This window comes from Mycobacterium decipiens (assembly GCF_963853665.1).
GTDB lineage: Bacteria > Actinomycetota > Actinomycetes > Mycobacteriales > Mycobacteriaceae > Mycobacterium > Mycobacterium decipiens.
Map to the genome: position 1 here is coordinate 3682113 of NZ_OY970459.1, position 230686 is coordinate 3912798.

The window sequence follows — 230686 nt, forward strand, 5'->3', positions numbered from 1 at the left end:
GCATACCAGGACCAGTACATCGACGCGATCGGCTTGCCGGCAAATGTCATGGAGGTCATGGCCATCACCCAGGTGCTCGAAAAGCGGGTGATCGGCCAGTACCGCCGCCACCTGCGGTTACCGGGTATCCATCCGGCGGTCAAGCAGACGATGGAAAAAATCATGGTCGACGAGCGGTGGCATATCCAGTACGTCCGGGACGCGCTCAAGGCGATGGAGGACAAGTACGGCGCCGAGGAGATCGAGCTGACGCTGAAGCGGCATACGGCGGCGGACCAGGAGGTTTACGCCAAGACCCTGGACGAGTACAGCGAGCGTGTCGATGCATTGACCGCTGCATACCAGGCATCCGCGCCCGCTGAAACCGCCCGATGATCACGCTGCTCGCCACGACAACGACTCGGCCGTTGGATGCGGCCGTGCTCACGGCCAACGAGTCTGCACGGCTCGCGTCCCTGCCCGGCGAGCAGCGACGACGGCAGTGGCTGACCTCACGGCGCGCGTTGCGACTGCTGCTGGGTCTGGCCGGGCTACCGGCGGAGACGACGCGGTACACCTTCCCACACCCCCGAATCTCGTTGAGCCATACCGAACGGATCGGCGCCGCGGCGGTGGTGGTCGATCCCACCCAGCTGGTGACCGGCGTCGGGATAGACGTCGAGTCGGATCGCGACGCCGATCCCCGCGCGGCCCGGTTCTTCCTCGGTGAACGAGATCGGGCCTGGCTGACCACGCTGCCCACCGCCGAACGTCGGCGTCATCAGGTCAGCCTGTGGACGGTGAAAGAGGCGCTGTTCAAGGCGGACACGAACAACGAGCGCGCGACGCTACGGGACTACGCGCTCGTCGATCCGGCCGCGGCCACCGGCCGCGCCGTCCGGAACCGGCCACCAGCAGAGCCGGTCACCGGTGGGTCCCCGATCTTCGGCTACACCCGCACCAGACTGCCGGGCACCGGGGAGCACCTCTGCATGGCGGTGGCGTTCCATCGCCCGACAACCCGATCAACGGATGCACCGACGCATTCAATACCGAGGAGAAACATGTCCACACCCGAAATCACGTTCGACGAGGTCGCCGAGCGCATCAGTGCCACCCTTTCCATCCCGCTGGCCAAGCTCACGCCGACGACCACCCTGGCGGACCTCGCCGCCGACAGCTTCATGCTCGTCGAGGCGGTCGTCGACCTGCAGGAGGAGTTCGACACCATGTTCACCCAGACACAGCTTCGCGAGGTCACCAATCTCGGCGAGCTGGTTGAGCTGTTGCAGCGGACGAAGCTGACGCCAGAAACACAACCGCACAAGGTGATCGGCCAGTGATGGAGACACCCATCCTTGTTCTGTATGTCCTGAACTTCCTGGTGGTCACCCTGTTGCCCAGAATCTTCTTCCGGAAGGACGGCACCTTCAACCTGAGATGGTGGTTGACCGCGCTGCCGTTCGGGCTGTGCCCGGCGGCGCTCGTGGTGGCGCAGGCAGCCGAGCTCACCCCGTACCGGCCGCGGAGCTGGGATGCTCCCTCGGAGGTGCTCGCCGTGCTGTTCGTGGCGGGCTCGCTTTGCCTGCTGTTTTACACCCTGGGCACGCACCGCGTCCCGATTTCACTGTGGCACCAGAGCAACGACGCCCCGCGCCACATTGTGACGGCGGGTGCCTACCGCCGGATACGGCACCCCTTCTACACGTCGTTCCTGCTTGCCTTCGCCGGCGCGGTGGTGTTCTTCCCCTACTGGACAACCATCGCGCTGGCGATCTACGTCGGCGTGGTCCTGAATGTGACGGCCGCCAGCGAGGAACGCAAACTCGTCGGCTCGGCTTACGGGGCCGAGTACGCGCAATACCTGGCCCGGACCGGCCGCTTCGTGCCTCGACTCAGGAAACCCCGTGCCCCCATCTCGGAGGTAACCACATGAAAGGAACGGAGTACGAGGCCATGTCGATGTTCGTTGACTGGATGTTCGCGCCCCGAGACGACCGAGGGCTTTACCTGGCCGATGACGCCGGCGGTTGGCAACGCTTCACATACCGCGCAATCGCCATGGCGAGCGGCCAGGTGGCGGCCGAGTATCGCGCGGCCGGGGTACGGACCGACGATGTCGTCTGTCTCACCGTGCCGACCACCTATGACAGTCTGATCTCCCTTTTCGGCGTGTGGCTGGCCGGTGCGACCATCTGCCCGCTACCGGAGCCCTCCTTCCAATCCGATCAGGACTACATCGATCACATAAGTGAGGTACTCCGCCGGGCCGAGCCCGCCGTCATCGTTACCTCCGCCGAGATCGCACCGCTGATGGGAAAGGCGATGGCGCAGGCGGGCATGCCCGGATCGCCGATGGTCGTCAACGGCCAGGCGGCGGGGGCGGCGGAACTGTCCGCACCGCCGGACCGGTTGGCTGAGATCGCGCTGCTGCAGTTCACCTCCGGGTCCACCGGCAATCCCCAGGGCGTACGCGTCTCCTGGGACAACCTGGAGGCGAACTTCGCCGTGCTGCACCGCTGGACACGGTGGCGCGAAGGGGAAGGGGGCGCCTCCTGGCTGCCGCTCTATCACGACATGGGGCTGATCGGGTGCCTGCTGCCCGGCGTCGCCATGCAGACCGACATGTGGCTGATGCGCCCGCTGCAGTTCATCAGGGATCCCGGCCGATGGCTGTCATGCTTCGCGCCCGGCAAGGCCCGACATGCGGCGGCGCCGTCGTTCGCGTTCGCCTACCTGGCCCGGCGCATCTCCGCCGACCGGTTGGCGACCTTCGATCTGTCCGCATGGCGCAGCGTCATCGTGGGAGCCGAAGTCGTCGATCCCACGGCCCTGGCCGCGTTCGCGCGATTCGCGGCGCCAGCAGGGTTCGCGCCCACCACCTTCGTCCCCGCCTACGGACTCGCCGAGAACACGCTCGGTGTTTCGTCGACCGGCGGCGGTCAAGAGATGTTGCTGGTACACCCGGACTGGACCTCGCTGGGGGTCGGCGAGCCGGTACGGATCCTCGAGCAGGCCCGATTTTCCCCCGATTGGGCTGGCAGGGAACCCGGTTGGCTGGTCGGACACGGGAGCCCGGACCCGGCGGACGGCATCGCGGTCCACGTGGTCGACGAGGACGGCGCAGCGTTGCCGGCCGGCCACCTGGGAGAGATTGCGGTCACCGGTTCCTCGGTGGCTCTCGGCTATCACGGCCATCACCCGGACCGGGCAACGCGGTTTTCGGACGGGGTGCTGCGTACCGGGGACGCGGGCTTCTTCCACGACGGTGAACTATTCGTCGTCGGCCGGATGGGAGACAGCTTCAAACTCCGTGGCCGCAATGTCTACGTGGAAGATCTCGACGCGAAAGTGGCCGAAGCGGCGCAGCTCAACCGCGACCGGGTCGTTGTGGTCAGCAACGTGCACGAGGGGCGGGCAGGTGTCGTGGTGTTCGCCGAGGCCCGTCCGGGCCCGTGGACCGAGAAAGTGACCGAACGGCTCCGCGGCGAACTCGGCCCGGAGCCGCACATCACCATCGTGACCGGTCGCCGGGGCATGATCCGACGCACCTCCAGCGGCAAGCCCCGACGTCGTCAGATGTGGCAGCTGTTGACCACCGGCGGGCTCAAGAGCGCCAGTGTCATCGACACCTCGGCCCAGCGGGTGCAGGAGTCGAAGTCATGAACGACACCGCGCGTCACAGTTCCCGGTACCACAACCGCAGTAGCGCCCCGGAGGAGAGATGATGTCCAAGCGAATCCCGTTCAACCAAGTCGACACGGCGATCTACCATTCCGATCAGGCGCCCTACCTATGGAACATCCACTTCGAGGTTCGTGTGGAGGGACGACTGGACCCGAGCCGTCTCGCCGCTGCCGCGCTCGAGGCGGTCCGACGTCACCCGATGGCCCGCGCCCGGATAAGACCCTTCGGCCGCATGACCCGCACCATTCATTGGTGGATCGACGACGAGGTCGCGGCGGTCCCACTCGAGATCGTTGACTGCACGCAAGACGCCGAGGTCCAGGCGGTACGCGTGCGCCTGCTGAACAGGCGGATCGACCTGCAGGTCGGCCCCCCGCTTGCGCTGGCGCTCGCCCACCACCCCAAGGGCGACTACCTGATCATGAGCCTGAGCCATGTGGTGGGCGACGGGGTGAGTGCCTACCGGTTGATGGCATCGATCTGCCGCGCCTACACCGGCAGTGCGGACCCACAGCCGGACCTTCCCCTTGCCCAGGTACGCAACCTGCGGGGCCATGTCAGGCGGCGGAACCCAGCCGATGCCCGTACCCGGCTGCGCGCTGTCGCGCGACACCTTTCCGACAGCCGGAACGACCCCCCTGTGTCTTTGGCCGTCGACGGCGGTTCCGGGGGCGCCCAGGGACAGGGTATCCACCTGCTCCGGTTCGACCGCGACGAGGCGGAGCGCATCGCGGCTCGTCGGGTGAAGCCGGCGACCATCAACGATCTGCTACTGGCTGCCCTCGCCGTCACGATCCGCCGCTTCAATGACTTGCGGGGCGTGGCGCCGGGACGGATCTCGTTGTTGATGCCGGTCAACCTGCGACCTGCCGAGTGGCGCTATGAGCTCGTTTCCAACATCGTGTCGATGGTTCCCGTACGCGTTCCCGAGTGCGCACAGTCCGACCTCGCCGCGGCTCAGGCAGCGGTCGCGAAGCGCACCGCAGAGCTTAAGGAGAAGCGGCTGGCAGGGGTGGCTGTCGACATCTTCGGCATGCTCGGCATCTTGCCAGCCGGTGCGCGTAACGCGGCCGTCCGTTGGTCCCACGGCCTGCCGGCCGACTCGGCCGAGACGGGGGTGCTGACCAATATGGGCGTCGTGCCGCCCCTCGACTTCGGGGCCGGGGCGGGTACAACCACCGAGGGGTGGGGCTCGGGGCCGGCCGGGATGCCGTTGGGCATCAGCGTGGCAATCGGGAGCTGCAACGGTCAGATTTTCCTGACATTGCGCTACTGCCGAGGCCAGTTCGACGCCGAGGGCGCAGCGCAGTTCGCAGCGGATTTGCGGAAGGTCCTGCTCGATGAGCCCTCGCCGGGTCTTTTCGCCAGCGCTGATAGCGGCATACCGCATCGGATACCAGGCTGATCTGGGAAGCGCGAACGAACATGATCTTCACGAAGTTGGGTGCGCTTGCCCTGCGCGCTCCGCGAATCATCATCGCGACAGCGTTGTTACTTCTTTTGGCCGCGGGCATTTTCGACGCGCTGATGAGTGCGCAACTGCCTGCCGGCGGGTATGACGATCCGGGGTCAGAGTCGGCGAAGGCTCAAGCAATTCTGACCGACGACTTTAACGCCGGTGGCATGCCGATCGTCTTCGAGATCACCGATCCCAGCACGGTGAATGCTCCCGCCGCACGTGCTAGTGCCCAGGCCGTGCTCGAAGCTCTGCACAATTCGCGATACGCGCAGCAGATTAGCTCCTACTGGTCGGCTTCGCCGGCAATCGCCGCATCGCTCGTCAGCAATGATCACCGCACAGGCCTGATCGTCGCGCAGATCGCCGGCTCGGATAGCGATGCACCGCAGCGAGCTCACGACATCGCGAATTCCGTCGTAGGCACTCACGGCGATGTCACTGTGAAGGCCGGCGGTCAGGCAATCTCCTATTACGACGTCAATCGGCAGTTGCGCAGGGACCTGATTACGATCGAAGCCATTGCGATGCCACTCTCTTTCGTCGTTCTGGTGTGGATTTTCGGCAGCGCGCTAGCCGCGATACTTCCCATTGCCGTGGCCGTCTTCGCGATAGAAGTAACAACTGCGGCATTGCGAGCCCTATCCATGTTTACCAGTGTGTCGGTCTTCGCGCTTAACCTGGTCTCCGCTTTATGTATAGCACTGGCGATCGACTACACCTTGTTCATCATTAACCGATATCGCGAAGAATTGTCCAGCGGTAAGACCGTCAGGCAGGCGATGGTGTGCACGTTGAACACCGCAGGCCGCACCGTCACCTATTCTGCGGCCACGGTAATGCTGTCACTGGCGGCCATGACCATATTCCCGATGTACTTCTTGCGTTCACTGGCCTACGCCGGACTCATTGGTGTGTCGCTGTGCTTGATCGGCGCCCTAGTCGTTGCGCCGGCGTTGTTAACGCTTCTCGGTGAGCGCATCGACAAGTGGGATATCCGCAAGCCCGCGTACCGGTTGATCCGTCGAGCGGCTCCGACGCACAAGGCTCCGCAGGAAGCGTTCTTCTACCGCAGTGCCGTCTTTGCAATGCGCCATGCTGTACCGGTCGTCTTGCTGGTTACAGCGCTATACGTCATCGTCGGCATCCCGTTCCTCGGGCTGAAGGTCGCATACCCGGATGACCGGATGTTGCCGACCACCGCACCAGCCCGTCAAGCGGGCGACACGATGCGAGAGTTGTTTCCTCAGTCCGGTAATGCGATCCGGATCGTGATCCCAGGCGTGCCATCCCCGGCAGTGAACGGATATGCGTCGCGGCTGTCACAAGCGCCCGACGTCGTTTCCGTGGCCGCACCGGACGGGACTTACGTCAACGGCAAACAAGTGAGCACCGACAGCTACGGCGCAGCGCAAACCAAGGATGCAAGTTATCTGACCGTCTCGAGTTCACTAGATCCCGCCTCGCCCGCCGGCAAGGCGCAACTCGCTGACTTCAAACACATCGGTGCACCCGCACCGACTCTGTTCGGAGGGGTTGCGCAGCAGAACATCGATGATGTCAACGCAATAGTGGACAACATACCTCTCGCGTTCCTCTTGATCGCGGCGACAACCCTGGTCCTCGTATTCCTACTCACCGGAAGCATCCTGCTGCCGATCAAGACACTTGTTATGAATATGCTGTCATTGACTGCTGCGTTCGGCACGATGGTCTGGATTTTCCAAGACGGCCATCTCGGCGGCTTCGGCACGACGGCCACAGGTCACATAAACGCCGAATTCACTCCGTTTATCTTCGGCATCGCCTTCGGCCTGTCCATGGACTACGAAGTATTCGTATTATCTCGGGTCCGCGAAGAATGGCTCAAGACCGACCGCGGGTCCGACGCCAACGAGCGTGCGGTCGCACTCGGATTGGCGCGGACGGGCCGGATCGTGACCGCGGCCGCAACGGTGATGGCGATCGTTTTCGTAGCGTGCATTACATCGCAGGTGCAGGCGGAGCGAATGTTGGGGACAGGACTGGCGATCACCGTCCTTCTAGACGCATTCCTCATCCGAACCATCCTGGTACCTGCGTTCATGAGACTCCTAGGACGCGCGAACTGGTGGGCACCGGCGCCACTGAGGCGATGGCACAACAGATGGGGACTCACCGACGAGCCGCGCCGGGCCATGCACCAACCCGTCGAACAGATTGGTGAGGCCGTATGACCGAAAACCGTTCAGCCAGTGCGGGTGTCGACGATTCAACCGATAGAGGCCGCTTGAGGCAGAGATTGAACTGGTTTGCGCAGCACGGGTTCCTCCGCGGGGCCGCGCGACTTGGAGTCCGGCTGGGCGACCTGCAGTCCCGCCTGCTCGCGGATCCCATGGTTAAGGCAAACCCGGCGCCATTTTGCGACGAATTGCGGGCCATCGGCCCCCTGGCATCGAGCTACGGCAGCCACCTCGCCGTTGACCATGCGGTCGTCCATCAGCTGCTGCGGTCCGACGACTTCGAGGTGTTCTCGCTCGGATCGAACTTGCCGGCACAGGCGCCAATGCGCTGGCTAGAGCGGCGCACTCGGGACGACGACCTAATCCATCCGCTGCTGCCGCCGTCATTGCTGGCAGTTGACCCGCCGGATCACACGCGCTATCGCAAGGCAGTGTCTTCGGTGTTCACGGCGAAAGCAGTGACCGCACTACACGATCGCATCAAAGAGACCGCGTCGGCGCTACTGGATCAGCTCACTGACCAGCCGAATGTCGTTGACATCATCGCCTGCTACTGCTCGCAGCTCCCGGTCGCGGTCATCGGCGACATCTTGGGCGTGCCCGATCACGACCGCAGCCACATTCTGGAATACGGTGAGCTGGCGGCGCCCAGCTTGGATTTTGGGCTCTCATGGCGTCAGTACCAACAGATGCAGCGCGGGCTCAACGGACTGCACTTGTGGCTCACCGAGCACCTCGAGAAATTGCGGTCCAACCCCGGCGACGATCTGATGAGTCGTCTGATCCAAGCCAGTGAAAACGGCCCCGCGCAAACACGTCTGGACGCGATGGAAGTGCGGACGATCGCTGGGCTGGTGTTGGGCGCCGGTTTCGAAACGACGGTGAACCTGTTGGGCAACGGGATACAGATACTGTTGGACGCACCCGAACAGCGGGACGCGCTGAATCAGCGCCCGCAGCTCTGGCCCAACGCGGTAGAAGAGATCCTGCGGTTGGAGTCACCGATTCAGCTCACCGGGCGAATAGCCCGCAGGAACGTCGAGGTGGCGGGTGCGGCAGTCAAGCGAGGCCAGCTGGTGGTGCTCTATCTGGCGGCGGCCAACCGCGATCCGTCCGTGTTCGCCGATCCGCACCGCTTTGACATCGCACGCGCCAACGCCAACCGGCATCTCACATTCGCCGCTGGTCGCCACTTCTGCCTGGGCGCCGCCCTTGCCCGCGCCGAAGGCGAAATCGGATTGAGAATGTTCTTCGACCGCTTCCCCGATGCGCGTGCCGCAGGCTCAGGAAGTAGACGGGAGACCCGAACTCTGCGGGGTTGGTCACGGCTGCCGGTGCAGTTGGGTCCCGCACGGTCGCCGGCTATCCGATGACGACAACTCACGACCACACGCTGTTGGCCAGGCCCGATTCCGCCGACGGCGCAAAGTCGCCGGTCCCCTCGGGCCGCACCGATGACAGGGATCGTCCGACGAAGGGAGCGATGGCATGGCGGGATTCCGGGTAGGTGTGCAGGACGGCTTGATCGCGGCACGACCGACGGCGAGCAGTCTCCTTCGGGCCAATTACCTCGGTGCTGTTAGCAACCGCGTCGACTCGTTCTGGGTTCCAGATCACCTCAACGGCTTGTTCCCCCGTTCGTTGTGGAAGCAGAAGTATTGCGGTGCAACAAAACTGCTACCCAGGCTCGATGCGTACATGGAGCCGTGGACGACGCTCGGCTACCTAGCCGCACGTAATCGGGTTGGCCGACTGCGCCTCGGCGTCAGCGTCACCGACACCGGTCGGCGTAATCCTGCCGTCACCGCACAGGCTGCCGCGACACTGCATCAGCTGAGTGGTGGACGCGCCATACTGGGCATTGGAACTGGCGAACGCGAGGGCAACGAGCCCTATGGAGTGGACTGGTCAAAGCCGGTCGCGCGGTTCGAAGAAGCGATGGCCACCATCCGGGCGCTGTGGGACTCTGGCGGAGAACTGGTCAACCGCGATTCGCCATTCTTCCCGTTGCGCAACGCCCTATTCGACCTCCCGCCTTACCGGGGCAAGTGGCCCGAGATCTGGATCGCTGCGCATGGCCCGCGAATGCTGCGGGCCACCGGGCGCTACGCCGACGCGTGGTATCCCGGGTTTCCACACCAGCCGAAGGAGTACGCGCAACGCTTGGAAGTCGTACGCTCCGCCGCATCCGACGCGGGCCGTGACCCCATGTCGATCACCCCCGCCCTGTGGCTGCCCGTTGTCACAGGCCGCACCCGCGCCGACGTTGACGAGGCGCTCGACTCCCCAATGATCAAGATCGGCGGGCTGAACGCATCGGACGAAGTCTTTGCCCGGCACGGCGCCGAGCACCCATTGGGAGCGGGCTTCTCAGGAACGCAGGACTTGCTGCCACACGACATCGACGAACAAACAGCCCTGTCCTACCTCGACCAGATTCCGCCCACGCTGCTCCGGGAAATCGTGCTCAACGGCACCCCGGAAGAGGCCATCGAGCAAGCCGCGCAGTGGCGCGACTGCGGAGTGCGCTACATCGTCCTGGTTAACTTCAGTGCTTTTCAGCGGAGTCTGCGCAAAGGATTGGCATCGATTCAGCCGTTCAACAAGATCGTCCGCGACCTCAAGAAATTCTGAGACCGTCGCAGCCAACGACGTATCGCAGCCCAATCTTTCCTGGCTCGACTAGCCGACACCTTCATACACATTAAGGTGTATAGTCGGGTGATGTCACGGACCAACATCGATATCGACGACGAACTCGTGGCCGCCGCGCAGCGGATGTACCGACTCGATTCCAAGCGGAGTGCCGTTGACCTCGCACTGCGCAGGCTCGTGGGTGAACCGCTAAGCCGCGATGAAGCGTTGGCGCTGCAGGGCAGCGGTTTCGATTTCACCAACGATGAGATCGAATCATTCTCGGATGCGGACATAAAGTTCGCAGACGAGTCTTAGATGATTGTCGACACCTCTGTCTGGATTGAATTTCTCTCCACGTCAGAGTCGTTAGCCAATCGCTGGTTGGCAGATCGCATTGCCGCCAACTCGACGGTGATCGTGCCCGAGGTAGTGATGATGGAACTGCTGATCGGTACGACCGATGAGGACACGGCCGCACTGCGGCGGCGGCTGCTGCAACGATTCGACATCGAGCCGCTTGCCCCGGTCCGCGACGCAGAAGACGCCGCCGCCCTTCACCGCCGCTGTCGTCGCGGCGGCGACACCATACGCAGCCTGATCGACTGCCAGGTGGCCGCGATGGCGTTGCGGATCGGCGTCGCTGTGGCACATCGCGATCGCGACTACGAAGTGATCCGTACGCATTGCGGACTACGCACCGAGCCCTTGTTCTGACTCGCGCGCATCGCGGTACCCATGACAACCGGGATCGCTCAACCCAGCTGTGCCATGACCGACAAGATCACGACGGTCCGCCGGTCGAACCTCGGGACGCGGGTCGTTCGCGTGTGCACCAGACTTCTGGCGGAGATCGAACGGTCGCTCATGGTGTTCCGCCGCCTGGTGTCCTGAGCATCACACTTGGTGATGACCGGTCATTGGGTTGTCGGCCCTGATTTTCAGGATGCGACAGCAGCGGGTAGCACGAACGAAATTCTTGATTCCCCAACCCGTTTGAGCGTCGACACAGTGCTGGTAATGACCGGCCCCGATGACCAACCTAGTTGCTTGTCGGCGGTGGCTGCGGCTGGAATGGTTCATACCACCACCAGTCGGCGCGCTCGCCGGTGGCTCCGGGGCAGGGTGCTACCGCAGGCGGGGGCTTCTTTGGTGGGTGGGCTAGCGATCCTGCGCTCAACCGACGGCTTTCGCTGTCGGTGACGGTGAGGTTGTGTGCGGGTCCGCTGATGGTGATGATGCCTCGATGGTGCAGCCGGTGGTGATACGGGCATACCAGCACCAGGTTGGCCAGCTCGGTGGCCCCACCGTCTTCCCAGTGCCGGATGTGATGTGCGTGCAGACCGCGGGTGGCTCCGCAGCCTGGAACCGCGCATGTGGGGTGGCGGTGCTCGAGCGCACGGCGAAGCCGGCGGTTGATCTGGCGGGTCGCTCGACCGGAGCCGATGACCTCACCGTCACGTTCGAACCAGACTTCATAGGTGGCATCGCACATCAGGTAACGGCGTTGCGACTCGCTGAGCAGCGGACCCAGGTGCAGCGCAGCGGCGCGCTGGCGCACGTCCAGATGCATCACCACGGTGGTGTGGTGGCCGTGTGGCCGGCGGGTCGCCTCGGCATCCCATCCTGCCTCGACCAGACGCATGAACGCCTCGACAGTGCCCGGCAACGGGGGTCCTTGATCTGATGCGCGGTCGCGCTTTTCGTGATCGTGGCGCCACTCGACGATCAGCGCATCAAGATGAGACCGCAGTGCCGCGTCGAACTTCGCCGCATCGAGGTGCGGAAGTTTGATCCGCCAGCAGCTGAACTCGTCATCGGTGACCTTGGTGATCGAGGGCTGCGGTTGCGGCCGAGAATCGGGTTGGGGGCGCGGTTCCAGCTTGAGAGCGGTGCGCAGCTGATTGACCGTTGCGCAGCGGGCCAGCTCCGCATAGTGCTCATCGGATCCCTCGCCCGCCCGCGCCGCGATGACGCCGACCTGATCCAGCGACAGTCGGCCCTCCCGCATGCCTTGGGCGCAGCGCGGAAACGCCTCAAGCCGGCGCGCCACGGTGGTGATCGTGTGGGCGTTTGCCGATGACGAGCCGGTCTTGCAGGCCACCAACGCCGCCACCGACCGCGCGCCCGTGGCGCCGCACAGCTCGTCGCGATCCAGCTCGGCCACGATCTCCACGATGCGCCCATCAATCGCGTTGCGCTGACCGGTCAACTCCGCCAACTCGTCGAACAGCACCTCAAGGCGCTGGTCAGGGCGCACCGCAGCGGCGTCGGACGAGGCGGTCGAGGACATGACTTCATCATCTCAGCCGGGTACGACAAATCTGGGCTGACCGATCCGCGCCGGGACGGTGCCGTCATCACCCGCGAAGAGATGCTCGGCCCCGGCTCCGCCCCCGCCGGTGCGGGCACACCAAGATCCAGCACCTCCTGATGAGCCGGCCACTCAGCAGCCGCAGCCTTCAATGCAGCCAACCCAGCCTCACCAATGGGCCCAACCACGGTGCTCGATCCAGCGCGATCCAACAACGCCAAAAACACACGATCCGCACCGCGCTCGCCCCGGAGACGGTCCTCGCTTTGCCCACGATGGCCACCCGCACCGAAACCTAGCGCGGAGATCCCCGCAGCCCAAAACCGAAAAACAACACGTCAACCCGTTGCGACTACCGCGAACCCCTAATCGTGAGCCAAGACAGGAGCCGACCGGGGCCTACGGCTGATGCAAGTGTTGAAACGGTTTGGGGCACAGCATCTTTACGTTGGCGCTCGGTGCCGACGGCAACTACATCCCCGCAGGAGACGCAGCGCTCAAGAGCGTGCCGGTGCCAACTACCCGGAGAAAGCAGGCCAACCTACGAGCAACGTTGTCACGCTGCCCTTCGCCTCGCATCAAGAGGCGCGCGAAGTCTGGTTCGCTGACTCATCCGAGGACCGACGCGTTGGGGCCTGCGTTCACCTGCAGGTCACCGGCCGGCCAGGCGATGTCCCAGTCGATCGGTGACTCGGCGATCTCGGCCATGCCGATCCGCTGCACCGGGACCTCGGCGTTTCCCCAACCGATCCGTCGCGGAGGTAATCACGCGGTTGGCGAAGCCGTCTTGCCTGACGCGGTGAAGAACAAGCCTCGATGGCGTCATGCACCGACCCCACAATTTGACGACGATCCTGGCACGGGCCGACATGATCCGGCAGATCCGCCAGTCATTGGTGACGGCAGACTTCGGTTATCCTCTTGCCCGCCAGCACTAGCCGAGGCGCCGAACAGTGAGGGGTCGGACCTCGGCGATCCGAGGTCTCGAAGCTGGCATGCAGCTCGGTCTGCGGCTGGTCGTAGTCGCGCGCCGAGCGGGCCGAGTACAGCTGCTCGAGCTCACCCACCGGGCAGACGAAGAGCTCGCCGGCGAGTTCGGCGAGCTGTGTGCCGACGACGGGATCGGATGCACGGGCTGCAGCGCTCTTGTCGAGGATCCAGCCCGCTACCGCCACATCTCCTCCGAGGCGAGTACGTCCACGTCAATACGCTGGGCGAGTCGCTCGAAGTAGCGGCGCTGCCGTGCAGCCCGCTCATCTTGGGCGTGCTCTCCTTGAGCAGCGGCCATCCGCAGTGCCTCCTCGACCGTCGCCCGGGTCGTAGCGCAGCCCAAGGCGCGCTTCGCTCGCCCTAGCAGGTCCTCATCGATGATCCGCCCCACCCGACACCGACGACGAACCACCACCTTTCCAACTTCGCGGATATCATGGCAAAGCGCGGTAACCTCATTCTCATGGCTGAAGCAACGCGCGGCGACCGCTTCATCAAGACGGCGGTCGAGATCCTCGGCGAAACGGGCCGCACCGACTTCACCGTGCAGGAGGTTGTTGCCCGCTCCAAGACCTCACTGCGCGCCTTCTACCAGCATTTCGGCGGCAAGGATGAATTGCTGCTGGCGCTGTTCGAACGGACTATGGCGCAGTCGGCGCAGCTCTGGCGGGCCGAGGCCAACGGACTGGACAGCACCGCCGCGCTGAAGCTGGTGATCGACCGCATCGGCGCCCAACCCGAATCAAGCACCCAGGACAGCCTCAACCGGGCACTGAGCCTCTACAACCAGCACCTCGCCGAGACCCGCCCGCGCGAATACGCCCGGGTGCTCTCGCCGCTGCACCGGCTCATTCGCGACATCGTGGGACAAGGCATCACCGAGGGCGTGTTCAACCCCGGCGTGGACGTCGCTGCCGCGGCGGCCATTGTCATGCAGACGGTGCTCGGTGCGCTCCGGTTGCATTGGCTGGGAAACGAATTGACCGGCACACCAATAGACGCCGGCCAGCTATTCGACTTCTGCAGCCGCGCACTCGGCATCCGCGACGGCGACGACCAGTCAGCCATGCCCTCGCTCGCCGAATTGTTCGCCCAACTCGGAATGCGCCAAGCCGCGGCAAGCAACGACGAGTTCGCGATGGCCATGCCGGTCAGCCCGCAGGTCGTCAACACCTCCGGTGCGCTGCAGGGCGGCCTGATCGCCACGCTCGCGGACGTGGCGGGTGGCCAGTTGGGGCTGGAATACCTGCGGCCGGGCACCGCGATGACGACCGCCGACCTGTTTGTCCGCTACCTACGGCCAATTAGGCAGGGATCGGCACTCGCGGTGCCCCGGGTGCTGCGCGCCGGCCGGCGATCCCTCGTCATGCAGGTCGACATCTTCGGTGACGGCCCGGGTGACCGCCCAGGCGACGGCGCAGACGGCGAACTCGCGGCGACGGCAACCGTCAATTTCGCGATCATCGACGCACCGACACCCTAGCCAGCCGGCACAAGAGTGGTAACGTCATTACCGCACACTGCGAAAAAGACTTCTCCGAGGAGATCGCCATGCCGTCTCGCGAACTTTCCTTTCCGGTGTTCGATGCCGACAACCACATGTACGAGCCGCAGGAAGCACTGACCAAGTTCCTCCCGGAGAAGCGCAAGCACGTGATCGACTACGTACAGGTGCGAGGCCGCACCAAGATCGTGGTTCGTGGCCACATCAGCGACTACATCCCCAACCCGACCTTCGAAGTGGTCGCCCGGCCGGGCGCCCAGGAGGAGTACTTCCGGCACGGCAGCGGCGGCAAGAGCTACCGGGAAGTGATGGGTGAACCGATGAAGGCGATCCCCGCCTTCCGTGAGCCGGGTCCGCGGCTGGATGTCATGGACGAGCTGGGCATCGACTACGCCCTGATGTTCCCCACGCTGGCCAGTCTGGTCGAAGAGCGGATGAAAGACGACCCGGAAATGACCCACGACGTCATCCACGCGCTCAACCAATGGATGCATGAGACCTGGTCGTTCAACTACAAGGACCGCATCTTTGCCACCCCGGTGATCACCCTGCCCATCGTCGACCGTGCCCTCGAAGAACTGGAATGGTGTCTGCAACGCGGCGCGCGCACCGTGTTGGTCCGCCCGGCGCCGGTGCCCGGCTACCGCGGCAGCCGGTCCTTCGGTTTCGAGGAGTTCGACCCGTTCTGGCAAGCCTGCGTGCGCGCCGAGATACCGGTCTGCATGCACGCCTCCGACAGCGGTTACTCCGAGATGCTCAACGTGTGGGAGCCCGGTGACGAGTTCCTGCCGTTTAAGCCGACGGCCTTCCGGAGCCTGGCGATGGGCCATCGGCCGATCGAAGATGCAATGGGCGCGTTGGTCTGCCACGGCGCGCTGTCCCGAAACCCCCAGTTGCGCATCCTGTCGATCGAAAACGGCGCCGACTGGGTGCCGCACCTATTCAAGGGCCTCAAGGGCGTCTATAAGAAGATGCCCGGGGCCTTCAGCGAAGACCCGATCGAGGCCTTCAAACGGTGCGTCTACATCAGCCCGTTCTGGGAAGACCGGTTCACCGAGATCGTCAAGATGGTCGGCACCGACCGGGTGGTCTTCGGATCCGACTGGCCACACCCCGAAGGCCTGAAGGACCCGATCTCCTTTGTCGACGAGCTTTCCGATTTCGACCAAGAAGACATCGAAAAGATCATGGGTGGAAACATGATGGAGGCGATGAAGATTTCAAAGCCGGTCGCCAACCCGGTTTCCGCCCTATAGACGGAACGGGCCCGCCTTGCTATACAAAAGGCGACAGCTTGTCTGCGGCTCGCAGAACCGACATCCATTGGGGGGAATCGGGTGCGGCCGACGAGGAGTGCACCATGAACCCGACTTCCGCAGGGTCATCCACCACCCCGATCGACGGCGCGCTCAGGGCAGCCAGCGAGCAGCGCGGCGCGGCGGTGATCATCCGAGCGACCGGCGAGATCGACGCCGCCAACGAGCACACTTGGCGTGACCTGGTCGCGGCGGCGGGTGCGGCCGCCACCGCGCCCGGACCATTCGTTGTCGACGTCAATGGCCTCGATTTCATGGGCTGCTGCACATTCGCCGTCTTGGCCGACGAAGCCCAACGGTGTCGACGCCGTGGCATCGAGTTGCGCCTGGTAAGCCAGGACCCCGGTGTCGCGCGGATTATTCAAGCCTGCGGATACGGTGGCGTGCTGCCCATACATCCGACGACGGCATCCGCGCTGTCCGCCGCATAAGTTCCGCCTGCAAGAAACGGATATTGCTGCCAACGCAGGTAGTGCGCGTTGATAGCCTGGTCGCTGTTGCATGGCGAAATTCGTCTGCGCATTCGACCCGTTTGTAACATCGGTCCGTAGGAGGGACGGCCAAAATGGCGGCCGAAATGGACTGGGACAAAACGGTCGGCGCGGCCGAGGATGTACGTCGCATTTTCGAGAACGTCCCCGCGATGATGGTCGGGCTCGAGGGGCCTGACCATCGCTTTGTCGCGGTAAACGCGGCCTTTCGCACCTTCAATCCAATGCTTCACACCGTGGGGCAGCCCGCTCGGGAGGTCTATCCCGAACTAGAGAGCCAGCAGATCTACGAAATGTTCGACCGGGTCTATCAAACCGGTGAACCGCAATCCGGATCGGAGTGGCGGCTGCAAGCTGACTACGACGGTTCCGGCATTGAGGAACGATACTTCGACTTTGTCGTCACACCGCGCCGCCGGGCGGACGGATCGATCGAGGGCGTGCAGCTCATGTTCGACGACGTGACCAGCCGGGTACGGGCCCGACTGGCGGCCGAGGCGCGCGTGGAAGAACTGTCCGAGCGCTATCGCAACGTCCGCGACTCAGCCACCGTCATGCAGCAGGCGTTGCTGGCCGCGTCGGTGCCCGTCGTACCCGACGCTGACATAGCCGCTGAGTACCTTGTCGCCGCAGAGGACACCGCCGCCGGCGGCGACTGGTTCGACGCGCTGGCCCTCGGGGATCGGCTGGTGCTTGTCGTCGGCGACGTCGTGGGCCATGGCGTGGCGGCCGCGGCCGTCATGTCGCAGCTACGTACCGCGCTGCGCATGCAGATCTCGGCCGGCCACACGATCGTCGAAGCGCTCGAGGCGGTGGACCGCTTCCATGAACAGGTGCCCGGATCGAAGTCGGCCACCATGTGCGTCGGCTCGCTCGACTTCACCTCCGGGGAGTTCCAGTACTGCACCGCCGGACACCCGCCACCCCTGCTGGTGACCGCGGACGGGAGCGCGCGATACGTCGAACCATCCGGCGCGGGTCCGCTCGGAAGCGGCACCGGATTCCCAGTCCGCGATGAAGTACTCAATATCGGCGACGCGATCCTGTTCTACACGGACGGCCTGATCGAGCGGCCGGGCCGGGCGCTCGAGGCCAGCACCGCCGAATTCGCCGACTTGGCGGCCAGCATCGCCGGCGGCGGTGGTGGCTTTGTGCTCGACGCCCCGGCACGGCCCATCGACCGGCTCTGTTCTCAGACACTTGAATTGCTGCTGCGGTCCACCGGCTACAACGACGATGTGACGCTGCTTGCGATGCAACGCCGGGCGCCAACGCCGCTGTTGCACATCACGCTGGATGCGACGATCACCGCCGCACGAACGGTTCGGGCCCGGCTGCGTGAGTGGCTGGCAGAGATCGGCGCCGATCACTCCGACATCACCGATGTCGTGCACGCGATCTCCGAATTCGTCGAGAACGTCGTCGAACATGCATACGCCGCAGACGTTTCCGAGGGCATCGTTGTCGAAGCGGCGCTGTCCGGCGACGGCAACCTGCGGGCATCGGTGATCGACCGTGGCCAATGGAAGGACCACCGTGATCGCGAGCATGGCCGCGGGCGCGGCCTGGCCATGGCCGAGGCCCTGGTGTCGGAGGCGCGCATCACGCATGGCACCGGCGGGACGACGGCCACACTTACCCACCGCCTGTCGCGGCCAGCCCGGTTCGTCACCGACACGATGGTCAGCCGCACAACCTTCCGACGAACCATCGACAGCGAATTCGTCTCCCTGGTCGAAGCCGGCCGCATCATCGTCCGTGGCGACGTCGATTCGACCACCGCGTCCACCTTGGACCGCCAGATCGCCGTCGAAAGCCGTTCTGGCATAGCGCCCTTGACGATCGACCTCAGTGCCGTCACCCACCTTGGTTCCGCGGGCGTCAGCGCGCTGGCCGCCGCCCATGACCGCGCACGCAAACAAGGCAGCGAGTGCGTGCTAGTGGCGCCACCCGGCAGCCCCGCGCACCACGTCTTGTCGCTGGTCCAGATACCCGTTGTCATGCCCGCCCGCGCCGCACCTGATTGAACGGCACCCCTTTGTCGGCGGCGTATTCCCGTGGGAAGTTCAGCACCCGCTCGCCGATGACATTGCGAGCCATCTCCGTTGTGCCGCCACCCAGGCAGACCGTCTGCCGCGACAGGTATCGCAGCCCGGCTTCCAATCCTTCGCCGTCTTCCCCGACTACCCCGGCCGCTCCCGCGATCGCCAGCGCGGTGTCCATTTCCAGGGTCACGGTCTCGGCGTGGAACAACCTGATCAGTGTTCCACCGGCTGGCGGCAGGATGCCGTCGCGGACACTGCGGTAGACATGGTCACCCAGCTGCCCGGCCACCGCGCGATGCACCAGTGCCCGGCCGGCCATCTCCCGCACGCGTTGGCTGCCGGCCTGCCCGGTTTTAGCCGCGAGTTCGGCAAAGTCGACTGGCTGGGTATGGCCGCCTTCGCTGCCGGCGCCGCTGGCGAACTCCGAGCCCTGCCCGACCGCGCGGCGTTCGTGGTACAGCTGCCGCGACGCCACCGCCCAGCCGTTGTTCACTTCACCGATCACGGCGTCAGCACCGACGTCCACGCCGTCGAAGAACTCCTCGCAGAACTCGGTGGAACCGCTTAGCTGGGTGATACGCCGCAACGTGATTCCCGGATGAGCCATGGGCACCAGGAACATGGTTAGGCCGTCATGCTTGGGCACGTCCCAGTCGGTGCGGGCCAGGCATAGTCCGTAGTCAGCCGCGAATGCGCTGGTACTCCATGTCTTGGCACCGTTGATCACCCACCGGTCGCCCTGTCGCTGGGCCCGGGTGATGACACCGGCCAGATCCGATCCGCCGCTGGGTTCGCTCAACAGCTGCACCAGCACTTCGTCGCCGCGCAGAGCGGCGGCGACGTGCTGCCTCTTCTGCTCCTCGCTGCCCGTGTCGAGCAGGGTGGCGCAACAGATGGTGAAGGTCGGTGTATTGAGGATCAACGGCATCTCGTAGCACAGGGATTCCACGTCGAACGCCCGCTGGTATTCGTAGTCCAGCCCCAGGCCCCCGTACTGGCGGGGGAAGCAGATGCCTGCGAATCCGCCCTCATAGAGCCGCTTTTGCAATTCGCGGGCTCGTCGCCACCAGTGTTCGTCATCGCGGCGCACGGCCGGCGGCGACCCCGGGTCGATGCGAGGCATGTTGTCCGCCAACCAAGCTCTGGCCCGGGCGGCGAAGTCGGCAACGGATTCGGTGGTCACTCGAGGGCATACTCCGACTCATACACCCGCCGGTTGTGTTCCTCCGGCGTGCCGAACATGGAGCGGTACAACACAACCCGCCTCAGGTACAGGTGCAGGTCGTGTTCCCAGGTGACGCCGATGCCACCGTGCATCTGCACGCAACCCTGGACGATCTGGCCAGCCATTTCGCCAACGTAGGACTTGGCGACACTGGCCGACCGGCCAGCTGCGGGTGCGCGGGTAGCAACGTCAGCAACCGCCGCGGCCGTGGTCGCGCGGCACGCTTCCACCCACATCTTCATGTCGGCGAAGGCGTGTTTGAGCGCCTGGTACGACGCCAGCGGCCGCCCGAACGTGTGCCGATCCAGCGCCCAACCGACAGTGAAGTCGAAGACCGTTTGCAGGATGCCGACCACCTCGGCGCACTGCATTACCTGGGCTATCTGGCTCTGCCGGTCGATCAGCCTGGCGGTCTCGGCGGCGCTACCGACAGCCGCGGACCCATCCACGACCACACCGTCGAACTCCACCCTCGCGTACTGCTTGACCAGGTCGACCGACTGCTGGGCGGTAATCCGCACACCCGGCGCATCCGTCGGGACCAGGAATTGGCGAATCTCAGCGTCATCTGGGCCGCAGCGCGCCACCACCAGCAGCGCCGCGCTCTGGGCCCCGGCCTCGACGCGATCTTTGGTGCCACTAATGCGGTAGCCGGAACCGGTCGGTGTTGCTACAACCGTCGGATCGAGCGGCGCCCAGCCCCTGCCCGGTTCCGACACCGCCCACGACGCCACCGCTGCACCGGACAGCAAGGCACCGATCGTGGCGGCGTGCGCGTCCCGGTCGGCGCAGTCCACCAGCCCTGCGAGCACGGTACTGACCGGATACAGCGGTCCGGGCGCCACCGTCTTGCCGAGCTGTTCGGCGACCATCGCCAGATCCGCAACGCCGCTGTCCGACACGCTGCCGCCGCCTAGCTCCTCCGGAACGAGCAAGCCCGCCCACCCAAGCTCGGCGGCCCGCCGCCACCACGCCGGATCGAAGGAAAGACCCGCGGCATGTAGCTCCCGGACGTGGCGCAATGACGCTTCTTTTTGCAGAAACGCTTGGGTGGTCGAGGTAAAGAGTATGTTTTCGGGAGAGTCGACGGCCCTCATGCTGCGCGGGGGAACGTTCGGGTGGCTGATCATCCGCCTGATCGGTCCTCGTCTGAGTTCGCTGGCGACTCAAATGTTAGCAATTGGGTAATACCGTAAGAGATACCGGAGTTCAGTCGATAATGATGCGGACGGGCTACAACGGCAATGGCTGAGATGAACGAACCGCCGTCGGAGTCGGCGGCCGCCAAGACCGACGCGATGGCGTTGGCCGAAGAAGCCGAAGCCGAAGCCGCCGAGGCCGAAGCGCTGGCCGCTGCGGCACATGCCCGAGCACGCGCCGCCCGGTTGAAGCGTGCGGCGCTGGCCACGGGCACAACCGGCGAGGCCGAGGACGATGCCGATTACGACGACGACGTCCCCGAGGGCTATGCGGACTGGGAAGACGGCGAAGACTATGAAACCGCGGACGAGGAGGCGGCAAAGGCGGCCTGGTGGCGACGGTTCCGGTTGCGGTTGCAGTTGCCGAGGCTGTCCACGATCGCCAAAGCGGCCGCGATCGTCATCATCTGTGGTTTTGCCGGGATTAGCGGATACATCGTGTTGCAACACGATGAGGCCACCGAGCGCCAGCAACGCGCCGCGGCGTTCGCCGCCGGAGCCAAACAAGGTGTCGTCAACATGACCTCACTGGACTTCAATAACGCCAAGGAAGACGTCCAGCGCGTGATCGACAGCTCCACCGGAGAGTTCAGGGACGACTTTGAGCACCGGGCAGCCGATTTCACCAAGGTGGTCGAACAATCCAAAGTGGTCACCGAAGGAACGGTGCACGCGGCGGCCGTCGAATCCATGAACGAGCATTCCGCCGTGGTACTCGTCGCGGCAACATCACGAGTCACCAACTCCGCAGGGGCGAAAGACGAACCACGTGCGTGGCGGCTCAAAGTGACCGTGACCGAGGACGGCGGGCAGTACAAGATGTCGAAAGTTGAGTTCGTACCGTGACCGATGATGTGCGCGACGTCAGCCCCGAAGCCGCTGACGCCACCGTGGGTGCTGAGATCGACCCCGTTGCAGACGAAGTCGATGATTCGTTGACCGAGGCATTTGACGCAGACGACGAAGTACCCGACCAGAAGCGTTGGTGGCGGCGTGACCTGTGGCGAATGCAGATCACGTTGAAACCCGTTGCGGTGATTCTGATCCTGCTCATGTTGATCTCCGGAGGCGCGGCGGCATGGCTGTATCTCGAGCAGTACCGGCCCGATCAGCAGACCGACGCCGGCGCCGAACGCGCCGCTGTCGCCGCGGCATCTGACGGGACGATCGCATTGTTGTCGTACTCACCCGACACCTTGGACAAGGACTTCGCCACCGCCCGGTCCCATCTTTCCGGCGACTTCCTCTCCTATTACGATCAATTCACACAACAGATCGTGGCTCCCGCGGCCAAACAGAAGTCGCTGAAAACGACCGCCAAGGTAATGAGCGCCGCGGTGTCGGAGCTACGGCCCGATTCGGCCATCGTTTTGGTCTTCGTCGACCAGAGCACCACCAGCAAAGACAACCCCACGCCCTCGATGGCGGCCAGCAGCGTGCTGGTGACCTTGGCCAAGGTCGACGGCAACTGGCTGATCACCAAGTTCACCCCGGTCTAGGGATGCGGAGAACTCGGTTCTCCTGGGAGACAATCCAATCCGGGGTTCCATCCCCCGTTGAGGCTTTATTGCTATCTATACTATGATAGCGACAATCCACTCGGTGCGGGCCTGTGCACGGCCTGACCGGTTGCCCAGGAGGAGCGCTGATGACGCCGCGCACCCAACCCGACGGCCAGCCCGTCACCCTCGACAGCACCGGTGAAACCAGTCCCTACCCATTCTTCGAATACATGAGACGCACCGAGCCGGTCTGGCACGGCGCACTGATGGACCACGCGCAGCTGCCCCCCGAATTGAGGCCCAGCGACGAGTGGGTGCTGTTCGGCTACGACGACGTATTCCAGGCTTTCCGGGACGACCGGACCTTCGGTTCCCACGCCTACGACAAGACCATCGGGTTGGTACTCGGACGCACCATCTTGGCGATGGGCGGCAAAGAGCACCACGACCACCGCAACCTGGTAGCCAAGGCCTTTCGCGCCACCGCGCTGCAGCGCTGGGAACCCTCGGCCATCGCGCCGGTTTGCGACCAGCTCATCGACGAGATCAAAGACCACGCTGAGGCGGACCTGGTCAAGGCGGTGACGTTCGAGTTCCCAACCCGGATCATCTCAGCATTGCTCGGGCTGCCCCGCGAGGACCTCGACCTGTTCCGGCGTTTGTCGTTCGATCTCATCTCGATCACCGCGGATATCGAAGCCGGTGTCAACGCCTCGATCCAGCTACGCGACTACTTCCTGGACCAGGTCGAACAGCGGCGCCGCAAACCCACCGACGACATCATCGGCGATCTGGTGGCCGCCGAGATCGACGACGAGAAGCTCTCCGACGAGGCGATCATCTCGTTCTTGCGACTCCTGTTGCCGGCCGGCTTGGAGACCACCTACCGCTCTTCGGGCAATCTGCTGTACCTGTTGCTCACCCATCCCGAGCAGCTGGCAACGCTCTACCAGGATCGGTCCCTGATTCCAGCTGCCATCGAAGAGGGCCTACGATTCGAAACCCCACTCACCATGGTCCCGCGGACAACCACTCAAGAAGTAGAGATGGGCGGCAGGACGATCCTGCCGGATGCGCAGATCGACCTGTGCATGGGCTCGGCCAACCGCGACGAAAGCCGCTGGACCGACGCCAACACGTTCAACATCCGCCGGCCGCGTCAGGCCCATATCGCGTTCGCCGGCGGTATCCACATGTGCCTGGGAATGCATTTGGCACGGCTGGAAACCCGGGTCATGTTGAACAGCCTGTTCGACCGCGTGACGGACCTGGCTTTGGTTCCCGACGACGGGACGGGTGCGGAAGCCAGAATCGTCGGGCTCACCTTCCGGTCGCCGAACAAACTTCCGGTGACCTTCGCACCGGCGGCATGACGAGGCGGCCATCCCCCATGACGTCGGCGGACAATAGCGCGTCGAATCACTTGGTGGTCGCGGCCAGACTGTGCTCCCACAGCTGGCGCGCAAGACCGGGATCGTAAGCCGCGCGGTTGGCTCGCGCGATCTTGCTCCGCGAGTAGTACTCACCCGGCGTCCAGTCCACCCCGGGCGTGCTGGACGCCAGCCAGACCAGCTGGTCGGCTCCTTGGTACGCGGTTGCGATGAAGCGTGCTATCGGCGTGTGCCGCATCACGCGGAGAAACCGTGATCCTGATGCTTCGCCGAAGTTGGAGTTGACATAACCCGGGTGGAACGCCGCTACCGAGAGACCGGCGGTGTGGTAGCGGCGGTGCAATTCCTTGGTGAACAAGACGATCGCCAGCTTCGAGAGCGCATAGGCAACGCTGGGCCGGCGCCGATCGGTGCGCTCCAAGTCGCCGATGCTGACATTTTGGAGCGGCTTTTGGGCCGCGCTGGATGTGTTGACGACGGTGGCACGGGAACCGACGAGTACATCCAAGAGCTGTGTGGTGAGCAGGAATGGTGACAGGTAGTTGACCTGATAGGTTTGCTCGTAGCCGTCCGCCGTCTTGTGGACTTTCGTAAGCATGCCGCCGGCGTTGTTGGCCAATACGTCGATGCACGGGTACTCCGAACGGATTTTGTCCGCCAAGGCCCGCACCTGGGACAGGTCGGCGAAATCGGCCACAAAGTAATCGGCGCCCAATTCCGCGGCCACCGATTTTGTCTTGCTTTCCGAGCGGCCCACCACGACAACGTTTTCGCCGTTTCCGCTTAGTCGCCGCGCCGCCGCGGCGCCAATGCCGTCGCTGGCACCCGTTATGACGATCGTTTTCTGCGTCATTTCGATGGCGTCCTCCACGGGGAGTGTATCGATCGCGGCCAAATGCCATTGACTGTTCGGCAGCTGTGGGGTGCTGACGGTGCGCCGCTGGCGCGCGCCCGGGGGCGGGGTGCGGGCGTCGGATCGTCCGGGTCATTTGAGACGCGTTGTCGCTGCGTTTACCTGACGTTCATATTGTTCAGCTGGATTTAGCCTGCGGCGGGGTTGCTGGTGCACCTTGCATCTGAGGTCGTGGCTAGTTGAGAGAATTTGACCTGTCGCCGCCGTTGTTTCCTGGCCATTCTTGCTACCAGTTCGACACCGCCAACCTCGGCGGTGCGAAGGGGCCAAGCGATCAGATCGCTGGCTACCAATAAAACTTGATACCCCGGGAAATTGCTCGGGTTAATGAGGCAAGGATTGCAGAAAATGGATTTCGGGGCGTTACCGCCGGAGATCAACTCCGCGAGGATGTACACAGGTCCGGGTTCGGGCTCGATACTGGTGGCCGCCGAGGTGTGGGACAGTGTGGCCGTTGACCTGTATTCGGCCGCGTCGGCGTTTCAGTCGGTGGTCTGGGGACTGACGGTGGGGCCGTGGATAGGTTCGTCGTCGGGGTTGATGATGGCTGCGGCCTCGCCGTACGTGGCCTGGATGAGCGCCACCGCGGGTCAGGCCGAGCTGACCGCCAACCAGGCCAGGGTTGCGGCGACGGCCTTTGAGGTGGGGTTTGGGCTGACGGTACCGCCGCCGCTGGTCGCAGCGAACCGCACCCAGTTGATGATGCTGGTCGCGACCAACATCTTCGGGCAGAACACCCCGGCGATCGCGGTCACCGAGGCCGAATACGGGGAGATGTGGGCCCAGGACGCGGCCGCGATGTTTGGTTATGCGGCTGCGGCGGCCACGGCGACGGCGACGGTGACGCCGTTCCAGGAGGCCCCGGAGATGACCAGCGCGGGTGGGCTCGCCGAGCAGGCCGCCGTGGTCGAGGAGGCCACCGACACCGCCGCGGCCAATCAGGTGATGAACAATGCGCCCCAGGCGCTGCAGCAGCTGGCCCAGCCCACCCAGGGCGGCGCGCCCTCGTCGAAGCTGGGTGAACTGTGGAAGGGCATCTCGCCGCACATGGGGCCGGTCGGCAGCATGGTGGGGATGGTCAGCAACCACGTGTCGATGGCCAACTCGGGGGTGTCGATGACCAACACCGTGAGCTCGATGATGAAGGGGTTTGTTCCGGCGGCGGCTGCCGCGGCGGTGCAAACCGCGGCGGTGGAAGGCGGGGCGAGGGCGATGAGTTCGCTGGGCGCCGAGCTGGGTTCGTCGGGCCTGGGCGGTGGCGTGGCCGCGGGCATGGGTCGGGCGGCGTCGGTCGGCTCGTTGTCGGTGCCGCAGGCCTGGGCCGCGGCCAACCAGGCCGTTACACCGGCGGCGCGGGCGTTGCCGCTGGCCAGCCTGGCCAGCGCCGCCGAAACCGGACCCGGGCAGATGCTGGGCGGACTGCCGGTTGGGCAGCTGGGCGCGCGCGCCGGCGGCGGTGGGCTCAGCAACGTGCTGCGGGTGCCACCACGCGCCTATGTGATGCCACGCATCCCGGCCGCCGGGTAACACCCACCCAGGGATCCGACCCACAACGTCACCGGCCAGATGAATCAGCAAGCAACGTCGACACCGGGCGACTTACTCGTGCGGCTTAGGTCAGCGAGTAGCGAACCGGCAGGTGTTTGAGGCCGCCGACGAATGTCGTGGCGACGAATTGCGGATCACCAATCAGCTCAATGGATCTCAGCCGCAAAAGCAGCTCCGTGAAGAAGCTGCTGACTTCCATGCGGGCCAGTGCCGCGCCCATACAGAAGTGCACGCCATAGCCGAAGGCTAGATGCCTGTTGGGGTCGCGGCCGACGTCGAAGCGGAACGGGTCGTCGAAGATGTCCTCGTCGCGATTGGCCGACACATAGGACAGCAGCACGGATTCACCTGCGGCGATGGGTATTCCGCGCACCACGGTGTCCTTGGCGGCGGTGCGCATGAACTGCTTGACCGGGGTGACCCAGCGGATCATCTCTTCGGTCGCCAGCGGCATCAAGTCGAGTTTGTCGCGCAGTCGCGCAAGCTGGTCCGGGTTCTCGACAAGTGCGTGCAGGCCCCCGGAGATTGTGGCGCTGGTGGTGTCGTGACCCGCGGTGGCGACGATGAGGTAGTAGGAGACGGTTTCGATGTCCGTCAGAGGCGCGCCGTCGATGCGGGCGTTGGCGATCGCCGACGCGAGGTCTCCGGTTGGATGCACGCGGCGCGACGCGGTCACCCCGTTGAAATACTGGAACATGTCGAGCAGCGCGGGCACCTGATCTTCGCTCGTGGTGCCGCGTTTGAACTCGGTGTCGTCGCTGCCGAACAACTCCTGGGTCAGCTTGAGCATGCGAGGAAAGTCGGCCTCCGGCAGGCCCAGCAGCGACATGATGGCGTACAGCGGATAATTGACAGCGACCTGCTGAACAAAGTCGCATTGGGGACCCAAGTCCACCAACTTGTCGACGTAGGTCTTGGCCAATTTGTCGATGCGAACCTTCAACGCCCGCATCGCTTTAGGACGAAACCAATCGGCTCCGATCGCGCGGACCACGCGGTGCTGCGGGTCGTCCAGATGGATCAGTGTGCGAACTCCCATCGCGGCCTGCATTTCGTCGCCTTCAGCGGTGGTAAGGACCGGGCGGGGCCAGTTGGTAAACAGCACGTTGTCGCGTTCGATGTCCATGACGTCGGCGTACTTGGTGATCGCCCAGAACGGGCGGTAATTCGGCACCTCGACCCACGACACCGGAGCGCTGGCACGCAGATGCGTCAGGGCCGCGTGCAACCGAGGCTCGTCGGTATAGGCCAAAGGATCCGCCAACAGCCTGGCGGCCTCGTCCGTCGTCGGCGCGCTCACCGGCGAAACTCCTTCAGCGCGGCGCTAATACAGTCCTGAGAGGTGGCCAGAAAGATCGGCAAGACACGGTCGACCACCCCCACACACCGACTGCGCAGTGCGTCGGCGACCGTATCGATCGGGCCGACGATCGCGAAAGCACCCAGCATCTCGTCGTCGATGAGCTCACCCATGGCGTCCCACTCCCCTCGCAGGGAGAGACGGCGCAGTTCGGTGTGCAGATCGCCCCAGCCATGAATCTCAAGAACCTGGCGGTAAGCAGGCGTGGAACCGTAGAAGGCGATCCGCTTGCGGGTGGCGGTGCTGGTGGCCACCAGCTCGGCGTCGTTCGCGCCGGTGGCCACCATCACCTCGCACGACACCTCGAAGTCACTGCGATCGCGACCCGATCGCGCCAGACCACCTAGCAGCGCCGGCATTGTTACCTCAGTGAGATACCGCTTCGAGACCATCGGGTGACCGAGGTGGCCATCGGCGACCTCGCCACACATCTCGGTCATCGCCGCACCGACGGCGGCGATGAAGACTTTCGGAGCCGGATAGGGCTGCGACTCGGGCGTGAACATCGGGGTCATGATCTTGTGCGTGTAGAACTCCCCCTCGAAGCCAAGCTTGGTCCCGTCCCGCCAGGCCGACCAGATCGCGTGCAGCGCGGCGACGAATTCACGCATGCGAGGCACCGGATGGCTCCAGGGCATGCTGAATCGTTTCTCGATATGCGGCCGGATCTGGGTTCCCAGACCGAGGATGAACCGTCCCTGCGAGTACGTCTGTAGGTCCCAGCCCAGATTGGCTACGGTCATCGGGTTGCGCGCGAACGCCACCGCGATGTTGGTGCCGAGCTCTAGTCGCGACGTGTGCTCGGCGGCCAGCAGCAGCGGAAGAAAGGGGTCGTGGCTGGTTTCGGCTGTCCAGCCTCCGTCGTAACCTTTGCGCTGAAGTGCGACAGCCGCGTCGGCCGCGCGGGCAAGCTGGTTGGGGATGCTCCCGTCGATCTTGAGGCGGGGGGCACTACCCATGCGGGTGACTTTACAGTAAGCAATCCAGTATGTAGGACGGACGCATGACGAATGCCGAGGATTGGAAGGAGACGCTCGAGGATCTCGATCGTCGCCGTCAGCACGCGTGGGAGATGGGTGGGCCGGAGCGGCTTGACAAGCACCGCGGCACGGGCAAGCTGGACGCCCGCGCGCGGGTCGAGCGCCTGCTCGACCCGGGAACGTTCCGCGAACTCGGCACGCTCGTCGGCGGTGAGATCGCGGCCGACGCGATCGTCACCGGCTCCGGCATGATCAACGCAGTGCCGGTCATGGTGGGCGCCGAGGACTTTACGACGATGGCCGGAACCATTGCACCGGGCAGCAATTCCAAGCGCTACCGCATTGCCGAGCTGGCGGTGCGCGACAAGATCCCCCTGGTGATGCTGCTCGAAGGTGCCGGATTTCGGCCCACCGGTGTGCATTACGGTCGGACTCCGACCGACCTGCTCGCCCAGGCGCGGTGTTCGGGCCGGGTTCCGACGGTCACCGCGGTGCTCGGCCCCTCGGCCGGACACGGCGCGCTCGTCGCCCCGGTCTGCGATTTCACCATCATGAGCCGCCACGGAGCGATCTTTACCGCCGGGCCGCCAGTGGTCAAAGAGTCTACGGGAGAAGATATTTCGAAGGAGGAACTGGGCGGACCGGACGTCGCCGTTGCCAGTGGGGTCATCCACAACGTCGCCGACGACGACGCGGCGGTCCTGGATGCAATCCGCCGCTACCTGTCGCATTTTCCGCCGAGCGCGTGGTCGTACCCGCCGTCGCTTCCGGCCTCGGAAACAACAATGCGGCGACCCACGCCGGAGCTGCTGGATATCGTCTCCCGAGACAATCGCCGCAGCTACGACGTGCGCGCGGTGCTCGACGTCGTCTTGGACCGTCCCGATTGGTTCGAGGTTCAGCCGGGGTTCGGCAAGGCGATCATCTGCGCCCTGGCGCACCTCGGGGGGCATCCGGTCGCGGTCGTCGCCAACCAACCGCAGGTGCTGGCCGGGTCCATCGACGCCGATGCCGCCGACAAGGCAGCGCACTTCATCATGGTGGCCGATTCCTTCCACCTTCCGATCGTCTTCCTGGCCGACAACCCCGGCATGTTGCCGGGCGGTCGGTCCGAGCGCGAGGGAGTGTTGCGGAGCGGCGCGCGGATGTTCGCCGCCCAAACGGCGGCCACCACGTTGAAGCTGCACGTGACGCTGCGCAAGGCCTATGGGTTCGGCTCCATGGTGATGTCGTTGATCAGCTTCGACGACCAGGTGGCCACGTTCGCCTATCCGGGCGCCACGATGGGCGCGATGGGCGCCGCGGCACTCAGCCGGGCATCGAACGCCGACGAGGACCTCTCGGCCAAGCTGCGCGGCGCCGAGCTACAAGCGTCGTACCGCTCGGCCGAGCACATGGGCTTCGACGAGCTCATCGATCCCCGCGAGACGCGTGATGCGCTGCTCGCCGCCCTGCAGCGCGGCATCTACAGCCGGCAGGCGGCCGCGGAACCGGTGACGCGCACGCTGATCATGCCGTGAGGGATGGTGCGCAGGTAACCACCACGTGTCGACTTGTGCACGTCATCTGTCCAGCCGCCTCAGCTACTAGAAGCGCCGGCTCGATAAGCCGCAACTGCTCGAGAAGATGATCGTCTACGGTGGCCAAGCACGACCAAAGCTGTCCGGGTCTCGGCCGGCCTTCTCCGCGGCCGTTTGACGGCTGTGCCGCAGCGCTGCAACGTTTCCGGGGTGAAGTAGGTGTGCAGGACGACGTCATCGAACACACGACCTCCGAGCGCGAGCGTGTTGGGACCAAATGCCACCAGTGCCAGACGAATGTCTTCGTCGAAGTCCCGATCGAGAAACAACACCGGGTACTTGCCCATCGGACCGTCGCGGTTGAAGATCACCTCGCCGTGCCACAGCCGGCGCATGACCTGGGCCCAATCCTGCATCTGCGCGGTTGTTACCGTCGGTACGCCGAACGCTGGGTAGATCGCGGCGATGCCGCGGCCGATCCCCAACAGCCGATGCATGGTGGTCGCCCAAGACGCGGTGATCAGGAGGTGGCGGGTGTTGTGATTGGTTGCTGCGGTCGCGATCTGCATCCGGGTGGTCACCGCGCACGCGGCTCCGACAAGCGACGACGCTTCCTTGACGTTCCAACGCTCGGAAATGAATGCGGTTCCGAAGCCCAACTCCTCCCCGCGACGCGCTTCATCCATCAAGGTCGCCGGTCGGGCTCCCCCGGCACCGGCCAGCAGGTAGTACAAGCTCGTCCGCGAGGCGACGATCTCAGTCGTTCGACGAGCGTGAAACCGTTGCGACGACACACCGATCACCATCGCGGCGAATTCACGTTCGGCGCGAGGATCGATGTACCAACTACACCGGCGGTGAGTAATTGGGTTTACCCAGCCCAAGCAGGTACTGGCCGATCATGTTGCGGAACACCTCCAGCGTGCCACCGTAGATTCCCACCAGCGGGGCGAACCGGTAGACGTATTCGGCGCCGCCGTCATCGACGGCCCCGTCGGCGCCAAGCGGCAGCGCCGACGCGGCACCGAGTATGTTCATCAGGTCCGGGGAGATGTCTCGCATCGTCTGCGCGATGGCCACCCGGCCGAAGATGTTCGGCGCACTCAGCGCCGCCTCCATCCGAGCGACGCTGCGGCCCAATCGATATGCGACCGATTGATCGTCGACAAGCCGCCGCCCGGTGGGATCCGGCCGTGTCACGCACGCTGCGGCCCTGTCGAGGGCCTCGGACATGGCCCCGGCTTGGTGCATCATTATCGAGGTATCCTGCAAGCCGTCGGCAGCCGCCGCGACCGCGCCGTGTTCGACGTTGAGTGGTTCGCGCAGGACCGTCCAGCCGCCGTTCACGTCGCCCAGCCGATACCTGTCATCAACGTGGACGTCGTTGTAATAGACAATGTTGGTCCGGTCGCCGTCCACGGTACGGATACCTTGGATTTCGATGCCCGGCGAGTCCAGCCGAACCAGGAACATGGTCAGGCTATTGTGCTTTGGCGCATCCGGGTCGGTATTGGTGATGAGGAATACGTACTGGCAGTGGTGCGCGCCGGTGGTGAACATCTTTGCGCCGTTGATCAGCCAGCCGTCACCGTCACGCGCCGCACGGGTCTTACAGGTGGCCGCATCGGAGCCGCCTTCGGGCTCGGTGTAGCCGAGGCAGAGCCGCACCTGGCCACTAGACACCTTGGGCAACACCTCCTCCTTGAGCGCCGGTGAGCCGAACTTCGCCACCGAGCGCGCCACCATCACCGTCGTCCCCCAGGTCACCCATGGCACGTGAGCCCGCCGCTTTTCCAGCTCCCAGATGCGCCGCCGCACCCGGTTGAAGCCGCCTTCTGATGCCGGCTTCCACTCCGCGGCCAAGTACCCTGCGGCACCGAATGCCAGGTGCACACCCTCGTCGAAATTGTCACCCGTCTCGCGGTCTCGTCGCCTGACGTCCTCGGTCACGTGTATGGCCAAAAATCTGCGCGCCTCGTCACGGAAGGCCTGTTCCGCATCGGACAATTCGACCCGGGAGAAGTCCATCGCCTCGCTCCTGTCTAACGCCGTAGCGCACGCTCGCGCGCGGTCACGATCTGCGCGACCCGCTGCGTCGCGGTGCCGGGATCGCCACCCGCCAGTGGCCATCCCCTGGCCCGTACCAGATACGCGGTCGCGGCAGCCTCCGCCGAAACTCCAAGACCGCCTTGGATGTGGACCGCCATCGTCGCGGCGTTGGCGGCCTCCTCGGCCATGAACACGAACGCCGACGGCGCCAACTCGGGGCGCTCGTCGGGTTCATTGTCCAGGAACCAGGCCGCGCGTCGGACGAGGTTGCGCCCGGCCTGCACTGTGATGGCCATATTGGCCAGCGGATGCGAAATGCCCTGCAACGTCGCGATTGGTACCCCAAGGGTGTAGCGAGTCTTGGCGAACTCCGCCGCGATGGTCATCGCCTCCTCGACCAGACCCACTAGGGCCGCGGCGGTCAGCAGTCGCCACTCATCCAGTGCTCTTTGGTACTTGGCTAACGCTTCGGGACCGCGAGCAACGATCGTTCGAGTGTCAGCGGTGGCCGGGTCCACCCAGGCCATCGGTAGGCGCCCGATGTTCTCGACCTTCGCCGGCCGGGTGGCGAAGGCCAGACGCACGATCAGGTCGCCGTCCGGGACGACGACGTGGTCGGCGATCGACCCGGTCGGAATCAACCGGGGACCCTGCCCGAAGTCGATCCGGGCGTCGAGTGCCCCGAGCTGTTCTCCGCTGACCACCCCGGCTGGGTCGCCGGGCAAACCGCCCAAGTGGGCCAGCAGTCGCGCCGCACAGATGTGGTCAATCCAGGGAACCGGGGCCAGCGACCGGCCGATCTCCTCGGCCACCAGGGTGAGGTCGACCAGCGTCGCCCCATCACCGCCGCACGACTCGGGCAACGCCATCGTCGTCGCGCCCATCGCGCACATCCGCTCCCAGAGGTTCTTATCGAACCCGGACGGTTCTGCGGCGCGGACCATTTCGATCGGGCAATGCGTCTTGAAGAATTTCCGGTACGCGTCCTGCAGGGCGAGGTGGTCGTCGGACAGGCTGTAGTCCAGCCTGCGCAGCTCGAAGCGGTCCATCGTCAGCGCTCCTGCCCGAAGAAGAATTCCTGCGCGTTGCCGTAGAGGTAGTTGTCCAGCACCGCGGGGGGCAGATCCAGAGAGCGGGCTTCTGGTACCACGCGACGCATGGGCAACACCGGCCAGTCCGACGCGAAGATCACTTTGTCCGCACCCCGCGTACGCAGGTAGTGCAGCAGGCTTTCGGGCAGCCGCTTGGGCGACCATGCCGAGGTCATCAGCCTCAGATTGGCGTACTTGAGCATCAGTCGAATCGCGACGTCCCACCAAGGATCGGCTCCGTGGATCATGCACAACCGCAGTTCGGGGAAGTGCACGCACACCCGGTCGAGATGCATGGGATGCTGCACCTCGCCCGGGATCGGCGGCCCGGGGATACCGGTGTTGATGCACAGCGGAAGGTCCAGTTCCGCGCACTTGGCGTAGAGCGGGTAGTAGACGGCGTCACTGGGCGGGTACCGCCCATCGCCCCAGAAGCTCGGTCCTACAACGGCGTATGCGACCGGCAGTTCGCTCACGATCGCGGTCAGTTCACGCAATGGGTGCACCGGGCGCAGCAGGTCAACCCCACCCATGCCAAGTGCGAACCGATCCGGCTTGGCTTCGACGAACTTGCGCGCGGTGGTGGACGGGTTGACCAGCGAGTCCATCAGGATCGCCTTCTGCACGCCCTGTTCGTCCATCTCGCCGAGCAACTCGGCCAGATCGACCGGATCGAACATCGACCGCGGGCCGTTGAAGTAGTCATCACGGACCTTGAGCATCCACGATGGTTGGGCGCCGGCTTCCCCGAAGTGCACGTTCACCAGGCAGTCAATTGCTCTATGTGTCACGCGGATCCCTTTACCGGAAGCCGTTGTACGGCTGCTTGTCTGGCCCACCGACAATTCGGCTTACCGTTGCCGAGGTGGGGAATCTGGTCAACGAAGATGAACGCCTTGGGCGCTTTGAAATGTGCCAGCCGCGAGGTGCAGTGGTTGTAGAGCGCCTCGTCCGCCACCACATCCGAGCCCGGGTGCCGGGCGATCAGGGCGACCACTTGTTGGCCCCACCGTTCGCTACGCCGTCCGATCACTAGCGCGTCGTCAATGTCGGGATGCGTGCGCAGTTCTTCCTCGACCTCTTCGACGAAAACCTTTTCACCACCGGTGTTCACGACGAGTGAATCGCGGCCTAACAGCCGGATGCTGCCGGCCTTCTCGACCGTTGCCCGATCCCCCGGTATTGCGACGCGTCGGCCATCGATCTCGGGAAAGGTACGTTGGGTTGCTACGGCATCGTTGAAGTAGGCGAGCGGAATCCGGCCCGTCCTGGCCGTCCAACCGATCCCAGGCTCCCCGGGTCGCAGCAATCGGCTGCGATCGGCGGAGACGACGGCCGTGCCAGCCCCGGGCGCAAATGTGTCGCTGGCGGCTCCATTGCTGCTATACCCGAACGCCATATTGCCGGTTGCAAACGATCCGAATCCTTCAATAGTGGTGATGGGTGGCAAGCATTCCATCAGTGCCCGTTTGTATTTCGCGCTCGTGGTGGCGCCGCCGGAACCGATCGCGTTCAGCGAGGACAAGTCGTATGGATGTGCGCGCAGCTCGGCAACTAGCGTTCCTGCGTATGCGCCGCCGACCATCGTTGCCATGCTTACCTTTTCGCGCTCGGCGGTTGCCCACACCGACCGCGCGTCGAGCTTGTTGCGGTCTTCATACAGCACCACCGGTAGGCCATTGAGGAAGGCGGCGAATGCTGTCCACATGCCGCCCGCATGCATCAGCGGAGAGACCGCGAACCACGGCTGGCCACCAGCACGGACCTGCCGATGGATCTCTTCGACACTGCGGTGATCGGCCCCCGTCATCGACGCCACATACATATCGCTCTGGCGCCACAGAACTCGCTTGGGTTGCCCCGTCGTCCCGCCCGTGCACATCATGATCAGGTCGTCCGGCGAACCCTCCACGTCGCGGTCGGCGCAACCGACGGCCAATGCGTCGTTCAACGAAACGGCGCCCGACAGTTCGGGAACCGCGCTGCCGTCGTCGATAGATGCCATTAGCTCGGTACCGCTTTCGGGCAATACCTCTGCGAAACGTGCGCCCAGCAAGCGGTGGTAGATGATGCCCCGGGGACCTAGGTATTCGAGCAGATCACGGATCTCGCCCGGCGAGTAGTGGTGGTTCACACTCACCGGGACAGCTCGTGCCTTGAGGCATCCGATCACCACCCCGAACCCCTGGTCGCTGAGGTAGTTTGCCAGTATTCGAGTTCGTGTTCTGGCCTCAGCGAAAGTGGTTCGGCGGGTGCCGCACATCGTCATCAGGCGGTCGGGAATGACGTCCGCGATGGCGTCTAGCACGGCGCCGATGGTCCATGCGGTCACGACAATGCTGCCTACCCTGCCCTAGGCAGCCGAAGCCACCGTGACGCCAAGGAAGGTCAAAGCGTTGTCGCGCATGATCTTCCGTACGTCGGACGCACTGAAACCCGTTAACTCATCGGTGAACGACAGCGGCGACTCCAGGCCTTCACCGTGCGGCCAGTCCGAGCCGAACAGGATATGCTCGATTCCGAGCCTTTCGGCCAGCAGCCCGAGATCTTCCTCGTAGTAAGGAGAAACCCACACGTGCTCACGCAACGCTTCGACCGGGTCGTTGGGGAAGGATCGCGGGTGCTGGTTAGCCAGCTTCTTCAGGCGCTTGGCGAGCCGGTGCACCCATTCCGAGCCGTTCTCGATGCTGGCCACCCGCAGCGCGGGATGCCGATCGAAAACCCCGTGCACGATCAGCGATGCCATGGTGTCGTGGATAGCGCGGTCGTCGACAACGATCTTATCCAGCGGGTCGGGAGCCGCAAATGCCTCGAAAGTGGCTTTGCCGCCCCACATTCCGGCGATCTTCAGATATCCGCTGTCCCCTAGATGGAAGGCCACCGGGACATTCGCCTCGGCAAGTCGTGCCCAGACCGGGTCATGCGACGGATGCCCGAGCGAGCGGCTCTGCCGAAGACCAGGCACCGGAGCGGGTCGCACATGAACCAGCCGGGCGCCGCGGCCCAGAACGAAATCGACTTCCTCGACCGCCTGCTGCGGATCGGCAAGCGAAATCATCGGCGCTGTGAGGATGCGGTGATCGGCTCTGTCGAAGCCCCAGTCTTCGTCGAGCCAGAGGTTGAAGGCATGCAATGACGCCATCGTGGCCGCCACGTCGTCCTTGAGCGCCTCTTCCACCCCGCAACCGAACGTCGGGAACATGACAATCGTCTCGATGCCCTGACGGTGGACCACCGCGGCCCGGGCGTCGCGGCTTCGGTATTCCGGTCGCAGTTCTAGCTTTTCGACCTTCATCAGTGACGCGGGGTCGACACCGTCGGGAATCTCGCCCCGGAACAGCGAATCCAAGCAGCCCGGCAGGATGATCGGATCGAACGTGGGGTTGGGAATGAAACGGTTGACGCGATCGCCGATGATCGCCAGGGTGTGCCTGCCATCGCTGACCATCTGGACGCCACGCCTGCGAAACCTGTGATCCAGGTGCCGGGTAAATGCGTCCAGCGGCTCGTAATAGTGGTTGTCTACATCGATCGCCTGGTAGCTCAAGTTGCCCATGATCGTCCTTTCCGGGCTCTCAAGCGTCGGATGAGTGCAGCGACGGAAACCTCGGTGGCCGCTTCTCGAAGAAACTCACCATCCCCTCGACGACGTCCGGGCGTGGCATCGCCTCGTGCAGCAGGACCTCGGCGCGCGAAGCGGCTTCCACGACATCGCCGGTGGCATCGCCATAGACCTGCCGTTTGATTACGGCCATCGAAGCCGGCGAGCAGTGTGCGGCGATGTCCTCCGCGTACTCCAGGGCGCGCTTCAGCAGATCTTCGGGCGCCACGACTTCGGTCACCAAGCCAAATTCGGCTGCCTCGTCGGCGAGGAAGGTACGACCACTCAGCAGCAGGTCGAGGGCGACGGCCCAGCTGGTCAACCGCGGAAGTATCCAGGAGATGCCAAACTCGGCGATCAGCCCACGGCGGGCGAACACGGCGGCGAACTTCGCGCCAGCCGCCGCGAACCGGACGTCGCACATCAGGGCCTGGGTCAGTCCGATGCCCACGCAGGAACCGTTGACGGCCGCGATGACCGGCTTACGCAGTGTGGTCACAAAGTGAGGTGGACGCTCGCCGACCAGGTCCGCCAGATTCGTCTGGCCCGCTCGCTCCATTGAGCCGCCGACCCCGGCCGCCGAGGCCGGCGACCCCAGGTGGGCGCCGGCGCAGAACGCCCGGCCCCGACCCGTCAGCACGATCACCCGGATCGCGGGATCCTGTTCGGCGCGGTCGATGCCAGCATAAAACCCGGCGGCCAGGTCGGGGCCCCATGCATTGAGCCGCTCCGGACGGTTGAAAGTAAGTATTGCGACGCCGCTGGTGGTGGCCTCGTAGAGCACCGCATCTTCGGTATCGGCGCTGCTCATCGGCATTTTCCTCCCACCTGGGCCGATCCTTGTATCCATACTGTATACCTATCGGTACTGCGTTCCACAACGGCCGGTAGGCGCTCGTAGCGAACTGCGCCCCTCGGCGTCCACTGACACGCCGGAGAGCCCGAATTGCGCGCAGTCAGCGCACGACATACGTCGATGTGCTGATGATTTATGACTCCTAGCTGGCGGATGATGGATCCGATGCCTGAGATTGATCCGTGCGAGCAGAAGACGCCGCTGCCAATTTCGTCGGCGCATGAAGGCGCCCACACGATCGAATTTCAACTCCGCCAGGAGTTACGCGAGTACGCCGTGAAGGTGCGCCAGTTGGCTTACACCCTGCCCAACGGAGCGGGCGAGCACGCTCTTCTGCAGATGTCTGAGCAGATGACCATCACCGCTGACCAGCTCGCTTTGAGCCGACCCGGTGAGTCCGAAGACGAAGATTGGGTGTGCTGAGTAGCAGACTCGTTAGGCCCAGGTTGATCCTGGTTGGCGCAGAATGATTTCGGCGGCCACGTGAGCCGAGCCATAGGGGGCTCCCGCTCGCTGCTCGCGGGAGCCCCGTCAGCGCAGCCGTTACGCGCTTTTCACCCGCCAGGACCGCGCCGGCGTACACGCGACGATTGGGCGTGAACACGACGCTTGGGCGCTACGCGAACAAGAACCCGCTCCACATGGGGAACTCCGTAAACGCCGGCGGATCTCTTCGCGCTGGCGGGCTTCATACGCAGCGGCGGGAAATCGTTGCGGAGGTCCGGATGGCACAGCTGCGCTATGCGTTGTGACTGGGGCAAATCGCGCAGTTCTTGGGACCCCAGACCAATCAGCCAAGCACGACTGGGAAGCCGGCCGAGCACCGCGTCCTCGGTAGCGCCCGATATCACCGTCTGTCCGCCATGAGCCAAATCCCGTAACTCCGCAGCCAGATTCATCGTCGGGCTCGCGTAGATGCGGTCATCGAGCAGTTGCACCCTACCGGTATGGATCCCGATGCGTAGCAGGGTCGGGGCCAGCGGAGCCTGGTGTAACGCCAACGCACATTTGACGGCGGCGCTGGCCTGGGCGAACGCAACCACGAAACCATCGCCCTTGCCGTGATCCACCAGGCGCACACCGTCGTGTTCGGCAACGATGTCCGATACCTTCCCACCGAGTTCCATCCAGGCGGTGATCGCCTCGGGTTGGATGTCCCACATCGGATCCTCAACGCCAGCGAGCAGCAACGTCACCGTCCGCCTCAACATAAGCCAGCCAGCTTCTAGATCGCCCCAAAACACCGGCGCGTCATCTGCACAAAGACTGTCCATACGCTCCACGATGCGCGCACGAGGAGCCATGAACATCAGCGACAACGCGCAAAGAAGCCCGCTTTGGGTACGTATTGCCGCACCCAGTGACTAGTGGTCAGTGGGATAATTCGAGTGTTGCGCCGCTGCTTGTACCAATTGGACGCGGGAGGTCAGGTCTAGCTTGGCGTAGATGTGGGTAAGGTGCGTCTGTACGGTGCGCGGTGAGACGAACAGCCTCGCCGAGATTTCCTTGGTGGCCAGTCCCTCGGTTACTAGCTGTACGATCTTGTGCTCAGCCGGCGTCAGCGCGTCCCAGCCGTTGCTTGGGCGTTTGCGTTCGCCGCGACCGCGCTGTGCGTAGGCGATCGCCTCGTCGAAGGGCGCCGCACTTCCCTCAGCCCAGGCGGCGTCGAAGTCCGCCTCGCCCATCGCATCATGAAGCGCCGCCATGGCGGCCTCATAGTCGGCATCCCAGATCTTGTGGCGGGTCTCCCCCGTACGCTGCCGCTGGCCTGCTGCGGCGCCGAACAGGCGCGCAGCTTGCCGGTGGCTACCGGCGTCACTGGCCAATCCGGCGAGCAGTTCGATGGCATCCGGCATGGCGAGGTACGTCTGCGCGTCGACGCCGCACGCAACCGCGGCGTGGGCATCATCGCGTGCCCTGCCCAGATCGTCCTGCGCAATGGCTACTCGCGCCCGCGCTATCAGCGCCACCATCTGGTGCCATCCCGTGCTCGCAAGGACGGCTTCGTCGGCGAAGCGTCGCGCGGTGGGCACATCTCCGCGAGCCAGGGCTGCCTGCGCCATGAGTTCGCGGTGTGTCGTTACCACGTTCTGTTGATTACAAAAATCCCAGCTGGCCTCGCTGGCGTCGACGGCCGCGGTATCGCCTGTGGCCAACGCGGCGCGGGTTATCGCTCCGTAACCCATGCATTGGTATACGCCGCCCAGCTCGGTGGCAGCTTCCAGTGCCGCATCGGCGATCGCATTGGCCGCGCAGTCGCCGCGGTAGGACAGCGCCATGGCCTCGACGTACAAGCCGAGCACCTTGGTGACGACGTCGTTGGCCTCCTCGGCCTCGGCGGAAATCTCGCGGGATAGTGCCAATGCTGCGTTGGGATCGCCTTCCCACATCTGCGCAAAGCACAAAAATAGCCGGCATTGACGCGAGACGAATCGGTTTCCGATGTCTTCGGCGAGCTCTCGAGCCTGTTCGATCGCTGCTCGCAAGGGAATTGGCTCACCGTATATGAAGATCCCGACCATCTGCCAGTATCCGATTTGGCTCAAGGTCCACTCATCTTCTATGGCGCGCGCGACCTCCATCGCCTCGGCGAAGTAGGGCTCAGCCGCTTCTGCGTCGCAACTACAGCAGCCGCAGGCGACGAGCGCTCGAACCAATACCGTGGAGTCGTCTGCGTCGCGGGCGAGCGCCAGAGCGTGTTGGGCGTGCGCGACGATGTCGGGGGCAACCATCGGCCTCATGGCCAGCCAGGCGTTGAGGATTACCTTCTCCGCAAGCGCCCGCGCCCAAACCCGTGCCGGCACGCCGAGATGACTGTTGTCTTCCCCGTCGAGAATGGAGTCGAGCCAGGCCAACCCTTCGTGCATGCGTTCCTGCGACCACAGCGGCTGCAGTGCCGACGCCAGCTGCAACGCGGCTGTAATATCGCCGTTTCCACGGCTCCAGGTAAACGCGGCGCGCAGATTGTCGATCTCGGTTTCCGCCTGCAAGAGGCGTTGTTCATAGCCGGTGGAGGCGGGAGGGTTCAGTCCGGCCGCCATGGTTGTGTAGTGAGCCAAGTGCCGCGCGCGAACCTCGTCGACTTCATCGGATTCGCTCAGTTTTTCTAGCGCATACTGGCGCACGGTTTCCAGCAGCCGATAGCGCGTGCGGCCTCGGCTTTCTTCGGCTACCACCAACGATTTGCCCACCAGCAGCGCCAACTGATCAAGCACCGGATAGCGCTCGACGAAGTCGTCGCTGGAAGCCGCGGCGACCTCGCATGCCGCGGTAAGGCCGAAACCGCCGACAAATACCGCCAGTCGGCGAAACAAGATCCGTTCGGCTTCGGTCAGCAGTGCATAAGACCAATCCATCGATGCCTGGAGTGTCTGCTGCCGCTGCACCGCGCTGCGGGCACCACCGGTCAGCAGGCGGAAGCGGTCATCCAAACTGTTGGCGATCTCGCTTGGCGCCAACGACCGCAGCCGTGCCGCGGCCAACTCGATCGCTAGGGGCATACCGTCTAGCCGCCGGCAGATCTCGCTCACGGCTTCGGTGTTGTCAGCCGCGATCTCAAAATTGGGCTGGACCAGGCGCGCACGTTCGGTGAACAACTGGATCGCTTCGTTGGCAAGACACAGCGACGGCACCAGCCAGGTGACCTCGCCGGTGACCCCGATCGACTCGCGGCTGGTCGCCAAGATGGTCAACTCCGGGCAAGCGCCCAACAGCGCAACGACCAGCTCGGCGCACGCATCCAAAAGGTGCTCGCAATTGTCCAACACCATAAGCATGTGGCGGTTGCCGATGGCATGCGTAAGAGTGTCGAATATTGAGCGGCCTGGCTGATCTATCAGGCCCAAAGCGTGGGCCGCGGTGGTCGATACGATGTCGGGATCGGCGATTGGGGCCAGATCCACGAAACACAAGCCATCACGAAATTCCGATGCCGCCGCGATCTGGATCGCCAGACGGGTCTTGCCCACACCGCCGTCACCGCGCAGCGTCACCAGCCGGTACTTCGCCAGGAGCTCTTGCACCTCGCGAATCTGCGCATCACGGCCCACAAAAGTGGTGAACTGCACCGGAAGATTGGATCGGGTGACGACCGACGGTCGCAGCGGCGGAAACCCATAGGGAAGGTCTGGATGACACAACTGGAGAACCCGTTCTTGGCGATGCAGAACCCGCAAGGGGTAGCTACCGATGTCGATCAACCAGGCGTCTGCCGGAAGCTGGTCTGAGACCAGATCACTTGTAACTGCTGACAGCAAAGTCTGGCCTTCGTGCGCTAGGTCGCGCAGGCGCGCGCTCTCGTCAATCGCAGCGCCGACGATGGTGCCGTCGTCGCGCAGCCGGACATCACCGGTGTGCACACCGACCCGTGGCCGCTTGGGTGCCAGGGCTGTGAGCTGCAGGTCCAACGCGCACGCGATCGCGTCGCCGGCGCGCAGGAACGCAGCCACGAGACCGCTACCCAAGTCTTGATCGACGGGTCGCACCACCCCACCATGGGTCGCGATTGCATCCGATACCGTGCGATCCAGGTTTGAACCGTTTGCCGCCAGCTCCTCTTGCCGCGCCTGCGAACGCCCCGTCGAGTCCTGGACGTCAGCCGTTAGCAACGTCACCGCCTCCACTAGCGCACTCATGCCCAGACCCACTCCCTTCAGAGAGGTTAGCCAAACGTCAGTCACTGCTAGTGGCCACCATCCGCCGGACACAGGCTCCACATACATGGCTCTTACTCCACCAACCTGGGAGCGAGGAGATCGAGCGCCCCGTCTCGGGCTCCGAAACGAGCCGATCGCGGGCCCCGGACTCGCACGATCCGTGATCACGACCAAGATCACACGAGTCGTCGAGAAGTTCCAGTCCAAGCTTGGCGACATGAAGTGGGTCGAGTACGCTAACTTGCTTGCGGCAGTTGCTGGCAACGCGATCGAAATTTGCGCCTTGCATTCGGCCGTCGCGCTCGTGCAGCCAGGTGGCCAGCACCACATCCGAGCGGCCGGCAACCACCTCGGGCAGCCGCACCGGTCGAGGTGGTATCAGCTCAGCGATGCCGGTCACACCTCTCATCGGGCGCTGCCCGATGGCGCGCTGAGGATCCCCAGATTGCCGCCCAGTCCAGGTCTTCCTGGGGTACAACGCATGTGGGCCACACCCGACTCGCCTGTGCTACCACAACACCACCGGTCTGCGCGCGAATTCGCAGATCGGGCAACCACACCACACGGCGATCCTTCGCCCGCGCCAGCGGCGCCACAGTCCGGGCGGATACGACATCGGTTCGAGAGCCGCAGTCGGGACCGAGGCAACTCGGGATCACGCTGATCCGAAAGTTTGCAGCACCGTACCCCGCACAGTCTGCACCGCAAGCCCGAACAATTCAGCAAATTCACAGACAATTCCAAGAGAAGTTGGGCCCGCCCGGGCTTAGCGGGGGGTACTGTGTTATTCCACGTGGGGGGCCCATCCAGCGCTACTTCGGCGTCCAGGGGGGCGCCGAAGCGGAGGGGCCTAGGTGCAGAGCCTCTGGATCGGTTATGTCAGCACGCTTCAGGGACCGCATGAGCGTCGGGCCGACCGAGTTGATCGATTACTACGAGATACTTAAGGCGCACATGGAAACCGACCGTGATCGATGGGCAGGCTTCGACCGCGGCCAGCAGAACACCCACGACGGTCTGTCCACCTCGATGCGCGCGGCACTGGATCGCGGTGAGTTCTTCCTCGTCTACCAGCCGATCATCCGGCTCGCCGATAACTGCATCATCGGCGCCGAGGCTCTGCTGCGGTGGCAGCACCCGACGCTGGGCACCCTGCTCCCGGGCCAATTCATCGACCGCGCCGAGGCCAACGGACTGATCGTGCCGCTCACGGCCTTCGTGATCGAGCAAGCCTGCCGCCACGTCCACAGGTGGCGTGACGATAGCACCGACTTGCCCCCGTTCGTCAGCGTCAACGTCTCCGCCAGCACCATCTGTGATCCCGGCTTCCTCCCACTAGTCGAAAGTGTGCTCGCCGAGACCGGCCTGCCCGCCCACGCCCTGCAGCTCGAGTTGGCCGAGGACGCACGCCTGACCAGAGACGAGAAATCGGTGACCAGGCTGCAGGAACTGTCTGCCCTCGGCGTAGGCATCGCCATCGATGACTTCGGCATCGGATTCTCCAGCCTCGCCTACCTTCCCAGCCTCCCGGTCGACGTGGTCAAGCTCGCCGGCAAGTTCATCGAGAGCCTCGATGGCAACATCCAAGCTCGGCTGGCCAACGAACAGATCACCCGAGCGATGATCGACCTTGCCGACAAGCTCGGTATCACCGTCACTGCAAAGCTCGTCGAAACCCCCAGCCAGGCCGCCCGGTTGCGCGCGTTCGGCTGTGAAGCCGCTCAGGGCTGGCACTTTGCCAGGGCACTACCGGTCTCCTTTTTCAAAGAGTAGGTCCCGCTGTGGACGGGGATCGATGTCGACAGTTGTATCAGGGGGTAGCACGGAAGCCCCGCACGTTTGAGCGGTGGGACCGGTTTCGGAATGAATGCTCGTCAACGTAATGCGCGAGGTTGTCCATGCCGACCGAGTGATGCGGCATGCCGGCGACGTGCCGGCTGTCCCCAGCATCAGCCCCTCACCATCCCCCAACGGCAACGGGGTCCACCACCGATAGGGTCTAAACACAGAGCAAATACAATCAAGAGCCGTGACTAACACCGAATATCGCTTTGTCGATCCTGAAAAGATCTGCCTGTTTAGTCACGTAGTTTTCGAGCACGTATGCGTGGCAATTGTGGACGCGCGCGTGTCAAAGAAAACATGGCGTGCAGAACGCGCAATATATCGGGGAGTTATGGATTGCGCCGAATACACGTAAAAGGTTCTTCGGTAGTTCGTTCACGGCCCTAGAAGCAATTCAACAATTATCAGCGACATAAACAGCAGCGAGGTTGGGCGTCAATACCCCGCCGCGCTGCGCCGTTCTGCGCGAAGGCAGCCACTCGCAAGGTAGACCTGCACCAGCCAAAACGACTGCCTGGACGTCAACGCAACCGGACGTAGCAGCCCCAACCGCTGCCCTGCTCGATGCAAACGCAGCAACTCTCGAGTTAACAGCCCAGCACCCAACATATTGGAGAATCATGACCACCCCTCAACTCCACGCCATCGCGCCGCAGAAGTTACACTTTCGGGAAAACCTCAGCGTGTGGATTTCCGATGCACAATGCCGGCTGGTGGTATCGCGACCCACACTTGACCGCGGGTTGTGGAATGAATACCTTCGCGGTGCCCACCGCACCTATAAGAAGCACGGAGTCGAGTGTACCTTAAATCTCGACAGCGTCTACAGTGGACATGACACACAGTTGTTCTTTGCTGCGCTGGATGGTCAGGGTGACGTTGTGGGGGGTGCGCGCATAATCGGGCCGCTGCGGTCAGCCGATGATTCGCATGCGGTCATCGAGTGGGCCGGTAATCCCGGAGTGCACGAAGTCCGCAAGATGATCGATGATCGGGTGCCATTCGGGGTCGTGGAAGCGAAGACCGGTTGGGTTGACAGCGACTCTCGTCACCGTGATGCGATTGCCGCGGCCTTGGCGCGCGCCCTACCGCTAAGCATGTCCTTGTTGGGGGTTCAGTTCGTTATGGGGACCGGGGCGGCCCATGCGCTGGATCGGTGGCGCTCTTCGGGGGCCGTAATCGCAGCGAAAATCCCAGCAGCTATCTACCCGGATGAACGCTATCGAACCAAGATGATCTGGTGGGACCACCGTACCTACGCGAATCATGCTGAGCCGAAGCAACTATCAAAGATGGTTGTCGAATCACGCAAGCTTATGCGCGACGCTGACGCGTTGAGCGTAACCACCACAGCGACCACAGGAGCCGGCCAGTGACCAACGCTCAGTTCTGCGTGCTCCTTCTCCGTGCGATAACCTCACGATCGTCTCGTGTTTCGCCTGTGCTTGGTGGGCTTCCGAGTCCGAGAGCTTTGCGGTGCGTAACGGGTGCGGGAGGCGAGGCGTAATGCAGGAGACGCCCATTGCGTTATTGCCATTGGCTCCGAAGAACCCGTTGTCCTATCGCCAGCGCGCTCGCGCGTTGCGGTCGTTTCATACCGGCATGGACCACCTTCGCGACGCGGGTGGTCCGGTGACTCGACTTACGTTCGGGCCAAAATGGCTAACGCCCCCGGTGGTGGTGGCGACGTCTCCCGAGGCCATTCGCGACATCCTCACCAACAAGGACGGTTCGATCGACAAAACAACCCGGGTGTTTTCCGAGTTTCGTCGGGTGCTCGGGGCAAACTTGTTCGATCTGCCGCATGAGGCGTGGCTGCCGCGCCGGCGCACGTTGCAGCCGGTGTTTACCAAACAGCAGGTCGCGGCATTCGGTGGACACATGACCGAGGCCGCCGAGTCGGTGGCGGCGGCTTGGCACGACGGTGCGACGGTCAATTTGGACACCGAGTGCCGCACCTTGACGTTGCGAGCGTTGGGGCGCTCGGTGCTGGGGCTTGACTTGACCAATCACGCCGTCGACGTCGGTGAGCCGCTGCGGGTTGCGCTGACCTATATTGCGGAGCGGGCGGTGCGGCCGGTGCGGGCACCGGCGTGGCTTCCGACGCCGGCGCGCTGGCGCGCCCGCACCGCCGCGGCGACTTTGCGGGGGCTTGCCGGCGCCATTCTGCAAGCGTGCCGTACCGATCCCGGCAGGGATGCACCGCTGGTGCGGGCCTTGATGCAGGCCACCGACCCGGTTACCGGCCAGCGGTTGACCGATCAACAGATCGCCGACGAGCTGATTGTGTTCTTATTCGCCGGTCATGACACCACCGCGACGACTTTGGCGTATGCGCTGTGGCAGCTGGGCCGGCATGCCGATATCCAGGACCGCGTCGCCGCCGAGGTGGCCAGGCTGCCCGACCGGAAATTGACCCCCGATGATGTGGGGGCGCTGCCGTACACGGTGCAGGTGCTGCACGAGGCTTTGCGACTGTGCCCGCCGACAGCCACCGGATCGCGGATGGCTATCCGTGACGTCGAGGTCGCCGGCTACCGGGTCCAGGCCGGCACGATGCTGCTCTTCGGGCGCCGCGCCGTGCAACGAGATCCGGCATTGTGGGAAGAGCCGCTGGTGTTCGATCCGGACCGGTTCAGCCCGGCGAACACGAAAGGCCGCGTGCGATGGCAGTACGTGCCGTTCGGCGCCGGCCCCCGGTCGTGCATCGGGGATCATTTCGCGATGCTCGAGGCCACCCTGGGGTTGGCGACGTTCATCCGGCGAGCTGAAGTGCACTCGCTGGTCAACGATTTCCCGCTGGCGGCACCGCTCACCGTTGTGGCCGGCGGCCCAATTTGGGCCCGCATCCGTCGGCGGAGCATGGGCACAACCTGGGAGCCACACAAGTGAGCGATGAGCGCGATATGAACCTGCCTGCACAAATTCTGGCCCCCGACGACCCCGCTGATGCCGCGGTGCTGCAGCGGCTCCGTGCCGATCCCAATATCGGCTTTATCGATCATCGTGAACTACAACTGCGGGAGTTGCTCAAATTGCGGCCGGCGCCGGATCCGGAGTTGGTCGCAGAACCGGGCCGGTGGGTATATTACCCGTGGCGGCGGGCGGTAGTAGCGGTCTTGGGCCCCCGCGGTTTTCGAACGGTGCGACTGGACCGCAACCGCAATTGCATTACCGCCGAAGAACAGACTCGGTTGGGCTCGCTGCGCATCGGTGTCGCTGGGCTGAGTGTGGGGCATGTGATCGCCCACACGCTGGCCGCCCAGGGCATGTGTGGGCAGTTGCGGTTGGCCGATTTCGATCGCCTGGAGCTATCTAACCTGAACCGGGTGCCGGCCACGGTGTTCGACCTCGGACTCAATAAAGCCGAGGCGGCCGCGCGCCGCATCGCCGAGCTGGACCCGTATCTGACGGTGCGAGTGTTTGACGCTGGCCTGACGGTTGACACCGTCGATGAGTTCCTGGACCGGTTGGACATCGTTGTAGAGGAATGCGATTCACTGCACATGAAGGCTGTCCTGAGGGAGGGCGCCCGCAGCCGCGGGATTCCGGTTCTGATGGCGACCAGTGACCGCGGCCTGGTCGATGTTGAGCGGTTTGACTTGGACCCGCGGCGTCCGATTCTGCATGGTCTGCTCGGCGAACTCGACATCGGGTTGCTACCGGGGATGAGCAGCCGCGAAAAGGTTCCGCATATCCTGCGCCACTTGGAGCCAGAGCGGTTGTCGCCGCGCTTCGCGGCGTCGTTGGTCGAGATCGATCGCTCGATATCGACGTGGCCCCAATTGGCCGGGGATGTGTCGTTGGGGGCTACGGCGCTGGCCGAGGCGGTGCGCCGCATCGGTCTCGGGGAGGAGCTGCGCTCGGGACGTACCCGTGTTGACGTCGGCGGGGCACTCGATCAGCTAGCCGAGCCGGACATGGCCCAGCAGCGTACCGCAGAGCCGACTCAGTGTTCAGAGCCAGCGCTGTCTGGGATTGCGGGGATTATCGCCGCTGCCGCGATCCGCGCACCGTCGGGGGGAAACCTGCAGCCTTGGCACATCGAAGCCGGCCCTGAAGCCATCACGATACGGATCGCGCCGGAACACACCGACAGTCTCGATGTCGGTTTCCGCGGCAGTGCCGTCGCGGTGGGTGCAGCGTTGTTCAACGCCAAGGTTGCCGCCGCGGCCCATGGGGTACTCGGACCGGTCAGCATTGCCGAAGATATTGACGGCTCGCCGCTGCGGGCCACCTTGAGGCTGGGTGACGGGAAAAACCCCGGCCTGGCGGCCGTTTATGGGCCGATGCTGGCCCGCGAGACCAACCGCCACCACGGCAAGCCCAACGCGGTCTCGGCCGAAACGACTGACGTGCTGCACGCGGCCGTGGAAGCCGAAGGTGCGCGGCTGTACCTATTGACCGCGCGAGACGATATCACCTGGGCGGCAACGATTCTGGCCGCTGCCGACCGTACACGATACCTGACGCCACGGCTGCATGCGGAGATGATTTCGGAGCTACGCTGGCCGGGAGATCCGTTTCCGGACACCGGCATTGACGTGTGCAGCCTCGAAATGGGCCATGATCGACTTGCCGAGTTGGACCTGGTTCGTCGTACGGACGTGATGGAACATCTAGCGCAGTGGAACGCCGGATCCGAGCTGGGTCAGGACACCTACGACCGCATCGTCGCCAGCTCGGCGCTGGCCGTGGTCTCGGTGCCAGGGCGCGCGCTACCGGACTATGCCCGCGGTGGATCGGCTGTCGAGGCGGTGTGGATCGCCGCGCAACAGCGCGGGTTTGCTGTGCAGCCGGTTTCGCCGGTATTCCTCTACGCTCACGATGTCGACGAGCGGCAGGCATTGTCTGCACAATTTGCCGACGAATTGGGCCGGCTGCGCAGCGACTTCCACAGTCTGACAGGCATCCCGGCCGATGATGCCCTTGTGTTGGTGTTGCGACTGGCTACCACGCGGCCGGCGTCGGCGCGGAGCCGCCGGAGCTTTGACCGCGTCCGGTTGCTGTCGGGGTGAGCCGCTACGGTGACATGATGAGCCGCACCCTGGACGAGCTGGTCACCGCGGTGGCCTCGGAGCTAATGGCGGTCACCGCCGCCACCGCGGTCCCAATCAGTGAACTGGTGCTCGCTGACCTGGCGGAGCACTTCGGCATCGACGCGAGCTTTCTTCGCCACAACGACCACGACATTCATGCGACCAGACTGATCGCATATTGGCCGCCGCGCGACTCCGTGCCAGAACCCGACCCGATCGGCCTGGTGTATTTCTGCGACGCCGACCCGGTCTTCGCGATGTCCGAAAACTTCAAAGAACCAATGGTTTTGCGTCCCGAGCCGGCAAATGTGGACTACCAGCGGCGCATCGAGGAGGGCACCGCCGTGCCGGCCGTTTCCCTGGCATGCGTGCCGCTGCTGTCCGGGGAAATCACGACCGGTGTGCTCGGATTCGTCAAGTACGGCGACCGGGAGTGGAGCCCCGGCGAGCTGCACGCGCTGCAAGCGATCGCAACCCTGTTCGCCCAGGTGCAGGCCCGCATCGTTGCCGAAGAACAATTACGCTACCTAGCCGACCACGATGATCTGACCGGATTGCTGAACCGCCGAGCCCTAATAGCCCATCTCGATGAGCGGCTCGCCGGTGGCCGGCGCGGCCCGGTGACGCTGCTATTCCTGGATCTCGATCGACTCAAAGCGGTCAACGACTACCTGGGGCACAATGCCGGTGACCGGCTGATCGAAGTCTTCGCCGACCGGCTGCGCCAGGCAGCCGGAGACCCGGCGATCATTGCCCGTTTCGGCGGAGACGAGTTCGTCGTGGTGCCCGCTGCACCGATATCGGTCGATGCCGCAGAGGCGTTCGCCCATCGCTTGCAGGCGCGGCTGGAAAAGCACGTGGTGATCGACGGTGAGACGCTTACCCGCACGGTCAGCATCGGTGTCGCCAACGGCATTCCGGGACGTGACAGCACGTCGGATCTGCTTCGCTGGGCCGATCACGCGGCGCTGGCGGCGAAAGCCGGCGGCGGCGGCAAGGTCGTGGTTCTCAGCCACGAAATCAGCGCAAGGCACGTGCTACAAACCGACGTTGAACTGCACCTGGAAGGGATGACCGAGTCTGATCTGGTACTGCACTACCTTCCCGAGGTAGACATGCGTACCGGCAGAATCCTGGGCGCCGAGGCGCTGGTGCGCTGGCAACACCCGACGCGGGGATTGCTGTTTCCTGACTCATTCATCCGGGTGGCCGAATCCATCAATCTCGCGGGCAAGCTGGGCCGGATGGTGATGCGCTTGGCGTGCGCGGAGTTCAGTCAATGGCGCACAGCGTCTGTGGGGTGTAATGCGTTGTTGCGCATCAATGTCTCGCCAGTGCAGCTAGTCGCCGAGGGTTTTGTCGATACGGTGGCCGGCACCCTCGATCAGTTCGGTCTCGATAGCGATCTGGTGTGTCTGGAGATCACCGAAAGTGCGGTGGTCCAAGACATCGAACCCACCCGAAGGACACTTGCCGGGCTCAAGGAGGTCGGCGTGCATTTGGCCATCGACGACTTCGGCACCGGCTACAGCGTGCTGACCCATCTGAAATCCCTGCCGGTGGACACCATCAAAATCGATAGGGGGTTCGTCACCGAACTGGGCAGCAATGCAAGTGATCTGGCGATCATCCGGGCAATCATGGCGCTAGCCAAGGAGTTTGAACTCGAAGTCGTCGCCGAGGGCGTCGAGACCGCCGCTTCGGCGCAGGAGTTGCTGGCGTTGGGCTGCTACCGCGCGCAAGGATTTCTGTTCTCGCGTCCCGTCGACGGCGCGGCGATGAAATCGTTGCTGGGCAAAGGCGTGATACCCGTGGCGCGTCCTTTGGGATAACCCCCGGCTCCAAACGTGCCCGAGTACGCCGGTCGTAAACGCGAATGGGGCCAGCTACTCAGGTAGCCGCGCGGCGTGCCGAGATCATGATAAGGGGCGAATCGGGGATGCGGCCGACGTCCACATCATCGAGCTCGACCTTGCTGGCCAGGGTGCGCGCGTCATCGAGGTCGATGGAACGGCCTGCGATCCAGGTGTGAAAGAGCGCGAGATTGACGGTGTCGAAAAGACGCGGCGCTTTGTAATGCTTGATGAAGTCCTTCGCGTCTTCGAAGGTGGCGCTGCGATCGGCATCGGTGACCAACAGCGGGCCTGCGGATTTGAGCACCCGAACACATTCAGCAAACCCGGCCTCTCGTGAGGTCCAGTGCTTGATCGAGCCGTAGCTGATCACTCCGTCGAAGGAGCGGTCGGCAAAATCCAACTTGGTCGCATCACCCTGTTGAAACTTAACGCGATCGGCGTACGCGCGCATGCGTTTGCTTGCGCGCTTGAGCTGCGGCTCCGACAGATCGATGCCGATGATGTTGAGATCCGGGCGCTGATCGGCGATGTAATTGGTGAACAGACCGCCTCCTGAGCCTACGTCGAGAATGTGGGAACCCTGTGGAAGGTGCTGAAGGAAGCGCTCGTCGATGATTCGACGGGATCGGTACACCGCCGGTGCGACCATCGTCTCGTATATCCAGGCGTGCGGACCTGTGTAGATGGCAGTAATGTTGTTGAACAGCGCCTTTGCCATATCATGCTCCTCATGTCGTGCTCAGCCGGTCTTCCAACCGTAGCGAGACACAAATACAGTTGGCCTGAGTGCCTTTGGCACGCCTGAGCCGTATGCCGAGACAACTGACACGTACCGTTCCGAGGGTGTCTTCGCCGCGGCAACGCGTCATAGCTTAGTGTCACCACTTCAAACAAACCAACGACGCCGGCAACTTCGCTCGCCCCTTGTCGTCGACCGAATAGGGCGGGACCGGCAGGTCAGGAATCGTGGGCAACTTGACATGCACGAACGCCGGACGGATCTCGTCGATCTTCCAGTACTTATCCACGATTTCGCGCAATTCCTTCTGGGAGAACAGGTTCGGCACGGGAAACGGCGAATCGGCCGGCAGAGCGTCAGCAGTTAGCACCAATACATACATCGTCGCGCCGGGTTTGGCCGCGCGATGCGCCCAGCGCAGGTAGTCGTCACGGGCTTCCACCGGCAGTGAGTGCAACAGCAAGCAGTCCAGCACCGTATCGAAGCATTTGTCATAGCCGGTGAGTGACGTGATGTCGCCCTGGACGAATGTCGCCGTACTCAGTCCCCGTTCTCCGGCGGCCTTGACCGCCACTGCGATCGCCTGCGCTGCCACGTCGATGCCGACAACCCGGTAGCCCCGCGAAGCCAGATCCAGCGCAACGTCACCGATCCCGCAGCCCACATCGAGAACATCACCGACAATTTTGCCGTCGCGGATTAGCTCGGCTATGGCAGGCTGCGTTTCCCCGATATTCCACGGCGGAGGTCCGGCAAAAACTTCGTCGCGGTACGCTGCATCCCAATCCATGACTTCAGGCATGACGCAGTCTAACCCGACCAGCGGAATCCACAATGTAGGCCTGCAACCACGTGCTCGGTACGTCGGCATGTCTGGAGACTCTGATGTGTCCCGGGTTTGCTGGAGGCGTGTTGCTGGGCTTTGGGCCACGGCTGGGGTGGTTTGGTGCATCTTGCGGTTGATTTACTAGGTTTGCATTCTGCCCCAGAATGATTCGATGACGGCGTTGGCGAAGCAGTCAACGATTCGAACCCATCGACGGGACGAGTCCGGACCGCTAGCAGCCGAGGCGGCCATCGGTATGGGATGGCCACCTCGCTTGTTAGCTGACCTGGGCGACAGGGCGGCCGGCCGCCACGAATCAAGTACCTTGCGGCGGAACTCTTCCGGACAACGCTTGGGCACGGACACGGCTCCTTCGACGGACATCGCGACCAGGAGCCAAACAAGCGACTCCACACAACCCAGGACGCATCAACCCTGGCAGTAGCCTGTCAGGATTCTATGTAAGTCTGAGCTAGTGACACGCCCAGAGCTGCGGAGCTAACACCCGAGATGGACAACGACGCCACAACACATCGGCTTGACCAGATGGTCACCGCTGTCGCCAAACAACTCATGACCGTCGACACTGCCACGTCAACCGAGGTCAGTCGGCGGGTCCTGGCCTATCTGGTGGCCCAGCTCGGCGTTGATGCCAGCTTCTTACGTCACAACAATCACGACATTCGCGCAACAAAGCTCGTGGCCGAATGGCCACCTCGCCTCGACATACCGGACCCCGATCCGCTTGCGGTGATCTACTTCGCTAACGCCGACCCCGTTTTCGGTCTGTGCGAACACGCCAAAGAGCCGCTTGTGTTCCGCCCCGAGCCGGCCACCGCTGACTATCAACGTCGCATCGAGCACGCCCGCGGCGTTCCCACGACGTCAGCGGCCGCTGTCCCGCTGGTCTCCGGAGACGTCACCACCGGAGTGCTGGGGTTCGTCAAATACGGAGACCGGGAATGGAACGAGGCAGAACTCAACGCCCTCAAGGCCATCGCTACCCTCTTTGCCCAGGTGCAAGCGCGTGTCGCCGCCGAAATCAAGTCTGGCCATGACGATCTGACCGGACTGCACAACCGTCGAGCGCTGCTACACCACCTTCAGCAAAGGTTGGCCCCCGGACAGCCCGGCCCAGTCGCGGCGCTGTTTCTCGACCTCGACCGCTTTAAGGCCATCAACGACTACCTGGGCCACGCCGCCGGTGACCAATTCATCTATATGTTCGCCCGACGAATCCGTGACGCCTTCCTCGATCAGAGCCTGATTGCCCGGCTTGGCGGTGACGAATTCGTCGTAATACCCACATTGCCGATGAGTGTCGATGCCGCTGAACCACTCGCCGAACGTCTTCGCGACCAATTCAAGGAACACGTTGCCATCGGCGGTGAGGTACTCACCCGTACGGTCAGTATCGGTGTCGCGTCAGGGATTCCCGGACAGGACAACCCGTCGGACCTTCTTCGCCGAGCGGACCAGGCCGTCTTGGCGGCCAAGCGCGCCGGCGGAAATAGCGTCGCGGCGTTCACCGCGGATATGTCCATCGGAAGCGAACTGCGCAACGATATTGCGCTACACCTTCGACGCGGCATCGAGTCCGACGCCCTTCGCTTGGTCTACCTACCCGAGGTCGACTTGCGGACTGGTGACATTATCGGGGCCGAGGCATTGGTCCGGTGGCAACATCCCACCCGTGGACTATTGCCACCGAACTGCTTCATCCCGGTAGCCGAATCCATCAATCTTGCAGGCGAACTGGATAGGTGGGTGCTGCGGACGGCCTGCAGCGAATACGCCCAATGGCAGTCAATTGGGTTGGGCCACAACGTGCTGCTGCGCATTAACGTCTCACCCGGACAGCTGGTCACCGGCGGGTTTGTAGACTTCGTCGCGGACACGATCAGCCGACACGGCCTCGACGCCTCGTCCATATGTCTGGAACTCACCGAGAACGTCGTTGTCGAAAACCTACATACCGCCCGCGCCACCCTCGCTGGACTCAAAGACGTCGGCGTGCAGATCGCCATCGACGACTTCGGCACCGGCTACAGCGTCATGTCACTGCTGCAGACGCTACCTATCGACACGCTGAAGATCGGCAGAACCTTCGTGCGTCAACTCGGGACCAATGCCAGCGATCTGATCATTGTCCGCGGCATTATGGTGCTCGCCGAAGGCTTCCAACTCGATGTCGTGGCCGAAGGCGTCGAGACCGAAGCTGCAGCGCGGATTCTATTTGATCACGGCTGCTACCGTGCGCAAGGTTTCTTGTTCTCCCGGCCAGTCCCCGGAGAAGCCATGCGGCGCATGCTGTCCGTGGCGACTACGTTTACATCCATATCACCATCAAAGGCGCAATGATCATTCCGGGTCAGTAGCTATCTGCCGTCGCAGACTTCGACGGGATCCCGCGGATTCGGCTGTTGGGAAACCGAACCGGCCGCACTTACCAAAACGCCTACGATAGGTATTACAGTATTGGACGAAAGCCCGAGCCGGGCGTCACGGTATGGCTGTTCGGCCCCAGGTCGGATCTTGATGGAGGTGCCCGAAGTGGCAAAGCAGGCAACCGCCGGAAAGCGTCAGCGACGCGAACGGGGGTCCATCAATCCCGATGACATCATCGGCGGCGCATTCGAACTCGCCGAGCAGGTATCGATAGACAACCTGAGCATGCCGTTGCTCGGAAAACACCTCGGCGTCGGGGTCACCAGCATCTACTGGTACTTCCGCAAGAAGGACGACCTGCTCAACGCGATGACCGACCGCGCCTTGAGCAAGTACGTGTTCGCCACCCCCTACGTTGAAGCCAGCGACTGGCGTGAGACGTTGCGCAATCATGCGCGGTCGATGCGGAAGACGTTCATGGGCAACCCCATACTGTGCGATTTGATACTGATTCGAGCGGCGCTCAGCCCCAAAGCGGCGCGCCTGGGCGCCCAAGAGATGGAGAAGGCCATCGCCAATCTGGTGGAGGCGGGACTCTCCCCCGAGGACGCGTTCGACACCTACTCGGCGGTTTCGGTCCACGTACGCGGATCGGTGGTGCTGCATCGGCTCTATGAGAAGAACCAGTCCACGGATAGCGGACCACGCACCATCGAAGATGCCGTGGCCATCGATCCCGCAACGACCCCGCTGCTCGCTCAGGTAACCGGGAAGGGCCATCGCATCGGGGCCCCCGATGAAACCAATTTCGAATACGGTCTCGAATGCATCCTCCACCACGCGAGCCGGCTGATCGACGACAGTTCGAATGCCGCGGGAAAGGTACCGGCGGGCCGACGCAAAGCCGCCGCCAAGTCGCCTGCGCCGCGCGCGCGGGCCAACGCGGTGGTTCGTTAAGGGCTTACTGCGCTTCGGGTTCCGGCACCTGGAAGTGCTCAACGCGCAGCCGCAACACTTCCTTGGTTCGTGCTAGCACGCACCTTGACGAAGTTGAACTCGCCGGTGCGAAGTGCAGGCGATGACGACGCCATCGGCGGGCATCCTGGCCGCTTTGCGGCCCAGTACCGGGCGCGCGCCGCGACCCGAGCCGGAAACACAGGTCTCAGCAAAAATTCCCAGGTGCTCGATCTGACCCGCTTTGATGATGCCGCCCGTCAAATCCGACGACATGTTCAAGGTCAGGGGCGTCACCGTCTATCCCCGCGAGGTCGAACGCGCACTGCGGACCATCGACGGGGTCGACAACGCCTATGTCACCAACGTGTCCGGCAGCCGAGCCGACAGAGTGGGCGCGGCGCGCCTTCAAGGTGCCGACGCTATGGCTGCTGCTGGATTCCGACGACGACGTTGCATGGCAACCAGCCATCTACAATCCCAGTATGAATTCGGTCGATGTTGCCGTTTCGTTGGTGATCGGCCGGGGGCGTTCGGTCGTCGCCAACTACTGCTGCGATCCGGACAATGCGACCGAGTGGTACGCGAACATCAAGACCGTGCGATGGGAGACGCCAAAGCCGTTGGTGTTGGGGTCCCGGTTCGCATTTACCGCAGCCTTTATGGGCAGGACACTGCGCTACACCTACCAGGTGGTCGAGTTGGAGCCAGGCCGTCGACTCGTGATGCGGACGGCTCAGGACCCATTTCCGATGGAGACCACGTACACGTGGGACGACGAGCCGACCGGAAATACTCGTATGACGCTGCGTAACCGCGGCGAGCCGGCGGGGTTCTTCCGGTTGCTTCGGCCCGTCATGGCGATGGCGATCAGCCGCGCGACCCGCGGCGATCTGCGGAGACTCAGGTCGATTCTCGAAGGCAACCCGGCCTTATGAGACCCGCATCCAGAGCTTGCAGTTATGCGTTTGGAAGGCCGCCACGGTTGGCGGGATCACCACCGACATCGGGCCCATCGAGGTGTTTGTGTTGACGATATTGTCATTGCTCACCTCAGGTGCGCTGTGTGTCGACCACGAACAGGTTGAAAGCTCGGACACCCTGCCGAACACCAAAATAAGGGGATTCGACGGCCCCTCGGTACGGTAGGTGCCCGGCGGCATCTCAGTTCCCACAAGAAACACCCCATCCCCAGGGAATTGCTCGCCCTGTTCGGCAGCGGCCGGAGGCGCGAGCGCAACCGCGGCCATACCCGCAATGAATCCGGCCAATACGCGGAATGCGAGCGTGCGGGCCATTATTTTCTTCTCCCTATCATGCTGCCGGCCCCCATGAGGCAGCCTATGCCCGGCGTGCTCGAGCGACAACAGCTAGTGCCGAAACGGCCCGCTGACCGGACGGCTCTCCTCTGCAACCACGCCCCGCGCGATGAGGTGGTTGATCAGCGGAACCGCGCCCGCGGCTAAATGTTCCGACATCGCGATGCGTGCGAGCTTTCCGTCGTGCTGCTCGAGAGCGGAGAGCACCCGCCGATGGTCCTTTATCGACTGGGCAGGCCAGCCCTCGATCGTGGGAAACACCGATTCCGGTGCGTAGCGAGTGATCTGCAACATCAGCTGCGCAAGCTTGGGCGAGTCGGCCGCGATATTGATGGCCCGGTGGAATTCGTGGTTGAGCCGAACGGTCCGCTCGTCATCATCCCCGGCGTAAGCCGTCTCCAACTGAGCCTGGATCTTCTTGAGTTCGCGCAGCTGGTCATCGGTGATGTTGACCGCCGCCCGCGCCGCGAGCTCGCCGCCAACATGAGCCTGCACCCTTGCGACATCGGTGACGTCTCGCCCGGTTACCGCCAACACCACAAATCCGCGGCGAGGCTGCTGGGCGATCAATCCTTCGGCACACAGCACGAACAGCGCTTCACGCACCGGCGTGACACTGATTCCCAGTTCCTCGGCCAATTGGTCGAGACGGATATAGGCCCCCGCGGCGTAGGTGCCGTCGAAGATCCTCTTACGAACAAAGCGTGCGACGTCCTCGGAAAGTTGAGGCCGCGCAGCGAAGTCCGGGGCCGTCATCGCCTCATACCTGATACTCGGCGAGCAGCCGCTTGCTGATGATGGACTTCTGAATTTCGCTGGTGCCCTCGCCGATGAGCAGGAACGGCGCATCGCGCATCAGACGCTCGATCTCATATTCCTTGGAGTATCCGTAGCCGCCATGAATACGGAAGCTCTGCTGGGTGACCTCGCAACAGTATTCGCTGGCTAGGTATTTCGCCATTCCGGCGGCGAGGTCGTTGCGCTCACCCGAGTCTTTCAACCGCGCCGCGTTGACCATCATCAGATGTGCCGCTTCGACCTTGGTCGCCATCTCAGCCAGCTGGAACGCGATGGCCTGGTGCTCGGCGATCGGCCTACCAAACGTGTGGCGTTGCTGGGCATAGCGAACCGCCAGCTCGAAGGCGCGAATGCCGACACCACAGGCTCTCGCCGAAACATTGACGCGGCCGACCTCGATACCGTCCATCATCTGAAAGAAGCCCCGGCCCGGCACGCCGCCAAGCATGTCGTCGGCGCTTGCCAGATAGCCGTCGAAGATGAGCTCGGTGGTGTCAATACCCTTGTAGCCCAGCTTGTCGATCTTGCCCGGGATCACCAGACCCGGCAACACTTCACCGAAACCCGTTGGCTTTTCGATAAGAAACGCGGTCAGGTTGCGGTGCGGCTTGTCTGCGCCTTCATCGGTGCGTACCAGCACGGCCACCAGCGTCGAACTGCCGCCGTTGGTCAGCCACATCTTCTGACCGTCAATGGTGTAGGTGCCATCGGGATTACGCGCCGCCCGGGTACGGATCGCGGCGACGTCGGACCCCAGCTCCGGCTCCGACATGGAGAACGCGCCGCGGGATTCGCCGGTAGCCATCCGCGGCAACAGGCGTTGCCGCTGCGCGTCGGTGCCGTGCTGCCGCAGCATGTAGGCAACAATGAAGTGGGTATTGAGCACCCCGGAAACGCTCATCCAACCACGTGCTAGCTCCTCGACACACAGCGCGTAGGTCAGCAACGACTCGCCCAGGCCGCCGTACTGGATCGGAATCATCAGGCCGAACAAGCCCATGGCGCGCATCTGCTCGACGATCTCCTGGGGGTAGGTGTCGCCGCGTTCGAGGGCCGGCGCGTTGGGAATGATTTCCTTCTCCACGAACTGCCGTACCGTCGCAATGATCTCGGTCTGGAATTCGGTCAGGCCAAGCGTTTGAGCGAGTTTGGTCATCGGTTGTCACTTCCTATCGTTTTCGCGCTCGTCAAACGCGCGATGTCTTCGGTCGACAATCCCAAGCACTCGGCAAGGACGTCGGCGGTGTCGCGCCCCAGCGCGGGCGCGGGTGCGCTGGCGGGGTGAACGCCGTCGAACATGGTCGGCAAGGCGGGGGCCAGATATTCACCCACGCCTGGTTGGTGCAGCACGGAAAACAGCGGATTGGCGGTCACCCGTTGGTCTTTGACGACTTGCTCGAAGGTGCGGTATCGCTCGAACAACACGGTCGTGCCCGTCAGTGCGGCACTGATTTCTTCGGCCGTGTGTTCGGCGAACCAAGTGGCGAATAGTCCGGAAAGCACGTCGCGGTACCGGTACCGGTCGCCCTCGACAGTGAAGTCCGCGCCCAGCTCCGCGGCGAGCGCCGACACCACGGCTTTGGTGCCGGTCACCTCGACCAGGTCGCGAAAGTGCCGTCCGGTCAGCGCAACAACCATGAACGCGATGCCGTCACAGCTGGTGAAGTCCTGGCCGTACTGGCCGTAGACCGCGTTGCCCAGACGCTGTCGTTGTGTCCCATTCACCTGAGGTTCGGTCAACAGCCCCAGATTTCCCGCCGTGGCCAGCGCGACGTCTTCCAGCGCCAGGCTGATGCGGGCCCCCAACCCGGTCTGGTCGCGGCGGCGCACCGCGGCAGCGACGGCGAGCGCGGCGTACAAGCCGCAGCACACGTCCCAGGCCGGCAGCACATGGTTCACCGGACCGGCGTGGTCGACGGGTCCGGTGACGAGCGGGAATCCGGTCGCCGCGTTGACGGTGTAATCCACCCCGGTGGAGCCGTCACCGCGGCCCAGCAGCTGCACGTGAATGACGTCGGAGCGCTTGGTCGCTAGCACATCGTGGCTGAGCCAGTCCAGACCGGCGGCGTTGGTGACGGCGATGCCATCGCCTTCGACGATCAACCGCTGAACCAGCGCTTGTCCTTCGGGCGCGCGCAAATCGATGGTGGCCGAGCGCTTTCCCTTGTTCAGCCCGGTCCAGTAGATCGAAGTGCCGTCGGCTGCCAGCGGCCAGCGATGTATGTCCGAGGCGCCGCCGATCGGGTCGACGCGGATCACCTGCGCGCCGAGCTGACTCAGCGTCATGCCGCACAGCGGCGCGGCCACGAAGCTGGACACCTCGACGACGCTGACACCGCTCAGCGGCAACATGGGACCGGTCACGCCGGCGCGATCCGTTCGAAAACCGCGGCAAGGCCTTGGCCGCCGCCGATGCACATGGTCTCCAACCCGTAGCGCGCCTGGCGGCGGTCGAGTTCGCGCGCCAGGGTGGCCAGCATCCTCCCGCCGGTCGCACCCACCGGGTGCCCCAGCGATATTCCGGAGCCATGCACGTTGGTTCGGTCGTGGTCGGCGGCCCCGAAGCTCCACTCCCGCATCACCGCAAGCGCTTGGGCGGCAAAGGCTTCGTTGAGTTCGATGAGATCGATGTCGCTCAGCTGCAGGCCCGCCTTGGCGAGTGCGACCGCGGTCGCGGGCACCGGGCCGATGCCCATGATGTTGGGCGCCACACCCGCCTGTCCCCACGATGTCATCCGAACCAACGGTTTCAGGCCGTATTCAGCGGCCTTTTCAGGCGTGGTCACCACGCACATGGATGCAGCATCGTTTTGCCCACTGGCGTTGCCCGCCGTCACCGTTGCATCCGGATCATCGTCCAGCAGAACGGGTTTGAGTCTGCTCAGCGACGCTGCCGAGGTATCGGGACGTGGATGCTCGTCGGTGTCGAGCAGCTGTTCGCCGTGCCGGGTGGGCACCGCAACCGGAACGATCTCCTCGGCCAGGATGCCGTTCTTCTGGGCGGCTACCGCCCGCTGATGTGACCGCACCGCGAGCTCGTCCTGCTCCTGGCGCGAGATGCCGTACTGACGACTCAGATTCTCGGCGGTCTCGAGCATCCCACCCGGCACCGGGTAGTGGCGTCCCCCCGCGGTCGTTCGGCCCCGGGCCAGCCCGTCATGAATGCGAACGCCCGAGCGGCCCGCACCCCAGCGCATATCGGTGGAATAGAACGCGACGTTGCTCATGCTTTCACAGCCACCGGCGATGACGAGGTCGTTGTCACCACTGCTCACCTGCAGGCAGGCTTGAATCACCGCCTGCAGGCCCGACCCGCAGCGGCGGTCGACCTGCATGCCGGCAACCGTCACGGGCAGGCCCGCATCCAACGCGACCACCCGCCCGATTGCCGGCGCCTCACTGCTGGGATAGCAGTGTCCGAGAATCACGTCTTGCACTGCGTCGGGTGAGATTCCGGTTCGTTCGAGCAAGCCGCGCAAGACGGCGACACCGAGCTCGACGGCGGTCAGCGACTTGAACATGCCGCCGTACCGGCCGATCGGTGTCCGCACCGGTTCGCAGATAACGGCTTGACTCATATGAACCGGCCACCAGTCACGTCCAACACGGTGCCGGTCATATACGAGGATAGGTCCGAAGCCAGGAACAAGGCCACGCTGGCTACCTCGCCGGGCTCGCCAGCGCGACCCATCGGAACCTCGGTGAGCTTCTGGTCCCAAATGCGTTGCGGCATGGCCTCTGTCATAGCTGAACGGATCAACCCAGGAGCTATCGCGTTTACTCGAACACCGAGGTGCGCAAGTTCTTTGGCGGCCGCCTTGGTCATCCCCACGATGCCGGCCTTGGCCGCTGAGTAGTTGGTTTGGCCGACCATACCAACCTTGCCCGACACCGAAGACATGTTCACAATGGCGCCCCGCTTGTTTTCTCGCATGATCGCCGCCGCCAGACGGGTGCCGTTCCAGGTACCCTTCAGATGCACCGCGATGACCTGATCGAACTGCTCTTCGGTCATCTTGCGCATCGTCGCGTCGCGGGTGATCCCGGCGTTGTTGACCATGACGTCCAGATCGCCGAATCGCTCGACCGCCGTCCGGATGAGGGTCTCGACGTCGTCGGCTTGAGTCACATCGCACCGCACCGCCAGAGCCACCTCATCGCCGCCCAGCTGCTCGGCTGCAGCCTCGGTGGCGGCGCGATTCACATCACCGAGCACAACCCGTGCGCCCTCGGCGACGAATCGCTCCGCGATAGCCAGTCCCAGCCCCTGTGCACCACCGGTGACGACGGCAGTCCGATCTTTCAGCAACGACACCTTGACCACGCATTCCTTACCGCCAGGCCCCGCTCGGCGCCCGCCAGTCAAATATTATATTTCATATAGGATCACTATGGAACGGCGCTGCCCACGCACCCGCCAAAAAGGAGCTGCTGCCCATGCCCGATGCCGGTGTCCCCGATGTATCCGACGACGACTTTCAGCAGATCCTGGCCCAGACCCGCCACTTCGTCCGCAGCGCGGTGATCCCGCGTGAGCAGGAGATTCTGGCCGACGACCGAATACCCGATGACCTACGCGAGCACGCCAAGAAGATGGGCCTGTTCGGATACGCGATACCGCAGCAATGGGGCGGACTCGGACTGAACCTGGTCCAAGACGTCGAGCTGGCTATGGAGCTGGGCTACACCTCGCTGGCGCTGCGGTCGATGTTCGGCACCAACAACGGCATCGCCGGGCAGGTTCTGGTCGGATTCGGCACCGACGAGCAGAAAGCCCGTTGGTTGGAGCCGATGGCATCGGGCGACGTCGTCGCCTCCTTCGCGCTGACCGAACCGGGTGCCGGATCGAATCCGGCCGGCCTGCGCACCAAAGCCGTTCGTGACAAAAATGATTGGGTGATCTGCGGACAGAAGCGGTTCATTACCAACGCGCCCGTCGCGGATCTGTTCGTGGTCTTCGCGCGCACTCGGCCCGGCGACGAGCAGGGCCCCGGCATCGCGGTCTTTCTGGTACCCGCAGATGCTGCGGGTGTCGAGGTAGGCGCCAAGGACGCCAAGATGGGCCAGGAAGGTGCATGGACGTCTGATGTCAGTTTCACCGACGTCCGAGTCCACGCTGACGCGCTGATCGGCGGCTCCGAAGACATTGGTTATCGAGCGGCACTGACCGCGTTGGCGCGTGGCCGGGTGCACATTGCCGCGGTCGCGGTGGGCACCGCACAGCGTGCACTCGACGAATCCGTGGCGTATGCCGCCACCGCGACGCAGGGCGGTGCGACGATCGGCAGCTTCCAGTTGGTGCAGGCGATGCTTGCCGACCAGCAGACCGGGGTGCTGGCCGGTCGCGCCCTGGTCCGCGACGCCGCACGGCTGTGGGTCAGCGAGCAGGATCGGCGGGTCGCGCCGTCGGCGGCCAAGCTCTTCTGCACGGAAATGGCCGGCAAGGTCGCCGACCTCGCGGTGCAGATTCATGGAGGCAGTGGCTACATGCGTGGCGTTCCGGTGGAACGCATCTACCGCGACGTTCGTCTGTTGCGGCTTTACGAGGGCACCAGCGAGATTCAGCGCCTGATCATCGGGACGAACCTGGTCAAGGCCGCACAACGTTGACGGGTGGCGGGCACCGGCGACTCAGCCCATCAGTTCCAGCGTCCCCAGATCGCGGATCGCCTGGCAACCCCGCCGGAGCATGACCAGCACCATGTCATCACCGCGCTCGGTGGACGTCGCGAAGGCAAACCCCAGCGCCGTGATCAGAACGGCTTGTGGCATTCCGAGCCGATAGTCGCGCCAGCATGTTTCCCGGTCGTATCCGGTGACGCCGTGGCCCGATAGCGCCCGGTGATACTCGTCGACAAGGCGTTCTTCGATTGCTGAGCGAAGTTGGGAATCAAGGCTGGTTGCCGTGAAGTAAGCGAGATCGCGCGCGGGAAGACCGATGCCAAGTGTCTGCCAGTCCACCACGCTCACCCGGTTGCGGCCAGGGTCGAACAACAGATTGTCGAGGCGATAATCGCCATGCAGCAAGGCGAACCGGCCGCGCTCGGCAAGCAGCCACGGCGTCACCAAACCCAGCGCCGTAGTGAAGGTCTCGCGATCGACGGCACTCAGCCGGGCACCAAGCTTGTCCAGCGTGGTGTCGGCGCTCATCTTGGCCACCGCACCGAGGCCCTGGGCGGAAGCCTCGTCGGGGAGCGGGAAGGCAATACCGGGCAGATCCAGCCAGACTGGATCGCACCAGCTGGGCCCATGTAAGCCCGCCAGGGCGGTAACCGCCAGTCGAGCTTCCCGTTCACCACAGCCGGCGAGCTGGTCGCCCTGCACAGCAGGCGCCTGGTCGGTGAGCAGCAGAGCGAAATCCATTGCATCATCCGTGATCTCGCAATAGAAGCACTGCGGTGTCGGCACTCGCACTCGATCGACCACAAAGGTATAGAACGCGCATTCACTGCGATAGCCGATGCTGACCCGATCACGCACGGTGTCGTCCTGGGCGGGCAGTTTGATCACGAAGGTTTGCGGCAAACCGCCGGGATCTGTCGCATAGGTGACCGCCACCCGGTAGGTGGCACCCGTCTGCCCGGTTCCGATGGCGACCACGTCGACCTGCGAGACCCCGACCGGCGTGCCACGTCCGCGCAGTACCGTCGACAGCCACTCGGGAGTCACATCGCCGGGATGCCGGGGAATTGAACCCACGGCACTCAACTTACTCGGCGAGGATCCGCCACTCGGCGGCTTCGTGCTGCTGTCGCCAGAACTCACTGAAACGCCCACCCGCGGTGAGCAATTCGTCGATCGGACCGTCCTCGACCACTTGGCCGTCGTCGACGAACAGGACACGGTCGGCATGACGGATGCTTGCCAACCGATGGGCAACGATCACCCGGGTGCGCGATCGCGGATCGGCCGTGAGCGCGTCGACCACCGCGACCTCGTTCTCGGTGTCCAGGGCACTGGTCGCCTCGTCGACCAGCAGTACCGGCGCGGGTTTCAGCAGGGCCCGCGCGATGCTTACGCGTTGCCGCTCGCCGCCGGACAACGCCGAACCGGCTTCGCCGACGATCGTGTCGAGACCGTCCGGCAACCTGCCAATGAGCTCGTCCACCCGCGCCAGCCGGAGGGCTCGCGTGAATCGATCGTCGCTGGCGCCGGGATCTCCGGCCAACACGTTGTCGCGAATCGTCCCGTGAAACAGGTAGGGGTGCTGGAACACGACACTGCTGACCGCGCGCCGAGCTTGGGCATCCAGCGTCGCGACGTCGGTGCCGTCGATCAGGACACGGCCGCGGATCGGCTGGAGCAGGCCCGCGATCAGCGCCAGTATCGTGCTCTTTCCGGAGCCAGACGGTCCGACGATCGCCGTCGTGCTGCCCGGCTGCAAGCAAAAGCTGACCCCGTTGAGCACCGCTGGATTTGCGTCGTCGTAGCCGAAGGCGACGTCGTCGAACTCGATGCGTGCGGCGGCGGCGCCGTCACCCGGCGTGCCGGTTCCGGCCACCACGACCGGTGCGGTGAGCACCGATCGGATGCGCCCCAGGGTCGCGCGGGTGCTCTCCAGCGCCGGCGCCAGCTCACTGACGGTGGTGAACGGCTCTAGGTAGCGGACCATCACGACGATCAGGGCGATGGCCTCGGGCACCGTGAGGGTGCCCGTGATGGTCAGTGCCGTGGTGGTGCCTGCCAACGCGATGAGAGCCAGCTGGCTGGCGATGTTGAACATCAGCTGGCCTGGTATCTGCATGCCCAGCAACCGCATCATCGCGCTGTGCTGCCTGGCCAACGCGTTGCCGACCAGGCTTCGAGCCGGCTCGACACGCCGGGCGGCCCGCAACGCCTGTTGGGTCCGGGCAAACTCGATGATCCGCTCGGTGAGCGCGGTATTGGCTTCGCCGGCTGCGGCATCGGCCCGACGCGCGAAGGCCGCGGCGGCCCACAACGCCCCCAGCAGCAACGGCACACCGGCCAGCCCAGCCACGCCGAGCTGCCAGGAAATCGGCAACAAGGCCAGCGCGATCGCTGCCGGTAGCAGGATTGCGCTGGTGAGCGGCGTCAGCAGGTTGACCACCAGACCAACAAGTTCCGGCCCGGTGGCGGCGATCGCCTGCCGCGCCGTCGCGGTGTTTTCGGCGGTGAACCAGTCCAGCCGGACGCTCGGCAGCCGCTCCGCCACGTCATGCTGGGTGTGGTCGAGCACGGCGAAACCCAGCTCGACACCGATCCGCGCGGTGACGGCGTCGATCACCCAACCGGTCACGGTCGCGGCGGTAAGCCAGCCCAGCCACCCCAACGCGCGGTGCGGTGCCTCGCCGAACAGCGCCGCCACCAGCGGGACCAGCAGCACCGTGCCCACCGCTCGCACGACAACGGAACCGAACGCGAGCAGTGCATAGCCGACTACCCTGGCGCGGCGGTCGGTGGGAACCAGGCCTATCCAGGTGCGGATCATCGGGTGGGTTCCTGAGCGGCGCTGACGGCCACCGGGTCGCCCTGGCCGGTGTCCCACAGCCGGCGGTACCGTCCATCCGCGGCGAGCAGCTCGTCATGGGTGCCGCGTTCGATGATCCGGCCACCATCGAGCACGACGATTTGGTCCGCCCGGGTGATGGTGTGCAGCCGATGGGCGATCACCAGCACCGTGCGATCCCGAGTCAGCCGGTTAAGCGCTTGTTGCACAAGGTATTCCGATTCCGGATCGGCGAATGCGGTGGCCTCGTCGAGGATGAGGACCGGCGTGTCGGCGAGGATAGCGCGGGCAATGGTGAGCCGCTGCCGCTCCCCGCCCGACAGGCCACTGCTGGCCCCGAGCACGGTGTCGTAGCCGTCCGGCAGCTGAAGTACGCGGTCGTGGATCTGCGCGTCGCGGGCCGCGGCGTGGACCTGTGCGGCGGGAGCATCCGGGACCGCCAGCGCGATGTTTTCCGCGGCGGTGCCATGCACGAGCTGGGTTTCCTGAAGGACGAAACCGACTCGCGCGTAGAGCTCGTCAGCGGTTAGCGATCGAATGTCTTGTTCCCCAACTCGAATCGCACCCTGCTCGACATCGTGGAATCGAGCCAGCAGGGCGGCCAGCGTCGACTTACCGGAGCCCGACGGACCGACGAGCGCGGTAACCGTGCCCGGCCGCAGCGTCAGCGACACATCCTGGATCACCGGCACACCGGGGCGATAACCGAAGGTGACATGGTCGAACACCACCGTTGCGGGCACGTCGCCGTCGCGCAGTTCGCGGGGCCGTTGCGGCACGGCGAGTTCCGTTTCGTCGAGGGTGCCCTGCAGGTGCCGGGCAGCCAGGAATCCCGCGCGCAGACCCCCGACTCCGTAGGCGATACCAAGCAGCCGGGCACCGAATGTGGTGCCCAAGAACAAGAACGGCAACAAATTGACCGGATCCATTCGATGGGTAGTCACCAGCAACGTGCCGGCTACCGCGATGAGCCACAGGAACGTTGCCGGGCGGGTGGCCAGATCCATCAGGGTTTTCTTGCCGGCGAGCGGACGCTGCCAGGCGACCAGGAAGCCGATGTAGTCGTCCAAGCAGCGGCGAAAGCTCGACGACGCAGCACCCCCGAAGACGCGAATCACCGGCTGACCCTCCAGGTAGCCGCCCGCCTCGCCGTTCATCTTCTCGGCCCACCGCTGGGCTTGAACGATGCGCGGACCGGACTGAATCGTGAGCGCCGACGTCGTCGCCAAATAGACCAGGACCGGCCCGAAGAGGACCAGCGCCACCCGCCAGTCCACGACGAACAGATAGACCAGCACCGCCACCGGGGCAACAACCGCGGCGACCGCGTCCGAGACAGCATGGGTAACCAAATAGTGCAACGCCAGTGTGTCGTCGGCGACCAGCTGTTTGATCGACCCCGACCCGCGGCTGGTGAACCAGCCCAGCGGCAATCGCGACAGCTTGCTCAGCAGCCGCAGGCGCAGCGCCCTGGCGAACCGGGCGTCGACCACATGCAGCCACAGCGTGAGGGCGGCCGCGAGGAAGGCTCCCGTCCCCAGCAATCCCACCGCCGCGAACCCGACCGTCCACAACCGGTGTGCGTCGGCGCCGGACACCAGCAGCCGGGACAGCTCGACCAGCAGCACGAACGGCGCCAGCTGCACCAGCGTGATCAGCGCCGTGAGCACCCCCGAGAGCACCAGCGGCAGCTTCAGTGGCGCCAACAGCCGGCTGGCCCCCTGCGCGCGCCACCTACCGCGGGCCGGGGCAGGCACTGCCGATTCTGGTTGCGGGGCCCCGCCCGGCACCGGTTCGGTGGCCGCCGGCTCGGTTTCCCGATGGGTACCCATGGCGCGCCCGGCGTTCCAGTAGGCCTGAGCGTGGATCTCGGACTTGGGGAACCCGAACTCGTCGCGCAGCCGCACCCGCACATTTTTTAGCGCGGCGGCCTCCGGCGTTGCCCAGGCATACCAGTCCGACCAGTCACGATTCTCGATCGCCTGGGCCAGCGATTTCTCATCGCGGCGCACAACCCAGTGCACCCGCAGCCGGGGGTGCTGCGCGAGGGGGATCAACGTGTCGTTGTCGTGGTGTTGTTCGAGGTACATCTCGATCGGGATGTCGTCCGGGACCGTGTCGAGGATCCCGTTCATCCCCGGGATGGACGCCGAGTCGCCGATCAGCAGATACCCGGCTGGCTGCTCCTCGGGCACATCGAACCGCGACGAGCCCATCAGCGACATGACCGCGATGGTCGCGCCAGGTTGGACGGTGCGCGCCCACGACGAGGCCGGGCCCGCGGGGTCATGCAAGACAACGTCGACCGCGAAGCGGCCGGCGGCGGGGTCAGCCTCGGCGATCGTATAGGCACGCTGAAACTCGGTGTTGGACCCGTTCGGGTCGGGGAACCAGAACCGCAACCACGCGGCGGGCTCGGCCTCCACATCCTCGAAAAGTGTCGGCGAAACCATCCGGACCCGCACGAAATGCGGTGCGATCGAAACGGTTTCGATCACCGTTGCGGTGTGGTCGCGCGCGCCGAAACTGCGCAACATGACACCCTGGAACCCGCGCGCCATCAGCGATCCTCTCCCCGAGCGGCGAGACTGATCACCAGTGCACCCGCGCTACTCAACACCATGGCCGCGGCCGCGGAGTACCCGCGTGCGCCTCGACCTCGGTTACCAGCAATTGCTGGCCGGCATGGTTTTCATCTGGCAGCACACCTCGGCCCAAGTAACTTCTCCCCACAAACTAAGGGTTGCCTTACCATAGGTCAAACTCGGGTACTTGGGCCGTTCTCCGCGCTATCAGGGCCATCACCAGGTGCGGGCGGAGGGACTCGAACCCTCAAACTCTTTCGAGCACCGGCACCTAAAGCCGGCATGTTTGCCAATTTCATCACGCCCGCGGGCCTAGCGATCTTACCGCTTGGTCGCCGGACAAACCCGCCCGTGGTGCGCACGACGTTGGGGCACGTATGGCATGCCTAACCTAAGTGGCGAGCCCTCCGGTAAGCTCGGCGCGCGATGACCGAACCCCCATCCCCTGGCGAGGTCGACGAATCGCCGATTCGGCTAGCCCGGGAACGATTCGACCTGCCTGACGAGGTACGACGCCTCGCCCGGCCGCCCGTCCCATCGCTTGAGCCGCCGTATGCACTGCGCGTCGCCGAGTCCACGGACGCGGAGATGCTGGCGGAGTGGATGAACCGTCCGCATCTGGCGGCGGCCTGGGAGTACGACTGGCCGGCGGCGCGCTGGCGTCAACACCTAAACGCGCAACTCAACGGAACCTATTCGTTGCCATTAATTGGAAGCTGGCGTGGCACGGACGGCGGATATATCGAATTGTATTGGGCGGCAAAGGATTTAATTTCCCGTCATTATGACGCAGACCCCTACGACCTGGGTCTGCACGCGGCCATCGCGGACTTGCCCATGGTCAACCGCGGCTTTGGCCCGTTGCTGTTACCGCGGATCGTGGCCAGCATCTTTGCCATGGAGCCGCGTTGCCGGCGGATCATGTTCGACCCGGATCACCGCAACACCACGACCCGTCGGCTGTGCGAGTGGGCCGGATGCGCATTCCTCGGTGAGCACGACACGCCAACCCGGCGCATGGCGCTCTACGCTATGGAATCACCCACCGCGGCCGCGTAACCGTCATTGTCGGGCTTCATCCCCGCCGCCACCAATTCCCACAGCACCTCGTCGGTACCGCCGCCGACCCGGGCGAGTTTCATGTCCCGCCACCACTTCCCGAGTGGCGTTTCATCGACGAGGTAGCCCGCCCCGCCGAAGATGTGCATGCACTCCGAGATCACTTCCTCACCGAGCCGCGCAGCGGTGACCTTGACCGCTGCCGCCGTGCGCAGGTCCAACCGGCCCTGTGCCGCGACCCCGTGCAGCGCGTGCCGCAGCAGATCGACACGCGCCTGCAGATCCGCGATCCGCAACCGAAGCGCCTGGTGTTCGAACAGTGTCTGGCCGAACTGACGTCGAGTCATCATGCGGGCCAGGGTGATCCCGATCGCCTGCTGGCACGACGCGGCAACCTGCCCGGCGATGGACATGCGCTCATGAGCCAACCCCCAACTGATGGCAGCCAATCCCGTGCCGGCCCGCGCGACCAACGCGTCGGCCGGTACCCAGGTGTCGATGCGGACCGCGGCGGTCTCCAGCGGCCCCGCACCGACCTTGCGGTAGGGCGTCTGCACGCTGACTTGCGCGGTCGGTACCGCCACCACCGCGACATTGCCGTGCCGGCTGGTCGGATCGTGGTCGACGCTGCGCGCCACCACCATGATGTGGTCGGCGATGGGAGACAGCGACACGAACTTCTTGACGCCGCGGACTTCGAAACCGCTGTCGTGGGAACGAATCTCGGTCTCGACAATCTGCAGATCGGATCCGCCGGACTCCTCCGAGGCCCCGATGCACAACACAGCTTCGCCGCGGATCGCTTGCTCGCAGATGTCCCGCAAGTAGTCCGATTTGCCAAACCGGCGCAAGATCGCGATTGCCGAATCATGCAAGCTGATACCCACGCCGATGCCGGCAGAGGCGAGCTGGCCCAACGCGAAAGCGAGTTCGACGAGTTTGCCGACATCGGGCAGCGGGTCGGTAGCCCACTTCTCAGCGAATACGCCGCAGACACCCAGGTGCTCGATCAACTGACGCGGAAAGCGCTCCTGCGCTTCAGCTTCTGCCGTCCATGCAGTTACCCGCTCGTCGAACGCCTTGGAGAGCAGGGCGCGGAAGTCGTCGAGTTCGAAGCTGGTCGCCATCAGTCCACCTTTACCAAGCAGCGCCGCACTTCCAGCCGGCGCAACTTCCCCGAAGACGTTCGCGGTAGGGATCCAGGCGATACGAAAACGACGTCGGATGGGACGACCCCGCACGAGGACGCAACGCGCTGGATCAATTCGGCGCGAGCGGCCGCCTCGTTTGGCCCGCGGAATTCGGCAGCGACGACCAGACCGGGGCGAGCGGAACGTTCCCCGGTGCCCAAGGCGACCACGGCACCTTCGCGCACGCCGCGGACTTGGGCCGCGACCAGCTCGACCTCTGTCGGAAAGATGTTTCGGCCTGCGATGGAGATGACTTCCTTGGCGCGACCGCACACCACCAGGCCGCCGTCGCCAAAGTAGCCGAGGTCGCCGGTAGCAAACCAATCGTCAGGGTTGATCGGCTGCTGGCCCAGGTAGCCGTCCATCATCGACGTGCCGCGAATCTCGATCTCGCCAATTTCGCGGCCCGCGTAGCCTGATTCCCGCTCGTCGCACGAGATCCGTACCTCCATACCGGGGATGGGGTCGCCCAGAACCGCGTGCTGAAGCGCACCGCTGCCGTCGGTAACACGGTCGACGCGCAATCCGATACCCGGGACCGGCACGGTCACAGCGCAAGTCGACTCGGCGAGCCCGTAGGAGGGCACAGCGGCGCCGGCATCGAATCCGAACGGCGCCATAGCTGCTGCGAACCGGGTGAGTGCATCGCAGTCAACCGGCTCCCCACCGTTGATCGCTACCCGCAGCGCACCTAGGTCGACGCCGGATACCCGCCGGGCGTATTTGCCGATGAGGTTGTAGGCAAAGTTCGGTGCCGCGGTCATCGTGGCACCGCTTTCCGACAGCCAACTCAACCAACGGAACGGCGACGCCGTGAACGCCGCCGTCGGGGCCAACCACAGCGGCCTGCCGGCCAGCATCGCAGAGAGCAAGAAGGTGAGCCCCATGTCGTGGTACAGCGGCAACCAGGAGCACCCGATGTCGACCGTGGGGTCGGTGGCCACGCGCTGATTGAGCCCACGCAGGTTGCTGAGCACCGCGCCCGGCGAAAGCATGGCGGTACGGGGCGCGCCGGTCGATCCCGCGGTGCCCTGAAGGACAGCGGGACCTTCGCTGGCGACGGGTGTGGCCGACCGATTGGTGTGCGCCGCCATGCCGAGATCCCCGATAGTCACGTCGCTGGTATCCACCGCTTGCAGACGGGGCAGGTATGCCCCCTGGCTCAACACGGTGCGCACCCCAATCCCGACGAAGCGGGTCAGCGTCGCGTCGGCCCATCGCTGGTCATCGGCGCCGCGCACCGGCCCCGGCAGGATGGACACGGCAGCGCCGGCAAGCCAGGCACCCTGGATCGCGGCGACCAACTCGACGGTCGGCTCGCCGACCAAACCCACCGCGGCGGGTTGGTCACGGTCTAGCAGCCAAGCCGCGACGCTCTCGGCCAGCCCGTGCACCTCCGGCCACGGGTGCCGACGCCACACCGAGGTCTCGCGGTCGAGGACGATCAGGTCGTCGGCAGAGGTCTGCATGGACCGCGCGAGCACGGCCGCGAGTTCACTCATTGCCGTATTTGGCCGCGATCGCCGCTTCTAGCTCTCCGACCGTGTCGCAAGTCAGGAGCTCCTCTTCGGACAATGCGACTCCGAGCTTCTCCTCGATGGCCACCATGCCGACGGCGAAGGCCACCGAGTCCAGTCCCACGTCGTCGACCAACCTGGCGTCGGGCGTGACTCGGGTCACGTCAATGTTGAGGTCGTCGCGCAGGATGCTCAGCAACGTACTGCTGACGGTGGACGGCGATGAGGTCATGGCGAAGGAGGTTACACCCAGGCATTAGGCAAGGCTAGCCTATGGTGGGCATTCCCACACCGATGGCATCGGCCGCACCGGAGCAGCGGCGCTTCGACAGCCCACCGCGCGGTACGGTCGGAAGGTGTCGGGTACACGTCGTCGCCGGCCGGCGCTGATCGCTCTGGTGATCATCGCGGCCTGCGGCTGCCTGGCCCTTGGCTGGTGGCAGTGGACGAGGTTTCAGTCCACCTCGGGTACCTTCCAAAATCTCGGTTATGCGCTGCAGTGGCCATTGTTCGCTTGGTTCTGCGTCTACGCGTACCGCAACTTCGTTCGGTATGAAGAGACGCCACCCCAACCGCGGAACAGCGGTGCCGTGACCGAGATACCTGCCGGACTCCTACCCGAGCGGCCGAAGCCGGCGCAGCAGCCGCACGACGATCCCGCGCTGCGGGAGTACAACGACTACCTGACCGAGCTAGCGAACAACGATGCCGAGAAGCAGAACAGGACCACCGCATGACCACACCCGAAACGCCCGAAGCGCAGCACGCCGCGCCCGCATTCCCCGTCGAGAGGATTCGCACCGCTCTGCTCGGCTACCGCATCATGGCGTGGTCGACGGGCGTGTGGCTCGTCGCGCTGTGTTACGAGATCGTCGTCCGCTACGTCGTCAAGGTCGACAATCCGCCGACCTGGATCGGTGTGGTGCACGGCTGGGTGTATTTCACCTATCTGCTTCTGACGTTGAACCTGGCGGTTAAGGTCCGCTGGCCGCTCGGCAAGACGGCCGGTGTGCTACTCGCCGGCACAATTCCGCTGCTCGGCATCATCGTCGAGCACTTCCAGACCAAAGAGATCAAAGCCCGCTTCGCGCTTTAGCCCGCCGCCAGCGCGCGCAGCGCGGGCAGCAGCAGAGCCAGCGCACGGCCACGATGGGATAGCGCGTCCTTTTCCGCCGGGCTTAGCTGTGCCGCGGTGCGGCCGCCAACGGCAGGGTCGCGCGGAATGAAGACGGGGTCGTAGCCGAATCCGCCATCACCGCGCGGCTCGCGGGCGATCATGCCGGGCCATTCGCCGCGCACGACGACTTCGCCGGATCCGGAGACCAGCGCGCAGGCCGACACGAACGCCGCGCCGCGCCGCTCGTCGGGCACGTCGGACAACTGTGCGAGCAGCAGCGCGGTGTTAGCGGCATCGTCGCCATGACTGCCGGACCACCGCGCCGACAGCACGCCGGGCATGCCGCCCAGCGCGGCCACCTCCAAACCGGAGTCGTCGGCCACGCAAACGAGTCCGCTCGCGGCGAAGGCGTCGCGCGCCTTGGCCAACGCGTTGTCCTCGAACGTCGCACCGGTTTCCGGCGCCTCGTCGAATGGCGCCACATCATTGAGCGACACCAGCGTCAAACCCGACAGTCCGGCGCCGTCCAGTACCCGGCGCAGCTCGGCCAGCTTTTTGCGGTTGCGACTGGCGACCAGCAGCCGGGTCAACAGTTACTCCCAAACCTCTTGTCGGATGCCACGTTGTCACAGCGTAAGTGCTTACCGGTACCAGTCGGCGGCGCTGAGCGGGCTCCAACGCCGATCGCTACTGACCATCGCAATCTATGTGCTCTGGCTTGCCGCCGATCGCGTCGGAGACTTTCTTTGCAAGAGTCTGAGATGTGTTGAAGACAGTCCAAAGGCCGCCGTCCACGTAGTCGAACGACGATTTGCCGATTACCTTCCCCGCAGTGCAGCCCAATGCCTTAACCATGCCGGACCAGTTTCTGCTCTGGCCGTTGTCCTTCCAAACAATTAATTGGACGTCCTCATTCTCCAGCTCGCATTCACCGACATCGGCAGCACTCTCGGTGCCCCACTGGCGATCATCCGTCGCTACCGGTCTGTAGCCGGTGCACTTGAGCCCCGCCTTGCCGAGTGCGTCACGAATGTCTGCGCCAGACGCAACACTTACCGCAGCCTTGGACCCTGTGAAACTCTGTCCGCCGCAACCAGCGAGCAGAATCGCAATGACAGCGACGCAGTACTTCCACATAGCCGCAAAAATAGCCGAATTGCGGGCTCGATCGTTGGCTGGCGACCAGGAGCCGGGTCAGCTGCCAAATGCCTTCTGCGGTGGTGGTCCCTCGGGCAGCACACCCGGGTACGGCAGGGCCAACGCGTCGCGTTGCGCGGCAAACAGTGTGTCGCAGGCGCCGAGGGCCATGTCCAGCAGCTTGTCCAGCGTCGAACGCGCGAACGTCGCGCCTTCACCGGTGCCTTGAATCTCCACCAGGGTTCCGGTGTCGGTAGCGACGACGTTCATGTCGACCTCGGCGCGCGAATCTTCCTCGTAGGGCAGGTCCACCCGAATCCTGCCGTCGACCACACCGACGCTGACCGCGGCAATGGCGCACGACAACGGCCTGGGGTCGGAGAGCTTGCCCGCTGCCGACAGGTAGGTCACTGCGTCGGCCAATGCCACGTAGGCGCCGGTGATGGCCGCGGTGCGGGTGCCGCCATCGGCCTGCAACACGTCACAGTCGACGGCGATGGTGTTCTCCCCCAGCGCCGCCAGGTCGATGCAGGCGCGCAGCGACCGGCCGATGAGCCGACTGATTTCCTGGGTGCGCCCGCTGAGCCGGCCCCGCACCGACTCCCGGTCGGAACGACTATGGGTGGCCGACGGCAGCATTGCGTACTCCGCGGTGAGCCACCCCAGACCCGTTCCTTTGCGCCAGCGGGGCACGCCCTCGGTGACGCTTGCGGTGCACAGGACCTTGGTGTGACCGAATTCGATCAGCACCGATCCCGCGGGGTTTTCGGTGAAACCCCGGGTGATGACCACCGGGCGAAGCTCGCTGTCGAGCCGGCCGTCTTCTCGTTTGGACACGACGCCAACCCTAGCCCGCCGACGATCCGCGCCTTACAAGGCGCGGTGAGGACGGGGGCGATCCAGCCCTAGCCCGCCGACGATCCGCGCCTTACAAGGCGCGGTGAGGAGGGGGCTCAGCGCCGTTCAGGCCGCCGGACTTCGAATGTCTCGTCGCATACCACCGCGTGCACCGGGCCATCGAACTCTGCCTTGGCCTCGCTAATCACGTCCTCACGCGAAGTCCACGGCGGAATGTGGGTCAGAAGTAGCTCGCGAACGCCGGCCTGCGCCGCCACACGCCCGGCCTCAGTACCAGACAGATGCAGATCGGGCGGATGTTTGGGCGAGTGTGTCCAGGACGCCTCGCACAGGAAGACGTCAGCGCCACGAGCCAGCTCGACGAGCTGGTCACAGCTACCGGTGTCACCGCTGTACACCAGCGACGCACCGGTGGTATCGGTGAACCGCAGGCCGTACGACTCGGTCGGGTGCGCAACCCCCCTCGGCACCACCGTGATCCCGCCCAACACCACCGGCTCGCCGTCGACCCAATGACGGATATCGAAGATGTCCGAGCAATCGTCGATCTCCCCGCCGTAGGGTGACGACGCCGCCCCCAATCGCGACCACGTATCGCTGGGGCCGTATAGCAGCGCCTTACCGGAGGGCCGGGACGGGTGGTAGCGACGCCAAACGAATAACCCCGGCATGTCCAAGCAGTGATCGGCGTGCAGATGCGACAGCAGCACATGCACCGACGCGGGGTCCATGTGCCGCTGCAGCGCGCCAAGCACACCCCCACCGAAATCAATGACTAGCGGCGGCGTGTCCGGCGCTCGAAGCAAATACCCCGACGCAGGCGAATCCGGCCCCACGACGCTACCGGAGCATCCGAGCACGGTTATTCGCACGGACACTACTGTGCCATGCCCGATACGGCGATGCGGAATACATCGCCGCATTCGGTGACGAGAATCTCCTCACGCCTAGAGCGTCATGACATGGCATCGGACCAGCCGCTCGTGCCGGCCCAAGACAGCTGGCTCGGTCCAAGTGATCGATCGACTCGGCCAAGTCTGCGCTCGACGAGCTGGCCCACCGCGATCTACCGGGTGCGTGGCTGTCGGCCGTGGAGACCACGGCCGACAGAGGTCGGTGTCGATCGTTGTGAATCCGCGGGAAGCTACCTCTGTGCCAAGATAGTGTGGCCGCACACACCTGAAGGTAGGGATATAGCGCCGATGGAGTGGCCACCATTGATGTCAGCAATGTCGAGGCCCAGGTCCGTAGGACGTGCGGCACAAAGTCAGGCTGTCTCATGCCAGCGGGCCAAGAGAAGCGCAGACTGTGTCTGAGCCGCCAACCGGCGTGTCCAGCAAGCGTCGGCGCGCCGACGAAGAAGAGTCAACCTCGGCCGGTGCTGAACCCGAGCCGGACACTGACGCATCAGCCGCAGCCGATGACGGCGCCCAAGAGCAAGAGGCAGCGTCGGCGCCCCGAAACCGCTGGCGCCTCAGGTTCACCTGGGCGGGCTTGTTGGCCTGGGTCGTTCTGCCCGGCCTCGCATTTCTGCTGACAATCGCCGCCGGTTTTCTGAGATGGCAGTACGACACGTTGCGTGACTCCAAGATCGCCGGGGTCCAAGCGCTGCAGGCCGCCCGAGACGGCACAGTAGCGATGTTGTCGTACCAACCCGAAACCGTCGACAAGGACCTAACCGCCGCCCGCGACCACCTCACCGGGAGCTTCCGCGACTCGTATACCGAGCTGACCAACGATGTGGTCATCCCCGGCGCCAAACAGCAACGGATTTCGGCGGTCGCGCGAGTGCCTGCAGCTGCAACTGTGTCCGCAAGTTGGAACCACGCCGTGGTACTCGTCTTCGTCGACCAGACCACTGTCATAGGTGACGGGGCGCCCACCGACATGGCGTCAACTGTGCGGGTGAAACTCGACAAGGTCGGCGACCAGTGGCTGATCTCTGAATTCCAACCCATTTGAGGTCTGCGAGCACGCAAATGGCTTCACTAATTGAAGAGGTGGGATCCACAAGGTGGATGTCACAAGGACACTGACGATTCAATCTGTGGCGGTTGTGGGCAGCGCGGCCATCATTGCGTCCGCCCCAGTACACGCGACCGGGGTTGCCCATCTGGTCAACGAAACGGTGCGCCCAGGGTACAACTCTGGTGGCCGCGGGCAGGGCTACGCCGATCTCGTTGGAGACAACAAAGCCGACTTCAACACGTCCGACGAATTTCCGACGTCCTATCCGATCAGTCAGGCCGTCGGGTAGGCAAAGCGGCGAAAGGGGTCGCCAGATGGCAAGTGGACGGACGCGAACCAGAGGGCGAAACCCGCTGTCGGCAGTTGCCGGCTTGGTACTGCTGGCCATGACACTGTCCACGGCGCCGACGGCGCAGGCCGATAACAAGAGACTCAACGACGGCGTGGTGGCCAATGTCTATACCATCCAACGCCAGGCCGGTTGCACGAACGACCTTCGAATCGATCCGCGCCTGCAACTAGCGGCGGAGTGGCACACAAACGACGTGTTGAGCAACCGCGCGTTGAACGGCGACATCGGATCGGACGGATCAACACCGAGTGATCGAGCCGCTGCCGCGGGGTTTCGCGGCGAGGTCGCCGAAACAGTGGCGATCAACCCGGCCTTGGCAATTAGCGGGATCGAACTGATAAATCAGTGGTACAACAATCCGGACTATCTCGCCGTAATGCGCGACTGCAAATTCGCCGCGATCGGGGTTTGGTCAGCGAACAGCCTCGACCGCACCGTGGTGGTGGCCGTCTACGGCTCACCCGCATAGCCGACGCTGACCGATGGCCCACTGAACGCTCACAGACCGACCGAGAACGGGCCCATCGGCGTGCACACCTGCGACACCGGGTTTCGGACAAAGGCGCAACCGGTGCCTGTCGAGATGTAGGTCACCCCCGCACGCCACGGGCGAAATTGCACCTCCGCTGCGATCCACCCAGCTTTGGTTTGGCATTGCGTGCCCATGCCATCGGCCCGAATGCAGGCAGTCACCCGTACTGGCTGCGCCTCGCCTTGACAGCTAGTCGTGACCATCGCGGCCGCCACCGCAACGACGCCGGTCGCGAGGTCAATCCGGCGTGGCGGGTCCAGACGGTACGTGCACGACGCCGTCAGCTCCGGTGTGGCCGGCATCCGAGGTGGCACGGCCCAACTTGAGCCCGGTGGCGAAAGGGCGCTCATCATTGCTGCCAGAAACCCGGCGATAGCCACTCGTTTGAGCGAAGGGGCAACAACGCCGGAAAACTTGACGGGCCGCCGGACAGCATCGAACTGGCGCCTCAGTAGCTCACTACGCATCGGATGCCTGCTTCTTCGCCAAACGGTTCGCATGGTTTGAGCCGAACTTTCTGCGACGCCTCGATCCGACCACACCGACGTCGATAAGAACAGGTCCAAAGGGCATCGCTTTTCGGCGTTCGCAAGTGTTAACGTCACCCACATTTACATCGATATAGATGGTTGTACAGGCGCAGCGGCCTCGGAGGGACGGTGCCCGGCGAGCGAAGATCGCAGGCGACAACAGTCACCAGCCGACAGGTAGTGGCTGGCTGATGGTTGCTCCCGCTACGGTCGCCAAGCCATTACGAGCGTTCGGCGGCTTTTACTCGATGGCACTCGACACGTTCGTGGCGATGTTCCAGCCTCCCTTTGCGTGGCGCGAATACATCTCGCAATCCTGGTTTGTCGCGCGGGTGTCGCTGCTGCCGACGCTGATGTTGACCATTCCGTACACGGTGTTGCTGACCTTCATCGAAAACATCCTGCTGACCGAGATCGGCGCCGCGGACTTCTCCGGCACCGGGGCCGCGCTCGGGTCGGTGCGGCAGATCGGGCCGATCGTGACGGTCTTGGTGGTCGCCGGTGCCGGCGCCACCGCCATGTGCGCCGACCTGGGGGCTCGCACTATTCGTGAGGAACTCGATGCGCTTCGGGTGATGGGCGTCGACCCTATCCGGGCACTTGTGGTTCCTCGCGTGCTGGCCGCCACCACGGTGTCGCTGGCGCTGGCCGCCACCGTGATCCTCGTCGGCCTCTCCGGCGCCTACTTCTTCTGCGTCTATATCCAGCACGTCTCGCCGGGTGCTTTCGCGGCCGGTCTGACCCTGATCATCGGTGCACCCGACGTGGTGATCGCGCTGGTCAAGGCGGCCTTGTTCGGGCTATCGGCCGGCATGATCGCCTGCTACAAGGGCATCTCCGTCGGCGGTGGGCCGGCCGGTGTCGGTAATGCCGTGAACGAAACTGTCGTGTTCACCTTTATGGCTTTGTTCGCGATCAACATCGTCGCGACGGCCGTCGCGATCAAGGTGACGCTGTGACAGCTATCTCCGCCGTTCACATGTTGCGGCCCGTACGGCACCGGCTCAACGCCTTGGTCAGGGGATGGAATCGGATCGGGCGTCAAACGAAGTTCTACGGGCGCACCCTGCGCTCGGTCCACTACATGCTGATCCACTACCGGGTCGAGTTGATCCGGCTCATTGCGCAGATGGGCCTGGGCGCGGGAGCGCTCATGGTCATCGGTGGGACAGTCGCGATCGTTGGCTTCCTCACGGTGACCACCGGGGCACTGGTCGCAGTGCAAGGCTATAGCGACTTCTCCGAACTCGGGGTGGAGGCCCTTACCGGATTTGCGTCAGCCTTCTTCAACGTCCGCCTGATCGCGCCGGCGACCACCGCCATCGCGCTGTCCGCCACGATCGGCGCCGGTGCCACCGCACAACTCGGCGCCATGCGGATCAGCGAGGAAATTGACGCGCTCGAGGTGATGGGTATCCGCACCGTCGCCTTCCTCGCCGCGAGCCGGGTAACAGCGGGATTGCTCGTGGTGATCCCGCTGTATTGCGTGGGAGTGCTGGCGTCGTTCTGGGCCGCGCGATTCGGCACGACCGTCCTCTACGGCCAGGCGACGGGTGTATACGACCACTACTTCAAGACGTTCCTGAACCCCACCGACCTGATCTGGTCGTTCATTCAATGTGTCGCCCTATCGCTGGTGATCATGCTCGTGCACACCTACTACGGCTACACCGCAACCGGCGGGCCGGCCGGGGTAGGAGAAGCCGTCGGGCGTGCGGTACGCACCTCGCTGATCTTCTCCGCGTTCGTGCTGGTGATGATCTCGCTCGCGGTTTATGGGCAATCCGGCAACTTCCACCTGGCGGGATAGCACCGTGGACGACCGAGAGGAAGGACTGCACCCGGCGTGGTACACGCTGATCCTGGTGGTGATCTTCACCGCCTCGATCGCGCTGACTTATCTGCTGTTCATGGGCACGCTGCGCTCCGTTGTCCCCGTCACGCTGACCTCCGACCGCTCCGGTCTGGTCATGGAAACCAACGCCAAGGTCAAACTGCGTGGCGTACAGGTCGGGCGGGTCGCGGAGATAGTCGGCGGCGGGAAGGGCCCTGCGCCAGTGGCCCTAAGACTCGACATCGACTCGGACCAGATCCGGCACATCCCGGCGAACGTCGAAGCCGAGATCCGAGCCACCACGGTGTTCGGCCCCAAGTTCGTCGACCTCATCTACCCGAGCGATCCCAGTCCGAAACGACTGACGGCCGGTCAGGTGGTGAAGTCGCGCAATGTCACCGCCGAGGCCAACACCGTATTCCAGAACTTGGTCGACGTGCTGGATCAAATCGATCCCGCCAAGCTCAACGGCGCGCTCACCGCGCTCGCCGAGGGCGTCCGCGGTCAAGGCGAGCGGATCGGGCGGGCGATCACCGACGGCAATCAGGTACTGCTCGAGCTGAACCCGCGCAGCGAAACCGTGCGCGCCGACTGGCGGGCCCTGAAGGACTTCAACGACACCTATAGCGTTGCGGCACAAGACATCCTGGCCACGCTCGAATCGCTCAGCACCACCAGCACCACCATTACCAGCCATTCGACGCAACTGGACGCTTTGCTGCTGGCCACCATCGGGTTTTCCAACGCCGGCATCAGCCTGCTCGCACCGAACCACGCCAATCTCATCAAGGCCATCAATGTGCTCGAGCCGACGACAAACCTGCTCCACAAGTACGACCCGTCCTACACCTGTCTGCTGGTGGGCGCGAAGTTCCTGCTGGATGCCGGAGGTTACGAAGCGCCCGGCGGCAACGGGAGGTCGCTCGTACTGGACGTAGGCCTGGCACTCGGCGACGACCCATACCGCTATCCGCAGAACCTGCCCATCGTCGGCGCCAAGGGCGGGCCTGGCGGCAAACCGGGCTGTGGTTCGCTGCCGATCGTCGACAACAACTGGCCGGTGCGCAACCTCGTCACAAACACCGGATTCGGAACGGGACTGGACTGGCGGCCCAATCCCGGCATCGGATTCCCCGGGTGGGCCAACTACTTCCCGGTCACCCGCGCGGTGCCCGAACCGCCCAGCATCCGCAACCTCTTCGGTGGCCCGGCAATCGGACCGATCCCGTATCCGGGCGCCCCGCCCTACGGCGCGGATCTGTACGCGCCGGACGGTACCCCACTGTGGCCCGGGCTGCCGCCAGCACCACCACCGGGAGCCCCGCGGGCTCCCGGGCCGACACCGGGCTCCGAGCCCTTCGTGGTCCCGGTGCCCGCGCAGGTACAGCCCACCCCGCTACCGCCGACTCCGCTACCACGGGAGGCCGCTCCGTCACCATGATCGCCCGACACCGAGAACCCTCCCCCGGCAGAGGTAAACAACCATGAGGGCCAAGCTCATACATGACGCAGTGCGCCTTGCCGTGTTCCTGATTGTCTGCCTCCTCGGTGTATTCGGATTGTTCGCGGTCTTCGGGCAGCTGCGCTTCGGTGAGGAAACCAACAGCTATAACGCTGAGTTCAACAATGTGACCGGGCTGGAGAACGGCGACTTTGTCCGCATCGCCGGCGTCGAGGTCGGCCAGGTGAAAAAGGTTGCAATTCAGCCCAACACGACAGTGCTGGTCAACTTCACGGCCGATCGATCGGTGGTGCTGACCAAGGGCAGCAGGGCCGTCATCCGCTACGACGATCTCATCGGGGGCCGCTACCTGGCGCTGGTGGAAGGTGCCGGCGGCACCGAGAAGCTCAAGCCCGGTGACACGATTCCGATGTCGCGCACCGCGCCGGCGCTGGACCTGGACGCGCTGATCGGCGGTTTCCGACCGCTGCTACGGGCGCTGGAGCCAGATCAGGTAAATGCGCTATCAGGCCAGTTGATCCAGGCCCTGCAGGGCCAAGGAGCGACGATCAACTCGTTTCTCGCACAGACCGCGGCGCTGACGACCACGCTGGCCGACCGGGATCAACTGATCGGGGAGGTCATCATCAACCTCAACGTCGTGCTGGGGTCGCTCGGCGACCAAAACGACCAGTTCGGCAAAGCCGTCGACGCGGTCGCCGAGCTGGTGGAAGGTCTCCAGTCCCGCAAGGAGGACATCACCAAAGGCGTGGCTTACACCAATGCCGCCGCCGCAAGCATCGCGGACCTGTTGGCGCAGGCCCGGCCACCGCTGGTGAAGACCATCGGAGAGACAGACCGCACCGCGGGAATCGTGGTGGCCGATCACGAGTACTTCGACAACCTGCTCAACACGCTGCCGGATGCGTATCAAGCGCTCTCACGACAAGGCATTTACGGCGACTTTTTTAGTTTCTACCTCTGCGAAATCGTGCTCAAGCTTAACGGCAAGGGCGGCCAGCCGGTGTACGTCAGGGTCGCCGACCAGCCCACCGGGAGGTGTACGCCGCGGTGAAGTCATTTACCGAACGCAACCAGATCGTCATCGGCGCCGTCGGGCTGGCGATCACCGCCGGCATCGTGGTGGGGTCGTTGCAGTACGACAAGCTGCCATTCTTCAAGCCCGGCAAGGACTACTCGGCCTACTTCGCCGACGCAGGTGGACTGACAAGCGGTGTGCCCGTACAAGTTTCGGGTTTGCAGGTGGGCGAGGTGTCGGCTATCGAGCTGGACGGGCCGCGGGTGCTGGTCACGTTCAGCGTCAAAAGGAACATCCGGCTCGGCGACCGCTCGGAGGCGGCGATCAAGACCAGGGGCATCCTGGGCACGAAGATGCTCGAGGTCACGTCCCAGGGCACCGGCCAGCTGGAGGGCACGATTCCGGTCGAACGCACCCGGTCGCCCTATCAGCTGCCCGACGCGCTCGGCGACCTGGCGACCACGATCAGCGGCCTGAACACCATTCAGTTGTCGGACTCGCTGCGGGTGTTGGCGGAGACGTTCTCCGATACCCCACCACAGCTGCGCATCGCGGTCGAGGGGGTGGCGCGGTTCTCCCAGACACTCAACGAGCGCGATGCGCAGCTGCGCGGCCTGCTCACCAACGCCAACAAGGCCTCGACGGTCCTGGCCGAGCGCAGCGATCAGATCGTCGGCCTGGTCGCCAACACCAACGCGCTGCTGGCCGAGTTGGCAAGCCAAAGCGCCGCGCTGGATCAGATCTCCGGCAACATCTCGGGGCTCAGCCGGCAGCTGCTGGGACTCATCGCCGAGAACCGCGCCACGATGCGACCCGCACTCGACAAACTCAACGGCGTGCTGACGATCCTCGACAACCGCAAGGAACGCCTGCAGAGGTCGATCAAACTGCTCGGCGACTACTCGATGTCGCTGGGTGAATCGGTGTCGTCCGGTCCGTTCTTCAAGACCTACGTCGCCAACCTGCTGCCGGGACAGTTCCTGCAGCCGTTCATTGACGCGGCTTTCTCCGACCTCGGCCTGGACCCCAACGTCCTGCTCCCATCGGAACGCACCGACCCGCAGATCGGCCAGCCGGGCACACCGCCGCTGCCGATGCCCTACCCACGGACCGGCCAAGGCGGCGAACCGCGTCTGACTCTTCCCGACGCGATCACTGGCAACCCCGGGGACCCTCGCTATCCCTACCGCGAGCCGCCACCGGCCCCGCCGCCGGGCGGCCCACCGCCGGGACCGCCGGCCGTGGCACCTCCCGAGTTGGCGTCCACCCCGCAGCCGACACCATCGCCGGTATTGGTGCCCGCGCCGGGTGAGGTAGCCCCCACGCCGGAGACCGGACAATGATCCGCCGGGGCAGAACCTGGCTGGGCGTCGTGCTGGTGCTGCTGTTGGCGGGTGGGGTGGTCGTGCTGCTGCGGACCGCCGAGACGATCAACCGCACAAAAGTCGTCGCCTACTTCGAGAACAGCAACGGCGTCTTCATCGGCGACGATGTTCTCATTCTCGGTGTGCCCGTCGGCAGAATCACCAAGATCGAACCGCAGCCCGAACGGGTCAAGATTTCGTTTTGGTACGACAGCAAGTACAAAGTGCCGGCCGACGCGAAGGCCGCGATCCTGTCGCCGACGCTGGTGACCGCGCGCGCCATCCAACTCACCCCTGCCTACACCGGTGGGCCGGTGATGACCGACGACACGGTTATCCCGCGGGAACGCACCGCGGTTCCGGTGGAATGGGACGACGTCCGTGCGCAGCTGGCGAAACTGACCAAGGAATTGCAGCCCACCGAGCCCGGCGGCATGAGCCCCCTGGGCTCGGTCATCAACACCGCCGCCGACAACCTGCGCGGCCAGGGCGCCAACATCCGCGACACCATCGTCAAGCTGTCGCAAGCCGTTACGGCCCTCGGCGATCACAGCACCGACATCTTCTCCACCGTCAAGAATCTGGCGATCCTGGTGTCAGCGCTGCAGGACAGCACCACCGTGATGCGCCAACTCAACCAGAACCTGGCGACCGTGACCGGCCTGCTCGCCGATGATCCGGACGAGGTCGCCAACGCGGTGCGGGACCTGGGCGCCGTGGTCGGCGAGGTTCAGACGTTCGTGGCGGACAACCGTGAAGCGCTGGGCACCACCTCCGACAAGTTGGCGGGAGTGACCCAGGCGCTGACGGACAGCCTCGACGACGTCAAGCAATTACTACACGTGGCGCCCACCACGTTGCAGAACTACGTGAACATCTGGCAGCCGGCCCAGGGCGCGGTGAGTGCCGTGCCGATGCTCAACAACTTCGCCAATCCGATTTCCTTCCTGTGCGGCGCAATTCAGGCGGCGTCACGGCTGGGCGCCGAGGAGTCGGCGAAGCTGTGCGTGCAGTACCTGGCGCCGATCATCAAGAACCGCCAGTACAATTTCCTGCCCCTCTCGCAGAACGTTTTCGTCGGCGCCACGACACGACCGAATGAGCTGACCTACAGCGAGGACTGGCTGCGTCCGGATTACATTCCGCCCCAGCCTGCTCCGTCGCAGGCAATTCCGTCGCCGCTGCTGCCGGCGGAGGTACCGCCCCCGCTAGGCGGCGGCCATCCGCCGGCGGAAGAAGCGCCCTTGACGCCGGACCCGGCTGCCGGCCTTCGCGGGCTAATGACTCCACCTGGAGTCGGACCATGATGCGGGCTAGGTGGACAGGTATCGCGGCCGGCCTGGTCGTGTTGGCGGCCGCGGTGTCCGGCTGTGCCGGCTGGCGAGGGCTGAACTCACTTTCACTGCCGGGTGTCGAGGGCACGGGTCCTCACGCGTTCACCATTCAGGCGCAGATGCCCGACGTGGACAACATCGAGCCGAATTCCCGCGTCCGGGTTGGTGATGTGAATGTGGGCACGGTTACCAAGATCGAGCGTCAGGGCTGGCATGCATTGGTGACGATGCAGCTGAACGGCAACGTCGATCTGCCCGCCAACGCGACGGCCAACCTCGGACAGACCAGCCTGCTGGGTTCACTGCACATCGAGCTGGCTCCACCAACTGACGTGCCGCCCGAGGGCAAATTGGGAGAAGGCTCGTTGATCCGACTGTCGTCGGCGGGTAGGTTCCCGAGCACCGAGCAGGCGCTGGCCGCGGTGGCGCTGCTTCTCAACGGGGGCGGGGTCAGCAATATATACGACATCACCGAGGCATTGAGCACCGCCTTCGCCGGCCGCGAGGACGACTTGCGCAGCCTGATCGAGCAGCTCGACCAAGCTATCGGCTACCTCGACGACCAGAAGGCCGACATCATCGCCGCTACCGAAAGCGTGAACAACCTCATCGGCCAGATCGCCGATCAGAAGCCGGTGGTAGACAAGGCATTACGAACTATCCCGGATGCGCTGGCCGTCCTGCGAGACGAGCGCGAAAACCTGGCCGAGGCCCTCGCGCAGCTGGGCAAGTTCAGCGCGCTGGCCGCTGACTCGGTCAACCAAACCAGGGAGGCACTGGTTCACGAACTCAAAGACCTTGGGCCGGTGCTGGAGTCGCTGGCCGACGCCGGTCCGGCACTGACCCGCGCGCTGAGCTTCTTGCCCACTTTCCCATTTCCCAAGGAGACGCTCACCAACTGGATGCGTGGCGACTACGCCAATCTGACGTTGGTCCTCGACTTGACACTGAGCCGCATCGACTCCGGATTCTTCACCGGAACACGCTGGGAGTGCGATCTTACGGAACTGGAGCTGCAATGGGGTCGCACCATCGGGCAGATGCCCAGCCCCTGTATCGCCGGTGGTCCGTTCAATCAAGGCAACCCGTTGATTGCTCCGTACCGATGGGACCAGGGGCCGTGACATGCGCCTGACTCGGCAAATTCTCATCCAGATGGCGATCTTCGCCCTAGTGGCGACCACCGCTTTGTTGATCATGGTCTTCGGGTATATGCAAGTGCCCGCTCTTCTTGGCGTCGGGTACTACCGCGTGACCCTCGAGTTGCCCGAGTCGGGCGGGTTGTATGCGAGGAGCAATGTCACCTATCGCGGCGTCGAAGTCGGCACGGTGGAAAGCGTTGAGCTGACCGATACCGGTGTCGCCGCGGTGCTGTCGCTGAAGTCCGACGTCAGGATTCCGGCCGACCTGGAAGCCGAGGTGCACAGCGTGTCCTCGGTCGGCGAGCAGTATGTTCAGCTGCTTCCCCGCAGCGGCAACGGTCCGTCCTTGCAGGATGTCGGTGTGATCCCGCGGGACCGCACCCGCGTTCCGACGGATATCAACACGGTGTTGGACGAAACCAACCGCGGCCTGCAGGCGATTCCACGGGATAACCTGAAGACTGTTGTCGACGAGACGTACCTCGCCGTCAGCGGGCTAGGGCCCGAGCTTCGACGGTTGATCAACGGGTCCAGCACGCTGGCCATCGACGCCCGCGCCAACCTTGACTCACTGACCACGTTGATCGACCAATCCAAGCCGGTGCTGGACACGCAGACCGACACCGCTGGCGCCATCCAGGCGTGGGCTATGAACCTGGCGAGCATCAGCGAGCAACTGCAACGCCAGGACCCAGCCCTGGCCAGGATCCTCGATAGAGGTCCCGGGGCCGCCGAGGAGCTGCGCGCACTATTCGCGCGGCTGCAGCCCACGCTGCCCATCGTGCTGGCAAACCTGGTCAGCGTCGGGGAGGTGGCTGTCGCCTACCGACCGAGCCTCGAGCAATTGCTGGTGCTGCTGCCTCAGGGCACCGCCGTCACGCAGGCCGTGGGTACACACAAGCGCAACACGATCCAGGACTACAAGGGCGATGCGTTGGTCTTCAATCTGAACCTGATGCTGCCTGCGCTACCGGCGCCGATCCCGCTACCACCGCAGCAGCTCCCGCCGCCGTGCACCACCGGCTTTCTGCCCGCCCAGCAGCAGCGGGTGCCCACCTTCGAGGACTACCCCGACCGCCCGCCCGGATATTTGTACTGCCGGGTGCCCCAGGACGCGCCATTTAACGTGCGGGGTGCTCGCAACCTGCCTTGCGTGACCGTCCCAGGCAAACGCGCCCCGATGGTGAAGATGTGTGAGAGCGACGAGCACTACGTGCCGCTCAACGAGGGCTACAACTGGAAGGGCGACCCCAACGCCACACTGTCTGGGCAGCCGATACCGCAACTGCCCCCGGAGACGGCACCGCCACAAGGCGCTCCGCCGCCGAGTTCAGCGCCGCCACCGCCCATTGCGGCTGCTGAATACGACCCGGCAACCGGTACGTATGTGGGTCCGGACGGGCGCATATACACCCAAGCTAACCTTGGCCAGAGTGCAGCAGAGGAGCGAACATGGCAGACGATGTTGCTGCCCCCGAAGAAGTGAGTGATTCGACGACTCACCAGGAGCAACCCGAACCTGCCAAGGTCGGTGAGACCACAGGTGCAGCCGGCGAGGCCGGAGACCAGGACAAGGCAGCGCCCGACGTCCAGGAAGAGGCCGGCGAAGCTCACGACACCGAGCAGGAGACACCGGCCAAGCCGCAGATGTCGAAGGTGCGGCTGGCGATCGTCGCGGGATTGGTGGTCGTGGTGGCGCTGGCGGCGTTGGCGGGTTGGGTCGGGTTCCGCGCATACAATTCGTATCAGGCCGACCAGCAACGCAAGCTGTACGTGCAGGTCGCCCGGCAAGGTGCGCTGAATCTCACCACTATCGACTGGCACCAGGCCGACGCCGATATTCAGCGCATCCTGAATTCGTCGACCGGCACCTTCTACGACGACTTCCAGCGCCGCGCGCAGCCGTTCATCGAGGTCGTCAAACATTTTCAGTCGAAATCAGAGGGAACCATCACCGCGGCCGCGCTGGAGTCGGAGTCGGATGATCAGGCCCAGGTGCTGCTAGCGGTGACTGTCAGGACGTCGACTGCTGATGCGGTCGAACAACGTCCTCGTGCGTGGCGGATGCGCATCACGGTGAAGAAGCTGGGTGACGAGGCCAAAGTAGCCAACGTGGAGTTCGTGCCATGAGGCAGATGGGACTACTAGCGGATGCGCGAGGCGTGCACGGGTTGCACACCACCGATCACCGGACCAAGAAATCGCGCGGCCAGTTTGGTGAAGGCTTCGGGGTCGCCCGTGGCTTCGAATATCCGGGTTGCCGGCGGCGCGTCATGCGGACGCAGCAGATCCATCTCGGTGAGTACCCGGACCACTTCCTTGGCGGTCTCCTCGGCGCTGGAGACCAGCGTGACGTTCTCGCCCAGCGCCAGTTGAATCAGTCCGGACAGCAGTGGATAGTGCGTGCATCCAAGCACCAGCGTGTCGACCTCGGCGCGTTGCAGCGGCTCCAGGTAGCCCTGCGCCAGACCGAGCACCTGACGACCGCTGGTGACGCCGCGCTCGACGAAGTCCACGAACCGGGGGCAGGCCACCGCGGTGATTTCGGTGTCGCGGGCCGCGGCGAACGCGTCCTGATAGGCGTGTGAGGTAATCGTCGCCCGCGTGCCGATGACCCCGATGCGGCCATTGCGGGTGGCGGCCACCGCGCGCCGGACCGCCGGCAAGATCACCTCGACGACGGGCACGTCGTAGCGCTCGCGTGCATCCCGCAGGCACGCCGACGATGCCGAGTTGCAGGCGATCACCAGCGCCTTGACGCCTCGGCCGACCAGATCGTCAGCGATGGCCAGCGCATGCGCACGGATCTCCGGGATGGTCAGCGGACCGTACGGTCCGTTGCCGGTGTCGCCGACGTAGACGATGTCCTCGTCGGGCAGTTGGTCGATGATGGCCCGCGCGACCGTGAGTCCCCCGACGCCGGAATCGAAGACTCCGACGGGAGCGAACGGCGAACTCATATCTTCGGATGCCGCGAACGCGCGCCGGCCCTTTTCAGTGCCCGAGCCTTGCGCTCCGGAGCCGACAACAAATACGCGGCCACGACGCCGGCAAGCGCACCACTGAGATGGCCCTGCCATGACACACCACCACACTGGCCCAGCACCGGCATCGCGCCGAGCAGAATGCCGCCGTACACGAACAAGACCACCAGCCCGATGACGATGTCCCACACTTTGCGGACAAAAAGCCCGAACACCAATAGGAAGGCCAGCCAGCCGAAGATCAGGCCCGAGGCCCCGATGTGGTCGGTCGGGCCGCAGCTGCTGCCCATGTTGCCGATCAGCCAGGTACCGAAGCCTCCCAGAATCCACACGATCGCGGTGGCCCAGACGAACCGGGACAAGCCGGCCAGCGTCATCAGAAATCCCAGCACCAGCAACGGGACCGTGTTGGCCATTAGGTGGTGCCAGTTGGCGTGCAGGAGGGGCGCGAAGATGATCCCCCACAGGCCGTCCGTTTTCAGCGGCCGGATGCCGTTGACGTCCAGCCGATTCCCGGACAGCTGGTCGATCAGTTCGACGAGGTAGAGCAGCGCGACAAAGGTGAGGATCGTCGTCCCGCCGACCATCCAGCGCGGCCGCTCTTCGGTCTGCTTCGCGGGGGTGTGCGGATGTCTGGTCATGCCCACAATTGCCCTTCCAGAGCGTTCTCGGCGTCATCCAGGCTACCGGCGTAGGCGCCGGTGGACAGATACTTCCACCCAGCGTCGGCGACCACGAACGCAATGTCGGCGCGCTCGCCGTCCGCCAGGGCGCTAGCCCCGACTCCGAGTGCGGCGTGCAGGACCGCGCCGGTCGAGATGCCCGCAAAGATGCCTTCGGTGTCTACCAGCTCGCGGGTGCGGCGCACCGCGTCTACCGCGCCGACAGAATATCGAGCGGTCAGTACGTCCGGGTCATACAGCTCGGGCACAAACCCCTCGTCCATGTTGCGCAGCGCGTACACCCCCTCGCCGTAGCGTGGTTCGGCCGCCACGATCTTGACGTTGGCAACGTGCTCGCGCAGGAACCGGCCGGTGCCCATCAACGTGCCTGTGGTGCCCAGGCCGGCGACGAAGTGCGTAATCTCGGGCAGGTCGGCGAACAGCTCCGGACCGGTGCCGCAGTAGTGCGAGTCGGTGTTGGCGGGATTGCCGTATTGATACAGCATCACCCACGACGGGTTGGTCGCGGCCAGCTCTTTGGCGGTGGCCACCGCCGTGTTGGAGCCGCCTTCGGCCGGCGAGAAGATAATCTGCGCGCCGTAGAGCTCGAGCAGCTGACGTCGTTCCACCGAGGTGTTCTCCGGCATCACACAAATCAATTGGTAGCCCTTCAACCGGGCCGCCATCGCCAGCGAGATGCCGGTGTTTCCACTGGTGGCCTCGAGGATGGTGGCGCCCGGCTGCAACAACCCGTCCCGCTCGGCTTGCTCGATCATCCGCAGCGCCGGGCGGTCCTTGATCGACCCCGTTGGATTGCGGTCCTCGAGCTTGGCCCACAGCCGCACGTGCGATCCGTCCGGCCCGTCACCCCAGCGCGGCGACAGCCGCTGCAGGCCAACCAGCGGAGTGTTGCCCAGGGCCTGTAGCAGCGAGTCGTATCGCGTCATGTGCTCCGCCCACCCACCGACTTACCCACCCGCGACGGCGGGGAGGATGGTGACCGAGTCGCCGTCGGCGATCTCGGTGTCCAAGCCGCCGGAGAACCGCACGTCCTCGTCGTTGACGTAGATGTTGACGAAGCGGTGCAGCTTGCCCGGGGACGAGGGGTCGACCAGGCGCTCGGAAATCCCCGAGTAGTTGGCCTCCAGGTCGTCGATGACTGCACCCAAGGTGTCGCCACTGGCCGAGACACGCTTCTGGCCGCTCGTGTGTGGCCGCAGGATGGTCGGGATGGACACGGTGACGGTCATGGCGGCCTTCCTCGGGGCGGTTTAGTACTGCTCGACGACATTGACGGGTTCTTCGGTGACGGCGCCATCGACGATGCGATAGCTGCGTAGCTCGTGCCGGTGCGGGTCACGGGTGGACACCAGCACATAGTGCGCGTCGGGTTCGGCGGCCAGCTCCACGTCTGTGCCGCTCGGGTACGCCTCGGTCGCGGTGTGCGAGTGGTAGATAACGACGGGTACCTCGTCAGCATTCTCCATCGTCTGCCACAACTTGAGTTGCTCGCCGGAGTCGAACCGGTAGAAGGTCGGTGATCGCTCGGCATTGACCATCGGGATGTGCCGCTCGGGACGGTCGGAGCCCTCGGGTCCGGCCAGCACTCCGCAGGCTTCGTCGGGGTGGTCGCGACGCGCGTGGGCGACCATCGCATCCACCAGGTCGGCGCGAATCACCAGCACGTAGACGTTCCTCTCTGGATATCCCCGGATGTCCGCGAAGGTTCACGTTCAGGCCCCGAATGCTCCGGGCAACGTGTTGCGGTAGGTCGGTATTCCGGCCACCGGATCGGCGGCAAGCACACCGACCAGCACCGCACGAGCTAGGCAATCGGCCGCCGCCGCACCCACCGCGGTCACCAGCTGAGTCTCCGGAGACAACGCGGCAGGCACCGGGTACTCGCTGGCCTGCGGCGTCACCTCGACCGCGCCGGTGGCCAGTGCGAAAACCGTATCGCCGTCCAGCGGCGTGTGGGCGGGCCGGATGGCGCGGGCCAGTCCGTCGTGGGCGGCAATCGCGACGCGCCGACAGCCGGCCGGGCTCAGCAGGGCGTCCGTCGCTACCACCGCAATTGTGGTGTTTAGCACGCTCAATGGGGACGGTAGCCGCGCCAGCGCATCGATCTGCTCGGCCGGCGGGGCCCTCAGCGCGAACTCACCGATCAGGTCGGCCATCCACGGTAGGCCGGTGGCCGGATCGATCACGTTGCCCACGGAGTTCACCGCGACCAGCGCTCCGACGGTGACGCCGGACCGCAGGGTGACAGAGGCCGTCCCGACACCGCCCTTGAGGACGCCGGCCCGCGCCCCCACCCCGGCGCCGACCGTCCCGACAGCCAGGACCGCGTCGTGCGCCCCACCCTCGCCGCCGCCAGCGGCAGTACAGGCCAAGTAGCCGAATTCAGCCGTCGGCCGACAGTTCCAGCCGCCGACCGGGAGGTCGAAAATCACCGCACCCGGCACGATGGGCACCACGCCGACGCCCATCGCCACGCCGCGCTGGTGTTCCTCCAGCCAACGCATGACGCCGTCAGCGGCGGCCAGACCGTAAGCGCTGCCGCCGGCGAGCAGGACGGCGTCAACGAAGCGCACGCTGTTGGCCGGGTCCAGCAGGTCAGTCTCCCGGGTTCCGGGCGCGCCACCCCGGCAATCGACCGCGCCAACGGTCCCCGGTGGCGGCAGCACCACCGTGACGCCACAGGCCCACCCGGCGCCCAGCGACGCGTTGGGGTCCAATCTCTGGTAGTGGCCAACCTGAATGCCCCCGACGTCGGTGATGGAGTTCATCCGGCCGGTTTCCCCATAAGCACCAGAACCAGGTATTCCTGCAGAACCGTCAGCCACTGGTAGACGTCGAAGTGCGGGGCCAAGGGATGGTCAGCCGGGAGGCGCTCCGGCCCCCGCGGACCGATTTCGAGCATCACTCCCAGCGTCAGCCGAAGGTCGTTGACGGCCGCAATCCAGGCGTTCGCGTCGGATTCGGTCAGCTCCAACCGGCCACCATTGTCCGGAACCGTATCCAATAACTGCTGTGCGGCAACACGTTTGGCGTCAATGATCTCAGGTTCGTGCAGGCTGCGCAGCGCAGCATTGAGGCTCTCAGAGTCATCTACGGGGGCATCGTCATCCAGATCGTCCGGTTTGTGAAAATCGGGCAGCAACCGACGCAGCGTCGGGTCGCCCGGACGCTCGGTATGCCCGGTCTTGATGCCGGTGATCTCCTCGAGTTCGTCTGACGGCGAAGAGGATTCGCGATTGTCGAGCAGCCCGATCATCGCGCCTGCCAGGTTCTTGAGCAGCGCCGCCTCATGCGGGGCCAAGGACGACCGAAAGCGGGGACCATGGCGGGTCTCGACGCGCTTCCACCTGCGCACTATGGATCCCGGATACCCTCGAATCTCACCGGTCCTGCTGCATCGTCGCCCACAAACCGGCGGCATGCAGCTTGGACACGTCGACCTCCATAGACTCCCGGCTACCAGCCGATACCACTGCCTTGCCTTCGTTGTGCACTTGCAGCATCAGTTTGGTGGCATGTGGCTCGCTGTAGCCGAACAACTTCTGGAACACATAGGTCACATACGACATCAAGTTGACCGGGTCGTCCCACACGATGGTGACCCATGGCATGGCAGTCACGCCAACTGGAGCCCCCTCGCGCTGCCGGGTGGTACCGGGCTTGGCGGGCGCTGACACAACAGCCATGGCCCCAGGATACCGAGCACGCCGGCGAAGCGAGCCGATACCGTGGCGGTGTGAACGACTCGGTCCCAGCCGGGCGACGATGCGGGCTGGATCGGCCCGCTGAGGAGCACGGCAATCAAGACCCAGCCGGGCGACGATGCGGGCTGGATCGGCCCGCTGAGGAGCACGGCAATCAAGACCCAGCCGGGCTGCTGACCGACAAGTACGAGCTGACCATGCTGGCGGCCGCGCTGCGCGACGGCACCGCGCATCGCCGCACCACGTTCGAGGTGTTCGCTCGGCGACTCCCCGCGGGTCGTCGCTACGGCGTAGTCGCCGGAACCGGCCGGCTGCTGGAAGCTCTGCCGCAGTTCAGGTTCGACGCTGACGCGTGCGAGCTGCTGAACCAATTCCTCGACCCCGACACGGTGTGTTTTCTGCGCGAATTCCGGTTCGGCGGCGACATCGACGGCTACGCCGAGGGTGAGCTGTACTTCCCCGGGTCCCCGGTGCTCTCGGTACACGGCAGCTTCGCCGAATGCGTGGTGCTGGAAACGCTGGTGCTGTCGATCTTCAACCACGACACGGCGATCGCCTCCGCGGCGGCCCGCATGGTCAGCGCCGCCGGGCATCGCCCGCTGATTGAGATGGGCTCGCGCCGGACCCACGAACGCGCCGCGATCGCGGCAGCGCGGGCGGCCTATATCGCCGGCTTCGCCGGGTCGTCCAACTTGGAGGCGCAGCGACGCTACGGGGTGCCTGCGCACGGCACCGCCGCGCACGCATTCACCATGCTGCACACCCAGCGGGACGGCCCCATCGAATCGGCCGAACTGGCCGCATTCCGGGCTCAGGTCGATGCGCTGGGCGCGGCTACCACGCTGCTGGTAGACACCTATGACGTGACGACCGGTGTGGCCAATGCGGTGGCCGCCGCCGGCACCGCGCTCGGCGCGGTCCGCATCGACTCCGGTGAGCTGGGGGTACTGGCCCGCCAGGTGCGTGAGCAGCTCGATCGGCTGGGAGCCAGCCGTACCCGCATCGTGGTGTCCGGCGACCTCGACGAGTTCAGCATCGCCGCGCTGCGCGCCGAGCCCGTGGACAGCTACGGTGTGGGCACGTCGCTGGTCACCGGTTCGGGGGCCCCAACCGCGAACATGGTCTACAAACTGGTCGAGGTGGATGGCATCGCGGTGCAGAAGCGCAGCAGCCACAAGGAAACCCACGGCGGCCACAAGGAGGCGCTGCGGTTGTCGCGTCCGACCGGCACCATCACCGAGGAGATCGTGTACCCGGCGGGCCACCCGCCGGGTACCGCCGAGCCGTCCCGGGTGTTGACGACGCCGCTGGTCCGAGGCGGGCAGGTGGTGGCCGATTGTGACCTTGCCGCAGCCCGGGAGTTGGTCGCGTCCGGGCTGCGGAGCCTGCCGTGGGAGGGGCTGAAGCTGGCGCACGGCGACCCGGCGATTCCAACACAGACGATCACGGCCTGAGCGGCCGGTGCGACAGCAGGGAGTGACCACGTCCAACGTGTCTGAGTCCTGGTCCCAGTCCGTGCCCGAGTTGCTGGCCACTGCGGTGGCCGCGCTCGGCGGCAGCGAACGCCGCGGCCAGCTGGAGATGGCTACCGCCGTCGCGGCGGCTTTCGAGACCGGCGAGCACCTCGTGGTGCAGGCCGGCACCGGTACCGGCAAGTCGCTGGCCTATCTGGTTCCGGCGATCATTCGCGCGGTCAGCGACGACGCACCGGTCGTGGTGTCGACGGCGACCATCGCCCTGCAGCGTCAACTCGTCGACCGCGACCTGCCCCGGCTGGCCGATGCGCTCGCCGATGCGCTGCCCCGCCGTCCGCAGTACGCGTTGCTCAAAGGGCGGCGGAACTACTTGTGCCTGAACAAGATCCACGGCAATGTTCCAGGTGGCGCCACCGGTGAGTCTGAGGACGAACGGCCCCAGGAGGAACTCTTCGACCCGATGGCGGTCACCGCGTTGGGACGCGACGTGCAACGGCTCACCACCTGGGCATCGACGACCGACTCCGGTGACCGCGACGACCTCAAACCCGGCGTGCCGGAACGCTCCTGGTCTCAGGTCAGCGTTTCGGCGCGGGAATGCATCGGGGTGGCCCGCTGCGCGTTCGGTTCGCAGTGTTTCTCCGAACGGGCACGGGGCCGGGCCGGCGCCGCCGATATCGTCGTCACCAACCACGCGCTACTGGCCATCGATGCCGTTGCCGAATCGGCGGTGCTGCCCGAACACGCGCTGTTGGTCGTCGACGAAGCACACGAGTTGGTAGACCGGGTGACGTCGGTGGCGACCGCGGAGCTGACATCGACCACCCTCGGTGTCGCCGCGCGGCGGATCGCCCGATTGGTGGATCCCGAGCTGACCCAGCGGCTGGAGGCGGCGTCGGCCACCTTCACCTCGGCGATCCATGACGCCCAAGCGATTGGGCCGGGCCGAATCGATCAGCTTGACGAGGAGACCGCAACATACCTGGCCGCGCTGCGCGATGCGGCCAGCGCGGCACGGTCAGCGATCGACACCACCAGCGACGCGAAGGCGGCGTCGGCACGCGCCGAAGCGGTTGCCGCACTGATCGAGATCGCTGATACCGCATCGCGAATCCTGAAGTCGTTCTCCCCCGCTATCCCCGATCGCACCGACGTAGTTTGGCTGGACCACGAGGACAACCGCGGGTCGCTGCGCGCCGCGCTGCGGGTGGCTCCGTTGTCTGTCGCCGCACTCCTGTCCACCAAGGTGTTCTCGCGTGCGACGACGGTGTTGACATCTGCGACGCTGACAATCGGCGGATCCTTCGACGCGATGGCCACGGCGTGGGGCCTGACGGCAGACACGCGCTGGCGTGGGGTGGACGTCGGCTCGCCGTTTCACCACGACAAGTCGGGAATCCTCTACATCGCCGCCCATCTTCCGCCGCCAGGCCGGGACGGTACCGGCTCGGTCGAGCAGCTGACCGAAATCGCCGAACTCATCACCGCCGCAGGCGGGCGAACCCTGGGATTGTTCTCGTCGATGCGGGCGGCCCGGGCCGCCGCCGAGGCGATGCGCGAGCGGCTGTCCACGCCGGTGTTGTGCCAGGGCGATGACAACACGTCCGCGCTGATCGAGCAGTTCACCGCCGACGCGGCGACCTCGCTGTTCGGCACGCTGTCGTTGTGGCAGGGTGTCGACGTGCCCGGGCCGTCGCTGTCGCTCGTGTTGATCGACCGCATCCCGTTTCCCCGACCGGACGATCCGCTGCTGAGTGCCCGACAGCGTGCGGTGGCCGCCCACGGCGGCAACGGTTTCATGACGGTCTCCGCCAGCCACGCGGCGTTGCTACTAGCGCAGGGATCCGGCCGGCTGTTGCGCCGCGTCACCGATCGGGGCGTGGTCGCGGTGCTTGACTCGCGGATGGCCACCGCCCGTTATGGCGGATTCCTGCGAGCCTCCCTACCACCGTTCTGGCAGACCACCAACGCCGCGCAGGTGCGCGGGGCCCTGCAGCGCCTCAGCGCCGCGCCGGAACCGCGCGAGCAGACGCAGAATCGCACGATTTAGTTCGAAATCGTGCGATTCTGCGTCTGCTCGGCGGGCTCGCCAGCCGTCAGGCGAGGGTAACCAGGCCAAGCTCGTTGCTGGCGGCCAGCATCGGATTGCGCGGCAGCACCCGTACCGTGTATCCCAGCGCACCCGCCAGCGGCAACGGCGTGGTCGTCGAGAAGATCTGGTAACCACCGTCACCGGTGCCGGTGTGCGACATCTCGACGGTGACCGGATCCAGCAGCACATCACCGGAGTCGACCCGGCCCAGCACCGCCTGCACCGTCACATCCTGGGGTCCCAGCCCGGCCAGCCGCACGGTTGCCGTCAGGGTCAGTTTCGAACCGAGCAGCGGAGTATCCGGCAGACCGGTGCTGTCGACGTCGGTGATCTCGACCTTGGGCCATGCCTGCGCTACGCGCCGACGGTAGTCGGTCAGCTCACGCGCCGCGCCGAACGCGACGCCGGCCGCCTCACCTTCGTAGCCGGTCCCGACGGTCCTGCGGAAAGACTGCGCCGCCGGTGCGTAGTAGTGCTCGACGTAGTCACGCACCATCCGGGAAGCCAGCACCTTGGGCCCGAGTGTTTGTAAGGTGTGCCGCACCATCTCGATCCATCGCTGCGGCACCCCGTGTTCATCGCGCTCGTAGAACTTCGGTGCCACCGCTTGTGCCATCAGGTCGTATAGCGCGGCGGACTCCAGGTCGTCGCGACGGTCCTCGTCGGCTACACCATCGGCAGACGGTATCTCCCAACCGTTTTCGCCGTCGTACCACTCGTCCCACCAGCCGTCGCGGATCGACAGATTGAGGCCGCCGTTGAGCGCACTCTTCATCCCCGAGGTGCCGCACGCCTCCAACGGCCGCAGCGGATTGTTCAACCAGACGTCGCACCCCCAGTACAGCAACCGGGCCATCGACATGTCGTAATTCGGCAGGAAGGCGATGCGGTGGCGGACCTGCGGCCGGTCGGCGAACCGCACCACCTGCTGGATCAGCGCCTTGCCCCCGTCGTCGGCCGGGTGCGACTTCCCGGCCACGATCAGCTGGATCGGCCGCTGTTCGTCGAGCAGGAGTTGTTCCAGCCGATCGGGATCGCGCAGCATCAAGGTCAATCGCTTGTACGTCGGGACCCGCCGAGCGAACCCGACGGTAAGCACATTCGGATCGAACGCCGTCGCGATCCAACCCAGTTCGGCATCGGTTGCGCCGCGTTCCAGCCACGATTGACGCAAACGCACCCGGACGTCCTCCACCAGCATGGACCGCAGTTGTGACCGGATCCACCACAGATGACCGGGATCGACCTGCTGCAGCCGCTGCCAGACGACGGGCTCGCGCAGCGAGTCCGACCCGGCCAGTTCGCGGCCCAGCTGCAACCACTGCGGCGCCGCCCAGGTGGGCGCGTGCACGCCGTTGGTAATGGAGCCGATCGGCACCTCGTCGGGGTCGAATCCCGCCCACAACTCGTTGAACATGGAACGACTGACCCGGCCATGCAGCAACGAGACGCCGTTGGCCCGCTGCGCCAGCCGCAGACCCATGTGGGCCATGTTGAACTTGGCCGGATCGTCCTCGGCACCCAGCGCGATGATGCGGTCGGTCGGCAACCCGGGCAGCAACCGGGACACCCCATCGTCGACCTTGTCATCGAAGTAGCGCCGCACCATCTCGAGCGGGAACCGGTCGATCCCGGCGGGCACCGGAGTGTGGGTGGTGAACACCGTGGCCGACCGCACCACCGTCAGTGCGGTATCGAAGTCCAAACCTGCGTCGGTGACCAGTTCGCGGATGCGTTCGGCGCCGAGGAATCCGGCGTGGCCCTCGTTCATGTGAAAGACCTCGGGCGGGGTGAGCTTTTCGATGGCGGTGTACGCGCGGATCGCCCGCGCCCCGCCGATACCGGCCAGGATCTCTTGCTTGATGCGATGTTCCTGGTCACCACCGTAGAGCCGGTCCGTGACGCTGCGCAGGTCGTGCTCGTTCTCGGGGATGTCGGAATCCAGCAGAAGCAGCGGAACCCGACCCACCTGCGCGACCCAGATCCGGGCCCGCAACGCACCGTTGTCGCCCAGGGCGACCTCGACCAGTACCGGATCTCCGGTGGCGTCGGTGAGCAAGCGCAACGGCAGCCCTTGCGGATCCAGCGATGGGTAGGTCTCGTGCTGCCAGCCGTCTGCGGTCAGTGACTGCCGGAAGTAGCCGGAGCGGTAATACAACCCCACCGCGATCAGCGGCACCCCCAGATCGGAAGCGGATTTCAGATGGTCACCAGCCAGAATCCCAAGGCCGCCGGAATAATTCGGCAACACCTCGGCTACCCCGAACTCCATCGAGAAGTAGGCGATCCCGGTCGGCATCGCTACGCCGGCGTCCCGCTGTTCCTGATACCACAACGGACGGCACAGGTAGTCATTCAAGTCGGCCGCCAGCTCATCGAGCAGGCCCAGAAATCCTTCGTCCAGCGCAAGTTCGTCGAGACGTGCCGGGCTCACCGCACCCAGCAGCGCGACCGGATCACGACCGCAGTGCGCCCACAGGGCGGGGTCGATGGCCGCGAACAGGTCCTGCGTCGGCTTGTCCCACGACCACCTCAGGTTGGTGGACAGCTGATCCAGGGCGGCTAGACGTTCGGGCAGGTGGGCTCGGACGGTAAACCGGCGAAGGGCTTTCACGCATCCCTACCTTACTGAGATTCGCCGCATGCAGTGCTCCCGGCGAACGCCATGCCCCCGCGCACGTGGTCGGCCACTAGGGTGGGTAATGGGCGCAAGAGGGACACAGGGAACGACACACAGGACGGCCCGGTGATTAGCCGGGCAATCGGAACGGAAACGGAGTGGTGGGTGCCCGGTCGTGTCGAGGTCGACAACGTCGCACCCGTCGTGTCGTGCGGCGCGTACCCCGCCAAGGCGGTGGTCGGCGAGGTGGTCCCGGTCAGCGCGGCGGTTTGGCGCGAAGGCCACGAGGCTGTGGCGGCGACGCTGGTCGTGCGCTACCTCGGGATGCGTTACCCGCGCCTGACGGACGGACCCCGGATCAACGCCGTTCAGACCCCGGCGGCTGGACCCGAAACGAGCTCAGCCGAGCCGCAGCAACGCGTCAAACCGCTGCTAATCCCGATGACGATGGGCCAGGAACCCTTCGTTTTCCACGGTCAGTTCACCCCCGACCGAATCGGTTTGTGGACCTTCCGGGTCGACGGCTGGGGTGACCCGATCCACACCTGGCGGCACGGGCTGGTCGCCAAGCTGGATGCCGGCCAGGGCGAGACCGAGCTGTCCAACGACCTGTTGCTCGGCGCCGCGCTACTTCAGCGCGCGGCGACCGGAGTGCCGCGCGGGCGGCGCGATCCGCTCCTGGCGGCCGCGGCAGCGTTGCGGACCCCCGGTGATCCGGTGAACCGCACCGCGTTGGCCCTGACACCGGAAATCGAAGAGCTGCTGGCTAACTATCCGCTGCGGGAACTGGTCACCCGCGGCGAACAGTTCGGCGTCTGGGTGGATCGGCCGGTGGCCCGCTTCGGAGCGTGGTACGAGATGTTTCCGCGTTCGACCGGCGGGTGGGACGCCGACGGCAACCCGGTACACGGCACCTTCGCCACCGCCGCGGCCGAACTTCCGCGCATCGCCGGCATGGGGTTCGACGTGGTCTACCTGCCACCCATCCATCCGATCGGCCAGGTACACCGCAAGGGCCGCAACAACTCCCCCACCGCTACTGCGGCTGATGTGGGATCGCCGTGGGCAATCGGTAGCGATGAGGGCGGCCACGATGCTGTTCATCCCAGCCTGGGCACCATCGACGACTTCGACAACTTCGTCGCCGCGGCGCGCGACCTGGGTATGGAGGTCGCCCTGGATCTGGCGCTGCAATGCGCACCGGACCATCCGTGGGCCCGCGAGCACCGACAGTGGTTCACCGAGCTGCCCGACGGCACGATCGCCTACGCGGAGAATCCGCCGAAGAAGTATCAGGACATCTATCCCCTCAACTTCGACAACGATCCCGCCGGCCTCTACTACGAAGTGCTGCGCGTGGTGCGACACTGGGTCAACCACGGCGTCAAGTTCTTTCGGGTCGACAACCCGCACACCAAGCCACCCGACTTCTGGGCCTGGCTGATCGGCCAGGTGAAAGCCGTCGACCCCGACGTGCTGTTCCTATCCGAGGCCTTCACTCCCCCGGCCCGCCAGTACGGGTTGGCTAAGCTCGGCTTCACGCAGTCCTACAGCTACTTCACCTGGCGCACGGCCAAATGGGAGCTCACCGAGTTCGGCAATGACATCGCCGAACTCGCCGACTATCGCCGGCCCAACCTGTTCGTCAACACCCCCGACATCCTGCATGCGGTACTGCAGCACCACGGCCCCGGTATGTTCGCCATCCGAGCGGTGCTGGCGGCGACCATGAGTCCGGCCTGGGGCATGTACTCCGGCTACGAGCTCTTCGAGCACCGCGCAGTACGAGAGGGCAGCGAGGAGTATCTGGACTCGGAGAAGTACGAACTGCGTCCCCGCGACTTTGCGGGCGCGCTGGCCGAAGGCAGATCGCTGGAGCCGTTCATCACGGCGCTCAATACGATTCGCCGGCTGCATCCAGCACTGCAACAGTTGCGCACCATTCATTTTCATCAGGTGGACAACGACGCGCTGCTGGCCTACAGCAAGTTCGATCCGGCCACCGGCGACTGCGTGCTGGTGGTGGTGACGCTCAACGCGTTCGGGCCCGAGGAGGCCACGCTGTGGTTGGACATGGCGGCGTTGGGTATGGAGGACTACGAACGGTTTTGGGTGCGCGACGAAATAACTGGCGAGGAATACCAATGGGGGCACGCGAACTACATCCGTATCGACCCGGCGCGGGCAGTCGCCCACATCATCAACATGCCCCTTGTACCCTACGAAAGCCGAAACACGCTGCTGCGCAGGAGGTGACGGGCCTATGAGTCGATCCAAGAACCGATCCGACCCACTAACCGGGGCGCTCCTGGCACCCGAGCCAGCCGAAATGGCGCGCTTGGTGGCAGGCGCACATCACAACCCGCACGGCATCCTGGGCGCTCACGAGTACGGCGACCACACCGTGATCCGGGCGTTGCGTCCGCATGCGGTCGAGGTCGTCGCGCTCGTCGGTGAGGACCGATTTCAGCTGCGGCACCTCGAATCCGGGCTGTTTGCCGTCGCGTTGCCCTTCGTCGACCTCATCGACTACCGCTTGCAGGTGACCTATGAGGGCTGCGACCCGCTCAACGTCGCCGATGCGTACCGATTCCTGCCCACCCTGGGCGAGGTCGACCTCCATTTGTTCGCCGAGGGCCGCCACGAGCGGCTCTGGGAAGTCCTCGGTGCCCACCCCCGCTCGTTCACCACGCCCGACGGTGTGGTGAATGGCGTGTCGTTTGCGGTGTGGGCACCCAACGCCAAGGGCGTCGGATTGATCGCCGAATTCAACGGTTGGAACGGCAACGAAGCCCCCATGCGGGCGCTGGGCTCGTCCGGGGTATGGGAACTATTCTGGCCCGGTTTCCCAACCGACGGTCTCTACAAGTTCCGGGTGCACGGCGCCGACGGCGTGGTCACCGATCGAGCCGACCCGTTCGCGTTCGGCACCGAGGTGCCGCCGCAGACGGCATCGCGGGTGACGGTCAGTGACTACACCTGGGGCGACGGCGACTGGATGACACAACGCGCGCAGCGCAACCCGGTGTTCGAGCCGATGAGCACCTACGAAGTCCATCTCGGCTCGTGGCGCCCCGGGCGCAGCTATCGCGAACTTGCCCAAGAGTTGACTGATTATGTTGTAGCACAACGGTTTACCCATGTCGAGCTGCTGCCCGTCGCCGAGCATCCATTCGCCGGATCGTGGGGTTATCAGGTCACGTCCTACTACGCCCCGACATCGCGATTCGGCACACCCGACGATTTCCGGGTGCTGGTCGACGCCTTGCACCAGGCCGGCATCGGCGTCATCGTCGATTGGGTCCCCGCACATTTTCCGAAAGACGCGTGGGCCCTGGGACGGTTCGACGGCACCGCGCTCTACGAGCATTCCGATCCCAATCGCGGTGAGCAACTGGATTGGGGCACTTACGTGTTCGACTTCGGCCGCCCGGAAGTGCGCAACTTCTTGGTGGCAAACGCGTTGTACTGGCTCGAAGAGTTCCACATCGACGGCTTGCGGGTGGACGCGGTGGCATCAATGCTCTACCTGGACTACTCGCGGCCCGAAGGCGGCTGGACCCCGAACATCTACGGCGGCCGGGAGAATCTGGAAGCGGTGCAATTCCTGCAGGAGATGAACGCAACTGCGCACAAAGCCGCGCCAGGCATCGTCACCATCGCCGAGGAATCCACGTCGTGGCCAGGGGTTACGCGTCCGACCAGCATTGGCGGCCTGGGCTTTTCGATGAAGTGGAACATGGGTTGGATGCACGACACGCTCGACTACGTCAGTCGTGATCCGGTGTATCGCAGCTACCACCACCATGAGATGACGTTTTCAATGCTGTACGCATTCAGCGAGAATTACGTGCTGCCGCTCAGTCACGACGAGGTGGTACACGGTAAAGGCACGCTGTGGGGGCGGATGCCAGGCAACAACCACGTAAAGGCCGCCGGACTACGCAGCTTGCTCGCCTACCAATGGGCACACCCAGGCAAGCAACTGTTATTCATGGGCCAGGAATTCGGCCAACGCGCCGAGTGGTCCGAACAGCGTGGTTTGGACTGGTTCCAACTCGACGAGAACGGATTCTCCAACGGGATTCTGCGTCTGGTGCGCGACATCAACGACATCTACTGCAGCCACCCGGCGCTGTGGAGTCAGGACACCATCCCAGAGGGCTATTCCTGGATCGACGCCAACGACTCCGCTAACAACGTCTTGAGCTTCCTTCGGTACGGCAAGGACGGCTCGATAATGGCCTGCGTATTCAACTTCGCCGGTTCAGAGCACAGCGGATACCGACTTGGCCTGCCGCGCGCCGGCCGCTGGCGCGAGGTGCTCAACACCGACGCGACCATCTACAACGGCGCCGGGATCGGCAACCTCGGCGGCGTCGATGCCACCGACGATCCCTGGCATGGCCGCCCGGCATCGACGGCGCTGGTACTGCCGCCCACGTCGGCACTGTGGCTGGAGCCCGCCTAGCGTTCAGTAGGTACGGATAACGGCGAGATAGCCTTCGGCGGCACGCGCGAATCGCGCGACGCGCACGCGTCCCTGACCCGAGATGTTGCGGGTTACACCATCGCTGCAATGTTGGGTAAGCGGTCATCAATCCCGAGCTGTGCTGGAGCGCCCTATGCGGAAGATCGACAATTACACCGTCCACTAGAGCACGCATTATGACGCCCGTGTTCGTGCCGCTCAACGCACGTGGAACCTCTCGAGACCAGAGCGCTTGCGCCGACTGCTGATCAAGGCCGGTCGCCGACGCAATCTCGACCGCGACACCGAACGCCTCAGGCAGGTCTTCACCGCCACCTACCTGCACCAACCACCGGTCGCAAAGAACGCGATGGGTATTCAACTGTCGGCTCTGCTGCGTCAATTCCACGCCGCCTGCATCGCCGCCGATGAACTCGCCGAGGCGGCGACCGCTCATTTTGACCAGCACCCGCACGCCACCACCATCACCAGCTTCCCCGGCCTGGGAATGCCTACCGGTGACCGGGTGCTCGCCAAGATCGGTGATGACCGCTCCCGATTCGCCGAAGCCCGCGGATTGAAAGCCTTCGCCGGATCGGCACCCATCACTCGCGCGAGCGGCAAGAAAACCGTTGTCCTGCACCGGCATATCAAAAACCGGCGGCTGGCTGCCGTCCGCCCAATATGGGCACTGGGATCGCAGCGTGCCTCTCCCGACGCCCGCCGACACCATGACGCCCGCCGCGCCGCCGGCGACTGGAACCGCCAAGCCCAACCACACCTGTTCAACAAATTCCTCGGCCAACTCCACCACTGCCTGCACACCGGCCAGCTCTACGACGAACATCGGGCGCTCCCACCCCCTCTCCAGCTCGCGGCATGACTTTTAACTTCGTGAAATGTCTTTCAGCAGCGACGTGACGGCGGCCTGAACGGGATCGACGGATCGCCCCTAGCCTTACCGGCTCACAGCCTTGCACCGCTGGTGAAACGCCTCGGCGGCGTGTTCAGTAGAGCGCGCTCGCCAGGTTGCGCCGACCGACGATGACTTCGGGATCAGCAGGATCGAAGAGCTCGAACAGCTCGATCAGCCGGGTGCGTACCTTCGTGCGCTCATCTCCAGATGTGCTCCGCACCAACGCAATCAGACGCTCGAACGCCGCACTCACATCCTGATTCAGAATTTGGACGTCGGCTGCCGCGAAGGCGGCCTCGATGTCGTCGGGAGCAGCATCGGCAACCCGGATGGCGTCGGATCGCTGTGCAGTTGCACGCGTGAGGAAGTCGATCTGACGGATGGCCGCCTTCGCTTCGACACTGCCCGGATTGGTGTCCAGGATCTGGACATACGACTTCCGGGCGGCCTCAAAGTCGCCTGCTTCGAGTTGCTGACGTGCCTGTGCGACCGCTGGATCGACTTCGACAGCCCCCTCGGAACTCGTTGCGCCCTTGAGCTTTCCGGCCGTCGCCGACAGCAGGGAATCCACCCAACGTCGCAACTGGTCCGCGGGTTGCGGGCCCTCGAAGCTCGAGATCGGCTGTCCTGCGGCCAAAGCCACGACGGTCGGGACCGCTTGGACGCCGAATAGCTGGGCCACCCTGGGCGCGGTATCCACGTTGACTGTCGTCAGTGACCACGTAGCTTTGTCGGCTGCGGCCAGGCCGGACAGGGTGTCAAGCAGCTCGACGCACACCTCACTACGCGGTGACCACAGCAACACCACCACCGGCACTTCGTCGGACCGGATGATCACCTCGTCTTCGAAGTTGGCCTCGGTGATCTCGGTGACGCCGCGCTGATCCGGCGTTGCCGGGCCGGCATCCCCGCTCGTCGAAGCGTTCTGTTGCGCACGTTGCTTAAGAGCAGACAGGTCAACCGCACCGGCCATAGCAGGCCCGATCGGGGGTCGCGGACGCGTCACGCAGTCAAGTTTGTCACGCCGCTTCGGTCATCGATCCACCCGGTGGCGCGGACCCTGCGATCGGCAGATATGACCAAGGTCACGTGGCCGCTACCGGACGGCCACATCAGCAACGCTAGCCAGCACGCAGGATCAATGCGTCGCCCTGCCCACCGGCCCCGCACAGCGCGGCAACCCCGTAGCCCGATCCGCGCCGCGCCAGCTCTAGCGCGACATGCAGCGTGATTCGCGCCCCTGACATACCGATAGGATGCCCAACAGCAATCGCACCGCCATTGACGTTGACGACCTCAGGGTTTACGCCGAGTTCCTTCGTCGAGGCCAGCGCAACCGCGGCGAACGCTTCGTTGATCTCCACCACATCGAGCTGGTCCACCGAGATGCCCTCGCGGTCGAGTGCCCTCTTGGCGGCATTGGCCGGCTGCGACTGCAGTGTCGAATCCGGTCCCGCCACTACGCCGTGTGCACCGATCTCGGCAAGCCATGTCAGTCCCAGCTGCTGGGCCTTCGCCTTGCTCATCACCACAACGGCGGCCGCGCCGTCGGAGATCTGCGATGCCGAGCCGGCCGTGATGGTGCCGTCCTTACGGAACGCCGGTTTGAGACCGGCCAGCGATTCGGCGGTGGTGTTGGCGCGGATCCCCTCGTCCTCGCTGAACTGCAGCGGGTCACCCTTGCGCTGCGGAATGCTCACCGGCACCACTTCGTCGTTGAAAACGCCGTCCTTCCACGCCGCCGCGGCCTTCTGGTGCGACTGGGCCGCGTACTCGTCCTGTTGTTGGCGGGTGAATTTGTCGACGTCGTTGCGCCGCTCGGTCAGCGCGCCCATCGGCTGGTCGGTGAATACGTCGTGCAGGCCGTCGTAGGCCATGTGGTCCAACACTGTGACGTCGCCGTATTTGTAGCCGGACCGGCTATCGATCAACAGGTGGGGCGCCTTCGTCATGGACTCCTGGCCACCGGCCACCACCACGTCGAACTCGCCGGCCCGAATGAGCTGGTCGGCAAGTGCGATGGCGTCGATGCCGGACAGGCACATCTTGTTTATGGTCAGCGCGGGAACATCCCAGCCGATGCCGGCGGCAACCGCGGCCTGCCGCGCCGGCATCTGCCCCGCCCCCGCCGTCAGCACCTGACCCATGATTACGTACTCGACCAGCGGGGCCGGTAGGTTGGCCTTCTCCAGGGCGCCCTTGATCGCGATGGCACCCAGATCACTGGCGCTGAAATCCTTCAGGGAGCCCATCAACCTGCCGATGGGGGTCCGAGCTCCAGCAACGATCACCGACGTCGTCATGACTACCTCCTAGCGCACCGGAAGGGCCCGTCGGGCGAACCCGGAGAAGCAGAATCTTTCCCATGAGGTTACCGTTGTGTGATGACGACCGATCACGTTGACGCCCGTCGCGTTCTGGCTACCCCTTTGCTGACCGGGCTCGATCACGTCGGAATCGCCGTAGCCGACCTGGACGCGGCGATCGAGTGGTACTACAACCACCTCGGCATGATCCTGACACACGAGGAAGTCAACGACGATCAGGGGATCCGTGAGGCGATGCTGGCGGTGCCAGGCTCCACGGCACAGATCCAACTGATGGCCCCGATCGATGAGTCGTCGGCGATAGCGAAGTTTCTGGACAAGCGCGGACCGGGCATCCAACAGCTGGCGTGCCGGGTCAGCGATCTCGATGCCTTTTGCCGGCGACTGCGCGCCCAGGGCGTCCGGCTGGTCTACGACGCTCCTAGGCGTGGCACGGCAAACTCGCGAATCAACTTCATCCACCCGAAAGACGCCGGTGGGGTGCTGATCGAGTTGGTCGAGCCGACCGCCTAGCCGGCATCTAGGTCCACCTGCGGGTCGGACCGCGGGTGTCGCGGTGTGCCCAACACGGGGTGTGCCAATGCCGCCGGTCATCGACCCCGGCTTGCGGTGAATCAGCCGGCCATACGACCACATGTGCAGTGCCGGAACGGATTTCGTGATCGCATCCGGGACAGCGATAGGTCTTGACGGCGCGGGCCGCGGCGACCGGGCGCACTTCGTACTCCTCGGCATCGGGTCCCGTTTCCACCCGACGCAGAGCCCACGATGGCGGGTCCGGCCGCTGCCGGCGTGGCGGTTTGCGGCGCCGAGCCATCGCGTCAGTTTAATCGCGCATCCTTAGAACAGCCGGTACTCGTCGCTGTCCATCCCGCGCATCTGATCGTAATCCAGTGTCAAACAACGGATTCCGCGGTCATTGGCCAACGTGCGCGCCTGTGGCTTGATCTGTTGGGCGGCGAATACCCCCTTGACCGGTGCGAGAACACTGTCGCGATTAAGCAACTCGAGATAACGGGTAAGTTGCTCCACACCGTCAATCTCGCCACGGCGCTTGATTTCCACTGCGACCGAACCGCCCAGCTCGTCGCGGCACAGCAGGTCCACGGGCCCGATCGCGGTCATGTACTCGCGGCGGACCAAAGAGTATCCCTCGCCCAGCAGTTGGATGTGTTCGGCCAGCAACGCCTGCAGATGGGCTTCCACGCCGTCTTTGACCAACCCGGGGTCCACACCCAGGTCGTGGCTGGAGTCGTGCTCGATCTCCTCGACGGTGATACGCAGCTGTTCGCCGGCCTTGTTCTCCACCACCCACACCGGCGCCTGGCCGGATTCTTCGGTCACCCAGCAGGGCGGACTCATCCAGTTCAACGGTTTGTAGGCGCGGTCGTCGGCGTGCACGCTGACCGACCCGTCCGCCTTGAACAGCAACAACCTGCGCGCGGACGGTAGATGCGCGGTGAGCCGGCCGACGTAGTCGACGGTGCACTGGGCGATGACGAGACGCACCCGACTCACCTTAGAGCGTGTCGGACAAATTAGGCTGCCGCCATGTCGGCCACAAAGACCACGGCGCTGCGCGTGGGTCGGGCGCTCAAGACAGTAGCCCGTCAGAACGGCAGGCTCCCCGAGACCCCCGCGTACGGCTCATGGCTGCTGGGGTGCGTTTCGGAAAGCCCACGACGACGGCGAGTACGCATCCAGAGCATGTTGACCGGCGCCATTCTGGTCACGAACCTGACCGGAGCCGTCATCGCGGCCCTGCTCCTGACGGTCGCTTTTCCGAAACCGAGCGTGTTTTCCGACGCCCCGCCTTGGGTGACATTCGGGATCGTCCCGGCCTACAACGTGCTCGCCTTCGTAGTGGGCGCCTATTGGCTCACCAGCCAAACGGCTCGGGCGTTGCGGTGGGCAATTGAGGAACGCACCCCCAGCCAAGATGAGGCGCGCAATGCTTTCCTAGTCCCGCTACGAGTGGCAATGGCTGTTCTCTTTCTGTGGGGAGTCGCGGGTGCGCTGTGGACCACGCTCTACGGCCTGGCCAACGATCTGTTTATCCCGCGGTTCCTGTTCGCGACAGGCATCATCGGCGTCGTGACGGCCACCAGCTGTTATTTGCTGACCGAGTTCGCACTGCGGCCGGTGGCCGCCCAGGCACTCGAAGTCGGAGCAGCACCACAATCGCTCGTGCGAGGCATCGTGGGCCGAACCATGCTGGTGTGGCTGCTCTGTTCGGGCATTCCGAACGTCGGTATCGCCCTCACCGCCATATTCGAAGATACCTACTGGGATCTCTCAAGTCACGAATACATGATTGCTGTGCTGATCCTATGGGCGCCGGTGTTGATCTTCGGATTCATCCTGATGTGGATTCTTGCCTGGCTGACGGCCACGCCGGTGCGGGTGGTGCGCGCGGCGCTCAAACGCGTCGAGCAGGGCGATCTAAGCGGCGACCTGGTGGTGTTCGACGGAACCGAACTCGGTGAGCTACAGCGCGGTTTCAACGCGATGGTCAACGGCCTGCGCGAGCGTGAACGGGTACGCGATCTGTTCGGCCGCCACGTCGGGCGCGAAGTCGCCGCCGCCGCCGAACGCGAGCGCCCCAAACTGGGCGGCGAAGAACGCCACGTCGCCATCGTATTCGTCGACATCGCCGGCTCCACCCAATTGCTCACCAGCCGACCCGCGGCAGAGGTGGTGACGATACTCAACCGGTTCTTCGCGGTCATCGTCGAAGAAGCGAACCGCTACCGCGGACTGGTCAACAAGTTTCAAGGGGACGCCGCGCTGACAATCTTCGGCGCCCCCAACCGCCTCGACCATCCCGAAGACGCCGCGCTGGCGGCCGCACGGGCCATAGCCGACCGGGTAGCCAACGAAACACCGGAGTGCCACGCCGGCATCGGGGTGGCGGCAGGCCAGGTTGTCGCCGGCAACGTCGGCGCCCATGAACGGTTCGAATACACCGTCATTGGCGAACCGGTCAACGAGGCGGCCCGATTGTGCGAACTGGCCAAATCACACCCGGATCGGCTGTTGGCCACCGCCGACGCCCTGCGCGGGGCGACCGAAAACGAACGTGCCCGTTGGTCCCTGGGCGAGGCCGTGACACTTCGCGGGTACGACCAACCCACCCGGCTGGCATCGCCGGTCGCAGGCCCACAGCCCATGCCCGGTTCCGCACCGCGGGGCTGACGCCGCCCAGCGCGTTCGCTGGTTAGGCTGACGCCACCATGTCGGCCGAGAAGAGCGTGGCGCAGCGCCTGGGGCGGGTGCTCGAGACCCTAACCCGTCAGAGCGGCCGGCTCCCGGAGACCCCCGCGTACGGCTCCTGGCTACTGGGCCGGGTATCGGAAAGCCCGTCTCGCCGGCGGATCCGCATCAAGCTCATCGTGACCGTCTACATCCTGATGGCGAATCTTTCCGGGATCGGCGTCGCGCTGCTGTTGGTGACGGTCGCTTTTCCGGTGCCCAGCATCTACTCCGACGCGCCGTGGTGGGTGACATTCGGGGTCGCACCGGCGTACGCCACGATCGCGCTGGCACTCGGCGGTTACGGGGTGACCACGCGAATCGTCACGACGTCCATCCGGTGGGCGATCGAGGAACGCAAGCCGAGCCCGGCCGACCAGCGCAACACCTTGCTGGTCCCGTTTCGAGTGGCCGTCGGCCATCTCATCCTGTGGGATTTCGGGGGGATATTGTTGGCGGCGCTCTATGGCATGGCCGACCGCGTCTTCATCCCGATAGTTTTGTTCTCGGTGACTATCTGCGGTGTCTCGGTAGCCACCAACTGCTACCTTTTCACCGAGTTCGCGCTACGCCCGGTGGCCGCCCAAGCGCTCGAGGCGGGACCACCGCCACGACGGTTGGCGCCGGGCATCATGGGCCGAACCATGACGGTGTGGACGCTGGGTTCGGGTGTGCCCCTGTTCGGCATTGCCCTGACGGCGCTCTTCGCGCTATTGGTGCGCGATCTGACCGAGACCCAGCTCGGCGTGGCGGTGCTGATCATTGCGACGGTGACACTGATCTTCGGGTTCCTCGTGATGTGGATTCTTGCCTGGCTGACGGCCACGCCGGTGCGGGTGGTGCGCGCGGCGCTCAAACGCGTCGAGCAGGGCGATCTAAGCGGCGACCTGGTGGTGTTCGACGGAACCGAACTCGGTGAGCTACAGCGCGGTTTCAACGCGATGGTCAACGGCCTGCGCGAGCGTGAACGGGTACGCGATCTGTTCGGCCGCCACGTCGGGCGCGAAGTCGCCGCCGCCGCCGAACGCGAGCGCCCCAAACTGGGCGGCGAAGAACGCCACGTCGCCGTCGTATTCGTCGACATCGTCGGCTCCACCCAATTGGTCACCAGCCGACCCGCGGCAGAGGTGGTGACGATACTCAACCGGTTCTTCGCGGTCATCGTCGAAGAAGTGGACCGCTACCGCGGACTGGTCAACAAGTTTCAAGGGGACGCCGCGCTGGCAATCTTCGGCGCCCCCAACCGCCTCGACCATCCCGAAGACGCCGCGCTGGCGGCCGCACGGGGCATAGCCGATCGACTGGCCAGCGAGATGCCGGAGTGTCACGCCGGCATCGGGGTGGCGGCAGGCCAGGTTGTCGCCGGCAACGTCGGCGCCCATGAACGGTTCGAATACACCGTCATTGGCGAACCGGTCAACGAGGGGGCCCGATTGTGCGAACTGGCCAAATCACACCCGGATCGGCTGTTGGCCACCGCCGACGCCCTGCGCGGGGCGACCGAAAACGAACGTGCCCGTTGGTCGCTGGGCGAGGCCGTGACACTTCGCGGGTACGACCAACCCACCCGGCTGGCATCGCCGGTCGCAGGCCCACAGCCCATGCCCGGTTCCGCACCGCGGGGCTGACGCCGCCCAGCGCGTTCGCTGGTTAGGCTGACGCCACCATGTCGGCCGAGAAGAGCGTGGCGCAGCGCCTGGGGCGGGTGCTCGAGACCCTAACCCGTCAGAGCGGCCGGCTCCCGGAGACCCCCGCGTACGGCTCCTGGCTACTGGGCCGGGTATCGGAAAGCCAGCGACGCCGGCGGATCCGCATCCAGGTCATCTTGACCGTGCTCGTCGTGGCGGCGAACCTGCTCGGAATCGGCGTCGCGCTGCTGTTGGTGACGGTCGCGATTCCACAACCGAGCGTGTTCGACGACGCGCCGGCATGGGTCACGTTCGGCGTCGTGCCGGCCTACATCGCGACCGCCTTGGCGCTGGGCACGTATTGGATTACCCGCCGGACCACGCTCGCGCTGCGCTGGGCGATCGAAGAGCGCCCACCTACCCACGACGACGAGCGCAATACCTTCCTGGCGGCCTGGCGAGTCGCCATCGTCGACCTCATCCTGTGGGGATTCGGCGCGGTACTGCTGACCACCCTCTACGGACTGGTCAACGGCATGTTCATCCCCCGCTTCCTGGTTGCGGTCACGTTTTGCGGCGTACTCGTCGCTACCGGCAGCTACCTGGTCACCGAGTTCGCGCTGCGCCCGGTGGCCGCCCAGGCTCTCGCCGCCGGACCACCGCCCCGGCGCCTGGCCCCGGGCATCATGGGCCGAACCATGACGGTGTGGCTGCTCGGCTCGGGCGTGCCCGTCGTTGGCATCGCCCTGTTGGCGACCTTCGAAATGGTGCTACGCAATCTCTCTTTGCTGCAGTTCGCGATGGGCGTGCTGATCATCTCGGCGGCCACCTTGGTGTTCGGGTTCATCCTGATGTGGATCATGGCCTGGCTTACCGCGACGCCGGTGCGGGTCGTGCGCGCGGCACTCAGGCGTGTCGAGCACGGTGATCTGCGCGGCGATCTGGTGGTGTTCGACGGAACCGAACTCGGTGAGCTGCAACGTGGTTTCAACGCGATGGTCGACGGCCTGCGCGAGCGTGAACGGGTACGCGATCTGTTCGGCCGCCACGTCGGGCGCGAGGTCGCCGCCGCCGCCGAACGCGAGCGACCCAAACTGGGCGGCGAAGAACGCCACGTCGCCGTCATATTCGTCGACATCGTGGGCTCCACCCAGCTGGTGACCAGCCAGCCTGCTGCCGACGTCGTCACGCTGCTCAACCGGTTTTTCGCGATCGTCGTCGACGAAGTCGACCGCCACAGTGGGCTGGTCAACAAGTTCGAGGGGGACGCCGCGCTGGCAATCTTCGGCGCCCCCAACCGCCTCGACCATCCCGAAGACGCCGCGCTGGCCGCCGCGCGGGCCATGGCCGATCGGCTCGCCAGCGAGATGCCGGAGTGTCAGGCCGGCATCGGGGCGGCGGCAGGCCAGGTTGTCGCCGGCAACGTTGGCGCCCGGCAACGGTTTGAATACACGGTAATCGGCGAGCCGGTCAACGAGGCGGCCCGGCTATGCGAACTGGCCAAATCACACCCCGGAAAGCTGCTAGCGTCTTCGGACACACTGCGCGGCGCCAGCGAAAATGAACGTGCCCGTTGGTCTTTGGGCGAGACGGTGACACTTCGCGGACACGATCAACCCACCCGGCTGGCCTCGCCGCGCGAGCCCGCCGAACCCGGCCGGTAATCGCGGCGCATCGGCCCGCGCCCACATTGATGTCGATTTTCCGCTAGTCATGTCGCCGGGCAGGTGAAATGGTCGAACTGTGCATGAAGATTTCGAACATTGCTATCGAGCCGTACAGTCCAAGGACGCTCGGTTCGACGGCTGGTTCGTCATCGCGGTACTGACCACGCGGATCTACTGCCGGCCCAGCTGTCCCGTCCGGCCACCGTTCGCCCGCAACGTGAGGTTCCTACCAACCGCAGCGGCCGCTCAGCGGGAAGGCTTTCGCGCCTGTAAGCGGTGCCGTCCCGACGCGTCTGCGGGATCTCCGGAGTGGAATGTCCGCGGTGACGTCGTCGCCCGGGCAATGCGGCTGATTGCCGACGGAACCGTGGACCGCGACGGTGTCACCGGCCTTGCCGCCCAACTCGGTTACACCACTCGCCAGCTGGAGCGGCTGTTGGCGGCCGAGGTCGGCGCCGGCCCGCTTGCTCTGGCCCGCGCCCAACGCGTGCAGGCCGCCCGGGTGCTGATCGAGACCACAGACCTACCCTTCGGCGATGTCGCATTCGCCGCCGGGTTCTCCAGCATCCGTCAGTTCAACGACACCGTGCGCCTGGTGTGCGACACCACCCCGACGGCATTGCGCAAGCGCGCTGCCACCCGATTCGGTTCTGGCGCAACGTCAGCGGGGGTGGTGTCGCTACGGCTGCCGGTCCGCGCACCATTCGCCTATGAGGGTGTCTTCGGTCATCTGGCGGCCACCGCCGTGCCGGGTTGTGAAGAAGTCCGCGACGGTGCGTACCGGCGCACGCTGCGGCTGCCGTGGGGCCACGGCGTCGTCAGCCTGACGCCGGCACCCGATCACGTGCGCTGCCAGCTCGTACTCGATGATTTCCGCGACCTGATGACCGCTACTGCACGTTGCCGACGGCTGCTGGACCTGGACGCCGACCCCGAGGCGATAGTCGAGGCGCTCAGCGATGACCCGGACCTGCGCGCGGTGGTGGCCAAGGCACCCGGACAACGCATTCCCCGCACGGTCGACGAGGCCGAACTCGCCGTCCGCGCGGTACTTGGCCAACAGGTATCGACCAAGGCCGCTCGCACGCTCGTGGGCAGACTTGTCACCGGCTACGGAGAGTCGGTCCACGATCGCCATGGCGGATTGACCCATGCCTTCCCGTCCGTCGCGCAGCTCGCTGAGATCGATCCCGCTCATCTGGCGGTCCCCAAGGCGCGCCAACGGACACTGAGCGCACTCCTGGCCGGACTTGCCGACGGAAGCATCGCGCTGGACGCCGGGTGCGATTGGTCACGCGCACGCGGCCAATTGCTTGCGCTGCCGGGGGTCGGTCCCTGGACGGCGGAGGTGATCGCGATGCGCGGCCTGGGCGACCCGGACGCGTTTCCCGCCAGCGATCTGGGTTTGCGGCTGGCCGCCAAGCAGCTGGGCCTGCCGGCGCAACAACGAACCCTTGTGGAGCACAGCGCCCGGTGGCGTCCTTGGCGCTCCTACGCCACCCAACATTTGTGGACCACGCTTGAGCACCCGGTAAACCATTGGCCACCAAAGGAGATCGCATGATCCACTACCGCCGCATTGAGAGTCCGATAGGACCGTTGACCCTGGCCGGACATGGCTGCGCGCTAACAAATCTGCGGATGGCCGACCAGACCTATGAGCCGAGCCGCGTCGGCTGGACACAACATGACGAGGTGTTTGCCGACGCCGTCGACCAACTCGAAGCCTATTTCGCCGGCGAGCGCACCGAGTTCGATGTGGAGCTCGACCTGCGAGGCACGGAATTCCAGCGGCGGGTGTGGAAGGCATTGCTGACAATCCCCTACGGGGAAACCCGCTCCTATGGAGAGATCGCTGAACAGATCGGCGCCCCCGGTGCGGCACGCGCCGTCGGGTTGGCCAACGGGCGGAATCCCATCGCCATCATCGTTCCGTGTCATCGCGTCATCGGCGCCAGCGGAAATCTCACCGGGTACGGTGGCGGAATCGACCGCAAACAAGCCCTGCTCGAACTGGAGAATAGCCGGGCCCCCGTGAATTCGACCAAGAATTTGACGCTATTCGATTAGCGGATACACAAAAGCACCCCCTATTTGGAAGGGGGTGCTTTTGTGTATGTTCGGCGGTGTCCTACTTTTCCACCCTGACTGGGCAGTATCATCGGCGCTGGCAGGCTTAGCTTCCGGGTTCGGAATGGGACCGGGCGTTTCCCTGCCGCTGTGACCGCCGTAACTCTATTTATTTGATTATGGTGGGGGGTGTGGTGTTTCGCGCCTTTCGGCGTGAGTGGATTGTGGTTGCGATGTGTGTTGTAAGTTTTCGGCCGGTTAGTGCCAGTTCCCTGCACCCATTGCTGAGCTTCCAGGTCTGGCCTATCAATCCAGTGTTCTGCTGGGGGCCTTATCCCTCTAAAAGGGTGAGAAGCCTAATCTTGGAGAAGGTTTCCCGCTTAGATGCTTTCAGCGGTTATCCTGTCCGAACGTAGCTATCCAGCGGTGCCCCTGGTGGGACAACTGGTGGACTAGAGGTTCGTCCGTCCCGGTCCTCTCGTACTAGGGACAGGTTTCCTCAAGCTTCTGACGCGCGCGGCGGATAGAGACCGAACTGTCTCACGACGTTCTAAACCCAGCTCGCGTGCCGCTTTAATGGGCGAACAGCCCAACCCTTGGGACCTGCTCCAGCCCCAGGATGCGACGAGCCGACATCGAGGTGCCAAACCATCCCGTCGATATGGACTCTTGGGGAAGATCAGCCTGTTATCCCCGGGGTACCTTTTATCCGTTGAGCGACACCCCTTCCACTCGGGGGTGCCGGATCACTAATCCCGACTTTCGTCCCTGCTTGACTTGTAGGTCTCGCAGTCAAGCTCCCTTGTGCATTTACACTCGCCACCTGATTGCCGTCCAGGTTGAGGGAACCTTTGGGCGCCTCCGTTACATTTTAGGAGGCAACCGCCCCAGTTAAACTACCCGCCAGGCACTGTCCGTGAACCCGATTCAGGGTTCGACGTTAGATGCCCAATACGATCAGAGTGGTATTTCAACAATGACTCCGCCTCAACTGGCGTTGAGGTTTCACAGTCTCCCACCTATCCTACACAAACCGTACCGAACATCAATACCAAGTTGTAGTGAAGGTCCCGGGGTCTTTTCGTCCTGCCGCGCGTAACGAGCATCTTTACTCGTAGTGCAATTTCGCCGAGTCTATGGTTGAGACAGTTGGGAAGTCGTTACGCCATTCGTGCAGGTCGGAACTTACCCGACAAGGAATTTCGCTACCTTAGGATGGTTATAGTTACCACCGCCGTTTACTGGGGCTTAAATTCTCCGCTTCACCCTTGCGGGTTAACGGGTCCTCTTAACCTTCCAGCACCGGGCAGGCGTCAGTCCGTATACATCGTCTTGCGACTTCGCACGGACCTGTGTTTTTAGTAAACAGTCGCTCCCCACTGGTTTCTGCGACCGGATCCCGCTCCCACCGCAAGGGTGTTCACGATATTCCGGTCCCCCTTCTCCCGAAGTTACGGGGGTATTTTGCCGAGTTCCTTAACCATAGTTATCTCGTACGCCTTGGTATGCTCTACCTGACCACCTGTGTCGGTTTGGGGTACGGGCCGTGTGTGTGCTCGCTAGAGGCTTTTCTTGGCAGCAGAGGATCACTGAATTCGCCTCAACCGGCTATGCATCACCTCTCAGGATTGGTGAGCGACGGATTTGCCTATCGCTCTCCCTACGGGCTTGCCCCAGTATTACCACTGACTGGTACAGCTACCTTCCTGCGTCACCCCTTCGCTTGACTACTACCAGCGAAGTTCCCACGCAGCGCCAGAACTCCACGCCCCCGAAGGGGAGTGATCGATCCGGTTTTGGGTGGTTAGTACCGCTGATTCATCACGGGCGCCCACACACGGGTACGGGAATATCAACCCGTTGTCCATCGACTACGCCTGTCGGCCTCGCCTTAGGTCCCGACTCACCCTGGGCGGACTGGCCTGGCCCAGGAACCCTTGGTCTTTCGGCGGGCAAGGTTCTCACTTGCCTTGTCGCTACTCATGCCTGCATTCTCACTCCCCCACCCTCCACCACCGGTCACCCGGTGGCTTCGCTGAATGAGGGACGCTCCCCTACCCACACCTACATAAGTAGATGTGCCGCGGCTTCGGCGGTGTGCTTGAGCCCCGCTACATTATCGGCGCACAATCACTTGACCAGTGAGCTATTACGCACTCTTTCAAGGGTGGCTGCTTCTAAGCCAACCTCCTGGTTGTCTTTGCGACTGCACATCCTTTTCCACTTAGCACACGCTTTGGGGCCTTAGCCGGCGATCTGGGCTGTTTCCCTTTCGACGTACGGAGCTTATCCCCCGCCGTCTCACTGCCACGCTTGACACCACGGCATTCGGAGTTTGGCTGACGTCAGTAACCTAGTAGGGCCCATCGGCCATCCAGTAGCTCTACCTCCGTGGTGAACCACGCAACGCTGCACCTAAATGCATTTCGGGGAGAACCAGCTATCACGGAGTTTGATTGGCCTTTCACCCCTACCCACAACTCATCCCCTCAGTCTTCAACCTAAGTGGGTTCGGGCCTCCACGCGGTCTTACCCGCGCTTCACCCTGGCCATGGGTAGATCACTCCGCTTCGGGTCCAGAACACGCCACTACACACGCTCACGCGTGATACGCCCTATTCAGACTCGCTTTCGCTGCGGCTACCCCACACGGGTTAACCTCGCGACATGTCCCTGACTCGCAGGCTCATTCTTCAAAAGGCACGCCATCACCCCACGAGGAGGCTCTGACGGATTGTAGGCACACGGTTTCAGGTACTCTTTCACTCCCCTCCCGGGGTACTTTTCACCATTCCCTCACGGTACTAATCCGCTATCGGTCATCGAGAAGTATTTAGGCTTACCGGGTGGTCCCGGCAGATTCACAGCAGATTCCACGGGCCCGCTGCTACTCGGGAATTGATACAAGGCAGGTGCCGGGTTTTCGCGTACCGGGCTCTCACCGTCTGCGGCAGACCATCCCAGGCCACTTCCGCTAACCACGACACTTTCTAACTGCCCCTCAGCCGGGTAGAGCTGAGACGTATCACTCCCACAACCCCGCACACACAACCCCTACCCGGTTACCCATGCGTGCGGTTTAGCCGTTTTCCGCGTTCGCTCGCCACTACTTGCGGAATCACAATTGTTTTCTTCTCCTACGGGTACTGAGATGTTTCACTTCCCCGCGTTCCCCCCGCACCCTATATATTCAGGTGCGGGTAACACGACATCACTCGTGCTGGGTTTCCCCATTCGGAAATCCTCGGATCCACGCTCGGTTGACAGCTCCCCGAGGCTTATCGCAGCCTCCCACGTCCTTCATCGGCTCTCGATGCCAAGGCATCCACCATGCGCCCTTAGACACTTACAAACACAACAAAAACCAAAGAATATAAATTGCACAAAGAACACGCCACCGCTAACGGGCAGCGCATTCATTGATGCTCGCAACCACTATCCAGTTCTCAAACACCACACCCCACCACCAAGATGGTGGGGACAACACCGGCGAAACACACGCAAGTGTTGCCTCAGGACCCAATAGTGTGTTGGTGGCTCGTTTGTTGTTGCGCACCCGGCTTTCGCCCACTACAGGCGAGAACCCCTCACGGCTTACGCCCCACCAGTTGGGGCGTTTTCGTGGTGCTCCTTAGAAAGGAGGTGATCCAGCCGCACCTTCCGGTACGGCTACCTTGTTACGACTTCGTCCCAATCGCCGATCCCACCTTCGACAGCTCCCTCCCAAAGGGTTAGGCCACTGGCTTCGGGTGTTACCGACTTTCATGACGTGACGGGCGGTGTGTACAAGGCCCGGGAACGTATTCACCGCAGCGTTGCTGATCTGCGATTACTAGCGACTCCGACTTCACGGGGTCGAGTTGCAGACCCCGATCCGAACTGAGACCGGCTTTAAAAGGATTCGCTTAACCTCGCGGCATCGCAGCCCTTTGTACCGGCCATTGTAGCATGTGTGAAGCCCTGGACATAAGGGGCATGATGACTTGACGTCATCCCCACCTTCCTCCGAGTTGACCCCGGCAGTCTCTCACGAGTCCCCACCATTACGTGCTGGCAACATGAGACAAGGGTTGCGCTCGTTGCGGGACTTAACCCAACATCTCACGACACGAGCTGACGACAGCCATGCACCACCTGCACACAGGCCACAAGGGAACGCCTATCTCTAGACGCGTCCTGTGCATGTCAAACCCAGGTAAGGTTCTTCGCGTTGCATCGAATTAATCCACATGCTCCGCCGCTTGTGCGGGCCCCCGTCAATTCCTTTGAGTTTTAGCCTTGCGGCCGTACTCCCCAGGCGGGGTACTTAATGCGTTAGCTACGGCACGGATCCCAAGGAAGGAAACCCACACCTAGTACCCACCGTTTACGGCGTGGACTACCAGGGTATCTAATCCTGTTCGCTCCCCACGCTTTCGCTCCTCAGCGTCAGTTACTGCCCAGAGACCCGCCTTCGCCACCGGTGTTCCTCCTGATATCTGCGCATTCCACCGCTACACCAGGAATTCCAGTCTCCCCTGCAGTACTCCAGTCTGCCCGTATCGCCCGCACGCTCACAGTTAAGCCGTGAGATTTCACGAACAACGCGACAAACCACCTACGAGCTCTTTACGCCCAGTAATTCCGGACAACGCTCGCACCCTACGTATTACCGCGGCTGCTGGCACGTAGTTGGCCGGTGCTTCTTCTCCACCTACCGTCAATCCGAGAGAACCCGGACCTTCGTCGATGGTGAAAGAGGTTTACAACCCGAAGGCCGTCATCCCCCACGCGGCGTCGCTGCATCAGGCTTGCGCCCATTGTGCAATATTCCCCACTGCTGCCTCCCGTAGGAGTCTGGGCCGTATCTCAGTCCCAGTGTGGCCGGACACCCTCTCAGGCCGGCTACCCGTCGTCGCCTTGGTAGGCCGTCACCCCACCAACAAGCTGATAGGCCGCGGGCTCATCCCACACCGCTAAATCGCTTTCCACCACAAGACATGAATCCTGTGGTCCTATTCGGTATTAGACCCAGTTTCCCAGGCTTATCCCGAAGTGCAGGGCAGATCACCCACGTGTTACTCACCCGTTCGCCACTCGAGTATCTCCGAAGAGACCTTTCCGTTCGACTTGCATGTGTTAAGCACGCCGCCAGCGTTCGTCCTGAGCCAGGATCAAACTCTCCAAACAAAACCTAGACGCTCCCGTTCATAGGAAGCCTAAGGAATTCAGAAATATCCTGACAAAACAAACGGCCATACCCCCGACAACGGGGCATCAAGAGTATGGCCAAAAAACAACAACAAAAATGTAAAACCACCAAACACACTATTGAGTTCTCAAACAACACTCTTGCTTGTTTCTGCCCGCTTCGGGGCAACCCTGCCAGCTTAATACAAATCCTGTAGTGAAGTCAAGCCGGGCTTCAGTCATCCATGTGCGATGACAGTCGGCTAGCAGTATACCCGTTCGATCTCGGCGCCGAGACTGGCCAGGTTCTCCACGAACAACGGATATCCGCGATCGATGTGGAATACGTCGTGGACCTCGGTGTCACCGTCCGCGACCAGCCCCGCCAGCACCAGGCCCGCCCCGGCACGGATGTCCGAACACCAGACCGGCGCGCTCGACAGTTGCGGAAGACCCCGCACCACGGCGTGGTGCCCGTCGGTCCGAGCGTCCGCACCGAGCCGGATCATCTCTTCGACGAACCGGAACCGCGCCTCGAACACGTTCTCCGTGATCATCGATGTGCCATCGGCGATCGAAGCCAAGGCGATCGCCATCGGCTGCAGATCCGTGGGAAAACCGGGAAACGGCAAGGTCGCAACGTTGACAGCCTTGGGGCGTTCGTACTGCGTCACGCGGAAACTGTCGTCGGTCTGGGTGACGGTAGCGCCCGCGTCGTGCAACTTGTGCAGCACCAGCTGCAGGTGCGCCGGGTCGACACCCGTCACCGATATGTCACCGCGGGTCATCGCAGCAGCAATGCCCCACGTGGCGGCGACGATGCGGTCTCCGATCACCCGATGCTCGGTCGGATGCAGGCGCGGGACGCCGGTGATCGTCATCGTCGGCGAACCCGCACCTTCGACCTGTGCGCCCATCTGGTTCAACATCGTGCACAGGTCGACGACGTCGGGTTCTCGCGCCGCATTGTGAATAGTGGTGACGCCCTCGGCCAGCACGGCGGCCATCAAGATGTTCTCGGTGGCTCCCACCGAGGGGAACTCCAACTGAATCTCCGCACCGCGCAACGTCTCTGCCTGGGCCACCACGCAACCGTGCTCGATGTTGCACTGGGCGCCCAGTTGCCGCAGGCCCGCCTGGTGCATATCCAGCGGACGGGACCCGATCGCGTCACCACCCGGCAGCGCGACCCTGGCCTGCTTGCACCGCCCGACCAGCGGTCCCAGCACACAGACCGAGGCACGGAATTGCCGCACCGCAGCGAAGTCGGCGTCGTACTTCGGTTCGTCGGGTGAGGTGATCCTCGCGACGTCGCCGTCGAGTTCGACGGTGGCGCCCAGACCACGCAATACCTCCGCCATCAGCGGCACGTCGAGGATGTCGGGGCAGTTGGTGATCGTGCTGGTGCCTTCGGCGAGCAAGGTCGCGGCCATGAGCTTGAGCACGCTGTTCTTGGCACCCCCGACAGCGACTTCGCCTGATAACCGGTTGCCACCAGTCACGACGAAACGCTCAGCCACCCGGTCAGTGTAGTAAAGCGGTATTGGCTTGTCAGTCAGCCAAGTCAGCCGGCGGTACGGTTTGTTCATGGCCGTCCACCTGACCCGCATCTATACCCGAACCGGCGACGACGGAACGACGGGATTGAGCGATTTCTCCCGGGTCGCCAAGACCGACCCCCGACTGATCGCGTACGCGGACTGCGACGAGGCGAACGCCGCTATCGGCGTGGCAATCGCGCTTGGCAGCCCCGACCAGCAAATCACGGATGTGTTGCGGCAGATCCAGAATGACCTGTTCGACGCGGGAGCGGATCTATCGACCCCCTTGAAAGATCCGGTGGAAAGCCCCGGGCATCCTGCGCTGCGAATCACCCAGTCCTATGTCGATCGGCTCGAAGGGTGGTGTGACGCATATAACGCTGAACTGCCGGCACTGAAATCCTTTGTCCTACCCGGTGGTTCACCCCTATCGGCGTTATTGCACGTCGCCCGCACCGTCGTTCGTCGGGCGGAGCGATCGGCGTGGGCCGCAGTCGACTCTCACCCGGATAGCGTCGGCGTATTTCCGGCGAAATACCTGAACCGGCTGTCGGACCTGCTGTTCATCCTGTCTCGGGTGGCCAATACCGACGGTGACGTGCTATGGCGGCCGGGCGGCGAAAGCTGAATCAAGCGAACGCAGCTCGCTTGAGATTGCCGCTGGCTCAGACACTGCGGCGGCGCGCGCGCGGCGAAGGCCGGGACTCCAGCCAGGAGAGGAATGCGGTCAACGCGCCCCTGTCGAGCGCGATCTCGTAACCTTCCCTTCGGTCCTGGGTGCCGTCACGCAGTTCCACGACAACAATCTCGTCGGTCATGATGTCGAACTCGTCGCCACGGGGTGCGCGCCGGGAAATGATTTCCACGCCTCGTCTGCTGAGCCGACGATCCGGCCACAGGCGCAGACTGGATAGCCGGTAGAACGCTGCCTCGCCGCCGCGATAGCGGATCACGCCGTGCCGCCAGCCGTGACCTCCGATCGCGGGGATGTCCCGCATGATCCCAGCCGTTCCGCCCTGGCGCAGCTTCCACAGTCGATAACTCAAGGCCAGAACTGCCGACCCCAGAACGACGACGAGCACGACCATGCCGATCATGGGCGCGCTCATCGGTGTGCTAGTCGATCGCGCCGACGGCGCGCAATCGGGCGCGCCCCCTGGCGGCGATACGGGGATCGTCGGACTCGGAATCGCGTTTAGCGGCGCTCTCGTCGATCTCCGACTCGAACTCGGCGGATTCGGCGAGAATGCTGATCCCCTCCTCGGTCACCGACAGGAAACCGCCATCCACCGCGACCCGCAGATCCTTTTCTCCTTCCCGCTCGACCCGCACCATGGCGTCATCGACCAGTTGGGCCACCAACGGAATGTGGCGGGGCAGGATGCCGATCTCGCCGACGGTGGTGCGGGTGAAGAGGAACTTTGCCTTGCCCGACCAGATCTTCCGGTCGACGGCGACGATCTCAATGTTCAATTCGGCCATGCCACACCACCTTTCATCGCCCCTTTCAAGCCGGCTGAACTCCTACAGCTTGGCGCCGAGGCTCTCGGCCTTCTTCGCCAAGTCGTCGAGACCACCGATCAAGAAGAAGGCCTGCTCGGGTACGTGGTCGAACTCACCCTTGCACAAACGGTCGAATGCCTCGATGGTCTCCTTCACCGGAACGGTCGAACCCGGCTGGCCGGTGAATTGTTCGGCCGCCATCATGTTCTGCGACAGGAAGCGCTCAATCCGCCGCGCCCGTCCGACCAACTGCCTGTCCTCCTCAGACAGCTCGTCGATGCCCAGGATCGCAATGATGTCCTGAAGGTCCTTGTATCGCTGCAGGATCCGGATGACCTCCTGCGCCACGCGGTAGTGCTCGTCACCGACGACGCCGGGGTCCAGGATGGTCGAACTCGACGCCAGCGGGTCCACGGCGGGGAAGATGCCCTTGGAGAACACGGCACGGGACAACTCCGTAGTCGCGTCCAGATGCGCGAACGTCGTCGCCGGAGCCGGGTCGGTGTAGTCGTCGGCGGGCACATAGACCGCCTGCATCGAGGTAATCGAACGTCCCCGCGTTGAGGTGATGCGCTCCTGCAGCTCGCCCATCTCGTCGGCCAACGTGGGCTGGTAGCCCACCGCCGACGGCATGCGACCGAGCAAAGTCGACACCTCCGAACCGGCCTGGGTGAACCGGAAGATGTTGTCGATGAACAGCAGCACGTCCTGGCCCGCCTCGTCACGGAACCATTCGGCCATCGTCAGCGCGGACAGCGCAACCCGCATACGGGTGCCGGGCGGCTCGTCCATCTGACCGAATACCAGCGCGGTGTCCTTGAGGACATTGGCTTCGGCAAGCTCAACCCACAGGTCGTTGCCCTCGCGGGTACGCTCCCCCACACCCGCGAACACCGACGTACCACCGAAGTTTCGCGCGATGCGGTTGATCATCTCCTGGATCAGCACCGTCTTACCCACCCCGGCACCGCCGAACAGTGCGATCTTGCCGCCACGCACATACGGAGTCAGCAGATCGACGACCTTCAGCCCGGTTTCGAGCATCTCGGTGCGTGGCTCCAGCTCCTCGAAGGCCGGCGGCTTGCGGTGAATCGACCAGTGTTCGAACTCTTCGCCGTACCCCGGCTCGTCCAGGCAATGACCCAATGCGTTGAAGACGTGGCCCTTCACCTCTTCACCGACCGGCACGGAGATCGACTTACCGGTGTCGGTCACCGCGACGCCGCGCACCAGGCCGTCGGTCGGCTGCAGCGAGATCGTGCGCACCAAGTTGTCGCCGAGATGCTGCGCCACCTCCAATGTGAGGGTTTTGGCCAGCGACTCGAAGGTGATCTCCGCGTTCAGCGCGTTGAACAGCTCCGGGATGGAACCACGCGGAAACTCGACGTCGACGACGGGCCCGGTGACCCGTACCACGCGGCCGCTGGTGTCGGTTTTCTCAGTCGTAGCAGTCATATCTTCTTCGCTTCCTCGTGGGGCTAACCTAGCTTGGCCTAGCGGGCTTCGGCGAGCGCATTTGCGCCACCGACGATTTCGCTAATTTCCTGGGTGATCTGGGCCTGCCGCTCGCGGTTTGCCATCAGCGTCAGGGCCTTGATCAGGTCGTCTGCGTTGTCGGTGGCCGACTTCATCGCACGTTGCCGCGAGGCCAGCTCCGATGCCGCGGACTCCAGCAGCGCGGCGTACACGCGGGTAGTCAGGTATCGAGGTAGCAGCGACTCGAACAACGTCGTCGCGTCCGGCTCGAACGAGTACAGCGCGCGCGGTCCGGCATCTTCCTCGACGTACTCCACCACCATGGGGGCGATCCGGTGGGCCTCGGCGGATTGCGACAGCATCGACTTGAACTCGGTGTAGACGATGTGCAGTTCGTCGACGCCCTCGTCGGTATCGGACTGTTGATCCTCGCCCTCACCGGTGCCCAACATGAACGCATCGACCAAGGTCGAGGCGATCTCCGCGGCATTCTCGTACGTGGGTTGCTCGGAGAAGCCCGTCCACGACTCGGTGATGTCCCAGTTCCGGAAGCTGTAGTAGTTCTGCGCCTTCCGGCCCACCACGTACAGCACCGGCGTCTTCCCTTCCCCCCGCAGCAGGGAGAACAGCTCCTCAGAGCGACGGAAAATGCTGGCGTTGTACGCGCCGCACAAACCACGATCAGACGAAACCACCAGCACGCCTGCCCGTTTCGCCTCCGCGCGCTCCGCGAGCAGCGGATGGTCCAGGGCGGCTTCGGCGGCCAGGGTGGTGAGCATCCGGGTGATCTCGAAGGCGTAGGGCCGGGCGGATTCGAGCCGAGCCTGGGCCCTGGCGATACGCGACGTCGCGATCAGCTCCTGGGCCTTGGTGATCTTCTTGATCGACCCCGCCGAGCGGATCCGCCCGCGTAGTTCGCGAAGTGTGGCAGCCATGGTTAGCTATTTCTTCTTCTTCGGCGCCGGCTTTTTGACCTTTACCGCTTCCTTGGCAAGCTTCTCCTCGTCGAGGGCCTCGACATGTTCGTCGGGCACCACCGAGCCGCCACCGGTGGCCGCGAAGCCCTTCTTGAAGTTCTTGATGACCTCGGTGAGCTTGTCTGCGGTTTCGTCGGTGAGCTTCTGGCTATCCCGGATCTCAGTCAGGATCTCTTCTTCGGAGGCCCGCATGTGGTCCAGTAGTTCGGTTTCGAATCGCCGGACGTCCTCGACTGGCACCGAGTCCAGGTGGCCTCCGGTGCCCAAGAAGATCGAGACCACTTGCTCCTCAACGGGCATGGGTTGAGATTGCGGCTGCTTCAGCAGCTCGACCAGCCGGGCGCCACGCTCTAGCTGCGCCTTCGATGCGGCATCCAAATCGGAAGCAAAGGCGGCGAAGGCCTCCAGCTCGCGGTACTGCGAAAGGTCCAACCGCAGACTTCCCGCCACCTCTTTCATTGCCTTGATTTGCGCCGCGCCGCCGACCCGGGACACCGACACACCGACGTTGATGGCCGGCCGGACCCCCTGGTTGAACAGGTCGGTCTCGAGGAAGCATTGCCCGTCGGTGATCGAGATGACGTTGGTCGGGATATAGGCCGAGATGTCATTGGCCTTGGTCTCGATGATCGGCAAACCGGTCAGCGAGCCGCCGCCGAGGTCGTCGGACAATTTGGCGCAGCGTTCCAGCAGGCGCGAGTGCAGATAGAACACGTCGCCGGGGTAGGCTTCGCGGCCGGGCGGACGCCGCAGCAGCAGCGAGATCGCACGATATGCCTCGGCCTGCTTGGTCAGGTCGTCGAAGATGATCAGCACATGTTTGCCCTCGTACATCCAATGTTGGGCGATTGCCGAACCGGTATACGGGGCAAGCCATTTGAAGCCGGCGGATTCCGACGCCGCGGCCGCGACGATGGTCGTGTATTCCATCGCACCGCCCTCCTCCAACGTGCGGCGCACGGCGGCGATGGTGGTGCCCTTCTGCCCGATGGCCACGTATACGCAGCGCACCTGCTTCTTGGGATCGCCGGACTCCCAGTTCTGCCGCTGGTTGAGGATGGTGTCGACACAGACTGCTGTCTTGCCGGTCTTGCGGTCGCCGATGATCAGCTGGCGCTGGCCGCGACCGATCGGGGTCATCGCGTCGATAGCCTTGATCCCGGTCTGCAGCGGCTCCTTCACCCCTTGCCGCTGCACCACCGACGGGGCCTGAAGCTCCAGCGCGCGCCGAGTATCGGACTCGATGTCGCCGCGCCCGTCGATCGGCTGGCCGAGCGGATTGACCACCCGCCCCAAGAACCCGTCGCCAACCGGAACCGAGAGGACTTCGCCGGTGCGCTTGACCTGTTGGCCTTCTTCGATGTTCTCGAAGTCGCCCAGGATCACCGCGCCGACGCTGTGCTCGTCGAGATTAAGTGCGACGCCAAGGATTCCACCCGGGAACTCGAGCAGCTCCTGGGTCATCACCGATGGCAAACCCTCGACGTGTGCGATGCCATCCCCGGCATCGACAACGGAGCCGACTTCCTCACGGCTGGTGTCGGAGGTGAAGGAGCTTACATACTCTTCGATTGCGCTCTGAATGTCATCAGCGGGGATTGTCAACTCAGCCATGGCTTTTCGTCTTCCTACTTCCGTTTGTGCTGACTAGTTCGGGTTCAGTCGGGCAGTTGCGCTTCGGCCGCGGTGAGACGAGACGAGAGCGTACCGTCGATCACCTCGTCACCGACCGCGATGAGCAGTCCACCCAGCAGTGTGGCGTCGATCTGCAGTTGCACGGTTACAGGGTGACCGTAAATGCGGCTCAGCACCTCGGTGAGGCGAGTGCGCTGGGCATCGCTGAGTTCGGCCGCCGCGCCTACTTGGGCGACGACTTCGCCGCGGCGCGCCACCGCAACTTCGGCCAGGAACACCACCGACGCCTCAACCGGCTGACCCCGCAACAGCTCGACGGTCTGGGATAGCAGCGCGACCACGACCGGGTTGACGGTGCTGTCGGCGCGCTCAAGCACCTTGCGCAGCAACTGGACTCGGCCTTCGGCTGGAACGGCGTAGTCGCCCAACAGGATGGCAAGCCGGGGCTGCGCGTCGAGAATGCGGGAGAACCGGAATAACTGGTCTTCTACCTCGTCGACCTGACCATCACGCTCGGCAACTTCCAACAACGCCTGTCGCGACACGTGCTCGATGGCATCGATCAGATCGGAATTGGCCGACCAGCGCTCCGATACGGCCGCCCGCAACACGTCGAGTGTGGGCGCGCCGACCTTGCCGGACACCAGCCGCTCGATCAACCGGACCCGGGGCGCCGCGTCCTCGGCCGGCACGGTGAGATAGCGGGTGACGACGGCCTCGCGGTCCAGCAGTCTCCCTACCGACACCAGCTCGCCGGCAAGGGTGCTAAGTCCCTGATTGTCCAGGTCCTTGGCTATAGCGCCGAACCGACCCACCAGGCTGGTCAGCGCTCGCCGGCTCGCCGAGCGCATCTTGGCCAGCAGCGGGTACTCGATGTCGGCCACAGCGGGCGCCATCGCATCGAGCTCGTCTAGGAAGCGGTCGACGGTGGCCGACTGTTGCGCCGGGTCGGCGACGTGGTCACGTACCAATTCCCTTGCCTGGCGCACCGATTCGTGGCCGAGCTCCAGACGAAGCTGACGGGTCAGCTGTGCCCGGACGAGGTCGACCTGGCGGGCACCCTGCACTTTGATGCGTTCCGCCTCGACGCCGGCCTGCGTCTCCAATTGTTCTGCGATGCGTTCGGCGTCCGTCCTGGCCTCTTCGACGACCCGTTGCGCCTCCGACTTGGCCTCTTCAACCGCCTTCGCGTGCGCCTGACTCGCCTCCGCCAGCCGCTTGGCGGCCGCCGCCGCGTCCGCCAACTGTTGGCGCACCGTGTCCTGCCGTGCCGACATCAACCGCCCCACGAGCGGCACGACAAACCGCCACACCAGATAAACGATGACCGCGAACCCGAACAGCTGTCCGATAAATGTCGACATCCGCAGTTACCTCGTCGCAGCTGAGGCGGTCAGGTCGACACCGAGAATTCGACTGGCCAGCGTCGCCGACATCGCGCCCACGTGGGCATGCAGATCCAGTTCCACGGCGTCCCTCTCCCGCTTCAGTTGCTCGTTCGCCGATTGCAACGTCGATGCCACCTGCTGCTCGGCACGGGCGCGCGCGTCTTCGACGACCTTACGGCCCTCTGCCCGGGCATTATCGCGGAAGGTCGAGGCCTGGACTCGCGCTTCGGTCATGGCTTCTTCGTAATCGGCCTGGGCCGCGGCGAACTGCTCGGCCGCATTCTTGCTGTCGGCCAGCGTCTTAGTGACCATGGCGTCACGTTCCCGCAAGACCTTCAAGATCGGCGGCACCACGAAGGTGCCAATGACGCCGAGCACCACCAGGAAGATCGCCAGCACGACGAAAAAGGTGCCGTTAGGAACGAGGAAGTTGTTGGTCTTGCCGCCTTCCTCTGCTCCCTCTGCTACCTGGCTGGCGGCCAGGACAATAGAGCTCATTTCACCCATTGCTACCCATTACAACGGTCAGCGACGAATTACTTGACGGGGGTGGCGAAGACGAACAACGCCATAAAGGCCAGATTGATGAAGTAGGCCGCCTCGACCAAACCGACCGTGATGAAGAACGGAGTGAACAGCCGTCCCTGCGCCTCGGGTTGCCGGGCGACGCCGGAGATAAGCGCGTTACCCGCGACGCCGTCACCGATACCGGCGCCGATGGCGCCGCCGGCCATGATCAATCCACCGCCAATAAGGGCGCCGGCAGCGATAGTGGGGTCCATTTCCTTTATCCTCCTTGATAACTCTGGTATCGGATTACCACCGTCTTAGTGGTGTTCGTCTTCTAGCTCCATGGCTTGGCTGAAGTACAAGATTGTCAGCAGCGCGAAAATGAACGCCTGGATCGCGCCGACGAACAAGTCAAACGCTTTCCAGATCGCATTCGGCGCCCACATGATGTACGGCGGAAACAGCGCGATCAGAGCGACCAGAATGCCGCCGGCGAAGATGTTGCCGAAAAGTCGGAGCGACAGCGAGATCGGCTTGGCCACTTCTTCGACGAGGTTGATCGGCGCCAATATCGCCACGTGACCCTTGAGCAGCTTGATCGGGTGTCCGACGATGCCGCGGCGCCAAATTCCGGCGGTGTGGTAGCAGACAAAGACGAACAGAGCCAGCGCCAGCACGTAATTGATGTCCGCGGCTGCCGGTTTGAGCAACTCGGTGGTGTGCCCTTGTTTGTCGGTGTACTGCACGGGGAGGACGGACAGCCAGTTGGAGATCAGGATGAACACGAAGATGGTCACCGCGAGTGGCAACACGAACGGAGCAATCCGCATCCCGATGGCGCCTTCGACCTGATTGCGCATCTGGATGGTGATCGCCTCGAAGAACAACTGCACGCCCCCGGGCACGTCCGTCGAGGTGACCTTGGCGCGCAGATAGAAGGCCAGCGCGATCACGATCACCGCGGCGATCGCTGTCGACAGCACCGTGTCGGTGTTGACGGTCATCCCGAGCCACGTAGCCGTGTGGTGCTCGCCCACCTCGATCTGGGCGGCCAGGATCGTCTCAGTCATCACTCGCGCTGCTCCCTTCCGATCCCGCCGACTGGCCCTTGGAAGAATAGGTTGTGCCCGGCTCCGCGGACGCAGTCCGCAACTTTTTCCAGACCGGCAGCGCCGTCGATGCCACCAGTAGCACCTGGAAGAGCGCCAGGCCGAACACCACGCCCAATCCGGCCGGCCGGAAAATATAGGCGATGATCAGTCCGAGGATGGTGATAATCGCCAGTCGCGACGCCGAGTTGATGGCCATCGAGCTTTTCAGCGGATGTTCCTTCGCGGTGATCGAGTCGACCGAGCGTCGCACCAGGAGGGCATTGAGCAAACCCAGTAGCAACCCGATGCCCAAGAACACCCCGACCATCACGTGACCGGACAAGCCGGCGACGAGCATCGCCACTGCGGTCAGTACGACGCTGATGAAAAAAAGGCGAATCGGACGGAAAGCAACAGAGGGAAACACCAACGGCGCGTCTTGCGCTGGTGTCGTCACTGCAGCACCTCATCCCGGGTTGATGGAGCGGAAACCGCCCGATCGACTGATCGGTGGCCCGCCGAGCGTATCGCAGTCGTCGCGCTGGAAACACCCAAGGGGTAGCTCCCTATGTCGGTCGTGAATCGGCGCGACCGGATACACATCCGATGGGCCGGGGGGCCGGCAACCCGCGAGGTTTCTTTCGGGGTTCTACCAGCACCGTACCACAAGGAACACGCCGCTACTACTCCTTGTCGTAGACTCGGCCAGCTCAGTCCAAGTCCGGGTCGTACTCCTCGTCGTAATAGTCGTCGCTACGGCGCAACAGCGGGATCAATGTCGCGACGCCGGCGACCACGAGCGCGCCCAGCATCACCGCCGCGGTGTCGCGCGGGTCGAAGAAGATCGAGCTCGCGGCGCCGAAGGCAACGATGCCCACCCACAGGTAGATGATCAGCACCACCCGGCGATGTGAATGGCCGATCTGCAGCAACCGGTGGTGGAGGTGCATCTTGTCGGGGCTGAACGCGCTGCGGCCCGCACGGGTGCGGCGCACGATCGCCAGCAGCAGGTCGAGCATTGGCACAAACATGACCGCCACCACCAGTAGGAACGGCGACAGCAGAGCAAACACGTCGCGAGCGCCGTACGCATTCTGGGAGATCGGCCCGGCCGCGGTGGTGGAAGCGGCGGCGAGCATCAAGCCGATCAGCATCGATCCGGAATCGCCCATGAAGATCTTGGCCCGGTGGAAGTTGTGTGGCAGAAAGCCGAGGCAGGCGCCGGCGAGCACGACCGAGATCACGGCCGGCGGGTAGTACAAAACGTCACCACCGTGGTCACGAAGCAGACCCACCGAGAACATGCAGATCGCCAGTGCCGTGATGAGGCCCAGTCCGGCGGCCAGCCCATCGAGACCGTCGACGAAGTTCATCGCGTTGACGATCGAAACGGTCAGCGCCAGGGTGAGCAGGATCGAGGAAGCCTGGTCCAACACGATGGTGCCGACACCACCTATCGGGATGTACAGGACACTCCAGGCGACCCCCATGGTGACCAGCACGCTTGCCGCGGTGATCTGGCCGGCGAACTTCGTCAGCGCATCCAGGCCCCAACGGTCGTCGATCAGACCGATGCCCATGATCACCGCACCGGCCACCAGCACCGCGGGCATCCCGGTGGAATAGACGAACCCCCGGGTGAGTGCCGGTAGCTGGGAGGCAAGAAAGACGGCGCCGACAATGCCGAGGAACATCGCCAACCCACCCATCCGAGGGGTTGGCTGCACATGCACATCCCGTTCCCGCGGGTAGGCGACGGCTCCCAAGCGAGTGGCCAGCACCCGCACCGGACCGGTCGCGAAGTAGGTGACGATCGCCGCGGTCAACCCGACTAGCACAAGCTCGCGCAGCGGGACACCGGCACCGCCATAGGTCAGGGCGAGCAAGCCACCGGCAGGGCTGGCCACATCGCTGGACACCTCGAGACCGTACTGCACCAACCTGAGACTCCTATGACCGCTCTGCCACCGGCGCCGAGCGTGCATCCACGGCGAAAAATCGGCCGAATCTTCGCAGTGAGTGCACGTTCGGCGGCTAGCCGATCAAACTCGCCGTGTCCATCCCCAGCACTGTCGCGATCCGTTCGGTGCTGACCGGACCCTGCCGCAGCACGCGCGGGGTGCCTCCGGTCAGGTCGACGATCGTCGAAGCCGCCTGCTGTGCGGATGGACCCGCGTCGAGATAGACCTCGACGTGATCGCCGAGTTGACGGCGTGCCTCCACGGCGTCGACGGCCGGCGGCCGGCCCGAGACGTTGGCGCTGGATACTGCCATCGGCCCCACCTCACGCAACAACTCGATGGCAACCGGGTGCAGCGGCATTCGCAGCATCACCGTGCCGTGGGCATCACCAAGATCCCACTGCAGGGACGGCGCTTGCACCACAACCAGGCTTAGCGCGCCGGGCCAGAATGCGCGAATCAGTTCTCGGGCCCCATCGGGCATGGAGTAGACGAGCCCTTCGATCGTGTGCCAGGAGCCGACCAGCACACCCACCGGCATATCGCGTCCACGCCCCTTGGCCGACAGCAGCGCATCCACCGCGGTGCGGTCGAAGGCGTCGGCGCCGATGCCGTAAACCGTGTCCGTCGGCATCACAATCAGTCCGCCGGCCTTGAGCGCCCCTACCGCAGCAGCGATTCCGCGCGAACGTTGCTCGGGGTCAGCGCAGTCGAACGCTTCAGTCAATGGCGCCGCTCCTCATCATCGCTTCGCTCTGCATCGTCACGCCGCAAGTCAATGGCGCCGCTCCTCATCATCGCTTCGCTCTGCATCGTCACGCCGCAAGTCAATGGCGCCGCTCCTCATCATCGCTTCGCTCTGCATCGTCACGCCGCAAGTCAATGGCGCCGCTCCTCATCATCGCTTCGCTCTGCATCGTCACGCCGCAAGTCAATGGCGCCGCTCCTCATCATCGCTTCGCTCTGCATCGTCACGCCGCAAGTCAATGGCGCCGCTCCTCATCATCGCTTCGCTCTGCATCGTCACGCCGCAAGTCAATGGCGCCGCTCCTCATCATCGCTTCGCTCTGCATCGTCACGCCGCAAGTCAATGGCGCCGCTCCTCATCATCGCTTCGCTCTGCATCGTCACGCCGCAAGTCAATGGCGCCGCTCCTCATCATCGCTTCGCTCTGCATCGTCACGCCGCAAGTCAATGGCGCCGCTCCTCCCCCGCGAGCCGGCGCTGCTCGACCTGCGCGCCGTCACGAACCTGGGTCGGCCGGTCAGATCTGTGCAGGCCCGTACGCTTTCGAAGACTCCTGCGCCGCTGACTAACGCGACAGTCAGCGCCGATGTGGTGTCGTCATGCTCGACGGCAAACAGGCCACCGGGGCGCAACCAGCGCCCGGCGAGCCCGAGAAGCGCGGCTATCACCGCCATCCCGTCCGGCCCGCCAAACAGCGCATGATGCGGATCATGTTGTGCTACTTCGGGCTCCAGGACGGCATGCGAAGCTGGGTTGTCGGGAACGTAAGGCGGGTTGGCCACGACGAGATCGACCTGCCCGTCGAGTTCGGGAAGCAAGCCAGGCGTGGTGACGTCGGCGCGCACCAGTTCAACCGCGGTACCCGCCGCATTGCGCCGTGCGTAGTCAAGCGCGGCGACCGAGTCGTCGATGCCGAGGACCCGGGCCGCGGGGTAGTGCCGGGCCAGGGCGACCGCCAATGCACCAGAGCCGGTGCATGCGTCGACGATCAACGGCCGCGCCGGAAGCGGCTGCGCGGTGGCCCAGGCCAAGATGGCCTCGGTCTCCGGGCGCGGTATGAACACGCCCGGGCCGACCTGTAGCACCACCGGCCCGAATGAGACCGTCCCGATGAGATGCTGCAGCGGCACCCGCCGCGAGCGAGCGGTGACGACGTCGCGGTAACGCCCGAAGAACTCCTCGCCGGGCGGCTCGAGCAGTGGCAGCCGGCCGCGGTCCGTGCCCGCCAGGTGGGCGGCCAACTGTTCGGCATCGCAACGCGCTGAGTCGACCCCCGCTTCGGCCAACAGCGCCGCAGCCGAGTCGATGGCCCGCCGCAGCGTGGTCATGACTGTTGCAACCGGGACTGTTTGTCCGCGGCGGCCAGAGCGTCGAATAACGCGTCCAGGTCCCCGGCTAGAACCTGATCGAGATTGTGTGACTTGTAGCCGATCCGGTGGTCGGTGATCCGGCTCTCCGGGAAGTTGTAGGTGCGAATGCGTTCGCTGCGGTCCACTGTACGGATTTGGCTGGCCCGGTCCGCGGATGCGTCGGCCAGCGCCTGCTCCTCGGCGATTGCCTGCAGGCGAGCGGCGAGCACCTGCAACGCACGCGTTTTGTTCTGTAACTGCGATCGCTCGTTTTGACAGGTGACGACGATCCCGGTGGGCACATGGGTGATGCGAACCGCGGAATCGGTCGTATTAACACCTTGGCCACCCTTGCCCGAAGACCGGTACACGTCGACGCGCAGATCCGACTCGTCGATCTGCACCTCGCCAACTTCCTCCGGCTCGGGGTAGACCAGCACACCCGCCGCCGAAGTATGCACGCGGCCTTGGGATTCCGTTACCGGAACCCGTTGTACCCGGTGCACCCCGCCCTCGAACTTCATGCGCGACCATACCCCGTCGGCCGTGTCGCCCTTGCTAGCAATCGCCAACGTCGCGTCCTTGTATCCACCCAGATCCGAGGTGGTTTCGTCCAGCACCGTCACAGTCCAGCCGTGCCGCTCCGCGTAGCGGATGTACATCCTGGCCAAATCGGCGGCGAACAATGCCGATTCTTCGCCCCCCTCACCGGATTTGACTTCCAAGACGATGTCGTCGGCATCGTGCGGATCGCGCGGCGCCAGCATGTCGGTGAGCTGGACATCCAATTCGGCTACCTGGGCCTCCAATTCGGCGACCTCTGCGGTGAACGACTCGTCGGCGGCGGCCAGCTCGCGCGCCGTCTCAAGGTCGTCGCGTGCGGACGCCAGCTTGCGGTGGGTGGCGACGATCGGGGCCAATCGGGCAAACCGGCGACCGACCTTGCGCGCCTCGGCCGGGTTGCTGTGCAACTCGGGATCCGCCAACGCGAGCTCGAGCTCGGCGTGTTCGGCGAGCAGCACATCAATCGTCGACACCGGCTGCGTCATGTCAACCTCCCTTCCGCGAGCCCTGACCCCGAACGCGAACCGACGCCCGGCCTGTGCGGGTTCGCACAGTGCGGGCGTCGGTAGTCCAGCTATTTGTCGGTTGACTCCTTGTCGGCTCCGACCTTGCGCTTGCCGTACCGCTTCTCGAAGCGGGCCACCCGGCCACCGCTGTCGAGGATCTTCTGCTTTCCGGTGTAGAACGGATGGCACTGCGAGCAAACCTCGACCACAATGCGGCCTCCCGGCTTGGTGCTACGCGTCTGGAAGGTGTTGCCGCATCCGCAGATCACCGTGGTCTCTTCGTATGCGGGATGAATGCCAGATTTCATGCTGTCCTCTTCGATCGTTGGCGGCCGCCTGGCCCCCGGTCCGATGCGGCGGTCGGGAACTCCGAGAACCAAATGCGGTCCCGGATTGGGCCGAGAGCCGATTATGCCAGGTCAACCACCATCTCCCCAAACACCGAGATGCGTGGACGCATTCCCGACCGACATCGACGCGGCGGCAAGACGCCGCGCGTCAGTCGTTATCCATTGACCCCGGTGTCGTCTTGGATACCTGCACCAGGAACTCGTAGTTGTTCTTCGTTTTGCGCAGCTGCGACATCAACAGGTCGATGGCTTGGTGCGAATCCAGGCCCGACAGCACCCGGCGCAGCTTGTGCACGATGGCGAATTCGTCGGGTGACAGCAGCAGCTCGTCCTTGCGGGTGCCGGACGGGTTGACGTCGACCGCGGGGAAAACCCGCCGCTCAGAGATCTTGCGATCCAGCTTGAGCTCGGCGTTGCCGGTGCCCTTGAACTCCTCGAAGATGACCGTGTCACCGGTGGAGCCGGTTTCGACCATCGCGGTGGCGATGATGGTCAGCGACCCGCCCTCCTCGATATTGCGGGCGGCGCCGAGGAAGCGCTTGGGCGGATACAGCGCGGTGGAGTCGACACCACCGGACAGGATGCGGCCCGACGCCGGCGACGCGTTGTTGTAGGCGCGGCCCAGCCGGGTGATCGAGTCGAGCAGCACCACGACGTCCTTGCCCTGCTCCACCAGCCGCTTGGCGCGTTCAATGGCCAGCTCGGCGACCGACGTGTGGTCCGACGGCGGCCGGTCGAAGGTTGATGCGATGACCTCGCCTTTGACCGAGCGCTGCATGTCGGTGACCTCCTCCGGCCGCTCGTCGACGAGCACGACCATGAGGTGGCATTCCGGGTTGTTCTTGGTGATCGCGTTGGCGATATCCTGCAGGATCGTCGTCTTGCCCGCCTTGGGCGGCGACACGATCAGTGCGCGCTGGCCCTTGCCGATCGGCATGATCAGGTCGATGACCCGGGTGGTGAGCCGCTCTGTGGTGGTTTCCAGACGAAGCCGCTGGTTGGGGTACAACGGCGTCAGCTTGGAGAAATCCGGCCGCTTCTTGGCGTCATCGACCGATCCGCCGTTGATGCTGTCCAGGCGGACCAGCGGGTTGAACTTCTGCCGCTGGTTGGGTTGCTCGCCTTCTTTGGGCACTCGGACCGCACCGGTCACCGCGTCACCACGACGCAAGCCGTTCTTGCGGACCATGTTCATCGACACGTACACGTCGTGCGGACCGGCCAGGTACCCGGAGGTGCGCACGAACGCGTAATTGTCGAGGACATCGAGGATGCCGGCTACCGGCTGGACGACGTCGTCCTCACGCAGTTCGGCTTCGGCGCCGTCGCCGGATCGTTCGCCGCGGCGCCGGCGGTCGCGGAATCGGCGTCCACGCCGGCCCTGGCGCCCCTCGCCGTCCTCGTCGCCGCGCGCCTGCTGACCGCCCGCGGCTTGCTGGTCACCGCTTTGATCGCTGCCCGCGTCGGTTCCGCGCTCCTCGGTCTTGGTGTCCCGTTGGCCGCCTTGGCGGCTGTTCGCCTCGCCGGTGGCCGTGCCGTCGCGCTCCGATTCGGCGGCACTTGTCCCAGCGCCGGCCGCGGTTGGTCCCGCTTCCCGGGTGGCGCCGCGTCGCTCCCGGCGGGCCTGTTGGCCTTGGGAATCGCCCCGTTCGGTTTGGGTCTGGTCCCCTTCGGCGGCCGGTGCCTCAGCACTGGGCGGAACGTCACTCTTGTCGGGCCGTTGAGCGGATCGCTCACCGGCTGGGGCCCCGTTGGCCTGTCGCCTGACTTCCTGAATCGCGGCGATCAGTTCGTTTTTCCGCATACCCGACGTTCCCTTCACACCGGCCTGATTGGCCAGCGCGCGCAGTTCGGGCAGCACCATGGTAGCCAGCGAGCCGGCCAGCTCGTCGGTCTTGTCGGTCTTGACGGTCTTGACGTCTCGAGTTTCTGTGACGTCTGAAGTGTCTGTGGCGGCGGAATCCGACAGCTTGCTATCGGTACTTTCGCCAGCCGCAATGAGGTCCGTATCGGTCACGGATTTCCTTTCCTTCCCCCGCTGATCACGTCATGCGGGGGTTCGTTGCATTCAGCAAATCGCCGAGTGCGCCCATTCATCGACTTTGCAACGGTGATCGCCATCGGCGGCGAATACGGCGAACCTCGTCCACAAGAAGAATTTGGTGGCTGTCCTAGCGGCAAGTCAGTCTGTATGCAGATGCTGCGATTGCTGGACCGCTCCGAGGATAGCCCGCTTCCTGGCCGGAAGCAAGGCAAACCCCCGCAACCTTGTGGATCAACCGGGGACCGGGACTGTCGGGCTCCAGCGAACCGCCGCGCCTGCGGTCAGCTCGGTGATGGCGAATCCGTTTGCGGCTCCGAACTCCACGGCTTCGGCGGGCAACTCTGAAGACGTGCTCAATGCGATCAGCGCTGGCCCCGCCCCGGAAAGTGCCGCTGCCACGTTGTGACGCCGCAACAGCCGCAAATATTCCGCCGAGTCCGGCATTGCCGCGGCGCGTTGCGGCTGGTGAAGTAGATCCTCGGTGGCCGCCATCAGCAGGTCGGGCCGCTCGGTGAGCGCAACCACCAGCAACGCCGCGCGACTGACGTTGAACCGTGCGTCGTCGTGACTAACTTGCGAGGGCAACAACACCCGGGTCTCCGCGGTCGACGAACGCTGCTCGGGAATCGCGGGGAATAGGTGGATATCGGGATGAAGCCGCAGCGGTACCGCCGAGTAGTCCGGCCGGTCACCACTGTGGTCAGTCCACGAAACCACCGCGCCACCCATGACCGCGGCCGCCGCGTTATCCGGATGACCCTCGAACTCCGAAGCCAATTGGATCAGTTGAACCTCGCTCAACGGCGCCGAATCCGTTTGTGCAACAAGACCGTTGACGGCCGCAAGGCCCCCCACAACTGCTGCCGCAGAGGAGCCGAGACCGCGGGAGTGCGGAATGGCGTTGCGGCAGCGCACCGCCAGGCCGGCGGCACTGACGCCCACGGCCCGCAGCCCGTGCTGCACGGCACGTACCACGAGGTGATCGGGGCCCCGCGGGACATGGTCGGCCCCCTCGCCCTCGACAGCCACCGTCAGACTGGAATCTGTTGTCTCGACGATGATCTCGTCGTAGAGACTCAGCGCCAGACCGATACTGTCGAAGCCCGGGCCCAGGTTTGCGCTTGATGCCGCCACCACGGCACTCGCTGCCAGCCCGGCAGGCAAAAGCACTAGGCCAGCCCCAGTTTCTCGACGACGGCTACCGGGTCGACCGGCACCGGCGACACACTCGGCATGTCCTTGAGTGCCGTGTCGGGATCCTTGAGACCGTTGCCGGTTACCGTGCATACCACCGTCGACCCACGAGCGACCCAGCCGTCGTCGATAGCCTTGAGCAACCCGGCGATGCTGGCCGCAGACGCGGGCTCCACGAACACGCCTTCGGCGCGGGCCACCAGATGGTATGCGGCCAATATCTCCTCGTCGGTCGCGGCCAGAAAGCGCCCCTTGGATTGCCGCTGCGCCTCAACGGCCGACGTCCACGACGCCGGCGAGCCGATGCGGATCGCGGTGGCGATGGTCTCCGGGTGGCTCACCGGTTCCCCGAGCACCAGGGGCGCCGCGCCCGCGGCCTGGGTGCCGAGCATGCGGGGCAACTTGTTGATCAGGCCCAGCTGGTGATATTCCGTGTAGCCCTTCCAGTACGCGGTGATGTTGCCGGCATTGCCGACCGGCAAAGCGTGCACGTCCGGCGCGGCGCCCAGCGCATCGACGATCTCGAAGGCCGCCGTTTTCTGGCCTTCGATGCGCACGGGGTTAACCGAGTTGACCAACGAAATCGTCGGGAAGTCCGCAGCCATCTTGCGCGCCAGCTCCAGGCAGTCATCGAAGTTGCCGTCGACCTGGATGATCTTGGCGCCGTGCATTACCGCCTGTGCCAGCTTGCCCATCGCGATCTTGCCCTGCGGGATCAACACCGCGCAGGTGATGCCGGCCCGGGCGGCATAGGCCGCCGCCGACGCCGAGGTGTTTCCGGTCGACGCGCATAACACTGCCCGCTGACCGTGGGCAAGCGCATCGGTGACCGCCATCGTCATGCCCCGGTCCTTGAAGGAGCCGGTGGGGTTGAGGCCCTCGACCTTGAGGTGGATCGTGCAACCGGTCTGCTTGGAGAGTCTGGTTGCCGCGATGAGCGGGGTACCACCCTCGAGCAGGGTCACCGGGGTCCAGTCCTCACCCACCGGCAGCCGGTCGCGGTACGCCGCGATCACGCCCGGCCACGGCTGGTGGGTGGCCGTCGGCGAGGCGGTCATAGGCCGTTTCCCTCCAGTCGTAGCACGCTTGCCACACCCTGCACGACGTCCAAGTCCGCGAGCGCGTCAACGGTTTCCGAGAGAGCTGCGTCGGTGGCCAGGTGCGTGACCACCACGATTCGCGCTCCCACCCGTCGACCACCTTCGTCGACCACGCCTTCCTGGCGCACCTCGGCGATGCTCACCTCGCGTTTGCCGAACTCCGCTGCCACCGCGGACAAGACGCCAGGCTTATCGGCGACGTTCATGCTGACGTAATAGCGCGTTTCAATGAAACCCATTGGTGCCACCGGAAGTTGGGCGTATTTGGACTCGCGTGGGCCGCGGCTACCGAGAACCCGGTTGCGGGCGGCCATCACCAGGTCGCCGGTCACCGCGGAGGCGGTCGGCGCGCCGCCCGCGCCCTGGCCGTAGAACATCAGCCGTCCGGCGGCTTCGGCCTCAACCACTACGGCATTGAACGCACCATTGACCGAGGCAAGCGGATGCGACAGAGATACCAGGGCCGGATAGACACGGGCCGAAACCCGCTGCTGACCTTCATCGGTCGTGATGCGCTCACAAATCGACAGCAGCTTGATGGTGCAGCCCAGCGCGTGCGCGGATTCGAAGTCGGCCGGGGTGACCTTGGTGATGCCTTCGCGATAGACGTCGTCTGCGGTCACCCGGGTGTGGAAGGCAATCGATGCCAGAATCGCGGCCTTGGCCGCGGCGTCATAGCCTTCCACATCGGCGGTGGGATCGGCCTCCGCATAGCCCAGCGCGCTCGCGTCGGCCAGGGCTTTGTCGTAGTCGGCGCCGGTGCTGTCCATCGCCGAGAGGATGTAGTTGGTGGTGCCGTTGACGATCCCGGCCACCCGTAGCACCGTGTCGCCGGCCAGCGACTGGGTGAGCGGACGGATGACCGGAATGGCGCCCGCTACGGCCGCCTCGAAATACAGGTCGACATGGGCGCTTTCGGCGGCTTGCGCCAATTCTCCGGTGGAAGTGGACAGTAACGCCTTGTTCGCGGTCACGACGGACTTGCCGCGCTCGAGCGCGCCCAGGATGGCCTTGCGCGACGGTTCCACCGGCCCCATCACTTCGACGACGATGTCGACATCCTCACGGGCGATGAGCTCTTCGATGTTGTCGGTAAGCAACTCGATCGGCACGCCGCGATCAGCCGCCACGCGGCGCACGCCGATGCCGCGCAGGACCAATGGGGCTCCGACACGAGCCGCGAGATCCTCGGCGCTGTCCTCGATGATGCGGACAACCTCGCTGCCGACGTTGCCCAAACCGAGTACCGCTACGCCGACCGGCTTTTCGTCACCAGCCACGGGTCACCTCACTTCCAAACTCAGTAGATCGTCGACCGTCTCCCGGCGCAGGACCAGACGGGCCTTCCCCGCGTGCACCGCCACCACGGCGGGACGGCCGACCATGTTGTAACGACTCGACAGTGAATAGCAGTAAGCGCCGGTAGCGGCAACCGCAACCAGATCGCCGGGCTGGATATCGTCGGGCACCCAGGTGTCACGCACGATGATATCGCCAGTTTCGCAATGCTTTCCGACCAGACGGGCAAGCACCGCCGGGGCATCGCTGACCCTCGAAACCAACCGGACGTCATACTGCGCGTCATAGAGCGCGGTGCGGATGTTGTCGCTCATCCCGCCGTCGACACTGACGTAGCGCCGGTGCGCTGTGGCGCTGACGTCGACGTCCTTGACGGTGCCGACCTCATACAGCGTGATGGTGCCCGGTCCTGCGATGGCGCGTCCGGGCTCCACCACCAGCCTCGGCGACGGCAGCCCCACGGCCTGCGACTCGTTGCGCACGATGGTGCTCAGCTTTGCCGCCAGCTCGCCTATCGGCGGTGGATCGTCGGCCGGCAGATACGAGATGCCCAGACCGCCGCCGAGATCGACGGTCGAGATCTGTGTGGTCTTTTCAGGACCGAACTCGCCGACGACCTCGCGCAACAGGCCGATGACACGGTGCGCGGCCAGCTCGAAGCCGTCCACATCGAAGATCTGCGACCCGATATGGCTGTGCAGCCCGACCAGACGCAGGTGATCGGTGGAAAAAACCCGCTGCACCGCCGCCATCGCCGCGCCGCTGGCCACCGACAGCCCGAACTTCTGGTCCTCGTGTGCGGTGGAGATGAACTCGTGGGTGTGCGCCTCCACCCCGACGGTGAGACGCACCAGCACATCCTGGACGATTCCGGCCTCGCCCGCGATGGCGTCGAGTCGCTCGATTTCGGTCATCGAGTCCACCACGATATGGCCGACTCCGGCTTTCACCGCGGCGGTCAGCTCCGGCACGGATTTGTTGTTGCCGTGCAGGGTAATCCGCTCCGCGGGAAAGTTCGCGTGCAGCGCGACCGCCAGCTCTCCGCCGGTGCACACGTCCAGACAGAGGCCTTCTTCGTCGATCCACCGGGCTATTTCGCTGCACAGGAAGGCCTTGGCGGCATAGTGCACGTTCGCCCCACCGCCGAAGGCGGCGGCGGTTTCTCGGCAACGAGAGCGAAAATCGTCCTCGTCGATGACGAACACCGGGGTCCCGTACTGCTGGGCAAGGTGTGTTAGCGGGATTCCGGCAACGCAGGCGACACCGCTTTTGTCGCGAGTGGTGTTGCGCGGCCACACATTCGGCGCCAGATGAAGCAGCTCGTCGGGCGACTGCGGCCGCGGCGGACTGGCTGCCGGTCGGGCCTCTTCGGCATGCCGGGGGCCGGCGGGATGGACGTTCACATTCGCTCCGGGGCGGTGACGCCGAGTATTGCCAGCCCGTTGGCGATGACCTGGCGGGCGGCTTGGCACAGCGCTAGGCGCGCAGTATGCAGGTCGGTGGGCTGCTCGTCGCCCTGCGGCAACACTCGGCACGAGTCGTAGAACCGGTGGTAGTCGCCGGCGAGGTCTTCCAGGTAACGGCATACCCGGTGGGGTTCACGCAGTGACGCCGCCGTGTTGAGCACCCGCGGGAACTCGCCGATGGTGCGCAGCAGGGTGCCCTCTTTGTCGTGGCTGAGCAGTTCGAGGTGGTTGGTGTCGGGGATCAGGCCGAGTTCGGCGGCGTTTCGGGCCAGCGCTGACAGCCGGGCGTGCGCGTATTGCACGTAATAGACCGGGTTTTCGTTCGACGCCGAGGACCACAGCGCCAGGTCGATGTCGATCGGGGTGTCCACCGAGGAGCGGATCAGGCTGTAGCGCGCGGCGTCCACACCGATCGCTTCTACCAGGTCGTCGAGGGTGATCACGGTGCCCGCCCGCTTGCTCATCCGGACCGGCTGGCCGTCGCGCACCAGGTTGACCATCTGCCCGATCAACACCTCGACGGTAGCCGGGTCGTCGCCGAAGGCGGCCGCGGCGGCCTTGAGCCGGGCGATGTAGCCGTGATGGTCGGCACCGAGCATGTAGATGCACAGGTCGAAACCGCGTTGCCGCTTATCCAGGTAGTAGGCGAGATCACCGGCGATATAGGCCGGTTTGCCGTCGCTCTTGATCACGACGCGGTCCTTGTCGTCACCAAAAGCGCTGGTGCGCAACCAGGTTGCGCCGTCCTTTTCGTAGATGTTGCCGGTTTCGCGGAGGCGGGCGATGGCCTTCTCGACACGGCCGCCGGTGTGCATCGAGTCCTCGTGGGTGTAGACATCGAAGTCGGTGCCGAATTCGTGCAGGGACCGTTTGATGTGGGCGAACATCAAGTCGACACCGATTTCTCGGAAGGTCTCCCGCAGCTCGGGGTCGGGCAGGCTCAGCGCGTCCGGCGCCTTCCGCAACACCTGCGCGGCGATGTCGGAGATGTAGGTACCGGCGTAGCCATCGGCTGGCGTGGGTTCGCCCTTGGCCGCGGCGACCAGCGAGCTGACGAAGCGGTCGATCTGGGCGCCGTGGTCGTTGAAGTAGTATTCGCGCACCACCTCGGCGCCCTGTGACGTGAGCAACCGGCCGAGGGCGTCGCCGACCGCGGCCCACCGGGTACCGCCGATGTGGATCGGTCCGGTCGGGTTGGCCGAGACGAATTCCAGGTTGATCTTGTGCGCGGCCTGCGCGTCGGAGTGACCGAAGGTCGCGGCGGCGTCGATGACGGTGTTGACGATCTTGGCCTGTGCCGATGCCTGCAGCCGCATGTTAATGAAGCCCGGCCCGGCCACCTCCGCCGAGGCGATGCCGTCGGCCGTGGTTAGCGCCTCCGCGAGCCATCCGGCCAGTTCACGGGGGTTTGCCCCGACCTTCTTGCCCAGCTGCAGCGCCAGGTTGCTGGCGTAATCGCCGTGCTCCGCGACGCGCGGGCGCTCCACCGTGACGGTCTGCGGTAGCGCGGACACGTCAAGGCCGCGCTCGGCGAGCACCGCGCTCGCGGTGGTTTTGAGCAGCGCAGCCAGGTCGGCGGGGGTCACGAACGTCCATCCTATGGGCTGAGCGCTCGCGCCTCGAATCCATTGCGGTGGCCGGGGCGCGGTCGGAATGCGTTACTCTGGCGGGGCCCCAATGGCGCAACAGATTGTCGGTGCGCCCCCGTAGCTCAGGGGATAGAGCGTCTGCCTCCGGAGCAGAAGGCCGCAGGTTCGAATCCTGCCGGGGGCACCCTATGACCAGCGGAAATGCTTGTCCGCACAGATTCGTGCAAGGGGTTAGCGACTAGCCGAGCACGATCAAACAAGCCAGGTCATCGCTGCGTCCGCAGTTTTGGCAGCGGATCGTCGGGGATGCCCGGGAATTGGAATTCCCGACGCTGGGAATCGATGTTGATCCCGGAGCCGTTGCGGCCGCGAATCTTGACGGGGTACTTCGCGTCCCACGGGGGCGCCTTCCCCGCCTTGATGCGGACCCGAAGTGTCCAGTTGATCCCGTGTGGCTTTTCGATAACCGAGGGATGGATGGTGTCCGGGACAACCAGGGGCAGATTGTGCAGCCGCGAGCCCTCCGGGACCGACGCCTCACCCAGCCGGGTGCGGTGGACGAGCCGCGTCTTTTCCCGCCAACCGCCACTCACGTTGGCGGTGCCGCTGACAAACTTGCGGGTGTACTCCCGGCCTTCGAGATGTACGTCGACCGCCATGGCCATCGCGGGGTCAGCCCCAGTCGCCACGCTGAGACGCGCGGTGTCCCCGATCGTCAAATGCGACCGATCCAAACTCGTCGTCGCCTCGCGCAGTGCCCGGTACTGGATCAGGCTCTCAACACTCAGGTAGAGCAGAACGAGCAGACCCACGCTCATCAGCGCCACCAGCGACGGGTAAAGCCAAATCGGCCGCCAGCCGGTATGGTGGCTCGCCGATCCGGCCCATGCCGTGAGCGCCCCCCAGATGACGGTGACAATCGGCAGAACCCGCGCCGTGTCCAGCGGATTATCGGGCTCCAGCGGGGTGGGCTCCATCCGACTCGCTTTCCATGTCGGGCGTGGGTAGCGGCGCGCTTTCGCTAGCTCGCGAACCATCTCGATCTTGCCAAGGATTTATTGAGAATCCGTAAAGGCCCGGTGCTGATTCTGAGGTCACGCAACCCAGCGCTATCCGATCAGATCAGTACCAGGAGATCCACGATGTTCACTCGCCGTTTCGCCGCCTCCCTGGCTGGCACCACCCTGACCGCCGCCACCCTCGGCCTGGCCGCGCTCGGCTTCGCCGGAACCGCCAGCGCAAGCTCGACCGATGACGCGTTCCTCGCGCAGCTGCAGGCGGATGGGATCACACCGCCGAGCGCAGCGCGCGCCATCAGCGACGCACACGCCGTCTGCAACGCCCTCGACGAGGGCCACTCAGCCAAGGCGGTCATCAAAGCGGTGGCCAAGGCGACCGGTTTGAGCGCCGAGGGCGCCAAGACGTTCGCCGTCGACGCCGCGGCGGCCTACTGCCCGCAGTACGTCACCTCGAGCTAGCAGCGACCACCATGATGTGGGGACCCCGGGCGGGTCCCCACCTCCTTCGATTAGGGGCGAGACTCGGAGAAACGGTAACGCACGATCCACACGCCGCGCCGTCCCTGAGCGCGCCAGCGGGCGAACAGCTTCGCGATTATGCGTGTCGGCCAACGAAATTGGGCCGCCTCCGGCGCCTGTGCCCCGAGCTGCTCTTCGACGAACGTCAGCCGCGGGTTAAGCCACTCCACCACATGTGGATCGTCAAAGCCGAAGCCCCGGTAGCCCCTTGGAATGCCCACGGACCGCAACACGCCGAGCGATCCCATCAGCCGGGCGACGATCGGCGTATAGGCGTTGAACACCAGCTCGCCACCGGCGGTGAAATGGTCGGTGAGCGCGCCGAGGATCCGCCTGTTGTCGGCTTCGGTGAGAAAGCCGAGCACCCCGTCGGCGACGACGATCACCGGACGATCCCGCGGGACGCCGTCCAGCCAACCCTCATCGGTAAGCGACGCCGCGACGAGATGCGAGCGATGCAGTTCGGGGATCACCCGTCGGCGCAGCGCGATGACGTCGTCGAGGTCGACGTCGTACCAGGCGACGGTCGCCGGCGGCGATAGGCGCTGCATTCGGGTTTCCAGCCCGCAGCCCAGCTCGACGACGACGGCGTTCGGACGCGCAGCGATAAACCCGGCGACGATCCGGTCCAGCATCCCGCTGCGCACGGCGACAGCGATCCGCACCGTGCCCGACAGCTTGATGTCGCCGTCGATGCGGCCGCACACGGTGTCGGCCAAGCGATCCCCGAGCAGCGGCCGCTTCGTCCGGGCGTCCAGCGCGCGGCCCGTGAGCGTGATCAGCAGCGTCTTCTCGACCGGGGTGAGGTGGTCGACGGGAACCGTCATCGATTTGCCCTCCTGAGCCAACTTATCGCGGTAGGCCAGACCCTCTCCTTCTCAGGCAAACTTTCGCCCGTACCGCTCGCGGCGGGTGCATGCTTAATCGGTGACCGCAACTAGCCTGCTCAGCCGCCGAAAAGCGATCCTGGATTACCTACAGGGGGCGGTCTGGGTGCTGCCAACGCTCGGCGTTGCAATCGGCCTCGGGTCCGGGGCCATGCTCTCGATGATCCCGGTGAAACCCGACTCGCTGGTGGACAAGCTGATGTTTCAGGGCACCCCCGGCGACGCCCGCGGGGTGCTGATCGTGGTGTCCGCCACGATGATCACCACCACCGGCATCGTCTTCTCGCTAACGGTCCTGTCCCTGCAGATCGCCTCCAGCCAATTCTCGGTGCGGTTGCTACGAACCTTCCTGCGCGATATGCCCAACCAGGTGGTGCTGGCGATCTTCGCCTGCACCTTCGCCTACAGCACCGGCGGACTACACACCGTTGGCGAGCATCGCGACGGAGGCGCGTTCGTTCCCCAGGTCGCGGTCAGCGGGTCGCTCGCGCTGGCGTTCGTCAGCATCAGCGCGCTGATCTACTTCCTGCACCACCTCATGCACTCGATCCAGATCGACACGATCATGGAGAAGGTGCGGCTGCGCACGGTGGGGCTGATCAACGAGTCCTATCCGGAACCGGACACACCCGACCGGCACGTGGAAACACCGCCCGACCCGCCCGCCGAGGCGCTGCCGCTGCTGGCCCCGCAATCGGGCTACCTACAAACCGTCGACATCGACGACATCGCCGAACTGGCGGCAGCCAACGGACACACGGTGCAGCTGGTTACCTTCGTCGGCGATTACGTCACCTGCGGCGGGTTGCTCGGCTGGTGCTGGCGGCGGGGCCCGACACCGGGCAAACCAGAAGCAGACGTCCCGCACCGCTACCTGCGTCACGTGCATATCGGTTACGAACGCACGCTGCAACAAGACATCCGGTTCGGATTGCGACAACTCGTCGACATCGCGCTGCGGGCACTGTCGCCCGCGATCAACGACCCGTACACGGCGATCCAAGTCGTGCACCATCTTTCGGCTGTGGAGTCGGTGCTGGCAGCGCGAGCACTGCGCGACGACGTGCGCCGCGACGGTGCCGGGGAACTGCTGGTCTGGATGCCGGTACCCGGCTTCGCTACCTACCTGCAAGTCGCATGTGCACAGATCCGCCGCTACGGGACACGTGAACCGCTGGTGCTGGCCGCGCTGCTGCAGCTGCTCAGCGCGGTTGCCCAGCAGTGCGTCGACCCGTCGCGCCGTGCCGCGGTCAAGACCCACATCGCCCTGGTGGTACGGACCGCGCAGCGCGAGTTCGCCGATGAATCCGACCGGGCCATGATTGTCGGTGCCGCAGCGCGGGCGACCGAGGTCGTCGAACGGCCCGGGACGTTGGCACCGCCCGCGTCCGCGTTCGGCCAGGTGGCTGCCGCGAAGGCGGCGGCTTCCACGATCGGGGCCGACGAACCCGGCGGCCCCGGCTAGCGACTCGGGTGTCGACCGCGGGTCATCCGACCGGCGTCCAGCTGTTCCACCGGTCGGCGAAGTCGAGCGTGACCAGCGATGACCGATCGAGGTTGACGATTTCGCGGAAATGGTCTTGCCACCCCCACCACGCACTGATGAAGAACACGTGGTCATACCAGCTGAGCTGGTAATCGGGGGGAATGACCTCACCCTTGTTCTCCGGCGCAAAGACGGCAACGGCCAACAGCCCCAATATTGCGGACTTGGGCAGCTGAACCTTGCCGTCATTCGCAATGCGCAGTACCGCGCTGGCGTTCACGTAAGACGTGACTTCGAATTCGACCGAGGATTCATCACCGTGACCGTGCAGCCACCGGTGAACCCCGTACAGCACGTCCGCGATGTCGGGACGCTTATCCGGCATCAAGTCCGATCGCACCGCCACGGGGAAACGCGTTCGGTCGAGGTCGACACCGGGAGTTGCCATTACCCCAAAGATGTCCAGCGAATCTCGTATTACCGTCTTAAATCTTGCGCCGACTCCAAGCGATGGATAGCGCTTCCTGCCGGTCCCGTCGACGGCGTTGCCCGCATGAAGCATCGCCACGTCCCACAGTTTCCGGTCCCACTGCTGCAAGGACTGCGCAACAGACTCACCCACGCTCATACGCACGAGGTTATCGGCCCGCGGCGCCGGCCCGTGGCGTTTGCGCGACCCCTTCATCAAGGCCCCGCCGCAAACGCCGCCACCGGCATTTCGACGGTTCCACGGCAGGGGCCGTCGAAGATGTCGGTGTGCCAGGTACCGCGCAGCGACCCGTCCGTCTGCGGCGCGTAGTACGCCCATGATCGCGCGGGTGCCCACACTTTCGGAACACCTTCCCCCCGGTAGCAGTCCCATTGAAACTCGAAATGCTCGACCCACTTGGCTCCGTCCCAGGTGTATTTGGACGGCTGGGGCAGCGTTGGGTTCTTGGGAGTGGGTCCGTCGGTGGCAGTCGCCACGCAGGTGCCGGCCAAGCACGCCGTCGTGAAGAGGTAGTCGGCGCTGAAAGTGGGTTCGGATTGGCTGGCGGCCAGGCTGGTGCCGGACTTGTCGACGGCGTAGCGCACCAGCGAGTACTTGCCGTTCCACGCCGGAGTCGCCGCGTGCACCGAAACCGCCGGGACGCCGAACACCGCAGGCGCGACCGCGCACAGCACCGCGGCCGCATGAATCGCAGACCTTGGGCGCACGGTGTCAATGGTGTGGCGTCGATGACGCAACGCGATCTCGACACGAACACGATGCCGCCTCGGGAACCTTGCGCTCGGTGGGGCGGAAAATTCAGCGGCTATCGCCGGGTCCGGCCGCGGCTACGCCGCTGCTCGCGGGACGCAGCCGGGCAATGATGCCGTCGAGGTCGAGGCGGAACATGTCGGGCCGGAAGACGTGGCCGCCGGGCACCTCGTGCGATTCATGCGGGATGCCGGCGTTGCTGAGGCGTTCGCGGAACTCCCGCTGGCCGACAAGCACCTGCGTCTCGTTCACGCTGTCGAACCAGTTGAGCGGGTCCGGACTGGTGCCGGCGACCAGGAAGACCCGCTTGTTCCGATAGCTCTCGACCCGCTCCACCGGATTATCGGCGCTAACCCTGGCCTGGTCCCAGAACGGTGCCCCGTAGACCGTGCCGCCACCGAGGTCCAGGACCGCCGAGGACAGGTTTGCCCAGTGCACGACCAGGCCGAAATCGCGACGCAGACTCGCCGGGCCGGAGTGGCTGCTCGTGGACGCGAAGTGGCCGTAGTACTTGGCCGCGTACTTCAGCGCACCCAAGCCACCCATGGAAAACCCGGCGACCGCGCGGCCGTCGTACTCGGCGTAGGTCCGGAAGTTCGCCTCGATCCAGGGCAGCAGCTGGGCGATGTGGAATGTCTCCCAGTTCCGCGGGCCGACGAACGAGCTGACCGGGTTGGAATACCAGCCCGCGTGCCCGCCGTCGGGCATCACCACAATGATCGGCTTTCCAGCCGTCCAGTCGCGGATGCCCCAGAAGTCGAATGTGCGGAAGTCCGCGTCGGGGCCACCGCCGTGGAACAGGTAGAGGACGGGATAGGTGCGTCCGCTGGTGCGGTAGTCGTTGGGAAGCAGGACGTTGACGCCGGGGTTCCAGCCAATCGCGGCGGTCTGGAACCGGTAGTACCACAGGCGAGGGTCGTTCTCGTTGCGGTCCACGATCCTTAGGCCGAACCCGTCGCTGCGCCCGATGAATAGGACCAGTACCCGACCGACGTCGACGACATCGGGATCGGCGATGCCGTTCAGGGCGGCGATCAGCGGATAATACGAGGCGTCACCATAGAAACGCGCGGCCAACGCTGACAGCGTGTCCCCGGCGACGACCGTATAGCTGGTGATGTCAGGGATGATCAGCCGTTGCCCCACATTGGTGACGCCGCGATCGGCGATCCCGCTGGCGCCCGCGATCAACCAATCCAGGTGCGCGGCACCATAGAAGCGCGCAGCCACCGCCGACAGCGTGTCCCCCGCGCCGACCGTGTATCTGGTGAAGTCGGGCATGATCAGCCGTTGCCCCACATCGATGACACCGGGATCGACGATCCCGTTAGCGCTGGCGATCAGCCGATACAGTTCCGCGTCACCATAGAAACGCAACGCCAACGCCGACAGCGTTTCCCCCGCGCCCACCGTATGTGTTCTGACCATCCGGTTCACACCTCCCGCAACCTGGTCTCACACCCAAGTCTCCTCCAATGAGACCGCCGCTGCCACTGCGGAACCTGTTGTCTTGCCGGTCAGTTGACGCCGCGTGCCCAACTAGCCGGCCGCGGCAGTCAGCGACCCACGCAACAGCAACAGGCCGTAGGCGGCGATCGACTGCGCGTCGGCGATCACTCCGGAGCGGATCATCGCTTCGACGTCGTCGCGCGAGAACCACCCACTGCGCATGTCCTGCTCCTCATGCTCGCGATCCGATTCGCCCTCGATGATCCCGGTGGCCAAGAACACCCAGCCGCGCTGACTCGTCATTCCGGGAGCGGTGTCCAGCTGGCCGAGTGCCTCGAACGACGTCGCGCGCAATCCGGTTTCCTCGCGCAGCTCACGGGCAGCCAGCTCGAATGGTTCGGCATCGGTCAGACCCGGCGCAGTGCCCTGGGGAAACTCCCAGCGCCGGGCACCGAGGGGATACCGGAACTGCTCGACCAACCGGAACCTTCGCCCGTCGTAGGGCATCACCAGCGCGTACGTCGGCTTGTCCACCACGGCGTAGATGCCGGGGCTGCCGTCCGGGCGGCGGATATCGTCCTCTCTAAGCACCATCCAGGGATTCCGATAGATCTCGCGGGACGCGACGACTTCGATGAAAGACACGCCGTCAGTATCACCACCGATCAGCCCGGTGTTTCGGCCGCCCGCTTGATGCGCCCCAGTGTTTGCTGAATGCCTCGGTCTACTTGACGTCCCCGCGGAAGCAGCGTCTCGAGAAGCCTGTTGGGCACTGAGCACCAGAGGAACTCGAAAGATTCGGTGAGCAACGTTCCGGACGGCGACGGCACCATTGTGTAGCGCCAACTCGTCTCCTGCCGGCCAGCACCTTCGTTGACCGTTGTGAACGCGAATTCGCGGCCGCGCGCCGCGGTGTCGATCACCACGGTTCTTTTCCAGCGCAGCGGACCGAGCCGGTTGTATCCGCGAAACCGCGCGCCGGGCGCCGCGGCCCTCGCCCCGTCCAGCCACTCGCACCGGTAGCATTCCGGGCTCCACTCACCCATCCGCGTTATGTCAGCGATGAGGTCGTACACGAGGTCGGGTGCCGCGGCAATATCGATACTGCCTTGACCTTTTCGGGCTGTGGGCATGACCCGAGTATTCCATCTCGTGGGGCGACTCCACTTGCCGCACATCGACGTTGCTCGCCACCATCAGCGTGATGACGCGTTTCGGTGGCATGAATCGGTGCGGTGGCCGATAGTCATAGCAGCACACGAACGCCAACGTCAGCAGAGGTGGGTGCTATGCCGAACAACCGGGACCAGTGACCATGCGCCGCCACATCGTCGTCAGCGGCGACGACGCACTGGCAACGACGATCGTCGAGGAGCTGAACAGCGCCGGAGTGAGCATTGTCAAGCTCGACTGCGACGAGCTCGCCGACACCGATCTCGCCCACGCGATGGCCGTAATCTGCGCCGGGGATGACGACGCAAGAAATCTCGAAATCGCCTTGTTAGCAAGGAAAACCAACCCCGGAGTGCGCGTGGTCGCTCGACTGGGCAACGACGTCCTACGCGAAGCGATGGCCGCCGACAACGGCCCCGGCGCCATCCTCGACGTCGCCGACCTCGCGGCGCCGTCGGTCGTCGAGGCATGTCTGGCACATACCGCGCACCCGTTCCAGGCCGCGGGCATCGACTTCGTCGTCTCCCGCACCGAGGCACCGCGAGATGCGACCCTGCGCGAGATCTATGGCGACCTCGCACCGGTGGCGGTGATCCACGGCAGGAGCTCGACCACTCCCAGCGAGGTGGTGATTTGCCCCGGACGGGATCTACGGGTGCGCGCCGGTGACTGGACTGCGATGATCGGCACCGCAGACGAACTGGCCGCTCGCGACATCAAGGTCCCCCGCGCGAGCGCAACGCGAACCCGCTGGGCTGGGCTGCGGCGAGTGTCCGACGCCGCACGCACCCTGCGCAACGACGTCAACCCGATGTTCTTCCGCGCGGTCGCCGCCGCGTTGACTCTGCTCGTCGGCTCAACGATCTTGTTGCGGTTCGCCTACCAACGGCCGGGGATGGGGTGGATCGACGCCTTGTACTTCAGCACCGAAACCATCGCGACGGTCGGCTACGGTGACTTCAGTTTCGGCTACCAGCCCACCTGGCTGCGACTGTTCAGCGTCATGCTGATGTTCGCCGGCGTGATCACTACCGCGGTCCTGGTCGCGTTCGTCGCCGACCTACTGCTGTCACGGCGCTTCAGCCGCTCGGCCGGCCGCCGGCGGGTGCGCCAGCTGCGCAACCACATCATCGTCGTCGGACTCGGGGCGTTTGGCATCCGCGTGGTCAGTGACCTGACCGCCGCCGGCTACGACGTGGCGGTTATCGAACTCGACGAGAACAGTCGCTTCCTGTCGACGGCGGCCGAACTCGACGTGCCGGTCATCTTCGGGGATGCGACGCTGCCCCAAACGCTCGAGTCGGCCCGTGTCGAGTACGCCCGCGCGGTGGCGGTGTTGACCCAAGACGACGTCGTCAACATCGAGACCGGAATCGTGCTGCGGGAAATGTTGGGAGCCCGGGCGATGCCCCGGACCAACCGGCCTGGCGTGCCGCTTGTCCTGCGCGTTTACGACCGCGCGCTGGGCACCGCGGTGGCGCAGCGATTCGGCTTCGAATGCGTGCGGTCGACGGTCGAACTGGCTGCGCCGTGGTTCATCGGCGCCGCGATGGGCCTGCAGGTGCTGGGGACGTTTTCGGTCGGGCAACTCTCCTTCATGGTCGGCGGAATGCATGTGGCGTCGGGCAGCGAACTTGACGGGTTGCCGATGCACGAACTGTCCACCCAGACCCGGGTCATCGCGATCACCCGCCCGGACGAGCCGGTCCAGCTGCACCCGCGCCGCGACGCGCGGCTGCGAGCCGCGGACACCGTCTATCTCGTCGGCCCGTACCGGGAGCTGCTGGCGACCCTGCGCAAGGGACAGCTTCCCCAGCCGTCCGCCGCCGGCGATGAGCGCCGGCCCCAGCCGGCAACCGGTTAGGTCACAGCCGCGCGGCTACATCGGCCGCCCGACGCAGCTGCTCGGTGTCCGAACTCGTCGGGATGAGCTGAAGTTCGTCGGTGCCGATCTCTTCGAACCTGCGCAGCACCGCCAGCAGCTCGTCCTCGCTACCGGCCCAACCGGTCATCGGGGCCATCGCATCGACATATTCGGCCGGGATCCAATTCAGGTAGCGCCGCAGATGACGATGCACCTGGGCGCGGGCCCGCTCGGGCGACCCGACCGCGAACCAGAACGACGTTGCCAAATGGGGTTTGGGCTTGCCGGCCTCCGGCCATGCCGCACGCGCCACGTCGAACAACTCGTTCTGCTTGGCGACGTCGAGATCCAATGTGGTGCCTGCTAATCCGTCGGCCCAGGCCGCGGCGCTGCGGATGGTCTTGGGTCCGATGCTGCCGACGAGCAGCGGCGGACCACCGGCCTGGACCGGCGCCGGCCCGACCGCCCGCACCGAGTCGGTGATCTCTTCGCCGGCCCACACCCGTTTCATGACCGCCACCCGTTGGCCCATCACGCGCATCGTCTGAGTCGTAGGGTCGGCACCGACGGCGTGGTAGTCCTCATGCCTGCCCCCCACGCCGACTCCCACCGTCAAACGGCCGCCGCACAGCACGTCACCCGTGGCCAACGCCTTCGCCAGCATGACCGGGTCGTGCAACTGCGGCACGATCACCGTCGTCACCAACCGCACCCGCTCGGTCCAGGCGGCCAGCGCCCCGAGCAACGTCAGGCTGTCCGGGTTGTCGAATGCGATGCGCTCGCCCCAGCACAGCGAAGAGAACGGGCCCGCGTCGATCGCGCACGCCCAATCCTTTAGCACGCGTGCATCGAGGCCGGGCTCCATCACCGGCATGGTCATCCCTATCCGCACGAGTGCGATTCTGGCAGCATCGGCCGCGCCCACCACGCGCGAGCGTCCCTAGAATGCCCTCGCGCGCACGGCGACGCGGTGGTTGACTGGCAAGAGCAATGCCTATCAGTTTCAACCACACCATCGTCGCGTCCCGCGACAAGCGGGAATCCGCGGAGTTTCTGACCGAACTGTTCGGCCTGCCGAGCCCGACACCGTTTGGTCCCTTTGTGGTGGTCGAGTTCGAGCACGGCGCCAGCCTCGACTACGCGGACGCGCCCGAGGGCGAGAAAATCCCGCGACAGCACTATGCCTTCCTGGTGTCCGAGGATGAGTTCGATGCGATATACGGCAAGATCAAATCGCGCGGCTTGCCACACTGGGCAGACCCGGGAACCAAACGCCCCGGCGAGATCAACCGCAGAGACGGCGGCCGGGGAGTGTATTTCGCCGACCCCGCCGGGCACGCCATGGAGATCCTCACCCGCCCCTACGGCTCGAGCGGCTAGTCACCAAGACGCAACGAGCCGTGCCGCTCGCTCTCCTGCTCGCGATAGTCGTCGGCAAGCTGGGCGACGTGCTTGGGCAGCGCGCCAGCGGCAACGTCAGCCAAGGTGGTTTCCTCCAGCACCCAACGCATGCTGGCCCGCAGCGCCCGCCAGACGTCGGTCAGCGCCGCAGTGGGGCCGGAGTAGGGCAGGTCACCGAGTCCGATGTCGCGGACGCTGGCCAGTGGCCCGTCGACACTGCGCAATACGTCGGCAATGCTGATCTCGGTTCCCGGACGCGCCAGTTCATAGCCACCTTCGCGACCCCGGTGGCTGCGCACCAGGCGGTCGGTGCGCAGGTTGGCCAGGATGTCGACGAGGAATTGCGGTGGTATGCCCTGCGCCGCAGCCAGGTCGTCGGTTTTGACCAGGGTGCCGTTGGCGGCGGTGGCGAGCTGGACCATCGCCCGCACCGCGTACTCCGCCTTGGCCGACATCCGCATGCTTCAGGATTGTGCCACCCTCCCCGGGCGATGATGCGGAATGCGCAGCGTTGGCGAGCAGAGGCGGGGCAATTGGGCACGCTCAGGGCCGCGACTCCAGCAGGTCGATGACGCTTCGCGCCAACTCGTCGAGGCAGCGCTCGGGGGTCAGCCGCAAGTCTGGATTCTTGGGTCGCTGATAGGGACTGTCGATCCCGGTGAAATGCGTGATCTCACCCGCACGCGCTTTGGCATACAACCCCTTGGGATCACGCCTCTCACAGTCCTCGAGCGGGGTGTCGCAGAACACCTCTAAAAAGTCTATTCCGGCGTCCGCGTGGACTTTACGAGCCAAGGCGCGGTGCTCAGCGAGCGGACTGATCGCCGGCACCAGCACCAGGTGACCACAATCGGCGAGCAGCGTGGCCACATACGACAGCCGGCGCAGATTCTCCGCGCGGTCGGCCATGCTGAAGCCCAAGTCGGCATTCAGCCCGTGCCGTAGGTTGTCGCCGTCGAGAACGTAAGCAGGGACGCCTTTTTCGAGCAGCTTGCGCTCAACCAGCACGGCGACCGACGACTTGCCGGATCCGGACAGGCCGGTGAACCACACCGTCCTGCCCCTGGGAACCCGGTCTTGCGTAGCGACAAGCGACTTGTGCCGCACCGTGTTCGGGCTAGGCACCCGGGTCGAGCCGTCACGCAACACCATGCCCGCCGCCACCGTTCCGTTGGTGTCGGGGTCGATGAGGATGAACGAGCCGGTGCTGGCGTTGCGGGTGTATTCGTCAAGCAGCAACGGTACTTGAGTGCGCAGCGAAACACGGCCAAGTTCGTTGAGTTTCAACGCTGTTGCGGTCTTGTCCCGGTGCAGGGTGTTCACATCGAGCCGGTAGTCCAGCCCGGTTATCCTCGCGCGGGTGGTTCGGGTGGTGTGTTTGATGACGTAGTCGCGGCCGGGCTCCAGCACCGCGTTATCCGCCATCCAGCACACGGTCGCGTCGAACTGCTGCGCAATCCTGGGCTGGTTGTTGGCGCGAGCGATCATGTCACCGCGCGAGATATCGATCTCGTCAGCGAGCGTCACCGAAACCGCCATCGGCGGAAACGCCTCTGCCACTGGTCCGTTCGTGCCGTCGATCGCGCTGATCCGGGTGGTCTTCCCAATCGGTAGCACGACTACTTCGTCGCCTGGACGCATCACCCCACTGGCCACGGTGCCCGCGTAGCTGCGATGGTCTTGATGCTCGAGGGTGTGCGGCCGGATGACGTACTGAACCGGGAACCGCACGTCGACCAGGTTGCGGTCACCGGCGATGTAGACCTCCTCGAGGTGGGACAGCAGCGATGGTCCCTCGTACCACGGCGTCTCGTCCGATTTGGTCACCACATTGTCGCCGTGCAGCGCCGAAAGCGGGATGGAGGTTACGTCCTGCACGTCGAGGCGGGCGGCGAAGGCATGGAATTCGTCCCGAATCGACTCGAATTTCTCTTGGTCCCAGCCGATCAGGTCCATCTTGTTGACCGCCAGTACCAAGTGACGAATGCCCAGCAGCGATGCCAGAAAGGCGTGCCGGCGGGATTGCTCCAGCAGGCCGTGCCGGGCATCGACCAGCACGATCACCAGTTGGGCGGTCGACGCACCGGTCACCATATTGCGCGTGTATTGGATGTGTCCCGGGGTATCGGCAATGATGAATTTCCGCTTGGGAGTGGCGAAGTAGCGGTAGGCCACATCGATCGTGATGCCCTGCTCACGCTCGGCCCGCAGACCGTCGGTGACCAGAGCCAGGTCGGTGTAGTCGTGGCCGCGGTCCTTGGATGTCTGCTCCACCGACGCCCACTGGTCTTCCATCACCGCTTTGGAGTCATAGAGCAGGCGCCCGATCAGCGTCGACTTGCCGTCGTCGACGGAACCCGCTGTCGCCAGCCGCAATAACGTCGTCATCAGAAGTACCCCTGCCGCTTGCGGTCTTCCATTCCAGCCTCCGAGATCCGGTCGTCAGCCCTGGTCGCCCCGCGCTCCGTCAACCGGGACACCGCGGTTTCGGCGATGACCTCCCCGACCGTCGACGCCGGCGACTCGACGCACCCGGTGCAGGTGACGTCCCCGACCGTGCGGAATCGCACCGTAGCCTCGAACACTCGCTCGTCGGGGCGCGGCTGCATGTGCCGGTGTACTGCCAACAACATCCCATCGCGCTGAAAAACCTTGCGCCGGTGGGCGAAATAGATCGACGGCAAGGTGACCTTCTCAGCGCCGACGTAGGCCCAGATGTCGAACTCGGTCCAGTTGGACAGCGGGAAGACCCGGATGTGCTCGCCCTTGTGGTGCCGTCCGTTGTAGAGATTCCACAATTCCGGCCGCTGAGCCTTCGGTTCCCACTGGCCGAACTCGTCGCGGAAGCTGAACACCCGCTCCTTGGCGCGCGCCTTCTCCTCGTCGCGCCGGGCTCCCCCGAATGCCGCGTCGAACTTGTTCTCCCGAATGGCGCGCAGCAACGTCACGGTCTGTATTGGATTTCGCGATGGGATGGTCTCGACCACCCGGCCGGCATCGATGTCGTCTTGCACCGACGCCACCACCAACCGCACCCCGGACGCGGCGACCAGCTCGTCGCGGGTCGCGATGACCTCGTCGAAGTTGTGACCGGTGTCGACGTGCATGACCGGGAACGGCAGTCGCCCAGGATGAAACGCCTTCAGCGCCAGGTGCAGCATGACGATGGAGTCCTTGCCTCCCGAGAACAACAGCACGGGCCGCTCGAACTCGGCGGCCACCTCCCGGATGATGTGGATCGCTTCGGCCTCAAGCAAGCGCAGATGGCTCAGTTCATACTGGCCGGGCGCGGGGCCGGCCGTCACATCGCTGGTCATGACATCCATGGCGCATTCCAAGTCTCTATACCTGATAAATCTGGTAGATTTGACCATATTTATGGTCATTGCCATCCATAGAACCAGCGTCCGGCGACGATGTCAATGAAGCCACTGTTGCGGCGACTGCCCCTGGGACAGCATCCACGGATGCGGGAACCGCTCGCCGAGCTGGGAATCAGAGCCGAGCTACCAGGTCGCTCGACCGGCCGCTACGGCGTGACCTCGTTGAGCTTGCCGGTGGCGACATCGAAGATGAACCCTCGCAGGGAGACGTGCTTGGTCACGAACGGACTGTTTTCGATGCGGCGTAGCGACTGCCGGACATCCTCGGCGATCTCCGGGAAGGCCTCGGCCGCCCACGGCGGCTTGACCCCGATCTCATCCTGGATGCCGCGCTTGAAGTCGTCGTCGGTGAAGGTGAGCATCCCGCAGTCGGTGTGGTGAATCAGGATGATCTCGCGGGTCCCCAGCAACCGCTGACTGATAGCCAGCGAGCGGATGGCGTCGTCGGTGACGACCCCACCGGCGTTGCGGATGACGTGTGACTCCCCCTCGTTGATGCCGAGCACGCGGTAGACGTCCAGGCGGGCATCCATGCACGCCAGAACCGCGACATGTTTGCTGGGCGGCAGCGGTAGCGGCCCTTTGAAGCTGCTCGCGTACTTGGCGTTGTTGGCCAGATAGTCATTGGTAACCGTCACGCAGGCCTCCTCGGGTATCGCGGTAGGGATTTGCTACACAGATCGGTACCGCGGAGGATTCTAGCAATCGGCTACCTGGATTTCACGGGTGCGGATCGACGGGATTGGAATAGATCGGACCTTCGCGAGCATCGCGTCCTACGTTAACTAGGCACACCACCGGCGGCGACCCATTCCCCCAGCTCGCTACCCTGTCCCAATGCGACACGGTGGTTGTGCATGACACGCTATCTGGCACGCCGGCTGCTCAACTACCTCGTGCTGCTGGCGTTGGCGTCGTTCCTGACGTACTGCCTGACCTCGCTGGCGTTTTCGCCGCTGGAAGGCCTGATGCAGCGCAGTCCCCGTCCACCACAAGCGGTTATCGATGCCAAGGCGCACGATCTCGGCTTGGACAGGCCCATACCGATTCGCTACGCCAACTGGGTTTCGCACGCCGTCCGCGGCGATTTCGGCACCACCATCACCGGTCAGCCCGTCTCCGCCGAACTGGGGCGCCGCATCGGCGTCAGCCTGCGGCTGCTGGTCGTCGGATCCGTGGTCGGCACGGCGCTGGGCGTGGTGATCGGGGCGTGGGGTGCCATCCGCCAGTACCGGCTCAGCGACCGCGTCGTCACCATGGCAGCCCTGCTCGTGCTGAGCACGCCGACGTTCGTCGTGGCCAACCTGTTGATCCTGGGCGCGCTGCGGGTCAACTGGGCGCTGGGCATTCAGCTCTTCGACTACACCGGGGAGACGTCACCGGGTGTCGCGGGCGGGACGTGGGAAAGCTTGAGCGACCGATTGCAGCATCTGGTGCTGCCGTCGCTGACGCTGGCGCTGGGGGCCGCCGCCGGTTTCAGCCGGTATCAGCGCAACGCGATGCTCGACGTCCTCGGCCAGGATTTCATTCGCACCGCCCGTGCCAAGGGGCTGACCCGACGGCGGGCCCTGCTCAAACACGGCCTGCGCACGGCGTTGATACCGATGGCGACGCTGTTCGCCTACGGGGTGGCCGGGTTGGTCACCGGAGCGGTATTCGTGGAGAAGATCTTCGGCTGGCACGGCATGGGTGAATGGATGGTCCGCGGCATCTCAACTCAGGACACCAATATCGTCGCGGCGATCACGGTCTTCTCCGGCGCTGTCGTGTTGCTCGCCGGCTTGCTCTCCGACGTCATCTACGCGGTTCTTGATCCACGGGTGCGGGTGTCATGACGGCCATCGACGGGACTGCGCCAGTGGAATTCACCTCCCGCCGCAAGCTGGTGCTGCGCCGGTTCCTGCGCAACCGGGCCGCGGTCGCGTCGCTGGCGGCCCTGGTCCTGCTGTTCGTCGGCTGCTACGCGCTGCCCCCGCTACTGCCCTACTCCTACGACGACCTCGATTTCAACGCGCTGCTGCAGCCACCCAACACCAAGCATTGGCTGGGCACCAACGCGCTGGGCCAAGACCTGCTGGCGCAGACACTGCGGGGCATGCAGAAGTCAATGCTGATCGGCGTTTGCGTCGCGGTGATCTCCACCGCAATAGCCGCCACGGTCGGAGCCATCTCCGGGTACTTCGGGGGCTGGCGGGACCGGGCGCTAATGTGGGTGGTCGATCTGCTGCTGGTGGTGCCCAGCTTCATCCTCATCGCCATTGTCACGCCGCGAACCAAAAACTCGGCCAACATCATGTTCCTGGTCTTGCTGCTGGCCGGCTTCGGCTGGATGATCAGCTCCCGCATGGTGCGGGGTATGACGATGAGCTTGCGCGAACGCGAATTCATCCGGGCCGCAAGATATATGGGCGTCTCCAGCCGCCGGATCATCGTCGGCCACGTGGTACCCAACGTGGCGTCCATCCTGATCATCGACGCCGCCCTCAACGTCGCCGCCGCCATCCTGGCCGAAACCGGGTTGAGTTTCCTCGGTTTCGGCATTCAACCGCCGGATGTTTCCCTGGGCACGCTGATCGCCGACGGCACCGGATCCGCGACCACCTTCGGTTGGGTGTTCCTGTTCCCGGCCGGGGTGTTGGTGCTGATTCTGGTGTGCGCCAACCTGACCGGCGATGGCCTGCGCGACGCGCTGGACCCCGCCAGCAGAACCATGCGGCGTGGTGTGCGATGAGCCCGCTGCTCGAGGTGACCGACCTGGCCGTCACCTTCGGAACCGACGGCGATCCGGTGACCGCGGTGCGCGGCATCAGCTACCACGTCGATCCCGGCGAAGTGGTGGCGATGGTGGGCGAATCGGGATCGGGCAAGTCCGCGGCGGCGATGGCGGTGGTGGGCCTGCTGCCCGAGTACGCCGACGTCCGTGGCTCGGTGCGGCTGCAGGGAACCGAGCTACTGGGGCTCGCCGACGACGCCATGTCGCGGTTTCGGGGCAAGACGATCGGCACGGTATTCCAGGATCCGATGTCTGCGCTAACCCCGGTCTACACCGTCGGCGACCAGATCGCCGAGGCCATCGAGGTGCACCAGCCTGGCGTCGGCAAGAAAACCGCTCGCCGCCGCGCCGTGGAACTGCTTGATCTGGTTGGTATCTCACAGCCGCAGCAGCGCGCCCGCGCGTTTCCACACGAGCTGTCCGGCGGGGAACGCCAACGCGTGGTGATCGCGATCGCGATCGCCAACGATCCCGACCTGTTGATCTGCGACGAGCCCACCACCGCCCTGGACGTCACGGTCCAGGCACAGATCCTTGACGTGCTCAAGACGGCGCGCGACGTCACCGGCGCCGGAGTCCTCATCATCACCCACGACCTCGGTGTGGTGGCCGAGTTCGCCGACCGGGCGCTGGTCATGTACGCCGGCCGGGTCGTCGAGTCGGCCGGGGTGAACGACCTTTACCGTGATCGCCAGATGCCCTACACCGTGGGGCTACTGGGTTCGGTCCCTCGGTTGGACGCCGCGCAGGGCACCCGGCTGGTCCCCATCCCCGGCGCGCCCCCGGCACTGGTCGGCCTGCACACCGGGTGCCCGTTCGCGCCGCGATGCCCGCTGGTCATCGACGAATGCCGTTCCGCGGAACCGGAATTGCTCGAGGTCGCGGCCAATCACCGGGCCGCCTGCATCCGCGCCGACCAGGTCACCGGGCGCAGCGCCGCGGAAATCTATGGGGTCGAAACCGAAGCCCGCGCGGCCGCCCCCGGCGACACACCGGTCGTCGTGCGGGTACGTGATCTGGTCAAGACTTACCGGCTGACGAAGGGTGTGGTGCTGCGCCGGGCCATCGGCGAGGTCCGCGCGGTCGACGGCATCGGCCTCGAACTGCGGCAGGGCCGCACGTTGGGCATCGTCGGTGAGTCCGGTTCGGGCAAGTCGACCACCCTGCACGAGATTCTGGAACTGGCTGCGCCACAATCGGGATCGATCGAAGTGCTCGGCACCGATGTCGCCACTCTGACCCCGTCGAGCCGGCGATCGCTGCGACGCGACATTCAGGTCGTCTTTCAGGACCCGGTGGCATCCCTGGACCCGCGCCTTCCCGTCTTCGACCTGCTCGCCGAGCCGTTGCAGGCCAACGGGTTCGGCAAGAGCGATACTCACGCGCGGGTTGCCGAACTACTCGACGTCGTGGGACTGCGTCGCGCCGACGCCAGTCGCTATCCCGCCGAATTCTCCGGCGGACAGAAGCAACGCATCGGCATCGCGCGGGCGCTGGCGCTGCGGCCCAAGATCCTGGCACTCGACGAACCGGTGTCGGCACTCGATGTCTCCATCCAGGCCGGGATCATCAACCTGTTGCTCGACCTGCAGGATCAGTTCGGGTTGTCATATCTATTTGTGTCCCATGATCTTTCGGTGGTCAAACACCTCGCCCACCAGGTGGCCGTCATGTTCGCCGGTACCGTTGTCGAACAGGGCGACAGTGAGGAGGTCTTCAACAATCCGAAACACGAGTACACGCAACGGCTACTGGGCGCGGTGCCGCAACCGGACCCGGGGCGTCGTGGCTAACCGCCGCCGGCGACGACGCTGCGTCCCGGGCGCTGAGTCTGCGCTCAGGGCGTCGATGCGTGAGAAACCCAGACCCTGGACGCAGACTCAATCTTGGGTCTGCGCCGTATCGGCATTGCTCGTTGCGGCCCTGGTGCTCTCCGGATGCTCGGCCGGCACCGAGCTTGCGCCGGCCAACGGCACGGCAGCGGTCGGCACCTCCAGCGACATCAACCCGCAGAATCCCGCCACGCTGCGCGACGGCGGCAATCTTCGCCTGTCACTTACCGACTTCCCACCAAACTTCAACATCCTGAACATCGACGGCAACAACGCCGAGGTCGCGGCGATGATGAAAGCCACCTTGCCGCGCGCGTTCATTATCGGGCCGGACGGCTCGACGACCGTCGACACCAACTACTTCACCAGCATCGAGCTGACCGGGACTTCCCCGCAGGTGGTCACCTACACCATCAATCCCAAGGCGGTGTGGTCCGACGGCACACCGATCACCTGGCGTGACATCGCCAGCCAGATCCATGCCGTCAGCGGCGCCGACAAGGCATTCGAGATCGCTTCCACCAGCGGCGCCGAACGGGTCGCGTCGGTGACCCGAGGTGTCGACGACCGGCAGGCCGTGGTGACGTTCGCCAAGCCGTACGCCGAGTGGCGCGGCATGTTCGCGGGCAACGGCATGCTGCTGCCGGCCAGCATGACCGCCACCCCCGAGGCATTCAACAAGGGCCAACTCGCCGGGCCCGGGCCGTCGGCGGGTCCGTTCATCGTGTCGTCACTGGATCGCACTTCGCAGCGAATCGTGTTGACCCGCAACCCGAGGTGGTGGGGGACCCGGCCACGCCTGGACAGCATCACCTTCCTGGTACTCGATGATGCCGCCCGGCTGCCGGCGCTGCAGAACAACACGATCGACGCAACCGGTATCGGCACCCTGGACCAGCTGACCATCGCGCAGCGCACCAAAGGCATCGCGATCCGACGCGCCCCCGGGCCAAGCTGGTATCACTTCACATTCAACGGTGCGGCCGGGTCGATCCTCTCCGACAAGGCACTACGCCTCGCGGTCGCCAAGGGCATCGACCGAGACACCATCGCCAAGGTCGCCCAATACGGCCTCACCAGCGACCCGGTGCCGCTGAACAACCACATCTTCGTCGCCGGGCAGGAGGGCTACCAGGACAACAGCGGCGTGGTCGCCTACAACCCGGAGCAGGCGAAACGCGAGCTGGACGCCCTGGGCTGGAAACTCAACGGCGAGTTCCGGGAGAAGGGCGGTCGTCAGCTCGTCGTACGCGATCTGTTCTACGACGCACAAAGCACCCGGCAGTTTGCCCAGATCGCACAACACACCCTGGCGGAGATCGGGGTCAAGCTCGAACTCCAGGCCAAATCCGGCAGCGGCTTCTTCACCGACTACATCAACGTGGGGGCTTTCGATATCGCGCAGTTCGGCTGGGTGGGCGACGCGTTCCCGCTGTCGTCGCTCACCCAGATCTATGAGTCTGGTGGGGAGAGCAACTTCGGCAAGATCGGTAGCCCACAGATCGACGCGGCGATCGAGCGGACGCTGGCCGAACTCGATCCCGGCAAAGCGCGGGCATTGGCCAATGACGTCGACAAGCTGATCTGGGCCGAAGGATTCAGCCTGCCGCTCACCCAATCGCCCGGTACCGTCGCGGTCCGCAGCACGCTGGCCAACTTCGGCGCGACAGGGCTCGCTGACCTGAACTACACCGCCATCGGGTTCATGCGGAGCTGAGCCTGTACGTGCTCAGGCGCGGATCAAAGCGGCGGCCTTCTCCCCGATCTGCACCGACGGCGCGTGGGTATGTCCACGAACCGCCCTCGGCACCACCGAGGCGTCGGCGACGCGCAACCTGTCGACGCCACGGAGGACCGCAGCGTGATCTGGCCGCGGTTTTCGGGCGAGCAGAATCAGGCCAAACACCACACCGTGCCCCGGCGTATCCACCGGCAAGGCTCGTCGTAATGCGGTCGGAGGGGCGAAGATCAGCTCGAGATCGGGCAGCTCCAGCTCGGGTCGGCTGCCGACAAATCCGTAGGCCTCGCCGACATTGGAGGTGAGCATGCCGTGGCGTGTCCTTCCGGATGGTCGCGGGTCGGGCGCCGCCGCCAGTTTCCAACAGAAATAGCAATCGATTGCAGTCGCGAGCGGTCCCGATCATTGCGCGCGGGGGTGACGCACCGAGGCGCCAACGTGTGACTCATAACCACCGAACATGGCCTTATGCGCCCTCATTCGGCGGAGTTGTATCGGCGAATGGGAGCTAGCCAAGCCGGTATCACCGCGGTGCGAGCGTTCGGATTGACAGCCGTCAACACTGGCCTTACCTTTGCAATGCAAACGATTGCATAGCCAAGGTTCCTCAGCTCGTGCGTGCTTGGTTGTGCTGCCACCGTTACCTCGGAAAGGACTGTGCACCGTGACATTGCGACTGGAGCCCGAAGGTTTGGCTGCGGCCGGCGCGGCACTGGCGGCCGTGACCACCTGGTTGGCGACCGGACATGTTGCCTCGTTACCAGTGCTTACCGGGGCGGTCTCGACGGCAGCCAATCCGGTGTTGCGGGGAATCGCAACCGTTCTTGGCGCCTGGGACGACGAGCGTGCGGCGATCGCGACCAACGCGATCGAGGAGCTGGGTCGGTCGGGGGTGGGTGTGGCGGAGTCCGGTGTCAGTTATGCCGTTGGTGATGCCGTGGCGGCGTCGACGTATGTGGGCTGGGGTGGCTTGTGACGGCGCCGGTGTGGTTTGCCTTGCCGCCGGAGCTGCATTCGGCGTTGCTCAGCGGTGGCCCGGGGCCGGGTTCGTTGCAGGCGGCCGCGGTGGGCTGGGCGTCGTTGAGTGCTCAGTACGCTGCGGCGGCCGAAGAGCTGACCGAGATAGTGGCTGCGGTGCAGGCCGGGGCGTGGTTGGGGCCCAGTGCTGAGTTGTTTGTGGCCGCCTATGTGCCGTATGTGGCGTGGTTGATCCAGGCCAGTGCTGACAGTGCGGCTACGGCGGCTAAGCATGAGGCCACCGCGGCGGCCTATGTCAGTGCGTTGGCGGCGATGCCGACGTTGCCGGAGTTGGCGGCCAATCATGCCGCGCACGCGGTGTTGGTGGGGACGAATTTCTTTGGGATCAACGCGATTCCGATCGCACTCAATGAGGCCGACTATGTGCGGATGTGGATTCAGGCCGCCACCACGATGAGTGTGTATGAGACCGTGGCGGGTGCGGCGTTGGTTTCAGCGCCGCATGCCGGCCCGGCGCCGATCATCGTCAAACCCGGACCCTCCATCCTATTTATGCCGATGCCCATGCCCATCCCACCCATACCGGTCAACCCACCCGGGTGGTTGGGGTGGCTTACGGTACTGCTCGACATGCTGGCCGGCGCGCTGGCCGAGGTGATCATAGTGCTGGTCGCCGTGCTAGCCGAGGTGCTCATAGTGCTGGCCCTAGCGCTCGAATTCCTGGGCTCGGCACTGCTTGCGGCGCTCGAGGCGCTGGTTGCCTTCCTTGGGCAAGTAATGGCCCTGCTGTTGGGGAGCATTGTGGTGGTCTTGGCGGGGCTGGCGGTTTTGACTGTGGGTGTGGGGGGCGCGGTATTGCTTGGCGGGGTTGCCGCGGCGATCACGTTGCCGATCGTGCTGCCACTTGCCATCGGCGGGGGTTCCTATTATCTGTCGACGTCCAACGACGATTCTCCCGACGCCTTCGCCGACACCCTGACGCCGACCAGTGACGAGATGTTGACGCCGAACAGGGGTGAGGCGCTGACACCGAACAAGGGTGAGACGGCATCGGCGGAGTCGAGTTCTTCTTCTGGTTCGTCGGTGTCGGTGGTGGCTTCGGATCGGGGTGCTGGGTCGTTGGGGTTTGCCGGGACCGCGGGCACGCAGTCCGTTGGGCAGCCCGCCGGGTTGATGGTGTTGGCCGGTGATGAGTTTGGTGGCGGTGATCCGCGGGTGCCGATGCTGCCGGGTAGCTGGGAGCCGAATCTGGTCGGTGCGGCGAGCTAAGCTGGCCGTCGATGCGCAACGCTAATCACCGCGTTGCTAAGTCGACAGGCAGCGGATAGCTGATCAACCGCTTGGGTCTTTCCGCGGCGGCCAAGCCGTTGGTTCGACCGTCGCTTTGGTATTCCACGCCGACGGCCCGGTCTCCGTCGATGCTCGCACGGCCCACTCGTCGTAGTCGGCCGCGAATCCACGCACCACATCACCGCGTTCATCGACGACGAGCCACCGAGTACCTTGCCTCGGGGCCAATAGATTTGACGACCGTCGAGCTCCGGCTGCGGTTCGGTCAGGTAATCCCAGTCGATCTCGGTGCGGAACAGCTTGCCGAAGGCCGCTGGAATCGCGATGAATCTGTTCTTATCGCGCGGCCCCGCTTCCAGCGCCACCACCGCCGTGGTCGGGTCGGCGCTGAGCCGATTGGCTACGACCGCTCCGGCTGAGCCGGTACCGACTATGACGTAGTCGCACTGATTGTCCATCACCTATCCCGGTTCGGGCTCAGTGTATGACGTCCAGATCGATGCGGTGCGCTCCTTTGACGCCGTCGTACCGATCGGGACTACATGTCAACACGATCACCTGGCCGTGGCTGCCGACGGTGTCAAACACCTCCCCCATCTTGGCCAGTCGCTCCGGATCTGTGAACCCCAGCGCGTCGTCGATCAGCACCGGAACGGTGTCCTCCTTGGCGACCAGGGCCGCGCCGGCCAGCCGCGCCAGGATGCCGAGCTGTTCCTTGGCCCCACCCGACAAGGACTCGTATGGCACGGTTTTGTCGTCCAGGGTGCGGCTGCGGATGCGCAAATCGCTGTCGACCTCAACCGCGAACGTGGGCCCGAACACCGGACGACCGAGTCGCTCCAATTCCGCACGGTAGGGCTCGACGTAGCGCAAGCGGGTGGTGTCGCGATGGCGGGCCATCACCGAGCGCAGCAGCTGGGCGGCCCGGGCTCGACGGCCCACCCGGGCATGCTGGCTGGTGGCCTGCTCGCGCTCGGTCTCGGCGGCGTCGAGCTTGCCCTGGCGACCCTCGCTGCCGAACACCGTGAGTTCGATGCTGACCTCGCGCAACGCACGGACGGCGTCGTCGTGGCGTTCCCGCAACGACTCGGCCGCGGCGGCGGCCTCGGCGAGCTCGGCGGCTACCGCGTCGGGCGCCGTAGCGGCGAGCTGTTCGGCCAGGTCGGCCACTCGCTGATCGGCGCTATGCAGCACCCGCAGGTCGGCCTCGGCCTGGGCGGCGAGGTCGTCGTCGCTGACCAATGCCCGCTCCTCGGCCAACCGGGTGATGGCCGCACTGAGCTGGGCGCGTTCGGCTGCCGCCGCGTTCTGCAGAACCGTTGCCCGCGTGGATGTCTCGGCGAGCCGGCGGGTCGCGGTAGCGGCGATCTGACGGCAGGTCTCACACTGCCTCTCCGCGGCGGTTCGAGCCGCCTCGGCCGCGTCAAGTTCGGTGCGGGCCGTACCGGTATCCGTTGAGAACAGCTCGGGTTCGGTCGGTTGACCGGCACGCAATCGTTCCAGGCGGGAGCGCAACTGGTAGACGTGTTCATCTCCGCACAGGCCGGCCAGCGTGGCGGTCAACTGATCGCGGCTGCTCTGCAGGTGGCGGCGCCGCTGGTCTGCGGATCGTGCGGCGGTTAGGTCAGCGACCTCACCGGCCGCCAGAGCATCGGACAATTCTTGCTGTGCCGCAGCACATTTTGACCGAAGATCGAGTGCGGTCGCGCCCGGGACTATCCGTGCCGTCAGGACACCGGGAACCTCGACCTCGGTGGGGCCGGTGGCGGTGACCGACCAGCTTTGGCCGGCCGGCAACGACACCCGTTGATCGCCAACGCCGAGTTCGATGTCGGCGGCGGCGGTGAACTCCACCGCCGCGGAGATCAGCGCCAGCTGTGCGCCGACGCGATCCACCGCCGCCGCGGCCCTTTCGATCCGACTCAGTAGCTCCTCGGTCAGCGTGACCGCGGACAGCTCCGCGCAGACCCGGTCTCGGTCGCGCTGGATGTCGTCGATCTTGGCCAGCCGGGCGGTCAACCGGTCCGCCTGCTCGCGGTCGGCCAGCCGGTCTAAAGTGCGCCGGGCCGCCTCGGCGCGAAGTCGGACGTCCGTCAGTGCTTGGGTCGCTTCGTCGAGCGCCCCATCGCGGACCTCGGCATCCGCGCGCGCCGTCGCCTGCTCGTCGCCGGCCCGCTGTGCTTGCGCCTCGGCGGCGGCGACCGCAGCGGTGCGCGTGTCGATTTCGGTGAGCAACGCTAGCCGCCTGGTGCGTGTGGCGGTGGATGCGGCGCTGGTCGCGGTCGCGGCCGCGGCGATCAGTTTGGCTTCGCGGGCCTCGTCGGTGATTGCGGCGATCTTCTCGGCCGCGGCTCGCGCGGCTTCCAGCCGCGGCTCGCCAGCTTGCCGTTGTCGCGACAGCTCGCGCACCCGCCCGGTCAACTCGGCGTGGCGACGCACCCGGTCGTCGACCTCGGCGACGGCCACTGCGCAGTCGGCCACCGTGGCCTCCGCGGCGGCTAACCGTGCGATCGCCGCGGCCCACTCTCCGGTGGGCCGTCCGGTCGCGGTGAAGTACCGCGCATACTCGGCCTCAATCTTCTCGATGAGTAGCGGTTCGGTGCCCACTGGCGCGGCTGCGGTGCCGGAATGCGCGGCAGCGAGATCGAGCGCCCGCGACAGCGCGTCACAGCCGGACAGATCCACCGCTGCCGTCGACGCGGCCTGCAGCACCCGCTGGGCGCGCCACAGCCCAGCGTCGACCGTTTCTGCCAGTATCGCCCGGACCCGATCGTGGGCTTCGTCGCCGGTCAACTGTTCCCGGCACGGGGCCAGCACCGTCAGCTCCGTCTCGCACTTCTTGTGAAAACGCTTGCGGTAGGCGAAACGAAAAGGGCCGCTGCTGATTTCGGCGACAACCTCCGACCCGACGTCGGCATTGGTCGGCTTGACCTGCTTGACTTCCTTTTTCAACGAGCGGTCTTTGAACTCCAGCAGCAGGTCCAGCGCCTCGATCATGGACGACTTGCCGATCTCGTTGACGCCGCACACCACCACCACGCCGTGGTCGGGGAATTCGATCTCTCGGTGCGCGATGCCGCGGTAATTGGTCAGGGCCAGCCGGTGTAGCTTCATGCCGCGCCTCGATCGGCGAGCCGCAGCAACAGGGCCAGCGCCGCCTGGGCATCGACGGCGGACTCGTCGTCGCCCGCGCGTGCCGCGGCGACCAGCTCGTCGACGGCCGCGGCGGCGAAGCCGCCGATGCCGAGGTCGGTGAACTCACCGTCGCCGGGTAGCACGGCCAGGTCGGTGTGGCGTTCCCATAGGCCTAGCCACGCGAACAATCGCGCGTACTTGTCCAGGCAGGCATCCAGCGCGGCGCGATCGGTGACCGACAGCGAACCGATGAGCGCCAGCCGCACCACGGTGCGGTCCTTGTCCGCCATCAGATCCAGGTTCAGGTCCAGGTCGGCGATGTCCCGGGCGGTGTCGACCTGGCGCCGCAACGTGACGAACCGCCAACGGCCGATGCGCCGGGCGTCGACGGTGACGGGGTGTCGCGGGTCGCTTTCGTCGATGTCGACGACCAGGACGTGACCGGGGTCCGGTTCGACGTCGTCGAAGTTGGTGACTTCCGGCGCGCCGGAGTACCAGAGCCGCCCGCTGCTGCCGACCTGGGTAACCGAATGTTTGTCGCCGAGGGCCACGTAGTGAAGCGCTCCTTGAGACAGCGCGTCGTCGAGCTCGGCGAGCCGGATCAGGGAGGGCTTGTCGCGGTCGGGGTCGAGCACATCGATGCCGCCGTGAGCGACGAGCACCCGGGTGACTTCTCGCGGGGGCAGGCCCGCTAGGACCTCAGCAACCAGGTCGGTGGTGGGCGCCTTGGATCGCCACGGCGCGGCAACAATCTCCACTCCCGGTCGAACCTCATGGACACCGGCACGGTCGAGCACCATCACGTTGTCCGGGCATTCGGCGGTGAAAAGCGCGCTGGTGTATACCGATGATGCGTCCAGCGGGTCATGGTTGCCCGGCAGCAGATACACCGGAATACCGATAGCACGCATGGCTTCCAAGGATTGACCGATCACCTGCGGGGCGAGCTGATTGTGCTCGAAGACGTCACCGGCGACCACGACGAACTCGGCACCCACTTCGGCGGCCAGCTCGCCTAGCCCGGCCACCGCGTCGCGGCGGGCCGCCGAATAGCGGGGCTGGGCGTCGCCGGCCAGAAAGTGGCGGGTCATGCCCAGCTGCCAGTCGGCGGTGTGCAGGAATCGCATCCCATCCCTCCTGAGTGCATGGCTATCAACGCAACGCGAGTCTAGGTCGGGGTGCCGACAAGGCGAGGGATCTCGCCCGGCAGGTCTCGGAGGTACCGTTGTGCCCGCGCTATGGACGGCGTCCTGTTCACGGAAATCTCTTGTGCCACTGTGGTTTCTCTGGTGACCGGTTTTGTCGGTGGCCTACGCTAGTTTCGGGGTTGTGGGTTCGGGTGGTGTCGTGGCTTGGCGGGCGGTGACGGCGGCCTTTGATGCGCTTGATACCGCCCTAGACGGCGTGGTCGGGTTGCAGTTCGAGGCGTTGAGTACCCATGAGCGGTTGGTGGTGGTGGAGCGTTGCGAGCGGGTGCGTCGGCGGTTACCCGCGGTGGAGCATCCGCTGATCAATCAGCTGGCGCGGCTGGCCACCCGCGAAGAACTGGGCGGCAAGCTGTCGCACGCGGTGGCCGCGTGGGCCCTGATCAGCCGCGCCGAGGCAGGCCGGCGCATCCGCAAGGCCGCCGATCTGGGTCCGCGGCGCGCGATCAGCGGCGAGCCGCTGACCCCGCTGCTGGCGGGCACCGCCGCCAGCAGCGGGCCGGAAGGCTCGGTGCCGGGCAGGTCGCGGTGATCCGGCGCTTCTATCACCGGCTGCCCGGCTGGGTCGACCAGCCCACCCGCGAGCGTGCCGAGGCCGATCTGTCGGGCGGGGGCTTACCGGTGGGGGCACCATCTTGCCTATGGTGATGTGGTTCGGCTGGCCTCCCACGCCCGGCACTATTTGGCGATCTTTGACAAAGGGCAAAGCGTTGGCGTTGTATCACACCAAGCGTCTAGCCTCCCCGGGTCAACGAATTGTGTTGTACGCCAAGGATCGTGATTGCACGGCGCCGGGCTGTACGGTGCCCGGATACTACTGTCAAGTCCACCATGTCACGCCGTATACCCAGTGCCGCACCACCGACGTCAACCACCTGACCTTCGGCTGTGGCGCCCAACACCGACTACTGCAACCCGGCGGCTGGACCACCCGACAACGCGCCAACGGTGACACCGAGTGGATCCCACCGCCCCTACCTGGACCGAGGCCAACCCCGCACCAACACCTACTTCCACCCCGAAAAGCTGCTACGCGACGGGGACGATGACCACGCCCCGGCGTAGCAACCGCGGATGCCGCTCTCCACTAACGTAGGCCCGGTGAATGAGCAGCATCTCAACCTCGTGCTGATGCGCCACGCGAAGTCCGCATACCCGAACGGGGTCGCCGACCATGAACGGCCATTGGCACCGCGGGGTATCCGGGAATCGGGTCTGGCCGGTGACTGGTTGCGCGCCAACCTGCCGACGATCGACGGCGTGCTGTGCTCCACGGCGACGCGCGCCCGGCAGACCTTGGCCGGCACCGGCATCGACGCTCCGGTGCGTTACGCCGAACGGCTCTACGACGCCGCGCCAGGCACCGTGATTGAGGAGATCAACCGGGTTGGCGACGACGTCAAGGCCCTCTTGGTGGTCGGGCACGAGCCGACGACGTCCGCGGTGGCGCTCATCCTGGCCGGCGCCAGCGGCACCGATGCCGCTGCCGTGGAACGCATCTCGGAGAAGTTCCCGACATCGGGGATCGCCGTGCTACGCGTGGCGGGGAGCTGGAAAGACGTGGAACCGGGAGGTGCGGCGCTGGTCGGCTTTCACGTGCCGCGGTAGGCCCCCCGGCCCGGGGTGTATCAGCCGTGGGAGTGCCGGTCCTGCCAAGCAGGCGATTATTGTCCGCTTTGGGTGCCGTGCAAAAAATGCGCCCTGGTCAGATCCAGCTGCCCAAATATCGTTAGACGTGCGAATTCCAGTGGTGCCCATCGGCATCCGTCATGCAAACGGTTGCGCAGTACTGCATCACCATCGACCCGGTCTGGCTCGGGTTCGGTTTCCACTGCCAGCTTGTTTCGACATGGTTGCTGGCGCGGACACCGTCACGCTCGGCGACGCTGCAGCTCAGGGTCCGGTGCCCGAGGTCGCACGTTTCGAGCAGCACTTCGCTTTCCGAAAGGCCCAACGGATTGCGGATGAGCCGCACGCCGAATCGCTCGGTTTTGCCTGCCGCGTGGAGGCGTTCGGCAATGCCGGCCAACACGGCCTCGTCCTCGGCACTCAACGGTGGGGTGGGGCCAAAATCGGACGGGTCGGCGAACTCCATGCCGATGACACCGACACCCGAGCTGGCCTCGGAGTCGAAACACATCGAGGTCGCGTTCAAATCCGATGCGGAGCAACGCTGGACAAGCGTGGTTTCGATTCCGCGTAGCGCCATGCTTACGCTTTCCACGAAGACCTCTCCGGCGGCCGGTTCAAAGTGCTTGTGAAGCAACCAGATCGCGAATCGTTGCCATGCATCGGTCGCGACGAGATATCGGCCTAGCTCGTCCAGACACGCCCGGTCGGCCTCGTCCAAAACCGCCACGTCGGTGGTGTCCATGTCGCGCAACGTCCCGTAGTCCTCAACGTTGTGGTCTCGCATTGTGAGCACCGCTTGCCTCCTTTTCGACAGCTCCCGCAAACGTCTGGTGTGGGCCGAATGCTGACACCAGAAAAATGGTGAAACATCGAATATCAGCAAATAGCAATAAGGACCGAATTTACAGTTGCCGCGGCATCGCTTCAGGTCAACGGCACATTATCGACCAAAGAAATAGTCATCGCTGCGCATACTTGGTGTCGGTCGCAGCCGTCCGACCAACCCGGCCAAAGCCGCGGCCGGACGCTTGTTAGCAAAGGTCGCTCGGGGCGCCAATGCCGGCCGGCGCAGACTATCGAACCGCGAACGCGCGCAACCAATGCCCCAAAACGCTAGCCGGGCAGGTCCAAAACTATTCCGTCACAGCGGTTTTCGACACTACTGGCCTCGCCGAGCGCTAAGCGTTGGTGGCCAGCGTCAGCTCCATCAGCTTGATCGCCTGCCCGCAAGCGTCGATACCGGGCGCCTGGGGGTTGACCCACCAGCCGACCACTCCCGCCGCGTCGCTGGCGACACCGCAGGCGCCGTTGGGATCGTTGGGCCGCATCACAATCGAGTCGATGCCCTGAATGCTGCGGCTCTCGACCTGGTACTTCAGGCCCTCGGCGACCTTGCGCTCGTTGTTCAGGCTGCCCTGCTCAAACCAGAACCGGGTGATGTCGATCAGACCGGCCGGGTTGGCCGCCTGCCACCGGCAGATGGCGCCGACGAACGTGCTCTGGATGTCGAGCGGATCGGCACCCACCGTCTTGGCCAGGATGTCGGTGGTCAGGACCTCACATTCCTTGAGCAGGTTTGGATACCGCTCCTGGGAGTTGTTGTTGCGCGGGACGCCGGCCCCACCGGCCTTGACGGCGGTGCCCGAAATCGACTTCGTGCAACCGGTCAAGATAGTCAGTGCGGTGATCAAGGCGGCCGCGCCGACCAGGACGCGTCTCATTTGGAATTCGCAATCGATTGACGGGTCAGTTCTTTGGCGATGTCGCAGGGGGGCGGGAACGGTTTCTGACTGAAGCTCACCGACCATTCGATGAAGTCGTCCTGGAATTGGATTCCGACTTCGCACAGCGAGTCACCCAAGCTGGGCTCGTTACCGATGGCGATGAAGCCGCTGTGGCCGTCGATGTTGATGTCTTCGACGCTCGCGCGCGACAACTCCTCGGTCTTGCGTTCCCGCCCGATCGGACTGCCCCGGTACCAGGAGAAGGAGAAGTGTGGGCCCATGATGCCGCCGCCCGCCAGCCATTGGCAGCCCACCGAATTCTTGGCGGTGTTGATCAGCCCGGTCACCCTGGTCAGCTCCGCCACCGTCTGATCGCTGACGCCACCGCATTGCGGGAAGAAGGGGCCGTGCCGGCCCTCCGCGCTCCCCGGCGTCGGCGGGACCGTCGCTCCCGGATTGTTGTCGCCGGAACCGGAGCACCCCGCAACCACCGGGAGCAAAGCCACCAGCGCCATCAAACCCCGAGCCGCCAGAGCCGGCCTCCGCACGTTACGCCGCACCGCTACCTCTTCCACTGGTCACAGCATGCACTGTAGCCGCCGGCCCGAAGGTCAACCACGACACACCATTTGACCAGGCATTTCAGTCTCAACTGCGCGCCCGGCACCGGTGCGGACCAGGCGCGGTGTGCGACAGTTACCCAATGCTTCCAGCCCTGGTGCGCCAGTACATCCGGCCGTACCGTCAGCTGGTCGCGGTGCTAATGGTGCTGCAGCTCGTCAGCACCCTGGCTTCGCTGTACCTTCCAACGGTCAACGCGGCGATCATCGACGACGGGGTCGCCCGGGGCGACACCGCCACCATCGTTCGGTTGGGCGCGGTGATGCTCGGGGTGACCGGATTGCAGGTGCTGTGCGCGGTCGGGGCGGTCTATCTGGGCTCCCGGACCGGGACGGGTTTCGGGCGCGACCTGCGCTCGGCAATGTTCGAGCACATCATTACCTTCTCGGAACGCGAGACCGCCCGATTCGGCGCGGCGACGTTGTTAACCCGCAGCACCAACGACGTCCGACAGATCCTATTCCTGGTCCAAATGACGGCCACCGTCTTGGTCACCGCGCCGATTATGTGTGTTGGCGGAATCGTCATGGCCATCCATCAGGAGGTCGCGCTGACCTGGCTGCTGTTGGTGTGCGTTCCGATCCTGGCCGTGACCAACTACTGGATCATCTCGCACATGCTGCCCCTCTTCCGCGCCATGCAGAGCATGATCGACGGCATCAATCGGGTGATGCGCGACCAGCTCTCCGGTGTTCGGGTGGTCCGGGCGTTCACGCGAGAAGACTTCGAGCGGGACAGGTTCGCGACGGCCAACGCGGCCTTATCGAACACCGCGCTGAAAGCGGGTAACTGGCAAGCCCTGATGCCGCCGACCACCACGCTGATCGTCAACCTGTCGAGCGTCGCACTGATCTGGTTCGGGGGTCTGCGCATCGACCACGGCCACATGCAGGTCGGCTCGCTGATTGCCTTCCTGTCCTACTTCGCCCAGATCCTGATGGCGGTGTCGATGGCGACAATGACCCTGATGGTGCTGCCGCGAGCGTCGGTGTGTGCCGAACGGATCACCGAGGTGCTGTCCACACGCGCCGCCATCGGCAACCCCGAAGTCCCCGTGTCCCCGCCCGGCGGCACGACCGGGGTAGTGCGCTTGGTAGGTGTGGCATTCACGTACCCGGGCGCCGACCGTCCCGTGCTCGAGGACATCTCGTTGACCGCGCTGCCCGGTACCACCACCGCGATCGTCGGCAGCACCGGTTCGGGCAAGTCGACACTGGTGTCACTGATCTGCCGGCTCTACGACGTCACCGATGGCGCCGTCTTGGTGGACGGGGTCGACGTCCGCGACTACCACACCGAGCGGCTCTGGTCGACGATCGGGCTGGTGCCCCAGCGCGGCTACCTGTTCTCCGGCACCGTGGCGGACAACCTGCGCTACGGTGCGGCCCCAGAACAGGTAGTAACCGAGCAGCAGATGTGGGAAGCACTGCGGGTCGCTGCGGCCGACGACTTCGTGCGAACACACCCTGACCGGCTACGTATGCGAGTCGCCCAGGGCGGTATCAACTTCTCCGGTGGGCAGCGCCAACGGTTGGCGATCGCCCGGGCGGTCGTTCGCCGCCCGGCCATTTATCTGTTCGACGACGCGTTCTCAGCACTCGACGTACACACCGACTCCCGAGTCCGCGCAGCACTGCTGCAGGTATCCGGCGATGCAACGGTTATCGTTGTCACACAACGGGTTTCGACTGCATATCAGGCCGACCAGATCATCGTCGTCGACAACGGCAGGATTGTCGGCGCCGGCAGCCACGAATCGCTATTGGCCGACTGCGCCATCTACGCGGAATTCGCCGCCTCGCAGTCGGTGGACGCCGGAGTCGGAGGCACGCAGTGACCATGGCGATCAGCGCACGGCCCCGCGGCACGACCCTGGCGCCCGCCGCGATGCGCTCGCGCGACTTCTGGGGCTCTGCCACCCGGCTGGTGAAACGACTGGCGCCGCAACGCCGGCTTGCCATCGTGGTGATCACACTGGGAATCGCCGGCACGACAATCGGTGTCGCCGTGCCGCGGATCCTCGGTCACGCCACCGATCTGTTGTTCAACGGCGTGATCGGGCGAGGGCTTCCGGCGGGAATCACCAAGGCGCAGGCCATTGCCGCGGCCCGTGCCCGCGGCGACAACACCTTCGCCGACCTGCTGTCCGGAATGAATGTGGTGCCGGGCCGGGGTGTGGACTTCGATGCGGTGGGGCGAACACTGGCGCTGGCGTTGGCGCTGTATCTGATTGCGGCGCTGCTGCTTTGGGCGCAGGCTCGGCTGCTCAACGTCACCGTACAGCGAACCATGGTCACGCTGCGGGCCGATGTCGAAGACAAGGTGCACCGGCTACCGCTGTCCTACTTCGACGGACAACAACGCGGTGAGCTGCTCAGCCGGGTGACCAACGATATCGACAACCTCCAGTCGTCGCTGTCGATGACGATCAGCCAGCTGGTGACGTCGATTCTCACCGTGGTGGCGGTGGCGGCCATGATGGTGTCGATCTCGCCGCTGCTGGCGCTGATCACGCTGCTGACGGTGCCGCTGTCGCTGCTGGTGACGCGCGCGATCACCCGACGTTCGCAGCGGCTGTTCGTGGCCCACTGGACTAGCACCGGGCGCCTCAACGCTCATCTCGAAGAGACCTACAGCGGGTTCACCGTGGTCAAGACGTTCGGCCACCGAGCGGCCGCATCCGAACGGTTCCACGAGTTGAACGACGACGTCTACCACGCCGGATTCGGCGCCCAGTTCCTCTCTGGCCTGGTGCAACCGGCGACGGCGTTCATCGGCAACCTCGGCTACGTCGCGGTCGCGGTGGTAGGTGGCGTGCAGGTAGCCACCGGGCAGATCACGCTCGGCAGCATCCAGGCGTTCATCCAGTACGTCCGCCAGTTCAACATGCCGTTGAGCCAGCTGGCCGGAATGTACAACGCCCTGCAGTCCGGGGTGGCCAGCGCCGAGCGGGTGTTCGACTTGCTCGACGAGTCCGAAGAAACACCGGACCCGGAGCCGGCCCTGCCGCAGCTGACCGGGCGGGTTGAGTTTGAGCACGTGAGCTTTGCTTACCTCCCGGGCACCCCGGTGATCCGTGACCTGTCGCTGGTGGCCGAGCCGGGTAGCACGGTGGCGATCGTCGGGCCGACGGGCGCGGGCAAGACCACGCTGGTGAACCTGTTGATGCGGTTCTACGACGTCGATGCCGGGCGAATCCTGATCGACGGGGTGGATATCGCCTCGGTGAGCAGGCAATCGCTGCGATCGCGCATCGGCATGGTCTTGCAAGACACCTGGCTGTACGACGGGACCATAGCGGAGAACATCGCCTACGGACGGCCGGAAGCCACGGCGGACGAGATAGTGCAAGCCGCCAAAGCCGCCTATGTCGACCGGTTTGTGCACACACTGCCCGCCGGCTACCAGACCCGGGTCAGCGGCGACGGCGGCAGTATCAGCGCCGGCGAGAAGCAACTCATCACCATCGCCCGCGCGTTTCTGGCCCGCCCACAGTTGTTGATCCTGGATGAGGCAACCAGCTCGGTTGATACCCGCACCGAGCTCCTCATCCAACGAGCAATGTGCGAGCTTCGCCGGGATCGAACGAGTTTCATTATCGCTCACCGCCTTTCGACGATTCGCGATGCCGACAGCATTCTGGTGGTCCAGGCCGGCCAGATCGTCGAACGTGGCAACCACGCCGAACTGTTGGCCCGCCGCGGCGCTTACTACGAGATGACGCAGGCCTGACCCGAAGTCCGTCAGGCTGGTTCCCCGGGTGAGCAGCCCGAGCTCGAAAGCTCGCCAAGAACTTGTTGAGAATCCGCCAAGGGGAAGGCCCGAAGCTGAAGTCATCCAGGGAAAGCCCGACCGACAAAGGATCGCAACAATGTTCTCACCCCGCATTACCGCAGCGTTGAGCACCGCAGTCGGCGCCGCCGCCATCGGACTTGCCGTCGCGACCGCCGGCACCGCCAGCGCCAACTCCACCGACGAAGCCTTCATTGCTCAGATGGAAGCCATCGGCGTCACCTTCTCCTCACCGCAAGCGGCCGCCCAGCAAGCCCAGCTGGTCTGCAAGAAGCTGGCCAGCGGCGAGACCGGCACCGAGATCGCCAAGGAGGTCCTCAGCCAAACCGACCTGACCACCAAGCAAGCGGCCTACTTCGTCGTCGACGCAACCAAGGCCTACTGCCCGCAATACGCCAGCCAGCTCACCTAGCCATACCGACCACAATGCGGGGGTCCCGACAATCGGGATCCCCGCATTGGCCGCTTCGCCACGCCGGATGTATCTGGAAATCCCTTGAAAGGCTTGTCAAGTAGCCGGATTCGATTCGCGGCGCCGGATGCGCGCGGCGGTTGACTCTGCCGCAACGAGATTGCTATGCAGTACAAAGCTGTGCGCCAACATAAGGAGATTTCGATGAAGCATCCACCTCGTTGCGTTGTTGCCGCCGCCACCGCCTTACTTGCCGCCGTGCTCGCGATCGGCGGCTGCTCAAACGATGGGGGCTCCGGCAAACCGTCTGGACCCGCGGCCACGGCACCCAACGGCGATGCGGCAACGCTGCTCAAGCAAGCTACCGATGCCATGCGCAAGGTGACCGGAATGCACGTCAGCCTTGCGGTGGAGGGCGACGTGCCAAACCTGCGGGTGACCAAGCTCGAGGGCGATATCTCCAACACACCGCAAACGGTCGCCACCGGTAGCGCGACTCTGCTCGTCGGCAGCAAGACCGAAGACGCCAAGTTCGTCTATGTCGACGGTCATCTGTACTCCGATCTGGGACAGCCCGGCACATACACCGATTTCGGCAACGGTGCCTCCATCTACAACGTGTCGGTGCTCCTCGACCCCGACAAGGGCCTGGCAAACCTGTTGGCCAACCTCAAGGACGCGTCGGTGGCCGGCAGCCAGCAGGTGAACGGCGTCGCTACCACCAAGATCACCGGGAATTCGTCCGCTGACGACGTCGCGACGCTAGCCGGCTCGCGGCTGACCTCCGAGGACGTCAAGACGGTGCCCACCACCGTCTGGATCGCTTCGGACGGATCCTCGCACCTGGTCCAGATCCAGATCGTCCCAACCCGAGACACGTCGGTGACGCTGACGATGTCCGACTGGGGCAAGCAGGTCACCGCCACCAAACCGGTCTAGCCGGCATTCGAAAGGACTCACCAATGACGACGATGATTACCCGTCGGCGGCGGTTCGCGGTGGCCGTCGCCAGCGTGGCCACCGCCACCGCGATGACCGTCGCCCTGGCTCCCGCGGCGGATGCCGCCGATGTCTACGGCGCGATTGCCTACTCCGGCAACGGCTCGTGGGGCCGATCGTGGGACTACCCAACCCGGGCAGCTGCCGAAGCCACCGCCGTCAAATCGTGTGGCTACTCCGACTGCAAGGTGCTGACCAGTTTCACCGCCTGCGGCGCGGTCGCCGCCGACGGCAAGGCCTACCAAGGAGGGGTCGGACCCGACCTGGCCGCCGCAATGAAGGACGCGCTGACCAAGCTCGGCGGTGGCTACATCGACACCTGGGCCTGCAACTAATTCCGCACGCCTCCTGGAGCGGCCGACTATTCGTCGGCCGCGCTCGCGTGGACCGGCCTACCAGCGACCGGTAAACATCCTCTGACCACTGTCTTTGGCCACGATTCGGGGCCCACCGGATCACTCCAAGAATTCGTAGAGATAACAAATAGGCCAACATCGGAACCTTTTCTCAACATCCACTCCGCAAAGACGGAACGAGAAAAGGACCACGATGAAGACCACCAAGATCGCCACCGCCCTCAAAACCGCCACCTTCGCGCTGGCCGCCGGTGCCGTTGCACTGGGATTGGCCAGCCCCGCCGATGCAGCGGCGGGCACGATGTACGGCGACCCGGTAGCGGCCGCCAAGTACTGGCGCTACCAGAAATACGACGACTGCGTCCTCATGTCGGCCGCCGACGTGGTCGGTCAGGTGACCGGCAAGGAGCCCTCGGAGCGCGCCATCATCAAAGTGGCTCAGTCGACCCCCAGCGTCGCGCACCCCGGGTCCATCTACACGAAGCCGGCCGACACCAAGAACCCGAATTCGGGCATGGGCACCAGCGTGGCGGACATCCCGACGCTGCTGGCGCACTACGGCGTCGACGCGGTGCTCACCGACGAGGACAACGTGCAGACCACCGGAGTCGCCACCGGCATCCAGGCCCTCGAGCAGTACCTGGGCAGCGGCCACGCGGTGATCGTCAGCGTCAACGCTGAGATGATCTGGGGCCAGCCCGTCGAGGAAACCGACAGCGACGGCAACCCGGTGTCTGACCACGCCGTGGTGGTGACCGGCGTCGACACCGAAAACGGCGTGGTTCACCTCAACGACAGCGGTAGCGCCAAGGGCCGCGACGAGCAGATCCCCATGGAGCTCTTCGTCAAGGCGTGGGCCACCAGCCACGACTTCATGGCCGTCACCACCTAGAGCGCGACCGCGTTGGCGATCACCACGGCGGGCAGCCACCCGGTGCACAACCATCGGGTTGGCTGCCCGCCAATCGCATGTTTAGCTGAGCACCAACACAATTCGTGCGGGATAACGATGATCATCTTGTTGGGGCAAGCATTTCAGGGGGCCGCGCCCACCTTGGCGCCGACGTGCCGGGATCCTCGGTTCTTACCGCATCGGCGAACTTCGTATCACAATGACCGGTAACGACAACCCATTGGCACCCCGGCATGCGAAGCCACGGAGGACGCGGAATGACTGGTAGCGCTAATGCCGAGCAGCGTCTCGAGTTCGGTCTGCTCGGACCGTTGGAAATGACTCTCGACGGGGCCCTGGTGCCGCTGGGCACCCCCAAACAGCGGGCCGTGTTGGCCATGCTGGTCATCAACCGCAACAGGCCGATCGGGGTGGACGCCCTTATCACGGCACTATGGGAGGAGTGGCCCCCGTCGGGCGCTCGAGCCAGTATCCACTCCTACGTATCCAATCTGCGCAAGCTCCTCGGTGGCGCCGGGATCGACCCGCGGGTGATGTTGGCCGCCGCGCCGCCGGGTTATCGGCTCAGCATCCCCGACAACACTTGCGATCTGGGGCGGTTCGTCGCCGAGAAAACCGCGGGCGTGCACGCGGCCGCCGCCGGCCGGTTCGAACAAGCCAGCCGGCACCTGTCGGCGGCATTGAAGGAATGGCGTGGACCGGTGCTCGACGACCTACGCGACTTTCAGTTCGTCGATTCCTTTGCCACGGCTCTGGTAGAGGACAAAGTTCTCGCCCACACCGCCAAGGCGGAAGCTGAAATCGCGTGCGGGCGCGCCGGCGCGGTGATCACCGAACTCGAGGCCCTGACGTTCGAACACCCCTACCGGGAGCCGCTTTGGGCACAGTTGATCACCGCCTACTACCTGACCGACCGGCAATCCGACGCATTGGGCGCCTATCGGCGGGTGAAGACGACACTCGCCGACGACCTTGGCATCGACCCAGGCCCGACCTTGCGCGCCCTCAATGAGCGAATCCTGCGGCAGGAACCGCTGGATGCCAAGAAGTCCGCCAAGACCACCGCCGCGGGCACTGTCACGGTGCTCGATCAGCGCACGATGGCGTCGGGCCAACAGGTAGTGGCCTACCTCCACGACATCGCCTCGGGTCGGGGCTACCCACTGCGATCCGCGGCGACGCGGATCGGGCGTCTGCACGACAACGACATCGTCCTAGACAGCGCCAACGTCAGCCGCCACCACGCCGTCATCATCGACACGGGCACCAACTACATCATTAACGATCTCCGATCGTCCAACGGCGTGCACGTGCAGCATCAGCGAATCCGCTCCGCCGCCACGCTGAGCGACGGCGACCACATTCGCATCTGCGACCACGAATTCACGTTCCAGATCAGCGCGGGAGCGCGCGGCGGCGAATAGGTCCACGGACCACGAGACTTTCTGTACCGCCGGAAGTCATGGATATGACCGCCACGCAACACTTTTCGCCGCGCGGCCGTGCGCCCCCCCACCGGCCGTGCGCTGCGGTGACCAATTGCCACAACACTTTTCGCTAGCCGAACAGCGGTGCGTGCCGGCGAACTTGCGCAGCCACCACACCCGCCCGAATCCCTCGGGGAGATGTGGCGGATTTTCGTGCGGTCGAGCCGGTGAAGGCCTACCGTCATGATTACCCCGGCAGTGCTGCTGGGCGAGCGGCTGCATCCGGTGTGATATCCGGACGCTGTTGATAGTGTCGGCGGCATTGCGGGTTGTTGGGAGGATCAGCGATGAACGACGCGCAGGACTCGCGGGTGGGGTCGATGTTTGGCCCCTACCACCTCAAACGGCTGTTGGGCCGCGGCGGGATGGGCGAGGTCTACGAAGCCGAGCACACCGTCAAGGAGTGGACGGTCGCCGTCAAGCTGATGACCGCGGAATTCAGCAAGGACCCGGTGTTTCGCGAGCGGATGAAACGCGAAGCCCGCATCGCCGGGCGGTTGCAGGAACCCCACGTGGTGCCCATCCACGACTACGGCGAAGTCGACGGCCAAATGTTCCTGGAGATGCGCCTAGTCGAGGGCACCGACCTGGACAGCGTGCTCAAACGCTTCGGCCCGCTGACCCCGCCACGCGCGGTGGCCATCATCACCCAGATCGCCTCGGCGTTAGACGCCGCGCATGCCGATGGCGTGATGCACCGCGACGTCAAACCGCAAAACATTCTGGTCACCCGCGACGACTTCGCTTATCTGGTCGATTTCGGGATCGCCAGCGCCACCACCGATGAGAAGCTGACCCAGTTGGGCACCGCGGTGGGCACCTGGAAATACATGGCCCCCGAACGGTTCTCCAACGACGAGGTGACCTACCGCGCCGACATCTACGCCCTGGCCTGCGTGCTGCACGAATGCCTGACCGGCGCCCCGCCGTATCGAGCGGACAGCGCCACCACATTGGTCACCGCCCATTTGATGGACCCCATCCCCCAGCCCAGCGCCACCCGCCCGGGCATCCCCAAGGCCTTCGACACGGTGGTCGCGCGCGGCATGGCCAAAAAGCCCGAAGACCGCTACGCCAGCGCCGGCGATCTGGCCCTGGCCGCCCACGACGCGCTCAGCGACCCCGATCAAGACCACGCCGCCGACATCCTGCGCCGCAGCCAGGAATCCACCCTGCCCGGCACCGCGGCGGTAACGCCCCAGCCGCCGACCGCACCCGCCGTTACCCCGCCGCCCGCCCAGTATCCGGCGTCCCCCTCCTACGCCAACCCAGCCAGTTCGGGTCCGATGCAGCAGGCCGCGCCGACCGGCCAGCCGTCCTGGGCACCTGCCAGTGGCCCCATCCCGGCGAGCCAACCCACCCCCGCCCCGCAGTACTACCAGGGCGGCGGCTGGGGCGGCACGCCACCGAGCACACCCCTACCACCGCAGCCGGGCGGCCCGACCCCCTGGAGCCAGACCCCGCCGCCGCGCAAAGCCAACCCGTGGCCCATCGTGGCCGGCGCCGCCGCCGTGGTGCTCGTCCTCGTGCTGGGCGCCATCGGGATCTGGATAGCCACCCAACCCGACGACGGCCCGCCGAAGGCGGGCACCACGACCTCCGCAGTCGCGCCCACCACCAAGCCGACGACCTCCGCACCCGGAACGACAACGCCGACCACCACCACCCCAGCCGGCGACCCCCAGAGCAGGCTGATTAGCCTGTTGCCGTCGGGTTACCCAGCCGGCACCTGCACACCGACCACTCCAAAGCCGGGCAGCATATGGGTGAACTCCGTGGCGATGGTCGACTGCGGACAAAACACCAACCAGGGCGGACCAAGTCGCGCGATCTACGGATTGTTCGCCAATCCCGACAAGCTTAAACAGGCCTTCGACGACGACATCGCCGCCGTGGATCTGATGAACTGTCCCGGCGAAGGACCGTCACCGGATGGCTGGCACTACAACCAGACCCCAGAAGTGACCGCCGGCATGATCGCGTGCGGCACCTACAAGAACCACCCGAATGTGATCTGGAGCAACGAGGCCAAGTTGATGCTCAGCGATATCTTCGGGGACCCCGCCACCCTCGAGGATCTGCACAACTGGTGGGCCAAGTACGGCTGATCCGAGGATCACGGCTCAATGTCGGCATGCCGGCTCAAACCGCAGTGCGACACACCATTTGGCGGCCGGCTTGTTCTTGGCTCGGCGTGCAGATCCTGACAATCGTTGGCCGACTTCGGATCTGAACCGTCCGTTCGGGACAATTGGTCGCCAGACTGCGGTTTGCTCGACCGCCAGTTCCGCCGGGTGGTTGTTGATAGTGTCGGCGGCATGAGCGAGACACCAGGCTCGCGGGTGGGATCGATTTTTGGCCCCTATCACCTCAAACGACCGCTGGGCCGCGGCGGGATGGGCGAGGTCTACGAAGCCGAGCACACCGTCAAGGGTTGGACGGTCGCCGTCAAGCTGATGAGCGCGGAATTCAGCAAGGACCCGGTGTTTCGCGAGCGGATGAAACGCGAAGCCCGCATCGCCGGGCGGCTGCAGGAACCCCACGTGGTGCCCATCCACGACTACGGCGAAGTCGACGGCCAAATGTTCCTGGAGATGCGCCTAGTCGAGGGCACCGACCTGGACAGCCTGCTCAAACGCTTCGGCCCGCTGACCCCGCCACGCGCGGTGGCCATCATCACCCAGATCGCCTCGGCATTAGACGCCGCGCACGCCGCCGATGTGATGCACCGCGACGTCAAACCGCAAAACATTCTGGTCACCCACAGCGACTTCGCTTATCTGGTCGATTTCGGCATCGCCAGCGCCACCACCGATGAGAAGCTGACCCAGTTGGGCACCGCGGTGGGCACCTGGAAATACATGGCCCCCGAACGGTTCTCCAACGACGAAGTGAACTACCGCGCCGACATCTACGCCCTGGCCTGCGTGCTGCACGAATGCCTGACCGGCGCCCCGCCGTACTCGTCCGACAACGCCAGCACGCTGGTCAGCGCTCACCTGAACCACCCCATCCCGCGACCCAGCAAGGCGCACACGGGCATCCCCAAGGCCTTCGACACGGTGGTCGCGCGCGGCATGGCCAAAAAGCCCGAAGAGCGCTACGCCAGCGCCGGCGATCTGGCCCTGGCCGCCCACGGCGCGCTCAGCGACCCCGATCAAGACCACGCCGCCGACATCCTGCGCCGCAGCCAGGAATCCGCGCTGCCGGGCCCGGCCGTCGAGCGGCAAACCGTCCAGCACCCGCGAGCGCCCCACCCCGCGCCCGCGAGCAAAGACCCGCCGGCACAAAACCAACAGCGGCGTCCCCCGGCTGCCGCCGGCTACCCGTCCTGGCCCCCGACACCCGCCGCGCGCCAGCCCGCCCCGACGTCGTCGCGCTACCAACGCGACGCCTGGGCTGGCGGCACACCCCCCGGCCCGCCTCCGCCACAACGATTCGCCGGCGCAGCACCGTGGAACCAAGAAAGCCAGCCCGCGTTCCCGCGTGGCCGCAACCCCTGGGCGATCGTCGCCGGGGTAGCCGCACTCGTTCTGGTCCTCATCCTCGGCGCCATCGGCATTTGGGCAGCCAGCAAAACTGACGGCAACGGACAGGCAGGCGGGCGACGGACCACCCCCACAACGACTACGACTACCACAACGACCGCCGCCACCAAGACCACGTCCACACCGGCAACCACGCAGCCAGCCGCCGATGCCCAAGCCCGACTGTTCACTCTGCTGCCGTCGGGCTACCCTGCCGGCACCTGCACACCGCAGAGCAAACCGATGCCGGGCTCGTTGGTCTCGTTGCGGTGCGGGCAAAACACGGACGCCAATGGCCCCAGGATCGCGTCGTTCGGGCTGTTCTCCGACATTGCAGCGCTCAAGAAAGCCTTCGACGGCTTCGTCGGAACTGTCTCGATCGTGAACTGCCCGGGAGGAAAGGCCTCACCGGGCACGTGGTGGCATACCCAAGACCCACGGACCATCCTCGGTCAGCTCGCCTGCGGGATCTACAAGGGCGGCGAGCCGCAGGTGATGTGGAGCAACGAGCAAACTTTGGTATTCGCTCTGGTTGCCGGAAAGCCACAAGGACCCACCCTCGATCAGCTATACAAGTGGTGGGCATCGCACTCATGAGCATTCATGAGCACTCATGACTGCTCGGCATGAACTAGGTGGAACCTTCTTTCAAAGGCGACGCATGGAAGACACGGCCGACATGGTCACCCCCAATCCACCCCGGCTGGAACTGCGTGCCGCCGGGCGCACCTGGCACGCCATCGCCGGCCGCTCCTGGAGCATTGGCCGCGCCAGCGAAGCCGATATCCGTCTGGACAATCCCAGGGTGTCGCGCCACCACGCGGTGCTGGAGGCGACCCCCGCGGGTTGGGTCCTGGTCAACCAGAGCAGCAATGGCATGTTCGTGGACGGGCAGCGCGTGGAGCGTTTGACAGTAGGCCAGCCCACCACGGTGTTTCTTGGTTCGGCGTCGTCCGGGCAGCGGGTGCAACTGCACCCGGTCGTCCAGCCGCCCGCCGCCCCGCTCAACCCGGCCCCGCCAAGGCAAGCAGTCCCCAATCCGCCACAACGCCAAGGTGAGACGACGGTTGCCCGGCCGCCGACCGCGTTTCATGCCATGGACCAGTTGGTCGTCACGATCGGCCGAGCACCGGACAACACCGTGGTCCTCAATGACTTGCTGGTCTCCCGCCGCCATGCCGTTCTCCGGCGCACCGCAAACCGATGGGAGCTCGTCGACAACGGCAGTGCCAACGGGACCTACGTCAACGGCCACCGCATTAACCGGGCGGTCATCGGTCCGGACGACATCCTCGGCATCGGCCATCAGCTGCTGCATCTGTCCGGCGATCGGCTGGTGGAATACGTCGACACGGGCGATGTCAACTACGAGGCGTCCAATCTGCGGGTGGTCACCAACAAGGGCCGGGTGTTGCTGGCCGATGTCAGTTTCGTTCTGCCGCAACGTAGTTTGCTGGCGGTGGTGGGGCCGAGTGGGGCCGGGAAATCGACGCTGCTGGGCGCGCTGACCGGGTTCCGGCCGGCCGGCAGCGGCACGGTGCGCTACGACGAGCGTGACCTCTACGACAACTACGCCGAGTTGCGGCACCGGATCGGGTTCGTGCCACAGGATGACATCCTGCACACCCCGCTGACGGTGCGACGGGCGCTGAACTACGCCGCTCGGCTTCGATTCCCGCAGGATGTCTCCGCCGACGAGCGCAACCAGCGCATCGAGGAGGTGCTGGTCGAACTCGGGCTTGCCACCCAGGCCGATCAACGAATCGACAGTCTGTCGGGCGGTCAGCGCAAACGCACCAGCGTCGCGTTGGAACTGCTCACCAAACCGTCGCTGTTGTTCCTTGACGAACCGACCTCCGGTCTTGACCCGGGCTATGAGAAGTCAGTCATGCAGACCCTGCGCAAACTGGCCGACGACGGGCGCTCGGTGGTGGTGGTCACCCACAACATCGCCCATCTGAACATGTGCGACCGGCTGCTCATCCTGGCCCCCGGAGGTCGCCTCGCGTACTTCGGTCCGCCGCAACAGGCGCTGGGCTACTTCAACTGCACCGACTTCGCCGACCTGTTCACCCTTCTCGAACATGACACCACGACCGACTGGACCGGCCGGTTCAACGCCTCACCGCTACGCGGGGCCCTCGCCCCGCACCCCGCCCTGCGCCGGGCGCCGCCGGCTGCTGCGCGGGCCACGAGGCCCGTCGCTCAACAAAGCGCGTTCGCTCAATTCGCCATCCTGTGCCGACGGTATCTGGCCGTCATCGCCGCCGACCGCCAGTATTCGGTGTTTCTGCTGATCCTGCCGCTGCTGCTGAGCCTGTTCGCCCACGCCGTCCCGGGTAAGGCCGGGTTGTCGCTGGCTAAGGCCATCGAACTGAGGTCGACCCAGCCGTCGCAACTGCTGGTGTTGCTGATCATCGGCGGTGCGCTGATGGGTTGTGCCGCCTCGATCCGCGAAATCGTCAAAGAACGGGCAATATATCGCCGCGAACACGGCATCGGCTTGTCGCGCGGCGCATACCTGGCATCCAAGTTGGTGGTCCTCACCGCACTGACCAGCCTGCAGGGGTTGATCCTGGGGTTCCTCGGCGTCGCGTTCCTCCCCCCACCTGATCAATCGGTGGTATTGCCTTGGCCCAGCGTCGAAGTGGCGGTTGCGGTCGTCGCCGTCACCGTAGTCTCGATGATGATCGGCCTGCTGATTTCGGCGATGATCGGCAACGCCGACCGGGGCATGCCACTGCTGGTGTTGGTGGTCATGGCGCAATTGGTGCTATGCGGTGGCATGTTCGGTGTGGACGGGCGACCCCCGCTGGAGCAGTTGTCGTGGCTGTCACCGTCGCGGTGGGCCTACGCGATGGCCGCTTCCACTGTCGATCTCAACGACCTGCGCCGGACCGCGGGTGGGGACCAAGATCCGCTCTGGGATTACCAACTCAGTAGCTGGCTGCTGGCGGCGGGGGCGTGCGCCATACAGGCGCTGCTGTTGGTGATGCTGATCGCGTTGCAGCTCAAACGCATCGAGCCGCAACGCCGAGCTCGCAAGTGAACCGCCCTAGCTCAGGCGGTACTTGGCCACAAACGGGATCCCGCTGACGGCCAGCGAGCCGCACGACAGCTGAACCGACAGCAGCCGGTAGCCGACGTAGTAGACCCCGAATGACCAGGCGCGCTTGGCGATGGCACGCCACTGCACCGGCAACATCGGCGTAACAGCGACGACGGCCGCTACGACGAACGTGACGCGGATGCGGGCCCTGGGGTCGGTCCCGGCCGTGGTGTGCATCTGTCTCCTCTTTCTGCACCGCACAACGTCGGTTCGGCGCCTGGAGAAAGTGTCTGCCCACGCACTTTCCGCATCCTTGAGAGATCCTTGGCAGCCGTGGTCGGCTCGCTGGATAGCAAAGTTTTCGTCGCGCTGTGAACCACCGGGCATTCGGCCCACGCCATTCCTGCAAGCTGCACCGTCCACCGCGAGGGTTGTTGATAGTGTCGGCGGCATTGCGGGTTGTTGGGAGGATCAGCGATGAGCGATGCGCAGGACTCGCGGGTGGGGTCGATGTTTGGGCCTTATCGCCTCAAACGGCTGTTGGGCCGCGGCGGGATGGGCGAGGTCTACGAAGCCGAGCACACCGTCAAGGAGTGGACGGTCGCCGTCAAGCTGATGACCGCGGAATTCAGCAAGGACCCGGTGTTTCGCGAGCGGATGAAACGCGAAGCCCGCATCGCCGGGCGGTTGCAGGAACCCCACGTGGTGCCCATCCACGACTACGGCGAAGTCGACGGCCAAATGTTCCTGGAGATGCGCCTAGTCGAGGGCACCGACCTGGACAGCGTGCTCAAACGCTTCGGCCCGCTGACCCCGCCACGCGCGGTGGCCATCATGACCCAGATCGCCTCGGCGTTAGACGCCGCGCATGCCGCGGGGGTGATGCACCGCGACGTCAAACCGCAAAACATTCTGGTCACCCGCGACGACTTCGCTTATCTGGTCGATTTCGGGATCGCCAGCGCCACCACCGATGAGAAGCTGACCCAGTTGGGCACCGCGGTGGGCACCTGGAAATACATGGCCCCCGAACGGTTCTCCAACGACGAGGTGACCTACCGCGCCGACATCTACGCCCTGGCCTGCGTGCTGCACGAATGCCTGACCGGCGCCCCGCCGTATCGAGCGGACAGCGCCGGGACGTTGGTCACCGCCCATTTGATGGACCCCATCCCCCAGCCCAGCGCCGCCCGCGCCGGCATCCCCAAGGCCTTCGACACGGTGGTCGCGCGCGGCATGGCCAAAAAGCCCGAAGACCGCTACGCCAGCGCCGGCGATCTGGCCCTGGCCGCCCACGACGCGCTCAGCGACCCCGATCAAGACCACGCCGCCGACATCCTGCGCCGCAGCCAGGAATCCACCCTCCCCGGCCCCCCCACGCCGGTACCGCCGCCGACCATGCCGGCCACCGCCATGGCTCCTCCCCAGCGGCCCGCACCCCCGGTCACCCCGCCGCGGGTCCCGCCCGCGCAACAACCGTCCTACGTCCCCCCGGCACAGGCGCAGCCCGCCCGGCCGTCGGCGCAAATGCCCCAGCAACGGCCTACCCCCACCGGCCAGCCGTCCTGGGCACCCGACAGCGGCCCCATGCCCGCGAGCCAACCCACGCCCACCCCGCAGTACTACCAGGGCGGCAGCTGGGGCGGCGCGCCGCCGAGCAAACCACTACCACCCCCACCGGGGGGCGGCCCGACGCCCTGGCAGCAGCCCCCGCGCAAAGCCAACCCGTGGCCCATCGTGGCCGCCGTCGCCATCGTGCTGGTCCTCGTCGCCGGCGGTGTCGGCATCTGGATGGTCACCAGACCTGAGCCGAAGCCGCCGCCCAAGCCGGTACCCGAGGATCGGCTGAGCGCCCTGCTGCTGAACTCCTCGGAAGTCAACGCGGTGATGGGCTCGTCGTCCATGCAACCCGGCAAACCCATCACGTCGATGGACTCCTCGCCGGTGACGGTGTCCCTGCCGGACTGCCAGGGCGCGCTTTATACCAGCCAGGATCCGGTGTACGCCGGCACCGGCTACACCGCCATCAGCGGCTTGATTTCATCCGAGCCCGGAGACAACTACGAACACTGGGTCAACCAGGCCGTTGTGGCCTTTACGAACGCCGACAAAGCCAGCGCCTTCGTGCAGACCTCGGCCGGCAAATGGAAGAGCTGCGCGGGCCAGACGGTCACCGTGACGAACAAGACCAAGACATACCGGTGGACGTTCGCCGACGTCAAAGGCGGCCCTCCGACGATCACGGTGATCGACACCCAAGAAGGCGCTGACGGCTGGGAGTGTCAGCGCGCGATGAGCGTGGCCAACAACGTGGTCATCGACGTCAACGCCTGCGGATACCACATCACCGATCAAGCCGGCCAGATCGCCGAAAAGATCGTCGACAAAGTCAACAAGGAGTGACGGCCTAGCCGGCACCCGTTTAGGCCTGAAGGTCCGGGCCTTGTGCGCGCAGGTCGTCCACCGCCGACATGGCGGTACGCAGTTTGGCCAGCCAATCTTCGGTGTGCTCGCCGACCAGCTTGACCGACCACGCAAGGGCATCCGAGCGGGAACGAGCGACGCCGGCGTCGACCAACGTGTCGAGTACCTGGCGCTCCGGCTGCTTTAGGCGCGTCATCACCGGCACCGCAATGTGCGTGAACAAGACTCGCTCGCCACCGACCTCGACGCCCCAAGAAACCTTGCGGCCGAAGCGATCCTCGGCTTCATCGGCGATGTTCATTCGCTCCGGCCGGGTGTCCTCGCGGAATCGGGAGACACGACCCGAGGCTCGGGCCTCGCTTTCTTCTTCGGCGCTATCGGGTCCGGGCAACTTGCCAACGACCGTGATCTCCTCGCGGTCGACGATCACCGTCGGATCGCCGTCAAACCAGTCCTCGGGGAGGCGCCCGGCGAACCATTCGGCCGCGCCACTGGCATCGGGTTGCTGAGCTTGCTGCCAGCCTCCGGGGCGACCATAGCGCCGCCCATGCATGTGATGGTGTCTCATGATTACATGATTACACCGTTGCAAGAGTAAGGGAAACCCGTTCACCGGCAGCGAAACCGGACACCGGTGCCAGGCCGGCGCCCAAACCGCGCTCCAGCTGGCAAAAACCGTTGTGATCAGCCGTTCGACGTTGTATTTTTGAAAGCGAAGCAGGCCCGGTAGTGACCAATCGAAAGTGCCGGAAGACGGGGTGAAGACCGGCCGCGCAAGACCCGCAGAAGACGGTGTCAGACGCCCCCCGAGAGTCACGCCGGGTCTGCCCATGTAACCCGGGATCCGCAGTTGACCCGCGCTATGGCGACGAGCCGGCTAGGTCATCGTCCTGGGATACACCGCCGGAGTCGGTGGGCGCCGCGCCGCGCCGGACTCGAAAAAGCCTGACGTCACCCCGGATCCCCTTGAGGCGGCGCGGGCCGGCGAAGGACCACTGAAATGCGGCGGCCGTATCGTCAAGCGCCCTCTGCACCGAATCCGCGACTAGCACGGTACCCGGCCGCGCTACCCCGGTGACCCGGCTTGCCACGTTGACCGGGCTACCGAACCAGTCGCCGGCCCGACTCACCGCCATCCCGGAGGCGATCCCGGCTCGCAGCCGGGGAAATTCGTCGTCGGTGTCGACGACCTCGACCAGCTTCAGAACGGTGTCCAACAACGGCGCCGGATCGGGGCAGACCAGCATCACTGCGTCGCCGATCGTCTTGATGAACCGCACCGGCGGAACCGTCAGGTCACGCGCGAGGCCGGCCAGCCGGCCGGCGAGGTGCCCGAGCTCTTCGGCCGACACCACTTCACCCAGCCGGGTGAAGCCGACCAGGTCGGCGAAGGCGACGGTGACCTGTCGTGCTCCCGGCAGCGGCTTACCGGCAGCTCGCTCGCCGGCGTTGACGGCCTCGGTTTCCATCATGTGCCGCAGCTGCATGAAGAGCATGTCCTGGATCATCGGGCCCAGCATTGGCGCGATCTGGCTCACCAGCGCCTTCGACCCCTTCGCGATCTCCAACTCGGTAGCTCCCGGATGCATGATGGCGGCGAGCGCGGTGTAGCGCATCACCTCTGCGGCGTGGGACAGGCCCTCGGCCAGGACGCGAACGACGAGCACGACCTGGTCGGGATCCAGCCCCAGTTCGACGAACCGCTGCGCGTACGCGGCGGCTTCGCCGTCGGCGCGCATGTGCACTACCGCGTCGGCGTCGTCGACTCTGGCCAAACCGATCGCGCGCTGCACCCGCTGCAACAACTCCAAATCAACGCCATGGTTCTCGCTGATCTCCCGCGCGGATACGTAGGTGCCGTCGTCTCCGACGAGGTGGCGGGTGGCCAGCAGTAATGGCGGATTGGTCGCCCGGATCTCGTCGGCGGTGATCCCTTGCTCCAGCAACCACTCGACAAGCTCGGCGCGCTCGGCACGTGCGGTACCCTCGAGGTCGCCGAGCAGATCGTCGATGTTGCGGTCGGCCGCCTCGCTCGCCTGATCCACCCGTTTACGTTAACGCCGGCGCGCCACGATGGGAGTTGAGGACCGCGCCCGATCGAGCGAAGCGATTCCCAGTCAGGACACCGGCGGTCGCCGATGGGCCCACGGTCTGGCGGATTCGATCTGTGCGGCCAGTGACAGCAGCGTCGCCTCGTCATACGGGCGGCCGACGAGTTGCACCGACATGGGCAGGCCGTCGCCGTCGACGTCCCACGGCACCACGGCGGCGGGCTGGCCGGTCAGATTCCAGACCTGAAAGTATGGAACCCGCTGCGCCACCAACAGCAACGTCGACACTGCACCCCGGCGTTGGTAGGCGCCGATGCGGGACGGGCCCGTCGCGGTGCCCGGCGTCACGACGACATCGACGTCACTGAAGATCGACTGTATCCGGGTGCTCAGCCCCACCTCGGCGGCCCGCAACGCGGTCATCCGCCGGTCGGAGAACAACGACCCCAAGCGGGCTAGGGTTCGGGTGCGCGCTTCGAGGCGGTGCGGGTGGGCCTGCGCATCGGCATCATCGCTGATCCCGCGCAGGAAGCGGGGCAGGTAGTTCGTGTAAATGGCCGCGGCCGGATAGTCGGGATCGCGGGTGATGACCTCGTGGCCCAGATCGCGAAGCAACGCGCCCGCCTGCTCAAGGGCCGCCAGTTCGTTCTTCCCGCACCTGACGGGCAGCGGGGTTGGAACCTTGGTGCTCAACGCAATTCGCAGCTGACCGGGTTGGCGCGTGGCCGCGGCGGCGAACTCGCCTTCGGGACCGGGCATCGTTGTCGTCGCATCGAGAAGCAACGCCGCGTCCAGCACCGACCGCGCGATCGGGCCATTGGCGCTCAGCCCCTGCCAGGCCCCGTCGTGCGGCTCCAAGGAGATCCGATCGCGCTGGGGTTTCAGCCCGAACAAACCACACCACGTACACGGGATACGAATCGATCCACCGCCATCGGATCCCAGTGCCACCGGAGCCAGCCCGGCGGCTACCGCCGCGGCACTGCCGCCGCTGCTGCCGCCCGGCGTTCGGTTGGGGTTCCACGGATTTCGGGTGGCGCCGAACGTCAGCGACTCGGTGAAGGGCATGATCATCAGCTCGGGCACGTTAGTCTTGCCGATGACGACAGCCCCGGCCGCGCGCAGCCGGCGAACCACCTCCGCGTCCGAGGTCGCGGCCGGACCGTGCCCGCCGCTGCCGTACGTCGTTACCTCGCCGGCAACGTCGGCATCGTCCTTGACGGCGATCGGTACACCCAGCAGCGGCAGTCGTTCACCGGCGTCGAGGCGTCGCTGGGCGGCCTCGGCCTCCTCGCGCGCCCGGTCCAACAGCACCACCCGGTAGGCGCGCAGCTCGCTGTCCAGCCGCTCGATCCGCTCCAGGTAGACCTCGAGCAGCATCGGCGCGGTGAGGTCACCGTCGGCCAGCATCCGCGCCTGTTCGGCAGCCCCGAGGAAGGCGAGATCGCCAGGGTCCACCGCGGCAGCGTATCCCGCTCACCTGGGCGGTCTCCGACGGGTCCAGTACCGTGGCGACATGTCCTGCGTGTTCTGTGCGATTGTCGCTGGGGCGGCTCCGGCCATCCGGATCTACGAAGACGACGACTATCTGGCCATCCTCGACATCCGCCCGTTCACCCGCGGCCACACCCTGGTACTGCCCAAGCGACACACCGTTGACCTCACCGACACACCGCCGGAGACACTGGCCGAGATGGTAGCCATCGGGCAACGGATCGCGCGGGCAGCCCGGGCGACCGAATTGGCCGACGCGACGAACGTCGCGATCAACGACGGCCCCGCCGCCTTCCAGACGGTTTTTCACGTTCACCTGCACGTACTGCCGCGGCGCAACGGCGACAAGCTGTCGGTCGCCAAGGGGATGATGTTGCGCCGCGACCCGGACCGGGAAGCCACCGGACGGATCCTGCGGGAGGCGCTGGCACGGATCGATGCGAGTCAGTCAGACTGAGTGGATGGACATTTCTCGCTGGATGGAAGAGCAGGTTGGAGTGCGGCTGCTAAAGGTGCACGACGCTATCTACCGGGCGACAAACGGCCGGATCGGGCATCGGATACCGGGTGCACCACCCAGCCTGCTGCTGCACACCACCGGCGCCAAGACGGGACAGCCGCGCAGCACCACGCTGACCTACGCGCACGACGGCGACACGTATCTCGTCGTGGCGTCCAAAGGCGGCGATCCCCGCGCTCCGGGCTGGTACCACAACCTCAAGGCCAATCCGGCCGTCGAAATCAACGTTGGGCCAAAGCGATTCGGTGTAACCGCCAAACCGGTGCTGCCCGACGACACGGACTACACCCGGCTCTGGCAGATCGTCAACGAGAACAACGCCAACCGGTACGCCAACTACCAGACCCGCACGTCGCGGCCGATACCGATCGTCGTGCTGACCCGCCGCTAACCTCGACGACGCACCGCTTTACCGCCTCGATCGGCAGCGCATTCAGCTGCGGCTCTGAGGCTAACGGCTCTGGTCACCGCCGCGCGGCGCTCTGGACTTGGCCGGTGGTGGCCGCGGATGACCCTCAAACCGCTGACTGTCTCATTGCCCAACAACAACCAAGAACTGAGACATGCAGCGCACCCGGGGCCGTGAGCCTTCTTCATGAGGGGGTGCGGCTAGCAGCGCATCGTGGCAAGCGGACTCGAACGCGCCGTTGTCGACCGCTCCCGGTTCGCGCCCAGTGACCTAGCCGCTGCACCGACGACGTTTTGCCCGTGAATGCCGCAGTAGCCGAAACAGGGGACGAGGCAACGGCGTTGATGTTGCCCAATTTACCGACGATGACTCGGCTGCAGACCGGGCAGCCGCTCGAGCCGCTTGAAATTCGTCCGAAGAGGCGCACGGCACGCAGCTGACGCCAGAGCATACAGCTCAAGCGCTTCTTTGGTTCATTTGCCGGAGAAGTGGTGGGCGAACACGTACGGCAGCCATTTTGCGGCGGCCAGCTGCCCCGATTACATCGACGACCCCGGCAGCCAGAGTCGCGACTCGGACGGGATCAGAACGGACAGACGCACGATGGCGTCAACGCCTGCGGCCCAGGGAACGTTCCCGGCGCGTCAGTAGTCCTTGAGCGTGATGGAGTGCACGATGCGTTCGAACTCCTCCTGCGGTATCGGCGCACCACCCGGGATGTTGTCGCTGACCAGCCATTGGTTGCGCTCGACAAAGCCGTGAAACTCGGCGTGGTAATTGGCGAATCCGAGTGCGTGATCGACGACGCCGTCGCGGCTGGCCGCGTTGAGCTCACCGGCCAGGATGTAGGCGCCCAGCAGCGCGACACTGGTCCCCTGCCCCGACAAGGGCGAGCAGCAATAGCCGGCGTCGCCGACCAGCGCCACCCTGCCCCGCGACCAGCGATCCATCAGGATCTGCGACATTTCGTCGAAGTAGAAATCCGGTGCGCTGCGCATGTAGTGCAGCAGTTGCGCGCGTACCCAGCCGTCCTCGGCCATCCGGCGTTGCACTTCGGCGAATTGAGCTTTGGTGTCGCGGTAATCGATCCGCAGTTCGGTGTCCATGAACGCCAGCGCGGCACGGGCCTCGTTGTTACTGCGCGCGCTGTACACGCCAGCCATCGTAGAGTCGCCGTAATGCCAGGTCTGCCAGTAATCCAACTCCAAGAAGTTGGGCACGGTGAAGATCGCTGCGTGAGTTCCCAATCTCTTGATGAACTGGTCCTCCGGGCCGAAGACCAACCTGCGCACATTGGAATGCAATCCGTCGGCACCGATAACGAGGTCGAAGTTGCGGGCCCTCGCGCGATCAAAGGTCACCCCGACCGAGTCGCCGTCGTCGTCCAATGCGGCGATGCTGTCGTCGAATAGGTATTCAGTCGTGGGTTCGCTTGCCCCGTAGAGCAATTCGACGAGATCGTCACGCAGCAGCTCGATATCGGGGTTGTCGATCCGACCGCCGGTGGGCGTCGACTCGGTGTCCCGGAACAGCTCGTTGCCGTCACGATCGACGAAGGAGGCGCCCCGAATCCTCGTCTTGCGGTCTTCGGCGGCGGCCAGCAGCCCCATGCGGTCCAGCACCGTCAGCGCCGGACCGCGGACGTCAATGGCCTGACCCCCCGGCCGCAGCCCGGGATGGCGCTCCACCACAGTGACCGAATAACCTTGCCGTCCAAGCCAATACGCCGCAGCCGTACCGGCAATGCTGGCGCCGGAAACCAGAACTGTCGTCACGTCACTCAATTCCTGCCAACTTCTTGGCCTCGCGGAAAATGTCATCGAGCATGGCCGGGGTCAACCTACCGGTGAACATGTTCTGCTGACTCGGGTGGTAGCAGCCCAGCAGCCGCACACCGGCTCCCAGCTCGGCAACGACGCCGTGGCCAAACCGCGGCCTCAGTGTCCCCGACGCCGCCGGCAAGCGCAACGCGACCCGCCAGGCGAATCCGCCGAGGGCGACGATGACCCGGACGCGATCGGCCACCAGGCGCCATTCCGCGTCCAGCCAGGCCGCGCACGTCACCCGCTCGGCCGGGGTCGGCGCGTTGCCCGGGGGCGCACACCGCACCGGCGCGGTGATTCGAATCTGATTGGCCCGCAACCCGTCCGCGGCATCGACGCTGACCGGTGAGTTCACCAGGCCGGCCCGATGCAGTGCCGCATACAACTGATCCCCGGACCGGTCGCCGGTGAACATCCGTCCAGTCCGGTTTGCCCCGTGCGCGGCGGGCGCCAGCCCGACAATCAACAACCGCGGCCGCTCCGATCCCCAGCCCGGCACCGGGCGTCCCCAATACGGCTGGTCGGCGAAGGCGCGTCGTTTGCCGACGGCCACCTCCTCACGCCAACCGACCAACCGGGGGCAAGCCCGGCACACACTGATCACCGCGTTGAGTTCGGAAATCGAGCCGGCTCCCCCAGCCAACGCGGCCACCCGCGCGGCATCGGCAGCCACCGGGGTCTGCGGTGTCGCCGGATCCCCGGGCCAGCCCGAGCCGGGCTCGACCGGGGAACCGAACGCCTGTCCGGTATTCGGATGCATGAGCACACGAGCATCCTGCACCCTGCCGCCGCCGGAGAAATCTGGTGGCCCCGGCATCGCTTTGGCGCTAGATTCAGCCGCGATATCCATGAGAAACAGCAACCGCGGCCCAGCGCTCTTAATCCTGTTCGCGACGCTAATGGCGGCCGCGGGCGATGGCATCTCGATGGTCGCGTTTCCGTGGCTGGTGTTGCAGCGCGAGGGCAGCGTCGGGCAGGCATCGATCGTGGCCACCGCGGCCATGCTGCCGCTGTTGTTCTCCACGCTGGTCGCCGGCACCGCGGTCGACTACTTCGGGCGTCGCCGGGTGTCGATGGTGGCCGACGCGCTGTCGGGAGCAGCGGTGGCCGGCGTCCCCCTGGTGGCGTGGGCGTATGGCGACGACGCGGTCAACGTGGTGGTGCTCGCCGCGTTGGCGGCCTTGGCAGCCGCATTCGACCCGGCGGGGATGACGGCTCGAGACTCGATGCTGCCCGAGGCCGCCGCCCGGGCCGGCTGGTCGCTGGACCGGATAAACAGCGCGTATGAGGCGATCATCAACCTGGCCTTTATCGTCGGCCCGGGCATCGGCGGCTTGATGATCGCGACGGTTGGCGGCATCACCACCATGTGGATCACCGCAGCGGCATTCGGGTTGTCCATCCTCGCGATTGCCGCCTTGCAGCTCGAGGGTGCCGGTAAGCCGCATCACGCGTCCCGGCCCGAAGGGCTGGTCTCCGGGATCGCCGAGGGGCTGCGCTTCGTCTGGAACCTGCGGGTGCTACGCACCCTCGGGATGATCGACCTCACCGTCACCGCGCTATATCTGCCGATGGAGAGCGTGCTGTTCCCGAAGTACTTCACCGACCGCCAGCAACCGGCCGAACTGGGTTGGGCGTTGATGGCGCTTGCCGGTGGCGGGCTGGTGGGCGCGCTGGGCTATGCCGCGTTGTCCACGCGCGTGCGTCGCCGGGTGACCTTGCTGACCGCGGTTCTTACCCTTGGTTTGGCGTCGTTGGTCATCGCGTTCCTGCCACCGCTGCCGGTCATCTTGGTGTCGTGCGCGGTGGTCGGCCTGGTGTACGGGCCCATCCAACCGATCTACAACTACGTGATACAGACCCGGGCGCCACAGCATCTGCGTGGCCGGGTGGTCGGGGTGATGACATCGCTGGCCTTCGCCGCCGGCCCGTTGGGTCTAATGCTGGCCGGTCCGCTGACCGACGCCGCCGGACTGCACGCAACGTTTCTCGCGTTGGCACTGCCAATCGTGTTCACCGGGCTGATCGCGATCCGGCTGCCCGCACTGCGCGAACTGGATCTGGCGTCCGAGCCGGACATAAGCCAGCCGTCATCGCGGTAACGGCGCCGGTCATCGCCATCTGAAGGACCCGTAGGATCGGCTCAGTGAACACCGATGTGCTGGCAGGCCTCATCGCCGACCTGCCCGAGGGGATGGTGGTCACCGACCCCGCCGTGACCGACGGCTACCGGCAAGACCGCGCTTTCGACCCGTCGGCCGGCAAACCGCTGGCGGTGGTCCGGCCGCGGCATACCGAACAGGTACAGACCGTGCTGCGCTGGGCCAGCGCCAACCGAGTGCCGGTGGTGACCCGCGGAGCGGGTAGCGGCCTATCGGGCGGGGCGACCGCCCTGGACAACGGGATCGTGCTGTCCACCGAAAAGATGCGCGACATCTCCGTCGACCCGGTCACCCGCACCGTGGTGTGCCAGCCCGGCCTGTTCAACTCTGAAGTGAAGCAAGCCGCCGCCAACCATGGCCTGTGGTATCCCCCGGATCCGTCGTCGTTCGAGATCTGCAGCATCGGCGGCAACATCGCCACCAACGCCGGTGGGCTGTGTTGCGTGAAATATGGCGTGACCACCGACTATGTGCTGGGTATGCAGGTTGTACTGGCCGACGGCACCGCGGTCCGGCTGGGTGGCCCGCGGCTCAAGGACGTCGCCGGGCTGAGCCTGACGAAGCTGTTCGTCGGCAGCGAAGGCACCCTGGGTGTCGTTACCGAGGTGACGCTGAAGCTGCTACCCGCACAAAAGGCGTCAAACATCGTGGTGGCCAGCTTCGCCACGGTTTCCGCCGCGGTCGACGCCGTGCTCGAGGTGGCCACCCGCCTGCGCCCCGCGATGCTGGAATTCATGGATTCGGTGGCCATCAACGCCGTCGAGGACACCTACCGGATGGACCTGGACCGCGATGCGGCCGCGATGCTGGTGGCCGGCTCCGATGAACGTGGGCGCGCGGGCGCCGAGGACGCCGAAGTGATGGCGGCCGTGTTCGGCGAAAACGGTGCGACGGACGTGTTTTCGACCGACGACCCGGACGAGGGCGAGGCGTTCGTCGCCGCCCGCCGGTATTGCATTCCGGCGGTCGAGAGCAAGGGGTCACTGTTGCTGGAAGACGTCGGGGTGCCGCTGCCCGCGCTGGGCGAATTGGTCACCGGCATCGCGCGCATCGCCGATGAGCGCGACCTGATGATCTCGGTGATCGCCCACGCCGGCGACGGCAACACCCATCCGTTGCTGGTGTACGACCCCGCGGATGCGGCGATGCTGCAGCGGGCCCATCTGGCGTACGGCGAAATCATGGACCTGGCCGTCGGCCTGGGCGGCACCATCACCGGCGAGCACGGCGTCGGCCGGTTGAAGCGGCCGTGGCTGGCCGGCTATCTCGGGCCCGACGTCATGGACCTCAACCGACGCATCAAGCAGGCACTGGACCCGTTGGGCATCCTCAACCCGGGCGCGGGGATCTAACCAGCCCCGAGGTGAACCACACGACGACCCGCCGGCGCGTCGCGTCGCGCGATTGACATTGCTGGCGCTATGTCTTAAACATAAGACATGGCGCCGACATTGTCTCATGGGTTCCGGCTCGCCACCGCCGACAGCTGGCCGAATCCCTGGCCGATGTACCGCGCGCTGCGAGACCACGACCCCGTGCACCACGTCATCCCACCGGAACGCCTCGACCACGACTACTACGTGCTGTCCCGGCACGCCGATGTCTTCTCGGCGGCGCGCGACCATGAGACGTTCTCATCCGCACAGGGGTTGACGGTCAATTACGGTGAGCTGGAACTAATTGGACTGCAAGACAACCCACCGATGGTGATGCAGGATCCACCGGTACACACCGAGTTTCGCAAGTTGGTCTCGCGCGGGTTCACCCCGCGCCAGGTCGAGGCGGTCGAGCCAAAGGTGCGCGACTTCGTCATTGAGCGCATAGAGAAGCTGCGCGCCGACGGCGGCGGCGACATCGTCACCGAATTGTTCAAGCCGCTGCCGTCAATGGTGGTCGCACACTATCTCGGTGTGCCCGAAGAAGATCGGGCACAGTTCGACGGTTGGACACAGGCCATCGTCGCGGCCAACACCGCAGACGGCGGCATCGCCGGCGCTCTGGCAACGGTCGGAGATGCCGTCGGGTCGATGATGACCTACTTCACCGAGCTGATCGAGCGGCGCCGAGTCGAACCCGAGGACGACACCATCTCACACCTGGTGGCGGCCGGGGTCGGCGCCGACGGCGACCTCGCCGGCACGCTGTCGGTGCTGGGGTTCACCTTCACGATGGTGGCCGGCGGCAACGACACCACGACGGGCATGCTCGGCGGGTCAATGCCGTTGCTACACCAGCGGCCCGACCAGCGCCGGCTGCTGGCGGACGAGCCGGGACTGATCCCCGACGCGGTGGACGAGCTGTTGCGGCTCACCTCGCCGGTACAGGGACTGGCGCGCACCACCACGCGCGACGTGCCGATTGGCGACACCACCATCCCGGCCGGCCGAAAGGTGTTGCTGCTCTACGGGTCAGCGAACCGGGACGAACGCCAATACGGACCGGATGCAGGCGAACTCGACGTGACCCGGCGCCCGCGCAGCATCTTGACCTTCAGCCATGGCGCCCACCATTGCCTGGGCGCCGCGGCAGCCCGGATGCAATCCCGGGTCGCGCTGACCGAACTGCTGGCACGCTGCCCGGGCTTCGAAGTCGACGAGTCGGGCATCGTGTGGTCCGGCGGCAGCTATGTCCGGCGTCCACTGTCGGTACCGTTCCTGGTGAAACGCTGATGGCAGGCCGGGCAAGGAACCAAGATTGGCTGGCCGCGCGGCGAACCGAGGTCGCCGCGGACCACATACTCGACGCCGCCGAGCGGCTCTACACCGACCGCGACCCGGCTTCGATCGGCATGAACGAAATCGCCACGGCCGCGGGCTGTTCCCGCGCCACGCTGTATCGATACTTCGAAAGCCGCGACGCATTGCGAACCGCCTACGTGCACCGCGAGACTCGCCGACTGGGCCGCGAGATCATGCGGAAGATCGACGGTGTCGAGGACACCCACGACCGGTTGATTACGGGCATCACCGCCACGCTGCGGATGGTTCGCGACAACCCCGCGTTGGCGGCGTGGTTTGCCTCCACCCGCCCTCCGATCGGTGGCGAGATGGCTGGACAGTCGGCCGTGATCACGGCACTGGCCGCGGCGTTCCTGCGCTCCCTGGGGCCCGATGATCCAGCTACCGTCGAACGCCGGGCCCGCTGGGTGGTGCGGGTGATCACGTCGCTGCTGATGTTTCCCGGCCACGACGAAACCGACGAACGAGCGATGCTCGAGGAATTCGTCATCCCGATCGTGACGCCGGCTTCTGCCCGCCGTTAGGCGGGTCGTCCCGTCGGCAGGATCAATACGTGAGAATTGCACAACACAGCGGACATGAAAGCCTCCAGATGAATGCGGGTTCTTTTCGCGGAAATCGGTGAGTCGCTGGACGGTCAGCGTTATGTTGTTACTCATCGATTATCGGCCGGGTGATCGGCGGGCTCTTATGTCGTGGAGGTGATGCGCGACATGACAGTAGTCCGCAATAGGACCGCCCAAATTCGTGGCGGCCGGCGATTCCCAGCGGGGTTGGTCTGCGGTGGTCGCCGCGTGGGCGGTGGTTACTGCCAGGGGGACCGGTCGGCACCGAAGCCGGCACATCACGACGATCTGTAGCGAGAGCCAGTGAGTTAGGGCCCCTTAGGAAGGATTAGCGATGACCTATCCCATGCTTCCTCCAGAAGTCAATTCGGCACTCCTCAATGCCGGCGCCGGATCGGGGCCGATGCTTGCCGCTGCGGCAGCCTGGGATGGTTTGGCCAGTGAGTTGCGCTCGGCGGCGACCTCGTTTGGATCGCTGACCGCGGACCTGGCCGGCGGGGCGTGGCAGGGCCCGTCGGCGATGGCGATGACCGAGGCCGCCGCACCTTACGCCGCGTGGCTGTGCGCCGCGGCTACCCATTCCGAGGGCGCCGCCGGTCAAGCCGCGGCGGTGGTGGCCGCTTTCGAGGCAGCGCATGCCGCCACGGTGCCCCCGGTAGTGATCGCGGCCAACCGGGCGATCACCTGCACGCTGGCGAAGATGAATTTCTTTGGGTTCAACTTCCCGGCGATTGCAGCAATGGAGGCCGAGTATGAGGCGATGTGGGCCCAAGATGTGACCGCGATGTTCGGCTACCATGCCGGCGTCTCGGCGGCCTGGTCGAAACTATCGCAATTGCCGCCCATCCAGCAGCTGCTGCGGCTCCTGCCGGGTCTGCCCTGCGCACCCGTCCCCCCACCGCAAGCCGTGCCCGCGCCCGCGCCGCCGCCGGGTACACCACCGGCACCCGAGCCACCGCCGGCACCCGCACCGCCGCCGGCACCCGCGCCGGCGCCGGCACCCGCGCCGGCGCCTGGGCCGAGGCCGAGGCCCACGCCGCCCGACAGACTCCCGCCACGCGGCGGTCGGATTGCTAGGGCATGAGGGATCCCGCGTAGCGCAGTCATCGGCGCTTGACGGTCAAGCCACCCAATAAGCTTGTGCCTTGATGGACTTTCGCGGGATACCGAAGTCGTCCCTCAGCACCCTGGCGACCGACCGCGTCGTTCGACTATCGCAGGCTACCCATCCGAAGTGGTCGCCTGCGTCAAACGCCGCTGACCGCACCGTCTCGAGCAACTCCGCACCGGCCTTGTTGCGGTCTACCCAGGTGATACCGGCACCGCGCGCCACCGGCAGGCATTTGTCCTCGTCGCAGCGGGCCTCGAGAAATACCCGCGCGGGGGTATCCCCGATGGACTCGAGCAGCGAGTTGATCGCCGGTAGCGATGCGGTATCGCCGACCATGACGTACCCGGTAGGGGGCGGGTCCGGGATGGCAAACTTGCTGCCCAGCACCGTCGCCGCGATGGTGTCGCCGGGTTGCGCGGCGCGCGCCCAATCCGACGCGCAGCCGTCGTGCAATGCGAACTCGATATCGAAGGTGCCGGCGCCGGGATCGGCGTCGACCAGCGTGTAGCCGCGTTGGTGCCCGTCGGCGAACCACATCCGGATCCACATCGTCGGGTGCACGGCGTGGGTGCGCAGCATCCCGCCGGCATCGAAGCTCAACCTCAGATAGCGCGGACTGATCTCACACCGGCCGATCACGGTGAGTCGGTAGTCCCCCGCCCCCAGCAGCTTCAGCACCGCACCCTGCCAGCCCCGCGACGCCTTGAGCTCGGTCATACGTGGCACCCTTCCGCAACGTCTCGGCCAACTTAGGCCAGGGTAACCTAATACTCCCTGGCGGGGCGGCGCTGCGGCAGCTCAGCTGGCCGCGCCCGGCCGCTGGTGCAGATTCTGGCGTGAGACAGCGGCGACGATCTCCCCGGCGCGCACCGCCACGTTCGACAGCAACGACGACCCCAGACCATGGGTGTGCTCGACCGAACCGTTGAGATAGATATCTCCGGGTGCATTCGACTTGGCGACCAATCGGTAGTCCCGCGTGACGGCGGGCCGCCCATCGGAGTCGAATTCGTAGTTGCGGGCCAGCTCTCCCAGAAAGCCTCGGACGTCCAGCGGCGCATAACCCGTCGCATAGACCACCGCATCACAGTCCAGGATTTCCTGCGAGTGATTGGCCAGGTGCGATATCGTCAGCCGCACGCCGTGCGGAAATTCCTGCGTGTCAGCGACTTCGGAAGCATTGTGCACGAACAGCCGCAGATTTCCGGCTACCCGCTCGGCATATTCGCGCGAATAGAGATCGTCGATCAGGTGCGGATCGACGGCAGAATAGTTGGTCGATCGATGGTAGTCGAGCAGTCGTTGCCGCAACGGTTCGTCGGCGCGATAGAAATCGTCAACGGCCGATGGATCGAAAATTCGATTGGCATAAGGACTGTCGTCAGCAACGCTATAGCCGTAGCGAGAAAAGACTGCATGCACTTGGGACCGCGGGTAGGCCTCATGGAGGTAGCCGACCACCTCGGCTGCGCTTTGACCGGCGCCGACTACAGCGAATCTCCTTGGGGCAGAGAGGTTCAGTGTGGCGAGACGATCGAGCACCGTGTGGCTGTGCCACTGGCGGGCACTTTCGGCGACGCCCTCGGGCAGCGCCGGGCGCAGACCGGTGCCCAATACCAATGTTTCTGCCTGTATCGTCCACTCGGGTTCGGTCCGAACCATGAATCCCGAGTCGCCAGAAGTCACCTCGACAACTCGGTGTCCATAGCGAACGTCGGCGCCGACGCGGGCCGCAGCCCACTCGAGATAGTCGTGGAATTCCAGCCTGCTGGGAAACAGCGTGTGCCGGCCAATAAACTCGGCGAGCCGGCCGCGTTCGCTCAGATAGTTCAGAAACGTGAAGTCGCTCTTGGCATTCCGCAACGTCACCAGGTCTTTGAGGAAGGGTACTTGCATGCGGGCGCCCGGCAGCAGCATTCCCCGGTGCCAGCCAAACCTCGGCTGAGCCTCCGCGAACACCGCGCGCATGCCCCGCTCAGCCAGCGCGATCGCCAACGCGAGATTCGACGGCCCGAAACCGACACCGAGCAAGTCCGTCTGCTCAGGAGTGGACATGAGAGCGAGCCAAGCGTTCGAGGTAGCGTTCCCGCACCATCGCGCGGTTGATCAAGACGACGAAATCCGCCATGTCGAAATCCGGATCGTAGGAGGGTTCTCCGCAGATCAACCCGCCGATCCGCAGGCTCCCCTGCACCATCGGCGGAATTCGCACCCGTCCCGGGTCCGGCAACTCGGAGAGACTGCACCCATTGACCCTAACCGGGTTTCGAGGTACCACCCGATATTCCGCGGCCGCCCGGTGAGCGCCGAAAGCCGCGTCGCGTACGCCTCGCACCAGCGCGCCCCGCGGGCCGCCACCTTCCATCCGGACCGACAGGCATCCAATTCCCCACTCGTAGCCGGTGATTTCCTGATACCGCAGGATCCCCGCCCACAACAGGCCCATTACCGCACCGTTGCGGTGCGCCGCGTGCACGCTCACCCGACCGAGTTCGACGAGCCTGGGGCGCAACTGGTTTAGGCCACCTAGGTCGAAGATGGTGTCGGCGAACAGCCCGCCGGCGGCCCGAGCGCCGTCGGGTGGCAGCAGCCGGTAGCAGCCGACGATCTGTCCGCTCGTCTCGTCCTTCGCCAGCAGGTGATCACTGTGCGGATCGAACTGATCGACATCGATCATTTCCCCGGTCAGCGGTCCGCGGACGGCCTGCGGCAACGCCGCCCCCATCTCTTGGGCAAACGTCTGATAACGCAACCGCTGAGCGGCCTCGATGTCGGCGGGGTCGGTGGTAATCATGACGCTGTAGCGGCCGGTATCGGTCGCGGGGATCAGGATTGCGTCACCCATCATGCTATTCGGAAGGTTACCCGGACGGGCGGTCAACAATTCGTCATTCGCGACCGGTCATACCCGATCGTCGCTGGACTCGCGTTGGCCGTGCGCTCCGACGGCGATCAGCACGCCCGAGGCGATCGCGGCGAGGGTCGCGGCGATCGCGGCGGCCAGCAAGGCGGCCTGCATTCCGTCGGCGCTCGCCCGCCGAGCCACCCGCGCAATTATCGGTAGCGCGGGCCGCAATTCGTCGGACAGGAATTCGAGGACCCGCAGACCCGCGCCGGCGGACAACCTGTCGACTAGTTCGCCAACCGGGCCCTGGCCGACACCGCGCAGTCCGGCGAGCCCATCGGCGGCGCCGTTGGCCGCGTGCCGGCTGAACAGGGCCCCCAGGCCAGCAACTCCGGCCAGGATGCCGACCTGGCGTACGGTGCTCAACGCACCGGTCGCCATTCCGGCGTCGGCAACCGGCACGAATTGCAATGCGATGTCGGATGTCAACGCGAATAGGCCACCCAAACCCAGGCCGGCCACAACGGAGCCGCCGATGAAATGGGTCCACTGGGTGTGCTCGGTGACCCCGGTCATCAGCCAGAGCCCGACGGCGATCAGGACCACGCCACCTGGCACCGACATCCAGGTCGGGAAATAGCGCGCCGCGGCGATGGCCAGCGGCGCCCCCAGCACGCACGCGATGGTCAGTGGAAGGGCTCGCAGGCCAGCCTGAAATGGGCTGTATCCCAGGGTATTCATGAAATACAGCGCCAGATAGTTGGTCGAGGCGATCAGTGTTCCGGCCGCAGCGAACGCCGCCAGCGATACCCCGGCAAATCCCGGTCGACGCACCACCCGCAGGTCGAGCATCGGAGCCGTCACCCGCGACTCCCACCACCCGAACACCAGCAGGCCGAACACGGAGGACACCGCGAGGACCACGATCACCGTGGCGTTCCAGCCGAGACGGTTGCCCTCGATCAACACGTACACACCCGCGAGCAACGCCGCCGACAACAGCGCCGCGCCGAGAAGATCGACTGGGCGGTCTTGCGCGGCACGGGTTTCCGGGACGAACCCGGCCGCGATCCCCACAGCGACCAACCCGATCGGGATGTTGATCAAAAAGATCGATTCCCAGCCGAAGGCCCCGACCAGCGCTCCGCCAAGCAACGGCCCGACCGCGGCGCCGCCGCCCATCACGGCACCGTAGATCGCGATCGCTACGCCTCTGCTGCGGTGTTCGGGAAAGGCCGCCGCCACCATCGGCAGTGAGACGCCGAGCAATACCGCCCCACCGGCACCCTGGAGCGCCCGGCACAGGTTCAGCATCTCGATGCTGCGGGCGAGCGCGCAGCCGGCAGAAGCGAGCGTGAACACCGTCATTCCGGCCAGATAGAGACGGCGCCGACCGAGCCGGTCCCCCAGGGTGGCCGCCGTGAGGAGCAGCCCCGCCATGGGCAGCGCATAGGCATCTACCACCCACTGCAGTCCGCTGAGTTCCGCGTCGAGGGATGCCTGAATGTTGGCAAGGGCGGCCGAAACGATGGTCATGTCGAGCAGCAACATGAAAACCGCGAGGCCGACCGCCGCCATGGTGAGGCGAGGATGTCGAGTGGTCGTGGGCTCTACTCCGCCGTCTTCAGCGGGAACCATGGCGCCCCAGCCACCTAGTCAGCCCTGATGCGGGTAAAACGGTGCAACAACCAAGCCAGTGGGATCGTCAGCACCAGCGTTGCGAGAAACAGGTTCAGCATCGAGCTGGTGTAGACCCGATACCCGAGCACATCCACCATGACGATCTCCATCGTCACCAGATGGATGAGGAAGATCTCGTAGGAGATCTCACCCAGAAACACCATCGGCCGGCTGGCCAACACCCGGGCATACCACCCCCGGTTACCCAGGGCCAACGGTGCCACCGCCAGCGCGGCGATCACCGCGTAGAAGCCCGTCTTGACCAGCGCCTCCCCCACCGCTGTGGGCGACGTCGTGGGCGCGCCCGCGATCGGGGTGGAGACGATCAGGTAACAGATGATCGCCAAAGGTACGGCCGCGAACGCGTAGCAGCGCACACCCATCGCCTGCAGCACAGTCAGGATCATGCCGCCGACGAACCAAGCCAGATAGGTCGGTAGCCACAGCCGAGCGCCGTCGGGTATCCAGGACACGTCGTGCACCAGGATCAACCATGCCGGGCTGATCATCGTCAGCCCCGCCATGGTGGCCAGCAGCAACCTGGGCTGCCATCGCCGCCGGCAAACGAGCACCAGCAGTAGGTATGACAGCAGCGGTAGCGCTACGTAGAAGGCGACCTCCACCGCGAGACTCCACATCTGGGTCAGACCCTGATGCAGGAACGATCCCAGGTAGCCGTCGGTATAGATCTGCGTCAAGGTGAGGTTGCGCAGCAGCCCAACCCAGGTGTGCCCGGGGTTGGGCCCCGCCGTGCGGAAGTGGTAGAGGAGGTAAGCCAGCACCACGGTGACGAGGTAGGCGGGCATGATGCGCCGGACCCGGTGCCAGGCGTAGCGGCTCAACGACGGCGGGGGGCTGCCGGTTGCGGCGGACTTAACCCAGGGGCGGAACAACAGGAACCCCGACAGCACGAAAAAGATGGGAACGCCGATCTCCATGCGCGACGACATCAGTCCCCAGTAGCCGTGGGTGTATTTGCCGGTGGTGTAAGCCGCGTGGGTGCCGACAACGAGCAGTGCGGCCACCGCACGGATACCGGTCAGCGAGGCAACCCGGTCCACGTGGGAGATCTGCTCGAGTCCGCCTTGGGCGTCTCTTTCCTCGGACAGGGTCATCCGACGATTTTTCGGCGCGCCTTGCCGCCGTTGTGGCGGCGCCCCTTGTCGGGTGGCCGTTCCGGCTGGAGGTTGATCAGGACACCCGAGATACGGGTCTGTGCAAGCTTGTTAAGCGTCGCACGGGGCAGCTTGGTCGGCAGTTCCACTAGCGAGAAGTCTCCTCCGATGGTGATCTGACCGAAGTCGCTGCGGTGCAACCCTCCCTCGTTGGCTATGGCGCCGACGATCGCACCCGGACCGATCTTGTGCCGCTTGCCGACGGCGATGCGGTAGGTAGTCAAGTCCGGCCTTCGCGCTGGCTTTGCGGGTTTTTCCGGACCGTCGCGACGCTGGTCGCGGTTGCGCCGCTCGCGCCGCTGGGGCGGAGGCTCGGGTGCCATCAGGAACGCCTCGCCGTCGCGGGACTGCACGGCCAGCGCCGCGGCGATGTCGGCCATCGGGACATCGTGCTCGCGTTGGTAGTCCTCGACCAGCCTGCGGAACAAGTCGATTCCCGGACCGCCCAGTGCATTGGTAATGGAATCGCAGAATTTCGCTACCCGCTGGGCGTTAACGTCCTCGACGGTGGGTAATTCGGCCTCGGTGATCGTTTGCCGCGTGGCCTTTTCGATCGCCTTGAGCAGGTGACGCTCCCGCGGCGAGACGAACAACAGCGCGGCTCCGGCACGCCCGGCCCTGCCGGTGCGCCCGATCCGGTGTACGTAGGACTCGGTGTCGTGCGGAATGTCGTAATTGAGCACATGCGATATCCGCTCCACGTCCAGCCCTCGCGCTGCCACATCGGTAGCGACCAGGATGTCGATGCCGCCCTCCCGCAAGGCCGCGATGGTCCGCTCCCGCTGCGCCTGCGGGACGTCGCCGTTGATGGCGGCCGCGGAAAAGCCTCGGGCACGCAGCTTTTCGGCAACCTCCTCGGTTGCCTGTTTGGTGCGGACGAAGACGATCATCGCCTCGAACGGCTCGACTTCGAGAACCCTGGTGAGCGCGTCCATCTTGCGCGCCACCTGTATATATCGCTGCGAAATGTTTTCGGCTGTAGCGGTTTTCGCCTCGGATGTGACTTCGAACGGATCGTGCAGATACTTGGCCGTGAGCTTGCGGATCGCCGGCGGCATGGTCGCCGAAAACAGGGCGACCTGCCGGTACTCCGGGGTGTCGGAAAGGATCCGTTCAACGTCTTCGGCGAAACCCATGGTGAGCATTTCGTCGGCCTCGTCGAGCACCAGATAGTCCACCCGGGACAGATCCAAGGTTCCGCGTTCGAGGTGGTCAATAACCCGACCGGGGGTGCCGACCACCACGTGTGCGCCACGTCTCAGCCCGGCCAATTGCACGGCGTAGGACGATCCACCGTAGATCGGCAGCACGTTGAGCCCCCGCAGATGGGCACCGTAGCGGCTGAATGCCTCGGCCACCTGCAGGGCCAGTTCACGGGTGGGCGCCAGCACCAGCGCCTGGGTCACCTTGCTGGTGATGTCGATCTTGGACAGCATCGGAATCGCGAACGCCGCCGTCTTACCGGTGCCGGTCTGCGCAAGCCCCACCACGTCGGAACCTGCCATCAGCGCCGGGATGGTAGCGGCCTGGATGGCCGTCGGCGTCTCATATCCGACGTCGCCGATCGCCCGCAAGACGCGGGCGGGAATCTGTAGGTCGGCAAAGGTGGCAGCAGGTGCCACGGGCGAGTTTTCCGGGAGGGCCATCAGGCAATTGAGTTTAGTGGTGATCGCGAGCCCGGCTCAGCCGGGCGCGGCGGATCACCACCAGACAAGTGATGACCATGCGGCCACGCCTGCCGGACCCGCGAGGCCGATGACGGTACCGTACGCGGTGTGTGGTCGCTACCTCGCCCTGCCGCGCCGCGAACCGGCATGGCGGTTGCATTGGTCGCGGCGACGTTGACCGGCTGCGGTTCGGGTGACTCCACCGTCGCCAAAACACCGGAGGCCCCGACAACCACGCCAACCACCAACACCGGGGCACCGAGCGGTGAACCGAGCCCAGCGCCCGGGACCGCCGCCCCACCCAGCAGCACCCCGGCGGCCGACCCGTGTGCGGTCAATCTTGCCTCGCCCACCATCGCGAAAGTCGTATCCGAACTGCCTCGCGATCCGCGCAGTGAGCAGCCCTGGAACCCAGAACCGCTGGCCGGCAACTACAACGAGTGTGCGCAGCTGTCCGCCGTGATCATCAAGGCCAACACGAACGTAGACAATCCGACAACCCGCGCGGTGATGTTCCATCTCGGCAAGTACATACCGCAGGGGGTGCCCGACACCTATGGGTTCAACGGCGTCGACACGTCGCAGTGCACCGGCGACACGGTGGCGTTGACATATCCCAGCGGTATCAACGGTTTGCACAGCTCGGTCAAGTTCCGATGGAACGGCAGCGGCGTCGAGCTGATCAGTAACACCACCGGCGGCTGACGCCAAGGCGGTCCGCAGGTGGCCCATTGGCGCGCCATCGCGATGTTGCATCGGTCCCACGCGGTGTCGTCGACGATAGTGCCCAGCCGAGGTTTCAGAACGGGCTGGCGGTGAGTCCGCCATCGACCACGTATCCCGCGCCGGTGCCCAACCGAGACCGGTCGCTGGCCAGGTCCGCGTTGCAGTTCGCTCGGTTGACCGGATGAGGGCCGTGCGAGTCACCGAGATTCTCGCGGGCGGCGACACCGACGTGGACGCAATGACCGCGGCAATCCGCTATCGCTGCGGAGAACCCACCTCGCGCTGATCGTCTGGTTCGATACCGACAACGACGCGAGGTTGCGCGAAACGCTGCGTGTATTCCTGGGCGCGGGCGGTAGCTGCAAGCCGCAGCCGAACAGCGCCAGCTGCACTTCAATTCGGTGAAGTACCGCGTACAGCGCGCGGTCGAACGGCGTGGCCGCGCCATCGACGAGAATCGGCTCGACGTGGAATTCGCGCTGCTGGTCTGCCACTGGTTCGGTCCGTCGATGCTGGACGCCTGACCGGCGGGCCAGCAAGCTCGACGTGACTGTCGGACGTCTCACCTACAGTTGCTGCTGTGTTCGTCACCGGAGACAGCGTCGTCTACAGCGCTTCGGATCTCGCCGCCGCCGCCCGGTGCCAGTACGCGCTGCTCCGAGAGTTTGACGCGAAACTCGGTCGGAGCCCGGCCGTCGCGGTGGTCGACGAACTGCTGGCGCGAGCCGCCGTTCTCGGTGACGCGCATGAACGTCGCCGACTCGATCAACTGCGCGACGAGTTCGGCGACGCGGTCGCCGTCATTGGGCGTCCCGCATACACGCTCGCCGGGTTGGCGGCCGCCGCCGAAGCGACGCGACGTGCCATCACCCAGCGCGCCCCGGTGGTGTACCAGGCTGCCATGTTCGACGGCCGCTTCGTCGGGTTCGCCGACTTCCTGATCCGCGATGGCGAACGGTATCGGGTCGCCGACACCAAACTGGCCCGCTCGCCGACCGTGACCGCGCTGCTGCAACTGGCGGCCTACGCCGACACGCTGGTTCACTCGGGCGTGCCGGTGGCTCCGGAGGCCGAACTCGCACTCGGCGACGGTACGTTGCTGCGCTACCGCATTGGCGACCTCATCCCGGTTTACCGGTCCCAGCGCGCGCTTGTGCAGCGGTTGCTCGACGACCACTACGCTGCGGGCACCGCAGTGCGCTGGGATGACGAACGGGTGCGGGCGTGCTTTTACTGCCCGCAATGCACCGAGCAGTTGCGTTCCAGCGACGACCTGCTGCTCGTTGGCGGGATGCGACTGCGCCAACGAGACAAGCTACTTGACGCCGGCATCACCACGATCGCGGAACTGGCCGGCCGCAGCGGGCCGGTTCCGGGCCTGACCACGGGCGCGCTGGGCAAGCTGACCGCGCAAGCCAAACTACAAATCCGCCAACGCGATACCGGCACACCACAGTTCGAGATCGTCGACCCGCAGCCGCTGACGCTGCTGCCGGAGCCGAACCCCGGTGACTTGTTCTTCGACTTCGAAGGTGACCCGCTGTGGACCGCCAACGGCGAACAATGGGGCCTGGAGTACCTGTTCGGTGTGCTGGAAGCTGGACGCGCGGGAGCATTCCGCGCACTTTGGGCGCACAACCGAGTAGACGAACGCAAGGCACTGGCCGACTTCCTGACGATGGTCGCCAGGCGTCGCAGGCGCCACCCCAACATGCACATCTACCACTACGCGCCCTACGAGAAGACCACACTGCTGCGACTGGCCGGACGCTACGGCATCGGCGAGGGCGACGTCGATGATTTGCTACGCAACGGGGTTCTGGTCGACTTGTATCCACTGGTGCGCAAGAGCATTCGGGTGGGTACCGACTCGTTCAGTTTGAAAGCGCTCGAGCCACTGTACATGGGGACACAGCTGCGCTCCGGCGAGGTAACCACCGCCGCCGACTCCATCAACTCCTATGCCCGATACTGCGAACTGCGCGCCGCCGGCCGTGCCGATGAGGCGGCAACTGTGCTCAAGGAGATCGAGGACTACAACCACTACGACTGCCGGTCTACCCGCGCGCTACGCGACTGGCTGCTGATACGCGCTTGGGAAGCCGGCGTTACACCCGTTGGCGCCCAGCCGGTTCCGGACGGCAACCCCATCGACGACGGCGACTCACTGGCTTCAGCTTTGTCGGCCTTCACCGGCGACATCGCCGCCGGACAGCGCACACCGCAACAGACCGCAGTCGCCTTGGTAGCCGCCGCCCGCGGCTACCATCGGCGTGAGGACAAACCGTTCTGGTGGGTGCACTTCGACCGGCTGAACTATCCCATCGACGAATGGTCGGACAGCAGCGACGTTTTCCTTGCCAGCAGCGCGTCGATCGCCGTCGAGTGGCATACGCCGCCGCGCGCGCGCAAGCCGCAGCGGCGGGTCCGGCTTACCGGTGAACTGGCGCGTGGTGACCTCAAGGCGCACGTGTTCGCCCTCTACGAACCCCCGGCTCCGCCGGGCATGAGCGACGATCCCGACCGTCGGGCCGCCGGCCACGCCCACATTGTCGAGACCGACGATCCCATTCTGCCCACCGAAGTGGTCATCGTCGAGCGAACCGGCAGCGACGGCAACACATTTCAGCAGCTCCCGTTCGCGCTCGCTCCTGGGCCGCCGGTGCCCACCACAGCCCTGCGGGAATCGATCGAATCGACGGCCACCGCCGTGGCTTCCGGCTTGCCGCAACTGCCCCGCACCGCGGTGATGGACCTGCTGCTGCGCCGGCCACCTCGCACGCGCAGCGGCACCCCATTGCCCCGCGGCAGTGACCCGGTCACCGACATCGCCGCGGCCGTGCTGGACTTGGACTCCTCCTATCTGGCGGTGCACGGTCCGCCGGGGACCGGCAAGACCTACACCGCCGCTCGCGTGATTGGACAGTTGGTCACCAACCATGCCTGGCGTGTCGGCGTTGTCGCGCAATCACATGCCACGGTGGAGAACCTGTTGGACTGCCTGATCACCGCCGGCCTGGATCCGGGACGGGTCGCCAAGAAGCCGCATGACCACGGCGCCGGGCGCTGGCAAGCGATCGACGGGAACCAGTACGCCGCCTTCATCGGCAACACCGCGGGCTGCGTGATCGGTGGGACGGCTTGGGATTTCGCCAATGCCAATCGAATGCCCCCCGCCAGCCTGGACCTGCTGGTGATCGACGAGGCCGGCCAGTTCTGCCTGGCCAATACCATTGCCGTGGCGCCGGCGGCGGCAAACCTGTTGTTGCTTGGCGACCCACAGCAGTTGCCGCAGGTGAGTCAGGGCACACATCCCGCACCCGTCGACACCTCCGCACTGGATTGGCTGGTCGACGGACAACGGACGCTGCCCGACGAACGTGGCTACTTCCTGGACCGCTCCTACCGGATGCACCCGGCGGTGTGCGCGGCCGTGTCGACGCTGTCCTACGAGGGCAGACTGCGCTCCCACACCGAGCGCACGGCCGCTCGCCGCCTGGCTGGGTACCCACCGGGCGTGCAGGTGCTTGGCGTTCACCACCACGGAAATTCGATCGAAAGTCCAGAAGAGGGTGAGCGGATCGTTGCCGAGATCCAGCAGCTGCTCGGCTCGTCGTGGACCGATGAGCACGGCACCCGGCCGTTGGCCGCGTCCGACGTGCTGGTGCTGGCGCCGTACAACGCGCAGGTGGCGCTGGTCCGTCAGCGGTTGGCGTCCGCCGGACTGGGCGGAGTCGACGGGGTGCGGGTAGGCACCGTCGACAAGTTCCAGGGCGGGCAGGCGCCGGTGGTCTTCATCTCGATGACCGCCTCGTCCGCCGATGATGTGCCACGCGGAATCTCGTTCCTGCTCAACCGGAATCGGCTCAACGTCGCGGTGAGCCGGGCACAGTATGCCGCCGTGATGGTGCGCTCGGAGCTGCTGACCCAGTATCTGCCTGCCACACCCGACGGCCTGGTGGACTTGGGCGCGTTCCTCGCGCTGACGACGACGGGCTAACGCCGTCGACGAGGCCGGCGCACAGCGCGAAGCTCGCGGCAGTCGCCACTCGACGAATGCCGCCCATTAGCCGCCGCGGTCGTGCGGATCCGCGAGATCGTGCTTGTTGCGCGCCCGCTGCTCTTGGATGAACCGGAAACCGTTGTCGGCGAAGCGGATCGGTTCGGCTTTCGGCGCGACATCGGCGGGTAGGCGATGCTGCGAAACGGCCGGATCGCCGCGCCAAGCTGCGGCGGACAGTGGGAGCGGTTGGTGAACTCGTCCCGGTCTCGGCTGGGTGTCGCCGCCGTCCTCCGGTTCCCGGCGAAGGATGTACTCGACATAGTCATCGTCGTCGTAGCCGTCGTCGGCGGGGTCGCCATCGGCCTCGGGCAGGGGCTGCCGAGTAGTCGCCGAACCGGTGATGTCCACCAAGAACAACGCGGCAACGATCCCGAACAGTGCGATGAAAGCGGGCAGCAGCATCGACTGCGACATCGCGGCCGCGAATGGTTCACGAACAAACTCGGGCAGGAGCAAGACGGGTGCGTCCGCCCCGGTGGCCGCGGTGGGGGCGTCCACCTCACCCCGCATCGTCGGCATCTCGGCGGCGATCCGTGACGTCATGAACGCGGCCATGCTCGCGCTTCCGAGCACAGCCCCCAGCTGCCGGATGGCGTTGAACACGCCGGAGCTGGCGCCGGCCAGGCGCGGCGGCAGGTTCCGAGTGGCGGTGGCGGTCAGCGGTGACCACAAGAACGCCATCGCGACGCCCAGCACGATTAACGGCAACACCAGCCGCCAGATCGGCGTGTCCGGAGTCATCTCGATCAAAAGCCACGTCAGTGAGATCGCCAGCACCGAGAAGCCGAAACCGAGCACGGGCAGCGGATGGGACCTGTCAACGATCATGCCGACGAACGGGGCCAGCACACCGCTGACGATCGCCGTCGGCGCGAGCAGCACGGCCGTACGGGTCGGCGACAGCCCACACACCGCCTGCGCGTAGAACGTCACCGGCAGCATCATCCCGGTCGCTGTGAAGGCGGTGATCGCCACGCCGAAATTGGACAGGCTGAAGTTCCGGTAGCTGAAGACTCCCAGCGGGATCAGCGGCTCGCGGGTGTTTCGAGCCTGCCAGTAGATGAACAGCGACATAAATCCGATGCCGGCGACGATCACCGCCCAGATCCACGGCTCCCACTTGGCGGACTGGCCCTGCTGCAGTCCGAAGACAACCAGAAACATGCCCGCCCCGGACAACGCAACGCCGAACCAGTCGAACTGGTGCGCATGGGTCGGCAGCGCGGGAATCAGATAAGCCGCCAATACCAGGCCGACGACGCCGACCGGAAGGTTGACGAAGAAGATCCACTCCCAGCCCAGGCTGTCGACCAGCGCCCCGCCGACCAACGGCCCCACCAGGCTGCCGACACCGGCGATCGTGCCCCACGCGCCCATCGCAGCACCACGGCGATGAGCCGGGAAGATCCGGGTTATGGTCGACAAGGTTTGCGGGGTGAGCACTCCGGCACCCACCCCCTGCAGCACTCGGGCGGCGATCAGCATGCCGGCACTGCTCGACAAACCGCACCACAACGACGCAACGGTGAACACCGCCAGGCCAATCAGGTAGAGGTTTCTCGGGCCGAACCGGTCACCAAGTCGGCCGGCCACCAGCATGGGCACCACATAACCCAGCAGATAGGCGCTGGTCACCCAGACCACGGTGGCGTAGCCGATATGCAGCTGGGTCATGATGGTCGGGTTCGCGATGGCCACAATGGTCGAGTCGAGCATGATCATGAAGAAGCCGATCATCAGCACCCATAGCGCGGTCCAAGGGTTTCCGGCGTAGCCGCTCCCGGCCACTCGGCTTGTCGCCGTGGTCATACGCGCACCTCGTTTGGCTTCCCGACGGTGGTGCCGGGTCGCGCGAGCCATGGCGTGCGCCAGGGCGACCCGCATCGTCACCAATGTCCAAGCCGCATTATTCCGCTTGAAGCGATCGGCCGCGCGCTACCGAAACATATGGGCGGTCGGCGATCGTTGAACGGGCGTTAGCCTGAAGGGACGCCTTTCGCAGGAGAGAACATGAGCGCTCGACGAACCAGGCCGTGGATCAGGTCCCCGGATGGAGCTGAGCCCGACCCGCAGCTGGCCGGGACCACTGGGCGGCCCAAAGCGTCCACGCGGGCATTGGCACAGGTCATCGAACGTAGTTCGCGGCTACAGGGCCCGGCCGCGGAAGCCTATGTGGCCCGTCTGCGCCGCTCCCACCCGGGTGCGGGCCCCGCCGAGATCGTCGCCAAGCTGGAGAAGCGGTTGCTGTCGGTCGTGACAGCCAGCGGAGCGGCGGTGGGGGCGACCGCGACCCTCCCCGGGATCGGCACCTTGGCCGCGTGGTCCGCGGCGGCCGCAGAAGTTGCGGTGTTCCTCGAGACCACGGCGCTGTTCGTGCTGGCGCTGGCCTCGGTATACGGCATTCCTCTTGACCACCGGGAACGCCGCCGTGCCCTGGTCCTAGCGGTGCTGGTGGGCGACAACAGTAAGAATGCGGTGGCCGAAGTGCTCGGTCCGGGCCGCACCAGCGGCGGCTGGGTGTCGGAGAGCATGGCCTCGCTGCCGCTGCCGGCGATCTCGAACCTGAACTCGCGAATGCTGAAGTACTTCGTCAAGAGATTCGCGCTGAAGCGCGGCGCGCTGATGTTCGGCAAGCTGTTGCCGGTCGGCATCGGCGCGATCATCGGCGCCATCGGCAACCGGCTGGTGGGCCGCAAGATGGTCCGCAATGCGCGATCGGCATTCGGCCCCGCGCCGGCGCGCTGGCCGGTCACCCTGCACGTGCTACCGACCGTTCGGGATGCCAGCTAGAGCCGGTTACCCCGTCTTTCTGGCGAATCGCAGGCAAAGCGTTAGCCTTTATGAGTCAGAACTGGTGGGTAACCCTTCACCGACCACCCGGGGGGTAAAGTGCCCCGCCAGCCGGGGTGCAGAAAGTCGCAGGCGCCGTGCAATGCGCTTGCAGGACAAAGGAATCGAGGCGAACAGCGGCCGTGGCCAACATAAGTTCACCATTCGGGCAAAACGAATGGCTGGTCGAGGAGATGTACCGCAAGTTCCGCGACGACCCCTCCTCGGTCGATCCAAGCTGGCACGAGTTCCTGGTTGACTACAACCCCGAGCCAACCTCCGAACTAGCAGCCGAACCAGCCCGGGCTACCCCGCCCCCCGCTGCCGAGCGGGCTGCTCCGCAGGCGAAGCCCACCGCAGCCACAGCGCCCGCGAAGCCCGCCGACACCGCGGCTGCGAGCAACGGCGCGGTCGCCGCACCGGCCCCGAAAGCCGCCGTTCCCCCACCGGCCGAAGGTGACGAGGTACAGGTGCTGCGCGGCGCCGCCGCGGCCGTTGTCAAGAACATGTCCGCCTCGCTGGAGGTGCCGACAGCGACCAGTGTCCGGGCCGTCCCGGCCAAGCTGCTGATCGACAACCGGATCGTCATCAACAACCAGCTGAAGCGGACCCGCGGCGGCAAGATCTCGTTCACGCACCTGCTGGGCTACGCGCTGGTGCGGGCGGTCCAGAAGTTCCCGAACATGAACCGGCACTACACCGAGGTGGACGGCAAGCCCACCTCGGTCACGCCGGCCCACACCAACCTGGGCCTGGCGATCGACCTACAAGGCAAAGACGGCAAGCGTTCCCTGGTGGTGGCCGGCATCAAGCGGTGCGAGACGATGCGATTCGCGCAGTTCGTCACCGCCTACGAGGACATTGTGCGCCGGGCCCGCGACGGCAAGCTGACCGCCGAAGACTTTGCCGGCGTGACGATTTCGCTGACCAACCCCGGAACCATCGGCACCGTGCACTCGGTGCCGCGACTGATGGCCGGCCAGGGCGCCATCATCGGCGTCGGCGCCATGGAGTATCCCGCGGAATTTCAGGGCGCCAGCGAAGAGCGCATCGCCGAACTGGGGATCGGCAAACTGATCACGCTGACCTCCACCTACGACCACCGCATCATTCAGGGTGCTGAGTCCGGGGACTTCCTGCGCACCATCCACGAAATGCTGCTCGCGGACGACTTCTGGGACGAGATCTTCCGCGAGCTGAGCATCCCGTATCTGCCGGTGCGCTGGAGCACCGACAACCCGGACTCGATCGTCGACAAGAACGCCCGCGTCATGAAGTTGATCGCGGCGTACCGCAACCGCGGCCATTTGATGGCCGACACCGATCCGCTGCGTCTGGACAAAACCCGGTTCCGCAGTCACCCCGACCTCGAGGTCCTGACCCACAACCTAACGCTGTGGGACCTCGACCGGGTGTTCAAGGTCAACGGCTTTGCCGGTGCGGAGTACAAAAAGCTGCGCGACGTGCTGGGCCTGCTGCGCGACGCCTATTGCCGGCACATCGGCGTGGAGTACGCGCACATCCTCGACCCTGAACAAAAGGAGTGGCTGGAAGAACGGGTCGAGACCAAGCACGTCAAACCAACTGTGGCCCAGCAGAAATACATCCTGAGCAAGCTCAACGCGGCCGAGGCGTTTGAAACGTTCCTGCAGACCAAGTACGTCGGGCAAAAGCGGTTCTCGCTGGAGGGCGCCGAAAGCGTCATCCCAATGATGGACGCGGCGATCGACCAATGCGCCGAGCATGGCCTGGACGAAGTGGTCATCGGCATGCCGCACCGCGGCCGGCTCAACGTGCTGGCCAACATCGTCGGCAAGCCGTATTCGCAGATCTTCACCGAGTTCGAGGGCAACCTGAATCCCTCGCAGGCGCACGGCTCCGGCGACGTCAAGTACCATCTCGGCGCCACCGGGCTGTACCTACAGATGTTCGGCGACAACGACATTCAGGTGTCGCTGACCGCCAACCCGTCGCATCTGGAGGCCGTCGACCCGGTGCTTGAGGGACTGGTGCGGGCCAAGCAGGATCTGCTCGACCACGGAAGCATCGACAGCGACGGCCAACGGGCGTTCTCGGTGGTGCCGCTGATGCTGCACGGAGACGCCGCATTTGCCGGCCAGGGTGTGGTGGCCGAGACGCTGAACCTGGCGAATCTGCCCGGCTACCGCGTCGGCGGCACCATCCACATCATCGTCAATAACCAGATCGGCTTCACCACCGCGCCGGAGTTTTCCAGGTCCAGCGAGTACTGCACCGACGTCGCGAAGATGATCGGGGCGCCGATCTTCCACGTCAACGGCGACGACCCGGAGGCGTGCGTGTGGGTGGCGCGGCTGGCTGTGGACTTCCGGCAGAGGTTCAAGATGGACGTCGTCATCGACATGCTGTGCTACCGGCGGCGCGGGCACAACGAGGGCGACGACCCGTCGATGACCAACCCCTACATGTACGACGTTGTCGATACCAAGCGTGGGGCCCGCAAGAGCTACACCGAAGCCCTGATCGGCCGCGGCGACATCTCGATGAAGGAGGCCGAGGACGCACTGCGCGACTACCAGGGCCAGCTGGAGCGGGTATTCAACGAGGTCCGCGAGTTGGAAAAGCACGGTGTGCAGCCGAGCGAATCGGTGGAGGCCGACCAGATGATCCCCGCGGGGCTATCCACCGCGGTGGACAAGTCGCTGCTGGCCCGGATCGGCGATGCGTTCCTCGCCGTGCCCGACGGATTTACCGCGCACCCGCGAGTCAAGCCGGTGCTGGAAAAACGCCGGGAGATGGCCTACGAAGGCAAGATCGACTGGGCCTTCGCCGAGCTGCTAGCGCTGGGTTCACTGGTGGCCGAGGGCAAGCTGGTGCGGTTGTCGGGGCAAGACACCCGCCGCGGCACCTTCTCCCAACGGCATTCGGTGATCATCGACCGCAATACTGGCGTGGAGTTCACCCCGCTGCAGCTGCTGGCCACCAACAAAGACGGCAGCCCCACCGGCGGAAAGTTCCTGGTCTACGACTCTCCGCTGTCGGAGTACGCCGCCGTCGGCTTCGAGTACGGCTACACCGTGGGCAACCCGGACGCCGTGGTGCTCTGGGAGGCGCAGTTCGGTGACTTCGTCAACGGCGCGCAGTCGATCATCGACGAGTTCATCAGCTCCGGTGAGGCCAAGTGGGGCCAGTTGTCCAATGTGGTGCTGCTGCTGCCGCACGGGCACGAGGGGCAGGGCCCGGACCACACTTCCGGCCGGATCGAACGCTTCTTGCAGTTGTGGGCGGAAGGTTCGATGACCATTGCGGTGCCGTCGACGCCGTCGAACTACTTCCACCTACTGCGCCGGCACGCCCTCGACGGTATCCAGCGTCCGCTGATCGTTTTCACGCCGAAATCGATGTTGCGCAACAAGGCCGCGGTCAGCGACATCAAGGACTTCACCGAGATCAAGTTCCGCTCGGTACTGGAGGAACCCACCTACGAGGACGGCATCGGCGACCGCAGCAAGGTCACCCGGATCCTGCTGACCAGCGGAAAGATCTATTACGAGCTGGCTGCCCGCAAGGCCAAAGACAAGCGTGACGACATCGCGATCGTGCGGATGGAACAGCTTGCCCCGCTGCCGCGGCGCCGGCTGCGCGAAACGCTGGACCGCTACGACAACGCCAACGAGTTCTTCTGGGTCCAGGAGGAGCCGGCCAACCAGGGTGCGTGGCCGCGGTTCGGGCTCGAGCTACCCGAGCTACTGCCCGACAATTTGGCCGGGATCAAGCGGATCTCGCGCCGGGCCATGTCGGCCCCGTCCTCCGGCTCGTCGAAGGTCCACGCCGTCGAGCAGCAGGAGATCCTCGACACCGCGTTCGGCTGAGTTCGCGCAGCTGAACGGCGCGAGTGAGGAGCCGGGCAATCGGGTGACCGGCTCCAGCGCCCCCGCCAGAATCGGGGACCGCCGGTACCGGTTAACCTCGATCACGAACCGAGTTGAGGGAGAGCGCTCATGGAGGGGTTCGCTGGGAAGGTCGCCGTGGTTACCGGCGCAGGATCGGGTATCGGGCAAGCGCTGGCAATCGAGCTGGCCCGCTCCGGTGCCAAGCTGGCGATCAGCGACGTCGACACCGAAGGCCTGGCACGCACCGAAGACCAACTGAAGGCGATTGGCACCCAGGTCAAGACCGATCGCCTCGACGTGACCGAGCGCGCGGCCTTCCTGGCCTACGCCGACGCGGTCAACGAGCACTTCGGCAAGGTGAACCAGATCTACAACAACGCCGGCATCGCCTTCACCGGCGACGTCGAAGTGAGCCAGTTCAAGGACATCGAACGGGTGATGGACGTCGATTTCTGGGGCGTGGTGAACGGCACCAAGGCGTTCCTTCCGCATTTGATCGCCTCAGGGGACGGTCACGTCATCAACATCTCCAGTGTGTTCGGGTTGTTCTCGGTGCCGGGACAAGCGGCGTACAACTCGGCCAAGTTCGCGGTCCGCGGCTTCACCGAGGCATTGCGTCAAGAAATGGTGCTGGCCGGCCACCCGGTGCGGGTGACGACGGTGCACCCCGGGGGTATCAGGACCGCGATCGCCCGCAATGCATCCGCCGCCGAGGGATTGGACCAGGCCGAGCTGGCCAGCGCGTTCGACAAGCGGGTGGCCCGTACCAGCCCGCAACGAGCCGCGCACATCATCCTGGCAGCGGTGCGCAGGAACAAGGCTCGGGTGCTGGTCGGTCCGGACGCCAAGGTCTTGGATCTATTGGTACGGCTGACCGGTTCTGGATATCAAGGGGTGTTCCTGCCCGTAGTCAGCCGGCTGATCCCCCGCTGACTACGGCGTCTGGTCCATCCGCCCGCACTGCGGTGAGGGCGCCCAAACGTCGAAAATCACGCCCCGCGTGCAGGATCGACGCCACCGACGCACATTCGATGGCGAGGACCTCATCGCCCCAGCGGGTGTTCGGCTAACCACCCACTGGCCACCGCAAGCGGAGCCGCGCCGCCGGCCACTTGGCGGCGCATCTCGGCCAGGGCGGCGGTGTCCAGGACGCCGGCTATTTCGTTGATCGCCAGTAACTGCCGATCGGTCAGCGCGTTGCGGCGATACAGCGGCACCAGGTTCTCGGCCCGGATCAGCGCGGGTTTGCCGCCGGCCAAAACGACGAGGTCGCCGGGAATGTCGGGGTCGGCAGTGGTGGTCCAGGCCACGGTCAGCTGGCCGGACCGCAGCGCGGTCAACATCGATGTGCCATTGCCAAATTCACGCGGGGCCGGCAGCCGGCAGGATCCCACTACCGCGGGCGTGTGGGCGCCAGCGACGCGCCCGACCACCAACCCACCGCAGTGGCTGGGCAGCAGGCTGAGATCGCTACCGCCCCAGGCCTTGGCGGTGGGTTGAGTCACCAACAGCGCGGGTTTGTCCTCGGCGGCGGTGGTGTAGTCGCCGGCCGCGATGCCCTCGGGTAGGGCCGAGATCATCGCGCGGTAGACCTGGGCGTCGGAGAGCACCGACGCGTCGGGCTGCAAGGTGTGCAACAGCTGGCCGGTGAAGACGGGCACGACGGTGAATACCCCGGAGTCCAATTTCGCGATCGGGTCGGCGGCGGTTTCGGGGCGCGCCGCGAAACCGTATGACCGCAACGCCGCGACGTAGATGCCGGCCAGCAGGACCGACTCGGCGTCCGGCGTGGATCCGACTGCCAACTCCGGGTGGCGATCGGTGGTGTCGGCCGAGCAGCCAGCCACGCCAGAAATCGCAAGCACAGCGGCGAGCAACAACGCGAGGAGCCTAATGATCCTCACCCGATCCCCCCATCCCACCGATGGGCTGCATGCGTTCAATCCGCGTGCCGGGTTCGTCCCGGGAAACCCCCGGCACCGCGACCGGCGCCTAGGGGTCAACACGGCCTAACCGGCTGACCTGACGCCAGGGCAGTCAGATCAGACCCAGCTCGGTGACCGCGCTGCGCTCGTCGGCTAGCTCGGCGGTCGACTTGTCGATCCGGCCGCGGGAGAAGCCGTCGATCTCCAGGCCACCGACGATGGACCAGTTCCCGTTCTTGGTGGTCACCGGGAACGAGGAAATCAGGCCCTCCGGCACGCCATAAGACCCGTCGGAAACAACCGCCATCGACACCCAGTCGTCCGCCGGGGTGCCCAGTAACCAATCCCGCGCGGCGTCGGTTGTCGCCGACGCGGCCGAGGCGGCCGACGATGCGCCGCGCGCGTCGATGATCGCCGCACCGCGCTTGGCGACCGTGGGGATGAAGTAGTCCTCGATCCAGGCCTGGTCACCCACGACCTCGGCCGCATTCTTGCCGCCGACCTCGGCGTGGAACAGGTCGGGGTACTGGGTGGCCGAGTGGTTGCCCCAGATCGTCATCTTCTTGATGTCGGTGACCGCGGCACCGGTCTTCGCGGCCAGCTGCGAGATGGCCCGATTGTGGTCCAGACGGGTCAACGCGGAGAACCGCTCCCGCGGGATGTCGGGGGCGTTGGTCATCGCGATTAGCGCATTGGTGTTGGCCGGATTGCCGGTCACGCCGACGCGAACGTCATCCGCGGCGACCTCGTTGAGGGCTTTGCCCTGAGCGGTGAAGATCGCCCCGTTGGCCTCGAGCAGGTCACTTCGTTCCATGCCCGGGCCCCGCGGACGGGCGCCGACCAGCAGGGCCAGGTTGACACCGTTGAAGATCTTGTTGGGATCCGCACCGATCTCCACGCCGGCTAGTAATCTGAACGCGCAGTCGTCGAGTTCCATCACCACACCCTCAAGCGCCTTGAGCGCCGGCTCGATCTCGAGCAACCGCAGCTCGATTGGGCGGTCGGGGCCCAGCAACGAGCCGCTGGCCAGGCGGAACAACAGGCTGTAGCCGATCTGGCCGGCGGCACCGGTCACGGCGACCTTGAGAGGACTAGCACTCACGTCGGTTCTGCTCCTTACGGATTCCTATGGCTTCGGGTCGAAACTAGCGCACCCGCACCGGACCGAATTCGCCGGGCAACCGCAAATAACCCACGGCCACGACGACCTTTACCAAATTTCATTCCAGGACGCGTAACCTGGAGCACCGCCCGATCAGACCTACCTTGCGATCGGAGATTGATGTGTTCCCTGGGTTTGACGCATTGCCTGAGGCGCTCAGACCAGTCGCGCGGCCCCGGCCGCAATACGTTCAGCCCGTTCTCCAGCAGCCAGCCCAAGCCTTGGTCGACTGCGGCGTCTATGTCGCTGGCCAGCGGCTGCCCAGCAAGTACACCTACGCCGCCGCGGTGCGCGAGGTGCGCCAGATCGAACTGGCGGGGCAGGAAGCGTTCGTCTGGATCGGGCTACACGAGCCCGATGAAAGCCAGATGCAGGACGTGGCCGACGTTTTCGGATTGCACCCGCTGGCAGTCGAGGACGCCGTGCACGCCCACCAGCGGCCCAAGTTGGAGCG

General features: G+C 65.0%; 191 protein-coding genes, 2 tRNA genes, 3 rRNA genes and 10 pseudogenes (2 of these 206 only partly in view). 96 read left to right on the forward strand and 110 right to left on the reverse strand.

Annotation, left to right across the window (positions count from 1 at the left end; genetic code table 11):
• The 10 genes from AADZ55_RS16205 to vapC all read left to right on the forward strand — a co-directional run.
• A protein-coding gene (locus AADZ55_RS16205; protein WP_085324406.1) for a ferritin-like domain-containing protein crosses the window boundary here: on the forward strand, nt 1-375 show its 3' portion. Its footprint begins 210 nt before the window's first position; 375 of the gene's 585 nt are visible here — the last part of the coding sequence; its start codon lies off the left edge, out of view; its stop codon occupies nt 373-375.
• Nucleotides 372-1322 carry a 4'-phosphopantetheinyl transferase superfamily protein gene (locus AADZ55_RS16210; RefSeq protein ID WP_085324405.1) on the forward strand — a complete coding sequence of 317 codons (951 nt, stop codon included), beginning with the start codon at nt 372-374 and terminating at the stop codon, nt 1320-1322. Before AADZ55_RS16205 ends, AADZ55_RS16210 begins: the two co-directional genes overlap by 4 nt.
• A complete protein-coding gene (locus AADZ55_RS16215; RefSeq protein WP_085324404.1) occupies nt 1322-1915 on the forward strand; it encodes a methyltransferase family protein in 594 nt (197 codons plus the stop codon). The genes AADZ55_RS16210 and AADZ55_RS16215 overlap by 1 nt, the downstream gene beginning before the upstream one ends.
• A complete protein-coding gene (locus tag AADZ55_RS16220; RefSeq protein ID WP_207569051.1) occupies nt 1912-3645 on the forward strand; it encodes an AMP-binding protein in 1734 nt (577 codons plus the stop codon). The genes AADZ55_RS16215 and AADZ55_RS16220 overlap by 4 nt, the downstream gene beginning before the upstream one ends.
• Before the next feature lie 61 nt (nt 3646-3706).
• Complete coding sequence (locus tag AADZ55_RS16225; protein WP_165759358.1) at nt 3707-5071, forward strand: condensation domain-containing protein; 1365 nt, start codon at nt 3707-3709, stop codon at nt 5069-5071.
• A gap of 20 nt (nt 5072-5091) precedes the next feature.
• The gene (locus tag AADZ55_RS16230) at nt 5092-7338 is read left to right on the forward strand and encodes an MMPL family transporter (RefSeq protein ID WP_085324402.1); all 2247 of its coding nucleotides are present in this window, start codon (nt 5092-5094) and stop codon (nt 7336-7338) included.
• Between the two features lie 53 nt (nt 7339-7391).
• The gene (locus AADZ55_RS16235; protein ID WP_085324533.1) at nt 7392-8717 is read left to right on the forward strand and encodes a cytochrome P450; all 1326 of its coding nucleotides are present in this window, start codon (nt 7392-7394) and stop codon (nt 8715-8717) included.
• 115 nt (nt 8718-8832) lie between these two features.
• A complete protein-coding gene (locus AADZ55_RS16240) occupies nt 8833-9978 on the forward strand; it encodes an LLM class flavin-dependent oxidoreductase (protein ID WP_085324401.1) in 1146 nt (381 codons plus the stop codon).
• Nucleotides 9979-10068: 90 nt separating this feature from the next.
• The gene (locus AADZ55_RS16245) at nt 10069-10296 is read left to right on the forward strand and encodes a type II toxin-antitoxin system VapB family antitoxin (protein ID WP_207569050.1); all 228 of its coding nucleotides are present in this window, start codon (nt 10069-10071) and stop codon (nt 10294-10296) included.
• A complete protein-coding gene (gene vapC / locus AADZ55_RS16250; protein WP_085324399.1) occupies nt 10297-10695 on the forward strand; it encodes a type II toxin-antitoxin system VapC family toxin in 399 nt (132 codons plus the stop codon).
• 325 nt (nt 10696-11020) lie between these two features.
• Here the strand turns inward: vapC and AADZ55_RS16255 are convergent, their stop codons facing one another.
• The 3 genes from AADZ55_RS16255 to AADZ55_RS16265 all read right to left on the reverse strand — a co-directional run bounded on the left by AADZ55_RS16255 (nt 11021) and on the right by AADZ55_RS16265 (nt 13697).
• Nucleotides 11021-12271 (reverse strand): HNH endonuclease signature motif containing protein, encoded by a 1251-nt coding sequence (locus AADZ55_RS16255; protein ID WP_085324398.1) that lies wholly within the window; start codon nt 12269-12271, stop codon nt 11021-11023.
• 911 nt (nt 12272-13182) lie between these two features.
• Entirely contained in the window at nt 13183-13467 is a 285-nt protein-coding gene (locus AADZ55_RS16260; RefSeq protein ID WP_085324397.1) for a hypothetical protein, read from the reverse strand.
• The gene (locus AADZ55_RS16265) at nt 13458-13697 is read right to left on the reverse strand and encodes a DUF2191 domain-containing protein (protein ID WP_242670025.1); all 240 of its coding nucleotides are present in this window, start codon (nt 13695-13697) and stop codon (nt 13458-13460) included. The genes AADZ55_RS16260 and AADZ55_RS16265 overlap by 10 nt, the downstream gene beginning before the upstream one ends.
• Before the next feature lie 48 nt (nt 13698-13745).
• Here AADZ55_RS16265 and AADZ55_RS16270 point away from each other — a divergent pair, with 48 nt between their 5' ends.
• The 4 genes from AADZ55_RS16270 to AADZ55_RS16285 all read left to right on the forward strand — a co-directional run bounded on the left by AADZ55_RS16270 (nt 13746) and on the right by AADZ55_RS16285 (nt 18620).
• Entirely contained in the window at nt 13746-14765 is a 1020-nt protein-coding gene (locus AADZ55_RS16270) for a hotdog fold thioesterase (protein WP_119184930.1), read from the forward strand.
• Nucleotides 14766-14833: 68 nt separating this feature from the next.
• Nucleotides 14834-16042 (forward strand): amidohydrolase family protein, encoded by a 1209-nt coding sequence (locus AADZ55_RS16275; protein ID WP_085324394.1) that lies wholly within the window; start codon nt 14834-14836, stop codon nt 16040-16042.
• Nucleotides 16043-16146: 104 nt separating this feature from the next.
• Nucleotides 16147-16533 carry an anti-sigma factor antagonist gene (locus AADZ55_RS16280; protein WP_085324393.1) on the forward strand — a complete coding sequence of 129 codons (387 nt, stop codon included), beginning with the start codon at nt 16147-16149 and terminating at the stop codon, nt 16531-16533.
• Nucleotides 16534-16667: 134 nt separating this feature from the next.
• Nucleotides 16668-18620, forward strand: a complete 1953-nt coding sequence (locus AADZ55_RS16285) for a SpoIIE family protein phosphatase (RefSeq protein WP_085324392.1) — start codon at nt 16668-16670, stop codon at nt 18618-18620.
• On the opposite strand, the gene AADZ55_RS16290 is transcribed toward AADZ55_RS16285, so the two are convergent.
• Both AADZ55_RS16290 and AADZ55_RS16295 read right to left on the reverse strand, forming a co-directional pair.
• Nucleotides 18592-19821, reverse strand: a complete 1230-nt coding sequence (locus tag AADZ55_RS16290; RefSeq protein ID WP_085324391.1) for an acyl-CoA dehydrogenase family protein — start codon at nt 19819-19821, stop codon at nt 18592-18594. The genes AADZ55_RS16285 and AADZ55_RS16290 overlap by 29 nt on opposite strands.
• Nucleotides 19818-20960 carry an acyl-CoA dehydrogenase family protein gene (locus AADZ55_RS16295; protein WP_085324532.1) on the reverse strand — a complete coding sequence of 381 codons (1143 nt, stop codon included), beginning with the start codon at nt 20958-20960 and terminating at the stop codon, nt 19818-19820. Before AADZ55_RS16295 ends, AADZ55_RS16290 begins: the two co-directional genes overlap by 4 nt.
• Nucleotides 20961-21107: 147 nt before the next feature.
• On the opposite strand from AADZ55_RS16295, the gene AADZ55_RS16300 reads away from it, so the two are divergent.
• The 3 genes from AADZ55_RS16300 (at nt 21108) to AADZ55_RS16310 (ending at nt 23937) form a co-directional block, all read left to right on the forward strand.
• Nucleotides 21108-21908, forward strand: coding sequence for a hypothetical protein (locus AADZ55_RS16300; protein ID WP_085324390.1), 801 nt, complete (start codon nt 21108-21110; stop codon nt 21906-21908).
• Nucleotides 21905-22561: a hypothetical protein gene (locus AADZ55_RS16305; protein ID WP_085324389.1), complete on the forward strand. Its 657-nt coding sequence runs from the start codon at nt 21905-21907 to the stop codon at nt 22559-22561. The genes AADZ55_RS16300 and AADZ55_RS16305 overlap by 4 nt, the downstream gene beginning before the upstream one ends.
• Before the next feature lie 149 nt (nt 22562-22710).
• Nucleotides 22711-23937, forward strand: a complete 1227-nt coding sequence (locus tag AADZ55_RS16310; protein ID WP_085324388.1) for a cytochrome P450 — start codon at nt 22711-22713, stop codon at nt 23935-23937.
• Between the two features lie 46 nt (nt 23938-23983).
• On the opposite strand, the gene AADZ55_RS16315 is transcribed toward AADZ55_RS16310, so the two are convergent.
• Nucleotides 23984-24808: an SDR family NAD(P)-dependent oxidoreductase gene (locus tag AADZ55_RS16315; RefSeq protein ID WP_085324531.1), complete on the reverse strand. Its 825-nt coding sequence runs from the start codon at nt 24806-24808 to the stop codon at nt 23984-23986.
• A 408-nt stretch (nt 24809-25216) separates the two neighbouring features.
• On the opposite strand from AADZ55_RS16315, the gene AADZ55_RS16320 reads away from it, so the two are divergent.
• Nucleotides 25217-26395 (forward strand): PPE family protein, encoded by a 1179-nt coding sequence (locus tag AADZ55_RS16320; RefSeq protein WP_341286208.1) that lies wholly within the window; start codon nt 25217-25219, stop codon nt 26393-26395.
• Nucleotides 26396-26480: 85 nt separating this feature from the next.
• Here the strand turns inward: AADZ55_RS16320 and AADZ55_RS16325 are convergent, their stop codons facing one another.
• Together AADZ55_RS16325 and AADZ55_RS16330 are read right to left on the reverse strand one after the other, a co-directional pair.
• Nucleotides 26481-27716 (reverse strand): cytochrome P450, encoded by a 1236-nt coding sequence (locus AADZ55_RS16325; RefSeq protein WP_085324965.1) that lies wholly within the window; start codon nt 27714-27716, stop codon nt 26481-26483.
• Nucleotides 27713-28735, reverse strand: coding sequence for an LLM class F420-dependent oxidoreductase (locus tag AADZ55_RS16330; protein WP_085324964.1), 1023 nt, complete (start codon nt 28733-28735; stop codon nt 27713-27715). The genes AADZ55_RS16325 and AADZ55_RS16330 overlap by 4 nt, the downstream gene beginning before the upstream one ends.
• 44 nt (nt 28736-28779) lie before the next feature.
• Between AADZ55_RS16330 and AADZ55_RS16335 the strand changes: the two genes are divergently transcribed.
• Entirely contained in the window at nt 28780-30276 is a 1497-nt protein-coding gene (locus AADZ55_RS16335; protein ID WP_085324963.1) for an acyl-CoA carboxylase subunit beta, read from the forward strand.
• Between the two features lie 59 nt (nt 30277-30335).
• On the opposite strand, the gene AADZ55_RS16340 is transcribed toward AADZ55_RS16335, so the two are convergent.
• The 7 genes from AADZ55_RS16340 to AADZ55_RS16370 are packed head-to-tail and all read right to left on the reverse strand — an operon-like array spanning nt 30336 to nt 37828.
• The gene (locus AADZ55_RS16340) at nt 30336-31082 is read right to left on the reverse strand and encodes a TIGR03857 family LLM class F420-dependent oxidoreductase (RefSeq protein ID WP_242670107.1); all 747 of its coding nucleotides are present in this window, start codon (nt 31080-31082) and stop codon (nt 30336-30338) included.
• Nucleotides 31083-31122: 40 nt separating this feature from the next.
• Nucleotides 31123-32304: an acyl-CoA dehydrogenase family protein gene (locus tag AADZ55_RS16345; protein WP_085324962.1), complete on the reverse strand. Its 1182-nt coding sequence runs from the start codon at nt 32302-32304 to the stop codon at nt 31123-31125.
• A 14-nt stretch (nt 32305-32318) separates the two neighbouring features.
• On the reverse strand, nt 32319-33374 hold the full coding sequence (locus AADZ55_RS16350; protein WP_085324961.1) for an acyl-CoA dehydrogenase family protein: 1056 nt from the start codon (nt 33372-33374) through the stop codon (nt 32319-32321).
• 2 nt (nt 33375-33376) lie between these two features.
• Nucleotides 33377-34207, reverse strand: a complete 831-nt coding sequence (locus AADZ55_RS16355; RefSeq protein ID WP_085324960.1) for an amidohydrolase family protein — start codon at nt 34205-34207, stop codon at nt 33377-33379.
• The gene (locus tag AADZ55_RS16360; RefSeq protein ID WP_085324959.1) at nt 34204-35748 is read right to left on the reverse strand and encodes an AMP-binding protein; all 1545 of its coding nucleotides are present in this window, start codon (nt 35746-35748) and stop codon (nt 34204-34206) included. Before AADZ55_RS16360 ends, AADZ55_RS16355 begins: the two co-directional genes overlap by 4 nt.
• 21 nt (nt 35749-35769) lie before the next feature.
• A complete protein-coding gene (locus AADZ55_RS16365; RefSeq protein ID WP_085324958.1) occupies nt 35770-36972 on the reverse strand; it encodes an amidohydrolase family protein in 1203 nt (400 codons plus the stop codon).
• Between the two features lie 19 nt (nt 36973-36991).
• The gene (locus AADZ55_RS16370) at nt 36992-37828 is read right to left on the reverse strand and encodes an enoyl-CoA hydratase (protein ID WP_085324957.1); all 837 of its coding nucleotides are present in this window, start codon (nt 37826-37828) and stop codon (nt 36992-36994) included.
• Nucleotides 37829-38038: 210 nt separating this feature from the next.
• Here AADZ55_RS16370 and AADZ55_RS16375 point away from each other — a divergent pair, with 210 nt between their 5' ends.
• Nucleotides 38039-38296 (forward strand): hypothetical protein, encoded by a 258-nt coding sequence (locus tag AADZ55_RS16375; RefSeq protein WP_242670104.1) that lies wholly within the window; start codon nt 38039-38041, stop codon nt 38294-38296.
• 131 nt (nt 38297-38427) lie between these two features.
• Here the strand turns inward: AADZ55_RS16375 and AADZ55_RS16380 are convergent, their stop codons facing one another.
• On the reverse strand, nt 38428-39084 hold the full coding sequence (locus AADZ55_RS16380) for an adenylate/guanylate cyclase domain-containing protein (RefSeq protein ID WP_341286209.1): 657 nt from the start codon (nt 39082-39084) through the stop codon (nt 38428-38430).
• Between the two features lie 153 nt (nt 39085-39237).
• Nucleotides 39238-42507, reverse strand: coding sequence for a LuxR C-terminal-related transcriptional regulator (locus AADZ55_RS16385; RefSeq protein WP_423202322.1), 3270 nt, complete (start codon nt 42505-42507; stop codon nt 39238-39240).
• Between the two features lie 886 nt (nt 42508-43393).
• Here AADZ55_RS16385 and AADZ55_RS16390 point away from each other — a divergent pair.
• From AADZ55_RS16390 to AADZ55_RS16410, 5 genes and pseudogenes are all read left to right on the forward strand, one after another.
• Nucleotides 43394-44301 (forward strand): annotated as a pseudogene (locus AADZ55_RS16390) (cyclic diguanylate phosphodiesterase).
• Between the two features lie 692 nt (nt 44302-44993).
• The gene (locus AADZ55_RS16395) at nt 44994-45749 is read left to right on the forward strand and encodes a hypothetical protein (RefSeq protein ID WP_085324954.1); all 756 of its coding nucleotides are present in this window, start codon (nt 44994-44996) and stop codon (nt 45747-45749) included.
• 130 nt (nt 45750-45879) lie between these two features.
• A complete protein-coding gene (locus AADZ55_RS16400; RefSeq protein ID WP_085324953.1) occupies nt 45880-47265 on the forward strand; it encodes a cytochrome P450 in 1386 nt (461 codons plus the stop codon).
• 14 nt (nt 47266-47279) lie between these two features.
• Nucleotides 47280-49391, forward strand: a complete 2112-nt coding sequence (locus AADZ55_RS16405) for an Rv1355c family protein (RefSeq protein WP_085324986.1) — start codon at nt 47280-47282, stop codon at nt 49389-49391.
• 17 nt (nt 49392-49408) lie between these two features.
• On the forward strand, nt 49409-51244 hold the full coding sequence (locus tag AADZ55_RS16410) for a putative bifunctional diguanylate cyclase/phosphodiesterase (RefSeq protein WP_085324985.1): 1836 nt from the start codon (nt 49409-49411) through the stop codon (nt 51242-51244).
• Between the two features lie 58 nt (nt 51245-51302).
• Here the strand turns inward: AADZ55_RS16410 and AADZ55_RS16415 are convergent, their stop codons facing one another.
• Together AADZ55_RS16415 and AADZ55_RS16420 are read right to left on the reverse strand one after the other, a co-directional pair.
• Entirely contained in the window at nt 51303-51986 is a 684-nt protein-coding gene (locus tag AADZ55_RS16415; RefSeq protein ID WP_085324952.1) for a class I SAM-dependent methyltransferase, read from the reverse strand.
• A 160-nt stretch (nt 51987-52146) separates the two neighbouring features.
• Nucleotides 52147-52809: a class I SAM-dependent methyltransferase gene (locus AADZ55_RS16420; protein ID WP_242670094.1), complete on the reverse strand. Its 663-nt coding sequence runs from the start codon at nt 52807-52809 to the stop codon at nt 52147-52149.
• A gap of 534 nt (nt 52810-53343) precedes the next feature.
• Here AADZ55_RS16420 and AADZ55_RS16425 point away from each other — a divergent pair.
• Both AADZ55_RS16425 and AADZ55_RS16430 read left to right on the forward strand, forming a co-directional pair.
• The gene (locus AADZ55_RS16425; RefSeq protein WP_085324950.1) at nt 53344-55194 is read left to right on the forward strand and encodes a putative bifunctional diguanylate cyclase/phosphodiesterase; all 1851 of its coding nucleotides are present in this window, start codon (nt 53344-53346) and stop codon (nt 55192-55194) included.
• 177 nt (nt 55195-55371) lie between these two features.
• The gene (locus AADZ55_RS16430; RefSeq protein WP_085324949.1) at nt 55372-56178 is read left to right on the forward strand and encodes a TetR/AcrR family transcriptional regulator; all 807 of its coding nucleotides are present in this window, start codon (nt 55372-55374) and stop codon (nt 56176-56178) included.
• A gap of 4 nt (nt 56179-56182) precedes the next feature.
• On the opposite strand, the pseudogene AADZ55_RS16435 reads toward AADZ55_RS16430, so the two are convergent.
• Nucleotides 56183-56439: pseudogene (locus tag AADZ55_RS16435) on the reverse strand (enoyl-CoA hydratase/isomerase family protein); the annotation flags it as partial.
• On the opposite strand from AADZ55_RS16435, the pseudogene AADZ55_RS16440 reads away from it, so the two are divergent.
• A pseudogene (locus AADZ55_RS16440) lies at nt 56438-56630 on the forward strand (long-chain fatty acid--CoA ligase); the annotation flags it as partial. The pseudogenes AADZ55_RS16435 and AADZ55_RS16440 sit on opposite strands and share 2 nt — an antisense overlap.
• A 30-nt stretch (nt 56631-56660) precedes the next feature.
• Complete coding sequence (locus tag AADZ55_RS16445; RefSeq protein WP_085324984.1) at nt 56661-57113, forward strand: SRPBCC family protein; 453 nt, start codon at nt 56661-56663, stop codon at nt 57111-57113.
• Here AADZ55_RS16445 and AADZ55_RS16450 read toward each other — a convergent pair.
• From AADZ55_RS16450 to fabG, 6 genes are all read right to left on the reverse strand, one after another.
• A complete protein-coding gene (locus AADZ55_RS16450; RefSeq protein ID WP_085324948.1) occupies nt 57108-57473 on the reverse strand; it encodes a hypothetical protein in 366 nt (121 codons plus the stop codon). The two genes, AADZ55_RS16445 and AADZ55_RS16450, sit on opposite strands and share 6 nt — an antisense overlap.
• A gap of 72 nt (nt 57474-57545) precedes the next feature.
• Nucleotides 57546-58250, reverse strand: a complete 705-nt coding sequence (locus AADZ55_RS16455; RefSeq protein ID WP_085324947.1) for a GntR family transcriptional regulator — start codon at nt 58248-58250, stop codon at nt 57546-57548.
• A gap of 4 nt (nt 58251-58254) precedes the next feature.
• Entirely contained in the window at nt 58255-59448 is a 1194-nt protein-coding gene (locus tag AADZ55_RS16460) for an acyl-CoA dehydrogenase family protein (protein ID WP_085324946.1), read from the reverse strand.
• Nucleotides 59445-60656 carry a CoA transferase gene (locus tag AADZ55_RS16465; protein ID WP_085324945.1) on the reverse strand — a complete coding sequence of 404 codons (1212 nt, stop codon included), beginning with the start codon at nt 60654-60656 and terminating at the stop codon, nt 59445-59447. Before AADZ55_RS16465 ends, AADZ55_RS16460 begins: the two co-directional genes overlap by 4 nt.
• Nucleotides 60653-61870: an acetyl-CoA C-acetyltransferase gene (locus AADZ55_RS16470; protein ID WP_085324944.1), complete on the reverse strand. Its 1218-nt coding sequence runs from the start codon at nt 61868-61870 to the stop codon at nt 60653-60655. The genes AADZ55_RS16465 and AADZ55_RS16470 overlap by 4 nt, the downstream gene beginning before the upstream one ends.
• Nucleotides 61867-62616: a 3-oxoacyl-ACP reductase FabG gene (gene fabG, locus AADZ55_RS16475; RefSeq protein ID WP_119184953.1), complete on the reverse strand. Its 750-nt coding sequence runs from the start codon at nt 62614-62616 to the stop codon at nt 61867-61869. The genes AADZ55_RS16470 and fabG overlap by 4 nt, the downstream gene beginning before the upstream one ends.
• A gap of 113 nt (nt 62617-62729) precedes the next feature.
• On the opposite strand from fabG, the gene AADZ55_RS16480 reads away from it, so the two are divergent.
• Nucleotides 62730-63902 carry an acyl-CoA dehydrogenase family protein gene (locus AADZ55_RS16480; protein ID WP_085324943.1) on the forward strand — a complete coding sequence of 391 codons (1173 nt, stop codon included), beginning with the start codon at nt 62730-62732 and terminating at the stop codon, nt 63900-63902.
• 21 nt (nt 63903-63923) lie between these two features.
• Here AADZ55_RS16480 and AADZ55_RS16485 read toward each other — a convergent pair whose 3' ends face one another.
• From AADZ55_RS16485 to AADZ55_RS16500, 4 genes are all read right to left on the reverse strand, one after another.
• On the reverse strand, nt 63924-64991 hold the full coding sequence (locus tag AADZ55_RS16485) for a phosphotransferase family protein (protein WP_085324942.1): 1068 nt from the start codon (nt 64989-64991) through the stop codon (nt 63924-63926).
• 10 nt (nt 64992-65001) lie between these two features.
• Nucleotides 65002-66741, reverse strand: coding sequence for an ABC transporter ATP-binding protein (locus tag AADZ55_RS16490; RefSeq protein ID WP_085324941.1), 1740 nt, complete (start codon nt 66739-66741; stop codon nt 65002-65004).
• Complete coding sequence (locus AADZ55_RS16495; RefSeq protein WP_085324940.1) at nt 66738-69320, reverse strand: ABC transporter ATP-binding protein/permease; 2583 nt, start codon at nt 69318-69320, stop codon at nt 66738-66740. The genes AADZ55_RS16490 and AADZ55_RS16495 overlap by 4 nt, the downstream gene beginning before the upstream one ends.
• A gap of 248 nt (nt 69321-69568) precedes the next feature.
• A tRNA-Leu gene (locus tag AADZ55_RS16500) sits at nt 69569-69652 on the reverse strand.
• Nucleotides 69653-69770: 118 nt separating this feature from the next.
• Here AADZ55_RS16500 and mbtK point away from each other — a divergent pair.
• Nucleotides 69771-70403, forward strand: coding sequence for a lysine N-acyltransferase MbtK (mbtK, locus tag AADZ55_RS16505; protein WP_085324939.1), 633 nt, complete (start codon nt 69771-69773; stop codon nt 70401-70403).
• Here the strand turns inward: mbtK and mbtN are convergent.
• From mbtN to AADZ55_RS16520, 3 genes are read right to left on the reverse strand one after another with little or no spacing between them, the layout of a single operon-like run.
• Complete coding sequence (gene mbtN / locus AADZ55_RS16510; RefSeq protein ID WP_085324938.1) at nt 70370-71530, reverse strand: mycobactin biosynthesis acyl-ACP dehydrogenase MbtN; 1161 nt, start codon at nt 71528-71530, stop codon at nt 70370-70372. The genes mbtK and mbtN overlap by 34 nt on opposite strands.
• Nucleotides 71530-73095: a long-chain-fatty acid--ACP ligase MbtM gene (gene mbtM / locus AADZ55_RS16515; protein ID WP_085324937.1), complete on the reverse strand. Its 1566-nt coding sequence runs from the start codon at nt 73093-73095 to the stop codon at nt 71530-71532. Before mbtM ends, mbtN begins: the two co-directional genes overlap by 1 nt.
• Nucleotides 73088-73342 carry an acyl carrier protein gene (locus tag AADZ55_RS16520; protein WP_165759374.1) on the reverse strand — a complete coding sequence of 85 codons (255 nt, stop codon included), beginning with the start codon at nt 73340-73342 and terminating at the stop codon, nt 73088-73090. Before AADZ55_RS16520 ends, mbtM begins: the two co-directional genes overlap by 8 nt.
• Before the next feature lie 124 nt (nt 73343-73466).
• Between AADZ55_RS16520 and AADZ55_RS16525 the strand changes: the two genes are divergently transcribed.
• Complete coding sequence (locus AADZ55_RS16525) at nt 73467-73847, forward strand: hypothetical protein (protein WP_085324935.1); 381 nt, start codon at nt 73467-73469, stop codon at nt 73845-73847.
• The gene (locus tag AADZ55_RS16530; protein ID WP_085324934.1) at nt 73844-74206 is read left to right on the forward strand and encodes a DUF3817 domain-containing protein; all 363 of its coding nucleotides are present in this window, start codon (nt 73844-73846) and stop codon (nt 74204-74206) included. The genes AADZ55_RS16525 and AADZ55_RS16530 overlap by 4 nt, the downstream gene beginning before the upstream one ends.
• Here AADZ55_RS16530 and AADZ55_RS16535 read toward each other — a convergent pair.
• From AADZ55_RS16535 to AADZ55_RS16550, 4 genes are all read right to left on the reverse strand, one after another.
• Complete coding sequence (locus AADZ55_RS16535; protein ID WP_242670145.1) at nt 74203-74820, reverse strand: non-canonical purine NTP pyrophosphatase; 618 nt, start codon at nt 74818-74820, stop codon at nt 74203-74205. The two genes, AADZ55_RS16530 and AADZ55_RS16535, sit on opposite strands and share 4 nt — an antisense overlap.
• Nucleotides 74821-74914: 94 nt before the next feature.
• Nucleotides 74915-75364 carry a hypothetical protein gene (locus AADZ55_RS16540; RefSeq protein WP_085324932.1) on the reverse strand — a complete coding sequence of 150 codons (450 nt, stop codon included), beginning with the start codon at nt 75362-75364 and terminating at the stop codon, nt 74915-74917.
• Between the two features lie 57 nt (nt 75365-75421).
• Nucleotides 75422-76201: a ribonuclease PH gene (rph, locus tag AADZ55_RS16545; RefSeq protein WP_085324931.1), complete on the reverse strand. Its 780-nt coding sequence runs from the start codon at nt 76199-76201 to the stop codon at nt 75422-75424.
• Between the two features lie 116 nt (nt 76202-76317).
• Nucleotides 76318-77100: a cyclic nucleotide-degrading phosphodiesterase gene (locus AADZ55_RS16550; protein WP_207569076.1), complete on the reverse strand. Its 783-nt coding sequence runs from the start codon at nt 77098-77100 to the stop codon at nt 76318-76320.
• 430 nt (nt 77101-77530) lie between these two features.
• Between AADZ55_RS16550 and AADZ55_RS16555 the strand changes: the two genes are divergently transcribed.
• The 3 genes from AADZ55_RS16555 to AADZ55_RS16565 all read left to right on the forward strand — a co-directional run bounded on the left by AADZ55_RS16555 (nt 77531) and on the right by AADZ55_RS16565 (nt 79011).
• Nucleotides 77531-78184, forward strand: coding sequence for a hypothetical protein (locus tag AADZ55_RS16555; protein WP_085324929.1), 654 nt, complete (start codon nt 77531-77533; stop codon nt 78182-78184).
• An 85-nt stretch (nt 78185-78269) separates the two neighbouring features.
• Nucleotides 78270-78479, forward strand: coding sequence for a hypothetical protein (locus AADZ55_RS16560; RefSeq protein ID WP_207569075.1), 210 nt, complete (start codon nt 78270-78272; stop codon nt 78477-78479).
• Nucleotides 78480-78576: 97 nt separating this feature from the next.
• Nucleotides 78577-79011: a CAP domain-containing protein gene (locus tag AADZ55_RS16565; RefSeq protein WP_242670140.1), complete on the forward strand. Its 435-nt coding sequence runs from the start codon at nt 78577-78579 to the stop codon at nt 79009-79011.
• 29 nt (nt 79012-79040) lie between these two features.
• On the opposite strand, the gene AADZ55_RS16570 is transcribed toward AADZ55_RS16565, so the two are convergent.
• Nucleotides 79041-79388 (reverse strand): toluene tolerance protein, encoded by a 348-nt coding sequence (locus AADZ55_RS16570; protein WP_341286210.1) that lies wholly within the window; start codon nt 79386-79388, stop codon nt 79041-79043.
• A 407-nt stretch (nt 79389-79795) separates the two neighbouring features.
• Between AADZ55_RS16570 and AADZ55_RS16575 the strand changes: the two genes are divergently transcribed.
• The 9 genes from AADZ55_RS16575 to AADZ55_RS16615 are packed head-to-tail and all read left to right on the forward strand — an operon-like array spanning nt 79796 to nt 89888.
• Nucleotides 79796-80563 carry an MlaE family ABC transporter permease gene (locus AADZ55_RS16575; protein ID WP_085324981.1) on the forward strand — a complete coding sequence of 256 codons (768 nt, stop codon included), beginning with the start codon at nt 79796-79798 and terminating at the stop codon, nt 80561-80563.
• A 20-nt stretch (nt 80564-80583) separates the two neighbouring features.
• Nucleotides 80584-81414, forward strand: a complete 831-nt coding sequence (locus tag AADZ55_RS16580) for an ABC transporter permease (protein ID WP_085324980.1) — start codon at nt 80584-80586, stop codon at nt 81412-81414.
• A 4-nt stretch (nt 81415-81418) separates the two neighbouring features.
• The gene (locus AADZ55_RS16585; RefSeq protein WP_085324979.1) at nt 81419-82879 is read left to right on the forward strand and encodes an MCE family protein; all 1461 of its coding nucleotides are present in this window, start codon (nt 81419-81421) and stop codon (nt 82877-82879) included.
• 43 nt (nt 82880-82922) lie between these two features.
• Nucleotides 82923-83954, forward strand: coding sequence for a virulence factor Mce family protein (locus AADZ55_RS16590; protein ID WP_085324927.1), 1032 nt, complete (start codon nt 82923-82925; stop codon nt 83952-83954).
• Nucleotides 83951-85261 (forward strand): virulence factor Mce family protein, encoded by a 1311-nt coding sequence (locus AADZ55_RS16595; RefSeq protein ID WP_085324978.1) that lies wholly within the window; start codon nt 83951-83953, stop codon nt 85259-85261. Before AADZ55_RS16590 ends, AADZ55_RS16595 begins: the two co-directional genes overlap by 4 nt.
• Complete coding sequence (locus AADZ55_RS16600) at nt 85258-86589, forward strand: virulence factor Mce family protein (RefSeq protein WP_085324926.1); 1332 nt, start codon at nt 85258-85260, stop codon at nt 86587-86589. Before AADZ55_RS16595 ends, AADZ55_RS16600 begins: the two co-directional genes overlap by 4 nt.
• Nucleotides 86586-87740 (forward strand): MCE family protein, encoded by a 1155-nt coding sequence (locus AADZ55_RS16605; RefSeq protein ID WP_085324925.1) that lies wholly within the window; start codon nt 86586-86588, stop codon nt 87738-87740. Before AADZ55_RS16600 ends, AADZ55_RS16605 begins: the two co-directional genes overlap by 4 nt.
• A 1-nt stretch (nt 87741) precedes the next feature.
• On the forward strand, nt 87742-89244 hold the full coding sequence (locus AADZ55_RS16610; protein WP_085324924.1) for an MCE family protein: 1503 nt from the start codon (nt 87742-87744) through the stop codon (nt 89242-89244).
• Nucleotides 89211-89888, forward strand: a complete 678-nt coding sequence (locus tag AADZ55_RS16615) for an Mce protein (protein ID WP_085324923.1) — start codon at nt 89211-89213, stop codon at nt 89886-89888. Before AADZ55_RS16610 ends, AADZ55_RS16615 begins: the two co-directional genes overlap by 34 nt.
• Before the next feature lie 14 nt (nt 89889-89902).
• Here the strand turns inward: AADZ55_RS16615 and murI are convergent, their stop codons facing one another.
• From murI to clpS, 8 genes are read right to left on the reverse strand one after another with little or no spacing between them, the layout of a single operon-like run.
• A complete protein-coding gene (gene murI, locus AADZ55_RS16620) occupies nt 89903-90718 on the reverse strand; it encodes a glutamate racemase (protein WP_085324922.1) in 816 nt (271 codons plus the stop codon).
• Nucleotides 90715-91383 (reverse strand): rhomboid family intramembrane serine protease, encoded by a 669-nt coding sequence (locus AADZ55_RS16625; protein ID WP_085324921.1) that lies wholly within the window; start codon nt 91381-91383, stop codon nt 90715-90717. The genes murI and AADZ55_RS16625 overlap by 4 nt, the downstream gene beginning before the upstream one ends.
• Nucleotides 91380-92351, reverse strand: a complete 972-nt coding sequence (gene cysM / locus AADZ55_RS16630; protein WP_085324920.1) for an O-phosphoserine sulfhydrylase — start codon at nt 92349-92351, stop codon at nt 91380-91382. Before cysM ends, AADZ55_RS16625 begins: the two co-directional genes overlap by 4 nt.
• 21 nt (nt 92352-92372) lie before the next feature.
• A complete protein-coding gene (locus AADZ55_RS16635) occupies nt 92373-92654 on the reverse strand; it encodes a MoaD/ThiS family protein (protein ID WP_085324919.1) in 282 nt (93 codons plus the stop codon).
• A 21-nt stretch (nt 92655-92675) separates the two neighbouring features.
• Nucleotides 92676-93119, reverse strand: a complete 444-nt coding sequence (locus AADZ55_RS16640; RefSeq protein WP_278248595.1) for a M67 family metallopeptidase — start codon at nt 93117-93119, stop codon at nt 92676-92678.
• Nucleotides 93120-93137: 18 nt separating this feature from the next.
• Nucleotides 93138-94193, reverse strand: coding sequence for a P1 family peptidase (locus AADZ55_RS16645; RefSeq protein WP_085324917.1), 1056 nt, complete (start codon nt 94191-94193; stop codon nt 93138-93140).
• The gene (locus AADZ55_RS16650; protein WP_207569074.1) at nt 94190-94780 is read right to left on the reverse strand and encodes a DUF2017 domain-containing protein; all 591 of its coding nucleotides are present in this window, start codon (nt 94778-94780) and stop codon (nt 94190-94192) included. Before AADZ55_RS16650 ends, AADZ55_RS16645 begins: the two co-directional genes overlap by 4 nt.
• Nucleotides 94781-94805: 25 nt before the next feature.
• Nucleotides 94806-95111 (reverse strand): ATP-dependent Clp protease adapter ClpS, encoded by a 306-nt coding sequence (gene clpS / locus AADZ55_RS16655; RefSeq protein WP_085324915.1) that lies wholly within the window; start codon nt 95109-95111, stop codon nt 94806-94808.
• A 143-nt stretch (nt 95112-95254) separates the two neighbouring features.
• Here clpS and AADZ55_RS16660 point away from each other — a divergent pair, with 143 nt between their 5' ends.
• Nucleotides 95255-96583, forward strand: coding sequence for a nicotinate phosphoribosyltransferase (locus AADZ55_RS16660; protein WP_085324977.1), 1329 nt, complete (start codon nt 95255-95257; stop codon nt 96581-96583).
• Nucleotides 96584-96620: 37 nt separating this feature from the next.
• On the forward strand, nt 96621-98654 hold the full coding sequence (locus AADZ55_RS16665) for an ATP-dependent DNA helicase (RefSeq protein ID WP_341286211.1): 2034 nt from the start codon (nt 96621-96623) through the stop codon (nt 98652-98654).
• A 46-nt stretch (nt 98655-98700) separates the two neighbouring features.
• Here AADZ55_RS16665 and AADZ55_RS16670 read toward each other — a convergent pair whose 3' ends face one another.
• Nucleotides 98701-101310 (reverse strand): glycosyltransferase family 1 protein, encoded by a 2610-nt coding sequence (locus AADZ55_RS16670; protein WP_085324914.1) that lies wholly within the window; start codon nt 101308-101310, stop codon nt 98701-98703.
• Between the two features lie 171 nt (nt 101311-101481).
• Between AADZ55_RS16670 and AADZ55_RS16675 the strand changes: the two genes are divergently transcribed.
• The 3 genes and pseudogenes from AADZ55_RS16675 to AADZ55_RS16685 all read left to right on the forward strand — a co-directional run.
• Nucleotides 101482-103572 (forward strand): alpha-1,4-glucan--maltose-1-phosphate maltosyltransferase, encoded by a 2091-nt coding sequence (locus AADZ55_RS16675; protein ID WP_207569073.1) that lies wholly within the window; start codon nt 101482-101484, stop codon nt 103570-103572.
• Nucleotides 103573-103579: 7 nt separating this feature from the next.
• On the forward strand, nt 103580-105787 hold the full coding sequence (glgB, locus tag AADZ55_RS16680; RefSeq protein ID WP_085324912.1) for a 1,4-alpha-glucan branching protein GlgB: 2208 nt from the start codon (nt 103580-103582) through the stop codon (nt 105785-105787).
• Nucleotides 105788-106037: 250 nt separating this feature from the next.
• Nucleotides 106038-106670 (forward strand): annotated as a pseudogene (locus AADZ55_RS16685) (transposase); the annotation flags it as partial.
• Nucleotides 106671-106794: 124 nt separating this feature from the next.
• Here AADZ55_RS16685 and AADZ55_RS16690 read toward each other — a convergent pair.
• Nucleotides 106795-107709 (reverse strand): thioredoxin family protein, encoded by a 915-nt coding sequence (locus tag AADZ55_RS16690; protein ID WP_085324911.1) that lies wholly within the window; start codon nt 107707-107709, stop codon nt 106795-106797.
• A gap of 115 nt (nt 107710-107824) precedes the next feature.
• Nucleotides 107825-109006: an acetyl-CoA C-acetyltransferase gene (locus AADZ55_RS16695; protein ID WP_085324910.1), complete on the reverse strand. Its 1182-nt coding sequence runs from the start codon at nt 109004-109006 to the stop codon at nt 107825-107827.
• A 78-nt stretch (nt 109007-109084) separates the two neighbouring features.
• Here AADZ55_RS16695 and mce point away from each other — a divergent pair, with 78 nt between their 5' ends.
• Nucleotides 109085-109543, forward strand: coding sequence for a methylmalonyl-CoA epimerase (mce, locus tag AADZ55_RS16700; protein ID WP_085324909.1), 459 nt, complete (start codon nt 109085-109087; stop codon nt 109541-109543).
• Nucleotides 109544-109550: 7 nt separating this feature from the next.
• Here mce and AADZ55_RS16705 read toward each other — a convergent pair whose 3' ends face one another.
• Together AADZ55_RS16705 and nucS are read right to left on the reverse strand one after the other, a co-directional pair.
• Nucleotides 109551-109847, reverse strand: coding sequence for a hypothetical protein (locus AADZ55_RS16705; RefSeq protein WP_085324908.1), 297 nt, complete (start codon nt 109845-109847; stop codon nt 109551-109553).
• Nucleotides 109848-109870: 23 nt separating this feature from the next.
• Nucleotides 109871-110539 (reverse strand): endonuclease NucS, encoded by a 669-nt coding sequence (nucS, locus tag AADZ55_RS16710; RefSeq protein WP_165759373.1) that lies wholly within the window; start codon nt 110537-110539, stop codon nt 109871-109873.
• 42 nt (nt 110540-110581) lie between these two features.
• On the opposite strand from nucS, the gene AADZ55_RS16715 reads away from it, so the two are divergent.
• The 5 genes from AADZ55_RS16715 (at nt 110582) to AADZ55_RS16735 (ending at nt 117647) form a co-directional block, all read left to right on the forward strand.
• Nucleotides 110582-112225 (forward strand): adenylate/guanylate cyclase domain-containing protein, encoded by a 1644-nt coding sequence (locus AADZ55_RS16715; protein WP_085324906.1) that lies wholly within the window; start codon nt 110582-110584, stop codon nt 112223-112225.
• 38 nt (nt 112226-112263) lie between these two features.
• Nucleotides 112264-113910, forward strand: coding sequence for an adenylate/guanylate cyclase domain-containing protein (locus tag AADZ55_RS16720; RefSeq protein ID WP_085324905.1), 1647 nt, complete (start codon nt 112264-112266; stop codon nt 113908-113910).
• A gap of 38 nt (nt 113911-113948) precedes the next feature.
• On the forward strand, nt 113949-115574 hold the full coding sequence (locus AADZ55_RS16725) for an adenylate/guanylate cyclase domain-containing protein (protein WP_085324904.1): 1626 nt from the start codon (nt 113949-113951) through the stop codon (nt 115572-115574).
• A 79-nt stretch (nt 115575-115653) separates the two neighbouring features.
• A complete protein-coding gene (locus tag AADZ55_RS16730) occupies nt 115654-117141 on the forward strand; it encodes a DNA-3-methyladenine glycosylase 2 family protein (protein ID WP_085324903.1) in 1488 nt (495 codons plus the stop codon).
• On the forward strand, nt 117138-117647 hold the full coding sequence (locus tag AADZ55_RS16735) for a methylated-DNA--[protein]-cysteine S-methyltransferase (protein ID WP_085324902.1): 510 nt from the start codon (nt 117138-117140) through the stop codon (nt 117645-117647). Before AADZ55_RS16730 ends, AADZ55_RS16735 begins: the two co-directional genes overlap by 4 nt.
• A gap of 48 nt (nt 117648-117695) precedes the next feature.
• Here AADZ55_RS16735 and rrf read toward each other — a convergent pair.
• The 4 genes from rrf to murA form a co-directional block, all read right to left on the reverse strand.
• Nucleotides 117696-117809, reverse strand: a 5S ribosomal RNA gene (gene rrf / locus AADZ55_RS16740).
• A 76-nt stretch (nt 117810-117885) separates the two neighbouring features.
• Nucleotides 117886-120999, reverse strand: a 23S ribosomal RNA gene (locus AADZ55_RS16745).
• Nucleotides 121000-121282: 283 nt separating this feature from the next.
• A 16S ribosomal RNA gene (locus tag AADZ55_RS16750) occupies nt 121283-122816 on the reverse strand.
• Together the 16S, 23S and 5S rRNA genes form the textbook arrangement of a ribosomal RNA operon.
• Before the next feature lie 263 nt (nt 122817-123079).
• Nucleotides 123080-124336 carry a UDP-N-acetylglucosamine 1-carboxyvinyltransferase gene (gene murA / locus AADZ55_RS16755; RefSeq protein WP_085324975.1) on the reverse strand — a complete coding sequence of 419 codons (1257 nt, stop codon included), beginning with the start codon at nt 124334-124336 and terminating at the stop codon, nt 123080-123082.
• A 67-nt stretch (nt 124337-124403) separates the two neighbouring features.
• Between murA and AADZ55_RS16760 the strand changes: the two genes are divergently transcribed.
• A complete protein-coding gene (locus AADZ55_RS16760) occupies nt 124404-124985 on the forward strand; it encodes a cob(I)yrinic acid a,c-diamide adenosyltransferase (RefSeq protein ID WP_085324901.1) in 582 nt (193 codons plus the stop codon).
• Between the two features lie 37 nt (nt 124986-125022).
• Here the strand turns inward: AADZ55_RS16760 and AADZ55_RS16765 are convergent, their stop codons facing one another.
• From AADZ55_RS16765 to argS, 21 genes are all read right to left on the reverse strand, one after another.
• Nucleotides 125023-125466 (reverse strand): DUF2550 domain-containing protein, encoded by a 444-nt coding sequence (locus tag AADZ55_RS16765; protein WP_085324900.1) that lies wholly within the window; start codon nt 125464-125466, stop codon nt 125023-125025.
• Nucleotides 125467-125473: 7 nt separating this feature from the next.
• Nucleotides 125474-125839, reverse strand: coding sequence for a F0F1 ATP synthase subunit epsilon (locus AADZ55_RS16770; protein WP_085324899.1), 366 nt, complete (start codon nt 125837-125839; stop codon nt 125474-125476).
• Nucleotides 125840-125881: 42 nt separating this feature from the next.
• Nucleotides 125882-127315 (reverse strand): F0F1 ATP synthase subunit beta, encoded by a 1434-nt coding sequence (gene atpD, locus AADZ55_RS16775; RefSeq protein ID WP_085324898.1) that lies wholly within the window; start codon nt 127313-127315, stop codon nt 125882-125884.
• Between the two features lie 38 nt (nt 127316-127353).
• The gene (locus AADZ55_RS16780; RefSeq protein WP_085324897.1) at nt 127354-128271 is read right to left on the reverse strand and encodes a F0F1 ATP synthase subunit gamma; all 918 of its coding nucleotides are present in this window, start codon (nt 128269-128271) and stop codon (nt 127354-127356) included.
• Between the two features lie 6 nt (nt 128272-128277).
• Nucleotides 128278-129927, reverse strand: a complete 1650-nt coding sequence (gene atpA, locus AADZ55_RS16785) for a F0F1 ATP synthase subunit alpha (protein WP_085324896.1) — start codon at nt 129925-129927, stop codon at nt 128278-128280.
• A 44-nt stretch (nt 129928-129971) separates the two neighbouring features.
• Entirely contained in the window at nt 129972-131312 is a 1341-nt protein-coding gene (locus AADZ55_RS16790) for a F0F1 ATP synthase subunit B/delta (RefSeq protein ID WP_085324895.1), read from the reverse strand.
• Nucleotides 131313-131318: 6 nt separating this feature from the next.
• On the reverse strand, nt 131319-131843 hold the full coding sequence (locus tag AADZ55_RS16795; RefSeq protein ID WP_085324894.1) for a F0F1 ATP synthase subunit B: 525 nt from the start codon (nt 131841-131843) through the stop codon (nt 131319-131321).
• A 29-nt stretch (nt 131844-131872) separates the two neighbouring features.
• Entirely contained in the window at nt 131873-132118 is a 246-nt protein-coding gene (locus AADZ55_RS16800; protein ID WP_003406686.1) for a F0F1 ATP synthase subunit C, read from the reverse strand.
• A 45-nt stretch (nt 132119-132163) separates the two neighbouring features.
• Entirely contained in the window at nt 132164-132916 is a 753-nt protein-coding gene (gene atpB / locus AADZ55_RS16805) for a F0F1 ATP synthase subunit A (protein WP_085324893.1), read from the reverse strand.
• Nucleotides 132909-133394, reverse strand: a complete 486-nt coding sequence (locus AADZ55_RS16810; protein WP_085324892.1) for an ATP synthase subunit I — start codon at nt 133392-133394, stop codon at nt 132909-132911. The genes atpB and AADZ55_RS16810 overlap by 8 nt, the downstream gene beginning before the upstream one ends.
• 253 nt (nt 133395-133647) lie before the next feature.
• Nucleotides 133648-134874 carry a UDP-N-acetylglucosamine--decaprenyl-phosphate N-acetylglucosaminephosphotransferase gene (gene rfe, locus AADZ55_RS16815; protein ID WP_085324891.1) on the reverse strand — a complete coding sequence of 409 codons (1227 nt, stop codon included), beginning with the start codon at nt 134872-134874 and terminating at the stop codon, nt 133648-133650.
• A gap of 97 nt (nt 134875-134971) precedes the next feature.
• On the reverse strand, nt 134972-135625 hold the full coding sequence (locus tag AADZ55_RS16820; RefSeq protein ID WP_085324890.1) for an L-threonylcarbamoyladenylate synthase: 654 nt from the start codon (nt 135623-135625) through the stop codon (nt 134972-134974).
• A 412-nt stretch (nt 135626-136037) separates the two neighbouring features.
• The gene (gene prmC / locus AADZ55_RS16825; RefSeq protein WP_085324889.1) at nt 136038-136973 is read right to left on the reverse strand and encodes a peptide chain release factor N(5)-glutamine methyltransferase; all 936 of its coding nucleotides are present in this window, start codon (nt 136971-136973) and stop codon (nt 136038-136040) included.
• Nucleotides 136970-138043, reverse strand: a complete 1074-nt coding sequence (gene prfA / locus AADZ55_RS16830) for a peptide chain release factor 1 (RefSeq protein WP_085324888.1) — start codon at nt 138041-138043, stop codon at nt 136970-136972. The genes prmC and prfA overlap by 4 nt, the downstream gene beginning before the upstream one ends.
• An 89-nt stretch (nt 138044-138132) precedes the next feature.
• A complete protein-coding gene (gene rpmE, locus AADZ55_RS16835) occupies nt 138133-138372 on the reverse strand; it encodes a 50S ribosomal protein L31 (RefSeq protein WP_085324887.1) in 240 nt (79 codons plus the stop codon).
• 190 nt (nt 138373-138562) lie between these two features.
• Entirely contained in the window at nt 138563-140431 is a 1869-nt protein-coding gene (gene rho / locus AADZ55_RS16840) for a transcription termination factor Rho (protein ID WP_085324885.1), read from the reverse strand.
• A 258-nt stretch (nt 140432-140689) separates the two neighbouring features.
• Nucleotides 140690-141628 carry a homoserine kinase gene (gene thrB / locus AADZ55_RS16845; RefSeq protein ID WP_085324883.1) on the reverse strand — a complete coding sequence of 313 codons (939 nt, stop codon included), beginning with the start codon at nt 141626-141628 and terminating at the stop codon, nt 140690-140692.
• Nucleotides 141628-142710: a threonine synthase gene (gene thrC, locus AADZ55_RS16850; protein WP_085324882.1), complete on the reverse strand. Its 1083-nt coding sequence runs from the start codon at nt 142708-142710 to the stop codon at nt 141628-141630. The genes thrB and thrC overlap by 1 nt, the downstream gene beginning before the upstream one ends.
• Nucleotides 142707-144032: a homoserine dehydrogenase gene (locus AADZ55_RS16855; RefSeq protein ID WP_085324881.1), complete on the reverse strand. Its 1326-nt coding sequence runs from the start codon at nt 144030-144032 to the stop codon at nt 142707-142709. Before AADZ55_RS16855 ends, thrC begins: the two co-directional genes overlap by 4 nt.
• 3 nt (nt 144033-144035) lie before the next feature.
• Nucleotides 144036-145454: a diaminopimelate decarboxylase gene (lysA, locus tag AADZ55_RS16860; RefSeq protein WP_085324880.1), complete on the reverse strand. Its 1419-nt coding sequence runs from the start codon at nt 145452-145454 to the stop codon at nt 144036-144038.
• Nucleotides 145451-147103, reverse strand: a complete 1653-nt coding sequence (gene argS, locus AADZ55_RS16865) for an arginine--tRNA ligase (RefSeq protein WP_085324879.1) — start codon at nt 147101-147103, stop codon at nt 145451-145453. Before argS ends, lysA begins: the two co-directional genes overlap by 4 nt.
• A 114-nt stretch (nt 147104-147217) precedes the next feature.
• On the opposite strand from argS, the gene AADZ55_RS16870 reads away from it, so the two are divergent.
• Nucleotides 147218-147290, forward strand: a tRNA-Arg gene (locus AADZ55_RS16870).
• A gap of 82 nt (nt 147291-147372) precedes the next feature.
• Here the strand turns inward: AADZ55_RS16870 and AADZ55_RS16875 are convergent.
• Nucleotides 147373-148083 carry a hypothetical protein gene (locus AADZ55_RS16875; RefSeq protein WP_085324878.1) on the reverse strand — a complete coding sequence of 237 codons (711 nt, stop codon included), beginning with the start codon at nt 148081-148083 and terminating at the stop codon, nt 147373-147375.
• 165 nt (nt 148084-148248) lie between these two features.
• Between AADZ55_RS16875 and AADZ55_RS16880 the strand changes: the two genes are divergently transcribed.
• A complete protein-coding gene (locus tag AADZ55_RS16880; RefSeq protein ID WP_085324877.1) occupies nt 148249-148584 on the forward strand; it encodes a DUF732 domain-containing protein in 336 nt (111 codons plus the stop codon).
• A 50-nt stretch (nt 148585-148634) separates the two neighbouring features.
• Here AADZ55_RS16880 and AADZ55_RS16885 read toward each other — a convergent pair whose 3' ends face one another.
• Nucleotides 148635-149471, reverse strand: coding sequence for a class I SAM-dependent methyltransferase (locus tag AADZ55_RS16885; RefSeq protein ID WP_085324876.1), 837 nt, complete (start codon nt 149469-149471; stop codon nt 148635-148637).
• 100 nt (nt 149472-149571) lie between these two features.
• Between AADZ55_RS16885 and AADZ55_RS16890 the strand changes: the two genes are divergently transcribed.
• On the forward strand, nt 149572-150996 hold the full coding sequence (locus AADZ55_RS16890) for a DUF2254 domain-containing protein (protein WP_085324875.1): 1425 nt from the start codon (nt 149572-149574) through the stop codon (nt 150994-150996).
• Nucleotides 150997-151018: 22 nt separating this feature from the next.
• Here AADZ55_RS16890 and AADZ55_RS16895 read toward each other — a convergent pair whose 3' ends face one another.
• The 5 genes from AADZ55_RS16895 to AADZ55_RS16915 all read right to left on the reverse strand — a co-directional run bounded on the left by AADZ55_RS16895 (nt 151019) and on the right by AADZ55_RS16915 (nt 154839).
• Nucleotides 151019-151651 carry a hypothetical protein gene (locus AADZ55_RS16895; protein ID WP_085324974.1) on the reverse strand — a complete coding sequence of 211 codons (633 nt, stop codon included), beginning with the start codon at nt 151649-151651 and terminating at the stop codon, nt 151019-151021.
• Between the two features lie 50 nt (nt 151652-151701).
• Complete coding sequence (locus AADZ55_RS16900; RefSeq protein WP_085324973.1) at nt 151702-152181, reverse strand: hypothetical protein; 480 nt, start codon at nt 152179-152181, stop codon at nt 151702-151704.
• 124 nt (nt 152182-152305) lie between these two features.
• Nucleotides 152306-153685, reverse strand: coding sequence for an alpha/beta hydrolase-fold protein (locus AADZ55_RS16905; RefSeq protein WP_085324972.1), 1380 nt, complete (start codon nt 153683-153685; stop codon nt 152306-152308).
• 111 nt (nt 153686-153796) lie between these two features.
• Nucleotides 153797-154300: an NUDIX domain-containing protein gene (locus AADZ55_RS16910; protein WP_207569079.1), complete on the reverse strand. Its 504-nt coding sequence runs from the start codon at nt 154298-154300 to the stop codon at nt 153797-153799.
• Nucleotides 154301-154371: 71 nt separating this feature from the next.
• Nucleotides 154372-154839 carry an SRPBCC family protein gene (locus AADZ55_RS16915; protein ID WP_165759372.1) on the reverse strand — a complete coding sequence of 156 codons (468 nt, stop codon included), beginning with the start codon at nt 154837-154839 and terminating at the stop codon, nt 154372-154374.
• Nucleotides 154840-155021: 182 nt separating this feature from the next.
• Here AADZ55_RS16915 and AADZ55_RS16920 point away from each other — a divergent pair, with 182 nt between their 5' ends.
• Complete coding sequence (locus tag AADZ55_RS16920) at nt 155022-156743, forward strand: NAD-binding protein (protein ID WP_085324971.1); 1722 nt, start codon at nt 155022-155024, stop codon at nt 156741-156743.
• 1 nt (nt 156744) lies between these two features.
• Here the strand turns inward: AADZ55_RS16920 and AADZ55_RS16925 are convergent, their stop codons facing one another.
• The gene (locus AADZ55_RS16925; RefSeq protein ID WP_085324970.1) at nt 156745-157623 is read right to left on the reverse strand and encodes an LLM class flavin-dependent oxidoreductase; all 879 of its coding nucleotides are present in this window, start codon (nt 157621-157623) and stop codon (nt 156745-156747) included.
• 110 nt (nt 157624-157733) lie between these two features.
• On the opposite strand from AADZ55_RS16925, the gene AADZ55_RS16930 reads away from it, so the two are divergent.
• The gene (locus AADZ55_RS16930; protein WP_085324872.1) at nt 157734-158123 is read left to right on the forward strand and encodes a VOC family protein; all 390 of its coding nucleotides are present in this window, start codon (nt 157734-157736) and stop codon (nt 158121-158123) included.
• On the opposite strand, the gene AADZ55_RS16935 is transcribed toward AADZ55_RS16930, so the two are convergent.
• The 4 genes from AADZ55_RS16935 to AADZ55_RS16950 form a co-directional block, all read right to left on the reverse strand.
• Nucleotides 158120-158605, reverse strand: a complete 486-nt coding sequence (locus AADZ55_RS16935; RefSeq protein ID WP_085324871.1) for an Rrf2 family transcriptional regulator — start codon at nt 158603-158605, stop codon at nt 158120-158122. The genes AADZ55_RS16930 and AADZ55_RS16935 overlap by 4 nt on opposite strands.
• 82 nt (nt 158606-158687) lie before the next feature.
• The gene (gene cysC, locus AADZ55_RS16940; protein WP_085324870.1) at nt 158688-160532 is read right to left on the reverse strand and encodes an adenylyl-sulfate kinase; all 1845 of its coding nucleotides are present in this window, start codon (nt 160530-160532) and stop codon (nt 158688-158690) included.
• On the reverse strand, nt 160532-161536 hold the full coding sequence (gene cysD / locus AADZ55_RS16945) for a sulfate adenylyltransferase subunit CysD (RefSeq protein WP_085324869.1): 1005 nt from the start codon (nt 161534-161536) through the stop codon (nt 160532-160534). Before cysD ends, cysC begins: the two co-directional genes overlap by 1 nt.
• 137 nt (nt 161537-161673) lie before the next feature.
• Nucleotides 161674-162165 carry a beta-class carbonic anhydrase gene (locus AADZ55_RS16950; RefSeq protein WP_085324868.1) on the reverse strand — a complete coding sequence of 164 codons (492 nt, stop codon included), beginning with the start codon at nt 162163-162165 and terminating at the stop codon, nt 161674-161676.
• A 219-nt stretch (nt 162166-162384) separates the two neighbouring features.
• Between AADZ55_RS16950 and AADZ55_RS16955 the strand changes: the two genes are divergently transcribed.
• Genes AADZ55_RS16955 through AADZ55_RS16970 form a run of 4 tightly spaced genes read left to right on the forward strand, consistent with a single transcriptional unit; the run spans nt 162385 to nt 167849 of the window.
• A complete protein-coding gene (locus tag AADZ55_RS16955) occupies nt 162385-163362 on the forward strand; it encodes an ABC transporter permease (protein ID WP_085324867.1) in 978 nt (325 codons plus the stop codon).
• Nucleotides 163359-164258: an ABC transporter permease gene (locus AADZ55_RS16960; protein ID WP_085324866.1), complete on the forward strand. Its 900-nt coding sequence runs from the start codon at nt 163359-163361 to the stop codon at nt 164256-164258. Before AADZ55_RS16955 ends, AADZ55_RS16960 begins: the two co-directional genes overlap by 4 nt.
• Nucleotides 164255-166093: an ABC transporter ATP-binding protein gene (locus AADZ55_RS16965; RefSeq protein WP_085324865.1), complete on the forward strand. Its 1839-nt coding sequence runs from the start codon at nt 164255-164257 to the stop codon at nt 166091-166093. Before AADZ55_RS16960 ends, AADZ55_RS16965 begins: the two co-directional genes overlap by 4 nt.
• The gene (locus AADZ55_RS16970; protein WP_085324864.1) at nt 166086-167849 is read left to right on the forward strand and encodes an ABC transporter family substrate-binding protein; all 1764 of its coding nucleotides are present in this window, start codon (nt 166086-166088) and stop codon (nt 167847-167849) included. Before AADZ55_RS16965 ends, AADZ55_RS16970 begins: the two co-directional genes overlap by 8 nt.
• Before the next feature lie 12 nt (nt 167850-167861).
• On the opposite strand, the pseudogene AADZ55_RS16975 reads toward AADZ55_RS16970, so the two are convergent.
• Nucleotides 167862-168188, reverse strand: a pseudogene (locus tag AADZ55_RS16975) (hypothetical protein); the annotation flags it as partial.
• A 346-nt stretch (nt 168189-168534) separates the two neighbouring features.
• Between AADZ55_RS16975 and AADZ55_RS16980 the strand changes: the two are divergent.
• On the forward strand, nt 168535-168846 hold the full coding sequence (locus tag AADZ55_RS16980; RefSeq protein WP_085324862.1) for a PE family protein: 312 nt from the start codon (nt 168535-168537) through the stop codon (nt 168844-168846).
• Nucleotides 168843-170117 (forward strand): PPE family protein, encoded by a 1275-nt coding sequence (locus AADZ55_RS16985; protein ID WP_085324861.1) that lies wholly within the window; start codon nt 168843-168845, stop codon nt 170115-170117. Before AADZ55_RS16980 ends, AADZ55_RS16985 begins: the two co-directional genes overlap by 4 nt.
• A gap of 150 nt (nt 170118-170267) precedes the next feature.
• Here the strand turns inward: AADZ55_RS16985 and AADZ55_RS16990 are convergent.
• From AADZ55_RS16990 to AADZ55_RS17000, 3 genes and pseudogenes are all read right to left on the reverse strand, one after another.
• A pseudogene (locus AADZ55_RS16990) lies at nt 170268-170596 on the reverse strand (GMC family oxidoreductase N-terminal domain-containing protein); the annotation flags it as partial.
• A gap of 19 nt (nt 170597-170615) precedes the next feature.
• A complete protein-coding gene (locus tag AADZ55_RS16995) occupies nt 170616-173252 on the reverse strand; it encodes an AAA family ATPase (RefSeq protein WP_341286212.1) in 2637 nt (878 codons plus the stop codon).
• Nucleotides 173249-174400: a metallophosphoesterase family protein gene (locus AADZ55_RS17000; RefSeq protein ID WP_085324859.1), complete on the reverse strand. Its 1152-nt coding sequence runs from the start codon at nt 174398-174400 to the stop codon at nt 173249-173251. Before AADZ55_RS17000 ends, AADZ55_RS16995 begins: the two co-directional genes overlap by 4 nt.
• A gap of 202 nt (nt 174401-174602) precedes the next feature.
• Here AADZ55_RS17000 and AADZ55_RS17005 point away from each other — a divergent pair.
• Together AADZ55_RS17005 and AADZ55_RS17010 are read left to right on the forward strand one after the other, a co-directional pair.
• A pseudogene (locus AADZ55_RS17005) lies at nt 174603-175543 on the forward strand (DUF222 domain-containing protein).
• Nucleotides 175544-175579: 36 nt separating this feature from the next.
• A complete protein-coding gene (locus AADZ55_RS17010) occupies nt 175580-176086 on the forward strand; it encodes a SixA phosphatase family protein (protein WP_207569072.1) in 507 nt (168 codons plus the stop codon).
• Between the two features lie 121 nt (nt 176087-176207).
• On the opposite strand, the gene AADZ55_RS17015 is transcribed toward AADZ55_RS17010, so the two are convergent.
• The 3 genes from AADZ55_RS17015 to AADZ55_RS17025 all read right to left on the reverse strand — a co-directional run bounded on the left by AADZ55_RS17015 (nt 176208) and on the right by AADZ55_RS17025 (nt 178394).
• Nucleotides 176208-176903 (reverse strand): hypothetical protein, encoded by a 696-nt coding sequence (locus AADZ55_RS17015; RefSeq protein WP_133056413.1) that lies wholly within the window; start codon nt 176901-176903, stop codon nt 176208-176210.
• 385 nt (nt 176904-177288) lie between these two features.
• A complete protein-coding gene (locus AADZ55_RS17020; RefSeq protein WP_085324857.1) occupies nt 177289-177831 on the reverse strand; it encodes a DUF3558 domain-containing protein in 543 nt (180 codons plus the stop codon).
• Nucleotides 177828-178394, reverse strand: a complete 567-nt coding sequence (locus AADZ55_RS17025) for a DUF3558 domain-containing protein (protein ID WP_085324968.1) — start codon at nt 178392-178394, stop codon at nt 177828-177830. Before AADZ55_RS17025 ends, AADZ55_RS17020 begins: the two co-directional genes overlap by 4 nt.
• Before the next feature lie 143 nt (nt 178395-178537).
• Between AADZ55_RS17025 and AADZ55_RS17030 the strand changes: the two genes are divergently transcribed.
• The 10 genes from AADZ55_RS17030 (at nt 178538) to AADZ55_RS17075 (ending at nt 192990) form a co-directional block, all read left to right on the forward strand.
• Nucleotides 178538-180292 (forward strand): ABC transporter ATP-binding protein, encoded by a 1755-nt coding sequence (locus AADZ55_RS17030; protein ID WP_085324856.1) that lies wholly within the window; start codon nt 178538-178540, stop codon nt 180290-180292.
• Between the two features lie 2 nt (nt 180293-180294).
• On the forward strand, nt 180295-182187 hold the full coding sequence (locus AADZ55_RS17035; RefSeq protein ID WP_085324855.1) for an ABC transporter ATP-binding protein: 1893 nt from the start codon (nt 180295-180297) through the stop codon (nt 182185-182187).
• A 139-nt stretch (nt 182188-182326) separates the two neighbouring features.
• The gene (locus tag AADZ55_RS17040) at nt 182327-182659 is read left to right on the forward strand and encodes a DUF732 domain-containing protein (protein WP_423202323.1); all 333 of its coding nucleotides are present in this window, start codon (nt 182327-182329) and stop codon (nt 182657-182659) included.
• Nucleotides 182660-182863: 204 nt separating this feature from the next.
• Complete coding sequence (locus AADZ55_RS17045) at nt 182864-183598, forward strand: LppX_LprAFG lipoprotein (RefSeq protein WP_085324966.1); 735 nt, start codon at nt 182864-182866, stop codon at nt 183596-183598.
• A 23-nt stretch (nt 183599-183621) separates the two neighbouring features.
• Nucleotides 183622-183993 carry a DUF4189 domain-containing protein gene (locus tag AADZ55_RS17050; RefSeq protein ID WP_085324854.1) on the forward strand — a complete coding sequence of 124 codons (372 nt, stop codon included), beginning with the start codon at nt 183622-183624 and terminating at the stop codon, nt 183991-183993.
• Between the two features lie 214 nt (nt 183994-184207).
• On the forward strand, nt 184208-184906 hold the full coding sequence (locus tag AADZ55_RS17055) for a C39 family peptidase (protein ID WP_085324853.1): 699 nt from the start codon (nt 184208-184210) through the stop codon (nt 184904-184906).
• 278 nt (nt 184907-185184) lie between these two features.
• The gene (gene embR / locus AADZ55_RS17060) at nt 185185-186351 is read left to right on the forward strand and encodes an ATPase/transcriptional regulator EmbR (RefSeq protein ID WP_085324852.1); all 1167 of its coding nucleotides are present in this window, start codon (nt 185185-185187) and stop codon (nt 186349-186351) included.
• A 350-nt stretch (nt 186352-186701) separates the two neighbouring features.
• Nucleotides 186702-188522, forward strand: coding sequence for a serine/threonine-protein kinase (locus tag AADZ55_RS17065; RefSeq protein ID WP_341286213.1), 1821 nt, complete (start codon nt 186702-186704; stop codon nt 188520-188522).
• A gap of 210 nt (nt 188523-188732) precedes the next feature.
• Entirely contained in the window at nt 188733-190538 is a 1806-nt protein-coding gene (locus AADZ55_RS17070) for a serine/threonine-protein kinase (RefSeq protein ID WP_341286214.1), read from the forward strand.
• 64 nt (nt 190539-190602) lie between these two features.
• Complete coding sequence (locus AADZ55_RS17075) at nt 190603-192990, forward strand: FHA domain-containing protein (RefSeq protein WP_085324850.1); 2388 nt, start codon at nt 190603-190605, stop codon at nt 192988-192990.
• 6 nt (nt 192991-192996) lie between these two features.
• Here AADZ55_RS17075 and AADZ55_RS17080 read toward each other — a convergent pair whose 3' ends face one another.
• Complete coding sequence (locus tag AADZ55_RS17080) at nt 192997-193227, reverse strand: hypothetical protein (RefSeq protein WP_085324849.1); 231 nt, start codon at nt 193225-193227, stop codon at nt 192997-192999.
• 240 nt (nt 193228-193467) lie between these two features.
• Here AADZ55_RS17080 and AADZ55_RS17085 point away from each other — a divergent pair, with 240 nt between their 5' ends.
• Nucleotides 193468-195393: a serine/threonine-protein kinase PknH/PknJ gene (locus AADZ55_RS17085; protein WP_341286215.1), complete on the forward strand. Its 1926-nt coding sequence runs from the start codon at nt 193468-193470 to the stop codon at nt 195391-195393.
• A gap of 19 nt (nt 195394-195412) precedes the next feature.
• Here the strand turns inward: AADZ55_RS17085 and AADZ55_RS17090 are convergent, their stop codons facing one another.
• The 3 genes from AADZ55_RS17090 to AADZ55_RS17100 all read right to left on the reverse strand — a co-directional run bounded on the left by AADZ55_RS17090 (nt 195413) and on the right by AADZ55_RS17100 (nt 198923).
• Nucleotides 195413-195982 (reverse strand): hypothetical protein, encoded by a 570-nt coding sequence (locus AADZ55_RS17090; protein ID WP_242670325.1) that lies wholly within the window; start codon nt 195980-195982, stop codon nt 195413-195415.
• Between the two features lie 292 nt (nt 195983-196274).
• Nucleotides 196275-197459 (reverse strand): adenylate/guanylate cyclase domain-containing protein, encoded by a 1185-nt coding sequence (locus AADZ55_RS17095; protein WP_085326898.1) that lies wholly within the window; start codon nt 197457-197459, stop codon nt 196275-196277.
• A gap of 72 nt (nt 197460-197531) precedes the next feature.
• Nucleotides 197532-198923, reverse strand: coding sequence for an amidase (locus tag AADZ55_RS17100; protein WP_085326899.1), 1392 nt, complete (start codon nt 198921-198923; stop codon nt 197532-197534).
• Between the two features lie 58 nt (nt 198924-198981).
• Here AADZ55_RS17100 and AADZ55_RS17105 point away from each other — a divergent pair, with 58 nt between their 5' ends.
• From AADZ55_RS17105 to AADZ55_RS17115, 3 genes and pseudogenes are all read left to right on the forward strand, one after another.
• Nucleotides 198982-199416 carry an HIT family protein gene (locus AADZ55_RS17105; RefSeq protein ID WP_085326900.1) on the forward strand — a complete coding sequence of 145 codons (435 nt, stop codon included), beginning with the start codon at nt 198982-198984 and terminating at the stop codon, nt 199414-199416.
• A 4-nt stretch (nt 199417-199420) separates the two neighbouring features.
• Nucleotides 199421-199870 (forward strand): nitroreductase family deazaflavin-dependent oxidoreductase, encoded by a 450-nt coding sequence (locus AADZ55_RS17110; protein WP_085326901.1) that lies wholly within the window; start codon nt 199421-199423, stop codon nt 199868-199870.
• Between the two features lie 240 nt (nt 199871-200110).
• Nucleotides 200111-200336 (forward strand): annotated as a pseudogene (locus AADZ55_RS17115) (LLM class flavin-dependent oxidoreductase); the annotation flags it as partial.
• Between the two features lie 196 nt (nt 200337-200532).
• Here the strand turns inward: AADZ55_RS17115 and AADZ55_RS17120 are convergent.
• Both AADZ55_RS17120 and AADZ55_RS17125 read right to left on the reverse strand, forming a co-directional pair.
• Nucleotides 200533-201663 (reverse strand): FAD-binding protein, encoded by a 1131-nt coding sequence (locus AADZ55_RS17120; RefSeq protein WP_085326902.1) that lies wholly within the window; start codon nt 201661-201663, stop codon nt 200533-200535.
• 1 nt (nt 201664) lies between these two features.
• Nucleotides 201665-202492 carry a uracil-DNA glycosylase gene (locus AADZ55_RS17125; protein WP_207569148.1) on the reverse strand — a complete coding sequence of 276 codons (828 nt, stop codon included), beginning with the start codon at nt 202490-202492 and terminating at the stop codon, nt 201665-201667.
• 67 nt (nt 202493-202559) lie between these two features.
• Between AADZ55_RS17125 and AADZ55_RS17130 the strand changes: the two genes are divergently transcribed.
• The 5 genes and pseudogenes from AADZ55_RS17130 to AADZ55_RS17150 all read left to right on the forward strand — a co-directional run.
• Nucleotides 202560-203813: an MFS transporter gene (locus tag AADZ55_RS17130; protein ID WP_085326904.1), complete on the forward strand. Its 1254-nt coding sequence runs from the start codon at nt 202560-202562 to the stop codon at nt 203811-203813.
• Between the two features lie 44 nt (nt 203814-203857).
• On the forward strand, nt 203858-205225 hold the full coding sequence (locus AADZ55_RS17135; RefSeq protein WP_085326905.1) for an FAD-binding oxidoreductase: 1368 nt from the start codon (nt 203858-203860) through the stop codon (nt 205223-205225).
• Between the two features lie 87 nt (nt 205226-205312).
• Nucleotides 205313-206542 (forward strand): cytochrome P450, encoded by a 1230-nt coding sequence (locus tag AADZ55_RS17140; protein WP_085326906.1) that lies wholly within the window; start codon nt 205313-205315, stop codon nt 206540-206542.
• Entirely contained in the window at nt 206542-207135 is a 594-nt protein-coding gene (locus AADZ55_RS17145) for a TetR/AcrR family transcriptional regulator (protein ID WP_085326907.1), read from the forward strand. Before AADZ55_RS17140 ends, AADZ55_RS17145 begins: the two co-directional genes overlap by 1 nt.
• Nucleotides 207136-207511: 376 nt before the next feature.
• Nucleotides 207512-208054, forward strand: a pseudogene (locus tag AADZ55_RS17150) (PPE family protein); the annotation flags it as partial.
• 243 nt (nt 208055-208297) lie between these two features.
• Here the strand turns inward: AADZ55_RS17150 and AADZ55_RS17155 are convergent.
• The 6 genes from AADZ55_RS17155 to AADZ55_RS17180 all read right to left on the reverse strand — a co-directional run bounded on the left by AADZ55_RS17155 (nt 208298) and on the right by AADZ55_RS17180 (nt 215634).
• Entirely contained in the window at nt 208298-209005 is a 708-nt protein-coding gene (locus AADZ55_RS17155; RefSeq protein ID WP_085326909.1) for a siderophore-interacting protein, read from the reverse strand.
• 81 nt (nt 209006-209086) lie between these two features.
• Nucleotides 209087-210319 (reverse strand): lysine N(6)-hydroxylase/L-ornithine N(5)-oxygenase family protein, encoded by a 1233-nt coding sequence (locus AADZ55_RS17160; protein WP_085326933.1) that lies wholly within the window; start codon nt 210317-210319, stop codon nt 209087-209089.
• 10 nt (nt 210320-210329) lie between these two features.
• On the reverse strand, nt 210330-211136 hold the full coding sequence (locus AADZ55_RS17165; RefSeq protein WP_085326910.1) for a GNAT family N-acetyltransferase: 807 nt from the start codon (nt 211134-211136) through the stop codon (nt 210330-210332).
• Between the two features lie 54 nt (nt 211137-211190).
• Nucleotides 211191-212771 (reverse strand): MFS transporter, encoded by a 1581-nt coding sequence (locus AADZ55_RS17170; RefSeq protein WP_085326911.1) that lies wholly within the window; start codon nt 212769-212771, stop codon nt 211191-211193.
• Between the two features lie 14 nt (nt 212772-212785).
• Nucleotides 212786-213928: an acyltransferase family protein gene (locus AADZ55_RS17175; RefSeq protein ID WP_085326912.1), complete on the reverse strand. Its 1143-nt coding sequence runs from the start codon at nt 213926-213928 to the stop codon at nt 212786-212788.
• Nucleotides 213925-215634, reverse strand: a complete 1710-nt coding sequence (locus tag AADZ55_RS17180) for a DEAD/DEAH box helicase (RefSeq protein WP_085326913.1) — start codon at nt 215632-215634, stop codon at nt 213925-213927. Before AADZ55_RS17180 ends, AADZ55_RS17175 begins: the two co-directional genes overlap by 4 nt.
• A 168-nt stretch (nt 215635-215802) precedes the next feature.
• Here AADZ55_RS17180 and AADZ55_RS17185 point away from each other — a divergent pair, with 168 nt between their 5' ends.
• The 3 genes and pseudogenes from AADZ55_RS17185 to AADZ55_RS17195 all read left to right on the forward strand — a co-directional run bounded on the left by AADZ55_RS17185 (nt 215803) and on the right by AADZ55_RS17195 (nt 220381).
• Nucleotides 215803-216360 carry an LppP/LprE family lipoprotein gene (locus tag AADZ55_RS17185; protein WP_085326914.1) on the forward strand — a complete coding sequence of 186 codons (558 nt, stop codon included), beginning with the start codon at nt 215803-215805 and terminating at the stop codon, nt 216358-216360.
• A gap of 318 nt (nt 216361-216678) precedes the next feature.
• A pseudogene (locus tag AADZ55_RS17190) lies at nt 216679-216905 on the forward strand (helix-turn-helix domain-containing protein); the annotation flags it as partial.
• A 56-nt stretch (nt 216906-216961) separates the two neighbouring features.
• Nucleotides 216962-220381 carry a TM0106 family RecB-like putative nuclease gene (locus AADZ55_RS17195; RefSeq protein ID WP_085326915.1) on the forward strand — a complete coding sequence of 1140 codons (3420 nt, stop codon included), beginning with the start codon at nt 216962-216964 and terminating at the stop codon, nt 220379-220381.
• Nucleotides 220382-220447: 66 nt separating this feature from the next.
• On the opposite strand, the gene AADZ55_RS17200 is transcribed toward AADZ55_RS17195, so the two are convergent.
• Complete coding sequence (locus AADZ55_RS17200) at nt 220448-222304, reverse strand: MFS transporter (protein ID WP_119185073.1); 1857 nt, start codon at nt 222302-222304, stop codon at nt 220448-220450.
• A gap of 150 nt (nt 222305-222454) precedes the next feature.
• On the opposite strand from AADZ55_RS17200, the gene AADZ55_RS17205 reads away from it, so the two are divergent.
• The 3 genes from AADZ55_RS17205 (at nt 222455) to AADZ55_RS17215 (ending at nt 228078) form a co-directional block, all read left to right on the forward strand.
• Nucleotides 222455-223234, forward strand: coding sequence for a hypothetical protein (locus AADZ55_RS17205; RefSeq protein WP_085326916.1), 780 nt, complete (start codon nt 222455-222457; stop codon nt 223232-223234).
• Between the two features lie 182 nt (nt 223235-223416).
• Nucleotides 223417-227124, forward strand: a complete 3708-nt coding sequence (locus AADZ55_RS17210) for a multifunctional oxoglutarate decarboxylase/oxoglutarate dehydrogenase thiamine pyrophosphate-binding subunit/dihydrolipoyllysine-residue succinyltransferase subunit (protein ID WP_085326917.1) — start codon at nt 223417-223419, stop codon at nt 227122-227124.
• A gap of 129 nt (nt 227125-227253) precedes the next feature.
• Nucleotides 227254-228078: an SDR family NAD(P)-dependent oxidoreductase gene (locus tag AADZ55_RS17215; protein ID WP_085326918.1), complete on the forward strand. Its 825-nt coding sequence runs from the start codon at nt 227254-227256 to the stop codon at nt 228076-228078.
• 110 nt (nt 228079-228188) lie between these two features.
• On the opposite strand, the gene AADZ55_RS17220 is transcribed toward AADZ55_RS17215, so the two are convergent.
• Together AADZ55_RS17220 and AADZ55_RS17225 are read right to left on the reverse strand one after the other, a co-directional pair.
• Nucleotides 228189-229049 (reverse strand): glycine betaine ABC transporter substrate-binding protein, encoded by an 861-nt coding sequence (locus AADZ55_RS17220; protein ID WP_085326919.1) that lies wholly within the window; start codon nt 229047-229049, stop codon nt 228189-228191.
• Nucleotides 229050-229182: 133 nt separating this feature from the next.
• Nucleotides 229183-230172, reverse strand: coding sequence for a malate dehydrogenase (locus AADZ55_RS17225; protein ID WP_085326920.1), 990 nt, complete (start codon nt 230170-230172; stop codon nt 229183-229185).
• A 182-nt stretch (nt 230173-230354) separates the two neighbouring features.
• Here AADZ55_RS17225 and corA point away from each other — a divergent pair, with 182 nt between their 5' ends.
• On the forward strand, nt 230355-230686 hold the start of the coding sequence (corA, locus tag AADZ55_RS17230) for a magnesium/cobalt transporter CorA (protein WP_085326921.1). 769 nt of this gene lie beyond the right edge of the window; the window shows 332 of its 1101 coding nt (coding positions 1-332); its start codon is at nt 230355-230357; its stop codon lies off the right edge, out of view.

Bases quoted from the DNA above. Each gene is read 5' to 3' on its own strand.
- cysM (WP_085324920.1), bottom strand. From the start codon at position 92,351: ATGACGCGATACGACTCGCTGCTACAGGCCCTGGGCAACACTCCGCTG.
- AADZ55_RS17070 (WP_341286214.1), top strand. From the start codon at position 188,733: ATGAGCGAGACACCAGGCTCGCGGGTGGGATCGATTTTTGGCCCCTAT.
- AADZ55_RS16615 (WP_085324923.1), top strand. From the start codon at position 89,211: ATGGCAGACGATGTTGCTGCCCCCGAAGAAGTGAGTGATTCGACGACT.
- AADZ55_RS16460 (WP_085324946.1), bottom strand. From the start codon at position 59,448: ATGACCAAACTCGCTCAAACGCTTGGCCTGACCGAATTCCAGACCGAG.
- AADZ55_RS17180 (WP_085326913.1), bottom strand. From the start codon at position 215,634: ATGGCCCTCCCGGAAAACTCGCCCGTGGCACCTGCTGCCACCTTTGCC.
- clpS (WP_085324915.1), bottom strand. From the start codon at position 95,111: ATGGCTGTTGTGTCAGCGCCCGCCAAGCCCGGTACCACCCGGCAGCGC.
- AADZ55_RS16695 (WP_085324910.1), bottom strand. From the start codon at position 109,006: ATGACGACGTCGGTGATCGTTGCTGGAGCTCGGACCCCCATCGGCAGG.
- AADZ55_RS16995 (WP_341286212.1), bottom strand. From the start codon at position 173,252: ATGAAGCTACACCGGCTGGCCCTGACCAATTACCGCGGCATCGCGCAC.
- AADZ55_RS16645 (WP_085324917.1), bottom strand. From the start codon at position 94,193: ATGAACTCCATCACCGACGTCGGGGGCATTCAGGTTGGCCACTACCAG.
- AADZ55_RS17075 (WP_085324850.1), top strand. From the start codon at position 190,603: ATGGAAGACACGGCCGACATGGTCACCCCCAATCCACCCCGGCTGGAA.
- AADZ55_RS16795 (WP_085324894.1), bottom strand. From the start codon at position 131,843: ATGGGTGAAATGAGCTCTATTGTCCTGGCCGCCAGCCAGGTAGCAGAG.
- AADZ55_RS16225 (WP_165759358.1), top strand. From the start codon at position 3,707: ATGTCCAAGCGAATCCCGTTCAACCAAGTCGACACGGCGATCTACCAT.
- AADZ55_RS16220 (WP_207569051.1), top strand. From the start codon at position 1,912: ATGAAAGGAACGGAGTACGAGGCCATGTCGATGTTCGTTGACTGGATG.
- AADZ55_RS16275 (WP_085324394.1), top strand. From the start codon at position 14,834: ATGCCGTCTCGCGAACTTTCCTTTCCGGTGTTCGATGCCGACAACCAC.
- mbtN (WP_085324938.1), bottom strand. From the start codon at position 71,530: ATGGCGACCAGCTTCGAACTCGACGACTTCCGCGCCCTGCTCTCCAAG.
- AADZ55_RS17000 (WP_085324859.1), bottom strand. From the start codon at position 174,400: ATGCGATTCCTGCACACCGCCGACTGGCAGCTGGGCATGACCCGCCAC.
- AADZ55_RS17185 (WP_085326914.1), top strand. From the start codon at position 215,803: ATGGCGGTTGCATTGGTCGCGGCGACGTTGACCGGCTGCGGTTCGGGT.
- atpA (WP_085324896.1), bottom strand. From the start codon at position 129,927: ATGGCTGAGTTGACAATCCCCGCTGATGACATTCAGAGCGCAATCGAA.
- AADZ55_RS17050 (WP_085324854.1), top strand. From the start codon at position 183,622: ATGACGACGATGATTACCCGTCGGCGGCGGTTCGCGGTGGCCGTCGCC.
- AADZ55_RS16295 (WP_085324532.1), bottom strand. From the start codon at position 20,960: ATGAGGGCCGTCGACTCTCCCGAAAACATACTCTTTACCTCGACCACC.
- AADZ55_RS16790 (WP_085324895.1), bottom strand. From the start codon at position 131,312: ATGTCGACATTTATCGGACAGCTGTTCGGGTTCGCGGTCATCGTTTAT.
- AADZ55_RS17040 (WP_423202323.1), top strand. From the start codon at position 182,327: ATGTTCTCACCCCGCATTACCGCAGCGTTGAGCACCGCAGTCGGCGCC.
- AADZ55_RS16270 (WP_119184930.1), top strand. From the start codon at position 13,746: ATGGCTGAAGCAACGCGCGGCGACCGCTTCATCAAGACGGCGGTCGAG.
- AADZ55_RS17200 (WP_119185073.1), bottom strand. From the start codon at position 222,304: ATGGCTCGCGCGACCCGGCACCACCGTCGGGAAGCCAAACGAGGTGCG.
- AADZ55_RS16925 (WP_085324970.1), bottom strand. From the start codon at position 157,623: ATGACCATGCCGGTGATGGAGCCCGGCCTCGATGCACGCGTGCTAAAG.
- mbtM (WP_085324937.1), bottom strand. From the start codon at position 73,095: ATGAGTGAACTCGCGGCCGTGCTCGCGCGGTCCATGCAGACCTCTGCC.
- AADZ55_RS16600 (WP_085324926.1), top strand. From the start codon at position 85,258: ATGATCCGCCGGGGCAGAACCTGGCTGGGCGTCGTGCTGGTGCTGCTG.
- AADZ55_RS16965 (WP_085324865.1), top strand. From the start codon at position 164,255: ATGAGCCCGCTGCTCGAGGTGACCGACCTGGCCGTCACCTTCGGAACC.
- AADZ55_RS17045 (WP_085324966.1), top strand. From the start codon at position 182,864: ATGAAGCATCCACCTCGTTGCGTTGTTGCCGCCGCCACCGCCTTACTT.
- AADZ55_RS17105 (WP_085326900.1), top strand. From the start codon at position 198,982: ATGTCCTGCGTGTTCTGTGCGATTGTCGCTGGGGCGGCTCCGGCCATC.
- AADZ55_RS17110 (WP_085326901.1), top strand. From the start codon at position 199,421: ATGGACATTTCTCGCTGGATGGAAGAGCAGGTTGGAGTGCGGCTGCTA.
- AADZ55_RS16880 (WP_085324877.1), top strand. From the start codon at position 148,249: ATGTTCACTCGCCGTTTCGCCGCCTCCCTGGCTGGCACCACCCTGACC.
- AADZ55_RS16410 (WP_085324985.1), top strand. From the start codon at position 49,409: ATGAGCCGCACCCTGGACGAGCTGGTCACCGCGGTGGCCTCGGAGCTA.
- embR (WP_085324852.1), top strand. From the start codon at position 185,185: ATGACTGGTAGCGCTAATGCCGAGCAGCGTCTCGAGTTCGGTCTGCTC.
- AADZ55_RS16580 (WP_085324980.1), top strand. From the start codon at position 80,584: ATGTTGCGGCCCGTACGGCACCGGCTCAACGCCTTGGTCAGGGGATGG.
- AADZ55_RS16960 (WP_085324866.1), top strand. From the start codon at position 163,359: ATGACGGCCATCGACGGGACTGCGCCAGTGGAATTCACCTCCCGCCGC.
- cysC (WP_085324870.1), bottom strand. From the start codon at position 160,532: ATGACGACGTTATTGCGGCTGGCGACAGCGGGTTCCGTCGACGACGGC.
- AADZ55_RS17205 (WP_085326916.1), top strand. From the start codon at position 222,455: ATGAGCGCTCGACGAACCAGGCCGTGGATCAGGTCCCCGGATGGAGCT.
- AADZ55_RS16420 (WP_242670094.1), bottom strand. From the start codon at position 52,809: ATGCCTGAAGTCATGGATTGGGATGCAGCGTACCGCGACGAAGTTTTT.
- AADZ55_RS16765 (WP_085324900.1), bottom strand. From the start codon at position 125,466: ATGAGCGCGCCCATGATCGGCATGGTCGTGCTCGTCGTCGTTCTGGGG.
- AADZ55_RS17145 (WP_085326907.1), top strand. From the start codon at position 206,542: ATGGCAGGCCGGGCAAGGAACCAAGATTGGCTGGCCGCGCGGCGAACC.
- AADZ55_RS16480 (WP_085324943.1), top strand. From the start codon at position 62,730: ATGCCCGATGCCGGTGTCCCCGATGTATCCGACGACGACTTTCAGCAG.
- AADZ55_RS16430 (WP_085324949.1), top strand. From the start codon at position 55,372: ATGGAGGTGCCCGAAGTGGCAAAGCAGGCAACCGCCGGAAAGCGTCAG.
- AADZ55_RS17065 (WP_341286213.1), top strand. From the start codon at position 186,702: ATGAACGACGCGCAGGACTCGCGGGTGGGGTCGATGTTTGGCCCCTAC.
- AADZ55_RS17020 (WP_085324857.1), bottom strand. From the start codon at position 177,831: ATGAGACGCGTCCTGGTCGGCGCGGCCGCCTTGATCACCGCACTGACT.
- AADZ55_RS16910 (WP_207569079.1), bottom strand. From the start codon at position 154,300: ATGGTGCTTAGAGAGGACGATATCCGCCGCCCGGACGGCAGCCCCGGC.
- AADZ55_RS16255 (WP_085324398.1), bottom strand. From the start codon at position 12,271: ATGTCCTCGACCGCCTCGTCCGACGCCGCTGCGGTGCGCCCTGACCAG.
- AADZ55_RS16800 (WP_003406686.1), bottom strand. From the start codon at position 132,118: ATGGACCCCACTATCGCTGCCGGCGCCCTTATTGGCGGTGGATTGATC.
- AADZ55_RS16780 (WP_085324897.1), bottom strand. From the start codon at position 128,271: ATGGCTGCCACACTTCGCGAACTACGCGGGCGGATCCGCTCGGCGGGG.
- AADZ55_RS16215 (WP_085324404.1), top strand. From the start codon at position 1,322: ATGGAGACACCCATCCTTGTTCTGTATGTCCTGAACTTCCTGGTGGTC.
- AADZ55_RS17175 (WP_085326912.1), bottom strand. From the start codon at position 213,928: ATGACCCTGTCCGAGGAAAGAGACGCCCAAGGCGGACTCGAGCAGATC.
- AADZ55_RS16365 (WP_085324958.1), bottom strand. From the start codon at position 36,972: ATGGGCAACTTGAGCTACCAGGCGATCGATGTAGACAACCACTATTAC.
- atpB (WP_085324893.1), bottom strand. From the start codon at position 132,916: ATGACTGAGACGATCCTGGCCGCCCAGATCGAGGTGGGCGAGCACCAC.
- AADZ55_RS16445 (WP_085324984.1), top strand. From the start codon at position 56,661: ATGAATTCGGTCGATGTTGCCGTTTCGTTGGTGATCGGCCGGGGGCGT.
- AADZ55_RS16955 (WP_085324867.1), top strand. From the start codon at position 162,385: ATGACACGCTATCTGGCACGCCGGCTGCTCAACTACCTCGTGCTGCTG.
- AADZ55_RS17055 (WP_085324853.1), top strand. From the start codon at position 184,208: ATGAAGACCACCAAGATCGCCACCGCCCTCAAAACCGCCACCTTCGCG.
- AADZ55_RS16370 (WP_085324957.1), bottom strand. From the start codon at position 37,828: ATGAGCAGCGCCGATACCGAAGATGCGGTGCTCTACGAGGCCACCACC.
- AADZ55_RS16530 (WP_085324934.1), top strand. From the start codon at position 73,844: ATGACCACACCCGAAACGCCCGAAGCGCAGCACGCCGCGCCCGCATTC.
- AADZ55_RS16705 (WP_085324908.1), bottom strand. From the start codon at position 109,847: ATGGCTCGGCGCCGCAAACCGCCACGCCGGCAGCGGCCGGACCCGCCA.
- AADZ55_RS17155 (WP_085326909.1), bottom strand. From the start codon at position 209,005: ATGACCGAGCTCAAGGCGTCGCGGGGCTGGCAGGGTGCGGTGCTGAAG.
- AADZ55_RS17130 (WP_085326904.1), top strand. From the start codon at position 202,560: ATGAGAAACAGCAACCGCGGCCCAGCGCTCTTAATCCTGTTCGCGACG.
- AADZ55_RS16425 (WP_085324950.1), top strand. From the start codon at position 53,344: ATGGACAACGACGCCACAACACATCGGCTTGACCAGATGGTCACCGCT.
- AADZ55_RS17035 (WP_085324855.1), top strand. From the start codon at position 180,295: ATGGCGATCAGCGCACGGCCCCGCGGCACGACCCTGGCGCCCGCCGCG.
- AADZ55_RS16400 (WP_085324953.1), top strand. From the start codon at position 45,880: ATGCAGGAGACGCCCATTGCGTTATTGCCATTGGCTCCGAAGAACCCG.
- AADZ55_RS16300 (WP_085324390.1), top strand. From the start codon at position 21,108: ATGGCTGAGATGAACGAACCGCCGTCGGAGTCGGCGGCCGCCAAGACC.
- AADZ55_RS16930 (WP_085324872.1), top strand. From the start codon at position 157,734: ATGCCTATCAGTTTCAACCACACCATCGTCGCGTCCCGCGACAAGCGG.
- AADZ55_RS16345 (WP_085324962.1), bottom strand. From the start codon at position 32,304: ATGGACTTCTCCCGGGTCGAATTGTCCGATGCGGAACAGGCCTTCCGT.
- AADZ55_RS17215 (WP_085326918.1), top strand. From the start codon at position 227,254: ATGGAGGGGTTCGCTGGGAAGGTCGCCGTGGTTACCGGCGCAGGATCG.
- AADZ55_RS16490 (WP_085324941.1), bottom strand. From the start codon at position 66,741: ATGATCCGCACCTGGATAGGCCTGGTTCCCACCGACCGCCGCGCCAGG.
- AADZ55_RS16760 (WP_085324901.1), top strand. From the start codon at position 124,404: ATGGCCGTCCACCTGACCCGCATCTATACCCGAACCGGCGACGACGGA.
- cysD (WP_085324869.1), bottom strand. From the start codon at position 161,536: ATGGCAATGACCATAAATATGGTCAAATCTACCAGATTTATCAGGTAT.
- thrC (WP_085324882.1), bottom strand. From the start codon at position 142,710: ATGACCGCCTCGCCGACGGCCACCCACCAGCCGTGGCCGGGCGTGATC.
- AADZ55_RS16725 (WP_085324904.1), top strand. From the start codon at position 113,949: ATGTCGGCCGAGAAGAGCGTGGCGCAGCGCCTGGGGCGGGTGCTCGAG.
- AADZ55_RS17165 (WP_085326910.1), bottom strand. From the start codon at position 211,136: ATGATGGGTGACGCAATCCTGATCCCCGCGACCGATACCGGCCGCTAC.
- AADZ55_RS16375 (WP_242670104.1), top strand. From the start codon at position 38,039: ATGCCTGAGATTGATCCGTGCGAGCAGAAGACGCCGCTGCCAATTTCG.
- AADZ55_RS16245 (WP_207569050.1), top strand. From the start codon at position 10,069: ATGTCACGGACCAACATCGATATCGACGACGAACTCGTGGCCGCCGCG.
- prmC (WP_085324889.1), bottom strand. From the start codon at position 136,973: ATGACCACGCTGCGGCGGGCCATCGACTCGGCTGCGGCGCTGTTGGCC.
- AADZ55_RS16720 (WP_085324905.1), top strand. From the start codon at position 112,264: ATGTCGGCCGAGAAGAGCGTGGCGCAGCGCCTGGGGCGGGTGCTCGAG.
- AADZ55_RS16280 (WP_085324393.1), top strand. From the start codon at position 16,147: ATGAACCCGACTTCCGCAGGGTCATCCACCACCCCGATCGACGGCGCG.
- AADZ55_RS16415 (WP_085324952.1), bottom strand. From the start codon at position 51,986: ATGGCAAAGGCGCTGTTCAACAACATTACTGCCATCTACACAGGTCCG.
- AADZ55_RS16330 (WP_085324964.1), bottom strand. From the start codon at position 28,735: ATGGGTAGTGCCCCCCGCCTCAAGATCGACGGGAGCATCCCCAACCAG.
- AADZ55_RS16885 (WP_085324876.1), bottom strand. From the start codon at position 149,471: ATGACGGTTCCCGTCGACCACCTCACCCCGGTCGAGAAGACGCTGCTG.
- AADZ55_RS16935 (WP_085324871.1), bottom strand. From the start codon at position 158,605: ATGCGGATGTCGGCCAAGGCGGAGTACGCGGTGCGGGCGATGGTCCAG.
- AADZ55_RS17030 (WP_085324856.1), top strand. From the start codon at position 178,538: ATGCTTCCAGCCCTGGTGCGCCAGTACATCCGGCCGTACCGTCAGCTG.
- vapC (WP_085324399.1), top strand. From the start codon at position 10,297: ATGATTGTCGACACCTCTGTCTGGATTGAATTTCTCTCCACGTCAGAG.
- AADZ55_RS17090 (WP_242670325.1), bottom strand. From the start codon at position 195,982: ATGAGACACCATCACATGCATGGGCGGCGCTATGGTCGCCCCGGAGGC.
- AADZ55_RS16625 (WP_085324921.1), bottom strand. From the start codon at position 91,383: ATGACCAGACATCCGCACACCCCCGCGAAGCAGACCGAAGAGCGGCCG.
- AADZ55_RS16210 (WP_085324405.1), top strand. From the start codon at position 372: ATGATCACGCTGCTCGCCACGACAACGACTCGGCCGTTGGATGCGGCC.
- AADZ55_RS16575 (WP_085324981.1), top strand. From the start codon at position 79,796: ATGGTTGCTCCCGCTACGGTCGCCAAGCCATTACGAGCGTTCGGCGGC.
- AADZ55_RS16905 (WP_085324972.1), bottom strand. From the start codon at position 153,685: ATGGTCAGAACACATACGGTGGGCGCGGGGGAAACGCTGTCGGCGTTG.
- AADZ55_RS17085 (WP_341286215.1), top strand. From the start codon at position 193,468: ATGAGCGATGCGCAGGACTCGCGGGTGGGGTCGATGTTTGGGCCTTAT.
- rpmE (WP_085324887.1), bottom strand. From the start codon at position 138,372: ATGAAATCTGGCATTCATCCCGCATACGAAGAGACCACGGTGATCTGC.
- AADZ55_RS16385 (WP_423202322.1), bottom strand. From the start codon at position 42,507: ATGAGTGCGCTAGTGGAGGCGGTGACGTTGCTAACGGCTGACGTCCAG.
- atpD (WP_085324898.1), bottom strand. From the start codon at position 127,315: ATGACTGCTACGACTGAGAAAACCGACACCAGCGGCCGCGTGGTACGG.
- AADZ55_RS16455 (WP_085324947.1), bottom strand. From the start codon at position 58,250: ATGACGGCCCCGGACTTCGCTGCGCGGCCTCAACTTTCCGAGGACGTC.
- prfA (WP_085324888.1), bottom strand. From the start codon at position 138,043: ATGACGCAGCCGGTGTCGACGATTGATGTGCTGCTCGCCGAACACGCC.
- AADZ55_RS16715 (WP_085324906.1), top strand. From the start codon at position 110,582: ATGTCGGCCACAAAGACCACGGCGCTGCGCGTGGGTCGGGCGCTCAAG.
- AADZ55_RS16310 (WP_085324388.1), top strand. From the start codon at position 22,711: ATGACGCCGCGCACCCAACCCGACGGCCAGCCCGTCACCCTCGACAGC.
- AADZ55_RS16770 (WP_085324899.1), bottom strand. From the start codon at position 125,839: ATGGCCGAATTGAACATTGAGATCGTCGCCGTCGACCGGAAGATCTGG.
- AADZ55_RS16380 (WP_341286209.1), bottom strand. From the start codon at position 39,084: ATGTTGAGGCGGACGGTGACGTTGCTGCTCGCTGGCGTTGAGGATCCG.
- AADZ55_RS16540 (WP_085324932.1), bottom strand. From the start codon at position 75,364: ATGTGGAAGTACTGCGTCGCTGTCATTGCGATTCTGCTCGCTGGTTGC.
- AADZ55_RS16915 (WP_165759372.1), bottom strand. From the start codon at position 154,839: ATGCCCACAGCCCGAAAAGGTCAAGGCAGTATCGATATTGCCGCGGCA.
- AADZ55_RS16920 (WP_085324971.1), top strand. From the start codon at position 155,022: ATGCGCCGCCACATCGTCGTCAGCGGCGACGACGCACTGGCAACGACG.
- AADZ55_RS16590 (WP_085324927.1), top strand. From the start codon at position 82,923: ATGAGGGCCAAGCTCATACATGACGCAGTGCGCCTTGCCGTGTTCCTG.
- AADZ55_RS16605 (WP_085324925.1), top strand. From the start codon at position 86,586: ATGATGCGGGCTAGGTGGACAGGTATCGCGGCCGGCCTGGTCGTGTTG.
- AADZ55_RS16240 (WP_085324401.1), top strand. From the start codon at position 8,833: ATGGCGGGATTCCGGGTAGGTGTGCAGGACGGCTTGATCGCGGCACGA.
- AADZ55_RS16610 (WP_085324924.1), top strand. From the start codon at position 87,742: ATGCGCCTGACTCGGCAAATTCTCATCCAGATGGCGATCTTCGCCCTA.
- AADZ55_RS16565 (WP_242670140.1), top strand. From the start codon at position 78,577: ATGACACTGTCCACGGCGCCGACGGCGCAGGCCGATAACAAGAGACTC.
- AADZ55_RS16450 (WP_085324948.1), bottom strand. From the start codon at position 57,473: ATGGCCCGCACGCTCGCATTCCGCGTATTGGCCGGATTCATTGCGGGT.
- AADZ55_RS16635 (WP_085324919.1), bottom strand. From the start codon at position 92,654: ATGACCGTCACCGTGTCCATCCCGACCATCCTGCGGCCACACACGAGC.
- AADZ55_RS16230 (WP_085324402.1), top strand. From the start codon at position 5,092: ATGATCTTCACGAAGTTGGGTGCGCTTGCCCTGCGCGCTCCGCGAATC.
- AADZ55_RS16350 (WP_085324961.1), bottom strand. From the start codon at position 33,374: ATGGACCGCTTCGAGCTGCGCAGGCTGGACTACAGCCTGTCCGACGAC.
- AADZ55_RS17140 (WP_085326906.1), top strand. From the start codon at position 205,313: ATGGCGCCGACATTGTCTCATGGGTTCCGGCTCGCCACCGCCGACAGC.
- AADZ55_RS16285 (WP_085324392.1), top strand. From the start codon at position 16,668: ATGGCGGCCGAAATGGACTGGGACAAAACGGTCGGCGCGGCCGAGGAT.
- AADZ55_RS16735 (WP_085324902.1), top strand. From the start codon at position 117,138: ATGATCCACTACCGCCGCATTGAGAGTCCGATAGGACCGTTGACCCTG.
- mbtK (WP_085324939.1), top strand. From the start codon at position 69,771: ATGACCGAACCCCCATCCCCTGGCGAGGTCGACGAATCGCCGATTCGG.
- AADZ55_RS16320 (WP_341286208.1), top strand. From the start codon at position 25,217: ATGGATTTCGGGGCGTTACCGCCGGAGATCAACTCCGCGAGGATGTAC.
- AADZ55_RS16315 (WP_085324531.1), bottom strand. From the start codon at position 24,808: ATGACGCAGAAAACGATCGTCATAACGGGTGCCAGCGACGGCATTGGC.
- AADZ55_RS16520 (WP_165759374.1), bottom strand. From the start codon at position 73,342: ATGACCTCATCGCCGTCCACCGTCAGCAGTACGTTGCTGAGCATCCTG.
- AADZ55_RS17080 (WP_085324849.1), bottom strand. From the start codon at position 193,227: ATGCACACCACGGCCGGGACCGACCCCAGGGCCCGCATCCGCGTCACG.
- AADZ55_RS16875 (WP_085324878.1), bottom strand. From the start codon at position 148,083: ATGGAGCCCACCCCGCTGGAGCCCGATAATCCGCTGGACACGGCGCGG.
- AADZ55_RS16340 (WP_242670107.1), bottom strand. From the start codon at position 31,082: ATGGTGATCGGTGTGTCGTCGCAACGGTTTCACGCTCGTCGAACGACT.
- AADZ55_RS16495 (WP_085324940.1), bottom strand. From the start codon at position 69,320: ATGGCGCGCGGGTTCCAGGGTGTCATGTTGCGCAGTTTCGGCGCGCGC.
- AADZ55_RS16470 (WP_085324944.1), bottom strand. From the start codon at position 61,870: ATGAGTCAAGCCGTTATCTGCGAACCGGTGCGGACACCGATCGGCCGG.
- AADZ55_RS17170 (WP_085326911.1), bottom strand. From the start codon at position 212,771: ATGGTTCCCGCTGAAGACGGCGGAGTAGAGCCCACGACCACTCGACAT.
- AADZ55_RS16395 (WP_085324954.1), top strand. From the start codon at position 44,994: ATGACCACCCCTCAACTCCACGCCATCGCGCCGCAGAAGTTACACTTT.
- glgB (WP_085324912.1), top strand. From the start codon at position 103,580: ATGAGTCGATCCAAGAACCGATCCGACCCACTAACCGGGGCGCTCCTG.
- AADZ55_RS16335 (WP_085324963.1), top strand. From the start codon at position 28,780: ATGACGAATGCCGAGGATTGGAAGGAGACGCTCGAGGATCTCGATCGT.
- murI (WP_085324922.1), bottom strand. From the start codon at position 90,718: ATGAGTTCGCCGTTCGCTCCCGTCGGAGTCTTCGATTCCGGCGTCGGG.
- AADZ55_RS16405 (WP_085324986.1), top strand. From the start codon at position 47,280: ATGAACCTGCCTGCACAAATTCTGGCCCCCGACGACCCCGCTGATGCC.